This window comes from Streptomyces dryopteridis (genome assembly GCF_049606955.1).
Taxonomy (GTDB): Bacteria; Actinomycetota; Actinomycetes; order Streptomycetales; family Streptomycetaceae; genus Streptomyces.
In genome coordinates, this window is sequence record NZ_CP187113.1 from 745,843 (window position 1) to 976,528 (window position 230,686).

Genomic DNA, 230,686 nt, shown 5'->3' on the forward strand with positions numbered 1-230,686 from the left:
TCCCCCGATTGGCACTGCCGACCAGGCCAATCCGAGGACAGAGTGGCCTTGTTGGCCTGGTCTTGGCAAGCGGCCCGGACGGGCCCGAACACGGGAGGAGACGGGGACATGGGCGAGCGACACGGCACGGGCGCGTGGACCGACCGCGACGAGCGGGCGTGGGGGCGGGAGCGGGAGTCGCGGGTCTCGGACCCGATCCCGGTGGGCCGGCTGCTGCGCCGGTCCGTCCTGATCCTGGCCCGGGTGGCGGGCAGGGTCCGACCTCGCGCGGTGAACCCGTCGGACCGCCCGCGCACGGGTTTGCGTCCGTCACCCCGGTGACGGGCACCGATCGGCACGGGGTTGACGCGGGGGTCGACGCGGAGCTCACCCGCAGGGGTGAAAATCGACCCATGACAACCTCCTCCACCCCCGACCCCAAGCCCGACCCCACCCCTCCCCCCACCCCCACCCCTCCCCCCACGCCCACTCCCCGGGTCGCCGGCCTCCTGTTGGCCGCCGGTGAGGGGCGGCGGTTGGGCGGGCGGCCGAAGGCCCTGCTGTCCCACCGGGGCCGCCCGCTGATCGAGAACGCGATCCGGGTGCTGCGCGAGGCCGGGTGCGAGCCGGTGCACGTGGTGCTGGGCGCGGCGGCCGAGCGGGTGCGGGAGTCGGCGGACCTGGCGGGTTGCGTGGTGGTGGAGAACCCGGACTGGTCCGAGGGGATGGGGTCCTCGCTGCGTGTGGGGCTGGCCTCGTTGGCGGCGACCTCGTCGGCGACCTCGGCGGCGGCGGCCCGGGACGGGGGCGCCGAGGGGCCGGACGCCGTGCGGGCCGCGTTGGTGTCGTTGGTGGACCAGCCGGGGATCGGCGCGGAGGCCGTGGCGCGGGTGCGGGCGGCCTGCACGGGGCCGGGGGACCTGCTGGCGGCGGGGTACGCCGGGCGGAAGGGGCACCCGGTGTTGTTCGGCGTGGACCGCTGGGCGGACATCGTGGCGACGGCCACGGGGGACAAGGGGGCGCGGGTGCATCTGGCGGCGCACGCGGCGGAGCTGGTTCTGGTGGAATGCGGGGACGTGGCCGAGCCCTTCGACATCGACACGCCCGCGGACCTGGCGCGGCTGGATTGAGCGCGGGGGGTGACGGGTGTGGCACTCAGGGCCACCGGAGGGCGGAGTCTGTTGACTCGGAGAATCTCGATATCAACAAACCATTGAACTTCCACCATGAGGAAATTACTATCCACTGGTCAGAAGCGCCCTGAACCCACACACGGCGCCGGCGACCGTATTTCGGAACACTCCACACCCGACGGCACTGCGTGCCGTCCCGCGCGCGAGCATTCCCCCGCGGCCGCAAGGCACCGCCGCTGAAGGAGTGACAGTTATGTCCGCACCAGCGCCGTCCCCGCTGGCCATCGTCGACGCCGAGCCCCTGCCCCGGCAGGACGAGGTCCTCACCGAGGCGGCCCTGGCCTTCGTGGCCGAGCTCCACCGGCGGTTCACCCCCCGCCGTGACGAGCTCCTCGCCCGCCGCGCCGAGCGCCGCGCCGAGATCGCCCGCACCTCCCAGCTCGACTTCCTTCCCGAGACCGCCGCGGTCCGCGAAGGCGACTGGAAGGTCGCGCCGGCGCCGGCTGCGCTGAACGACCGCCGTGTGGAGATCACCGGTCCCACCGACCGGAAGATGACCATCAACGCCCTGAACTCGGGCGCCAAGGTCTGGCTCGCCGACTTCGAAGACGCCTCGGCTCCCACCTGGGAGAACGTCGTCCTCGGCCAGCTCAACCTGATCGACGCCTACGAGCGTCGGATCGACTTCACCGACTCCCGCACCGGGAAGTCCTACGCCCTCAAGTCCGCCGAGAAGCTCGCGACCGTCGTGATGCGGCCGCGCGGCTGGCACCTGGAGGAGAAGCACCTGCAGATCGACGGTCGTCCGGTCCCCGGCGCCCTCGTCGACTTCGGCCTGTACTTCTTCCACAACGCCCAGCGTCTGATCGACCTCGGCAAGGGCCCGTTCTTCTACCTGCCGAAGACCGAGTCCCACCTGGAGGCGCGCCTCTGGAACGAGATCTTCGTCTTCGCCCAGGACTACGTCGGCATCCCCCAGGGCACCGTCCGCGCCACCGTGCTGATCGAGACGATCACGGCCGCGTACGAGATGGAGGAGATCCTCTTCGAGCTGAAGGACCACGCCGCGGGCCTCAACGCCGGCCGCTGGGACTACCTCTTCTCGATCGTGAAGAACTTCCGGGACGGCGGCGAGAAGTTCGTCCTGCCGGACCGCAACGCCGTCACGATGACCGCGCCGTTCATGCGCGCCTACACCGAGCTGCTGGTCCGCACGTGCCACAAGCGCGGCGCCCACGCGATCGGCGGCATGGCCGCGTTCATCCCGTCCCGCAAGGACGCGGACGTGAACAAGGTCGCCTTCGAGAAGGTCAAGGCCGACAAGGACCGCGAGGCCGGCGACGGCTTCGACGGCTCCTGGGTCGCCCACCCCGACCTGGTCCCGATCGCGATGGCCTCCTTCAACGCGGTGCTGGGCGAGAAGCCCAACCAGAAGGACCGGCTGCGCGAGGACGTCTCCGTGGCGCCCGGCGACCTGATCGCGATCGACTCCCTCGACGCGAAGCCCACCTACGACGGCCTGCGCAACGCCGTCCAGGTCGGCATCCGCTACATCGAGGCGTGGCTGCGCGGCCTGGGCGCGGTGGCCATCTTCAACCTGATGGAGGACGCGGCCACCGCCGAGATCTCCCGTTCGCAGATCTGGCAGTGGATCAACGCGGGCGTGGTCTTCGAGAACGGCGAGACCGCGACCGCCGAGCTGACCCGCAAGGTCGCCGCCGAGGAGCTCGCCGCGATCCGCGAGGAGATCGGCGCGGAGGTCTTCGACGCCGGCCAGTGGCAGGCCGCGCACGACCTGCTGCTCCAGGTCTCGCTCGACGCCGACTACGCGGACTTCCTGACCCTCCCCGCGTACGACCGCCTGATCGCGAACTGACCCACCGTTCCACCGAGCACCACCAAGCACCACCGAGCTCCACCCGTGCCACCCGCCCCGAGCGCGGACCGGACGGTTTCGACCGAAGCGCACAGCGGCCGAACCCACCGCCCGACCGATCCGGGGGAACGGGAACACCGCACGACCCGGGACCCCCGCGTCCCGCGAGCCGCCGACACGGCTCGTGGGACGCGGGGGTCCCGCACGTTCAGCCGCCGATCGGCGTGATCACCCCACGGGAAGCGGAACCCCAAGGCCCGACCGATCGGTCGGTCGTTATGAGTTCGTGACGGTTTCCTACCTGGCGGTAACCACGGGCCGCGTGCCAGATTCCTGCCTGCCACCGGCCGGCGACACATCCTTCGTTCCCCCGCCGCCGCGCGCCGAGGATTTCGCCGTCCCGTGCGCGGCCGACCGCAGGAGTCCCACGATGTTCGGGTTCCGCACCGCTCGCGCCACCCGTACCACCGTCCCCTCCCCCACCCCACACCCCACCCCACGCCCCACCCCACTCGCCGCCTCCGCCCATCGCCGCGCCCTGCGCGCCGGGCTCGCGCTGCCGTTGCTGTGCGCCGGTCTGCTCGGAACCGGAGCCGCCGCGGCGGGCGCCGCGCCCGCGACCCCCGGGGCCTCCGCCGCCGCCCGTCCCACGGCCGTGGTCGCGATGGGCGACAGCTACATCTCCGGCGAGGCCGGCCGCTGGAAGGGCAACTCGCTGACCAACTCCGGCAACCGGCTGGGCACCGACCGCGCCTGGGTCTCGGGTTCCGCCTACGACCCGGCCAAGGTCTACGGGCCGACCGCCGCCAACGGCTGCCACCGTTCGGACTCCGCCGAGATCGACAGCGCCGGCCCGCTCGCCGACACCGCCGTCAACCTGGCCTGTTCGGGCGCGACCACCGACAACGTCTTCCGCGCCGTCTCCGGCGGGCAGCCGTTCAAGGGCGAGGCCCCGCAGGCCGACCGGCTCGCGACGGTGGCCGCCGAGCGCGAGGTCAAGCTGATCGCGCTGTCGATCGGCGGCAACGACCTCGGCTTCGCCGACATCATCACGGAATGCGCCTACGACTTCGTGCTGTGGGGCTCCTACTGCCACGACGACCAGCAGGAGGTCGTGGACGCGCGGATCGACGGGGTGATGGCGAAGGTCGGCAAGTCCCTCGACGAGATCCGCGCCGTGATGCGCGCCGCCGGCTACGCCGACAGCGACTACCGCGTGGTGCTCCAGTCCTACCCCTCCCCCATCCCGCGCGGCGCCGAGAACCGCTACCCGCAGAGCGACTGGAGCCGGTTGAACACCGGCGGCTGCCCGTTCTGGAACAAGGACTCCGACTGGGCCCGGGACACGCTCGTGCCGCGCTTGGCCGACCGGCTGAAGGGCGTGGCCCAGGCCAAGGGGGCCCAGTTCCTGGACCTGCGCGACATGCTCCAGGGCCGCGAGGTGTGCGCGAAGGCGAGCAGGCTGGTCGCGTCCGGGGCGCCGGCCTCGGCGAAGACCAGCGAGTGGGCGCGGTGGATCGACAACAACGAGACGCAGGGGCCGATCCAGGAGTCCATGCACCCCAACCACTTCGGGCAGCTCGCCGCCGGTCGCTGCCTGGCCCTGCTGGCGGCCCGTCCCGCCGCGCCGGCCGCGTACGGCTGCCGCAACACCGCCGGCGCGGACCACACGGGCATGGTCCTGACCCCGTGACCTCATGACCGAATAACCCCGTGCCCGTGTGAACGCGAGCCCACGGCGACCGGCCCTCCCGCCCTCGGACGCGGGAGGGCCGGTTCGTATCCTGCGCGGCATGACGACGACGCCCACACCCCCGCCCCCGCACACTCCCCCACTCTCGGACGTCGAACTCGCGGTCGCCGCCGCCCGGGCCGGGGCCGCCGTGATCCGGTCGCTGTACGCGCGCGAGGGCCCCGGCGGGCCGGCGGCCGGGGTCCCGGGCACCCGGATCGACAAGGGTGACGGGGACTTCGCCGGCGCCGCCGACCTCGCCGCCGAGCGCGCGATCCTCGACCTGCTGCGCCGGCACCGTCCGCAGGACGCGATCACCGGTGAGGAGAGCGGGAGTTCGGGACGGGCCGGGGCGCGCCGGCGCTGGTTGGTGGACCCGTTGTGCGGCACGCTGAACTACGCGGCCCGTTCCCCGCTGGTGTCCGTGAACGTGGCCCTGCGCGAGGGCGGCCCCGGGGACTCGGGCTTGGTGCGCGTGGCCGTGTGCGCCGATCCCTTCCAGGGGGAGGTGTTCCACACCGACGGCGCGGGGGCCTTCCTGCGCACCGACGCCGGCGCGGAGCTCCCGCTCGCGCCGTCGGGGGCGTCGACCCTGGTGGACGTGAACCTGGACCCGCCGTTCCCCAATTCCCCCGCCTTCCGCGCCGCCCGGCTGCTGGACTCGGCCGGGTTCGCGGCGCGGTTCCGGCCGCGGGTCATCTCCACCACCCTGGCCGTGCCCTGGGTGGCGGCGGGGCGGCGGGCCGCGTACGTCACGGACGGGCACCTGCGCGACAGCGTGCACTTCGCGGCCGGGATCGCGGTGTGCGAGGCGGCGGGCTGCGTGGTGACGAACCTGGCGGGCGGACCGGTGCACACCGGCGCGGGCGGGCTGATCGTGGCCGCCGATCCCGCGACCCACGCCGGGCTGCTCGCGGCGATCGCCGACGCGGGCACCTCCCGTTGAGCCGGCGCCGGCCCCGGCCTCGGCGCCGGCTCAGGCGGGGCGGATGAGGCGGGCCGGTGGGGTGCGGGCGCCCTCGCGGAAGGCCGCCGTGTAGGCGGCGGCGCCGAGCCGGGTACGCAGGACCGTTTCGGCGGCGGGACCGGGGCGCATCACCGGGCGGCCCGCCGCGGCGGCCCCCAGCAGCCGTACCGCCGCGATCCACCGCCCTTGGTCGGCCTCCAGTTCCGCGAGCAGTTCCAGCGCGTACGTCTGCCCCACCCGGTCCCCGAGGGCCCACTGGCAGCGCAGGGAGCGCACGAGTTCGGCGCGGGCCTCGCCGGGCCGGCCCTCGCGGCGCTGCACCACGGCGTGCGCGCAGCCGGCCCAGGAGCGGGCCCACAGGTCGGTGGGGTCCTCCGGCGGTCCGTCCTCGATGGGCACGAGCGCGGGATCGGCGTGCGCCTGCGCCAGGGTGTACGCGGCGCGCAGCGCGCCGGGCCCGGGCCCGAACTCGGGCAGCCGGGGCAGGGTCCGCAGGGCCTCCCCGAACTCGGCGACGGCCCGTTCGGGCCTGCCCCGCCACAGCTCCAGCACCCCGCGCACGTGCGCGAGGTAGGCGAGCACCGTGTCCTCGCCCTCCAGCACGGCGGCCCGCCAGGCCGCCACGGTCAGTTCCTCCACGGCGGTCCGGTCGCGCAGTCCGGTGGCGAGCCAGCTCGCGAGCCACAGGGCCCGGGCCGGGCTGGGGCCCCGGTCGCCGCGGTCGCCGTGCGCGGTCAGGGCGCGTTCCACGTGGGTGAGGCCCTCCTCGGCGAGTCCGCAGGCCGCCCAGAGGAACCACAGGGAGCCGGCGATCTCCAGGGCGGCGGCCGGGTCGGCGCCCCGGGCGGGGTCCATCGCGATGCGGAACTCGGGCAGTTCGCGCAGGGCCTCGACGCGGGCGGCCTGCTGCCGGCCGGTGCGCCACAGGCCGGCGGCGCGTTCGGCGCGGATCCGGCAGCGGTCGTGGTGTCGGCGGCCGGCGGTGGCGAGGTCGGCGCGGGCGACGGGGGCGCAGGCCAGGCTCAGCAGGTGGGCGCGCAGGGCCGCCGGCACCCGGTGCCGGCTCGGGTCGGGTTCCGTTCCGCCCGAGACCTGGGGCAGGGCCGGCAGGAGTCGGGTGAGGGCCGCGCCGGCCGTGGCGGGGGCGAGGGGCCCGTAGCCGCACACGTCGAGGGCGGCGGCCCGGTCGAAGGCGTCGCCGAAGACGGTGAGGCGGGTGAGCAGCAGTCGTTCGTCGGGGTCGGCGAGGCGGTGGGAGCGGGCGGCGGCGGCGTAGGGGGAGGTGCGGGGGTCGGGGGCGATCACGTCGGGCGGGAGTTGGCCGAGGAGTCGGGCCGGGTCGGTGCGCAGCAGGGCCAGGGCGAGGCGCGGGGGGTGCGGGCGGACCTGGGCGGCCACCCATTCGAGGGCGGCGGGCAGTCCGTCGAGGGCGCGGCACAGGGCTGTGACGTCGGCGGCGTTGTCCTCCGTGAGGGTGAATCCGGGGTCGGCGAGGCGGGCCCGGTCGAGGTAGCAGCGGACGGCGGGGTCGAGCCCGGGGGCCGGTGCGAGGAGGGCGGTGGTGGAGGGGGCGGTGGGCGCGGGCAGTACTCCGGCGGTGCGGACGACGGGGGCCCGGGGGTGGGTGCGGGGGCGGGCGCGCTGGGGGGCGGGGGCGCCGGCGGGGCGGCCGGCGGAGGCGCGGACCCGTTCCCGGTCGCGGTCGGGTTCCCGGTCGGGGCCCGGACCCTGGCCCTGACCGGCGGGGCCGGTACCGGGGCGGGGGCCGGCGGGGTCGGGGTCCGGGTCGGCGGGGCGGGGTCGCGGGGCGGACGCGCCGAGCGGGGGCACGGGCAGCAGCATCTCGCCGGGGAGTCCCAGCACCCGCTGGGAGGTGGCGAGGATCCGGATCCGGGGGAGTTCGGCGAGGAGGGACGCGGCCAGGTCGGCGGCTCGGGGCCCCAGTTCCTCGCAGCCGTCGAGGACGAGGAGGAGGGGGCGGCGGCGGGGCAGGGCAAGGAGGGCCTCGTGGCACGGGTCCCAGGCGCGGGCGGGCAGGCCGGCGAGGTCGACCCAGAGGGGTTCCGGGGGGCCGCCGGGGGCTCCGGCCGACCCCGTGGCCGACCCCGTGGCCGACCCGATGGCCGAGACCGCGGCCGACCCCGTGGCCGGCGCTGCGCCGGACCCCGCCGCCGCCGCGCTCGCGGCCGCGGCGCGTTCGTGGGCCAGGCGCAGGGCGATCCGGGTCTTGCCGACTCCGGCCGGGCCGAGGAGGGTGACCAGGGGCTCGCGGGCGAGCAGGGCGCGCGCGCCGGCGAGTTCGCGGCCGCGTCCCGGGAGGTGTCCCGGTTCGGCGGGCAGGTCGGGGCGAATGCCGAACAGGGGGCGCTCCGTCACTGTTCCTCCCGCATCGTCCCAGGGTGCGCGATGTGCTCGGGTACGCGGTGTCCTCACATGCGTTTCCCACGAGACGGACCCGGCGAACGGGACGACGCGCAAAGAGAGATGATCGGTTCCGACACCGGCTCCCCTCGCCGGTGACCGGGAAATCCACCAGGGGAGGCCATGAACGCGAGCATTTCCGCCATCGACGACACCGACCGCGCCTTGGTCCACGCGCTGCAGCTGGCGCCCCGGGCGAGCTGGGAGCGGCTGGCCGGCGTGCTCGGCTCGCGTCCGGACACCCTGGCGCGGCGCTGGGAGCGGCTGACGGCGTGCGGGGCCGCGTGGTCCTTCGCCGTGGGGCTGCGCAGCGGCCGCCGGCCGCCGTGTCTGGCCTGGGTGGAGGTGCGGTGCGGGGCGGGGGCGGCGGACGGGGTGGGGGCGGCGTTGGCCGCCGATCCGCACGCCCTGGGGGTGGAGCACTGCACGGGGGACCGGGATCTGCTGCTGTTCGTGGCGGTGCCCGATCCGGCGGCCCTGTACCGCTGGCTGTCGGAGCGGGTGTGCCGGTTGCCGGGGGTGGTGGACACCCGTTCGGCGATCGTGACGACGGTACACCAGCCGCCGGACCGGTGGCGGCTGGACCAGTTGACGCCGGCGCAGGCGGCCCGGCTGCCGGCGTCGGTCTCACCCGGGGGCGTCGGCCGGGTCGCGGAACTCACGCCGGCGGACCGGCCGTTGGTGCTGGCCCTGGCGGGGGACGCGCGGCGCAGTGTGGCGGCGTTGGCGCGGGAGTGCGCGATGAGCGAGTCCACGGTGCGGCGCCGGTTGGCGGTGCTGGAGGCCGGGCGCGGGCTGCGCCTGGGGTGCGGGGTGTCCGCGGGCCTGTCGGGGTGGCCGGTGACGGCGACGGTGTGGGCTTCGGTGCCGGAGCACGAGGTGGTGGAGTGCGCGGCGGTGGTCGGGGGTCTGCGGGAGACGGTGGCCTGCGCGTCGGTGACCGGGCCGCGCAATCTGCTGGTCAGCGTGCGCCTGCGGTCGGTGGAGGAACTTTCGCGGTACTGCGGGGAGTTGACCCGGAGGTTGCCGGGGGTTCGGGTGGCGGACTCCTCGGTGTCACTGCGGGTGCGGAAGGTGGAGGGGCAGGTGTTGGACGCGCGGGGGTACCGGGTGGGGACGGTGGCGCCGGACATCTGGGCGGACCCCGGCGGGTCGGGGTGAGCGGTCGGGTGTGAGCGCGCGGACGCGGCGGCGCGCACGTCACACCCGCAGTGGGTGACGTGCGCGTCGCCGCGTCGTGGAGCGGGCGCGCCGGTGTGCGCCTGGTGCCGCGCGGGGTTCGGGTTCGCCGAACGGCGTCGCGCGTGGTGCTTCGCGTGGGTCCACCGACCGGGGTCGGGTGGCCGGGAGCGCGGGGTTCGTGGCGTTCCGGGCCGGCCGGACCGGTCCCGTCGCCGTCCCCGAGTGCCGTGTGGAACGGGGGCGTTGCGGGATGTTCGACCGGTGGGTCAGTGCACGGGGACGGGTTCGTGCGCGCTGTGCGCGCCGCTCTCGTCCTCGCTGCCCTTCTTCGCACCGAGGTGGTTGAAGGCCAGGTTGAGCAGGATGGCCACGATGCAACCGGTGCTGATGCCGGAGTCGAGGACCACGAGCAGGTCCTTGGGGAAGGCGTGGTAGAAGTTCGGGGCCGCGATCGGGATCAGGCCGACGCCGAGGGCCGCGGCGACGATCAGACCGTTCTCGCCCTTCTCCATGGCCGCGCTCGCCAGGGTCTGGACCCCGCTGGAGGCGACCGAGCCGAAGAGGACGATGCCGGCGCCGCCGAGGACCGGGAGCGGGACCAGGGCGATGACGGAGGCCGCCATCGGACAGAGTCCGAGCAGGATCAGGATGCCGCCGCCGGCGGCGACGACGAACCGGCTGCGGACCTTGGTCATCGCGACCAGGCCGATGTTCTGGGCGAAGGCGCTGCACATGAAGCCGTTGAACAGCGGGCTGATGACGCTGCCGAGGGTGTCGGCGCGCAGGCCGCCCTCGATGACCTTCTCGTCCGCCGGGCGTCCGACGATCTTGCCGAGGGCGAGCATGTCGGCGGTGGACTCGGTCATGCAGACCAGCATCACGATGCACATCGAGATGATGGCGGCGACCTGGAACTGCGGGGCCCCGAAGTGGAAGGGGGTGGGGAAGCCGACGACGTCGGCGTTGGTGATGGCGTCGAAGTTGGTCATCCCGAGCGGTATGGCGATCAGGGTGCCGGCGACGAGGCCGAGGAGGATGGCGATCTGCTGGAGGAATCCGCGGAGGAACTTGCGGAGTGCCAGGACGATCAGGAGAGTGACCGCCGCCATGGCGATGTTCTTCAGGGACCCGTAGTCGGCGGCCGTCTTGTTCCCGCCCTGGGCCCATCCGAAGGCCACGGGCAGCAGCGAGACGCCGATCAGGGTGATGACCGTGCCGGTGACCACCGGCGGGAAGAATCTGACCAGCTTGCCGAAATAGGGTGCCGCGAAGAATCCGATGACTCCGGCGACGATGATCGCGCCGAAGATGATGGGAAGGGCGTTGTCGCCCTCGCCCTTGCCGATGGCGATCATCGGGGTGACGCCGGCGAAGGAGACGCCGTTGACGAAGGGGAGCTTGGCGCCGATCTTCCAGAACCCGATGGTCTGGAGGAGGGTGGCGAGTCCGGCGGTGAACAGGGACGCGCCCATGAGGAACGCGGTTTCCTTGGCGGAGAGTCCCAGGGCGGGGCCGAGGATCATCGGCGGCGCCACGACACCCGCGTACATGGCGGCCACGTGCTGAAGGCCGCTGGTGAACATCTTGAACGGAGGGAGGGTCTCGTCGACCGGGTGCTTCCCCTCCGGTACTGCGACTGCGTCTTTGCGAAACCTGGGCGTTGCGGCCACGGCTTCCTCCGGTCGGTTAACACGTCGGCAGGGACGTGGGTGTCTGGGAGGTGTTGCGAGAGCGAGTCGTGCCTGTTTTCAGTTGTGGGTGGGGGGTTCGGTCTGCCAACCGGCCACGGTGTCGCGAGCGACCCGTGACCCCGGCCCCAGTGGTCTTACCGGAGTGCGGAGATCCGCGCGTCTTCGGTCGGATCGAGGGGGAGTTCGGGGATGCGGCATTGGCGATGCCGTCGTACTGGCGGTGATCCGAGCCGTCCACCGCGGATGGCGATGGCTCGGGTCACCGTCCCCGGGGGGACGCCGCGCGCTGGGCGCCGCGTCCCTCCGGGTGCGGCTGCCACGGACCCCGCTCGGGTCCGCGGCCGCCGGCCGGGGGCCGTCCCCCCCGGCCGGACTCCGGGGGATCAGGCCTGCGCGGAGATCCGCGCGAGGCGCTGGGCCTCTTCCCGCGTGCTGCGGGCGATGGCGTCCTCGTCGGCGAACAGGAGGCGGTTGTCCTCCACGATCTGCTTGCCGTTGACGAGGGACAGGGTGACCGGGGCCGCCGCGCCGAAGACGAGGGCGGTGACCGGGTCGGCGATCGAGGAGTGCAGGAAGGTGTTGAGGTTCCACATCACCAGGTCGGCGAGCTTGCCGACCTCCAGCGAACCGATCTGGTCGGCGCGGCCGAGGACCTGGGCGCCGCCGTAGGTGCCCAGGCGCAGGGCCTGGCGCGCGTTGAGGGCGCGCTCGCGGTGCACGGTGTTGAGGCGGTTGATGAGGAGCGCGTTGCGCAGCTCGGTGTGCAGCTCACCGGACTCGTTGGAGGCGGTGCCGTCCACGCCGAGGCCGACCGGGACGCCCGCGGCGAGCATGTCCGGGACCCGGGCGATGCCGGCGGCCAGGCGCGCGTTGGAGGAGGGGCAGTGCGCCACACCGGTCTTGGTGCGGGCGAAGGCCGCGATGTCCGAGTCGTTCATGTGGACGCTGTGCGCCATCCACACGTCCTCGCCGAGCCAGCCGGTGGACTCGAAGTAGTCGGTCGGGCCCATGCCGAAGAGCTCGTGGCAGAACTTCTCCTCCTCGACCGTCTCCGAGCCGTGCGTGTGCAGGCGCACACCCTTGCGGCGGGCCAGCTCGGCGCCCTGCTTGAGCAGGTCGGTGGAGACGGAGAACGGGGAGCACGGCGCGACGGCGATCTGGGTCATCGCGTCGAAGGAGGCGTCGTGGTGCTTGTCGATGGTCGCCTCGGTGGCGGCCAGCGCGCCCTCAAGCGTCTCGACGGCGAAGTCCGGGGGCAGGCCGCCGTCCTTCTCGCTGCGGTCCATGGAACCGCGGGCGAGAGTGAAGCGGACGCCCATCTCGGACGCGGCGCGGATGATCGCGCCGGACAGGTCGCCGGAGTCCTTGGGGAAGACGTAGTGGTGGTCCATGGCGGTGGTCACGCCACCGCGGGCCATCGCGGCCAGGGAGCCCTGGGCGGCGGAGTAGGCCATCTTCTCGTCGATGCGCGACCAGGTCGGGTACAGCGCGACGAGCCAGTTGAAGAGGTTGTGGTCGGTGGCCAGACCGCGGGTGATCCACTGGTAGAAGTGGTGGTGGGTGTTGACCAGACCGGGGGTCACGAGGTGCCCGGTGCCGTCGATGCGACGTACGACGTTCTCGAGGTTCTCGGGGGCCTTGCCCGCGCCGATGGACTCGATCCGGTTGCCGGCGACGACGACGTGACCCGAGGCGTACTCGGTGTCGTTGGCGTCTACGGTCGCGATCGCACAGTTCTCGATGACGATGCGCTCGACCGCGCTGTCAGTGGCTGCCGATGCTGCCATGGGACTTCCTCGTGCTTTCAGTGGCGGTGGGGGCACGGCAAGGCCCAGGGGATTTGAGTGCCGGAGCCGGGGGCCTTGACAGCTGACAGTACTGCCGCCCCGTGTGATGCGTCCGGGTGCCGAATCAGGAAGTGAGTGGGTGTTCCGGGGCCGACGTCGGCGCGCCCTGGGAGGCGCCTGCCGGGGTGGGGGGCGGCGGAACGGGGTGAGCGGGGCGGCGGGGGCGCGCCCCGGGACCACTGCGGAGTCCCGGGACGCGTCCTCGTGAGAGCCGGGCTCAGAGGTTGGTCATGTCCACCGGGATGCGCGCGTCGACGCCGTCACGGAGGATGGTCGCCTCGATCAGACCGTAGGGACGGTCCGCGGCGAAGTACACCTCGTTGTCGTTCTTGAGGCCGAAGGGCGCCAGGTCGACGAGGAAGTGGTGCTTGTTCGGGAGCGAGAAGCGAACCTCGTCGATCTCCGAACGGTGGTTGATGATCCGCGAACCCATCTGGTACAGGGTCTGCTGGAGCGACAGGGAGTAGGTCTCCGCGAAGGCCTCGAGCATGTGCTTCTTGGTGGCCTCGTAGGACTTCTCCCAGTTCGGCATCCGCTGCTCGTCGTCGGTCCAGTTGAACCGCCACCGGCCGGACACCTGGGTCGCGAGGATCCGGTCGTACGCCTCCGTGAGGGTGGTGTACTTGTCCTTCACGTAGCCCCAGAACTCCGAGTTGGTGGAGTTCATGACGACCAGGTCCTTGAGGCCGGAGATGACCTCCCAGTTCTGACCGTCGTAGGTGATCTGGGTGACGCGGGTCTCCTGGCCCTTGCGGACGAAGGAGTGCTTGACCTCGTCGGCGCCGATGAACTTGGAGTTGGCGTCGGAGGTGGCGATGCGCTCCCAGGAGTATTCCTCGATGCGGATCCGGGCCTTCTGGATCGGCTCCTGGCTGTTGACGAACCAGCGCGCGAGGTGGATGCCGAACTGCTCGGCGGACTCGATGCCGTATTCCTTGGCGAACGCGTACACCGTGTTCTTGGTGGTGTCCGTGGGCAGGACGTTCGCGTTCGAGCCGGAGTAGTGCACGTCGTCCATGTCGCCGGAAAGGGCGACCGAGACGTTCAGGTCCTTGATGCGGTGCGTGTCGCCGTCCCGCGTGATCTTGACGACGCGGTTCTCTGCTTTGCCGTACTGGTTCTGGCCGAGAATCGTGGGCATGTCTGCTAGCTCCCTCGGTAAACGGAGTAGCCGAACGGGTTGAGCAGCAGCGGTACGTGGTAGTGCTCACCCGGGTTGACCGCGAACGTGATGGTCACCTCGGGGAAGAACGCACCGCTGTCCCTTACGCGGGGGGCGTCCTGCTGCGCCTCGGCTTGCTTCTTGGAGAAGTACGTCTCGGTCTCGAAGTCGAGACGTACGTGGGTCGTGCCCTCCGGCAGGGCCGGCAGGTCCTTGCAACGCCCGTCGGCATCGGTGGCGGAGCCGCCCAGGGCGGTCCACTCGGCGTCGAGGCCGTTGCGGGCCGCGAGCGAGATGGCGACGCCTTCGGCGGGCCGGCCGATGCTGGTGTCCAGGATGTGCGTGGACACCGAAGCGGTGGTCTCGGTGCTCATGATGAAAAGGTCACTCCCCTTCGGCGAGTCGGGTCAGACGGATCCGGTTGATCTTGACGAGTTCTCCGCGGGCGATCTCCCGCTCGACCTCGGCGGTGTTCGCGATCCGGACCTTGACCGCGTCCCGCATCTGCTCACCGGTCGCACCGGTGGCGCAGATCAGGAAGACGTGACCGAACTTGTCCTGGTAGGCCAGGTTGAGTTCGAGCAGTTCGTTCTTGAGTTCCTCGGAGGCCCCGGCCATGCCGCCCTGTTCACGGGCGGAGGTCGGGTCGCCCGGCTTCGGCCGGCCGATCGGCGGGTGTCCCGCCATCGCCTCTTGCAGGTCCTCCGCGGTCAGCTCGGCCATGGCGGCGTCGCTGGCGGAGAACAGGTCGTCGGCGGTGGAGTAGGGACGCTGGGCGAGAACCTTGCTCCCCCATGCCGAACTGGCACACACCTCGTGCAGTTCGGCCGTGGCCGCTGCATCGTCGAGGGTGTTGAACCGGGTGAGCCCCGGTGTCGGACGCGAAGTCACGGGAAGCCTCCGTGGCCTGATTGCTTTGACGGGCTGCGCATAGCTAACGCCCTCGGCAACACGGCGTCAACACTTTGTTGAAACTTCCCCTACACAAAAGCCGCCGCCCGGTTGAATCGGGCGGCGGCCGGTGACAACGAGTGAAATCACGCTCACTCTTGGCTGCTCTTGTTGGGGTTTTCCCTGTTCAGGTAGTTGTACACGGTGAAGCGGCTTACGCCCAGGGCGGCCGCGACCGTTTCGACGCCGTGCCGCACGGAGAAGGCGCCGCGCGCTTCCAGTATCCGCACCACGTCCTGTTTGGTGCGCCGGTCGAGCCGCGCCAACGGTATGCCGTGACGCCGTTCCAGCGCGGCCAGAATGTGATCGAGGGATTCGGACAGCTGCGGGAGCCGGACGGCCAGGACGTCCCTGCCCTCCCACGCGAGGACCACGTCGTCGGGGCTCGCGAGCGCGGGATCGAGCAGCACACCCCCCATCGCGTCCACCAAGGGCTTCACCGCGGTGACGAAGGCGTGCCCCTCGGGCGCCACCTGTTCGAGCGCGTCGGTCATGGGGTCTCCTCCCCCGGCGGCAACACGTTGACCTGAAGGGACACCCGGGTGGCCCCGGACCTCAGGGAATCCCGCAGCAACGCGGTCACCGCCCGCAGGACCTCCTCGGCCTCGCCCTCGGCCGTGTTCCCGAAGGGACCCACGTCCACGGCGTCGAGCCGGGCGTCCTGGATGACCTCGCGAGCCGCCACGGCATGGGCAGGAGGCTCTTCGAGATCGAAGGGCTCTGTCGTGAACTCGACTCTCAATCGCACCGGCTCAAGCTACCGCGCGGTCACGAGATTCAGGGAGCCCGCACTTGACATCCGCAAGAGGACCAATGCACTCTTCCATCAGGCAGAAAGTAACTTCCGCAATACGGAAGGAGCGCAGAACCCCTCATGGGATACTCGGACCAGCGCTTCGATGTGAACCTTTCGATCCTCTACACGGAACTCCCGCTCTTGGAGCGCCCCGCGGCCGCCGCCGCGGCGGGCTTCACCGCGGTCGAGCTGTGGTGGCCCTGGATCGAGACCCCCACCCCCGCTCAGGAGGAGCTCGACGCTCTCAAGAAGGCTCTTGAGGACGCCGGCACCCAGCTCGTGGGTCTGAACTTCTACGCCGGCGCCCTGCCGGGTCCGGACCGCGGCGCGGTTTCCGTCCCCGGTGAGCAGTCGGAACGCTTCCGCGCCAACATCGAGGTGGCGGCCGACTTCGCCGCCTCGGTCGGGTGCAAGGCCCTGAACGCCCTGTACGGCAACCGCGTCGAAGGCGTGGACCCGGCCGAGCAGGACGCCCTCGCCCTGGAGAACCTGGTGCTCGCGGCCCGTGCCGCGGACCGCATCGGGGCCATCCTCCTGATCGAGACCCTGAACAAGCCCGAGTCCCCGCTGTACCCGCTGGTGAGCGCTCCGGCCGGTATCGAGATCGTGGACAAGGTGAACGAGGCCACCGGTCTCGGCAACGCCAAGTTCCTGCTCGACCTGTACCACCTGGCGATGAACGACGAGAACCTCTCCGAGGTCATCGAAAAGTACGCCGCCAAGACCGGTCACGTCCAGATCGCGGACAAGCCGGGCCGAGGCGCCCCGGGCACCGGTTCGCTGCCCCTGGAGGACCTGCTCGACCAGCTCAACAAGGCTGGTTACGAAGGGTTCGTGGGCCTGGAGTACAAGGCCGAGAACGCCGCCGAATCCTTCGGTTGGCTGCCCTCGGAAGCCCGCGCCGCGAAGTAATTCCGTACGCGCCCACAGTCGGCCCGCGTGCTTTTCGTACGAAGCTTTGAGTGTGTGAGAGAAGGACCCTCAAGATGAGCAACCTCCCCAAGATCGCGTGGATCGGTCTCGGCATCATGGGCTCCCCCATGTCCGAGAACCTCCTGAAGGCCGGCTACTCGGTCACCGGCTTCACCCTGGAGCAGGACAAGCTGGAGCGCCTCGCGGCGGCCGGCGGCACCTCGGCCGGCTCCATCGCCGAGGCCGTGGCCGACGCCGACGTCATCATCACGATGGTGCCCGCGTCCCCGCAGGTCGAGGCCATCAACTACGGTCCCGAGGGCATCCTCGAGAACGCGAAGTCCGGCGCGCTGATCATCGACATGTCGTCGATCACCCCGCAGACCTCCGTGGACCTGGCGAAGAACGCCAAGGAGAAGGGCATCCGCGTCATCGACGCCCCCGTCTCCGGCGGCGAGGCCGGCGCGATCGAGGCCGTCCTGTCGATCATGGTCGGCGGCGAGAAGGCCGACTTCGACGCGGCCCTCCCGATCCTCGAGGCCCTCGGCAAGACCATCGTCCTGTGCGGCCCGCACGGCTCCGGCCAGACGGTCAAGGCGGCCAACCAGCTCATCGTCGCCGTGAACATCCAGGCGTGCGCCGAGGCCGTGGTCTTCCTGGAGAAGTCCGGCGTGGACCTCGAGGCCGCGCTCGACGTCCTCAACGGCGGTCTGGCCGGTTCGACCGTGCTGACCCGCAAGAAGGACAACTTCCTGAACCGCGACTTCAAGCCCGGTTTCCGGATCGACCTGCACCACAAGGACATGGGCATCGTCACCGACGCCGCCCGCAACGTGGGTGCCGCCCTCCCGGTCGGCGCGGTCGTGGCCCAGCTCGTCGCCTCGCTGCGCGCCCAGGGTGACGGTGGCCTGGACCACTCCGCCCTGCTCCGCGCCGTCGAGCGTCTCTCCGGCGCCCAGGTCTGAGCGGACCCCCAAGACGTGTGCGGACCGACCCACGAAATCGGTCGGCACACCGCCCCCTCACCGGGGCAATGAGTTTCCGGACGGCGTCGGCGCTGACACCTGTCCTGTCGCGCCCAAGCGTCGGCGCCGTCCGGATCAACTCCCCACAATCTTTTTCTTCAACAAACTGTTGACGGTAGGAAGGGCCGAATTTAGGCTCTCCGCATGACGGAAGACTCTTTCCGCCAGCAGGTATCCGTACGGAAGGTCACCATGTCGAAGCGCGTGCTTACGACCGAGTCCGGCGCCCCGATCGCCGACAACCAGAACTCCGCCACCGCCGGCGTCGGTGGCCCGCTGCTCATCCAGGACCAGCAGCTCCTGGAGAAGCTGGCGCGCTTCAACCGTGAGCGGATCCCGGAGCGTGTCGTGCACGCCCGCGGCTCCGGCGCCTACGGGTACTTCGAGGTCACCGACGACGTCACCGACTTCACCACCGCCGCCTTCCTCAACGAGATCGGCAAGAAGACCGAGGTCTTCCTCCGCTTCTCCACCGTGGCCGACTCCCTCGGTGGCGCCGACGCCGTCCGCGACCCCCGCGGCTTCGCGCTGAAGTTCTACACCGAAGAGGGCAACTACGACCTCGTCGGCAACAACACCCCGGTCTTCTTCATCAAGGACCCGCTGAAGTTCCCCGACTTCATCCACTCCCAGAAGCGCGACCCCTTCACGGGCAAGCAGGAGCCGGACAACGTCTGGGACTTCTGGGCGCACGCCCCCGAGGCCACCCACCAGATCACCTGGCTCATGGGCGACCGCGGCATCCCCGCGTCCTACCGCCACATGAACGGCTACGGCTCCCACACCTTCCAGTGGACCAACGCCGAGGGCGAGGCCTTCTTCGTCAAGTACCACTTCAAGACGAACCAGGGCGTCCGCTCCCTCTCCGCCGACCAGGCCGCCGAGCTCGTCGGCAAGGACGCGAACTCGCACCAGACGGACCTGCTGCAGGCCATCGAGCGCGGCGTGAACCCGTCCTGGACCCTCCACGTCCAGATCATGCCCGCCGCCGAGGCCGCGGAGTACCGCTTCAACCCGTTCGACCTCACCAAGGTGTGGCCGCACAGCGACTACCCGCTCCAGCGCGTCGGTCGCCTGGTGCTGGACCGCAACCCGGACAACGTGTTCCAGGAGGTCGAGCAGTCGGCGTTCTCCCCGAACAACTTCGTCCCGGGCATCACCGCCTCCCCGGACAAGATGCTCCAGGGTCGCCTGTTCGCCTACGCCGACGCCCAGCGCTACCGCCTCGGTGTGAACCACACCCAGCTCGCGGTCAACGCCCCGAAGGCGGCCCAGGCCGACAACTACGGTCGCGACGGCCTCATGGCCACCCGCAACGGTGCCCGCACGGACAAGAACTACGAGCCCAACTCGTACTCGGGTCCCGCGGAGACCGGCAACGCCCTCGGCGCCTCCAAGGCCGTCGCCGGCTACACCGGCACCCACGAGGCGCCCGCCCACACCAAGGACGACGACTTCTACCAGGCCGGTGAGCTCTTCCGCCTGATGTCCGAGGACGAGAAGCAGCGTCTGGTGGCGAACATCGCCGGTGGCCTGTCCCAGGTCTCCCGCGAGGACGTCATCGAGAAGAACCTGGCTCACTTCCACGCCGCCGACGCCGACTACGGCAAGCGCGTCGAGGAGGCCGTCCGCGCCCTGCGCGACGCCTGAGCCGACAAGCTGCGCCGGTGACCTGACGGGAGGTCGGGTCACCGGTGCCGACCCGGACGACGGACCCGGATGAGGGGTGGTCCGTTCGTTCGGGAGGACGAGGACCGCGGTGGCGTCGAGCCAGTGCGGTGGTAAAGGCCCAGTGGCCGTTCTCTTGACCTGAGGGAGCACGGCCAAGGTGTCCTGTCGCCGCCACCGCGGTCCCAGCCACATCTCCCATCCTCTTCTCGTAGAGGGGCCACGCACAGAGCCCTCTCTATAAGAGGGGACGGAAAACCTCCCCGCACACCCCGCCCGGCGGTGCGAACGTCCTGTCGCGCCAGCCTCGCCCCGTCGGGCGGTAAGAACCAGAGCCCCGTGTCACGGACGGTCCCGTGACACGGGGCTTTGTCATGCGCCGACGCGGCGGGCACCGGAGTCCCCCCGGCCCCTCGGTCCGGCAGCCCCACGGGCCCCTGCCGGGCAGGGCAGCGCGCCCTGGAGGCCGCTCCGCTCGCCGCCCGCACCCCGAGGGGGTACGAGGGGGCCGAGCGCGTGTCCGCGGCGAGGCCGGAGAGCCCGTCCGCACGTTCACGCCCGCCCGAGGGGCACTCCCCCGGCGTGCGGCCCCGCAGCACGACGCCGGCCCACCAGGACGAGCCCCGTGCGCCGCAGGCCCACACCTGACGATCCGCCCCCGAGAGCCCGCCCCCGCGGCACGCCTCACGCGCACGCCTCACCGCACGCGGCACGGCGCGGGCCGGCCCATCGGGCTGCGCCCGCGACCCGCCCGCCTGCGAGGCCGCGTGCCCGCCGAGGCACGGGGCCGGCCCACGGCTCCCTGCCTGCCGCCGGAAACCCGGGCGCCCGAACGTGGTGCCCGCCCTCGCGCCGCGCGCCACACCGGCACCGTCCGGCCCGCTCTCGTGCGCCCCTCGACGGCCGCTGCGGGCGCCGGGCGCCCGGACGGCGCGCGCCCGTTCCGTCCGTCCCGTACGGCCACACCGGCCCGCGCCCGCGTTCCGGCGTGCGGCACGACTCCGGGGCCTTCGGCCCCCATCGCACGCGAAACGGCCCCTGCTCCTCCGGAAGGAGGGACAGGGGCCGTTCGGGACTGTCAGCCTGGGCCTTGCGGCCCGAGGTGTCAGAAGGGGCGGATCGCGGTCGGCGCGTGGCCGGCCTCGGTCGCCAGCTCTTCGAACTCGGTCACGTTGCTGATGTCGGCGGTGCCGCTCATCGAGATGTTGGTGACGCGCTCCAGGATCGCCTCGACGACGACCGGGACCTGGAACTCGGCCGCCAGCTTCTTGGCCTCCTCGAACGCGGCGCCCAGCTCGTTCGGGTCGGTCACGCGGATCGCCTTGCAGCCGAGGCCCTCGGCGACCTTGACGTGGTCGACACCGTAGACGCCGAGCTCCGGGGAGTTGACGTTCTCGAACTCCAGGTTGACCTGGAAGTTGATGTCCAGGCCGCGCTGGGCCTGACGGATCAGACCGAGGTAGGAGTTGTTGACCAGGACGTGGACGTACGGGATCTTGTGCTGCGCGCCGACGGCCAGCTCTTCGATCATGAACTGGAAGTCGTAGTCACCGGAGAGCGCGACGACCTGGGTGTCCGGGTCGGCGGTGGCGACACCGAGCGCGGCCGGGATGGTCCAGCCGAGCGGGCCGGCCTGGCCACAGTTGATCCAGTGGCGCGGCTTGTAGACGTGGAGCATCTGCGCACCGGCGATCTGGGACAGACCGATGGTGGTGACGTAACGGGTGTCGGGCCCGAACGCCTTGTTCATCTCCTCGTACACGCGCTGCGGCTTGATCGGGATGTCGTCGAAGTGCGTGCGGCGCAGCAGGGTGGCCTTGCGCTCCTGGGCCGAGTCGATCCAGGTGCGGCGGTCGGGCAGCTTGCCCTCGGCCTTGAGCTCCTTGGCGACCTCGATGAAGAGCTCCAGCGCGACCTTGGCGTCGGAGGCGATGCCGAGGTCGGGGGCGAAGATCTTGCCGATCTGGGTGGGCTCGATGTCCACGTGGACGAACTTGCGGCCCTTGGTGTAGACGTCGAGCTTGTAACCGGTGTGACGGTTGGCCCAACGGTTGCCGAGGCCCAGGACGAAGTCCGACTCCAGGAACGTCGCGTTGCCGTAGCGGTGCGAGGTCTGGAGGCCGACCATGCCGGCGTTCAGCTCGTGGTCGTCCGGGATGGTGCCCCAGCCCATCAGGGTGGGGATGACCGGGGTGCCGGTGATCTCGGCGAACTCGACCAGCAGGTCGGAGGCGTCGGCGTTGATGATGCCGCCGCCGGCCACGATCAGCGGGCGCTCGGAGGCGACCAGCATCTCGATGGCGCGCTCGACCTGCTTGCGGGTGGCGACCGACTTGTGAACCGGCAGCGGCTCGTACAGGTCGGGGTCGAACTCGATCTCCGTCAGCTGGACGTCGATCGGGAGGTCGATCAGGACCGGGCCCGGACGGCCGGAGCGCATCAGGTGGAAGGCCTGCTGGAAGACGCCGGGGACCTGCGCGGCCTCCAGGACCGTCACGGCCATCTTGGTGACCGGCTTGGCGATCGACGCGATGTCGACGGCCTGGAAGTCCTCCTTGTGGATCACGCTGGTGGGCGCCTGCCCCGTGATGCACAGGATCGGGATCGAGTCACCGATCGCGGAGTAGAGGCCGGTGATCATGTCGGTGCCGGCGGGGCCGGAGGTGCCGATGCACACACCGATGTTGCCCGGGTTGGTGCGGGTGTAGCCCTCGGCCATGTGCGAGGCGCCCTCGACGTGGCGAGCGAGGGTGTGCTTGATGCCCCCGACGTTCTTCAGCTCACGGTAGAAGGGGTTGATCGCAGCGCCGGGGACGCCGAACGCTTGCGCCACACCTTCGCGCTTGAGGATCTCCACGGCCGCGGCAGCGGCGGTCATACGAGGCATCGAGTACTCCTGCGGGTCAGGCTGTTTCCGTCATACGGAAGTTTTGTTCCTCTATACGGAACAACCTAAGGGCGTAGTTCCCTCTCGTCAAGGCGCGTCGACACCTCGGAAAGCACCAAAAGCCGCGTTCCGGTCCGTGAGTTGTACGAAAAGCCGATCGGGGGTGTGGACAGCGGCTCGCGTCTCCCGCGGAGATCGCGGATGGTGGAGCATGGATGCACGCACAGCGACACAGGGGGAGGGCGAGGCGGCCATGGTGGAACGGATCTCGGTGCGGTGCCCGGGATGCGCGCGGGAGACGGGGTTCGCTCCCCCCGTGTTCCCGTGCGCGTGCGGGAGCCCCGTGGCCCCGCCCCTGGACCCGGCGAACCCGCCCGTGCCGCTGCTGCGGCGCACGTGGGAGGAGAGCTGGGTGACCGTCCGCTGCGGGGCCTGCGGGCGGGACGGGCAGTGGCCGCACCCGGAACTCGGCTGCGCGGGCTGCGGCACCCTGGCCCTCGTGCCCGTCCTGCCGGTGGACGGAGGGGACGGAGGGGACGGGGCCGACCGGAACGAGTCGGGCGCGGGTGGCAGGACGGCGCGGGAGGAGCTCGTGGCGCCGGGGCACGGACGACACCGGGCGCCGGAGGACACGTCGCCGGCGGGCGGGGCGGTGGATCCGGTGCCGAGCCGGGGCCCCGGCTCCGGCAGCCACCGCGGGCCCCGGGCCCCTGAACGCGTCCCCGAACAGGGTGGCCCCCGTGAGCCCGGCCCCCGTGAGCCCGGGGCTCGCGCGTCCGCGGCCGAGGACCCCGGGGGGCAGGGCGCGGGGCCCGCCGGTCGGGGGCCCTTCCGTCCCGTGACGATCCGCACCACGCGGGACGCGGTCTCCTCCGCCGTGCTCTACCTGCGCTGGCTGGGCTTCCGCGACGTGCGCCAACCGGACCCGCGGCCCGCTCCCGCACCGGCCGGGGACGAGGCGACCCGGCCGGCCGCCGCCGTGGACCTGCGGGCCCCGGGGGTGATCGCGCAGGTGGATCCGACCACCGCGCCGGTCGGGCCGGCGGCCGTGGAGTGCGTGTGGCTGAACGGGCTCACGGTCGCCGCCGCCGGCGTGTACTTCGCGCTGGCCGGCTACACGGACGAGGCCCGGGCGCGGGCCGACGCCTTGGGGATACCCCTGTTCACGATGGATCTGACGGGCGTCCCGCAAGGGGTGAACGACGCGGCGGAACAGCTGGTGGGGGCCGGGGCGCCCTGAGTCCCGGCGGACCGCTTACCCTCGGCAGGGTGCCCGGTGGGCCGCTCGGCCCGCCCCCGTTGTCCCTGCCGAGGAGTAGGTCTCTTGAGCCTGTACGACATCCCCCTGGTGACCCTGTCCGACGAGCCCACCAGTCTCGCGCCGTTCAAGGGCAAGGCCGTCCTGGTGGTCAACACCGCGTCCCAGTGCGGTCTGACCCCGCAGTACTCGGGTCTGGCCCGGCTGCACATGGCGTACGCCGACAAGGGGTTCACGGTCATCGGCGTGCCCTGCAACCAGTTCGCCGGACAGGAGCCCGGCAACGCCGAGGACATCCAGACCTTCTGCGCCGCCGGCTTCGGCGTGACCTTCCCGATGCTGGCCAAGTCCGAGGTCAACGGCGAGAACCGGCACCCGCTGTACGCGGAGCTGGTGAAGACCCCCGATGCCGAGGGGGTGGCCGGTGACGTGCAGTGGAACTTCGAGAAGTTCCTGATCTCGCCGGAGGGCGAGGTCGTGGGCCGCTTCCGGCCGCGCACCGAGCCGGAGTCCCCGGAGGTCGTCGCGGCGATCGAGGCGCACCTGCCGGCCTGATCCGGACCGGGCCCGCCGGGCGCGTCGCGGCCGGCGGGCGGGGCGGGATCCGGGGGCGGTCAGTTGACGAGGCGGTCGCGGCCGGCCCAGTAGGGTTCGCGGAGTTTGAACTTCTGGATCTTGCCGGTGGCGGTGCGGGGGATCTCGGCGCGGAATTCCACGCTGGTCGGCGCCTTGTAGCCGGCCGCGTGGCGTTTGCAGTGGGCGATGATCTCGGCCTCGTCGGCGTGGGCGCCCTCGGCGAGGACCACCAGGGCCTTGACGGTCTCGCCCCATTTCTCGTGCGGGACCCCGATGACGGCGACCTCGGCCACGGCCGGGTGGGCGAAGATCACGTCCTCGACCTCGATGGACGAGACGTTCTCGCCGCCGGTGATGATGACGTCCTTCTTGCGGTCGGAGATGGTGAGGTGGCCGTCCTCCGGGTCGATGTCGCCGCCGTCGCCGGTGTGGAACCAGCCGTCGGCGAGAGCCGCGTCGGTCTCCTCCGGCTTCTCCCAGTACCCGTCGAGGACGACGTTGGAGCGGGCGAGGACCTCGCCGCCCTCCGAGACCCGCAGTTTCACGCCGAGCGCGGGCAGGCCGGCGCGGGAGAGCCGGCGGGCGCGTTCGGGTGCGGGCAGGGCGTCGTCTGTGGGGAGGGTGCGGTTGAAGGTGAGCAGCGGGGAGGTCTCGGTGAGGCCGTAGATCTGCGTGAACTCCCAGCCGAGTTCCTCGCCGACGCGCTGGATGGTGCGGCTGGGCGGCGGGGCGCCGGCGCAGACGATGCGGACCCGGTCGCGGCCGGGGATCTCGCCGTCCCAGCCGGCGGCGGCGTCGAGGACGGTGTTCCAGACGGCGGGGGCGCCGCACATGAGGGTGACGCCGTGCTCCTCGACGCGGCGCAGGATCTCGGCGCCGTCGACCTTGCGCAGGACCACCTGTTTCACGCCCATGCCGGCCATGACGTAGGGCATGCCCCAGCCGTTGCAGTGGAACATCGGGAGGGTGTGCAGGTACACGTCGCGTTCCCAGACGCGGGTGTGCAGGCCGAAGGTGAGGCCGTTGACCCAGATGTTGCGGTGGGTGAGCTGCACGCCCTTGGGGCGGGCGGTGGTGCCGGAGGTGTAGTTGATCGTGGCGGTGGCGTCCTCGTCGGGGCGGGACCAGGGGCGGGGTTCGACGCCGAAGCGCAGCAGTTCGGCGTCGCTCTCGGCGCCGAGGACGAACCGGTGGCGGACCCGGATCCCGGCGAGCGCGGCGTCGAGTTCGGGGTCCACGAGCAGGACCGAGGCCCCGCTCTGCTCGACCACGTAGGCGACCTCCTCCGGCTTCAGCCGGAAGTTGACGGGCACGCAGACCCGGCCGCTCATGGGGACGGCGAAGAGGAGTTCCAGCATGCGCGCGGAGTTGTGGCTGACGACGGCGACGCGTTCGCCTTCGCGGACGCCGAGGGCGTCGAAGCCGGCCTGCCAGGCGCGGACCCGTTCGGCGAGAGTGCCGTAGGTGCCGGTGGGGACGGGCGGGGCCGGTTGGTCGGGCTCGTCCACCACCCCGGGGGAGGCGGCGAAGCCCAGCTCCGCCCGGTCGAGGAAATCGGACACCGTCATGGGAACCCGCATCGCACCCTCGCTTCGTCGCTTCGTCGCGTTCGTGACACCGGGGCGGCCGGGCCGGCGTCGGCCCGAACCGGTGTCCGCGCGCCCTGTACCCCGTGCCCCGTGCGGCACTCCCGCATCGTGCCGTGTGCCGGCAGTGGATCACCAGGGGTCGGCCGGTCCCTTCCGTGCGGACGGGCCGGCCGGATCTCACCCCTCGGGATCCTCCAGGCGGATCTCCACCCCGCCGCCGACGCGGCCATGCTCGCTCATCTCGCGCAGCAGCCGGCCGCCCTCCTCCTCGATCTCGGCGCGCACCACCCGGGTGACGGGCGCGAACGGGGTCACGACGAGGGTGGTGCGCCCGGCGCGCGCGTCGGCGTCGAAGCGCCAGACCCCGGCCATGGACCCGTCGGCGAGCCAGACCCGCAGGGACTGGTTGCCGTGGGCGTTGCGGCCCTTGTGGGCGGCGGGGATCACCCGGGTGCGGTCGGCGTGGGAGAGCAGCAGGTTGTCGAACTCGGGCAGGAAGCGCACCGGCGCCGGGGTGGCGGGGTCGGGGCGCGGGCCCTCGGGCACGTCGTACAGCTCGACCCCCGCCTCGTCGCGGAATCGCAGCAGGTCGGGGGCGAGCCGGTCGAAGACGGCGCGCAGCCGGGTGAGGCCGCACCAGGTCTGGGCGTCGCGGACGGAGGCGGGTCCGAAGGCGCGCAGGTAGCGCAGCACGAGCGCGTCGAGGGCGGCGTCACCGACCGCCGGATCGCGCGGGTCGTCCGTGCCGTCCGGGGTCCGCTCCGGGAGGCCGGTCCACCGCTCCAGGGTGGTGAGCCGGACCTGCCCGGACCTGCCCCACACGCCGCGCGGGGTGGTCTGGACGAGCGGCAGCAGGCAGCGTGCGGCGACCGCGAGGGAGGCCGGGTCCGCCGCGGGCCAGGAGCGGGACAGCTCGGTCCGCAGTTCGGCCATGGTGCGGGGCTCTGCGGTGACGAACTCGCGGGCGCGGCCGGCGAGCAGGTCGAGGTCGACGCCGGCCAGGCCGGCGCGGAAGGTGTGCAGCTCGCGGGTGCGGGCCGGCTGCACGAGGGACCGCACCCGGGCGGCGTCGCGGACGGTGTGGGTGTGGATGGTGGACCGCAACGTGACGATCCGGACCACCCGGCGCTCCTCCATGAGCCCGGCGAGTTCGGCGGGATCGAAGCCGGCCAGGCGGGCGTGGAGCTGGAAGTAGGGCGGGGCGGTGTTCTGGGCCTGGAGTCCGAGGAGCAGTTCGACGGTCTCGGCGGCGGGGCGCTCGGCCCGTTCCAGCAGGAGTTGCCGGGCGAGGGTGGCGCGGCCGAGGGCGCGGGCGTCGAGGACGGGGACTGCGGAAGGGGCCATGGGGAAGACCTTGCCGGCAATCGCGGCCGGATCCGGTCCGCGATCACCACACCACCACGCCCGATATCCTACGGACCGCACCGAAAGATCCCGTTCGCACATCACCCCAGGGAGCTGAGCCCGCGATGCCGGAGCGCCGTGACCGCCGCCCCTCCCCCGCCACCGGACGCCCCTCCGCGCCGCCCGGCCCGCACCGCAGCGTGGTCGACTCGGCGGTCTACCGCGACGGCCGGCGCGTCGCGACCCCCGAGAGCCTGGCCGCGACCTTCCGTCTCCTGCGCGAGGAACCGGACGGCATGGCCTGGATCGGCCTGCACCGCCCCACCTCCACCGAACTCCACTCCCTGGCAGCCGAGTTCGACCTGCATCCGCTCGCGGTGGAGGACGCCCTGGAGGCCCACCAGCGCCCGAAGCTGGAGCGCTACGGCGACACCCTCTTCGTCGTCCTGCGCGCGGCCCGCTACCTGGACGCGGCGGAGGAGGTGGACTTCGGCGAACTGCACGTGTTCATCGGCCCGGACTTCCTCATCACGGTCCGCCACGGCGCGGCCCCCGACCTCTCGGCGGTCCGCCGGCGCATGGAGGACACCCCGGAGCTCCTGGCCCTCGGCCCGGAGGCGGTCCTCTACGCGATCCTCGACTCGGTGGTCGACGGCTACGCCCCGGTCGTCGCGGGGGTGCAGAACGACGTGGACGAGATCGAGACCGAGGTCTTCCGCGGCGACCCGGAGGTCTCGCGGCGCATCTACGAACTCTCCCGCGAAATGGTCGAATTCCAACGCGCGACCCGCCCCCTGGTCGGCATGCTGCACGCCCTGATGGCGGGCTTCGCGAAATACGGTACGGACGAGGAACTCCAGCGCTACCTCCGCGACGTGGCCGACCACGTCACCCACACCAGCGAACGCGTCGACGGCTTCCGTCAGGCCCTGACGGACATCCTCACGGTCAACGCCACCCTGGTCACCCAACAACAAAACGCCGAAATGCGCGCCCTGGCCGAAGCGGGCTTCGAACAGAACGAGGAGATCAAGAAGATCTCCAGCTGGGCGGCCATCCTCTTCGCCCCCACCCTGGTCGGCACGATCTACGGCATGAACTTCGAAACCATGCCAGAACTGAAATGGGCCGCCGGCTACCCCTTCGCCATCCTCCTGATGGCAGTGGTCTGCGCAAGCCTCTACCTGATCTTCAAAAAACGCGACTGGCTGTGACCGGCCACGACCCCGGGGCCGGCCGCCCCCCTCCCCAGCTCCCGACGGCGATCTCACGGGCGGCAGGGCGTGCCAACCGGTGCGCTCGTCCTCATGCCGTCACGATTGCTCCGCTCCGTCGGCTGGGCCTTCGCCCGCGGAAGCCGTCGGCATCGAGCTCTCGTCGCCCGTCTCTCCCGCCTCTCCATCCTCATCGGGCGTGGTGAGCAGGGTCCGCCTGACCTCCTCGGCGGCGTCGTGCAGCCCCGACATGTCCAGGGTCCTCACCAGACGGTGCACGAACACCATGCGCTCGTCCGTGTCCGGCTTCAGGTCAAGGTCCGACAGCAGCCGCTCCCACACGCTCACGTCCTCCTCTCGAGCCTGCGTTCCTCCCTCTTGGCTCTGCCCACCCCACAGCGACCCGTCGAGGGTCTCCTCGTCCCGCATGGCCACGGATGGGACGAGCAGGTGGCGGAAGAGATGGGACACCTCTTCGTCGTTGGCCGCCGCCGCGATCTGCGCCAGCGGTCCGATCATCTCCACCGCCTTCTCGACCTCGTTCTCGTGTCGCGACAGCCACCACACCACCGCGCTGCCCGCGCTCTTGAGCACGTCGTCACCGAGGTAGCGGCGCTTGCTGCGTTCGTGGTCCCGTTCGTGTTCCCACACTTCTTCGTCCTTGCGAAGGTCCTGCATCCTCCGCAGACGTTCGCGGTCGGCGGGAGCCAGCGTCAACGTCACATCCGCCGCCAACGCCTGCACCCGGCCGCTGCGATCCTCCCGGGCCACGCCGAGTTCGCCCTCCAGGAGGTATCGCGCGAAGCTCGCCCGGCCGGGGTCTTCACGGCGGACGACCTCCGAGGCCCTGGCAACGATCGCGGACGAGGCCAGGTTCGGACCGGCGCCGTCCGAGCCGCCGTCGTGACCGGAGAGCGGCTTCCACCACACGGTCGCGGAGAAGAGGAAGTCGTAACCCTCCATGGCGCTGGGCAGCGCCGCGTCGATCACTCGTGTCTCTTCGTACACCCGCTCCTGCGGTACCGCGGTCGGCTCCGGTTCACGGGGCTCGTGCGCGTCGGCCGGCCCGGGGCCGGCTCCGCGCGCCGTCATCATGAGCAACAGGGAGCCCGAGGTCGTGACCATGCACATGAAGCCCCACAGCCATGCCGACCAATGCAGCAGGTTCCCGAGGAACGCCGGCGCCAGAGCACAGAAGGCGACGAACAGCAGACGGGGCAGGCGGTGGTTCATCGTGTCTCTTCCCAGGTCCGTGGTCCGGTGTCCGAATTTCGTGTACGGGCGAACTGCTCATCGTCGATGTGCTGCCACAGGAGAGCGGCCACAGCCTCACGGGACGGATCCCTGGCACGGCCCACCCAGCCGTGCGCCACGGCGTACAGGCGATGAAGGGCGGCCACACGCCCGTGGGTGGCTCTCACGATCGCGCCCAGGAGCGTCGCCGGAGCGCTGCCGCGGGCCACGGCGTCCAGCCAGCTTCTGGCCGACGGGCCCCACAGCTCCGTGGGCGGCTGTGCGAACACCGTCTCCCAGCCCGCGAGCAAGTCCGTCCAAGGAGGCGGATCCGGAGTACGGCGACGGTCCAGCAGCGAGATGAGGATTTCGAGATGGGGATCCACGTCGCCCGGCCCCCGCCCCACTCCCTCGTTCAGACGGTCGATCAGCTGCCCGTAGAGCCGACGATCACGGCCGGCCAGATCGAGAAGGGCCTCCCGGGCCTCAGCGGCCACCGTGCCGTTCCGCACGGCCAGATGGTGCAGCCGAACCATGGCCTGACCGGGGTGCGTCACACCGAGGCTCTGAACGCAGGCGTCGATCAGGACGCGGGCCAGACCGTCCGACAGCGGCCCCGACCTCGCGCAGTCGTACATGCGCTTGCGAAACCAGCCTCCGAACCGTTCGTGAGTGAGGCCGAGTTCGAGAGTCGCCACGGCTCGCGGATCACGGAACGCCCCGGTCGCGCCGTCTGTCCACCGGACCAGCAGGTCGAAGAGGTGGTCGGGGCGGCCGGCGGCCAAGGAGCGCTCACCGAAGCGGACGACCGCACTCAGTTTGTCGTCGGTGGTGAGAGCACTCAGCTCGGCGGCGCTTCCGATCCAGTCCCTGAGGTCGTCACGTATCCCGGGGAAGTTGGTCCAGAAGTACGTCCGCACCGCGTCGGCGTACGCCAGCCGGTCGAAGCGCAACCGCCCGTCGATACCCCGTTTGATTCCGAGGGCCGTCAATCGCTGCCCGAAGTCCGTCCGCGCGAGCTCGGTGGTCTCCTCCTCCTCGTGCCCCACCACCTTCATCAGTCCGCGCCACGCCTCGTGGACCGCGTCGGCGGGGGCCTCTTCGAACACCGCCGCAGCGAGCAGCAGGGCCCGGTCCGGCGCGGAGCGAACCGTGACCACCTGTCGACCGACTTCGTCCACGCGATCCGTCAGCGCGTGCCTCGCCTGATCGAGCCACTCCGCGAAGTCCGAGCCGAACCGGCCGCTTTCGCCGGCGATCTTCACCAATCCCGCGAGTCGCGCCAACTCCCTCATGGGTGAGCGCTCGCACAGGTGCTGAAGGTCCTCGCCCGCCAGGTCCGCCGGATGGAAGGACATGCGGTCCATGCGCAGGTGTCGAGTGAGGACCGCGAGGCCCCGGGGTCGCCCGAGTGTCACCGTGTGCGGTTCGAGATCCGGCGAGAGCACGTGGCCCATGTCCCGCGGCAGGACGACGACCATGTGTGCCCCCGCCTCCAGAACCTGTGACCGGCGCAGGACCATGAGCTGCTGTGCCTTGGTGAACACCTGCTCGTCGGCGATCCCGGAGAGATCGAGAAGGAACCGGTCGCCCTCTTGGGGCGCGAGCTCGCCCTTGCCCCTGCCGGTCTCCCTGTCGTCGTCCGTGGCGGGGAGTTCCTCGAACCGGGCATCGTCCCCGTCGACGTCGATGTCCTCCCCGAGCCCGTGCAAGAGCATGATCCCGGCCGCGCGACGACCGCTGCCGGGCAGGGCGTCGAGCAGCACCACCGATCCGGGCTTCTCCACACGGTCGGCAGCGATGCGATAGCCGGCGGGTCGGACGAACCGGAGGGCCAATCGCTCCCGATCCTCACGCGCGACCCTCAGCGTCGGGACCCCTTTGCGGGTGATCCAGTCCTCGCCGCCGTAGAAGACGTACTGATCGCCCTCTCCGCTGTTCACCGGACCGCGGGGATCGTTGACGGTGACTCCGTCCCCCTCCGTCATCGCCCGTCGTCCGTGCGCCGGCGCTCCCGCTCGAAGCGCTGGTGGACCGTGCCGCTGTTGTCACCCGCCGTGAACTGCACCCCCGTGTTGTCACCCTGGAAGTGCGGCGCGTTGTACTGGTGCCCCCGGCCGGTGTTCACGGGTCCCTGGGGCTCGTTGACGAAGGTGCCGGACAGGTCTCCGTTGAGGTTTCCGATCCCTCCGCGCACACGTTGTTCGACGTCGCGGGACCGCATCCTGGTGTCGCCCGCTCCCCGATCCGACTTCTTGCGGGACCGTGCCTCTACGGGCTCTCGGCCGTGGAGCACGTCGCGGTCCTCGGCTCCCAGTTCGGGCAGCAGTCGGGCGAGCGCGTCCCCGAGTGCCTTCAGGTCCGACTCCGCGTTGCGGTGGTCGAAGCGCCGGTACTGGCAGTCCGCCAACTCTCGCAGATCGTCCGGAAGCACGGCCGGCTCGATCCGGGTCGCCCTCCCGACCAGCACGGGGATCACCAGAACCCCTCGGTCGAGTGCGGTCCGGATCTCACGACGGGTCCAGTCCTCGTCGCTCTCGACCGCGGGTCGACCGTCGGTTCCGCGCACTTCCGTCCAGCGCGGGCCGATCACCGCGAGGAGGGCCTCACAGCCTTCCGCCGCCCTGATCAGTTCCACCGGAAACCGGTGGCCGGGCTCGATCGACCTGCCGGCGAAGAAGATCCGCTCACCGCCGAAGCGCCGGGCCAGTTCGCGAGCGATCATGGTCGCGACGGATTCCTCGTCTCCCGTGCGGTAGTTGACGAAGACGTTGGGCATGGGAATTCCCTTCGTGAAGGATGTGCGGAGGGCGATGACGAACGAATGTGAGGTCCGGCAGGCGGCCCGAGAGCACGTGGCACGGCGTCGCGGGCAGAGGCCGAACGGGCTCACCGCGGGCGATCGGTGGAAAGGCGAAGCGGGGAGTCCGGCGAGCTTCACGGCTCAAGCCGGGTTCGGCCGCAGGGGGGTGGTGGTGTCAGGCCGTTGCGGGGGCGAGTGCCCGGGCCAGCGCCGGCTGCAGGTCGAGTACGGCCCGGCTGCTCCGGAACCGAGAGAGCTCCCGCGCCAGGCGGGTGATGTCGCTGTTCACCGTCGCCGAGGGGACCGCCGGCATCACGGACAACATCTCGCCGGCGATCGTGCATGCCTGTTCGACCTCTCCGGAGGCCGCGTGGGCCAAGGCCCTCCGGAAGCCGTACCGGGCGCGAGTGCGCAGCGCGGTCGGCGGGAGACGTCGGCATTCCCGATCGAGGACCTCGGCCGCGGCCTTGGGACGACCGAGGTCGTACAGGCACCAGCCGGTGGTCATGGCGGCCTGATCACTCACGTGGGTGCTGCCGATCGCCGGATCGGAGCCGTTCCGGGCGTCGTCGGCGTCGAGGAGTTTCCGTGCCCTGTCGAGACTTCGGAGACAGTCGAGTTCGTTGCCGAGAAGGGCGTGGCCCTGCGCCTCCCGCTGCGCCGCGAGTCCTCGAATGCGCGGTGGAAGTCCGTCGCCCTGAGCCCTTCGGGCCAGGGCCACGGTGCCTGTGGCGTCCCCACCGTAAAGCGTGACCAGGGCGCGGCGCACCAGTGCGTAGGAACCGAGGTGCGGGTCACCCCCGGCGTGCGCCAGGCCACCGGCCTCACCGGTCCAGCCCAATGCCGCGATGTCGTCCCCGGCCTCTTGGGCCATCCAGCCGGTGAATTCCGCGAACCGCGACGCGAGCCGGAGCGCCGGGGCCCGATCGGAGGACCCGGCGTCGGAGGCCAGCGCGGCGATCATGCGTGTCTGGGTCTCCAACAGCGGCAACAGGGCCTTGGGCTCCGTGGATTGCCCGAGCGCCCGCAGCTGATCGAACTGGACCCGGAACGAGTCCAGCAGCGGATCGGACGCCGAGAACGACCGACCTCCGAATCGCAGACCGAGGTCGATCAGGACTCCCGTGCCCCCGACGAGCACCTCTCGGCGTCCGACGGACCAGGCACTCGAACCGGCCGGACGTTCAGCGGTGTCCGACGCGCCTTCGGGGTGATCGGCCAAGCTCCGCAGCGCGCCGTCGGCGCCGAGGAAGGCGTCGCATCGACGGGCCAACTCGGCCGAGGCCGATCGTTTCCCGCGTTCCACTTTGCTGAGATGGCCCTTGTCGTAATTCAGGGCCGCGGAGAACTCGGTCAGGGTCAGTCCCGCCTGCAGTCGTAAGCGACGCAGCTCTGGTCCGAAACGTGAAGTCGTACTCATTACCGGCCTCCCCTTGTGTGCGACTCTCACTCGATGCGCGACGCCCGTCTCGGAGAGATGGTGAATGCACCCCGTGACACGACCGCATCGCTTCGCATCCGAGAGGGAGTTTGGCACGCGGCAGGCACCGAGAATCGTGATTCGACGGTGTTGCCCGTTGCCTCTTTCCCTCGCCGTCGGCCTCCGCGTACTCCACGCGACGGCCGGAGTCGGCCAGGAACCGGGACAAAGCGAGCGAGACGGACCACGACGCCACGCCCCTGACCTAGGGGGGACCTGCTCCGGCCCACGATCCACCGTTCCCGCCGGCAGAAGGACGGGGCGGCTCAAGACGCGTGTCGGCGGGGTGATTCACCGGGAGCCCATTCACCTGACGCGCACCCGAACAGAGCGGGGCGAGGGAAATCGGCCACCGATTCACCGACTTCCGCAAGGAATCGGTCACAGCTCGCCGGAGCACTTCTTCACCATGCCGGTTTCACCGTGCCGGAGTTTCCCGATTCGGGCTCTCCGCCGAGCCCGAACCTTCCATGGACGTCTCGTGTCCGCGCGCGTGCCGAGCACGCGTGGTGAGGGGCCGGCCGGGCGCAGCGTGACGCGACACGTGATGCGTCGCGACAGCTTGCGGGTGCGGCGACCGGAGGAGATGGGGGCGCGCCCTGGTGGGCTCTCGCCCGCGTGGCTTGTCGGGCGCGCCGTGGGGCGGATTTCGGGGGTGTGGGGGGACGCGCGGCGGGTGTTGGGGGGTGCGTGGGGCGGTTGGGTCAGGGGGTGGTGGGGGTGTCCAGGAAGTCCGAGATCAGGGTGGTGAGGGCTTCGGGGGTCTCGGCGAGCGGGAGGTGGCCGCTGTCGAGGGTCGCGAAGCGGCTGCCGGGGACGGCCGCGTGCAGGGCGCGGGCCTCGGCGAGGGGGACGAGGCGGTCCTGGCGGCCGGCGACGACGAGGGTGGGGGCCGTGACGGAGCCGAGGAGGTCGGTCAGGTCCAGGCGGCGGGCCGCCTCCAGTCGGCGCAGGGCCTCGGCGTCCGGGCGGAGTTCGGCCAGGAGGTCGTCCAGGGCGAGTTCGTCCAGGGAGTCGAGGTGGCGCGGGGAGTGGAGGGTGAGGGCCGCGAAGCGGGCGAATGCCTCGGGGTCGAGGTCGGCGAGGCTGCGCCACAGGTCCAGGGAGAGGGCGGAGGCCGCGCGGTCGCCGCCGACCCGGCCGCCGACGAGGATCAGGCGGCGGACGCGTTCGGGGCGCAGGGCGGCGGTGGCCGCCGCGGCGACCGCGCCGAGGGAGAAGCCGATCACGTCGACCGGCGGTGGGGTGCCGAGCGGCGCCCGCGCGGTCTCGGGCGGGCGGGGTGACGTGCTCGGGTGCGGCGGCGGCGTGCTCGCGGCCAGGGTGGTGGCCGCCGCCAGGACGCGGTCGACCAAGGGGAGGAGGTCGGACGGGATGCGGCGGGGGGTGGGGGCGTCGGGGTGGGCGGGGGCGTCGACGAGGGCGTCGTGCGCGGTCATGGGCCGCAGGCCGGGGCAGAGCGCGACCTCGGTGCCCAGGACGGTGAACCGTTGGGCGAGTCTCTCGGTGAACCGTTGGCGTGAGCCGCCCGGGGCGACCCCGGGTTCGACGGGGGTTCCGTGCACGAGCAGCAGCCCCGGGCGCGGGCCGGGGACCGGGGCCGGTAAGGGACGGGCGGCCGGGGCGTCGATCGTGGTCATGGGGGGCTCTCCGATCGGTCGGGAGGGCCGGGACGGGTGGTGGAGGCGGGGCGCGCGGCGCCTGCCGTGCGCGCGGCCGGTCTCGTCGTGGTCCCCCGACCCCGTGACCGACGGTGCGTCGGCGCTCCGGTAACCCCGTGCCCGGTCCGGGCACGTCCTCCCCACCGAGCCCCGGCGGAGGTCTCGGTCCGGCCGAGTCTCGCCGACGGGAGGGTCACGGAAGCCGACGGGCGGTCGGTTATGTCAAGTCGGTTCGGGCGGGGCGCAGCCCGGCGGGGAGGGTGAAGCGGGTGGTCTCCTCGGTGACCGTGACCTCCTGCACGTCGGTGTAGCCGCGGTCGGCTAGGGCGGTGACGAGTTCGCGCACGCGGTCCTCGGGGGCGGAGGCCCCGGCGGTGACGCCGACGGTGTCCACGCCGGTGAACCATTCGGCGCGCAGCGCGGAGGCGTCGTCCAGGAGGTGGGCGGTGCGGGCCCCGGCGCGGAGGGCGACCTCCACCAGGCGCAGGGAGTTGGAGGAGTTCTCGGAGCCGACGACGAGCAGCAGTTCGCAGCGGGCGGCGATGGCGCGGACGGCGTCCTGGCGGTTCTGGCTGGCGTAGCAGATCGCGTCGGGCGGGTTCTCCAGTCGGGGCAGCCGGCCGCGCAGGGCTTCGGCGGTCTCGGCGACCTCGTCTACGGCGAGGGTGGTCTGGGCCACCCACACCACCTTGTCGGGGTCGCGGAAGGCGGCGCGGGCGGCGTCGGCGGGGGATTCGACGACGGTGACCCGGTCGGGGGCGTGGCCGCGGGTGCCGTCGGCCTCCTCGTGGCCGACGTGCCCGATGAGGGCGATCTCGTAGCCTCGGCGGGCGTAGCGCAGCACCTGGTGGTGGACCTTGGTGACCAGGGGGCAGGTCGCGTCGATCACCCGCAGGTCGCGGGCCTCGGCCTCGGCGCGGACGGCCGGGGAGACGCCGTGGGCGGAGAAGACGACGAGGGAGCCGGGCGGCACCTCGTCGAGTTCGTCGACGAACACGGCCCCGAGGGAGGCGAGTTCGGCGACCACGTGGGTGTTGTGGACGATCTGTTTGCGGACGTGGACGGGGGCGCCGTGGCGGGCCAGCGCCTCGCGGACGATCTCCACGGCGCGGTCCACGCCGGCGCAGAAGCCGCGCGGCGCGGCCAGCAGTACGGTTCCCATCACCACTCCTCATCCCTCCGCACAACGCGGGTCCTGTCGCCGCGGGGACGACAGGACCCGGGGAGGGCGCGCACGGGAGGGGGTGGTCGTCGCGCCCTGTTCCAGTAGGCGGGTCGGGGGGCGGGCGGCGCCGGCGCTCGCGGGGGCGGGGGTGTTGAAAGTCGGCGGGGTGTTGAACCCCCGGCCCGGACCCGTCAGTGGGTGTCCGCGCCCCGGGAGCGTTGGACGGGGGTCCGGATCGGGGCCGGCACGGCCGTCCGCGCGGGGGTGCGGGCGGCGGGGAGGAAGGCCGGTTCGCGGCGGGTCGGGAACGGCGACGGGGCCCGGGACTCGGTGTGCTGCCGGGTGAGGTCGCACGGGCCGAGGCCGCCGAGGGCCCGCAGGACGGCCTCCACCGCGACCCGGGGGGCGGCGGGGCCGGCGGTGACGCCCACGGAGGCGGCGCCGGCGAGCCAGGTCCACCGCACGTCGCCCGGCCCCGTCACCAAGCGGACCGTTTCCGCGCCGGCGGCGACCAGTTCGGTCAGCACCCGGTCGGCGCCGACCGCGAGGACCACGTCGCAGGAGTCGATCAGGGCCCGCACGGCGCGTTCCCGGTCGCCGGCCGCGTGGCACAGGCTCGCGGGGTGCTGGGGCAGGACGTGCCCGAAGCGTGCGCGCAGGGCCTCGGCCACGGGTTCGGCTCGTTCCACGGCGCGTCCCGGCTGCCAGACCACGGCGATCCGCTCCGGGTCGGCCACGGACAGCTCGGCGGCGTCGGCGACGGTGGTCACGGTGTGCGCGCGGCCGGGTCCGGCCCGGTCGAGGAGTCCGGGGGTCACGGCGTGCCCGGGGTCGCCGACCAGCACCACCTCCTCCCCCTCGGCCGCGAAGCGGCGCACCTCCTCGCCGACCCGCGTCACGAGCGGGCAGATCGTGTCGACCACCGTGACCCGTCGCTCGGCGCGCGCCCGGTCGGCGGCGGCCCGGTGGCCGCCGGCGAGGCCGGCCGGGCCGAGGACGAGCAGTCCGCCGTCGGGGACGAGGTCGGCGTGGTCGACGCGGCGCAGGTCGTATTCGGGCGGCAGGTCGGCGGGCCAGCCCAGGCCGTGGGCGGGCCGGCCACCGGGCACGGTGAGCCGGTCGAGGGCGACCAAGGCGCGGCGCAGGCCCTGGCACAGGGGTTCGTCGGCGGCGGCGACGAGGCGTCGGGTGCGCATCACGGAGGACCAGGCGGCCAGTTCGCGGATCAGCAGGTACTCCTCGGTGCCGCCCGCGCGGGTCACGGCGCCGAGCCCTCCGGTCCGGCCGTCGCGGGCCCGGTAGGAGACGACGACGGCGAGGGAGGGCCGCGCCCTCGGGTCGAGGGTCGGGGCGGGGGTCGGCTCAGGGGTCGCGGCGAGGGCCGGCGCGGGTCTCGGGTCCGCCGGGTCCAACGGGTCCGCCGCGGCCGTCGGGTCTCGGCACGGGTCCGCCGACGCGGGCGCGGCCCCCGGGCCGGGCGGGGCCTCGTCCGCGGTGGGGGTGAGGAGGTCCACGTAGCGCACCGCGAGCCCGGCCCGACGCAGTCCGCCCGCGAGGAAGGGGGCGGCCGGGCAGGGCACGAGCCCCCGGTCGGGGTGCCGTACGTGCCGGGCCACCAGCACCGTCGCGGCCTCGACCGGCCAGACCACCCGCCACTGTTGGGTCGCTCGGGTTCTCTGCACGGCGGCACCGCCTTCCACGAGGTCACGGCACCGCCCCCGACGCGACGTGGTGCGCCGCCGTGCCGTGATCGGAGCCCCGGCGGCTGCCGGGCGGCGTCACGCTACTCCGGCCCGCGCCGGCGTCCGCGCCGAATTCACTCGCTTGCCCGAGGCGCCACCCCTTCGCGGCATGAACGGTTCTCCACGGGGGCGCACGCACGCGAACGCGCCCCCGTGTGGGGCGCCGCGAGCCCTGTCGCGTGCGGCCGGGCGCCATCGTGCCCGGCTCCCCGGCGCGCATCCCCGGCGCGCCGCCGGCGCGCACTCCGTGCCGGGCGCCCTCGCGCGGGGTCCGGGCCGGCCGGGCCGGGCGCGGGTGGGCCGGTAAAGTGCGAGGTCACCCGTCCCCCGTCCCCGTTCGAGGTAGCCCGCCGTGAGCAGCGTCGCCCCCGCCCCCATACCCGTGGCCCTGGTCGGCGTGGGTGCCGACGGTTGGCGCGGGCTGACCGCCGGGGCCCGCGCCGTGTTGCGGGCCGCCGAGGTCGTGATCGGCGGGCCCCGCCAGTTGGAGCTGCTGCCGGCCGAGGACTGCGCGGGCGAGCGGGTGGCGTGGCCGAGTCCGCTGCTGCCGGCCGTGCCGAAGCTGATGGCCGAGCACGCCGGGCGCCGGATCGCGGTGCTGGCCAGCGGCGACCCGTTCTGGTTCGGGATCGGTCGGGCGCTGGCCCGGGAGCTGGGGCCGGCCGCGCTGGACGTGTACCCGCACCCCTCGTCCGTGAGCCTGGCCTGTGCCCATCTGGGCTGGCCGGTGGAGGACACCGAGGTGGTGACGGTGGTGGGCAGGCCGCTCGCCCGGCTCGCGGCGGCCCTGCACGAGGGCCGCCGGGTGCTGGTGCTGAGCGCGGGCCCGGATTCGCCGGCGGCGATCGCGAGGCTGCTGCGCGAGCGCGGGTTCGGGCCGAGCCGGATGCGGGTGCTGGAGCAGTTGGGCGGGGACGCGGAGCGGGTGCTCTCGGGGGACGCGGCCGGGTGGGCCGATCCGGTGGTGGACGCGTTGAACGTGGTGGCGGTGGAGTGCGCGCGGGAGCCGGGCGCGCTGCGGCTGGGCGCGGTGCCGGGGCTGCCGGACGCGGCGTACGAGCACGACGGGCAGCTGACGAAGAGGTACGTGCGGGCGGCGACGCTCGCGGCGCTGGCGCCCGCGCCGGGGGAACTGTTGTGGGACATCGGGGGCGGCTCGGGCTCGATCGGCATCGAGTGGTCCCGGACGCACCCCGCGTGCCGGGCGGTGGCCGTGGAGCGGGTGCCGGAGCGGGCGGCGCGGATCGAGCGGAACGCGGCGGCGCTGGGCGTGCCGGGCCTGCGCGTGGTGATCGGGGCCGCGCCCGAGGCCCTGGCCGAGCTGCCCGCGCCCGACGCGGTGTTCATCGGCGGCGGGCTGACCGTGCCGGGCGTCCTGGACGCGGCGTGGGAGGCGCTGGGGCCGGGGGGCCGGCTGGTGGTGAACACGGTGACCCTGGAGTCGGAGGCGGTGCTGGCGCGGTGGTACCGGCGGCACGGCGGTGAGCTGGTGAAGTTGACGGTGGCGCACGCGGCGGCCGTCGGCGGGTTCACCGGCTGGCGCTCGGCGATGCCCGTCACCCAGTGGTCCGTGACCCGCACCTGACCCGCCGGCCACCCGGCCGCACCCGTCCACCCGACCCCCGACCGTCCGTCCGTCCCCCGACCGTCCGTCCCCACCCCCGAGTCCCCCGGAGCAGGAGCCCCCGCATGACCGTCCACTTCATCGGAGCCGGTCCCGGCGCCGCCGACCTCATCACCGTGCGCGGCGCGCGCCTGCTCGCCCAGACCCCGGTGTGCCTGTACGCGGGCAGCCTGGTCCCCGAGGAGTTGCTGGCGCAGTGCCCGGCGGGCGCGCGGCTCGTCGACACCTCCGGGTTGACCCTGGACCAGATCGAGGCCGAGTTCCGGTCGGCGCACGCGGCGGGGCTGGACGTGGCCCGGCTGCACTCGGGGGACCCCTCGGTGTTCAGCGCGGTCGCCGAGCAGATGCGCCGGCTGGACGCGGCGGGCATCCCGTACGAGGTGGTGCCGGGGGTGCCGGCGTTCGCGGCGGCCGCGGCGGCGCTCAAGCGGGAACTGACGGTGCCGACGGTGGGGCAGACGGTCATCCTGACCCGGATCGCGCAGCAGGCCACGCCGATGCCGCCGGGCGAGGACCTGGCGACGCTGGGGCGCAGCGGCGCCCTCCTCGTGCTGCACTTGGCGACGCGGTACGCGGACCGGGTGGTGGCGGAGCTCGTGCCGCACTACGGGGAGGACTGCCCGGCGGCCGTGGTCGCGATGGCGAGCCGGCCCGACGAGCTGGTGCTGCGCGGGACGCTGGCGGACATCGCGGGGCAGGTGAAGGAGCACGGTCTGGTGCGCACCGCCGTGATCATCGTGGGGCGGACCCTGGGCGCGGAGCAGTTCCGGGACAGCCACCTGTACTCGCCGGAGCGGGACCGGCATGTCTGCTGAGCCCGCCCCGGCCCGGCCGCATCTGCTGATCCTCGGCGGGACCACCGAATCGCGTGTTCTGGCGCGGGAGTTGACGGAACGTCACCCGTCTCTGCGGGTGACGAGTTCGCTGGCGGGGCGGACCGCGTCCCCGGTGCCGCCGCCGGGCGAGGTGCGGATCGGCGGGTTCGGCGGCCCGGAGGGTCTCGCGGACTGGCTGCGGGCGCACGGGGTGACGCGGGTGGTGGACGCCACGCACCCGTTCGCGGCCCGGATCAGCGCGAACGCGGCCTTGGCGGCGCGCGCGGCGGGGGTGGACCTGCTGGTGTTGCGGCGGCCGGCGTGGCGGCCGGTGGCCGGGGACGCGTGGCACTTCGTGGACTCGCTGGAGCGGGCCGCGGCGCTGTTGCCGACGCTCGGCCGGCGCGCGTTCCTGACCTCGGGGCGCTTGGGCCTGCACCATTTCGCCGGGGTGGCGGGGGTGCGGTTCCTGGTGCGGTCGGTGGACCCGCCGGAGGGGCCGGTCCCGGCCGATCTGGACCTGCTCCTGGATCGGGGCCCGTTCACCCTGGACGGGGAGCGGGAGCTGTTGCGGGCGCACCGGATCGACGTGCTGGTGACGAAGGACAGCGGCGGCGCGGCCACGGCCCCGAAGCTCACGGCGGCCCGCGAGGCCGGTGTGCCGGTGATCGTCGTGCGCCGTCCGCCCTCACCCGAGGGCGTCCCGGTGGTCCCGGACCTCCCCTCGGCGGTCGCGTGGGCGACGAGGTGAGCGCGGGGGAAAACGGGGTGACCGCCGGGGGCGGGGGATCGTACGGTGGGGGGATGACCAGCCGTGTATTCCGGATCACCGTGCGGGGCTCCTTCGACGGGCTCACCGAGGCGCAGCGGGCCGAGCTGCTCGCCGACGCCGACGCGCACGACATGCTCAAGGCCGAGTTCACCCGCGAGGGACACCTCGTGTACGACATCTCCGCGCGCCCCTTCTTCACCTTCCGGTTCCTGGCCGAGGGCGAGAAGGAGGAGGACATCCTGGAGGAGTCGGCGCGGGCCGAGTTGGCCGCCGAGGAGTGGCTGACCGAGCGCGGCTACGGGTTCAAGGGCTTGAAGTCGCAGGCGCAGGACCTGTCGCTGGCGCCGTTGGCGAAGAAGCAGAAGCAGGCGGCGGCCCGCGAGCCGCGGTAGTCCGCGCGACGTGCGAGGGGCCCCGGACCGATGCGGTCCGGGGCCCCTCGCACGTGCCGGGTCGCGCCCGCCGTGGCGGTCGTGGCGGGTCAGTCGTGGCGGCGGGGGGTCCAGGCGACGCGGGTGCCGTCGGCGCGTTCGTACGCGCGCGTGCGCGAGGAGCCGATCAGCAGCAGGGTCCGCATGTCGACCTCGGTGGGGTCGAGGGTGCCCAGGGTGAGGATCCGCACGGACTGCTCGGGGCCGCCGACGTCGCGGGCGAGGACCACGACGGTGTCGGGGCCGTGCACGTCGATCAGGAGGTCGCGGGCGCGGCCGACCTGTTCGGTGCGGGTGCGCGAGCCCGGGTTGTAGATCGCGATGACGAGGTCGGCCTCGGCGGCGGCCCGCAGCCGGCGGTCGATGACCTCCCAGGGCTTGAGCCGGTCGGAGAGCGAGATCGTGGCGTAGTCGTGGCCGAGGGGGGCGCCGGCGGCGGCGGCCGCGGCGTTGGCGGCGGTGACCCCGGGCAGGACGCGCACGGGTACCTCGCGGTACTCCTTCTGTTCGGCGACCTCCAGCACGGCGGTGGCCATGGCGAAGACGCCGGGGTCGCCGCCGGAGACCACGGCCACGCGCCGGCCCCGGCGCGCGAGGTCGAGGGCGAATTCGGCGCGCTCGGACTCGACCTTGTTGTCCGAGCCGTGCCGGACCTGCCCCGGTCGGGCGGGGACCCGGTCGAGGTAGGTGGTGTAGCCGACGAGGACCTCGGCGTCGGCGAGGGCGCGTTTGGTCTCGGGGGTCAGCCACAGCGGGCCGGCCGGGCCGGTGCCCACGACGACGACCTCGCCGGGCGCGTCCTCGGCCGCCGGGGCCGGGCGGGAGCCGGGGTTGCCGATCCGGCTGGGGACGACGGCCACGGAGAAGTACGGCACGGATTCGGGGTCCACGTCGGCGAGGGCGCCGGTGCGCTCCCCGGGCATCGTGGCGCGTTCCACGTAGCGGGCCTCGGCGAGCCGGCCGCTGTCTGCGAGGGCCCGGCGCACGGCGGGGAAGGTGCGGCCGAGCTTCATGACCACGGCCGAGTCGGTGGCGGCGAGCCGCGCGGTGAGTTCCTCGGCGGGCAGGGTGCCGGGGAGGACGGTGAGGACCTCCTCGCCCTCCACCAGGGGGGTGCCCAGGCGGGCGGCGGCGGCGCTGACGGAGGTGACCCCGGGGATGACCTCGGCCTCGTAGCGGTCGGCGAGCCGCTTGTGCATGTGCATGTACGAGCCGTAGAACAGCGGGTCGCCCTCGGCGAGGACGGCGACGGTGCGGCCGGCGTCGAGGTGGACGGCGAGCCGGGCCGCGGCCTCGGTGTAGAACTCCTCCATCGCGCCCTGGTAGCCGCCGGGGTGGTCGGTGGTCTCGGTGGTGACCGGGTAGACCAGCGGTTCCTCGACGTGGTCGGGGCGCAGGTGGGCGGCGGCGATGGAACGGGCGATGGAACGGCCGTGCCGGGCGCTGTGGTAGGCGATCACGTCGGCCTCGGCGATGGCGCGGGCGGCCCGCAGGGTCATCAGCTCGGGGTCGCCGGGGCCGAGGCCGACGCCGTAGAGACGGCCGGGGGGCGGGGTGGGGGTGGTGCTCATTCTTCCTCGCTGGCGATGGCGTTGAGGGCGGCGGCGGCGATCGCGGAGCCGCCTCGGCGGCCGCGCACGATCAGGTGGTCGAGGCCGGCGGGGTGGGCGGCGAGGGCGTCCTTGGACTCGGCGGCGCCGATGAAGCCGACCGGGACGCCGATGACGGCGGCGGGGCGGGGGGCGCCCTCCTCGATCATCTCCAGCAGCCGGAACAGGGCGGTGGGGGCGTTGCCGACGGCCACCACGGAACCCTCCAACAGGCCCCGATCGCGCCAGAGTTCGAGGGCGGCGGCGCTGCGGGTGGTGCCCATCTTCGCGGCGAGGTCGGGGACGGCCGGGTCGGAGAGGGTGCACAGCACGTCGTTGTCGGCGGGCAGGCGCTTGCGGGTGACGCCGCTGGCGACCATGCGCACGTCGCACAGGATCGGGGCGCCGGCGGTGAGGGCGGCGCGGGCGCGGAGCACGACCTCGGGGGTGTATCCGAGGTCGGCGGGCAGGTCGGTCATCCCGCAGGCGTGGATCATGCGGACCGCGACCTGGGCCACGGACGGCGGCAGGGCGCTCAGGTCCGCCTCGGCGCGGATCATGGCAAAGGACTGCCGGTATATCTCGGCGCCGTCCTTCTCGTAGTCGAACACGGTCTCTCGCTCATCTGTCGCGGGTGGAGGGGTCGGGGGTGGGCGGGTGGGCCGGGGCGGCCGGGGCCGGGTCAGCGGCCGGTGACGGTCCTGAGGGCCGCGAGGGTCGCGGCCGGGACGGGTCCCGGGGCGTGGACGGGGTCGGCGCCGGGGCGGGTCACCAGGCGCGTGCCGTCGGGGCCGGCGATCACGTCGACCCAGGCGGTGCCGCGCGGGTGTCCGCAGCGGCGGTCGCAGCCGGACCAGTGCACGGGCAGGGGGCCGTCGGCGGTGTCGGCGAGGGCGAGGGCCTCCGCCCGGACGTCGGCGTGGGCCTTGGCGCAGCCGGGCCGGCCGACACAGGCGCTGATACGGGCCCTCGGGTCGCGGGCCTCGGTGATCAACCCGGCCTCGGCGAGGGCCTGTTCGGCTCCCGGCGGGGCCTGGGGCAGGACGAATCCGCGCCACGGGGTGGTGCGGGGGCCGGTCGGGCCGGCGAGGTCGACGAGCAGCCGCCACGCCTCGGCGCGGACCCGGGCGAAGGGGGCGAGGACCACGAGGGCCGCGCCGTGCCGGCCGGGCCGCGGCCCGGGCCCGCCGGCCTCGCCACCGGCCTCGCCGTCGGCCGCGACACCGGCCGGGGCGGGCGCCGGAGCGGGTACGGGCGCCGGGGTCGCGGGGATGCCCCCGGCGCGCAGGGCCGTGACCAGCCCCGCTCCCGACAGGGCGTGGTCCGACGGGAGTTCGCGGATCTGCCAGGCGCGGGTGCCGGCGGCGCGGGCGGCGTCGAGGAAGAGCCGGGCGGCCGTCAGGGCGGCGCGGGGGGCCGCGTCGAAGGGGACGGCGGCGGCGAGGTCGGCGCCGGCGATGCGCACGAGGGCGCGGGCCGGGTCCGCGGGGTCCGGGCTCAGGGTCACGTCGGGGTCGAGGGCGGCGACGTCCCCGCGTCCGTCGTCGCAGGCGAAGAGGAACCGGCCGGAGAGGCCGGTGGTCCAGTCGCGGGCGCAGAGTTCGGCGTCCAACTCCCGCACCCAGGGGGTGACATCGGGTCGGTCGGTGGTGTCGAGTCCGCTGAGCGGGGACAGCAGCACGTTGCGGACGCGCTCGTGTCCGGGGGCGGGCAGCAGGCCCACCGCGTCGAGGAGTTCGCCGAGTTCGGCTCCGGCGTCGGCGGACAGGCCGCGGAGTTGGACGTTGCCCCGGGAGGTGAGGTCGAGCCCGCCGTCGCCGAGCTGTTCGGCCGCGTCGGCCAGGGCGCGGCCGGCGGCGGGGTCGATCAGGCCGCCGGGGACCCGGATCCGGGCCAGGGCGCCGTCGTCGGCGGGGTGCAGGCGCAGGGCGCCGGGGCAGGCGTCGCCCCGGGTCCGGGTGGTCCCGCAGGCATCGCCCGTCACACCGCCGGTCGCACCGGCCGGCTCCCCCACCGCGCCGGCCCGCTCCCCCGGCGCCTCGGTCACGGCCGACCCGACCGACACGGCCGGCGTGGCCGGCGTGGCCGGCGTGGCCGGCGTGGCCGGCGTGGCCGGCGTGGCCGGCGTGGCGGGCGTGGCCGGCGTGGCCGGTCCGGACCTCGCGGTCGGGGTCGCCGGGCGCTCCCCCGCGCCCCGGCTTTCGGCCGAGTTCGGGCCGGGTCCCGCGTCGGCCCCCGACGACGCGGTCGGCCCGGCCGGTGTGGTCGGCGGGTGCACCGGGGCCCCCACCCCGTGCGGTGTCCCGGCGGGCGCCGGGGCGTGGTCGTGCGGGCGGTCGGGACCGGTGGCGTCGGCAGGACGGTCGGCGGGCGGGGTGGTCGGGGCGGGCGCGGGCGGGGTGGGCACAGTCCGGTGGGACGACGAGGGGGAGGGGGGCATGGCCGCGAGCATACCCACGTCCGTCGGCCGGCCGGTGCCCGCGCGTCGGACCCATCCGGGCCCCCGGGACCGGCGTCGACCTGCCGGAATCGGCCGGCCCCCACTCCCGCCCGGGGCCGGGTGCCGCTTAGGATGCCCTCGGTGGGCCGTCCGGCCCGCCGTCGCCGTGGACGGCGACAGGGGAGGAAGTCCGGTGTGATTCCGGCACGGTCCCGCCACTGTGAGCGCGACCCCGGGCCCGACCCGGGACGCGCGAGTCAGGAACTCCCGCCGTCCGCACTGCCCGGGGCGCGGAAACCCCGAGGAAGGCCGTGCCGCCGCATGATCCTGCTCCTGTCGACCTCGGACACCGATCTCCTGAGCGCGCGTGCCGCCGCCGGGCCGGTGCCGTTCCGCTTCGCCAACCCCTCCCGACTGCCGATCGCCGACCTGCCCGCGCTCCTCGACGGGGCCGACCTGGTCGTGGTGCGGCTGCTGGGCGGGGTCCGGGCCTGGGAGGAGGGCCTGGAGCTGCTGCTCGCGGAGGGCCAGACCCGGCCCGTCGTGGTGCTGACCGGTGAGCAGGCCCCCGACGCCCAGTTGATGGAGCTGTCCACGGTCCCGATCGGGCTCGCGGCCGAGGCGCACGCCTACCTCGCGCACGGCGGCCCGGAGAACCTGGAGCGCCTGGCCCGGTTCCTCTCCGACACGGTGCTGCTGACCGGGCACGGCTTCGAGCCGCCGGCCGCCGCCCCCACCTGGGGCCGCCTGGAGCGCCCCGAGCGCCCCGCGACCGTCGGGCCGCGCGTGGCCGTGCTGTACTACCGCGCTCACCAGATGAGCGGGAACACCGCGTTCGTGCACGTGCTGTCCGACGCGATCGAGGCGGCCGGCGGGGTCGCCGACCCCCTGTTCGTGTCCTCGCTGCGCTCCCCCGAGCCCGAGCTGCTGGCGGAGCTGGCGCACGCGGACGCGATCGTCACCACCGTGCTGGCGGCCGGCGGCACGAAGCCGGCGACCGCGTCGGCGGGCGGCGACGACGAGTCCTGGGACGCGGGCGCGCTGGCCGCGCTCGACGTGCCGATCCTGCAGGCCCTGTGCCTGACCTCCTCCCGCGCCGACTGGGAGGAGAGCGACGAGGGCCTCACCCCGCTGGACTCGGCCGGGCAGATCGCGGTGCCGGAGTTCGACGGCCGGCTGATCACGGTGCCGTTCTCGTTCAAGGAGATCGACGCCGACGGGCTGCCCGCGTACGTCGCGGACGCCGAGCGGGCCGCGCGGGTCGCGGGCATCGCGGTGCGGCACGCCCGGCTGCGGCACATACCGGCGGCGGAGAAGCGGATCGCGCTGGTGCTGTCCGCGTACCCGACCAAGCACTCCCGGATCGGCAACGCGGTCGGCCTGGACACCCCGGCCTCGGCGGTGACCCTGCTGCGGGAGCTGATCGCCGAGGGCTACGACTTCGGTCCCGTCGAGGAGATCCCGGGGCTGGTCTCGGGTGACGGCGACGAGCTGATCCGGGCCCTGATCGAGGCCGGCGGGCACGACCAGGAGTGGCTGACCGAGGAGCAGTTGGCCCGCAACCCGGTCCGGATCCCGGCCGCCGACTACCGGCGCTGGTACGGCTCGCTCCCCGCGGACCTCCGCGAGCACGTGGAGGAGCACTGGGGGCCGGCGCCCGGCGAGATGTTCCTGGACCGTTCGCGGGTGGCCTCCGGCGGCGACCCGGACGGGGACATCGTGCTGGCCGCGCTGCGCCGGGGGAACCTGCTGATCCTGATCCAGCCGCCGCGCGGCTTCGGCGAGAACCCGATCGCGATCTACCACGACCCGGATCTGCCGCCCTCGCACCACTACCTGGCCGCGTACCGCTGGATCCAGGCCGCGGCGGCCGACGGCGGGTTCGGCGCGGACGCGATGATCCACCTGGGCAAGCACGGCAACCTGGAGTGGCTGCCGGGCAAGAACGCGGGCCTGTCCGCGTCCTGCGCGCCCGACGCGGCCCTCGGCGACCTGCCGCTGGTCTACCCCTTCCTCGTCAACGACCCGGGCGAGGGCACCCAGGCCAAGCGCCGCGTGCACGCCACCCTCGTGGACCACCTGGTGCCGCCGATGGCCCGCGCCGACTCCTACGGGGACATCGCGCGGCTGGAGCAGCACCTCGACGAGTACGCGCAGATCTCCTCCATGGACCCGGCGAAGCTGCCGGCGATCCGGGCGCAGATCTGGACCCTGATCCAGGCCGCGAAGCTCGACCACGACCTCGGGCTGGCGGAGCGGCCCGACGACGACGGCTTCGACGACTTCCTGCTGCACGTGGACGGCTGGCTGTGCGAGGTCAAGGACGCGCAGATCCGGGACGGGCTGCACGTGCTGGGCGGGGCGCCGACCGGCGAGGCCCGCGTCAACCTCGTGCTGTCCATCCTGCGGGCGCGGCAGATCTGGGGCGGGACCACGGCCCTGCCCGGTCTGCGCGAGGCCCTCGGCCTGGACGAGTCCAAGCCCACCCTGGCCTCCGCCGACGCCGCCGAGGACACGGCGCGGGCGCTGGTGGAGGCGATGGAGGCGGCCGGCTGGGACCCGGCGGCGGTAGGTGCCGTGGCCGAGGGGCACGTGCCGGCGGTGGCGGAGATCCTGGAGTTCGCGGCCCGCGAGGTGGTGCCGCGGCTGGCGGCCACCACGGACGAGCTGACGCACGCGCGGCACGCGCTGCGGGGCGGGTTCGTGCCGGCCGGCCCGTCCGGCTCCCCGCTGCGCGGGCTGGTCAACGTGCTGCCCACGGGCCGCAACTTCTACTCCGTGGACCCCAAGGCCGTGCCCTCGCGGCTGGCGTGGGAGACCGGGCAGGCGCTGGCCGACTCGCTGCTGAACCGCTACCGCGAGGAGCAGGGCCGCTGGCCGGAGTCGGTGGGCCTGTCGCTGTGGGGCACGAGCGCGATGCGCACGGCCGGTGACGACGTGGCCGAGGCGCTGGCCCTGCTGGGCGTGCGCCCGGTGTGGGACGAGGCATCGCGGCGGGTGACCGGGCTGGAGGCGATCGACGCCGCCGAGCTGGGCCGGCCGCGCGTGGACGTCACGTTGCGCATCTCGGGCTTCTTCCGGGACGCGTTCCCGCACGTGATCGGCCTGTTGGACGACGCGGTGCGGCTGGTGGCCGGGCTGGAGGAGCCGGCGGAGGTCAACTTCGTGCGGGCCCACGCGCAGGCCGACCTCGCGGTGCACGGCGACGAGCGGCGGGCCACCACCCGCATCTTCGGCTCGCGGCCGGGCACGTACGGGGCGGGTCTGCTCCAGCTGATCGACAGCCGGGACTGGCGCACCGACGCCGACCTCGCCGAGGTGTACACGGTGTGGGGCGGCTACGCCTACGGGCGCGGCCTGGACGGTCGAGCGGCGCGCGAGGAGATGGAGACGGCGTACCGGCGGATCGCGGTGGCGGCGAAGAACACCGACACCCGCGAACACGACATCGCCGACTCCGACGACTACTTCCAGTACCACGGCGGGATGGTCGCGGCGGTACGGGCGCTGCGCGGCACCGCGCCCGAGGCGTACATCGGGGACTCGACGCGGCCGGAGACGGTGCGGACGCGGACCCTGGTCGAGGAGACCTCGCGGGTGTTCCGGGCCCGGGTGGTGAACCCGAAGTGGATCGAGGCGATGCGCCGGCACGGCTACAAGGGCGCCTTCGAGCTGGCCGCGACAGTGGACTACCTGTTCGGGTACGACGCGACCACGGGCGTGATCGCGGACTGGATGTACGACAAGCTGACCCAGACCTACGTGCTGGACCCGGAGAACCAGGCATTCCTGCGGGAGGCCAACCCGTGGGCGCTGCACGGGATAGCGGAGCGCCTGTTGGAGGCCGAGTCCCGCGGCATGTGGGAAAAGCCGGACGCGCAGACCCTGGAGGCGCTGCGCGAGGTCTTCCTCGACACGGAGGGCACACTGGAGGCGACCTCGGAAACCGAGTAGTAACGGCGCGAACGCGCGGGGGCCCCGCGCCGGTCCGGTGGGACGCGGTGGCCCGGGCCCCCGCGAACCCCGCCGGTCACGACCCGCGTCGCGGTCGAGCCGGCCGAGACCGCCCCCTCTCGCCTTCGGGCGGGAGGGGGCGGTCTCGTCATGCCCGGGTCAGCCCTTCTCCCCGACGGCGGCCCGCAACCAGTCGAGAGGGTCCTGTTCCAGCAGTTCCTCGGCCAGGCGCCGGCCCGTCTCGGTGGTCAGCCGAGCCCGGCTGTTGTCGATCCACCGCTGGGCATGGGTGTATCCCTGCGCCCGGTACTCGATGCCCTGGAGCAGGCATTCCAGCTTGTCCGCGTCGCGGGCGCACTCGGCCTCGGGGGATTCCTTCGCTTCGTACTCGGCGACCAGCTCGCGGATCGTGGACGCCAACAGTTCGGGCATCCCTGCGACCTGGTCGGCGGTCACGGCCTCCGGATCGATGGCGGTCGAGTACTTCTTCCCCAGGTGGTTCACGTCGCCGGTGCGGGTCTCCTGGGTGTCGTGCCACACCGCGAGGAACGCTGCGCGCGCCGGGTCGGCGCCCTCCAGCTTCGCGATGACCGACGCGATGAGGGACGTGCGCCAGGAATGCTCGGCGACGGTCTCAGGCTGTTTCACTCCCGCCATCCACCACCCGGTCCGGGCCGAGTTCTTGAGGGTCCCCGCCTCGAACAGGAAGCGCGCCACCTGGGACAGGTCATCAGCCACGTCGTCGTCTCCTTACGCCTCGGCGAGGCGGATCGCGTACCGGATCGCGTCAAGCTCGCGGCGCGAGTCCGCCGACAGCTCTGTGCCATCCAACAGCACGGGCAGCAGGTCCCGCAGTTCGCGTCCGGCCCGTGAGGTCCGGAGCAGCCCGGGTCGCGCGGAGACCAGGGCCCAGAGAGTGTGGACCGTCAGGTCGAAGAAGCCCCGTTCCGGGCACAACCCGTCGACGAGGTGGTGAAGGAGCTTGTACCCGTGCCACGACGGCGGGCCCCCGGCCGCGATGAAGTCGTCCGAGAGTTGAGGCTGGGGTGTCTCGCCCACCCAGTACGCCCAGTAGGCGAGGTTCGCGGCCTCCCCGGCCTCGTCACGACACGTGCTCGTGATGAAGTGCCGCATCCGGTCCCGGTCGCCTTGCCGGGCGGCGACGGCGGCGATGGAGCGAGCGGTGAGCCAGTGCGTGAGCCAGTCGTCCGGTCGGGCCGCACGGTGCTGCCGGATCACCCAGTCGGTGGTGTCGCCGTCCGCGTCGAAGCCTGCGAGGTAGAGCGCTTGCCGACGGAGGAGGAAGTCCTCGGCGGGCGCGACCTCGGCGGTGTGCCGCATCCGCGAGAAGAAGCGCGCGCGGTCCGGTGTGCTCAGCTCTGGGTGGATCGGGGCGGGGCCACGGCGCGACCGGACCGGATTCACGTCGCGCATCGACCCGGGGGTGACGCCGGTCAGTGGCCACGTGATCATCTCGACAAGATCACGCTGTATCACCCAAGCCCCCAACGGGCTGTCCTGCCCAGGGCCGTCGCCGAGAACGTCCGCCAGGAGGACGTCAGCCTCCAGCGCCCTGTCCAGGGCGGCAAGCAGGGCGGGCGCGGCGCCCATCCGCATGAGGCGATGGCGGTGGAGCAGCATCTGCCTCACGGACAGCGCTGTCAGCGGGCGGCGCCCCGATTCCCATCCCGCGACGGTGTCGGTGGACACCCCGAGAGCCTCGGCGAGGGAGTCCTGGGTGTGTCCCACATGTTCACGGATGACACGGAGCACGTACCCGGAGACGACTCCGCCGCGGGCCCGTGATGCCTTCCCCTGACCGGCGGTCAGGGGTCGCGGATGGGTGCCGCTCATTGGGCCTCCTCTGCCGGCGGACGGCCCAAAGTACCCGTACTCGGGGTCACTTCGTGGTCCGTCCCGAGATCCCTACGCTCGATGCACCACCCGCTGACATCGAAGTAGGGAGCAGAGCATGGATCGGCCGTATCAGGAGCGCGCGCACCCCCTCTTGGGAAAGATCGTGCGCGACGGCATGTCGGGCCGCACGGGAGTTTTGAAGGTCGTCCTGAGCGAGCCCCAGGACCTCCTCTACGGGCCCCGCCGGAACATCGACCGCGCGCATGTCCGGATGCCCTCGGGGTTGGAGTTCATGACCCTGCCGGAGTACCTGACCGAGGTGACCGAGTGATCTTCCCGAAGGTCTGCCGCCGCTGCGACCGGGCGATCCGGGAGGACGAGCCCCACGACACCTTCCACCCGGAGTCGATGTCCGGGGTGAAGGCGTCCGTGCACACCCACCGGGGCCCCTGCCCGAAGCCCGCCGAGGACCGGTGAGCCGGCACTGGCAGCAGGTCACCTACCTGGTGATCGTGCTCGCCGGCCTGATCGTCCTCGGCGCTCACTGACCACCCGCCCTGTCTGGGGCGGGCCCTGCTCACGACCGACTGACGACCGAGAGGACACACGATGTCGAACCCGATGATCGCGCCGTGGGGGACGAGCCGTATGGAGCCCTACCCGCACACGGTGCGGATGCCGCACGTCACCGTCACCATCGACCCCGTCACCCAGCTCGGCGTCTTCCGCGACGCCAACGGGCAGGTTGTCGAAATGGGCAAGCACGGGACTGCGAGCAGCACCGGCACGAGCAGCACCACCTCCCCCGACGGGCGGCCGGGTGCGACGGACCAGAGCACCGACCAGGACGACCAGCAGGACTGACCACATGACCGAGACCAGGCCCGTGCTGGTGGCCACCGAGGCGGACGACGTGACCGCCGACATGGTCATCACACAGCTGAACCGGCTGAACGTGCCGGTGATCAGGTTCAACCCCGCCGACATCGAGGCGGGCGGTCTGACGGTCTCGGCTCGGTACGGCACCCGCCCGGCCCTGGAGGTCGGGCGTGTGTCCACCCCGTCGAGAACCGCGGATCTCCACGAGGTCGGCGCCGTGTACTGGCGCCGCCCGGTGTGGCCGAACTTCACGCACCTTGCTCCCGGGGACGCCCGGTACGCCGCTGCCCAGACCCGCTACGGGCTCGGTGGCATCCTCCACTCCCTCGACGGCGCCCTGTGGGCGAACCACCCGCTCCGCAACGCCGAGGCCGACCACAAGCCCCACCAACTCGCCATGGCCCAACGCCTCGGCCTGCGGATCCCGTCCACCCTGATCACGAACGACCCGCACGAGGCCCGCGAGTTCATCGGCGCGCACCGCAGCGTGATCCACAAGCCGCTCCGCTGGACCCCGTACGAGCGCGACGGTGTGCCCGTGACCTCGTGGACGAAACCCGTCACCGCCGGCGAGATCGACACCGGCCTCCGCGTCGCCCCGCACCTCTTCCAGGAACAGGTGGACAAGGTCGCCGACCTGCGGGTCCTGATCGTCGGCGACGCCGTCTTCACCGTCCGGATTACCTCGCCCCTCCTGGACTGGCGCCTCGACTACTCCCTCCTCACCCACACCGTCACCTCCCTGCCTCGGGCGCTGGAGGCCATGCTGCGCGCGTTCCTGGACGCGTTCGGGCTCGTCTGCGGCAGCTTCGACCTCGCGGTCGGCCGGGACGGGACCTACTGGTGGCTGGAGTTGAACCCCAACGGCCAGTGGGGGTGGCTGCAAGAAGCAACCGGGCTGCCCATGGCCGATGCCTTCGCCGACCTTCTCACCAAGGGAGCACCGTGACCCACCCCGACAGCACGGACCAACGCCGCCGGCTCGCCGACCGCTTGGAGGCTGAGGAAGTGCTGCGCACGCCGGCCTGGCGCAAGGCCGTCGAAGCTGTCCCCCGCGAGCTGTTCCTGCACCCCGGCTTCTTCCTCGCCGAGTCCGACGGGACCTGGCGTCCGGTCACGGCCGCCGCGACGGACCCGGCGGAGTGGGTGCGACTCGCGTACACGGACGCCTCCCTCGTGACCCAGCTCGACGGGCACGTCACCGCCGACGCGGTGTCCGGACCCGTGACGGGCATCCCCACCTCCTCCTCCACGCTCCCGTCCCTCGTCGTGACGATGCTGGAGGACCTGGAGGTCGAGGACGGACACCGGGTGCTGGAGATCGGCACCGGCACCGGCTACTCCGGCGCGCTCCTGTGCGAGCGCCTGGGCGACGACGCCGTCACCACGATCGAGGTGGATCCGGCCGTCGCGGCCCGCGCCGACGCGGCCCTGGAAGCGTCCGGGCACTCCACGTGGACGATCACCGGGGACGGGCTGCTGGGCCTGCCGCGCCGGGCCCCGTACGACCGGGTGATCGCGGCCTGCGCGGTTCGCCGCATCCCCTACGCCTGGGTGCGGCAGACCGCGCCCGGCGGGATCATCCTCGCGACGCTCGGCTCGCGGCCCTCCACGGCCGGCCTCGCCCGGGTCGTCGTGCGGGAGGACGGCGTCGCCGAGGGCCGGTTCGTGCGGCACGCCGCCTTCATGCAGGCCCGCGCGCAGGTGACCCCGCCCGTGTCGGGGGACTTCGCGTCCCGCACGGCGTACGCGGACTCCGAGCGGCCGACGGCCGTGGCGCCGACCCGCCTCGACGAGCCGATGCCGGCGTTCCTCGCCCAGCTCGCGGCGCCCGGCGCCCAGCTCGTGCGCGCCACCGACGTGGCGGGAACAGCCGTGCTCCACCTCTTCGACGCGGAACGCGAGTCCTTCGCCGAGGTCCGCCGGGACGGAGACGGGTGGACCGTCCGGCAGGGCGGCCCGGCGGACCTGTGGGACGCGATCGAGCGGGCCGTCACGGAGTGGGAGGGTGTCGGGTCACCGCCGATCACGGCGATGCGTGTCCGCGTCACGCGCCACTCCCACACCTACCGGCTGGAGGGGTCGCCCTACGAGTGGCGGCACCCGGTCCTCTGACACACCCGCACCACGCGCGGGGCCCCCGTGCGTGGTGCGGGTGGCCCGGGGGTGCGGGGCTCAGGGGGCGATGGGCAGGTGGCGCTTGTGTTCGGTGGCCTCGTAGCGGCGCAGGATGGTCTCGTAGGAGCTCTCGGCGACCTTCTCGCCTTCGAGGAAGTCGTCGATCTCCTCGTAGGTGACGCCGAGGGCGTCCTCGTCGGGCTTGCCCGGGTCGAGGGTCTCCAGGTCGGCGGTGGGCACCTTGTGGACGAGTTCGGCGGGGGCGCCGAGGCGGTCGGCGACGGCGCGGACCCGGCGCTTGGTGAGGCCGGTGAGCGGGACCACGTCGGCGGCGCCGTCGCCGAACTTGGTGAAGAAGCCGGAGACGGCCTCGGCGGCGTGGTCGGTGCCGACCACGAGCCCGGCGCGGGCGCCGGCCACCGCGTACTGGGCGATCATGCGCTGGCGGGCCTTGATGTTGCCCTTGTTGAAGTCCTCGTGGCCGGCGTCGCGGTGGGCGACCCCGCCGGCGGCGACGGCCTCGATCATGGCGTCGGTGGCCGGCTTCACGTCCACGGTGAGGGTTTCGTCGGGGCGGATGAAGGAGAGGGCGAGCTGCGCGTCGTGCTCGTCGGCCTGCACGCCGTAGGGCAGCCGCATGGCCACGAACGTGGCCTCGCCGCCGGCCGCGCGGACCCGTTCGACGGCGAGCTGGCACAGCCGGCCCGCGGTGGTGGAGTCCACGCCGCCGCTGATGCCGAGGACGAGGCTGCGCAGCCCGCCGGAGAGCCGGTCGGCGAGGAACGCGACGCGGCGTTCGATCTCCCGGTCGGCGTCGAAGGACGGGGCGACCTCAAGGTCGCGGGCGATCCGCAGTTGGGTGTCGATGCGCGCCGACTCGGTCACGGCTGCTCCTCGGGTGTCGCGGGGGTCGGTGGGGGCGGCGCCCGGGCCGTGCGTCCCGTACCCGATCCGTACGAGACCCGCGCGCACGCTACAAGACCCTAGTCCACCGCGCGTGGCCGCACGGTTTCGGCCGGCGCACAACGACGTGACACCGGCCACCCCGCACCGCCGAGGATCCCGTGAGTCCCATAGCCCCCACGCGCCCCACCGCGCTCGGGTTCGGGGGCGCCGTCACCTGATGAAGTGAATTACCCCTTGTCCCACCGCGCGCGTGGGTAGGGCCCTGCTGATCTCGTCCGGGGGCCGATCACGACCTGTAGACGGCGCCCGCCCCCCTCCCGCCCCCGTCCCGGGGCGTCCGCGCACATCGAAAGGCCGCCCGGCAGTGAGCCAACCGTTCCAGTTGCCCGAGTTCTACGTGCCCTACCCGGCGCGGCTGAACCCCCACCTCGATCAGGCCAGGGCCCACACCAAGCGGTGGGCGCGCGAGTTCGGCATGCTGGAGGGCTCGGGGGTCTGGGAGGAGGCCGACCTCGACGCCCACGACTACGGGCTGTTGTGCGCGTACACCCACCCCGACTGCGACGGCGACGCGCTGGACCTGATCACCGACTGGTATGTGTGGGTCTTCTTCTTCGACGACCACTTCCTGGAGATGTTCAAGCGCGGCCAGGACCTCGCCGGGGCCCGCGCCTACCTCGACCGGCTCGGCGCGTTCATGCCGATGGACCTCGCCGCCGGTTTCCCCGAGCCCACCAACCCGGTCGAGGCCGGGCTCGCCGACCTGTGGCGGCGCACGGTGCCCGCGATGGGCCGCGACTGGCGGGAGCGGTTCTCGCTGAGCACGAAGAACCTGCTGGACGAGTCCATGTGGGAGCTCGCGAACATCGACATCGGCCGGGTCTCGAACCCGCTGGAGTACATCGAGATGCGCCGCAAGGTGGGCGGCGCGCCCTGGTCGGCCGGGCTCGTGGAGTACGTGGCGGCGGAGGTGCCCGCGAAGGTGGCGCACACCCGGGCCCTGGGGGTGCTGCGCGACGCGTTCTCCGACGCCGTCCACATCCGCAACGACATCTTCTCCTACGAGCGCGAGGTCACCGACGAGGGCGAACTCTCCAACGCGATCCTGGTGTTGGAGACCTTCCTGGGCTGCCCCACCCAGCAGGCCGCGGACCTCGCGAACGATCTGCTGACCTCGCGGCTCCAGCAGTTCGAGCACACCACCCTGGTGGAGCTGCCGCAGCTGTTCGCGGAGCACGCCCTGGACCCGGCCGAGATCGCGGCGGTGCTCGCGTACGCCAAGGGGCTCCAGGACTGGCAGTCCGGCGGCCACGAGTGGCACACGGTCTCCTCCCGCTACATGAACAAGGAGGCCCGCCGCGGCTCGGGCACGGGCCTGCCCGGCCTGCCGGCGGGGCCGGGGGGCGCGGCCCTGGACGTGCGCTCGCTGTTCGCGCCGCGCGCCGCCGCGCTGCGCCGGCGGTCCTACGCCCACGTCCCGTTCACGAAGGTCGGGCCCTCGATCCTGCCCGAGTTTTACATGCCGTTCCCGCTCTCCCTCAGCCCGCACCACGCGCACGCCCGCGAGGGCTCGGTGGCCTGGTCCCGGGAGATGGGGCTGCTCGACCCGCAGCCCGGTGATCCCGGGTCGGCGATCTGGACGGAGGAGAAGCTGCGCGGCTTCGACTTCGCGCTCTGCTCGGCCGGGATCGACCCGGACGCGAGCGCCGACGCGCTGCTGCTGAACGCGTGCTGGCTGACCTGGGGAACGTACGCCGACGACTACTACCCGGTGGTCTTCGCCAACACCCGCAACCTCCAGGCCGCGAAGGCGACCACCAAGCGGCTGATCGACATGATCCCGGTGGACCACGCCGTGATCCCGCCCGCCGTCACCGCGCTGGAACGCTCCCTCGCGGACCTGTGGACGCGCACCACGGCGCCGATGAGCGTCTTCCAACGCGGCCAGTTCCGGGCCACGTTGATCCTGATGCTGGAGAGCTGGCTGTGGGAGGTGGAGAACCAGATCCTGCACCGGGTCCCCGACCCGGTGGACTACGCCGAGATGCGCCGGCACACCTTCGGCTCCGACCTCACCATGTACCTGTGCCGGCTCGGGCACGCCGACCGGGGCATCCCCGACGAGATCTACCGCTCCGGCGTGATCCGTTCCCTGGAGAACGCCGCCTCCGACGTGGCCTGCATGATCAACGACATCTTCTCGTACCAGAAGGAGGTCGAGTTCGAGGGCGAGGTGCACAACCACGTCGTGGTGACGCAGACCTTCTTCGACGTGGACTACCCGAGCGCGCTGCGGATCTGCCACGACCTGATGACCCGACGCACGGAGGAGTTCGAGCACATCACGGCCGAACAGCTCCCGGTCCTCTACGAGCAGTGGAAGCTGTCGGCGACGGCCCGCGAGGCCCTCGACGCGTACGTGGGCGAACTGCGGGACTGGATCGCGGGCATCCTGAACTGGCACCGCGAGATCCGCCGCTACGACGAGGCGTACCTGCGCTCGACGGAGGTCGGGCCCACCGGGGGCTGGCTGGGGATCCTGGCCCCCGACTTCGCCCGCTCGGCCCTCGCGCTGGGCCGGCCCGCCGGGGCCCCGGCGGGCGAGTCGGTGTACTCCCCCCGCCGCGGCCCGGCCGGCACGGACACGGGCACGGCGACCGTACCCGCCGTGCCCGCCGCCGCCCCGGCCTTCGCCCTGCCCACCGGGCACCCCGCGCACATGCCGTGGACCCCGGCGCCGACCACCGGCGGCTGAGCCCGCGCGGGGCGGCCCGGCGGGGTCAGTCGTCGAGGGCCGGCACCGCCAGGTCCGCCAGTTCCAGGGCCTGTTGGGGGAACCACTGTCCGGCCCACGGCGCGCGGATCCCCCGGGCCGGGTCCTCGGGGCCGGCGGTGCCGCGCAGGCACAGCCCGTCGGACTCCCCCGGGGTCTTGATCCACAGCTTCGCGTCGTGCAGCGGGTCCCCGGTCGCGGTGGTGGGCCGGGCCCCGAGGCCGCGGCCCGGCGGGTTGCACCAGGACTGGGGGTCCACCCAGCGGCCGGCGGGCGGGGTCCAGGGGCCCCGGCCGTTGCGGCTGGTGTCGGTGACGAAGTGCTTCATGCCCCGGCGCAGTTCCGGGGTGAGGTGGGTGTCGAGCCAGCGACGGGCCTCGGCCTTGGGGGTCCACTGGTGCGGGCAGGCCGCCGGGTCGTTGCCGGGCCGGCCGCTCCAGGCCAGACAGGCCGAGATCAGGGTGCCGTACCAGGCGTTCGCCTCGTCGGTCAGGTAGTTGGAGACGTTGACGGCGAATCCGGCCGCGCCGGCCACCCCGGCCGTGCGCAGCCGGGGCACGATCCGGCCCACCGGGTGCCAGCCCGCGTTGCCCGCGTCGAGGTACACCTCGGTGCCCGCGCCGGCCTCCAGGACCCGGACGGCGTGGGCGATCTCCGCGTAGCGGGCCTCGGTGCGGGTGCGGCCGAGTTCGCCGCCGCCGTCGGCGCATTCCGAGGGCAGCAGGGCCAGGGAGTCGGGTTCGAGGACGATCAGGGCCCGGCGGCCTTCGACGCCCCGGGCCACCGCCTCCACCCAGCCCCGGTAGTCGGCGGTGCCGCCGGCGCCGCCCGCCGAGTACTGCGAGCAGTCGCGGCCCGGCACGTTGTAGAGGGCGAGCACGGGCAGGGCGCCCCGGCGCTCGGCGTCCTCGGTGGCGGTGCGGGCCTCGGCGGCGACCCGGTCGGGGGTCTGGTCCCCGAGCCAGAGGGCCTGGGGGGAGCGGCTCATCGCCGTGATCCGGTCGGCGGCCCCGGCGCGGCCGGCGATCCGCAGGTCGTGGGCCTGGCGGGCGGCGGCCGGGTTGGGCGCCGGGGTGTAGAGGGGCCGGCCGGCGGCGCGCCCGGGGCGCCGGCGGCGGGTTTGGCGTCGCCGGCGCCCGGGGCGCGGGCGTCGGCGCCGGGTGGGGCGGGGGCGGTGAGGAGGACCGCGAGCACGGCGGCGGCGGCGGCCGACGCGCGCGCGAGGTGGTGACGGATCATGGCGCCCGACGCTGGTCGGGGCCGGCCGGCGGGTCAAGCGCGCGGGCCGCGCGGCGCGACCGGATCACCCGTTCGGGCGGGCCGGGGCGCGCGGCCCCGGGAACGCGGGAACCCGCGCCGCCGGTCGGCGGGCGCGGGTTCTCGTCACGGGGTGGGCCGGGTCGGGTCGGCGGGGAGGCCGGTGGTGCTGCTCCCGGGCGGCTCACCGTCGGGGGCGCCTTCTTCAGGCGACGGAGCCGATCCGGCCGACGATCACGTCGGAGTGCGCGCGGTGGATCGGGACGTGGGCGCCGGTCAGGGAGACCCCGGAGCCGCCGCGCCGGGCCGCGACGATCTCGGCGGCGATGGACAGGGCGGTCTCCTCGGGGGTCCGGGCGCCGAGGTCCAGGCCGATCGGGGAGCGCAGCCGGGCCAGTTCCAGCTCGGTGACGCCGACCTCGCGGAGCCGCTTGTTGCGGTCCTCGTGGGTGCGGCGGGAGCCCATGGCGCCGACGTAGGCGACGGGCAGCTTGAGGGCCAGTTCGAGCAGGGGCACATCGAACTTGGCGTCGTGGGTGAGCACGCAGAGCACGGTGCGGGCGTCGACCTCGGTGCTCTCCAGGTAGCGGTGCGGCCAGTCGACGACGATCTCGTCGGCCTCGGGGAACCGCTTCTTGGTGGCGAAGATCGGCCGGGCGTCGCAGACGGTGACGTGGTAGCCGAGGAACTTGCCGACCTTGACCAGGGCGGAGGCGAAGTCGATGGCCCCGAAGACGATCATGCGGGGGGCGGGGACGGAGGACTCGACGAGGACCTTCAGGGGCTCGCCGCACAGTCGGCCGTCGGCGCCGATCTCCAGCACGCCGGTGCGCCCGGCGTCGAGCATGGCGCGGGCCTCCTCGGCGATCTTCCGGTCGAGTTCGGGGTGGCCGCCGAGGCCGCCCTCGTGCTCGCCGCCGGTTCCGTGCACGAGCACGGCGCGGCCCATCAGCTCCTCGGGTCCCTCGGCGATCCGGGCCACGGCGGCGGCCTCGCCGGCGGCGGCCGCGGCGATGGCGGCGGCGAACACGGCACGGTGCGGGGAGTCCACGAGGACGGGGGTGACGAGGATGTCGATGATCCCGCCGCAGGTCAGGCCGACCGCGAAGGCGTCGTCGTCGCTGTAGCCGAAGCGTTCGGTGACGGCGACGCCGTCCTCGATGGCCTGCTGGCACAGTTCGTAGACGGCGCCCTCGACGCATCCTCCGGAGACCGATCCGATCGCCGTGCCCTCGGAGTCCACGGCGAGCGCGGCTCCGGGCTGGCGGGGGGCGCTGCCACCGGTGGCCACCACGGTGGCGACGGCGAAGTCACGTCCCTGCTCGACCCACCGGTGCAGCTCTTCGGCGACGTCCAGCATTGCGGTCTCCTTAGGAGGTTCGGGCTCCGACCCTTCGTTGCGGTGGGGCGGGAGTTCCGGGAAACGGGGGGAGGTCGGCAGGCCGGGCGGAGTGCGCCCGGCCTGCCGACCGAGCGGCTAGTTGACTCCCAGCCAGCTCTCGATCGGGTGGAGCGAGAAGAACACGAGGAACAGGACCGTCAGGCCCCACATGAACCCGCCGATCTCGCGGAACTTGCCCTGCGCGACCTTGATCGCCACGTAGGAGATGACACCGGCGGCCACACCCGCGGTGATCTGGTACGTGAAGGGCATGATCACGACGGTGAGGAAGACCGGGATCGCGGTCGCGGTGTCCGACCAGTCCACGTGGCGGGCGTTCTGCATCATCATCGCGCCGATGACGACCAGGGCCGCGGAGGCCACCTCGCCGGGGACGTAGCCGGTGAGCGGGGTGAAGAAGATGCACAGGGCGAAGAAGAGGCCGGTGACGACCGAGGCGAGGCCGGTACGGGCGCCTTCGCCGACGCCGGTCGCGGACTCGACGAACACGGTCTGGCCGGAGCCGCCCGCGACACCGCCGACGATGCCGCCGGCGCCGTCGATGAACAGGGCCTTGGACAGGCCGGGCATGCGGCCCTTGTCGTCGGCCAGCTTGGCCTCGGTGCCGACGCCGATGATGGTGGCCATCGCGTCGAAGAAGCCGGCGAGCACGAGGGTGAAGACGATCATGCCGACCGTCATCACGCCGATCTTGTCCCAGCCGCCGAACTCGACGGTGCCGAAGAGGGAGAAGTCGGGCATGGAGATCGGGGAACCCTTGAGGCCCGGCGCGGGCTTGTCGCCCCAGGCGTTCGGGTTGATCGCGAGGAGGATCGCCGAGAGGACGGTGCCGCCGACGATGCCGATCAGGATGGCACCGGGCACCTTGCGGGCCTGGAGCATGAAGATCACGAGGAGGGTGATCGCGAACATCAGCACGGGCCAACCGGCGAGCTCGCCGGCGGGGCCGAGGGTGATGAGCGCACCCTTCTCGTTCTTGTGGACGAAGCCGGCGTTCACCAGGCCGATCAGCGCGATGAACATGCCGATGCCCATGGTGATCGCGTGCTTGAGCGCGAGCGGGATCGCGTTCATGATCATCTCGCGGAGGCCGGTGACGACCAGGAGACAGATCACGGCGCCGTAGATGACGCACATGCCCATGGCCTGCGGCCAGGTCATCTCGGGGGCGACCTGCGAGGCCAGCACGCCGGAGACGGAGAGGCCGGCGGCCATGGCGAGCGGGACCTTGCCGACGAAGCCCATGAGCAGCGTGGTCAGGGCCGCCGCGAAGGCGGTGGCGGTGATGATGGCGGAGGGGGCCATCGTGCCGCCGAGCGAGTCCTTGCCGCCGAGCAGCAGGGGGTTCAGCAGGAGGATGTACGCCATGGCCATGAACGTGGTGATGCCACCACGGATCTCATTGCCGACGTTGGACTGACGCTGGGTTATGTGAAAGTACCGGTCGAGCCAAGACCGTCCGGCCGGGTTCCGCGTACCGGAACCGGCGTCTTCGGACGAGGTCTTGGGCTCCACAGACGACTGGGTCATGGTGCCTGACTCCCAAGGTTCAAAGGGGCACCCGCTATACGGGATTCGTATGGGAAGCTGCGGGATTTGGGATGGTGCGTTGGCCGCACGACCCGGGGGACGGCCCGAGACGAAGCGTTCGGATGTACTGCGGGGCACGGGAAGGTGCCGCTGACTACTGCGTTTCCGCAGGTGCTGCTGTTACCGCCGGTGTTTCCGAGGCTGTGTGTACTACGTGGTGTTACCGGTACTGCCGGGATGGCCGGTGTTGCCGTTGCCGCTGGTACTGCCGGGTGAAGCAGGTGAAGAGAACCGCGAGCGGTGCGGTACTTCGTACTCCGGGCGATGTGACGTGAAGTGTGACGTTCCCGGTCACATCGCCCGGAGAGCAGGTGGCCCTGGGCGGGCCGGCGACCCTAGAGGGTGCCGGTCAGCGCCTCGGGACGGATCGGGGTCTTGTTGAGCTCCAGGCCCGTCGCCGCCCGGATCGCCGCGAGGACGGCCGGGGTGGAGGACAGGGTGGGCGCCTCGCCGAGACCGCGCAGACCGTACGGCGCGTTCGGGTCGGCCAGCTCCAGGACGTCGACCGGGATGGTCGGGGTGTCGAGGATCGTCGGGATCAGGTAGTCGGTGAAGGAGGGGTTGCGCACCTTCGCCGTCACCGGGTCCACGATGATCTCCTCCATGACCGCCACGCCGAGACCCTGGGTGGTGCCACCCTGGATCTGGCCGACCACGGAGAGCATGTTCAGGGCCTTGCCGACGTCCTGCGCGGTCGCCAGCTCGACGACCTTGACCAGGCCGAGCTCGGTGTCCACCTCGACCACGGCGCGGTGCGCGGCGAAGGTGTACTGGACGTGACCGTCACCCTGGCCGGTGACCAGGTCGAAGGCCACGGTCGGACGGTGGCGGAACTCCAGTTCCAGGTCGATCGCCTCGTCCTCGAGGATGTCGGCGATGTCCGCCAGCACCTCGCCGGCGTCGGTGACGACCTTGCCGCCCTCCAGGAGCAGCTCCGCGTGGGCCCACGCCGGGTGGTACGAGCCGTTCTTGCGACGGCCCATCTCCAGCAGCGCCTCGCGCACGGCCTCACAGGTGTTCTTGACGGCGCCACCGGTCATGTACGTCTGCCGCGAGGCGGACGTGGAACCGGCGGAGCCGACCTGCGTGTCGGCCGGGTGGATGGTGACCTGGGTGACGCCCAGCTCCGTGCGGGCGATCTGGGCGTGCACGGTGACGCCGCCCTGACCGACCTCCGCCATGGCCGTGTGGACCATCGCGACGGGCTCGCCGCCGATGACCTCAAGGCGCACGCGGGCGGTGGAGTAGTCGTCGAAGCCCTCGGAGAAGCCGACGTTCTTGATGCCGACCGCGTAGCCGACGCCGCGCACGACGCCCTCGCCGTGGGTGGTGTTCGACAGGCCGCCGGGCAGCGCGCGGACGTCCGCGCCCTCGCCGGCGGTCTCCCACTGGCGCTCCGGGGGAAGCGGGCGCTCCTTGACCCGGCGCAGCAGCTCGGCGACCGGGGCCGGCGAGTCCACGACCTGGCCGGTCGGCATGATCGTGCCCTGCTCCATGGCGTTGAGCTGGCGGAACTCGACCGGGTCCATGCCCAGCTTCGCCGCGAGCTTGTCCATCTGCGCCTCGTAGGCGAAGCATGCCTGGACCGCGCCGAAGCCGCGCATCGCGCCACAGGGCGGGTTGTTCGTGTAGAGCGCGATGGCCTCGATGTTCACGTCGTCGATGACGTACGGGCCCACCGAGAGGGAGGACGCGTTGCCGACGACGGCCGGGGACGCGGAGGCGTAGGCGCCGCCGTCGAGCACGATCCGGCACTTCATGTGCGTGATCTTGCCGTCCTTGGTGGCGCCGTGCTCGTACCAGAGCTTCGCCGGGTGACGGTGCACGTGCCCGAAGAAGGACTCGAAGCGGTTGTAGACCATCTTGACCGGCTTGTTGGTCGCGAGGGCCAGCAGGCAGGCGTGGATCTGCATCGAGATGTCCTCGCGACCGCCGAAGGCACCGCCGACGCCGGAGAGCGTCATGCGGACCTTCTCCGGGGGCAGGCCCAGGACGGGGGCGATCTGCTGGAGGTCCGAGTGCAGCCACTGGGTGGCGACGTACAGGTCGACGCCGCCGTCCTCGGAGGGCACGGCCAGGCCGGACTCGGGGCCGAGGAATGCCTGGTCCTGCATGCCGAAGGTGTACTCGCCGGAGACGATCACGTCGGCGCGCTTGGCGGCCTCGTCCGCGTCGCCGCGGATGATCGGCTGGCGGTGCACGATGTTCGGGTGCGGGACGTGACCGATGTGGTGGTCGTCGCGGCCCTCGTGGATCAGGATCGCGTCCTCGGCGAGCGCGGCGGCCTCGGTGGTGATGACCGGCAGCTCGCGGTAGTCGATCTTGATCTTCGCGGCGGCGCGGCGGGCCGTCTCCGGGTGGTCGGCGGCCACGAGGGCCACCGGCTCGCCGTGGTGACGGACCTTGCCGTTGGCGAGGACCGGGGTGTCCTGGATCTCCAGGCCGTAGTTCTTCATCTCGGCCGGCAGGTCCGCGTACGTCAGCACCGAGTACACGCCGGGCAGGGCGAGGGCCTCGGAGATGTCGATGGACGCGATCTCGGCGTGGGCGACGGTGCTGCGCAGGGTCTGGCCCCACAGCATGTCCTCGTGCCACATGTCCGAGGAGTAGGCGAACTCACCCGTCACCTTGAGGGTGCCGTCGGGACGGAGCGTGGACTCCCCGATGCCGCCCTTGTTGTGCTTCTGGGTGACGTTCGTGGGCGTACCGGAAGGCACGGTGCGCGTGTTCTGCGCCATGATCAGACAGCCTCTCCCTGACGGGCGGCCGCGAGGCGGACCGCGTCGAGGATCTTCTCGTAGCCCGTGCAACGGCAGAGGTTGCCGGAGAGGGCCTCACGGATGTCCTGGTCGGACGGGTCGGAGTTCTGCTCCAGCAGCGCGTCGGCCTGCACGAGCAGACCCGGGGTGCAGAAACCGCACTGCACGGCGCCGGCGTCGATGAACGCCTGCTGGATGGTGGAGAGCTCCACGCCCTCGCCGGTCTGCGAGTCGCCCGGCTTGGCGGCCCACTGCTTGGCCGCGTCCAGGGCGACGCCCTTCGAGCCGCAGCCGCCGCCGGTGCCGCAGGCACCGCCGTGACCGTGCTCCTCGCGCTGCTTGGCGAAGTCGGCCAGGCCCTCGACGGTCACGACCTCGCGACCCTCGACCTGACCGGCGGCGACCAGACAGGAACAGACCGGCACGCCGTCGAGACGGACGGTGCAGGAGCCGCACTCGCCCTGCTCGCACGCGTTCTTCGAGCCGGGCAGGCCCAGGCGCTCACGCAGCACGTAGAGAAGGGACTCGCCCTCCCAGACGTCGTCGGCTTCCTGCGGACGACCGTTGACCGTGAAATTGACACGCATGATTACGCAGCTCCTTCAAGCGTGCGGCCGTTGCCGGTGCCGCGGTACTGCTCCCACGTCCAGACGAGCTGGCGGCGAGCCATGATGCCGACCGCGTGACGGCGGTACTTCGCCGTGCCGCGGACGTCGTCGATCGGGTTGCAGGCGCCGGAGGCGAGGTCTCCGAACTGCTTGGCGATCGAGGGGGTGATGACCTTGCGGGACTCCCAGAAGCCGCCGTCCTCGAGCGCGGCGTTGAGGAACTCCTCGGCGGCCTTCGCGCGGATCGGGGTCGGGGCCGCGGAACCGATGCCGGTGCGGACCGTGCGGGTCTCCTCGTGCAGCGCGAGGCCGAAGGCGCACACCGCGATGACCATCGCGTTGCGGGTGCCGACCTTCGAGTACTGCTGCGCGCCGGTGGCCTTCTTCACGTGCACCGTCTTGATGAGCTCGTCGGCGGCGAGCGCGTTGCGCTTCACGCCGGTGTAGAACTCGTCGATCGGGATGAGGCGGGAGCCGCGCACGGACTCCACCTCGACCTGCGCGCCGGAGGCCAGCAGGGCCGGGTGGGCGTCACCGGCGGGCGAGGCGCAACCGAGGTTGCCGCCGACGCCGCCGCGGTTGCGGATCTGCGGGGACGCGACCGTGTGGGAGGCGAGCGCGAGCCCGGGCAGCTCCGTGCGCAGGTTCTCGATGATCTGGGTGTACGGGACGGACGCGCCCAGACGGACGACGTCCTCGGCGACCTCCCACTCCCGCAGCAGCTCGATGCGGTTGAGGTCCAGGAGGTACTCCGGACGGCGGTGGTCGAAGTTGATCTCGACCATCACATCGGTGCCACCCGCAATCGGCACAGCGGTGGGGTACTCGGCCTTCGCGGCGAGCGCCTCCTCCCAGCTGGCGGGGCGAAGGAAGTCCATGTGTGGCTCTCTTCTTCTTTGAATCGGGTCGTTCACTTCAAGCCAGTGGGCCCAAAGGCCCTCGACTGGTCGTTCACGTGCTGTTAACGCGGTGTGGAGTCAGTACACAAGCCCCACTCCCTCCCGGTGCAGTCACCGAAACCATGAAGCAGTTGCCTGGGGACCTCGTTCGTCTTGTAGATTCGTATGAAAGGCAGGATGCGACGACCTGCCCGTTTTTCAACGGCGACATCGAGACAGATCGGCGGCGACATCATGCGGCTGCGCGCACTGCTGGAAACCGAGGCGCTCGGGCTGCGGCTGCTGGGCGGCGAGGACGAGCTGGATCGGACGGTGCGGGGGGTCATGACGACCGACCTGCGGGATCCGTCGAGATACCTCTCGGGCGGAGAACTCGTCCTCACAGGGCTTGCCTGGCGAAGAAATGCGGCCGATTCCGAGCCGTTCGTACGAATCCTCGCGGGGGCCGGGGTCGCGGGCCTCGCGGCCGGCGAGGCGGAGCTGGGGGACATCCCGGACGACCTGGTCTCGGCCTGCCTGCGCAACCGCCTCCCGCTGTTCGCGGTGAACGAGGACGTCGCGTTCGCGACCATCACCGAGCACGTGGTCCGGCAGGTGTCCGGCGAGCGTGCCGGGGACCTCGCGGCCGTGGTGGACCGACACCGCCGGCTGATGACCTCCGGGCCCGCCGGCGGCGGTCCCGACGTGGTGCTGGACCTGCTCACCACCGACCTCGATCTGCGGGCCTGGGTGCTCTCGCCCACCGGGCGACAGATCGCGGGCGCCGGCGAACCGCTGGCCCCCGGGGTCTGCCAGGCCCTGGCGAGCGAACACCTCGCGGCGGTCCGCACCGGGCGGCGCGGCCCCCACCGCATCTCCATCCAGGGTATTGCGTACTCCCTGTTCCCGATCCGCGGCCACGGCCGGGGCGCGGGGGCGGCCTCGCGGGACGTGCGCGAGAGCGTGCTCTCGGACTGGCTGCTGGCCGTCGAGGCGGACGCCGGGGACTGGCCCGCCGAGCGCCTGGACCTGCTCCAGGGCGTCACCCAGCTGATCGCCGTGGAACGCGACCGCCGGGACGCGGCGCGCACCGTGCGCCGCCGGCTGGCCCAAGAGGTGCTGGAGCTGGTGCAGACCGGCGCCGCGCCGGCCGAGATCGCGGCCCGCCTGCGGGTGGCCGCGCCGGTGCTGCTGCCCGGGCTGGGCAGCGCCCCGCACTGGCAGGTCGTGGTGGCGCGGGTGGACTGGGACGGCGGCGCGATCGCCGGCGGCCCGGTGGCCCAGTCGCTGCTGGAGGAGATCCTCGTCGACCCCTCGGTCTCGGGGCCCGAGCCCTCGGACCGGATCGCGGTCGCGCACGCCGGGGACGAGGCCATCGCCCTGGTCCCGCTGCCCGCGCTGACCGGGGACTCCGACGACAAGTCCCCCGACGCGGCCCTGCACGCCGACGCCCTGCTGGCCGCGGTCCGCGAGCCGCTCGCGGCGGGCCTGTCGGACGACGGCCGGCTCACCCTCGGCGTCAGCGCCGCCGTGCACTCCGCGGAGGGGCTGCGCGGGGCGCTGGAGGAGGCCCGGCACGCCCGTCGGGTGGCCGCGGCGCGACCGGGGCGGGTCTGCGCGGCCGGGCACCACGAGCTGGCCTCGCACGTGCTGCTGCTGCCGTTCGTGCCCGACGACGTGCGCCGCGCCTTCACCGCGCGACTGCTGGACCCGCTGCGGGACTACGACCGCCGGCACCGCGCGGAGCTGATCCCGACCCTGGAGGCGTTCCTCGACTGCGACGGCTCCTGGACCCGCTGCGCGACCAGGTTGCACCTGCACGTCAACACGCTGCGTTACCGGGTCGGGCGAATCGAGCAGTTGACGGCGCGGGACCTTTCGCGGCTGGAGGACAAGCTGGACTTCTTCCTCGCGCTGCGCATGAGCTGAGCCGCGGGCCCCGAACCCCCAGGTGAGCGCCGTGACCCCGGTCGCGGGAGCGAACCGGGGGGCGGCCGGCGGCACGTCGTTACTTTGTGAAAGAGTTCACCCGACCCCTTGGCCGCACCGCTCGATTCGTGCTGTCATTTCGGCCCAGGGCTCAACGACGTGCTGCTTGGTTGCTTGGGGAGGGCAATGTGGCGGACACCGCCATGTCGAATGCCGATGCCGGTGCCGAAACCACCGGGGGCACGGACCCCCTCCAGAGGGCGATATGGCGACTGCGGTCGCGCGGCTGCTGGACGGACGCCGCGGCCCTGCTGATCCCGCACGCCCACGAGGCCGGTCCGGCCGTGCAGCGCACCGCGCTGCTGGTGGAGCGGTGCCTGTTCACCGGGCACGGCTGGCCGGAGGCCGAGGACGCGCTGCGCGCGGCGGAGGCGGTGGCCCGGGACGACGACGCCCGGGGCGCGGCGGCCTGCGAACGCGGTCAGCTCGCGTACGCCTCGACGGTGCTCGGGATCCGTGACCGGGCCGACGAGGCCCGCTCCGCGCTGGGTCGGGCGGCGGCGCTGTTGCCGCCGGATTCGCGCACCCGGCCGCTGTTGGACTTCCGTCGCGGGCTGGTCGCCGAGCACTTGGCGGACTCTCCGCAGGCGGCGCGGCCGGCGTACGTGCGGGCCCACGAGGGCGCGGCGGCGCACGGCGACGAGTTGCTGTTGTCGTTCACCTGGCGCCATCTGGCCGGACTGGCGCTGCGGGACGGGGAGTTGGCGGAGGCCCGGCACGGGTTCTCCGAATCCCTGCGGATCCGCGAGGAATTGGGCTTCCTGGTGGGCACGGCGCCCGCGCTGGTGGCGCTGGCGGAGGCGGCCCCGGAGGCGGAGGCCACCCGGCTGCGGGCCGAGGCCAGGCGCTTGTTCCAGCTGTTGGGCGGCATTCCCACCTGGTTGGCCGACCAGCTCCCGCACCAGTCGGGCCCGCCGGCCGTCGAGGTCGGGTAGCGGCGCTCGTGTTCGTCGAGAGGGGCCCGTCGCGTGCGCGACGGGCCCCTCTCGGCGTTCGGCGGGCCGGTCAGCGGGGCGGGCCGGTCAGGTGGGTGTGGATGAGGGCCTCGGCGGCGGGGAGGTCGCCGGCGGTGAGGGCGTCGAGGAGGGCGGCGTGTTCGGCGGCGTCGGCGAGGAGTTCGGTGCGGCGGGCCCGGGGGGCGCCGGGCAGCGGCCACTGGGCGCGGCGGTGCAGGTCCTCGGTGACGGCGAGCAGCCGGGTGTTGCCGGCGAGGGCGAGGACGGCGCGGTGGAAGGCGCGGTCGGCCTCGGCGTAGGCGGGCAGGTCGGCGGCCTCGGCGGCGGTGGTGGTCGCGGCGGCGGCGGGGCGCAGCGCGGTCCAGGTCTCGGGCGGGACGGTGCGGGCCAGGCGCAGCATCACGGGGAGTTCGAGGAGGGCGCGGACCTCGGCGAGTTCGGCGAGGTCCCTCGGGGTGCGGGAGAGGACCCGGAAGCCGCGGTTGGGGAGGCATTCGACGGCGCCTTCGGTGGCGAGGCGCTGCATGGCCTCGCGCACGGGGGTGGCGGAGACGCCGAAGCGGGTGGCGAGGGCGGGGCCGGAGTAGATGCCGCCGGGGGCGAGTTCGCCGTCGAGGAGGGCGGCGCGCAGGGCGTCGAGGACCTGGTCGCGGACGGAGTGGCGCAGGACCCGGGCGCGGGGCGGTCCGGGGGCCGGGGCGAGGTCGGTGTCGGCGTCGGTGTCGGCGGCCGGGTGCGCGGGCGGCGCCGGGTCAAGGGCGCGGCCCTGGGCGGGTATGAAGGCGGCCGGGGACTCGGGTCCGGGTGGGGCGTGGGGTGCTTCGGGGCCGGGTTCGCGGCGCCCGGGGGCGGGGCTTTGACGGGGGTCGGCCGGGTACGCCGGGGTGGTTCCGGTCGTCCGGTCGGATGGGCGGTCCCGGTTCGAATCCGACACGGGGGTCCTCCTCCGGTTGTCCTGTTTCGATCACACCCTGTCGCTGCCGCCCCCGAGGATAGGCGACGCTTGCGCGCCATGGCCGGAAATCGTCGTCCTCATCACCCAAAGGTTGAGGTAAGGTAAGGCTTACCTGTTAACGCTTTTCGGTGTGTTCCCCCCTGCCCGCGTTCCCTCCCCCGACGATTCGGTGGCCCGCCGTGACCCTCCTGGCCTCGTTCCCCGTCCCGCTCGCGTCACCGGCCGGCTCTCCGGTGACCTCGGCGTACGCACGGATGAACGCGGCGTATCCGGGGATCCGGGTCACCGAACGCGCCCCCCTCGACCCCGGCCCGTGCGGTGCGGGCTGGGTCGAGATCGCCGCGCTCGCGACCGGCGGGGCCGCCGGCGACGGCTTCCTCGACTGGGACGAACGGCAGATCCTGCGCGACTACGGCGCCCCGGCCCGGCCCGATGTGACGGCGGGTTTCGGCCTGCACCGGTACCTGTGGAGCGCGTGCCTGCTCTTCTCCGCACCCTGGTTCCTGGACCGGCGGGTCCCCCGGCTGTCCGTGGACCGGGTGGCCTTCCACCGGGAGGACGGGCACTTCGACGTGCGCGTGGACTCCTTCGCCTGCCTCCCCGACGATCCGGCGGCCCACCTGCCCGGCGCGCACGTCGTCCCGAACGAGGAGGCCCTGCGGGCCGAACTGCGGGCCGCCGTCGCCGAGCACGCCGAACCCCTGCTGACCGGCCTCGGCCGGCGGGCCCGGCGCGGCCGGCGCGCGCTGTGGGCGCTGGTCACCGACGACCTCGCCGAAAGCCTGCTGTACCTGGGGACGGCCCTGGGCGAACCGGAGCGGGCCCGCGCGGAACTGGCCCTGCTGCTGCCCGGCGCCACCGCCCCGTACGTGGGCGGCCACGGCTTCCGCGAACTGACCGCCCCCGACGGGACAAAGGTCGCACATCGGGACCGCGTGAGCTGCTGCCTCTTCTACACCATCCGCCCCGAGGACCTCTGCGTCACCTGCCCGCGCATCTGTGACAGCGACCGGGCCGCTCTCCTCCTCGCCGCCGAGACCGCCTGAACACTCACCCGGGCGGACGCGTGACCCACTCCCCCGGGTGACCTCCGCTCGAACGCAGCCCCTCGCACCGGTACGCACGTTCGGCCGGGAACGCCCCATCAGGCGGACCCTCGGCCCCGTCCGGTGTCTCTTGACCCGAAACGCCGGTGCCGCGCCGACCCCGTCGGCCACCATGTCCCCTCGAAGAAACAGGCACGCGCACGAAGCGGCATTCGCGAGGCAAGGGACACCCCCATGAGACTGACCGACATATCGCTGGACTGGCTGCTGCCCGGCAGCCTGCTGATCCTGGGCGTGCTCGCGGCGGTCGCGGTCCTGGCCCGGGGGCGGCGCGAGAGCGAGAAGGCCGGCACCGACGAAAGCTGGGAACGCAGCGAGGAGCGCCGGCGCCGCAAGGAGGCCGTCTACGGGACCGCCAGCTACGTGCTGCTGTTCTGCTGCGCCGCCGTCGCCGCCGCCCTCTCCTTCCACGGGCTCGTGGGCTTCGGCCGGCAGAACCTCAACCTCTCCGGCGGCTGGGAGTACCTCGTCCCCTTCGGCCTGGACGGCGCGGCCATGTTCTGCTCCGTCCTCGCCGTCCGCGAGGCCAGCCACGGCGACGCCGCCCTCGGCTCCCGGATGCTGGTCTGGCTGTTCGCCGGCGCCGCCGCCTGGTTCAACTGGGTGCACGCCCCGCGCGGGCTCGGACACGACGGGGCCCCGCAGTTCTTCGCGGGCATGTCCCTGTCGGCGGCCGTCCTCTTCGACCGGGCCCTGAAGCAGACCCGTCGGGCCGCCCTGCGCGAACAGGGCCTCGTGCCGCGGCCCCTGCCGCAGATCCGCATGGTCCGCTGGCTGCGGGCGCCCCGCGAGACCTTCGCGGCCTGGTCGCTGATGCTGCTGGAGGGGGTCCGCACCCTCGACGAGGCGGTGGACGAGGTCCGCGAGGACAAGCGGGAACGCGAACGGGACCGGCTGCGGCGCCGCGAACAGCAGCGACTGGAACGCGCCCGCCTCAAGGCCATCGGCCGGCAGAACCGCGCCTTCGGACGCTCCCGGGGCCGCCAGGTGGAACCGGTGGAGCCGAGCTCCATCACCCCCGGCGGCGGGGGCGGCGGAGGCGGCGGGGCCGCCCTGCCGGCGGAGTCCCCCGGCGCGGACGCCGGCGGCCTCCCCGTGCGCAGACGCCCCTCGCTCCAGGCCGTGCAGTCCGGCGACGGCGCGGACGGCTACGGCGCCCAGGGCTCCCGCACCGTGGACCTCACGGCGGAGGACGACACCCAGGCCATTCCCCGGCTCGACAACCTGGAGCGCAAACTCAAGGAGATGGAGCAGCAGTTCGGCTGACCCGCCAGGCGGCAGCCCCACCCCGCCGGGTCGACCCGGGCTCCCCGCCCACCGGTCGACCCGGCCTTCTCACGTGCGGGCCCGGGTACGACCAACCCTAGGCGCACCGGGGCCGTTCGACGCCGGCCTCGGCCCCGCTCTCGACCCCGGCCTCCCGGGCCTCCGACCGCGCGCGGTCGCGCAGTTCGAACCACACCACCTTGCCGCCGCCGGCCTGCGGCTCCACGCCCCAGGCGTCGGCGAGGGCCTCCACCAACACGAGTCCCCGGCCGTGCGTACCGTCGTCGGCGGACGGTACGAGCGGCCGGGGCAGGTGCGGCATCCGGTCCCGGACCTCGACGCGCAACCCGTCGGGGTCGATCCGGGCGGTGACCCCCGCCCCCTCGTCGGTGTGCACGAGGGCGTTGGTGACGAGTTCGGTGGTGAGCAGTTCGGCCACGTCGGCCGCCTCCGGCCGACAGCGGTGTCGACGCAGGACCTCCCGCAGGTCCCTGCGGACCTCGCCCACGGCCCGCAGGTCGGAGCGGACCAGGGCCCTGCTCCACTCCACGGTCGGCGCGCCGGGTGGGGTCGACGGGGTCGGGTCGTCGCCGGCGGCGACGATGGTCTCGACCGGGCCCACCGCGGGCTCCCGCGCCCCGTGCCGGCCCTTCCGCAAGGACTTTCCGATCTTCGCCCCCACCCACACGGCGAGGTACCTCCCGTCAGCGCACGTGCTCGAACAGGTCTACGGGATGAATGCCCCCGGGGCGGATCCGCACGCATCGGGGGTCGGTGGAGGTGAGGATTCCGTTAAGGGCGCGGCAGGTTCCGCAGGTTGGATCGCGCCATCTGGATCATGCGCCCGACCCCGCCGTCCAGCACGATCTTCCCGGCGGAAAGCGCGAAACCGGCCACCATCTCGGCCCGGATCTTCGGCGGAATCGACAGCGCGTCGGGGTCCGTGACCACGTCCACGAGGGCCGGGCCGGGGTGCCTGAACGCGTCCTTCAAAGCACCGCTGAGCTGCTTGGGCTTCTCGACCCGCACCCCGTACGCGCCCACCGCGCGGGCCATCGCCGCGAAATCCGGGTTGCGGTTGGTGGTCCCGTACGACGGAAGGCCGGAAACCAACATCTCCAACTCCACCATTCCCAGCGAAGAGTTGTCGAAGAGCACCACTTTGACGGGGAGGTCGTACTGCACCAGGGTGAGGAAATCTCCCATCAGCATCGAGAACCCGCCGTCACCGGACATCGACACCACTTGACGACCCCGGTCCACGAACTGGGCCCCGATCGCCTGCGGCAGTGCGTTGGCCATCGAACCGTGGCTGAACGAACCGATGACGCGGCGTTTGCCGTTCGGGGAAAGATAGCGCGCCGCCCACACGTTGCACATGCCGGTGTCCACGGTGAACACCGCGTCCTCGTCCGCGAGTTCGTCGAGCACCGAGGCCACGTACTCGGGATGGATCGGGGTGTGCTTCTCCACCTTCCGCGTGTAAGCCTTCACCACCCCTTCGAGGGCGTCGGCGTGCTTGCGCAGCATCCGGTCCAGGAACCGGCGGTCGGTCTTGGCCCGCACCCGCCCGTTCAGACAGCGCAGGGTCTCGCGCACGTCGCCCCACACGGCGAGGTCCACCGCCGCCCGCCGGCCCAACCGCTCGGGCCGGATGTCTACCTGCGCGATCCGCACGTCCTGCGGCATGAACGCCCGGTAGGGGAAGTCCGTTCCCAGCAGGATCAGCAGATCGCACTCGTGGGTGGCCTGGTAGGCCGCGCCGTAGCCGAGCAGCCCGCTCATGCCCACGTCGTACGGGTTGTCGTACTGGATCCACTCCTTGCCGCGCAGGGCGTGCCCGATCGGGGACTTGACCCGTTCGGCGAACTCCATCACCTCGGCGTGCGCCCCCGCGACCCCGCTGCCGCAGAACAGGGTGACCTTGTCCGCCTCGTCGATCATCCGCACCAGGGCCTCGATCTCCGCGTCCCCGGGCCGCACGCTCGGCCGGGTCGCGGACGGCAGCGCCGACACCGCCTCGTCGGGCGCGGGCTCGGCGGCCACGTCACCGGGCAGGGAGATCACGCTGACCCCGCCGAGGCCCACCGCGTGCCCGATCGCGGTCTGCAACAGCCGGGGCATCTGCGCCGCGTTCGACACCAGCTCGCTGTAGTGGCTGCACTCGGCGAACAGCCGGTCCGGGTGGGTCTCCTGGAAATAGCCCAGGCCGATCTCGGAGGACGGGATGTGCGAGGCGAGGGCCAGCACCGGGGCCATCGAGCGGTGCGCGTCGTACAGGCCGTTGATCAGGTGCAGGTTGCCGGGCCCGCAGGACCCGGCGCACACCGCCAACCGGCCCGTGACCTGGGCCTCGGCCCCGGCGGCGAAGGCCCCGGCCTCCTCGTGCCGGACCTGCACCCAGTCGATGCCGTCGGTGCGGCGCACGGCGTCCACGACGGGGTTCAGGCTGTCGCCGACCACCCCGTAGATCCGCTGGACCCCGGCGTCGACCAGGGTGTCCACGAACTGCTCGGCGACGTTGCGTTTGGCCATCGTCGATCGCTCCTCTCAGCGCGGGGCGGCGGGTGCCTCCCTCCATCGACGCATGCCCCGGGACCTCACGCCTCCCACACCCCGACCGCCGTCCGGTCGTCCGCGTACCCCTTGAGCCGCACCTGCGTGTCGGCGAGGAAGGCCGCGAGGCCCGGGGGCTCGGGCTCCGACCAGCGCGCGGCGAGCTCCACCGGCAGCGCGGGCTCCTCCCGCATCGGGCGGGCGAGGCCACCCGAACAGAGCAACAGGGTGTCGCCCGGCTCGGCCGTCGTGGCCCGGAACCGGAACACGGACCCGGCCGGCGCGGCCGGCCCCGACTCCAGGTCCCGCCACGTCCCGGACCGCAGCCGGAACAGGCCCCCGGGGCCGCTGCCGAAGCCGATTCGCACCGGGCAGTCCGGATCGGCGGGCAGCAGCAGGCAGCGCAGCCCCACCACCGGCTCGACCGGCCCGGGCGGGCCGTCCGCCAGGGCGGGCGCGCGGGCCCGCAGGCGGCCCAGCACCCGGTCGGTGAGCCGTTGCAGCCCGGACAGCAGGTCCTCGCGCCGGCCGGCGCGCAGGTCCTCGCCGAGCCGGACCCGACTGCGGCCCACGGCGGCGGCGATCGCCTCCACGGCCTCGACGGCGGCCCGACCACCGGGCCCGGTCCGGTCCGCGCCCGCGAGGGCCACCAGCACGAGGGCCTCGGGGCCGGCGCCGAACCGGGCGGTGAGCAGGGCGTCACGCCGGGGCTCGCCCCGGTAGCGGGCCGAGTCCCCGCGCACGGAGGCCGCCCGCAGCACGTACGTGCCGTACGCGGCCCCGTCCAGGACGGTGTCGGGCACGAGGTCGGCGACGGCCTCGGGGTCGGTGTCGGGCAGGGCGCCCGGCTCGGGGGCGTACGTCGGCGGCCCGTCGCCCAGGTGTCGCACCACGGGCCGGTCGGGGGCGGCCACGACCGCGGTGAGCGCCTCGGGCTCCGCCTCGCCCCCGGCGGCCTCCTCCGCCACGGCCGCGGCCCCCGCGCCGCCCCACCGCCACCGGGGCGCGGCCGGCTCCGGCCTCGGTGCGGCGCCGGCGGCGGGCGGCACGACCACCCGCCCCATCCCGTGCCCGGTGGGCCCCGCGGGCTCGTCCCCACACGGCGGATCGACCACGGAAGGCCCGCCGCGCCCCTCGACGTACGCGGACGGCGGGCGCGGCGGCGAGAGCGGGGGCGGGGGCGGTGCGACGGACGGGCGGCGGTCGGCCGGTGCGGGCCCGCCCGAGGCCCCGGACGATCCGGGCCCGGCGGACGGCACCTCGTGCCGCTCGGTCCGCGCGGGCGGGCGGGCGTCGGTGGGGGCGGCCCCGGCGGGCGGGGGCGCGGTGGGCGGCGCGACGACCGGTCCGGTGTCACCGGGCTGCGGGGTGCGCGACGGGGTGGTCTCGGGGCCGGTCGGGTCCGGGGTGGACGGGGGAACGACCGGGCGCACCGGCAGCGGGGGCCGGCCCGGGACCCGTCCGACGAACGGCGGCACGGGGGTGGGACGACGGATCGGCTCGCGCGCGGTCCGGGGATCGGGCGCGGGCGGCACGTCGAGGCGGGCACGCGGCGGCGGGCTCGGCGGATCGTACGACGGCCGGGGCGGTACGCCCGGCGGCGGGGGCGGCGGGGAGCCGGCGTGCCCGCGCGGGTCGGGGCCGGTCGGGGGCTCGGGCGGCTCGATGGGGCCCGTCGGCCGGTCCGGTCGACGCGGCGCCCGGCCGAACCGGGGGAACCCGGCGTGCGGGTCGAGACGCGGCGGGGCGGGAGGCCCCGCGCGCCCGGGCCCCGCCGCGCGCGGATCGACCGGGACGGGCCCGACACCGTCGAACGGGCCGCTCGGGTCGCCCGACACGGGCCGGTGCCCCGGGTCGACGGCCGGATCCACAGCGGGCCGGGGCCCCGGGTCACGGCCGGCCGCGGGAGGCGCACTCCGGTCGGATACCCGGCCGGGCCCCACCGAAGGCGACTCCCCCGGGCCTACGGCCGGGTCAACGGCCGGGTCGACGGCCGGGTCGACGGCCGGGTCGACGGCCGGGTCGACGGCCGGGTCGACGGCTGATGGCCGGCCCTCCGGGCCCGGAGCGGCCCACGCCTCGGGGGCGCCTCGGTCGGCGGACCGGGCCGGGTCGGCGAGGGGCGGTTCCGGCGGTCGGGGCCCGGCGACGGACGGGGCGGGGGTGTCGGTGGGCGTCGACGGGGGGAACGTCGGCCGGGGCGGCCGGGGCCTGTCAGCGTCCGGGGCCGGGCGGCCGTATCCGCTCGGCGGGCGACCCGGCGCCGGGTCCGGCCCCGCCTCGCCCGCGCCACGGCCCTCCGCCGGGTTCGCGTCGCGAGACGCGCCCTCGGGGGGCACCGGCGGGACGGACGGGCGCGGGGGGACGGTGGGGGGCGGGGGCGGGCCGGTCGGCAGGTCCTCGTCGCCCCGGCGGGAGGCGGGGATGAGCGGACGCCCCCCGGCACGGTCGCCACCGGGCAGCGGACGGGTGGGCAGCCCGATGTTCGGTGCCGGCGGGGAGTTCGGCGGGACGGAGCCGGCGGGGCCGGGCCCTCGGGTCCCGAGGTCGGGGGTGGGGCGTGCCGCGCCCGAAGGCCGGTCCCCGCCGCCGGAGCTCCCCGCGTCGCCCGTGTCGCCGTCGGCCCCGACGGAACGGCGTCCCGCGACGTACACGCCGTACCCGGCCCGTGGGGCGCCCCCGTCTCGGCCGTCGGCACGGTCACCGGCGTCGCCGTCGGCCCCGACGGGACGGCGTCCCGCGTCGTGGGGGCCGAACCCGGCCCGTGGGAAGTCCCCGTCCCGGCCGTCGGCACGGTCACCGGCGTCGCCGTCGGCCCCGACGGGACCGCGTCGTCCCGCGTCGTGGGCGCCGTACCCGGCCCGTGGGGCGTCCCCGGCCCAGCCGTCGGCGGGGTCACCGGCGTTGCCGTCGGCCCCGACGGGACCGCGTCGTCCCGCGTCGTGGGGGCCGAACCCGGCCCGTGGGGTGTTCCCGTCCCGGCCGTCGGCGCGGTCACCGGCGTCGGTGCCGGGGCCGGCCGCGTCGGCGTCGGGACCGGACCTGTCGTATCCGAAGCGGGCGTCGGCCGCGCTCGCGCCGCGCCCGAGGCGTTCGTCGGTCGGCCCCGCGCCGCGCCCGAGGTCCGGGGTGGCCGGGGCGGTGTCGGAGGGCCTGTGTCCGGGGGCGGAACCGGCCTGCTCGGGCACGGCCTCGGCCGGGCCGGTGTCGGAAGTGCCGGACCCGGGGCGGGTGTCGGCCGGGCGCCGGGCGGGGGTGCCGGTGTCGGGGGCAGGGGCGCCGTACCCGGAGGGGGTGCGTGTCGGGTCCGGGGTGGGGGTCGGGGCGGTGTCGGAGGGGGTGGGGGCCTCGGGTGCGGGGTGGGGGGTCGGGGTTCGGGTGCCCAGGTCCGGGGTGTGCGGGTCCGGGGTGCCCAGGTCCGGGGTGTGCCGGTCCTCGGCGGGGGTGGCCGGCCGGTCGGCGGCCCGGGCCGGGGTGGGGGGCGCCGTGGTGTCCGGGGCCTCGCGGGGGGACGGAGGGCGGGCCGGGGGGTCGGTGACGAGGAGCGCGGCGGAACGGAAGCGCGTGTCGAGAGTGTCCGCGCCCTCCCCCTCCCGGTCGCCGGCCGGGTCCCTGGGGTCCGGGTCGCCCCGTCGGGGGCCCTGGGCCGGGGGGCCCGGCGCCGCCGGTTCCGCTTCGGGCGCGCCGTAGAGGCGGAACCACCAGTCGTCCGCGTCCCGCTGCTGACTCATGCTCCTATTGTCGGCCGCCCGTCCCCGCGAAAAACGCCGAACGCGCGGAAACCCGTGGGGTTTCCGCGCGTCCCGGGACGTACCGGACTCAGGACCGGACGTCGTACGCGCGCACGATCGTCTGCGTGACCTTCGCCCCCTTCGTGTCGGTCAGTTCGATCCGCAGCCAGACCGGTTTCCCGGCCGCGCCCGCGTGGTCGACCTGCGCCGTCCAGGTCCCGGCCCGCTTCTCGACCTTCGCGGCGGTCCAGTTCTCGCCGTCGTAGGACCAGGACAGCGCGGCGGTCCGCAGGTCGCCGGGGGTGTGGCCGGCGTGGCCGGTCGCGGTGAGGGTGAGGGTCTGCCGGTCGGCGGCGGGCACGGTCTTGAGGGCGTCGGCGCCCTTCGGCAGGCCGACCCGGGGGAAGATCACGGGCAGCGGGGTGGAGACGGTCCGCGGGTCCTCGGCGGAGCGGAACGCCCACGTGGTGCGGATGGCCTGGGAGCGCTGCCAGACGGCGGCCGGGGCGCCGAACTTCTCGATGTTCTGGGTGAGTTCGTAGTCGGCGGCGTCGGCGGGCACCTCGAAGGCGCCGAAGGGGTAACCGCTCTCGCCGATCTGTTCGCCGTCGCGGCTCAGGGTGAGGTTGCCGGCCTCGCCGAACGCGCCCTGTTGGGCGTGGTGGGTGCCGTCGCCCCAGAGGGCGGAGGCGAAGCCGATCAGGTTGCCCTGGCGTTCGGCCGCGAGGGTCGGCGCGCCGTTCGCGTCGAGCGCGGCGACGGGGGCGAGCACGCCGTCGTACCACTTCTCGGAGCGCACCGAGCCGGGCCGGTAGGCGCGCTGTCGGTCCGTCATGAACTCGCCCCAGGGGAAGCTGCTGGAGAGCAGGTGTTCCCAGGTGGTGGCGCCGGTGCCGAGGAATTCGGTGCGGCGGCCGGGGGCGGGGACGGTGTTGAGGCCGCCGAAGGAGACGGCGGCGCCGCCTGGCCGGCGGGCGGTCACGAGGTCCACGTACGGGGCGGCGACGCCCTGGGTCTCGTAGGAGGCGTCGACGCGCCCGAGGTCGCGGTCGCGGACCCGGTACGCGCGGTCACCGCGCAGTTCTCCGGTCTCGATCCGGTCCACGGTGTACAGGTGGGGGCTGGTGGCGGTGCCCTTCCAGCGCAGGGTGACGGGGCCGGTGGCGAGGCGTTTGAACAGGGCCTTGGCCTCGGATGCCTCCAGGGTGAGGGTGGGCAGGGCGCCGCCGGCGTAGCCGGTGAACGCGGCCCAGCGGCCGGGGGCGTCGCGGTGGGCGAGGATGCCCTTGGCCCCGGCCTCGCGGGCCGCGCGGGCCTGGTCGACGAGGGTGTTCTCGCCTTCGGGGGCGCGGACCAGGACGAGGGCGTCGCGGGCGCCGGCGGCGGCGAGTTCCTCGGGGGTGCCGGTTCCGGCGTCGACGAGCCGGGCGGCGCCGGCGCCGTCGAGGTTGTCGCTGCCGGTGGAGGCGGGCAGGGGGTGCAGGGCGGGGCCGCCGACCACGCCGAACTCGGTGAGGAGGGGGGCGGCGGCGCGCCAGTAGGAACCGAATTCGAACGCGCCGTCCCGGGCGCGGCCCTCGACGGAGGCGTAGTAGCCGCGCAGGGTGTGCCCGCCGGAGGCGGTGGCCGCGTGCAGCCAGACCTCGTCCCAGCTGCGGGCGAAGGCGAGGGTGGCGGTGCGGGTCTCGCTGGGGCGTTCGGTGTTCAGGGTGAGGCGGCCGGCGCGGCGGGCGTCGAGGGTGACGGTGGTGTCGCGGCGGATCTCGACCTGGGGTCGGCCCAGGTAGGTGAGGGAGTCGACGAGTTCGGGGTCGGGGCCGGCGTCGGGGGTGGCGACGAACGCGGAGAGGAAGTAGGCGCCGGGGCGGACCCGGTAGGTCTGTTCGGCGGCGCCCTCGTTCCAACGGCGTTCGCCGCTCGCGTCGTCGGTGCCGATCACGTCGAGGGAGGAGGCGCCGTCGGCGGGCTTCCCGGCGCGGTCGAGGAGTTTGACGGTGAGGGTGACGGTGGTGGGTTCGACGTAGAGGGCGAAGGGGGTGGTGACGCGGGTGCCGCCGGGCCCGGTCGCGGTGATCCGGCCGGTGACGTCGCCGTACTGGGCGCGTTCGAGGCGGGCGGTCGGGTCGAGTTCGAGGGGGACGGTGACGGTGCGGCCGGCGGGCACGGTGAGGGTGCGGGCGCCGAGGCGGGCGATCGGGGAGCGGACGGCGGAGCCGTCGTTGCCGGTGATCCGGTCGAGGCCGAGGGTGAGGGTGATCGGGGTGGTGCCGGTGTTGGTGTAGGGGACCTGGACGCGGGTGCGGTCGGCGGGCTTCTGTGGCCAGGCGTACGTGCCGCCTTGGACGGCGGGGGCGGACAGGACGCGGGCGGCGAGGGCGGCGGGCACCTCGACGCGGCCGGCGCCGACCTCGCGGACGTCGCCGGGGACCTTGTCGCGGGCGGATCCGACGAGGGCGGCCTTGATCCGGTCGGCGTCCCAGTCGGGCCGGCGCTGCTTGAGGAGGGCGGCGGCGCCCGCGACGTGCGGGGTGGCCATGGAGGTGCCGGACATCTCCCGGTAGGCGTACACGCCCCGGCCGCCGGCGGCGGCGGCCGATATGCCCACGCCGGGGGCGGCGATCTCGGGCTTGAGGATGTGTTCGGGGCCGGCGGGGCCGCGGCTGGAGAAGACGGCGGTGCGTTCGTCGCGGTCGACGGCGCCGACGGTGAGGGCGGCGGGCACGCAGCCGGGGGCGGAGACGGTGTCGTTGCCGGGGCCGTCGTTGCCGGCGGCGACCACGAACAGGGTGCGCTTGTCGGCGGCGAGGCGGGTCATGGCCTGGCTCATGGGGTCGTCGCAGGAGCGCTGGGAGGAGTCGCCCAGGCTCATGGAGACGACGTCGGCGCCTTGGGCGACGGCCCATTCCATGCCGGCGATGATCCAGGAGTCCTGGCCGTATCCCTGATCGCCGAGGACCTTGCCGCTGAGGAGGCGGGCGCCGGGGGCGACGCCCTTCTTCGCGCCGGCGCTCGCGGCGCCGGTGCCGCCGACGGTGGAGATGGTGTGGGTGCCGTGGCCCTGGTGGTCGCGGTCGTCGTCGGAGTCGGTGAAGTTGCGGGAGTCCGCGACGCGGCCGGTCAGGTCGGGGTGGTCGAGGTCGGTGCCGGTGTCGAGGACGGCGACGGTGACGCCCTTGCCGTCGTACCCGGCGGCCCAGGCGGTGGGGGCGCCGATCTGGCGGGTGGAGCGGTCGAGGGTGGCGGTGACCCGCCCGTCGAGCCACAGGGTGCGCAGGCCGCGGGCGGGGCTGTTGCCCCGGGCGGCGGCGGGCACGGGGGTGGCGACGGTGTCGGCCCAGACCTCGGCGGCCTTGGTCTTCTCGACGCGGAAGGCACGGGCGCCGAGGGAGGCCAGAGTGCGGGCGGTGCCGGTGACCCCTCGGGGCAGGGGCGGGGCGGCGCGGGTGAGGTCCACGGCCCGGTCGTGGACGGCGATCAGCGGCAGGGTGGTGCTGTGGGCGTCGTCCTGGCCCTGCCGGATCAGGCCGGTGACGTTGAACAGCTCGGGGTCCACGCGGCCGGCGGCGAGGGCGTCGACCGCGCCCTCGGGGTAGACGTGCAGGTCGGGGCCCTCGGTGCGGGTCTGGATCAGGGGGCGGGTGCCGTCCGGGCGGGGCAGGGCGGTGGCGGCGGCGCGGCCGGCGGCGTCGGTGGTGACCAGGATCCGGTCCCCGGTGACGAGGGTGACGGTGACGGGTCCGGCGGCCGGGCCGGTGCCGGCGGCGAGGACCGGTTTCGGGGCGCTGGTGGCCGCGGGCGGGGCGCCCGGCGGGGCGGGGGCCGCGCCGGCGGGCAGGGCCGCGGTCAGGGTCAGGGCCGCCACGAGGGCCGTGACCGCGGGCCAAGGTGACGGATGGTGTCGGCTGGGCTGCTTCGGACGCATCGCTCTCCCCGGGAATGTTCCGGCCAACCGGTCCGACGCACGGCGAAGTTGCCGACTTCGGGGCATCCGGCCGGTTGTCTGTGGTGCTGCGGTGGCGTCACCTTGGCAGAGTGGCCACAGGTGCGGTGATGATGGACCCGGCGGGTTTGCGCCGTGGCCGCTTCCCGCCGGCGGCGCCGGGAACCGGGGGTGGATTGACGTGCTGAGTGCGTTGGGTTTGGACGAGGAGCAGGAATCGGCGTACCGCACGCTGGTGACCCTGGGGGCGGCCGAGGCCCCGGATCTCGCGCATCGGCTGGGGGTGCCGGCGGCGCGGGCCGAGCGGACCCTGCGGAGTCTGGAGCGGCGCGGGCTGGCGGCCCGGTCCTCGGCCCGGCCCGGGCGCTGGGTCGCGGCCCCGCCGGGGGTGGCGTTGGGGGCGTTGTTGACGCAGCAGCGGCACGAGCTGGACCGGGCGGAGGTCTCGGCGAACCTGTTGGCCCGCGAGTACCGGGTGGAGGCCGGGGAGCCGGCCGCGCACGACCTGGTGGAGGTGGTGACGGGGGCGAGCGCGGTGGCGCACCGGTTCGTGCAGCTCCAGCTGGGGGCCGTGCGGGAGGTGTGCGCGCTGGTGACGGGCCGGCCGCAGGTGGTGTCCGCGAGCCAGAACGGGGCGGAGGAGCGGGCGGCCCGCAGCGGGGTGCGCTACCGGGTGGTGATCGAGCGGGAGGTGCTGACCCGGCCGAGCGGGCGCCGGGAGGCGCAGGTGGCCCTGGGGCGGGGCGAGCGGGTGCGGGTGACGGGGCAGGTGCCGACGAAGCTCGTGATAGCCGACGGCAGTCTGGCGATGGTGCCGCTGACCGCGCGGGCGGCGGAGCCGGCGGCCCTGGTGGTGCACGCGAGCGGGCTGCTGGAGTCGTTGGCCGGGCTGTTCGAGGCGGTGTGGCGGGAGGCGCTGCCGCTGCGCCTGGGCCCGGGGGCCGGGGAGGGGGTGGAGCAGGGCGAGACCGGGCCGGACGCCACGGACCTGGAGGTGCTGTCGCTGTTGCTGGCGGGGATGACGGACGCGAGCGTGGCCAAGCACCTGGAGCTGGGCCTGCGGACGGTGCAGCGGCGGGTGCGGGGGCTGATGGAACTGGCGGGGGTGACCACGCGGCTCCAGTTGGGCTGGCAGGCCCGCGAGCGCGGCTGGGTGGCCCGGTAGTCACCCTCTTTCGGCCCTCTCCCGGAGGCGGGCCGGGCGGGGGTGGGTCAGTCTGGACGGATGGACCTGCCGATCCTGGTGCTGGTGGGACTGGTGCTGCTGCTCGGGGTGGTCGGGGTGCTGATCCCCGGGGTGCCCGGGACCTGGCTCGTGTGGGCGGCCCTGGCCTGGTGGTCGTTGCGCGAGCGGACCGCGGCGGCGTGGGGGCTGCTCGTCGGGGCCACCGTGCTGTTGTTGGTGGTGCAGGTGGTGATGTGGTTGTTGCCGGCGCGCCGGTTCCGGGGCACGCCGATCACGCGGCGGATGGCCGCGTGGGCGGGGGCCGGGGCCCTGCTGGGTTTCGTGCTGCTGCCGGTGGTGGGGGCGCTGCCGGGGTTCGTGGGCGGGGTGTACGCGCACGAGCGGCTGCGGCTGGGCCGGCACGGGGACGCGGTGGCCTCGACCCGGGTGGCGATGCGGGCGGCGGGCACGAGCGTGCTGGTGGAGCTGTTCGCGTGCCTGCTGATCGCGGCGGGCTGGATCGGGGTGGCGGCGGCCCGCCCGTGACGCGCCGGCGCCGTCGGGCGCGGCCCCCTGGACAGGGGGTCGGCGCCCGACGGCGGCGGGTGCTCAGCTCTTCCGCAGGCCGCGCTTGGTGTCGTGGTTGAAGCGGCCCTCCGCCATCTTGACGCGCCAGTCGCGGCGGATCTCCGAGCGCAGGCGGGCGTCGGTCTTGGCCACGATCCACTGGTTCTCGCGGAGCAGCTTGCGGTAGCTCTCCAGGCGGCGTTCGGGCAGCTCGCCGGCGTCCACGGCGGCCAGCACGGCGCAGCCGGGCTCGCTCTCGTGGGCGCAGTCCTGGAACCGGCACTCGGCGGCCCACTCCTCGATCTCCGAGAAGGTGCGGCCGACGCCGCCCTCGGCGTCCCACAGCCCGACCCCGCGCAGTCCGGGGGTGTCGATGAGGACGCCGCCGCCGGGCAGCGGCAGCAGGTTGCGGGTGGTGGTGGTGTGCCGGCCCTTGCCGTCCACGTCCCGAGTGGCCCGCACCTCCATGACCTCCTCGCCGAGCAGCGCGTTGGCGAGGGTGGACTTGCCGGCGCCGGAGACGCCGAGCAGCACGCTGGTGCCGCCGGTGACGACGGCGGCGAGCACGTCGGTGCCCTCGCCGGTGTGGGAGGAGACGGTGAGGACGGTGACGCCGGGGGCGACCGTCTCCACGTCCGCGATCAGGTGGGACAGGGTGACCGGGTCGGGCACCAGGTCGGACTTGGTGAGCACGACCAGGGGCTGGGCCCCGGACTCCCAGGCCAGCGCGAGGAAGCGTTCGACGCGCCCGAGGTCGAGTTCGACCGCGAGGGAGATCGCGATGATCGCGTGGTCCACGTTGGCGGCGAGGATCTGGCCCTCGGAGCGCTGGGAGGAGGTGGAGCGGACGAACGCGGTCCGTCGCTCCAGGCACAGGCGGGCGTAGCGGGGGTCGCCGTCGGGGTCCACGGCCACCCAGTCGCCCGTGCAGACCACGCGCAGCGGGTCGTGCGGGGTGACGAAGGCGGTGTCGGCCTGGACGAGCCCGTCGGCGGTGAGCACGTCGCAGCGGCCGCGGTCCACGCGGACCACGCGGCCGGGGATCAGCCCGCGCTCGGCGTGGGGCGCGAACTGTTCGGCCCACTCGTGGTCCCAGCCGAGGGCGAGCAGCGCGTCGTCACCGGTGGTGGGGGTGGTGGGGAGGAGTCCGAAGGAGGGGAAAGCGGGGAGAGACAAGGGGTGCCCTTTGTGTGAAGGGGGCGGCCCCGGCCGTGCGGGCGCGCCGTACCGGTTCGGGTACGGGCGCGAGGTGTTCGCGAAGGTCAGCCGGTGGCCACGGGGGTGAGGTGGACGATCAGCGGAGTGCGGGCATTGCCCATCTCGACGGCGGCCATCAGGCTCACCTCCCGTTTCTGTCTCGACGCGTGTCGGCGGCGCGGTGCGCGCGGCCGGTGTCCACGCTAGCAAGAGGGGTTCGCGGGGCGCCACGGGTTTTTGCGGGCCGGGTTCGGGGCGGGATTTCCGGGGTCCTGCGACCCGCCGGTTCGGGCCTTTCGGCCGGGGGGTTTGCACGACGCGGGTCGATTCAATGGCGTGGTGGACGAAGACGATCCCCGGGTGCACCGGGCCCTGGCCGTGCCGTCGCGGCGCCGGTTGTGGGCGGCGTTGCGCGCGGCGGACGACGCCCTCGACGTGCCCGAGCTGGTCGGGCGGTGCGGGCCGGCGACGGCCACCGTGCGGCACCACCTCGCGGTCCTGGTGGACGCGGGCCTGGTGACGGCGGAGCACGCGCCGACCGGCGACGGCGGGCGCGGCCCGGGCCGGCCCCGGCTGCGCTACCGGGCCGCGGATCCGGCCTCCCGTGCGACTCCCCCGCCCTCCGGGGCGACCGAGGCGTTGGTGGAGCTGGCGACCGGACTGGCCGAGAGCCTCGCGGGCGCGGCCCCCGACGCCCAGGCCGCCGGGCTGCGGTGCGGTCTGGCGCGGGCCGCCCGGACGGCGCCGGGGCGCTCGGCGACGCGGCGGGTGCTGGAGCTGACCGAAGGGCTCGGGTTCGCGCCCCGGCGGGTGCCGGGCGAGTCCCGGGTGCTGCTGGAGGCGTGCCCGTACCGGGAGCCGGCGCGGGCCCGACCGGAGATCGTGTGCGCCTTCCACCAGGGCGTGCTGGACGGGCTGTTGACCGGGACCGACCAGGTCGCGACGCTGCGCCCGTTCACCGGCCCGCGGGTCTGCGCCGTGGACCTCTCGCCCCGCCCCGACCCCGCCTGACCCCCACCACCCCCACCCCCCCTGAAACCCCCCACCCGTTCCTCGAAGGGAATCCCCATGTTCGGCATGACCGTGGACACCGTGATCGACCCCGCCGCCGCCGGCCCCGTCCTGCGCCTGGACCCGAAGGGCGGGCCGTTCCGTCGGATCGCGGCCGTGCGCATCCAGGTCCCGGCCGGCGGGTCCGTGCCGGCGCACTCGCACGGCGACTCCGAGCTGTTGCTGACCGGTGTCGCGGGCACCGTCGTCGCCTCCTGCGGCTGCGGTTCCAAGACCGTGGAGCCGGGCAGCTTCGCGATGCTGCCGGCCGGCAAGGAGATCTCCCTGAGCAACCCGGGCACCGAGGACGCGACCGTGCTCGCGGTGTTCTCGCAGAGCGAGTTCACCGAGAACCTGCCGCGCGCCGGCGCCGCCGGTTGTGGCTGCAACCACGGTCACTGAGCCTTCCCGCAGAGCCGCCGATGCCGTGCGCTCCCGCCCCTTTTCGGGGTGGGCCCGCACGGCATCGGCGTGTCGCGGGGCGGCGGGGCGGCGGGGCTCAGCCGAGGGCGGGGTAGTCGGTGTAGCCGCGGTGGTCGCCGCCGAAGAAGGACTTCGGGTCGGGGGCGTTGAAGGGGCCGTCGGTGGCGAGTCGGGCCGGCAGGTCGGGGTTGGCGATGAACAGGGCGCCGTAGGCGAGGAGGTCGGCGGAGCCGTCGGCGACGAGGCCGAGGGCGGCGGCGCCGGTGGGCTCGGAGCCGGTGTGCGGGTTGAGCACGAAGGTGCCGGGCCAGGTCTTGCGCAGGCGGGCCGCGAAGCCCTCGTCGTCGGCGGCCTCCAGCTGGTGCAGGTAGGCCAGGCCGAGCGGGGCCAGGGCCTCCACGAGGAGGGTGTAGGTGGTCTCGCGGTCGGCGCGGTCGGCCTCGGAGACGCTGTTGTACGGGTTTCCGGGGGAGATCCGGAAGCCGACCTTCTCGGGGCCGATGGCCTCGGCGACGGCGCCGGCCACGGCCACGGCGAAGCGGGTGCGCTTCTCGGGGGTGCCGCCCCAGGCGTCGGTGCGGAGGTTGGAGTTGGGGGCGAGGAACTGGTGGATGAGGTAGCCGTTGGCGCCGTGCAGCTCGACCCCGTCGAATCCGGCCTCGATCGCGTTGCGGGCGGCGGTGACGAAGTCGGCGACGGTGGCCTCGACCTCCTCGGCGGTCAGTTCGCGGGGGGTCTCGTAGTCGAGCGGGCCCTCGTGCGCGTAGACCTGCCCCTCGGCGGCGACGGCGGAGGGGGCCACGGGGGTGAGGCCGGTGAGCTTGCGGTGGCCGATCCGGCCCGCGTGCATGATCTGGAGGAAGATCACGCCGCCCTCGGCGTGCACGGCGTCGGTGACCTTGCGCCAGGAGGCGACCTGCTCGGCGGAGTGGATGCCGGGGGTGTCGGGGTAGCCCTGGGAGACGACGGAGGGCTGGGTGCCCTCGGTGACGATGAGGCCGGCCCCGGCGCGCTGGGCGTAGTAGGTGGCCATCAGGTCGGTGGCCGTGCCGTCGGCGCCGTCGGCGCGGCTGCGGGTCATGGGGGCCATGACGATCCGGTTGGCCAGGCGGGTGCCGGCGAGGTCGTGGGAGTCGAATGCCGTGGTCACGATGGGTCCCCGATTCAGGAGGTCAGAAGCCGTTGCCTGTCCGAACAGGTAAATCCGGGGATCCATTCCCGCCCGGCTGTGACCTGCGTCACTTTCGAGCGGGCGGTGGTAGCGTGCCGAACAGGGGCACACGCGGCCTCGCCCGATCTGCCGGATCCGCCCGACGCGACGAGGAACCCATGCGCGACACCGAAGAGACCCCCGCCGACGAGGACTGTTCGGGGCCCGCCACGGCCGCCTGCGACGCCGCCGCCCTCACCGGACCGGCCGAGACCCTCGCCCAGGCCGTCCAGCGGGCCGCCCGTCTCCAGCGACTGCTGGCCGGACAACTGTTGCGCTGCGTGGGACTGCACCCGGGCCAGGAGCTGGTCATGATGCGGCTGTGGGAGCTCGGCCCGCAGCGCCAGATCGACCTCGTGCGGGCCCTGGGCTCGGACGCCGCGACCATGACCCGCACGGTCCGCCGGCTGGAGAACTCCGGCTTCGTGCGGCGCCGCCCCGACGAGGCCGACCGGCGGGTGGTGATCGTGGAGTCCACCCCGGCCGGCCGGGCCCTGCGCGAACGGGTCGAGGGCATGTGGGCCGAGCTGGACGAGGCCGCGTCCGCCGGCCTCTCGCCGGCCCAGCGCGAGGCCGCGGTGGCGGCCCTGGCCCGCGTGGAGACCAACCTCGCCCACCGGCTGAGCGAACACCCGGCGTAGACCCCGCCGGGTGCTCACGCGCCCCCCCTGCCCGCTCAGTCGCGGTCCGGCGGGTACGGGACGCGGGGGTCGCGCGGGAGGGCGGCGCGGGCGCGGATCGCGTCCTCCACCGCCGCCATGCGGTCCGCGAGCAGTCCCAGCGCCGCGATGGCCCGCACCGCCGGGTCGTCCTCCGCGCCCCCGAGCCGCCGGCCCGTGACGTGGGTCCGCTTGATCTCCGCCCAGCGCGCGGCCTGCACCTCCGTCAGGGTGCCGCGCAGTTCGCCGAATTTGAGCAGGTTGGCCTCCGCGCCCGTGGTCAGGGTCTGGGCCTCGGCGCGGTAGTGGTCGGCGATCACCGCGTCCACCTCGGTCCGGTTCATCACCGGGTCCAGCCGGGCCGCGATCTTGTTCATGTCGCGGTACGAGCCCTGGAGCCGGAACGGGGGCTCGGTGCGGTCCGCGTCGGACTGGGCCGCCGAGGCGATGTACGCCGCGTTGACCGCGACCACCGCGTCCCGCGCCACCAGCAGGTGCCGCAGCACCGCCGTGATCCGCTCCACCTCCGCCGGGGCGTAGGGGTGCGAGAGCCGCTCCCCCGGCGCCGGCCGGGCCCCGCCCGCCCACGCCAGCAGCAGGTCCAGGTCCTCCCGGTCCCGGCCCGCGAGCGGGGCCAGCGCGGGGTGCGCGGTGAGGGCGTTCTCCACGAAGCTGAGCGCGAACGCCTCCTCCTTGCCGGTGAGCACGTCGCCCAGGTTCCACACGTCGGCCCGGTTGGCGAGCATGTCCGGGACCCGGAACAGCTCCCCGGACTCGGTGTAGGGGTTACCGGCCATGCACACCGCGAACCGCTTGCCCCGCAGGTCCCAGGTCCGCGGCCGGCCCTCCCACACGCCCTCGATCCGGCGGGTCGCGTCGCACAGCGGGATGAACTTCTGGAGCAGTTCGGGCGAGGTGTGCTGGATGTCGTCCAGGTACAGCAGGGTGTTGTTGCCCGCCGCCAACGCGAAGTTGATCTTCTCGACCTCGCGCCGGGAGGCCGCGTCCGGGGCCCGGTCCGGGTCCAGCGAGGTCACCTCGTGCCCCAGCGCCGGCCCGCTGATCTTCACCAGCAGCATCCCGAGCCGCTCGGCCACGTACTCCACCAGCGTGGTCTTGCCGTAGCCGGGCGGGGAGACCAGCAACAGCAGGCCGCTGCTGTCGGTGCGCTTGTCCGCGCCCAGCGCGCCGATCTGCCGGGCCAGGTTGGAGCCGAACAGGGGCAGGAACACCTCGTCGATGAGCCGGTTGCGGACGAAGGTGGACAGCACCCGCGGCCGGTGGTCCTCCAGCCGCAGCCGCTCCCGTTCCGCCTCCGTCAGCGCCGTCCGGGCCCGCTGGTAGGCGCGGAAGCCCGGCACCCGGTCCCGGGCGAAGGCGTCGGTGCGGGTCAGGAACTCGGCCAGGTCCAGCCGCAGGGCGCCGTCGACGATCCGCGGGTGCGCGCCGAGCAGTCCGGTCACGGTGGTGGTGACGGCCACCTCGGCGCCCGCCGCGCGGTCCGGCGCCGCGTCGACCCCCACGCACAGCTCGGCCGCGACCGCCTCCGCGAGCGCCCCCGCGTCCACGCCGGGCCCGGCGTGGCCCCGCAGCCAGGCGGCGGCCAGCGTCCGCCGGGCCTCCTCGTCCCCGGCGCAGGCCGCCAGGTCCGCGCGGAAGCCCGGATGGGCGGGCAGGGCCCGGAAGGAGGCCAGCAGCTCGGCGGTCCCGGGCGCGAGCACGAAGCCGAACGCGTCCTCGGCGGCCGTCAGTTCGGCCACGAGGTACCGGGCCGCCTCCGCCGCCGCGTCCCCGTCGGCGCCGTCACCGTCACCGCCGTCACCGGCCAGGAACGGGGCGATCCCCGGGGCCAGTTCGGCCACCAGCTCCTCGAAGGTCACGGCCGGCCCGAACACCTCCCGGGCCGCCGCCAGCGACCGGGCCCGCCGGGTCAGCGCCGCGCGCCGCTCCGCGTCCGGCACCCGGGCCCAGAACCCCCGGGCCGCCGCCCGCCGCCCGGCCGGGAACCGCAACAGCCCGGCCGCGCCCGCCAGCCGGCGCAACGCGCCCAGCAACAGCAGCGCGTCGTGGTCGTGCACCCCCGCCTCGTAGCCCTCGTCGTACGCGTCCCGCGCCGCCGTCCGCACCAGTTCGGCCAGCGCCTCCGGATCGGCCGGCAGCCCCTGTCCGGCCTCCCCGTGCGCCGCGAACAGCCGCGCCGCCAGATACTCGGCCCGGTACACCCCGGGCGTCTCCGAGGGCAGGCTCTGGCCCCAGTACGGGCGGGTGGCGGCGAACTCGGGATCGGCGACGGGGGCCCGGTAGTCGGTGCCGGTCAGGGTGAAGACCGGGCCGGCGGCGTCCGGGACCAGGCTCAGCTCGCGGGGCCGGGTGTCCACGGCGAAGGCGTGCGCGCCCAGCCGCAGCGCGTCCCCGCCCTCGGTGTACAGGTCGCGGCGGTCGCGCAGGGCGCGGCCGGCCTCCTGGCGGAGCGCGGCGAGCCGGCCCTCCAGTTCCTCCGCGCGCACCAGGTCGCCCAGGCCCCGCAGGTCCTCCACCGTGCGGCGGACCTTGGCGACCATCGGGTCGGAGGCGAACCAGGTGTTCACCGCGTCCGGGTCGGACAGTTCGGTGAGGTGTCGGGCGACGGTGTCCAGGATCCGGCCGGCGGACGCGGCGAGCCGGTCCGCGCGGCGCGACAGCTCGTCCTGGAGGGCCTGCTTGCGGGCCGAGAACGCCTCGTGGATCTCGAAGCGGCGCGCCTCCAGGGCCTCGAAGGACTCCGGGGACTCCCCGAACCGCGCCTCCAGCCCCTCCACCTGCAACAGCAGCGCGGCCAGCGCCGTGTCGCAGCCCTCGGGGTCGCCGGCCGCGCCGAGCCCGGCCGTCACCGCCTGCCCCAGCAGCGCGAACTCGGCGTCGAACGCGGCCCGCGCCTCCCCCTCGACCAGGGAGCGCCGGCGCCCGTCGAGGACCGCGCGGACCCGGTTGACCCCGGCCAGCACCTCCCCGATCCGCTCCAGGATCGCGGTGCGCACGGTGGCGTCCTCGATGTCGAGGCCGCCCACCACCTCGGTCACGGCGCGCAGCCCGGCGGCCCGCTCGTCCAGGCCCTCGGTGACGGGCCCGGCCTCGGCGGCCGTCGTGATGCGGGCCGCGTCCTCGGCGAGCGCCTCCAGTTCGGCGTGCACGGGGGCGAACGCCTCGGGCCGGCGCAGGAACTCCACGGCCCGCCGGCCGGCCGCCTCGATGTCCCCGGTCAGCCGCTCGGCGAGCGCGTCCAGCCGCCCGGTGTCCACGTAGCGCAGTTCGGCCAGCGACAGCAGCCGGCCCTGACAGGCGCGCAGGGCGGTGAGGTTGGCGACCCACGCGGCGGCCCCGCGCGGGGACTCGCCGCGGATTCGCCGCACCAGGGCCCCGGTGCGCTCCTCGGCCTCCTCCACGGCCTCGACGGCGCGGCGCGTGAGGGTGCGGACGGTCTCGTACTCGCCGAGGACCTGCCGGACCGTCTCGCCCAGCGAGTCCAGCACCGAGCCCAGGTCCCCGACCTCCGGGTCGCCGAGCCAGTGGTGCCGGTCGCGGACCCGGCCGCAGGCCGCCGTCAGCGCCGTGTACAGCTCGACCCCGGGCGCCACCCGCAGGGCCGTCTCGGCCAGGTCCAGGCAGTCGGCGACGCCGCGCACCAGGTCCGGGTTGCCGATCCGGGCCAGCGGCCCGTCCCCCGCCGGGTGGGCGGCGGCGTGCTCCTCCGAGACGAACGGGGACCGCCAGCGCTGCGCCGGGTGCGCGGCCGTCGCCGTGTCGGCGCCGGCGGCGGGGGCCCGCAGCACCACGAGGGTGCCGTCGGCGAGGAGGGCGTGGCCCAGGCCGGTGATCGGGGTGGCGGGCTCGCGGCGGATCAGGTTCCACGGCAGCAGCAGGATCCGGCCGTCGGGGGCCGCGAACCGGAACAGCAGGTCCTCGCCGTTGGGGGCGTGCGCGGTGCGGCCCGGCGCCAGGTCGGCGGTGTCCACGTCGAAGGTGCGCAGGGTGCCGTCGGCGAGCACGTACCCGCCGGGGAAGACCAGCCCCTGGTCCTCGGGCAGCCGCAGGGCGCCCTGGCCCAGGGCGTCGACCCGCACCACGGAGCGGGTGACGGTGTTGTGCACGAGGTGCCGGTACGCGTCCTCCTTGTACGGGCGGACCCGCAGCAGCACCAGGGGGCCGACCCGGGCGTGGTCGATCTCGGCGTCGGCGAGGGACTGGAGGGGTTCGGCGACCGGCTCGGCGTGGATGCCCCGCTCGGTCTCGACGTCGTTCTCGATCTTGACGGTGAGGGAGCCGCCGACGGTGGAGACCCACAGGTCGGCGCCGGGGATCGCGACGTGCGGGTGCCGGCCGGGCACGTGCTCCTCGCGGCCGGTCGCGGTCCAGGCCACGCCCTCGTCCTCGGCGGCGGGCCCGGCCGCGGCGCGGGCCGCGTCCCGTTCGCCGCGCGCGTCGAGGAACCGGGCCCGGGTACCGGCCCCGGTGCCGGTGAGCCGCCAGCGCAGGGCGCGCACGTCGGCCGCGCGCTCCCCGACCCGGAACACGGCGAGCAGCAGGTCGTCCAGGAGACGCAGGCGCAGCAGCCGGGCCTGGCGGAAGTAGCGGAACAGCTCCTCGAACTCGCGGGCGGCGTCGGCGCAGTCGAGCAGCCCGGGGACCGCGTCGGCGGGCAGTTCGGCGCCCTCGGGGTCGAGGAGGGTGAACACCTCGGGCAGGGTGACGGGCCCGGTGTGGCCGGTGGGCACGGCGTGCCCGAGCAGCAGGGCGTCGCCGACCGCGACGAGGTCCCGGGCGACGGTGGGGCGCGGGGTGCGCAGCGGCGCGGTGTCGGTGAGGGCCAGGCCCAGGCGGCCGAAGGTCTCGGTGCGGCGTTCGTCGAGTGCGCGGGCCCGGCGGGTCAGTTCGCGGGCCTGGGTGTCGAGTCGGTCGCGCAGGACCTCGTAGGTGCCGGCGTCGATGTCGGTGCCGACGGGGGTGTCGGTGCCGTTGTCGGTGGCGGTGGTGGCCTGGATGCCCATGGGCTCGCTCTCTGCCTCGGGGGCGGTCGGTGGGGGTGGTGCGGTGCGGGGGTGCGCGGGGCGGGGCCGCCGTCCGACCCCCGTGGTCGGACGGCGCGCCCCGCCCCCGCGCCCGGCCCGCTACGCCGCCTTGGTGGGGCGGCCGGTGAGGGCGGTCAGGGGCAGGTCGGCGATGCCGAGGCGGCCGGCCTGTTCCAGCAGTTCGCCGAGGGGGCCGGCGGCGGCGCCGGTGTCGGAGCGCATCATCTTGGTGAGCAGCGCCGAGACGGTGAGGTCGCGGACGTCGCTCGCGGAGACCGAGCCGAGGATCCGGGTGAGGTCCTCGGTGAACGGGACCGAGCCGTCCAGCCAGGGGCCGGCCAGGGTGCGCACGGTGGCGGAGTTGTCGACGAGCCCGTCGATGCCCTTGCCGAGCGCGATGGAGGAGACGAGCCGGTCGAAGAAGACGGTGTCCCCGCCGACGATGTTGATGTCGGCGCCCTCCAGGCCGGTGGCGACCACGGTGGCCTGGGCCTCGGCGACCCGTCGCTGCACGTCCAGGCTCGCGAGGCGGACCTCCTTGTCGGCCTCCAGCCGCAGGCGGTACTCCTCGTGCTCGCGGGAGGCGGAGTCGAGGGCGGCCATGGCGGCGGCCTTCTCGGTGAGGCCGGCGGCCTCGGCCTTGAGCTTCTCGCCGATGGCGGTGGCGTCGGCGAGGGCCTGGGCGCGGGTGCCCTCGGCCTCGGCGCGCATCCGGGCCTCGGTGCCCTGGGCCTCGGCGGTCATCCGGGCCTCGGTGGCGCGGGCCTCGGCCAGGCCGGACTTCTCGATCGCGTCGGCCTCCTTCTCGCGGACCTGGACGGCGGCCAGGCCCGGGGCGGCGGCCTCGGCCTGCACGCCCTCGGCGAGGCGCTGCTTGGCGCGGGCGTCGAGGTCGGCGGCCTTGACCCGGGCCTCGGCCAGGGTCAGTTCCTCGGCGGCCTTGTGCACGGCGGCCTGTTCGGCGGCCTCGGCGGCCTTGATGTCCTTGACGAGGCGTTCCTGGGCCTCGGCCTCGGCGGCGATGACGGTGGCCTGGCGGACCCGCTCGGCCTCCTCCACGGCCCGCAGCCGCTTGATGGACTCCTCCTGCTCGGCCACGGTGCGGTCGACGGCGATCCGCTCGCGGACCACCTCGGCGATCTCGCGGCGCTCGGTCTCGACCTCCTTGTCGGCGGCGATCCGGGTCAGTTCGGTCTCCCGCTCGCGGGCGATGACCTCCAGCAGGCGGTCCTTCTCGATCCGCTCGCTCTCGACGGCGATGACCCGTTCGCGGTTCTTCGCGGCGACGGCGACCTCACGGGCCTGGTTCTCGCGCTGGACCCCGAGCAGTTCCTCGGTCTTGAGGAAGGCGCCCTGGGCGCGCAGCCGCTCCTCCTCCACGACGCGGGCGGTCTCGGCCTCCTCGCGGGCGCGGACGGTGTCGATCTCGCGGCGCTGCTTGATCTCGGCGTCTGCCTGGCGGCGTTCGAGTTCGAGGATGGCCTCGCGGGCGTCGACGTTCTGGCGGGTGATCTCCTTCTCCTCCGTGCGCTGGAACTCGTTGGTGCGCACGTGCTCGATGGCGGTCAGCTCGGTGATCTTGCGGATGCCCTGGGCGTCGAGGATGTTGTCGGTGTCGAGCTGGGCGAGCGGGGTCTGCTCCAGGTAGTCGATGGCCGCGTCCTCCAGGCTGTAGCCGTTGAGGTCGGTGCCGATGACGGCGATGATGCGGTCCCGGAACTCGTCGCGCATGGTGTAGAGGTCGGTGAAGTCGAGCTGCTTGCCGACGGTCTTGAGTGCCTCGGAGAACTTCGCGTTGAAGAGTTCCTGGAGGGTGGTCTGGTCGCTGGCGCGGGCGGTGCCGATGGCCTGGGCGACCTTGATGACGTCCTCGACGGTCTTGTTGACGCGGACGAAGAACGAGATGCGGATGTCGGCGCGGATGTTGTCGCGGCAGATCAGCCCGTCGCGGCCGGTGCGCTCGATGTCGATGGTCTTCACCGAGATGTCCATGACCTCGGCCTTGTGCAGGACGGGCAGCACGACCTGGCCGGTGAAGGTGACGTCGACCTTGCGCATCTTCGACACGATCAGCGCCTTGCCCTGTTCGACCTTGCGGAAGAGGCGGCTGATGACGAAGAGGACGACGAGGACGACCAGGAGGACGACGCCGGCGAGGATGCCTGCGCCGAGGGTGATCGCATCCATGAAGGGCCCTTCGGTTGGGGGACGGGGGGTCCGGGGAGCGCGGTGGTGACCGTGCGGCCGGTGAGGTCGGGGGGGCGGCGGGCCGCCGCCCGGTGCGGGGGCGGGGGCGGGGGTCGCGCGGGGTGGGGCGGGGGGTCGGCGGGTCAGTGCCGGCCGGGGTCGAGTTCGGCGGCGTAGGGGCCGACCCAGAAGAACTGGCCGGGTTCGTCCCAGGCGTAGATCAGTCCGGTGCTGCCCAGGGACAGCGGTCCGGCGTCGGCGTCCCCGTCGTGCCGGCGGACCTGCACGAGGGCGGAGGAGCCGTCGGCCGCGGTGACCTCGGCCTGTCCGAAGCGGGCGTCGACCCGGCCGGTGCGGATCACGCAGACGGAGCCGATGAAGTCCTGCCGGGAGGGTGGCGGTTCGTCGGGGACGAAGAACCCGCGCAGCGGGCGGACGAGGACGGCGGTGACGCCCCGCGCGGCCACGAGGGCGGCGGGCGGGACCAGCCAGACGAGCGGGCCGCCGCCGAGGCCGACCCGGTCCAGGCCGATGCCGCCGGCCAGGCAGCCGAACCAGGCGAGGGCCGTGAACAGGGAGCCGGAGACGGACAGCGGGACCCCGGAGGTGCCCAGGAGGGCGGAGCCCGCGTCGGAGTCGAGGGCGTCGTGGTCGAGGGCGCCGACGGCGACGACGAGCCAGTAGCCGATCACGACGAGGAGGGGGAAGGTGAGGACGACGGCGGGGAAGGACAGGGCTGCGGTCAGGAACTCCTCCACGTGCCCTCCCTTCCGATTCCCGGCATCGTCGTGCCGCGTCACGGCCCGCTGTTCTCCCGCTCCCGGCCGTCGACACCCCCAGTGTGACCCGGGAGGGGCTCGGGGTTCATTGCCGGATCCCGGCAGTCTTCACGAAATCTTGATGCCGGGCGGAAACCGGCACATCGACCCTGTCCTCCGGCCGTTCCCCCCGCCCGGGGCCTGCGGCCGGTGTCCGATTCCTTCACGACACGGGGCCCCGGGGGGTGCTGGGATGGGTCCCATGAGCCCACGACTCGACATGATCGGCATCGTCGTCTCCGACATGCCCGCCGCCCTCGCCTTCTACCGCCGGCTCGGCCTGGACCTGCCCGCCGAGGTGGACTCCCTGCCGCACGTGGAGAGCGTGCTGCCGGGGGGTCTGCGGATCGGCTGGGACACCGAGGAGGTGATCCGTTCCTTCGACCCGCACTGGGAGCCCGCGCCGGCCGGCTCCCGGGGCGAGCGGACCGGCCTGGCCTTTCTCTGCGACTCCCCGGCCGCGGTGGACGCGCTGTACGCGGAGCTGTCCGAGCACGGCGGCGCCGGCCGGCTGAAGCCCTGGGACGCGTTCTGGGGGCAGCGCTACGCGACGGTGGCCGACCCGGACGGCACCGAGATCTCCCTGTTCGCGCCGCTGCCGGCGGCGGAGCCGACCGACTGACGGTGCTCGGTCAGGGTGCGGCCGGCCAGGGCCCGCACCTCGCGGGCCAGGTGCGACTGGTCGGCGTACCCGCAGCGGGCCGCCGCCCGCGCACAGGGCACCCCGGCGGCCACGAGGGCCAGGGCGCGGCGCAGCCGCAGGATCCGGGCCAGGACCCGGGGGCCGTAGCCGAACGCGGCCAGGCAGCGCCGGTGCAGGGTCCGTTCGGCGAGGTCGAGGTCGGCGGCGAGGGCCGCGACCCGCTCGCCGGCCACGAGCCGACGGGCCACGAGGGGCGGCCAGGGGTCGCGCGGCCCGGCCTCCTCGGCGAGGGCGGCGGTGAGGGCCGCGAGGGCGGCGCCGGGGGCGGGGGCGGCCGGGACGCGGTCGGCGAGCCGGGCGGCGCGGTGCGGGCTCCACACGTCGGCCAGGTCCACCCGCAGGTCGCGCAGCCGGTCGGCGGGGGCCCCGAGCAGGGCGGGCAGCAGTCCGGGCGGCAGCCGCACCCCGTGCACGGGTCCGCCGCCGACCTCGCCGGGCGGGTGCGGCCGGGTGTCGGGGCCGGCCACCCACAGCCGGTCCCCGGCCCACAGCAGGTCCATGCAGCCGTCGGGCAGCACCACCGCCCCGCCGCCGGGCCCGGGCTCGGCCCGCCACAGCACGGCCCCGGGCACTGCCGGCAGGGCCCGTTCGACGTACGTCACCCCTCCACCGTAGGCCGGGCCCGGGGCGCGGGCCGGGTCAGTGCGGGTGGCGTTCCTTGCGGAGGCGGGCCTGGTAGTCCTCGGGCGGCAGGAAGGTGGACCAGCGTTCGGGGAACTCGGAGGGCGCGTCGGGGTCGGGCCCGTCCTCGTCGTCCTCCGACTCGCCCTCGGCGAGGGTGCGCCAGGCGGCGGCGCGGGCGATGATCTGCGCGGCCTCGACCTCCTTGGCCCGCTCGTTGGCCTGGCGGGCGGCGGCGGTGGCCAGCGAGGGCCAGACCCGGTCGATGGCGGCGTTGACGGCGGCCCCGACGAGCACCGCGAAGGCCGAGACGCCGATCCACAGCAGGATGGCCACCGGCGCGGCCAGCGAGCCGTAGATGGTGGGGCCCTCGACCATGTTGGTGAGGTAGATCCGCAGCAGAACCGAGCCGAGCACCCACATGGCGAGCGCGACCAGGGCCCCGGGCACGTCCTCCAGCCAGGGCGAGCGGACCGGCACGGACACGTGGTACAGGGTGGTGAGGAAGGCCACCGAGAGCACGATGACGGTGGGCCAGTACAGCGCGTCGATGACCTCGGTGCCCCAGGGGGCGATCCGGACCAGTTCGTCGGGGCCCACCACCATCAGCGGCAGCACCACGGCCCCGATGAGCAGGGCCACCACGTACAGCCCGAAGGCCAGCAGCCGGGTCTTGACGATGCCGCGTTCGCCGTCGAGCCCGTACATGACGGTGATGGTGTCGATGAACACGTTGACGGCGCGCGAGCCGGACCACAGGGCGAAGGCGAAGCCGAGGGAGATGATGTCGGGCCGGCCCTGCCGGGTGACGTCCTCCAGCAGGGGTCTGGCGATGTCGTCGACGTCGCGGTTGGAGAGCACGGTGCCCACCGCGCGCAGCACGTTCTCCTGGATGCTGGCCACGGTGGTGGTGTCCGTCCACTGGTCCACGTAGCCCAGCAGGCCGAGCAGGCCGAGGAAGAGCGGCGGCAGCGAGAGGAGGGTGAAGAACGCGGCCTCGGCGGCGAGTCCGAGGATCCGGTACTCGATGCAGGAGTTGACCGTGTCCTTCAGGAGCAGCCACGCGATCTTGCGCTTGGAGACGTTGCGGTACAGGGCCCGGGCCCGGTGGAGCCGCCCTGGGGGCCGCTCGGGTGTTTCTTTCGCTGGCTGCACCTCCTTACCGTATCGGCATGACGACCACCACCCACGCAGTCGACAACCAGCCCCCGCCGCTCGCGGGGCACGACGTGTACGGCGGAGACCGGGTCCTGGTCGAGGGGGTGGAGCGCCACCTGGCGCCCGAACTCCTCGACGAGGTCCGCGAGGAGCTCGGGGCCCTGGGCCGGGCGGCGGGTTCGGCGCAGGCCCAGGAGTGGGGGACGCGGGCGAACGCGAACCCGCCGGTGCTGCGCACCCACGACCGCTACGGGCACCGGATCGACGAGGTCGAGTTCCATCCGGACTGGCACCGACTGCTGGGCCACGCGGTCGGGGCCGGGTTGACGGACGCCTGGGGCCGGCCGGGCGGGCACCTGCGGCGGGCCGCCGGGTTCTTCGTCTGGTCGCAGGCGGAGGCCGGGCACGGATGCCCGGTGTCGATGACGCACGCGGCGGTGCCGGCGCTGCGGGCCGATCCGGTGTTGGCGGCCGAGTGGGAGCCCCGGCTGACCTCGCACGTGTACGAGCGGGAGCTGCGGGCGCCCGCCGAGAAGGCCGGCGTGCTCTTCGGCATGGGCATGACGGAGAAGCAGGGCGGCAGCGACGTCCGGGCCAACACCACGCGGGCCGAGCCGGTGGGCGGCGCGGGCTCCGGGGAGTACCTGCTGACGGGGCACAAGTGGTTCTGCTCCGCGCCGATGTCGGACGGGTTCCTGGTGCTCGCGCAGGCCCCCGCCGGCCTGTCCTGCTTCCTGGTGCCCCGGGTGCTGCCGGACGGGACGCGGAACGTGTTCGCGATCCAGCGGCTCAAGGACAAGCTCGGCAACCGTTCGAACGCCTCCTCGGAGGTGGAGTTCGCGGGGACCTGGGGCCGCCTGGTCTGCGAGGAGGGGCGCGGGGTGCGGACCATCATCGAGATGGTCGCGGCGACCCGGCTGGACTGCGTGATCGGGTCGGCCTCGCTGATGCGTCAGGCGCTGACCCAGGCCGCGCACCACACGGCGCACCGGTCCGCGTTCGGCCGGCCGCTGATCGAGCAGCCGTTGATGCGCAACGTGCTGGCCGACCTGGCGCTGGAGTCGGAGGCGGCGACCACGCTGACGCTGCGGCTGGCGGCGGCGTACGACGCGGCGCACGGCGAGGGCCCGGACCGGGACCGGGAGCGGGCCTTCCTGCGGCTGGCGGTGCCGGTGGCCAAGTACTGGGTGACGAAGCGGTGCGTGCCGACGGTGGCCGAGGCGCTGGAGTGCCTGGGCGGCAACGGGTACGTGGAGGAGTCGGGGCTGCCCCGGCTGCTGCGGGAGTCCCCGCTGAACTCGATCTGGGAGGGCTCGGGCAACGTGCAGGCCCTGGACGTGCTGCGGGCGCTGGGCCGGGAGCCGGGGGCGCTGAACGCGTTCCTGACCGAGGTGGGCCTGGCCCGGGGCGCGGACCACCGGCTGGACGCGGCGATCAAGGACCTGCTGACGGAGCTGGCCGATCTGGCGGGCATCGAGGCCCGGGCGCGCCGCCTGGTGGAGCGGATGGCGCTGGTGTTGCAGGGCTCGTTGTTGGTGCGGTGGGCCCCGCCGGAGGTCGCGGACGCGTTCTGCGCCTCGCGTCTGGGCGGGGACTGGGGCTCGGCGTTCGGGACCCTGCCGGCCACCCTGGACCTGGGCTCGGTGGTGGAGCGGGCCCGGCTCGCGGTCTGACGCGGCGACGGGCGACGCGGCGACGGGCGCGAATCCGGGCCGGGCGGTCCCCAAACCGCCCGCCCGTGATCCGGCCCGTCGCACCGGGTCCTCCGGGGAGGACCCGGGACAGGTCCGGTGCCGCGCCGACCCGGCGCCGGCCTGTCCCGCTGAGCCCCGAGGAAGGAGCCGCGCGCCGTCGCACGGCGCCCGCCCAGTGTGTGCGCGCGGGCCTGTGACAAGGGAGAGTTGCATACCGTTGCGTTTCGGCCCCACCATCGTCGCCGGCGGCCGACGGGGTCCGCCGGCCCGCTCGTCGGGATGTGGTACGGGGGAGGCACGGTGGCCGAGCAGGCGCCCACCACGATCGACACGGCAGGACTGTCCGGGATGGACGCCCGGGCGGCGACGAGACTGCTGAAGGAGGTGCGGGCGGCGGCCCTCTCGGGGGGCCGGCCGGTACCCGCGCCGCGGCCGGAGATCGCCGCCTCGTGGCGGCGGATGCGGGCCTTCGGGGTGGATCCGGACCGGGACCGGCGGGCCCGGGAGCTGAGCGCGGCCGAGTTGGAGGAACGGCGGCGCGGCTCGGTGCTGCGGGAGGTGCTGCCGGTGATCCGGGAGGGGCTGTTGCCGGGTCTGGAGGCTTCGCCGCACATCATGGTGGTGGCGGACGCGGACGGCCGGCTGCTGTGGCGGGAGGGCGCGAGCCGGGTGCTGCGGGACGCCGACCGGCTGGGCTTCGCGGTGGGCGCGGACTGGCGCGAGCGGGTGGTGGGGACGAACGGGGTGGGCACGGCGTTGGTGGCCCGGCGGCCGGTGCAGGTGTTCTCGGCCGAGCACTTCGTGGCCTCGCACCACGGCTGGACCTGCGCGGGGGCGCCGGTGCGCGATCCGCGGGACGGCCGGCTGGTGGGGGTGGTGGACGTGAGCGGGCCGCTGGCCTCGATGCACCCGGCGACGTTGACGTGGGTGAGTTCGGTGGCGCGTTCGGCGGAGCGGGAGCTGCGGGTGCGGCACCTGGAGTCCCTGGACCGGCTCCGGTCGGTGGCCTCGCCGCTGCTGGCGCGGTTGGCGGAGCGGGCGCTGGTGGTGGACCCGGCGGGGTGGGTGGCGGCGGTGAACGGGATGCCGCCGGTGGACCGGGTGGCCCTGCCGGCGCAGGTGCGGCCGGGTGCGCAGCGGTTGGCGCGCTGGGGCGAGTGCGCGGTGGAGCCGCTGCCGGGGGGTTGGCTGGTGCGGCCGGGGCGCGGCGAGCCGGAGCGGGCCCGGGCGGGGACGCGGGTGGTGCTGGACCTGGCGGGGCCGGGGGCGTGGTCGGCGCGGGTCTCGGGGACCGGGGGCGGGTGGTCGTCGGTGCTCAGTCCCCGGCACGCGGAGTTGTTGTACCTGTTGGCGGTGGCGCCCGGGGGGCGGTCGGCGGCGGAGCTCGCGCAGGAGGTGTTCGGGGATCCGAGCCGGACGGTGACGGTGCGGGCGGAGCTGAGTCGGATCCGGCGGAACCTGGCGGGGGTGCTGGCGGCGCGCCCGTACCGGTTCGCGGAGGGGGTGGAGGTGTCGGTGGAGGGGCCGGCGGATCCGCAGGCCCTGCTGCCGCACTCGTTGGCGCCGACGGTGGCGGGGGCCCGGCTGGGCCGGCCCACGGGTGGCGTGCTTCCCTGACCCCATGAACCACGAGTCACCCGTGTCCCCCGTGTCCCCGACCCCGGCCGCCGATCCCGCGGCCCCGGCCCCGGCCGGCGAGCTCCTGACGTTGACCACTTGGTCCCTGGAGATGACGGCGCCCACCGATCTGGCGCCGGCCTCGCGGGTGCCCGGCCCGGAGGTCCGGGTGGAGCGGGCCGAGGTGCCGTCGCCGGAGTTCAGCCGGTTCCTGTACGCCTCGGTGGGCGGGGACCTGCACTGGACGGACCGGCTTGCGCTGACCCGCGCGCAGTGGGTGGAGCGGTTGGGGCGGCCGGGGGTGGAGACCTGGGTGGCCTGGGACCGGGGGACGCCGGCCGGGTACGTGGAGTTCGACCCGCAGCCGGACGGGGTGGTGGAGATCGTCTACTTCGGTCTGCTGCCCGAGTTCCGGGGGCGCGGGATCGGCGGGCACCTGTTGTCGGTGGGCGTGGCGCGGGCCTGGGACCTGGCCGCGCGGTGGCCGGGGCGGGAGGAGACGCGGCGGGTCTGGCTGCACACGTGCAGCCAGGACGGGCCGACGGCGATGGACAACTACCTCAAGCGGGGTTTCCGGCTGTTCCACACGGAGGAGGAGCCGAAGGCGGTCTCGCGGACCCCCGGCCCCTGGCCCGGCGCCTACTGAGCCGAACCGGCCCGATCCGCCCGGCGTTCAGCCGCGTCCACATGCTGGACGGCCCCGTCCCGTCCGGACCTCCGCAGGTCCGGGCGGGTCACGGGGGTCCCGCGGGCCGGTCGGGGCACCCTCCGGCCGGGGCCCGGACCCCGCCGGCCGAAAATCGCCCCCTCCCGAGGAGGCCACGACCGGCGTGTGCGGGGCGCCGCACGGGTCTTCACGGGCGTTCTCCCGTCCGGAATGAAACGGTTCGGCAGGCTCCGTCTCCCCTCGCGCGCACCCCCACCCCGGGCGCCCCCGCCGCCGCAGGGCGTGACTCAGACCACACCGTTCCATGATGCGAGACAATCGAGTCCGCATTGTGGACAGTAGTGGACTCCTCCAAGCCCCACATGCCACGCTTCCGCCATGAATGGAGCTGGAATCGCCCTGGTGAGTCGGCGGCACGTCGACCTCGGTCGCACGGCCAGCGCCATCTGTCGGACGCGCTGACGCCACCGCAGTCGCTCGCGCGCCAACACCCCGACACCGGCCTGCCGTAGGACACCGGCACCCCGGTCCGGGACCGACGCCGGACCCCCGGGACCCCGGCACCACCACTCCCGACGCACCGGCGTCCGTCTCACCCTGCCTGCCGCGAGAGCGCGGGTCCACACGTCGCGTCTCCCGCCCCTGCCCCTGCCGCCACGACAAGGACGTACCGCCATGGCCGCCACCCCCGAAAAGCCCGCAGCCGCCCCCGCAGCCGCGCGCCGCAAGACCGGCCGTCACCGCGGCGAGGGTCAGTGGGCCGTCGGACACCACACGCCCCTCAACGGCAACGAGCAGTTCAAGAAGGACGACGACGGTCTCAACGTGCGGACACGCATCGAGACGATCTACTCCAAGACCGGCTTCGACTCCATCGACCCCAACGACCTGCGCGGCCGGATGCGCTGGTGGGGCCTGTACACGCAGCGCAAGCCCGGGATCGACGGCGGCAAGACCGCCGTGCTGGAGCCCGAGGAGCTCGACGACAAGTACTTCATGCTGCGCGTGCGCATCGACGGCGGCCGGCTGACCACCGAGCAGCTGCGCGTCATCGGCGAGATCTCCGAGGAGTTCGCGCGCGGCACCGCCGACCTCACCGACCGCCAGAACGTGCAGTACCACTGGATCCGGATCGAGGACGTCCCCGAGATCTGGCGCCGCCTGGAGGCCGTCGGCCTGTCCACCACGGAGGCGTGCGGCGACACCCCGCGCGTCATCCTCGGCTCCCCCGTCGCCGGCATCGCCGAGGACGAGATCATCGACGGCACCCCCGCCATCGACGAGATCTACCGCCGGATCGTCGGCAACAAGGACTTCTCGAACCTGCCCCGCAAGTTCAAGTCCGCGATCTCCGGCTCCCCGCTGCTGGACGTGGCCCACGAGATCAACGACATCGCCTTCGTCGGCGTGGAACACCCCGAGCACGGCCCCGGCTTCGACGTGTGGGTCGGCGGCGGCCTGTCCACCAACCCCAAGCTCGGCGTCCGCCTGGGCACCTGGGTCTCCCTGGACGAGGTCCCCGACGTCTACGAGGGCGTCATCTCCATCTTCCGCGACTACGGCTACCGCCGGCTGCGCAACCGCGCCCGCCTGAAGTTCCTCGTCGCCGACTGGGGCGCCGAGAAGTTCCGCCAGGTCCTCCAGGACGAGTACCTGAAGCGCCCCCTGCACGACGGCCCCGCCCCGAAGCAGCCGCTCCAGACCTGGCGCGACCACGTCGGCGTGCACCGCCAGAAGGACGGCCGCTTCTACATCGGCTTCGCCCCCCGGGTCGGCCGCGTGGACGGCGCCACCCTGGTCAAGATCGCCGAGGTCGCCGAGGTCCACGGCTCCGGCCGGCTGCGCACCACCGCCGAGCAGAAGATGATCCTGCTCGACGTGACCGAGGACCGCGTGGACTCCGCCGTCGCCGCCCTGGAGGCCCTGGACCTGCGGGTCACCCCCTCCCCGTTCCGGCGCGGCACGATGGCCTGCACCGGCATCGAGTTCTGCAAGCTCGCCATCGTCGAGACCAAGGGCCGCGGCCAGACCCTCATCGAGGAGCTGGAGCGCCGACTGCCCGGCTTCGACCAGCCCCTCACCATCAACATCAACGGCTGCCCCAACGCCTGCGCCCGCATCCAGGTCGCCGACATCGGCCTCAAGGGCCAGCTCGTCGTCGACGAGAACGGCGAGCAGGTCGAGGGCTACCAGGTGCACCTCGGCGGCGCCCTCGGCCTGGAGGCCGGCTTCGGCCGCAAGGTCCGCGGCCTGAAGGTCACCGCCGCCGGCCTGCCCGACTACGTGGAACGCGTCGTGACCCGCTTCACCGAGGAGCGCGAGGACGACGAGCGCTTCGCCGCCTGGGTCGCCCGCGCCGACGAGAAGAGCCTGTCGTGAGCGAGCGCGCCGTCCCCTTCCACTGCCCCTACTGCGGCGACGAGGACCTGCGCCCGCACGAGAGCGGGCACGGGGCCTGGGAATGCCGCGCCTGCAACCGCGCCTTCCAGCTGAAGTACCTCGGGCTGCTCGCCCGGGGCTTCGGCAACGGGAACTCCACGGAGGGCGAAGAGATATGACGGGGATTCAGATCGTGACCGAGGACCACGAGGAGCTGCGCGCGCTGGCCGAGAAGGCCGGCCGCGAGCTGGAGGACGCGCCCGCCGAGGAGATCCTCTCCTGGGCCGTCGAGAGCTTCGGCGCCGGCTTCTGCGTCACCTCCTCCATGGAGGACGCGGTCGTCGCCCACCTCGCCTCCCGGGTCCGCCCCGGCGTCGACGTCGTCTTCCTCGACACCGGCTACCACTTCGAGGAGACCATCGGCACCCGCGACGCCGTCGAGGCCGTGATGGACGTCAACCTCATCACCCTCACCCCCCGGCAGAGCGTCGCCGAACAGGACGCCGAGCACGGCCCCCGGCTGCACGACCGCGACCCCGACCTGTGCTGCGCCCTGCGCAAGGTGGCCCCCCTCGCCGAGGGCCTGACCGCCTACCGCGCCTGGGCCACCGGCCTGCGCCGGGACGAGTCCCCCACCCGCGCGAACACCCCCGTGGTGGGCTGGGACGCCCGCCGCGCCAAGGTGAAGGTCTCCCCGATCGCCCGCTGGACCCAGGACGACGTGGACGCCTACGTGATCGAGCACGGCGTGCTCACCAACCCGCTGCTCATGGACGGCTACGCCTCCGTGGGCTGCGCCCCCTGCACCCGACGCGTCGCGGCGGGCGAGGACGCCCGCGCCGGCCGCTGGGCCGGCCGCGCCAAGACCGAGTGCGGACTGCACGGCTGATGACCGACCTTGTGGAGAACCAGATGAGCGTGACCGGCCAGGGAGCCACCGTGTGGCTGACCGGTCTGCCCAGCGCGGGCAAGACCACCATCGCGTACGCGCTGGCGGAGCGGCTGCGGGCCGCCGGCCGCCGCGTCGAGGTCCTCGACGGCGACGAGATCCGCGAGTTCCTCTCCGCCGGCCTCGGCTTCGACCGGGCCGACCGGCACACCAACGTGCAGCGGATCGGCTTCGTCGCCGAACTCCTCGCCCGCAACGGGGTCCTCGCCCTCGTGCCCGTCATCGCGCCCTACGCCGACAGCCGCGAGGCCGTCCGCGCCCGGCACGCCAAGAACGACACCCCCTACCTGGAGGTGCACGTGGCCACCCCGGTCGAGGTGTGCTCCGAGCGGGACGTCAAGGGCCTCTACGCCAAGCAGGCCGCCGGCGAGATCTCCGGCCTCACCGGGGTGGACGACCCCTACGAGTCCCCCGAGGCCCCGGACCTTCGCATCGAGTCGCACACGCAGTCCGTGTCGGAGTCGGCCGACTCCCTGCACGCTCTGCTCACCGAGAGGGGACTGGCGTGACCACCGCAGCGCACAGCCACACCGCGGCCTCCCAGGCCGATCCCGACACGGACGCGCCCTACGCGCTCAGCCACCTCGACTCCCTGGAGTCCGAGGCCGTCCACATCTTCCGCGAGGTGGCGGGCGAGTTCGAGAAGCCGGTGATCCTCTTCTCCGGCGGCAAGGACTCCATCGTCATGCTGCACCTGGCGCTCAAGGCATTCGCGCCCGCGCCGGTGCCCTTCGCCCTGCTGCACGTGGACACCGGGCACAACTTCCCCGAGGTCATCGAGTACCGCGACCGGGTCGCCGCCCGCCACAACCTGCGCCTGCACGTGGCCTCCGTCCAGGAGTACATCGACGCCGGCAAGCTCCGCGAGCGCCCCGACGGCACCCGCAACCCGCTCCAGACCGTGCCCCTGACCGAGGCCATCCAGCGGCACCGCTTCGACGCCGTGTTCGGCGGCGGCCGGCGCGACGAGGAGAAGGCCCGCGCCAAGGAGCGCGTGTTCTCCCTGCGCGACGAGTTCTCCCAGTGGGACCCGCGCCGCCAGCGCCCCGAACTGTGGCAGCTGTACAACGGCCGGCACGCCGCCGGCGAGCACGTCCGCGTCTTCCCGCTGTCCAACTGGACCGAGCTGGACGTGTGGCAGTACATCGCCCGCGAGGGCATCGAACTCCCCGAGATCTACTTCGCGCACGAGCGGCCCGTGTTCGCCCGCTCCGGCATGTGGCTCACCGCCGGCGACTGGGGCGGCCCCAAGGAGGGCGAGACGGTCGAGACCCGCCGGATCCGCTACCGCACCGTCGGCGACATGTCCTGCACCGGCGCCGTCGACTCCGACGCCGCCGACCTCGACGCCGTGATCGCCGAGATCGCCGTGTCCCGCCTCACCGAGCGGGGCGCGACCCGCGCCGACGACAAGCTGTCCGAGGCCGCGATGGAAGACCGCAAGCGCGAAGGGTACTTCTAAGCCATGACCAGCACCACCGAGCAGCTCAGCGCCACCACGCTGCTGCGCTTCGCGACCGCCGGTTCCGTCGACGACGGCAAGTCCACCCTGGTCGGCCGCCTGCTCCACGACTCCAAGTCGGTCCTGGAGGACCAGCTGGAGGCCGTCGAGCGGGTCTCCGCCGACCGCGGGCAGGCCGCCCCCGACCTCGCGCTGCTCACCGACGGCCTGCGGGCCGAACGCGAGCAGGGCATCACCATCGACGTGGCCTACCGGTACTTCGCCACCGCGCGCCGCCGGTTCATCCTCGCCGACACCCCCGGGCACGTGCAGTACACCCGGAACATGGTCACGGGCGCCTCCACCGCCGAACTCGCCGTGGTCCTCGTCGACGCCCGCAACGGCGTGGTCGAGCAGACCCGCCGGCACGCGGCCGTCGCCGCCCTGCTGCGGGTCCCGCACGTGGTCCTCGCCGTCAACAAGATGGACCTCGTGGACTACCGCGAGGAGGTCTTCGCCGGCATCGCCGAGGAGTTCACCACCTACGCGGCCGAACTCGGCGTCCCCGAGATCACCGCCATCCCGATCTCGGCGCTGGCCGGCGACAACGTCGTGGACCCTTCCACGAACATGCCCTGGTACACCGGCCCGACCGTCCTGGAACACCTGGAGACCGTGCCCGTCAGTCACGACCTGACGGCCTGCCCGGCCCGCTTCCCGGTCCAGTACGTGATCCGCCCGCAGAGCGCCGAACACCCCGACTACCGGGGCTACGCCGGTCAGATCGCCTCCGGCGTGCTGCGCGTCGGCGAGCCCGTCACGGTGCTGCCCTCGGGCAAGACCAGCGTCATCGAGGGCATCGACGCCCTCGGCGAGAGCGTGGACATCGCCTGGGCCCCCCAGTCGGTGACCCTGCGCCTGGCCGACGACATCGACATCTCGCGCGGCGACCTGATCGCCCCCAGCGCGAGCGCCCCGGCCACCACGCAGGACGTGGTCGCCACCGTCTGCCACGTGGCGGACACCCCCCTGACCCTGGGCGCGCGGGTGCTGCTCAAGCACACCACCCGCACGGTCAAGGCCATCGTCAAGGAGATCCCCTCGCGGCTGACCCTCGACGACCTCTCCCAGCACCCCAACCCCGGGCGGCTGGTCGCCAACGACATCGGCCGGGTGGTCGTGCGCGTCGCGGAGCCGCTGGCCCTCGACACCTACGCCGCCTCCCGGCGCACCGGGTCCTTCCTGCTCATCGACCCGGCGGACGGCACCACCCTCGCGGCGGGCATGGCGGGCGAGGCGTTCGCCGGCCGCGCCGCCGAGACCGGTGCCGGGCAGGACGACACGGAAGGATGGGATTTCTGACATGACCACGGACGCCTATTCGACCTTCGCGAAGGAGGGCGGCCGCGTCGGCAGCGGCGCCCTCGGCAGCGGCCAGGGAGGGGTGGCGCGATGTGCGCGATGACGTACGCGCACCGCATGCGCGCCCACACCCCCCACGACGCACCGCCGCCCGATCCACGACTTCACCGACGAAGACGTCGCCCGTCCTGACCGGACCCGCGACGCACCGAGAGGAACACCTCCCGTGCCTGCCAACGGAACCCCTCGCACCGCCCGCACCACCGTCCGCCGCGGCCTCGCCGCCGCGGCCGCCCTGCCCCTGCTGATCGGCGCGCTCGCCTCCTGCGGCTACGGCTCCGAGGCCACCAAGAGCGGTGACGACACCGGCAAGGCCGCGGCCGCGAGCCCCGACGCCGCGAAGCTGTCCGTCCCCGAGGTCCGGATCGGCTACTTCCCGAACCTGACCCACGCGACCGCGCTGGTCGGCGTGCAGGAGGGCCTGATCCAGAAGGAGCTGGGCGGCACCAAGGTCAAGACCCAGACCTTCAACGCCGGCCCCTCCGAGATCGAGGCCCTCAACGGCGGCTCGCTCGACATCGGCTTCATCGGCCCCTCCCCCTCGATCAACGCCTACGTCAAGTCCCAGGGCAAGAACCTGCGGATCATCTCCGGCTCCGCCTCCGGCGGCGTGAAGCTGGTCGTGAACCCGGACAAGATCAAGTCCCTGGACGACATCAAGGGCAAGAAGATCGCGACCCCGCAGAAGGGCAACACGCAGGACGTCGCGTTCCTCAACTGGATCTCCGAGAAGGGCTGGTCGGTCGACCCCGAGTCGGGCAAGGGTGACGTCTCCGTCGTCCGCATCGACAACAAGGAGACCCCGAGCGCGTTCAAGCAGGGTTCCCTCGACGGCGCCTGGGTGCCGGAGCCGACCGCCTCCAAGCTCGTCTCCGACGGCGGCAAGGTCCTCCTGGACGAGACCTCCCTGTGGCCCGACAAGAAGTTCGTCATCACGAACATCATCGTCTCGCAGAAGTTCCTGGCCGAGCACGCGGACGTGGTCGAGGCCGTGCTCAAGGGCACCGTCAAGACGAACGACTGGATCAACGCCAACCCGGACAAGGCCAAGGAGTCCGCGAACAACGCCCTGAAGGCGCTGAGCGGCAAGGCCCTGGACCCCAAGGTCATCGACCCGGCGTGGCCGTCGATCGCGATCACGAACGACCCGCTGGCCTCGACCCTGAAGACGCAGTCCGAGTGGGCGGTGAAGGCCAAGCTCATCAAGCAGCCCGAGCTGGCCGGCATCTACGACCTGAAGCTCCTCAACAAGGTGCTGAAGGCCGCGGGCAAGCCCGAGGTGTCCGACGCCGGTCTCGGCGTCAAGTGACCGCCGGTCCGGGGGGTGCGACCGACACCCCCCGGATCCGGCCCCGTCGCGGGCGGCCCGCCCGCCCGCGACGCCCGTCGCGTCCGGCGCCCCGTCCGGCGCCGCGCGCGACCCGCACCCCCGCCCCGCGCCCACCAGCGTCCCGCAGTACGTCCCCCAGGAGGTGACGACCATGGCCACCACGCTCGCCCAGGCCACCGACGACACCACGGCGGTCACCCATGCCGCCCGCATCGAGCACGTCTCGAAGTCGTTCCCCGGCCCGGCCGGCAACCAGCTCGTCCTCGACGACATCACCCTCGATGTCGCGCCCGGCGAGTTCGTCACCCTCCTCGGCGCCTCGGGCTGCGGAAAGTCCACGCTGCTGAACCTGGTCGCGGGACTGGACGCGCCCAGCGCGGGCTCCATCGAGACCCCCGGCGGGCGCCCGGCCCTGATGTTCCAGGAACACGCCCTGTTCCCCTGGCTGACGGCCGGCAAGAACATCGAACTGGCCCTGCGGCTGCGCGGGGTCCCCAAGGCCGAACGCCGCCCCGAGGCCGAGCGCCTGCTGGAGCTGGTCCGGCTCGGCGGGGCGCACGGCAAGCGGGTGCACGAGCTGTCCGGCGGCATGCGCCAGCGCGTGGCCCTGGCCCGGGCCCTGGCCCAGGACAGCCGGCTGCTGCTGATGGACGAGCCGTTCGCGGCCCTGGACGCCATCACCCGCGACGTGCTGCACAACGAACTGACCCGGATCTGGGCGGAGACGGGCCTGTCGGTCCTCTTCGTCACCCACAACGTCCGCGAGGCCGTGCGCCTCGCCGAGCGCGTCGTGCTGCTGTCCTCCCGCCCCGGCCGGGTGGCCAAGGAGTGGCGGGTGGACATCCCGCAGCCGCGCCGCATCGAGGACGCGGACGTCGCCGAACTGTCCCTTGAGATCACCGAGCACCTGCGTGGGGAGATCCGCCGTCATGGCCAGCACTGAGACCGCCCCCGAACGCGACTCGGCCGCCGACCCCGGCCGCAAGGACGACCTGGCCGGCCTGGAGGCCGGGCTCGACGCGCTGGACGCCGTCGAGGTCCGCAGGACCCCGGCCCGCGAGGTGCTCCTCAAGAAGGTGCTGCCGCCGGTCGCGGCGGTGGCCCTGGTCCTGGTGATCTGGCAGTCCCTGGTCTCCGCCGAGGTCGCCGACGTCACCAAGCTGCCCTCTCCGGGGGCCGTGTGGGCCTCCGTGAGCGACCTGTGGCTCCAGGGCACGCTGCTGGAGGTCATCTGGACCTCCGTCTCGCGCGGCATGCTCGGCTTCCTGCTCGCGCTGGCCATCGGCACCCCGCTCGGCCTGCTCGTGGCCCGGGTCCGCTTCGTGCGGGCCGCGATCGGCCCGATCCTCTCCGGGCTCCAGTCCCTGCCCTCGGTGGCCTGGGTGCCGCCGGCCGTGATCTGGCTGGGCCTGAACGACTCGATGATGTACGCGGTGATCCTGCTGGGCGCCGTGCCCTCCATCGCCAACGGGCTGGTCTCGGGCGTGGACCAGGTCCCGCCGCTGTTCCTGCGCGCCGGCCGGACCCTGGGCGCCACCGGCCTCAAGGGCACCTGGCACGTGGTCATGCCGGCCGCGCTGCCCGGCTACCTCGCGGGCCTCAAGCAGGGCTGGGCCTTCTCCTGGCGCTCGCTCATGGCCGCCGAGATCATCGCCTCCTCCCCCGACCTGGGCCTGGGCCTGGGCCAGTTGCTGGAGAACGGCCGCAACAACATCGACATGCCGGGGGTGTTCACGGCGATCCTGCTGATCCTGATCGTCGGCATCGCCATCGACCTGCTGATCTTCAGCCCGCTGGAGCGCTGGGTGCTGCGCAGCCGCGGCCTGCTCGCCAAGGGCTGACCGCCGTGCGCACCCGGTCCACGACCCCGGCACGGGAGGCGGGCCCCGTCCTGCTGGTGGTGGCGCACGGCAGCCGGGACCCCCGGCACGCGGAGACCGTCCGCGCGCTGGTGGCCCGGGTGCGCGGACAGCGGCCCGGGCAGCGGGTGGAGACCTCGTTCCTGGACTTCGACGCCCCGGACCCGGCGACGGTGCTGGAGCGCCTGGCCGCCGAGGGCGCGGGGCACGTGATCGCCCTGCCCCTGCTGCTGACCCGCGCCTTCCACGCCCGCAGCGACATCCCGGCCGTCCTCGCGGCGGCCGGGGCCCGGCTGCCGGGGCTGCGGATCCGGCAGGCCGGCGTCCTGGGCCCGTCCCCGCTGCTGTTCGCGGCGGCCGAACGGCGGCTCGCGGCGGCCGGCGCCGGCTTCGAACGGGCCGAACGCGCCCGCACCGGCGTGGTCCTGGCCGCCGCCGGCACCTCCGACCCGGGGGCCCGGGCGGTGATCGAGGCGGCGGCCGCCGACTGGCGCGGGCGCGCCGGCTGGGCGGCCGTAACGGTCGCCTACGCCTCGGCCGCCGGTCCCCGCGTCGAGGACGCCGTGCGCGAGCTGCGCACCCGGCCCGGCGTGGCCCGCGTGGCGGTCTCCCCCTACGTGCTGGCCCCGGGCCGACTCCCGGACCGCATCGCGGCGGGCGCCCGGGAAGCCGGGGCGGAGGCCCTGGCCGAGGTGCTGGGCGCGGCCCCGGAACTGGCCGCCCTGCTCCTGACCCGCTTCGACGCGGCGGCGGCCCCGCGACGGGTCCCGGTGCCGGCCCTGGCCGGCTGACCGGCCCCGCTTCGCCCCTTCCGGCCCCGACGGCCTCGCGCCGTCGGGGCCTCGTCGTGCGCGGGGCGGGTCAGGGGCGCGACGGGGCGGGGATGGTGGGGCGGCCCTGGTCGGCGGGGGTCAGGAAGGGGAGGGCGGCCAGGTGTTCGGGCGGGAGGTCGAAGGAGTCCGCCAGCGGGCCGAGGTGCGGGGCGAGGCGGGCGACCAGGTCGCGGATGGTGTCGGGGAGCGCGCGGGCCTGATCGGGGGTGAGGCGGTCGGCGAGGAGGAGTTCGCCGAGCAGCGGGCGCAGGGCCTCCAGTTGGAAGAGGGCGCACAGGTCCGTCAGGCGCGCGCGTTCGGCGGGCTCGGCCCGGTCGAGGGCGGCGGTGAAGGCGTCGGCGGCCAGGCTCGTGGCGTGCACGGCCACGAGGTCGAGGGCGGCGGCCGAGGCGTGGTCCCAGCGGCCGAAGGGGGCGTCGGGGTCCCCGGCGCGCAGGTCGCGGCGGGCGCGTTCCTGCCGGTCGCGTTCCACGTCGGCGAAGAGGGTACGCAGGAAGGCCGGGTCGGTGAGGTCCTCGGCTCCGGTGGCGCGCGGGCCGGGTTCGGGCAGGGCGCGGCCGAGGAGGAGTTCGGCGCCGGCCTTGCACCAGACGGCGAGGTTGTCGCCCTCGGCGGTGATCGCGCCGTCGGTGTCGGCGGCGAGGCCGGCCAGGCCGTTGGCGTGGAAGAGGCCGCGGGCCCCGCAGCGTTCGCGGGCCTCGGTGACGAGGTCGCGGGCGCGCCAGCTGAGCCAGCCCTTGGCGACGCCGACGAGGCGTTCGGTGTCGGCGGCGTCCTCGGGGCGGTGGTGGGTCCAGCGGTCGACGACCTCGCGGTGCAGGAAGGTCATCGCGTGGGCGGCGGCGAGCCCGGACAGCAGGCGGGCGGTGTGGCTGCGGTGGGCGGTGAGCGGGACCCTGGTGCCGGCCCGGCGGCCGGAGACCTCGCGGAGTTCGGCGTAGCGGACGGCGACGGCGAGGGCGGCGCGGGCGGCGCCGACGCTGCCGGCGCCCATGCAGAGCTTGCCGGTGGTGACGCGGCGGATCGCGGTGAGGAACCGTTTGCGCGGGCTGCCGATCTCGGTGCGCAGGGTGCCGTCGGGGTCGAGCCGGCCGTGCGGGCCCTGGATCAGGGCGGTGCGGGGCAGGCGGACCCGGTCGAAGGCGGTGACGCAGTGGTCCACGGGGCTGCCGGCGCGGTCGGGCAGGGGGTCGACGCGGACGCCGGGCAGGGGGCCGTTCTCGTCGGTGAGGGGGGTCAGGAAGAGGAAGACGCCCTCGTCGCGACCGGCGAGGAGGAGTCGGGCGGCGACGACGGCGTGCTTGGGGCCGCCGGCCTCGCCGGTGTTGGGCATGTACTTCTGGGCGTCGGCGTCGGGGGTGTGCAGGACGAACTCGTCGCGTTCGGGGTCGAAGGCGGCGGTGGTGCGCAGGGCGGCGGCGTCGTTGCCGTGCCCGCGTTCGGTGCACAGGAAGGTGCCGAGGCGGTCGAGGCTCAGGTAGGGGGTGAGGTCGCGGGCCGGGGAGATCCGGTCGTCGAGGAGGGAGCCGAGGAAGAGGTTCCAGTGGATGCCGATGACGGTGGCGGCGCCGCCGCCGACGATCGCGGTCCACTCGTGGGCGGCGGCCAGGGCGCGGGGGTCGTCGGGCATCGGGCCGAGGGCGCGCAGCCGGTCGTAGGCGAGCCGGTGCAGGTCGGCCGTGTCGGCCTTCTCGGGCTGCCGGAAGAGGGGGTCGGCGAGGGCGGCGCGGAAGCGGGGGTGCAGACCCGCGTGGGGGTCGGCGCCGCCTTCGCGGAAGAGCAGCGGGGGGAGGGCGGGATCTCCGCCGCTCTCGTGACTCAGGGGGTTCGTGTGACGCGTGTGAGTGAGGGACACGTTTCATGAACGCACGCGGGAGACCCTCGGAGCCGTCGAGTTCCGGCCTTTTCGATCTTCGCGGAGCGGCCCCGATGACCGAAAAGGCTCAGGTGACGGATCCGAGGTCCGAAGATCGTAAAAACCGGATCCCCGCACCCGCCCCCGCCGGGGTCAGCGTCCGCGCGCCTCGGCCTCGTCGGCCAGGGCCGTCAGATCCGCGATCGACATGGCACCGGGCGGGAAGCCCTCGCGGGCCAGGATGTTCGCGGCGTGCCGCAGGGTCTCGTTGACCGGGGTGGGCACCCCGTGCAACCGGCCCAGCAGCGCGATCTCCCCGTTCAGCCAGTCCGCCTCCACCGAGCCGGTGCCCCGCCGCAGGCTCTGCCACGTGGACCCGCCGCGCCCCGCCGCGCCCTCGGCCGGCGGTTCCACCTTCCCGTCCCGGGCGGCGGCCTGCTCGGCCTCGTCGGCCCACACGATCCCGGCCGCCTCGTACACCGTCTTCGCCTCGCGGATCGCCCGCAGGGCCAGCGCCCCCTTCGCCGGGTCCGGGGCGAGCCCGGTGACGGCCTGGACGGCGTTGCCGAGGTTGGAGAGCAGCTTGGCGTGCTTCCACCGCATCACGTCGGGCACCACCGGGGCGCCGAAGCCCGCGCCGCGCAGGTCGGCCGCGATCCGTTCGCAGGTCCGGTCGGTGCCGCCGGCCGCCAGGCCCAGGTGCAGGATCCCGGTCAGCGGCGCGCACAGCGCGGACACCTCGCCGGGCTCCAGGAAGGTCGAGGGCAGCCAGACGCACACGCCGATCACGCGGGCGAACCGGCGCAGCGCCATCCGATCCGCCTCCACCCCGTTCTGCGCGCACAGCACCGGCAGCCGCTGCGCGGCCGTGCCCCCGCCGGCCACCTCGGCCGCGCCCCACGCGTCGAGGGCGGCGGGCGCGTCCTGGGTCTTCACGGCGAGGACGAGCACGTCGTCGGGGCGCAGCTCCCCCGCCTCCTGCGGTCCGGCCACGACGGGCAGCCGGTGCACGGCGACGCCGTCGGCGGTGGTGAGGGTCAGTCCGCGCTCGCGCAGGACGCGGGCGTGCTCGCCGCGGGCCGCGAGCAGCACCTCGTGGCCGGCGGCGGCGAGTCGGCCGCCCAGGGTCGCGCCGATCGCCCCGGCGCCGATGATGACGTAACGCATGCCCCGAGCCTGACACACGGCCCGGATCAGGCGTCGGTCAGGGCCAGCAGGGCGCGGACGGTGTTCAGGTTGCGGGTGGTCTGCACGACGTCGGGGCCCAGGACGCTCGGGCGGGCCAGGGCCTCGGCGAGCTTCGAACGGCCCAGGCCGTCGGGGGTGGACAGGTACAGCACCCGGTCCCCGACCCGGTAGGTGTCGGGCGGCAGGCCCTCGGGGTCCACGCGGGCCGCCAGGGCGGCCGGGTCGGCGGGGGCGGAGAGGAAGGTGACGTGCAGGTGCCGGGGGTCGACGCCCTCGGTGGGGAAGGGCAGGGCCTCGGCGACGGCCCGCAGCCGGGGGGCGTCGAGGCCGATCACGGGCACCTCGAAGCCGAAGTGCGCGGCGATGTCGGCGGCGATCCGGGCGGCGAGTTCGTCGGGGTCCCCGGGCGGGTGGAGGGCGACCACGTTGCCGCTCTGGAGGTGCGTGCGCACCTCGCCCCAGCCGCGACGGCCGAGCGCTGTCCGCAACTCGGCCATGGGCACCTTGCGATGCCCGCCGACGTTGATCCCCCGCAACAGGAACACGTACGGGACGGCCTCGGATCCGCTCATGGGGCCCAGGGTAGCGGCGCCCGGCGCCGGTCGGCCTCCGGTGTCGGATACTGATCGGCGAACCCGGGCGCGTCGACGCGGCCCGGACCCGTACCCGAACGCGAAGGCACCATGGACGAGGCACAGGCCACCCAGGCCCTGACGGAGGCCGGGCTCGCCGGCGAGTTGCTGGTCATCGGCGAGAACGCGGTCTTCGCCACCACCGACGGGCTGATCGCGAAGGTCGGCCGGCGAGATCCCGAGCTCCTCGCCCGCGCGACCCGTGAGCTCGCCGTCGCCGCCCGGCTCGCCGAGGCCGGAGTGCCGGCCGTGCGCGCCGCCGAACCGGTCCCGCGCCTGGCCGGCGGGCACGCCGTCACCCTCTGGCACCGGCTCCCGGACCCGGTGCGGCCCGCCGAGCCCGCCGACGTGGCCGCGCTGCTGCGGCTCGTGCACGCGCTGCCCGCCGACGCCTTCCCCGAGCCGCTGCCCCCGCGCGATCTGCTCGGCGGGGTGGAGCGCTGGCTGCGACTCGCGGGCGGGGCGATCGACCCCGAGGACGCCGCGTTCCTGCGGGAGCGCCGCGACGCCTACGCCCGGGAGGTCGCGGCCCTCGTCCCGCACCTGCCGCCGGGTCCGATCCACGGGGACGCCCTGGCCCGCAACGTGCACGTGGGCCCCGACGGTCCGGTCCTGGTGGACCTGGAGACCTTCTCGCACGACCTGCGCGAGCACGACCTCGTCGTCACCGACCTGGCCCGCGACCGCTACGGGCTGCCCGAGGCCGCCCACCGGGCCTTCGTGGACACCTACGGCTGGGACGTGCGCTCCTGGGCCGGGCACGCCCTGCTGCGGGGCGCCCGCGAGACCGCGAGCTGCGCGTGGGTCGCCCAGCACGCGCCCGTCAACCCCAAGGCCCTGGCCGAGTTCCGGCGGCGGGTCGCCTCCCTGCGCGAGGGCGACCCCACCGTCCGCTGGTACCCCTTCTGAGGTCTCCGGGAGGCCGGGTCGGTCAGTCCTCGACCCGCGCCAGGCAGTAGCCGCGCATGTGGGTGTACGTCTCCACGGGGTCGGCCTGGTAGCTCCACGGCATCTCGCCGATCCAGCCGTCGACGGCGCGGAACTGCGCCAGCGCCTCCGGGTAGCGGTCCTGCCAGTACAGCACCCAGGTGACGATGTGCCGGGACCACCACAGCGCCCGGCTGTCGGGGTCCTGGGCCTGGGCGACGCCGATGTCGGCGAGGGCCGCGTCGACGGCGGTGACGATCTCGGGCCGCTTGAAGAACTCGTCGGCGTCGAGGTCCTCGTGGGTGACCTGCTCGAACCACGCCACCAGCGGCAGGTGGGCGAGGAGTTCGCCGGCGCGGGCCCCGTCGGCGGTGGAGCGCGCGAAGGCCACGGCCCGCTCGTGCGAGCCGTGCCACTTCTTCGACCAGTACTGGACGGCGTTGAAGTGGGCCGTCGTCATCCGCGGGCAGCGGGCGGTGATCTCCCGCCACAGCGTCTCGTACCGTTCGTGCGAGTAGCTCAGGCCCAGCGCGATGGCCTGCTCCACCACGTACGGGACCCCGTCGCGCGGGTCGGCCATCCGCTGCGCGAGGTGGGTGGCCGCCTGGGCCCGGCCCAGGACCGCGTGGAAGCTCGCGAACTGCTCGCGGGTGGTGTACTGGGCCCGCTTGGCGCCCCGGATCCGCCAGGCCAGTCGCACCAGGCCCTGGGCCTCCACGAGGGCGGCGTCCGCGTCCCCGGCCCGGGCGCTCTGCCATGCCTTCAGCCAGGCGTCGTCCTCGGCCGCGAGCTGCGCGAGGGCCGAGGCGCGCTGGAAGCGCTCCTCGGGTTCCATGCCGGCCGCGGCCAGCCAGCGGGCGCCGACCTCCCAGTCCCCGGCGCGGACGGCCTCCAGGGCGGCCTCCTCGTCGGCGCGCGGCGGCATGCCCCGCTCCGTGTCCAGTTTCTCGGCCGGCAGGAACCCGGCGGCGGCCAGGCCCTCGGCGGCGATCTCGGCGGCGGCCTCCTCGGCCGCGGCCTCCCGGTGGCCGCGGGTCTCGCGGACGTAGGTGCTGACGAAGACCCACGCGAGCCACAGGCCGAAGGCCAGCAGCGGGACGGCGAGGACGCCCAAGATCCAGAGCAGAACGGTCATGCGGGGAGCAACCTTCTCAACGGGTCGGTGTCGGGGCGGTCGGCGACGGCGGCGTCGAGGGCCTCGTCGATGCGGTCCCCGAGCCCGGGGTCGCGGTGGTGGAACTCGGCCGGTCCGCTCCAGGAGAGCGCCCAGTGGGCCTCCTCGTGCACGAGGAGGTCGACCGTGACGAGGGTGTCGAGGGCCTCGCGGGCCAGGGTGCGGGCGAATTCGCGGGCGGCCCGGCCGGTGGCGGCACCGGCCTCGTCGGACTTCGGGAAGCGGTCCACGGTCCGGTGCAGCACCCCGGGGTCGGCGTCGATCGCGTCGAGGATCCGGCGCGTCGACAGCACGATCACGGGGGCCTCGGCCGGTTCCCCGCCCCCCGCGCCGTCGGGGTCGGCGGCCGGGAGGTGGGCGGGGTCGAGCGGGGGCAGCGGGACCCCGGCGGCGGCCGCGGCCTCGCTGACGGCGGCGGCCTCGCGCAGGCTGCGGTGGAACATGGCCACCCGGACCAGTTCCTCCCAGTCCAGGCGCTCCATGCCGAGCAGGCCCTCGGCGAGGACCGCCTCCTCCAGTTCGACCGCGCTGCCGATCGGGTTGTCCAGCAGGTCCTGGGCGGGCAGTCCTTCGAGGGCCGCGACGCCGAGGCCGTCGTCGGGCAGGATCTCCAGGCGGGCCACGCGGTCCAGCAGCGCCGGGCGCGGGGACAGCGGGTGGCCGGGCTCGTCGGGCAGGTCGTCGCGCAGCCGGGCCGCGTCGTGCGGGCGACCGCGCAGCAGGCGGGGCAGCCCGCCGAACATCTCGCCGGGCAGCGGCATCAGGCCGAAGGGCGCGCCGATGCCCACGTAGCCGCCCACGAGGCGGTTCTGGAAGGCGGCCAGGACCACCGTCTCGCGCAGGGCGGCGCTGCCGGCGTCGCGGCCCACGATCCGGGCGCCCGCGAGGTCGGCGGCGTACTCGTGGGCGCGTTCCCCGTCGAGGGTGACGCGGAGCACGAACCGGCCGTAGCGCGCGCAGAGGCGTTCCAGGGCGCGCCCGAGGGCGCCGTCGCGTTCGGGGCGTTCGGCGCGGCGGACGTGGAAGCCGGCGGCGGCGGCCTGCTCCACGACCCGGTTCTCCGCCTCGGCCTCGGCGGCCCGCTCCTCCTCGGCCTCCTCGCCGGCGCCCTCGGCGGCGTGCGCCCGCTCCTCGGCGCGGCGTTCGAGTTCGGCGACGGTGCCGCGCAGCCAGGCCAGTCCGCGACCGACGGCGGGGCCGCGCCGGGTGCCCAGCGGGGCGTGCCGGGCGAGTTCGCGGGCCAGGAGGAAGCGGAGCCGGGCCTGGTCCAGGCCCAGCAGCAGCGGCATGCCCAGGTACAGGATCCGGGGACCGGGGCGGGTGCCGAGGGGGCCGGACTCCTCGGTGACGGCGACGGAGGCGTCGGGCACGATCCGGATCGCGTCGGGGGCGCGGGTGCCGACGGCGTCGGCGAGTTCGCGCACGGCCCGCCAGAGCTCGGGTTCGGTCTCGGGCGTGGCCCAGGTGCCGGAGTGGGGTTCGGCGGCGGGGGGTCGGATCCGCTTGGCGGTCCGGGCGAGGTTCATGCCGAGGAGCACGGTGGCGGAGACGGCGGCGAGCGGCAGGAACCGACCGCCGACCAGGGCCCAGAGCCCGAGGCCGAGGGCGGCGGGCAGGAGGGTGAGCAGTGGCCCGAGGGCGTGGAAGCCGACCAGGAGTACGAGCGCGCGGGCGGCGCGCAGAGAAGCGCCCATGGCGAGCAGATCCCCCGAGAATGACACGCTAAGTGTGGACGGGCGCGGGGCCCAGGACAGCGCGCCGTCGACCGGCCGGTCCCCGGGGCGGGGCCCGGGCGGCCGGAAACCCGGGGGGTCGTCAGGCGCGATCGGGCCGGGCCGGGGCCTCGGCGTGCCGTGGCACGGGATCGAGTATGCGGGGTTTCGAGCCACGGTCGAACACCGGGGACGTCTCGGTGTCCGGAACGTGATCAAACGGGGCCCCAAGACCGGGCCGATCGACCCCCCGGACCCACCGCGGACCGGCGTGATCCGGCCGGCCGACGGCCCCGGGTCAGGCGCCCCGGGGGCGGGGTATCCAGGGCCAGGCCGACTCCACCCGGGCCTGCGGGTCGGAGCGCCGCAGGTACGCCTGGAGCGAGGCGGCCTGGTCGGCGGCGGCCCGGATCTGGAGGGCGTGCAGGTCGGAGGGGCCGAGGAGGGCCAGTTCGGGGTGGCCGGCGCCGACCCGGCGGGCGGTGCGGGCGGCGGCCACGGCGTCGGCCCGCGCGTCGTGCGCGTCCTGGAGTTCCACCCCGTAGTGGGCGCACAGCGCGGTCAGGGAGCGTTTGCCCTTGCGGTGGCGGTCGGCGTGCTTGTCGAGGACCAGGGGGTCGATGACGGTGCCCCGGTGGCGGCCGGCGAGGCGTTCGGCGGGCGAGGCCACGCCGTGCCGGCGGCACTCCCGGTCGAGCAGCGACAGGTCGTAGCGGGCGTTCATCACCACCAGCGGGGTGCCGGCGGCGAGGACGGAGGCGACCAGCTCGGCTATCTCCTCCACGGCCGGGCCGGCCGGGGAGCCCTCGGCGCGGGCCCGTTCGGTGCTGATGCCGTGGATGGCGGTGGCCTCGGCGGGGATCTCCACGCCCGGGTCGACGAACCAGCAGCGTTCGCGGCGGATCCGGCCGTCGGCGTCGACCGCGACGAGGGCGGCGGTGACGATCCGGTCGTGCTCCACGTCGGTGCCGGTGGTCTCGGTGTCGAAGGCGACCATCGGTCCGGTCACCCAGCTCATGACGCCCCGCCCGCTCCGGCGTGCGCGCGCCCGTCCCCCGTGTGCTGGTCCCCCATGGGCCGGTCCCCCTGCTGTGTCGTGCGGTCGCTGACGTGGTGCCGCCCGGCCGGGTCCCTCCGGCGGGCGGTGGCCCTCACCTTCGCACGCCGCACCGACAGGCCCGCTCGGGCCCCGGCCGCGGCCCGCCGGCGGCGCCGGTGGGCCGGGGCGGGTCGGGGGTGTCAGGAAAGGCGTCAGGAGACGGGTCGGGAGTCCTCCCAGACCGATTCGAACTCCTCGCGGTAGGTCGGGAAGAGCCCGTAGTCCCCGCCGGCCTCGGCGGTGCGTTCGCGTCCGCCGCGGTCGCGGCCGCGCAGCACGAGCACGGGGGCCTCCATGCCGCGGGCGCGGCGCAGGTAGGACTGGACGACGGCGATGCCGGAGGAGCCGCCCTCGACGAGGTAGGCGGTGAAGCGGGGGGTCTCGTCGAAGACGTGGATGCGGAAGGCGGAGGGGTCGCGCAGGCCGGCGCGGACCCGACGCATGTGCAGGATGTTCATCTCGACGGAGCGGCTCAGCTCGCCCTTGCGCATGCCCAGCTCGCGTTCGCGGCGCTTGACGGCGCTGCTGGCGGGGTTGAGGAAGAGCAGGCGCACGGTGCAGCCGGCGTCCGCGAGCCGCACCAGGCGGCGGCCGGAGTAGTTCTGCACGAGCAGGTTGAGCCCTATGCCGATGGCGTCGAGGCGGCGGGCCCCGCCGAAGAGGTCCTCGGCGGGCAGTTGGCGCTGGAGCCGGACCCGGTCGGGGTGCACGGAGATGACGTCGGCGTAGCGGTCGCCGACGAGGTCCTCGACGGCGTCGACGGGCAGCCGGTCGGCGCCGGGTCCGCCGCCGGCCCCGCCGAGCACCTCCAGCAGGCGCGCGGAGGCCCGCTCGGCCTGTTGCAGGATCGGCCGGGACAGGGCGCGGTTGCGGGAGACGACGTTGCGGGTGACCTCCAGCTCGTCGAGGGCGATCTCGATCTCGCGCCGGTCGTCGAAGTAGGGCTCGAAGCAGGGCCAGTGTTGGACCATCAGTTCGCGCAGTTGCGGAAGGGTGAGGAAGCTGAGGACGTTGTCGTCGGCGGGGTCGAGGAGGTAGCCCTTGCGGCGGCTGACCTCGCGGACGGCGACGGCCCGCTGCACCCATTCCTGCCCGGCGGGTCCGGCGGCGACGACCACCCAGTCGTCCTGTCCGTGCACCGGTTCGTAGACGGGGCGCAGGACGGCGCCGACGACGGCGCGCAGGCGTTGTTCGACGAGGTTGAGCCAGATGTAGGCGCGGCCGGCGCGTTGGGCCCGGGTGCGGACCTCGCGCCAGGCGTCGGCGCCCCAGTCGAGGTCGGCGCCGGTGAGGGGCCGGTTCGCGGGGCCGGCGTCGGGGGCGACGACGGTGCCGGCGATGGTGCCGGGGTCGTGTCGTCCGCCGGTTCCCCGGGGGTCGTCCCCAGGGGTGGGCGCGCCGCCGGCCGGGCCGATGCCGGCCTGCGGGTCTTCGGTGGGTCCGCCGTCCTCGTGACCTCCGTCACCAGGGGGCAGCTCCAGACCTCCCGAGCTCACCCGTGCACCGCCTCTTGTTTTCGTCCTGCTCGTGTTCCGCGGGGTCGTCCCGGGCACCGTACCGCCCCGGGGGGCCGGGTCGGTTCCGACACCGGCCGGCGGCGCGGTCCGGGCGCCTCCCGACGCTCCCCGACGATCAAGGAAGGGTACTCCGGGGTTCAGGGGGCACGCAGCCCGATGGCGGGTACGTTCCCCTCCGATCGACGGATCGTCAGTTGGTGTGACGATCCGTCGATCGGATCGTCCGCTGTCCGCCGTCACCCGGTGGAACGCGTCCAAGTCCGCACACCGAGCCCCGGTTTCGGGGAAGATCTGGCGGAGACAACCCCGTCGCCGGATCAGAAGTGGAAGAGTCGCAGCTATGCAGGTCTGGCCGGGACAGGCGTATCCCTTGGGCGCGACGTACGACGGCGCCGGCACGAATTTCGCGGTGTACTCCGAGGCCGCGCGGCGCATCGAGTTGTGCCTGTTGCACGAGGACGGCTCCGAGACGGCCGTCGAACTGCGCGAGACGGACGCCTTCGTGCGTCACGCGTACCTGCCCGGCGTGATGCCCGGGCAGCGGTACGGGTTCCGGGTGCACGGCCCGTACGAGCCCGAGCGCGGCATGCGGTGCAACGCCGCGAAGCTGTTGTTGGACCCCTACGCGCGGGCGATCAGCGGGCGGGTGGACTGGGGCGAGCAGGTGTACGGCTACCACTTCGGGCGGCCGGACTCCCGCAACGACCTCGACTCGGCCCCGCACACGATGAGTTCGGTGGTGGTGAACCCGTACTTCGACTGGGCCAACGACCGGCCGCCCCGGCACGAGTACCACGAGACGGTGCTCTACGAGGCGCACGTCAAGGGTCTGACGATGCGGCACCCGGAGCTGCCGGAGGAGCTGCGGGGCACGTACGGGGCGCTGGCCCACCCGGCGGTGATCGGGCACCTGACCAAGCTGGGGGTGACCGCGCTGGAGCTGATGCCGGTGCACCAGTTCGTCAACGACCACCGGTTGGCCGACGACGGGCTGAGCAACTACTGGGGCTACAACACCATCGGCTTCTTCGCCCCGCACAACGGCTACGCCTCGGGCGACCGGGGGCAGCAGGTGCTGGAGTTCAAATCGGCGGTGCGGGCCCTGCACGAGGCGGGCATCGAGGTGATCCTCGACGTGGTCTACAACCACACGGCCGAGGGCAACCACCTGGGGCCGACCCTGTCGTTCCGGGGGCTGGACAACGCCTCGTACTACCGGCTCGGCGAGGACCAGCGGTACTACACCGACACCACGGGCACCGGGAACTCGCTGCTGATGCGCTCCCCGCACGTGCTCCAGCTGATCATGGACTCGCTGCGGTACTGGGTGACCGAGATGCACGTGGACGGGTTCCGCTTCGACCTCGCGGCCACCCTGGCCCGACAGTTCCACGAGGTGGACCGGCTGTCCTCGTTCTTCGACCTGGTGCAGCAGGATCCGGTGGTCAGCCAGGTGAAGCTGATCGCCGAGCCCTGGGACCTGGGCGAGGGCGGCTACCAGGTCGGGAACTTCCCGCCGCTGTGGACGGAGTGGAACGGCAAGTACCGGGACACGGTCCGCGATCTGTGGCGGGGCAAACCGCGCACCCTGGGCGAGTTCGCGGGCCGGCTCACCGGCTCCTCCGACCTGTACCAGGACGACGGCCGGCGCCCGCTGGCCTCGATCAACTTCGTCACCTGCCACGACGGGTTCACCCTCCACGACCTGGTCTCCTACGACGAGAAGCACAACGAGGCGAACCGGGAGGGCAACCGGGACGGGGAGTCCCACAACCGGTCCTGGAACTGCGGGGTCGAGGGCGAGACCTCCGATCCCGAGGTGCTGGAGTTGCGGGAGCGGCAGATGCGCAATTTCATCGCCACCCTGATGCTCTCGCAGGGCGTGCCCATGCTCAGCCACGGCGACGAGTTCGCCCGTACCCAGCGCGGCAACAACAACGCCTACTGCCAGGACAACGACCTGGCGTGGATCGCCTGGCCCGAGCCCGGCAAGCCCGGCTCGGGGCTGCTGGAGTTCACCCGCCGGATGGTGTGGCTGCGCCGCGACCACCCGGTGTTCCGGCGCCGCCGCTTCTTCCACGGCCGGCCGGTGGAGGGCACCCACGACGAGCTCTCCGACATCGCCTGGTTCACCCCGCTCGGCGAGCCGATGCGCTCGCGGGACTGGCAGGCCCAGCACGCCCGTTCGCTGACCGTGTTCCTCAACGGGGAGGCGATCTCCGAGCCCGGGACCCGGGGCGAGCGGATCACCGACGACTCCTTCCTGCTCATGTTCCACGCGGGCGCGGAACCCCAGGAGTTCACGGTGCCGCCAGGCCACGGGGCCCAGTGGTGGGTGGCCGTGGACACGGCGCGGGCCGAGGCCCCCGGGGCCCCCGGCTCCGGACCGCGCTACGCGGCCGGCGACCGGGTGCCCCTGGCGGGCCGGAGCCTGGTGGTCCTTCAGCGCCCGGCGTAGGCCCCGCTGGAGCGCCCGTCCGGGTCGCCCGCGCGCGCGGCGTCCGAGGGGTCGGCCGTCGCGCGCGCGGCCCAGGTGGGCTCGGCGGCCATCGCGCCGCCGGCCCCCACCGGCGCCGCGGGGACCGGACGGGCGTGCGGCCGGCCCGCGGGCACCCGGGTCACCAGGGCCAGCAGCAGGGCCAGGCCCGCCGCGCCCACCGCGACCGCGAAGGCCCCGGCGGGCCCGTACGCCTCGGCCAGCCGGCCGGAGACGGCCAGCGCGACGGCCTGACCAGCCACCAGCGAGCTGGCCGCGAAGGCCATCGCCTCGCCCAGCCGGGCCGGGGCGACCACCCGCTCGGTCAGCGCGAACGCGGTGATCAGGTGCGGGGCGTACGCGGCGCCGAGGACGGTCACCACCGCGTACAGGCTCCACAGCTCGTTCACGAACAGCAGCGGCACCGACAGCGTCAGGGCCGCGGCCGTCGCCGCCCGCCAGCGCAGCCGCAGCCCGAACCGGGCCGGCAGCGCGCCCAACGCGAGCCCCACGACGGCGCTGACCACGCCCATCGCGGCGTACACGAGACCGGCCTGGCCGGGCACGGCCAGCGCGGCCGTCAGGGCCGCGATGCCGGCCTGGCAGGCGCCGAACATGGCGCCCTGGAGGGCCAGCGAGGCCCGCACGGAGTACACGACCCCGGGCATCCGGCGCCGCTCGCGGGCGCGACCGCCGGGGGCCTGCGGACCGGCGCCCTCCCCGGCGCCGGTCCGGGCCCCGGCGGTGACCTCGGCCGAGGGGTGCAGGGCGTAGGCGGTGCCGAAGCCGGCGACCAGGACGGCGGCGCCGATCAGGGCGACCGCCGGGTGGGCGACCAGCGCGGCCAGGCCCACCAGGGCCGGGCCGAAGACGAAGGAGACCTCGTCGAGGGTGCCCTCCAGCGAGTGGACGGCCCCCACGGTGGTCTCGTCGGACTTCGCCCGGTGCGCCAGCGCGACGGAACGGGTGCGCGCCAGCGGGCCGATCAGCGGGACCGAGGCGCCGGTGACGAAGCCGATAGCGGCGAGGGCCGCGGTGTCCAGGGCGGCGAGGGCCCCGGTGACCAGGGCGGCGGTGGCGACGGCGTTGACGGCGGCGGCGCCCAGCACCACCGGGCGCTGTCCGTGACGGTCGGCGAGCCGGCCCAGGAGGGGGCCGCACAGCACCTGGCCGACGGACAGGGTGCCGCCCACGATGCCCGCGTCGGCGAGGGAACCGCTGGTCGCGGAGACCAGCAGGACGCTGCCGAACTGCGACATGGCCACGGGCAGGCGGGCGAGGAACGAGAGGATCGGCAGAACGGGCCCGGTCAGGGCGATGACTTTTCGATAGGTTTCGACGGTTTCTTGCACTCGCCCCACGCTAACGCCGAGTGACCACCCGAACGCACTGTGCAATGGCACGGAATCGAGCAGGGTGGGTACGTACGTTCTCATGACCCAGCAGTACTCGTCGGACCACCGACCGACCGCCACCTACCGGCTCCAACTGCACCCCGGGTTCCCGTTCGGCGCAGCCACCGCCGCCCTACCCTATCTGGCCTCCCTCGGCGTCTCCCACCTGCACCTCTCCCCCGTGCTGGAGGCCGCCCCCGGCTCCACCCACGGCTACGACGTGGTGGACCACTCCCGGGTGCGCGCCGAACTCGGCGGGGAGCGCGCCCTGCGCGAGCTGGCCGCCCGCGCCCGCGAGCTCGGCCTGGGGCTGGTGCTGGACATCGTGCCGAACCACATGGCCGTGCCCCGACCGATACGGCTCAACCGGCCGCTGTGGGAGGTGCTCCGCGAGGGGCCCGAATCGCCGTACGCCCGCTGGTTCGACGTGGACTGGGAGGCCCACGACGGCCGGTTCCTGCTCGCCGTGGCCCCCGGGCCGGTGGATCCGGCCGACGCGGTCGTGGACCGGGAGGCCGGGGTGCTGCGGGCGGCCGGGGTGGAGCTGCCGCTGCGCGCCGGCACCGCCCACCTGCCGCCCGCCCGGGCCCTGGCCGCGCAGCACTGGCGGCTCGCCTGGTGGCGCGAGGGCCGCACCGCCCTGAACTACCGCCGGTTCTTCACCATCAGCGATCTGATCGGCGTCCGCGTCGAGGACCCGGAGGTCTTCGACGCCACCCACGCCAAGATCCTCGAACTCGTGGCCGACGGGGTCGTGGACGGCCTGCGGATCGACCACGTCGACGGGCTCGCCGACCCCGAGGGCTACCTGCGCCGGCTGCGCGCGGCCGTCGGACCGCGCCCGTGGGTGGTGGTGGAGAAGATCCTCGCCGCGACCGGGGAGGAACTGCCCGCCTCCTGGCCGGTGGCCGGCACCACCGGCTACGACGCCCTGCACCGCCTGGACGGCGTCCTCCTCGATCCCGCCGGCCCGGCCGCGCTGGACCGCGCCTTCCGCGCCGAGACCGGCCTGCCGGACTGGCCCGAGTCGGCCCGCCGCGCCGCCCACGAGGTGCTGCACGGGGACCTGGCCGCCGAACTCGACCTGCTGACCCGACGCGCGGGCCCCGACGCGGCCCCGGCCGTCGCCGAACTCCTCCTCGCCTACCCCGTCTACCGCAGCTACCCCGCCGACCCCGAACCGCCCACCGAGGCCGTCACGGCCGCCGCCCGCGCCCTGGGCCCGGGCGGGGAGCGGGCCCTGGCCGGGGCCCTGGAACTGCTGCGCGCCGATCCCGGGTTCGCGGCCCGGTTCGCGCAGACCTCGGCCGCGCTGCGCGCCAAGTCCCTGGAGGACCGCGCCTTCTACCGGTACGCGCCGTTGCTGTCGGCGTGCGAGGTCGGCGGGGAACCGGGGGCGGCGGCCGTCTCCCCCGACGAGTTCCACGCGTACTGCGCGCGCCTGTGGGAGACCTTCCCGCACTCGGGCACCGTGGTCTCCACCCACGACACCAAGCGCAGCGCCGACGTGCGGGCCCGACTCGCCGTCCTCGCCGAGGTCCCGGACACCGCCGCCGGCCCCGAGGGCCCGCCCGCACCCGGCGACCCGCACCTGGCCTGGGTGGCCCGCCAGACCCGCTACGCCCTCCCGCACACCGAACCGGACCGCACCGAACGGCTGGGCGCGGCCCTGCTCAAGGCCGTCCGGGAGGCCGGACTGCGCACCACCTGGACCGAACCGGACGAGGAGTACGAGGCCGGGATCGCCGCCCACCTGCCGGGCGGGGAGAACGCGCGGGCCGAGGGCGAACTCGGGCCGCCGGACTGGGCGGAGGCGGCGAACGTGCTGGCGCTGACGGCCCTGCACCTGACGATGCCGGGGGTGCCCGAGGTGTACCAGGGCGGCGAGGGCCTGTCCCGGACCCTGGTGGACCCGGACAACCGCCGCCCCGTCGCCTTCCCCGGCACCGGACCCGACACCGGCACCGGCCCGGCCGAGGGCTCCGACGCCGGGCTCGACTCCCGCAAGCGGGAGCTCACCGCCGCCCTGCTGCGCCTGCGCCGCGCCGAACCCGGGCTGTTCGGGGCCTACGCCCCGGTCCGGGCGAGCGGCCCGGCCGCCGAGCACGTGCTCGGCTTCACCCGGGGCGGGGAGGTGCTGACCCTCGTCACCCGGCTCCCGGTCGGCCTGGCCGAGCGCGGCGGGCCGGACGGCACGACCCTGGACCTGCCCCCCGGCCGGTGGGCCCCGGTGGCCCCGGCGCCCGACCCCGCCGAACCCGCCACCCGCTCCGGCCGCGTCCCGGTCGCCGAACTCCTCACCCGCGACCGCCCCGTCCTGGTGCTGCGCCGGGTGTCGGGATGACCCGGCGAGTGCGCGGGCGGATTCGGATACAGGCGGGGGGCGCGCGGGCATGGCAATTCCCGTGAGCCTCATCCGCGACCTGTCCGAGCCCCCCGAGCCGGGCCCCGTGCCCGGCGCGCCCCGGCCGCCCCGCCGGCCCGAGCCGGCCCTCGCCGGCGCCCTGTCCGTGCCGCCCACCCGACATCCGACCCCGGAGGAGCTGACGGCGGCGGTGCGGGCCCTGGTGCCGGTGGGGCCGGGCGCGGCCCGGCGGGGCCGGCGGGTGCGGCTGCGTCGGGTGGGGCGCTCGCGCGGCGGCCGGCCGCTGTGGGCCCTGTCGGTCGCGGGGGCCGACGGGGCGGAGTCCGGCGGGGTGCTGGTGGTGGCGGGGGCGCACGCCAACGAGCCGGTGGGCGGGGGCACGGCGCTGGCCCTGGCCCGGTTGCTGCTGGCCCCGGACCGGCCCGAGGGCCCGGATCCGCTGGGGCGCACCCCGTGGCAGGTGTTGCTGTGCGCGGATCCGGACGGGGCGGCCCTGCACCGCACGCCGGCGCCGAGCTCCCTGCTCGACTACCACCGGGGGTTCTACCGTCCGGCCGGTCCGGAGCAGCCGGAGTGGGCGCCGTCTTTACTGACCGCGGATCGCCTGCCGCCGGAGACGCTGGCCCTGATGGGGCTGATCGACCGGCACCGGCCCCGGTTGCAGGTCTCGCTGCACGGCACGGACCTGGGGGGCAGTTGGGTGCAGTTGACCCGGGAGCTGCCGGGGTTGACGGGGCCGTTCGCGGAGTCGGCGGCGCGCTGGGGCCTGCCGGTGGAGACGGGGGCCTCGGACGCGGCGGGCTGGCTCTCGCCGGGGCCCGGGGTGTTCGTGCTGCCGTCGGCGGGGCTGGCCTCGGCGGACACCTTCCACCCGGAGGACATCCGGTTGAGCACCTGGCACCACGCGCACCGGCACGGGGGGACCACCGCGATCGTGGAGGTGCCGATGTGGGCGGGCGGGCCGGTGGACGATCCGCGTCCGCATCCGGACCCGCGCGGGGAGTTGGCGCGGCTGGCGGCCCGGTTGGTGGCGGAGAGCGGCCGGATCGACGGGGCGGTGCGGGCCCTGGTGGCGGCCTCGGGGCCGGGGGCGCCGGGGGCCGGGCCGGAGCCGGCGGCCCTGTTGCGGGCGGCGGCGTGGACCCTGGAGATGATCCCGGGGATCGCGGCGCGGTGGGCGGACCCGCGGGCCCCGATCGCGCCGACGGAGGCGAGTCGGGGCGGGTTGGCCTCCCTGGACGCGTTCGGCCGCCGGCTGGTGTTGCGGACGGCGGCGATGGCGGCGCGGGCGGCGCACGCCTCGGGGCATCCGACGGCGGCGGCCCTGGACGCGCGGGTGGAGGGCTGGTGCGCGGAGTTCACGGAGCGGTTCGCGGCCCGCGCGGTGCCGGTGGCGGTGCAGGTGGAGCACCAGTTGGGCACCGTGCTGGCCGCGCAGGCCGCGTTGCCGGCCCGGGCCTGAGCGCCCCGGGCCGGTCGGCCGCTCAGGCCCCGGGCGCGGACTCCGGCTCCGGCCCCGGCTCCGGCCGCACGGCGAGGGAGTAGCGGAGCTTGGGCAGGGCGACGGCCCCGAGCCGGTCGTAGAAGCGGACGGCCCCCTCGTTCCACTCCGGGGTCTGCCACTGCACCTGGGTCATGCCCTCGGCGCGGGCCAGGTCGGCGACGGCGGCCATCAGGTCGGCGCCGACGCCGCGGCCGCGCGCGGACTCGGCGAGGTACAGACAGTCCATGTGCAGGTGGTGCGCGGCGTTCCAGAAGGCGTACTCGGGGGCGCAGGCGGCGTAGCCGGCGAGGGTGCCGTCGGGGAGTTCGGCGACGAGCACCCACAGGCGGGCGTCGGAGGCGAAGAGCTGCGGGCCGAGCCGGTCGGCGAGGCCGGGCGGGCGGGGGGCGGCGCGCTCGTAGGCGACGTGCTCCTCGATGAGTTCGACGAGCCGGGGCAGGTCCTCGGGGCGGGCCCGGCGGATCAGGGCGCCGCCTGCGGCGGGGGGTGCGGTGTGCTCCATGGGCCCCATCCTGCGACAGGCCCGCGGCGGGCCGGCGGGCGGGTCAGGAGGCGGAGAGGCGGAAGGCGACGCGCCCGAACCAGACCTCGTCCCCGGCGCGGACCACGACGGCCCCGGTGACGCGGGTGCCGTTGACGGTGGTGCCGTTGGTGGAGCCGAGGTCGCGCAGCAGCCACAGTCCGTCGTGCGGCACGAGTTCGGCGTGGTTGCGCGAGACCGTCTCGTGGGTCAGGCGCAGGCCGTTGCCCGGGTCGCGGCCGATCCGCAGCGGCACCGGTGGCGCGCCGGGCGGGCCGACGGGACGGGTGGGCAGCAGCAGTTTCGGGAGGCGTTCGCGGCGCCAGGCCGAGCGGACGCCGACGCTGACGGCGGAGACCCGGCCCACCCAGCCGAACAGCCGGCGGCTGACGGGGCCGCCGGGGCGCCGGTCGGCGAGGTCGGCGGTGAGCGCGGCGAGTTCGTCGATCCGGCGGGCGGCGAGGGCCAGTTCCATCCGGCGCAGGAAGGTGTCGTGGGAGAGGCGGCCGTCGGCGGCGCCGTCCCGGAGCAGGCCGAGGGCCTGTTCTCGCTCGGCGTCGGAGGGACGCGGGGCGGGGAAGGCGGGCAACTCGAAACCGGACGTCACGGGGTGATTGTCGGCCCGTCATGGCCCGAGTGTCCAGAAGACGGGCCCTTCACCGGCCATGATGGGCCGGGACGGGTTCCGGACAGTGGCGGTGAACGGAGGGATCGTCCGTGCGATTCGAGGTCTGGGCGCCGACGGCGCGACGGGTCCGGCTCCGGTGGGAGCCGGTGGCGGGCGGATCGGAGACGGTGGAGGCGGGGCCCGATCCGCAGCGCTCGGGCTGGTGGACGGCGTCGGCGCAGGCCGGGCCCGGGGACCGGTACGGGTGGCTGCTGGACGACGCGGAGCGGCCCCTGCCCGATCCGCGCGGGCGGCGGCTGCCGGACGGGCCGGACGGGCTCTCGGCCGTCGTGGCCCCGGCCGAGCCGGCCCCGCCCGGGCCCCGGGCGCCGGCGGCCTTGCAGGACGCGGTGATCTACGAGTTGCACGTGGGCACGTTCAGCCCGGAGGGCACCTTCGACGGGGCCCTCGCGCGGCTGGACCACCTCGTGGAGCTGGGGGTGACGCACGTGGAGCTGATGCCGGTGTGCTCGTTCCCGGGGGTGCACGGCTGGGGCTACGACGGGGTGGCCCCGTGGGCGGTGCACGAACCGTACGGCGGGCCGGCCGGGTTGGACCGGTTCACGGCGGCGGCGCACGCGCGGGGGCTCGGGGTGATCCTGGACGTGGTCCACAACCACTTCGGGCCCTCCGGCAACCATCTGCCCGCGTTCGGGCCGTACTTCACCGAGGCGCACCACACTCCGTGGGGCGCGGCGGTGAACCTGGACGGGCCGGGTTCGGACGAGGTCCGCGACCACCTGATCGGCTCGGCGCTGATGTGGCTGCGGGAACACGGGGTGGACGGGCTGCGGTTGGACGCCGTGCACGCGCTGGTCGACGGGCGGGCGCTGACCTTCCTGGAGGAGCTGTCGGCGGCGGTGGGCGCGCTGGCCGCCGAGACCGGCCGGCCGCTGTTCCTGATCGCCGAGTCCGACGCCTGCGACCCGCGACTGACGACCCCGCGCGCGGCGGGCGGGATCGGGATGTCGGCGCAGTGGAACGACGACTTCCACCACGCGCTGCACGCTGCGGTGACGGGCGAGGCGCAGGGGTACTACGCGGACTTCGCGCGGGCCCCGCTGGCGGCCGTGGCCAAGACCCTGAACCGGGCCTTCTTCCACGACGGCTCGTACTCCTCCTTCCGGGGCCGGCGGCACGGCCGGCCGGTGGACCGGCGGACCACGCCCGCGCACCGGTTCCTGGGCTACACCCAGACCCACGACCAGGTGGGCAACCGGGCCCTGGGCGACCGGCTCGCGGCGGGACTGCCGGCCGGGCTGGTGGCGTGCGCGGCGACGGTGGCGCTGACCGGGCCGTTCGTGCCGATGCTGTTCATGGGCGAGGAGTGGGGGGCGCGGACCCCGTGGCAGTACTTCACCGACCACACCGATCCGGAGCTGGCGGAGGCGGTGCGGCGGGGCCGGCGGTCGGAGTTCGCGGGGCACGGCCTGTCCCTGGAGGACGTGCCCGATCCGCAGGACCCGGCGACGGTGGAGCGGTCGCGGTTGGACTGGAAGGAGCCGGAGGGCCCGGAGGGGGCGCGGCTGCTGGAGTGGTACCGGACGCTGATCCGGCTCCGGCGGACCCTGCCGGACCTGCGGGACCCGGATCTGGCGGGGGTGCGGGTGGCCTTCGACGAGGAGCGACGGTGGCTGACGTTCCGGCGCGGTGACGTGCGGGTGGTGGTGAACCTGGGCGAGGAGCCGGCGACGGTGGCGCTGGGGCGCAACGGGGTGCGGGTGCTGGCGGCGTGGGAGCCGGTGACGCATCCGGGGCCGGACGGTCGGCTGCGGGTGCCGGCGCGGTCGGCGGCGGTGCTGGGTCCCTGATCCCGGGGGCGCCCTCGCCGCGCGCGCCGGGTCGGGCTCCCGACCTCGACAAACCGGGTGCGGGAGCCCGGCCGGGATCGGCTATGCTGTGCAAGCACGTCGAACGGACGCATGGTCGTCCGGTTTGGCGCGTGGTGGGTGTAGCTCAGCTGGCAGAGCACCTGGTTGTGGTCCAGGGGGCCGCGGGTTCAAGTCCCGTCACTCACCCTGATCCCGTAGGGGCGCGAGTTCTTCTCGCGCCCCTACGGGTGTTTTCACGTCCGGGCACGGACCGGGGCGGGGTCCCATCGGGGACAATCGGCAACGAAACCCGACATTCCGCGCACCCTTCACGAGGTCCCCCTGATGCCGATCAACAGTGCCGCGGCCCTCGTCCTCGCCTCGCTCCTCGCCCTGCTCGTGTTCGCGGGCACCGTCCGCTGGTGGGCGCGGGCGGCCGGTCCGGGCGCGCGGGCGGTGTGCGGGCGGATCGGGCTGCTGCTCGCCGTCACCCTCACGGCGGGGCTGCCGGTGCTGCTGGGGCTGAACGCGGGCTTCGGCTTCTACTCCTCGTGGCGGGACCTGCTCGCCCTGCAACGTGACGACCGGCTGTCCGGCCCGGTGGTCCCGGGGGCCGGGGACCTGGTGGTCCGGGGCACGCACGCCTGGCGGCACCGGGGGGTCTCGGACCCGGCGGAGATCGGTCGGATCGAGGCGGTGACGGTGCGCGGGCCGCGCACGGGCCTGTCGGCGGAGGGCTACGTGCACCTGCCGCCCGCGTTCCTGGCGGCCTCGCCGGCGGAGCGGGCCCGGTTCCCGGTGGTGCTGGCCCTGAGCGGGTTCCCCTCGACCCCGCGCGTGCTGCTGGACCTGTTCCACTACCCGCAGCACGCGCTGGACGCGGTGCGGGCCGGGGCGATGCGACCGGCGGTGCTGGTGATGACCACGCCGACCGTGGCACCGCCCCGGGACACCGAGTGCGTGGACGTGCCGGGCGGCCCGCGCACGGAGACCTTCTTCGCCGAGGACCTGCCGGCGGCGGTGGCCGGGCACTACGGGCTGACCCGGGACCCGCGGGCGTGGGGGGTGATGGGGAACTCGGTCGGCGGGTACTGCGCGCTGAAGCTCCCGCTGCGGGTCCCGGACGCCTTCCGGGTCGGGGCCGGACTCTCGGCCTCCTACCGGGCGGCGCGGGACGCGGACACCGGGGACCTGTTCGCGGGGGACGAGCGGCTGCGGCGCGAGAACGACCTGCTGTGGCGGCTGCGGAACCTGCCGCAGCCGCCCGTCTCCCTGCTGGTGGCCAGCAGCCGCAAGGGCGAGCACCAGTACCCCGAGACCCTGGAGTTCCTGGCGGCGGTGCGGGCCCCGGCCCGGGCCTCGTCGATCCTGCTGGACCGGGGCGGGCACAACTACGAGACCTGGGGCCGCGAGGTGCGGCCCGCCCTGGAGTGGGTGGTGGGCCGACTCCGCGCCCCGCGCTGAGGGCCGGGGCGTCCCGGTCAGTCGCGCAGGAACTCCTCGACGGCCGCCGCGAAGGCCACGGGGGTCTCGTGCGGCGGGTAGTGGCCGGTGCCGGGCAGGACCTCGATCCGCGCGTTCGGGTAGCTGGGCAGCCAGGTGCGCGCGATGAACTCGGCGTCCAGCGCGAGGTCGAAGGCCCCGACGAGCAGCCGCACGGGCAGCGGGCTGCCCTTGACGGAGGGTTCGAGGTCCAGCGCGTGCCAGCTCTCGAAATAGGCCCCGAACGCCTCGGGCAGGGAGTCGCTCAGGGACCGTTCCACCATGGCGTCCAGCCATCGGTCGCCGAGCCGCCGGCCGGTGACCAGGTCGATCACGGCCCGCCGGTTCTCGGGCCGGTCCCGGGCGCCCCGGAAGAGGGCCAGGCCCTGTTCGTCGAGTTCGTAGGGGCCGGGGGGCACCGGGGCGACGCCCAGCAGCCGCTCCACCCGGCCCGGGGCCCGGGCCAGCACCTGCTGGGCGACCTTGGCGCCCATCGAGTGGCCGACGAGCCGGAAGGACTCCCAGCCCAGCTCGTCGGCGAGCGCGAGCACGTCCCCGGCGATCTCGGGCACCGTGTACGCGCCGGGCACCTCGCGGCGCCGGCCGTAGCCCCGGTAGTCGAGGAGGGCCCAGCTGAAGCCCTCGGGGTCCAGGCAGTCCAGGGCCGCGCCCCAGTGCTCCGCCGTGCCGAACCAGTCGTGCAGGACGATCACGCGCACCGGGCCGGTGCCGATGCGACGGTGGGCGACAGGGCTCATGGCGACTCCGCGGGTCGATCCGGGTGGGGCACGGGGCACGGGTGCCCGGCGCGCCTCGGGGCGCGCCGGGTGCCGGGGACAGTCCTGCCCGGCGCCCCGTCCGTCCACACCCGGACCGACCGCGTCGGCGGGGTCAGGAGGTGCGCAGCGCCGGGTCCGAGGTGCCGGGGGCGCCGGTCTCCACGCGGCCGGCGAACCGCCGCAGCCAGGCGCTGTCGGCGGAGGAGCGGACCGTCACGTCGTACCAGCGGCCGGAGGAGCGCAGGTCCACGGTGTGGGTGGCGGTGGCCCCGGCGCGCACGGCGATCGGGACGGCCGCGCCGCCGCCGTACGCCTGGGTGACGGAGAGGGTGACGGTGGCCGTGCCGTTGTTCACCAGCGTGAGGTCCAGGTTGCCGGTGGTGCCGTTGTGGCGGGCGGTGACCTCGGGGCCGGCCTGTTTGGTGGCGCTCCGGAAGGTGCGCAGGAAGCCGTTGGGGCCCCACACCGTCAGGTCGATCCGGTTGCCGGTGGAGGCGCTGGTGCTCCACGTGTCGGAGAGGGTCTTTCCGGCCTCGACGGTGTAGGGCCAGGGGCCGTCGGTGCGGTTGCCGGAGGTGCTGTGGAAGTGCGCGCCCAGGGCCGTGCCGGGGGCGAAGGTGAGGGTGTACTTGCCGGTGGAGGTGGTGGCCGCGCCGTCCACGTAGGGCGCGTAGCCCAGGGCCCGGGACGGCTTGCCGCCCGGCTCCTGCACGGGCAGGGCGCCGGTGGTGGGCGGGGTGGGGCTCCAGGAGTCGTGCCGGTCGCGGTCGGGCGGCAGGTAGCCGGCGGTCGGGGGCAGGGCCGGCGGGGCGGCGTCGGGGGTGCGGAAGTCGAAGGCGGCCGTCAGGTCGCCGCAGACGGCGCGGCGCCAGGGCGAGATGTTCGGCTCGGCGACCCCGAAGCGCTTCTCGATGAAGCGGATGACGGAGGTGTGGTCGTAGGTCTCGGAGCAGACCCAGCCGCCCTTGGACCAGGGGGAGACGACGATCATGGGGACGCGCGGGCCGAGCCCGTAGACCCCGGCGGCGTAGCCCCCGCCGCCCGCGTACAGCTCGCGGCTCACGTCGGCGGTGGACAGGCCCTCGGCGGCGGAGGCCGGCGGGTACGGGGGGACGACGTGGTCGAAGAAGCCGTCGTTCTCGTCGTAGGTGATGAAGAAGGCGGTGCGGGCCCACACGTCGGGGTTGGAGGTGAGGGCGTCGAGGACCTGCGCGATGTACCAGGCGCCGTAGTTGACGGGCCAGTTCGGGTGCTCGCTGAACGCCTCGGGGGCCGCGATCCAGGAGACCTTGGGCAGGGTGCCGGCGGCCACGTCGGCGCGCAGCCGGTCGAAGAGTCCGTCGCCGGCCTTGGCGTTGGTGCCGGTGCGGGCCTTCTCGTACAGGGGGCTGCCGGGGGCGGCGTTGCGGTAGGCGTTGAAGTAGAGCAGGGAGTTGTCGCCGTAGTTGCCGCGGAAGGCGTCGTTGATCCAGCCCCAGGACCCGGCGGCGTTCAGGCCGTCGCCGATGTCCTGGTAGATCTTCCACGAGATCCCGGCCGCCTCCAGGCGCTCCGGGTAGGTCTTCCAGCCGTAGCCGGCCTCCTGGTTGCCCAGGACCGGCCCGCCGCCGGTGCCGTCGTTGCCGGTGTGCCCGGTCCACAGGTAGTAGCGGTTGGGGTCGGTGGCCCCGATGAAGGAACAGTGGTACGCGTCGCAGACGGTGAAGGCGTCGGCGAGGGCGTGGTGGAAGGGGATGTCCGCGCGGTTGAGGTAGGCCATGGTCGCGGCGGTCTTCGCCGGCACCCACTTGTCGTACTTGCCCTTGTTGTAGGCCGCGTGGCCGCCCGCCCAGTCGTGGTTGAGGCCGGCGACGAACTTCATGCCGAGATCGGGGGCGCTGGGGTGGAAGGGCGGGACGTCCTTGGTGCCGTTGGACTGGAAGAAGACGGACTTGCCGTTGTCCTGGGTCACGGGACGGGGGTCACCGAAGCCGCGGACGCCCTTCATCGTGCCGAAGTACTGGTCGAAGGAACGATTCTCCTGCATCAGGACGACGATGTGCTCCACGTCGTCGATGGTGCCGGTGGCGCCCTGGGCGGGGATGGCGGCGGCGCGGGCGATGCTCTCGTCGAGCATCGTCAGGGCGGCGGCGCCGCCGGCGAGCTGGAGAAAACGACGACGGTTCAGTTCCGACACGGCGGGGACCTCTGCGGGTGAGGGAGCGGGGTGGGGGGCGGCCCCAGCAGAGCGGCGTTCGGGTACGGTCCGGGGCCCACCCGGTGACCGCTACCCGTACAACGGACCAACGACGCCTCGCACCCACCCGCATCGGGACGCATCACCTCCGCTTCCCGCCCCCGGCGCGTCGCCGTTCCGGCGTCACGCGGCCCCGATGGTGCGGTCCCCGTATTCGAGCGACACGACGACACGAGCACCGAGCGCGGCCGCGTACGAACGCATCGTCTCCAGGTTGTGGATCTCGCCGCGCTCGATCTGGGACACCCTGGCCTGCGAGATCCCCACCGCCTCGGCGACCGCCGCCTGGGTGAGCCCCTGCTCCTCCCGGAGCTCGCGCAGGTGATGGCCGAGGACGAGCGCCTGGGTCGCCGTGCGCGCCCGCTGCTCGCGCGCCGCCCATTCGGCGTCGGAGATCTCCGGATGGGCCTCGCGCCGCCGGCGCTTGGCCTCGGTCCAACTGACGTAACCGCTCATCGCGCGCCACCTGCCCTCTCTGCCGCCGCCAGGTACTCGTCATAGCGCGTCTCGGCCACCGGGATCGCCTCCCGGTACCACTGGTTCCAGCGGCCGGCCTTGTCCCCCGCCACCAAGAGGATCACCTCCCGGCTCGGATCGAACACGAACAGGACGCGGATCTCGCTGCCGCCCGAACTGGCCGGCCTCAGTTCCTTGAGGTTGTGGATCCTGCTGCCCTGGATCCGGTCGACGAGCGGACGGCCGAGGACCGGTCCGACCTCGGCGAGCACGTCGACGGCGGCCTCGACGAGATCCGCGCTGTGCGGATCCCCCTCGGCGAGCGCCAACAACCAGCGCTCCACCGAGGGGTGGATGTTGATCTCCCAGCTCATGCCCCGCATCCCAGCGTAGGACTCGGGGCACAAGAAGGAAACGCTTATATGTTCAGCTCAACGGATGAACTCCGCACTTCGATGTTGACCGGTACCACTCTCAGCCCGCGTCCGGGGTCAGGCGCAGGGAGATGCTGTTGATGCAGTAGCGCTGGTCCGTGGGGGTCGGGTAGCCCTCGCCCTCGAAGACGTGGCCCAGGTGGGAGCCGCAGCGGGCGCACAGGACCTCGGTGCGGACCATGCCGTGGGAGACGTCCGCCTTCAGTTCGACGGCGTCGGAGTCCTTCGGGTCGAAGAACGAGGGCCAGCCGCAGTGGGACTCGAACTTCGTGTCCGAGCGGAACAGCTCCGCGTCACAGGCCCGGCAGGTGTAGACGCCCTCCGTCTTGGTGTCCGTGTACTCCCCGCGGAAGGCCGGTTCGGTGCCCGCCAGGCGCAGCACCCGGTACTCGGACGGGGTGAGCTGGGCCTGCCACTCCTCGTCCGTCTTCTCCACCTCGTACGCCATGGTGTCGTCGTTCCCCTCAGTCGGCCAGCAGTTCCAGAACGCGCGGACCGAGGTCGGTGACGTCGCCGGCGCCCATGGTGACAACGAGGTCGCCGGGCTTCGCCATTCCCGCGAGGACGGCGGGAGCGGCGGCCTTGTCGTGTTCGGCGCGGGTGTCGGCGCCCGCCGCGCGGCCGGCGGCGAGGATGATCTCGCTGGTCACGCCGGGGATCGGGTCCTCGCGGGCCGGGTAGATGTCCAGGACCACGCTCGCGTCGGCCAGCGCCAGGGCCTGTCCCATCTCCACGCCGAGCTCCTGGGTGCGGGAGAACAGGTGGGGCTGGAAGAGGACGAGGATGCGGGCGTCGCCGACGGCGCCGCGGAGCGCTTCGAGGTCGGCGGTCATCTCGGTGGGGTGGTGGGCGTAGGAGTCGATGACCTGCACCCCGTTCGTCTCGCCCTTGAGCTGGAGCCGGCGGCGCACGCCGGTGTACTTGCCCAGCGCCGCGGCGAGCTCCTCGGCCGGGATGCCGAGGGCGACGCCGGCGGCGAGGGCGGCGACCGCGTTGTGGGCGTAGTGCCGGCCGGGCACGGAGACGGTGAAGACGATCTCGCGGCCGTCGAGGAGGACGGTGACCTCGCTGGTCAGGCCGCGCGGGGCGACCTCCAGGACGCGCACGTCGGCGTCGGCGCTCTCGCCGTAGGTGACCACGGTCAGGTCGGCGCGGCCGGCGGTGCGGGCGCGGTCGGCGATCTCGCGGGCGCCCTGCTGGTCGGCGGAGACGACCAGGGTGCCGCCGGGGACGATCTTGCCGACGAAGGTGTCGAAGGACTCGTGGATCTCGTCCATCGACGCGTAGTTCGCGTGGTGGTCGAGTTCGGCGTTGAGGATGATCGCGACGGTGGGGTCGTAGCGGTGGAAGCTGCGGTCGCTCTCGTCGGCCTCGGCGACGAACACGTCGCCCGCGCCGTGGTGGGCGTTGGAGCCGGGGGCGTCGAGGTCGCCGCCGATGGCGTAGCCGGCGTCCAGGCCGAGGGCGGAGAGGGAGACCGCCAGCATGGAGGTGGTGGTGGTCTTGCCGTGGGTGCCGGCGACCGCGATGGCGCGCAGGCCGGTCATGAGGCCGGCGAGGGCCTCGGAGCGGTGCACGACGGGGATGCCCAGCTCGGCGGCGCGGGTCAGCTCGGGGTTGTCGGCGCGGATGGCGCTGGAGACGACCACGCAGGTGGCGTCGTCGGCGAGGTGCTCGCCGGCGTGGCCGATGTGCACGGTGGCGCCGTGGGCGCGCAGGGCGCCGGCGGTCTCGGAGTCGCGGGAGTCGCTGCCGGCGACGCGGGCGCCGCGCTGGGCGAGGATCTTCGCGATGCCGGACATGCCGGCGCCGCCGATGCCGATGAAGTGGGGCCGTTCCATCGCGGTCGGCAGGCCGGGCAGCGTCATGCTGGGTGCTCCAGGGGTTTCGTACGGGCGTGTGGACGGTGCGGCGGCGCCGCCGCACCGTCCCTTGCTTGGAGTGTGCGCTTTCAGCCTATTCGTTGTGGGCGAAGAGTTTGAGCACCGGAACCCCGACCTTGTGCCGGGCCCGGGAGGCCCAGTCGCGGTGGAAGAACTCCTCCACGTAGTGCGGGGCGGTCAGGACGATCACCTCGTCGGCGGTGGTCTCGTCGACGACCGCCTTGAGCTTGTCCAGCGGGTGCTCCTCCACGATCCGGCCGACGGCCTGCGCGCCTCTGTCCCTGAGGGCCTGCACGGAGTGCCGCAGGGCGGTCTCGGCCGGGCCGAGGGCCGCGTCGCCGGTGGGTTCCTCGCGCTCGTGCAGGGCTTCGGGGAGCTCGCCCAGGGCCACGTCGTCGATGGCGCGCAGCAGTCGGTCCTGGTCGCCCCGGGGCTGCATGAGCACGAAGAAGGAGACTCGCTCTTCCCCGTGCAGCGTGGTGACGAAGTCCACGTCCGCGGGGGTCAGCGGCTTCTCGATCATCAATACGCTCGTGAACACGGACGCCCTCTCGTCGTGGGCCGGGACCGGCCGGCCTCTGCGGAAACCATCCTGCCCCGCGTGGGGTGGGGCGGGCGGAGGTATATGTGCCCAGTCGGGGCCGAGCGGAACGGGTTGTTCCGCTTGTCGTCGGCTCAATTCCGACGGTAACGGGTGAACAGGTGGCCGGCCTCCTCCAGCAGGGAGCCGAGGGTCAGGTGTCGGGGCACGTCGAGGTCGGGGCCGTCGGCGATGCGCTGCGCGGAGCCGCCCGCGAGGGTGGGCGAGAGGGTCAGGCACAGCTCGTCGAGGGCGTCGGCGGCGACGAATCGGCCCAGCAGGCGGGGCCCGCCCTCGGTGAGCTGGCGGCGCAGGCCGCGCGCGGCCAGGGCCGGGCCGATGCGGGCGGGATCGGCGTGGGCGCCCTCGCCCGCGTGGAGCACCTCGACGCCGGCGGCGCGGACGGCCGTCACCCGATCGGGGGGCGCGTCGGCGCCCGTGACCACGAGGGTGGGCACGAGGGGGGCGGTGAACAGCGGCAGCGAGAGGTCGAGGTCGAGGCTCGCGCTGACCACGGCGATGGCGGGAGCGGGGCCCTGGCCGGCGGCGGCGCGGCGGGCGGCGAAGGCATCGCGGGCGCGGGCGGGCCGGTACCCCTCCAGGCGAACCGTTTCCGCACCGACGACGACCACGTCCGCCAGCGCCCGCAGGGTGCCGAAGATCCGCATGTCGCTCGGGCCCGACAGCGGCTGCGAACGCCCCTCGTGGTGGGCGGCGCCGTCCAGCGAGCCCACCATGTTGGCCCGCAGCCAGTGCGCGCCCTCCCCGACGGGTTCTCGCCACTCGGCGGACGGCGGATAGGCGTACGCCTCGGCCAGCTCGTCCAGGGTCCATTCCCGGTCGGCGCCGGCGGCCCCGGCGGATGTCGGATCGGTCACAGGGAAGAGACGTCGCATCGGTGCAGTGTGACACGCCGCGTAGAGTTGAGGGCTGTGTCCACCTCTCTCTCCGCGTCCGGTTCCGGTTCCTCCCCCGGAGGGGACCCGATAGCCGACGCGGGCACCACCGCCCCGGCCGCGTTGTGCGCCCGCAGTCCGCGCGTTCCCGCCGAACGGCTGGTGGCCGAGATGGTCCCGCCGCCGCGCTTCGACTCCGTCCGTTTCGACACCTACATCCCCGATCCGACGCAGCCCTCGCAGACCGAGGCGGTCGCCGTGCTCTCCGGGTTCGCCGCCGGCCTCGGCGGGGCCCCGGCGTCCGCGACCGGCAAACGCCGATGGTTCGCCCGCAAGCCGGCCGCGCCCACCGGGCCGCGCGGGGTGTACCTGGACGGCGGGTACGGCGTCGGCAAGACCCACCTGTTGGCCTCGCTGTGGCACGCGACCCCGGCCGAACCGGAGCTGAAGGCGTTCGGCACCTTCGTCGAGTTGACGAACCTGGTGGGCGCGCTCGGTTTCCAACAGACCGTGGCCACCCTGGGCGGGCACCGGCTGCTGTGCATCGACGAGTTCGAACTCGACGACCCGGGCGACACCGTGCTGGTCTCCAGCCTGCTGGCCAAGCTCGTGGAGCGCGGGGTGGCGCTGGCCGCGACCTCCAACACCCTGCCGGGCAAGCTCGGCGAGGGCCGGTTCGCGGCCGTGGACTTCCTGCGCGAGATCCAGGGCCTGTCGGCGCACTTCCGTCCCCTGCGCATCGACGGCCAGGACTACCGGCACCGGGGCCTGCCGGAGGCGCCCGCGCCGTTCACCGACGACCAGGTCACCCGGGCCGCGTACGCCACGCCCGGGGCGAGCCTGGACGATTTCCCGGGCCTGCTGGAACACCTCGCGGGCGTGCACCCCAGCCGCTACGGGGCGTTGACGGAGGATCTGACGGCGGTCTGCCTGACCGGCGTGACCCCGGTGCCCGACCAGTCGACCGCGCTGCGGCTGGTGGTGCTGGCCGACCGGCTCTACGACCGGGAGATCCCGGTGCTGGCCTCGGGCGTGGCCTTCGACCGGCTGTTCAACGACGAGATGTTGAACGGCGGTTATCGAAAGAAGTACTTCCGGGCCATCTCGCGGCTCACCGCGCTCGCCCGCGACGCGAAGGGGCTCGTGGCCGAGTAGGTTGGGGCACGCGAGGGATCGATCGGCGCGCCGCCCCGGCGCGCGCGTCGACGCCCGTCGCCGTACTCACGAACTCCCGGGCCCGTTCGCGGCGTTCCGGGGGTCACGCCACTTTGCGAAGGGACCACCGTCATGGCCACCACGCGTACCGCCCACACGAACTGGGAAGGCAACCTGCTCGACGGCAAGGGGGTCGTCTCCCTCGACTCCTCCGGCATCGGTGCCTTCGACGTCTCCTGGCCCTCCCGCGCCGAGCAGGCCAACGGCAAGACCAGCCCGGAGGAGCTGATCGCGGCCGCGCACTCCAGCTGCTTCTCGATGGCCCTCTCGCACGGCCTGGCCGGCGCCGGCACCCCGCCCACCAAGCTGGAGACGAAGGCCGACGTGACCTTCCAGCCCGGCACGGGCATCACCGGCATCCACCTGACCGTGGTCGGCGAGGTCCCGGGCCTGGACGCGGAGGGCTTCGCGGCCGCCGCCGAGGACGCCAAGAAGAACTGCCCGGTCAGCCAGGCCCTGGCCGGCACCACGATCACCCTCAGCGCCGAACTGGCCTGATCCGGCGAATCCCGCCGGCACCCTCGGGGCCGTTCCCGTCGCACGCGCGGCGGGGGCGGCCCCGAGGCGCGTCAGGACGCGGGCAGGCCCTCGGGCAGGGTGCGCCGGCGCCGCAGCGGGGAGAGCGCGGTCGGCAGCGCGGACAGGCACAGCACCAGGCCGCCCGCGCCCACCGCCGCCGCCGGCGACCACAGCGAGCCCAGCACCGCCGCCAGCCCGGCCCCGACCGCCGACGCCCCCGTCAACAGGAACCGGAAGACGGCGTTCATCCGGCCCTGCATCCCCGGGTCCGTCAACCGCTGCCGCAGGCTCACCCCCAGCACGTTCGAGATCCCCGTCCGCGCCCCGAACAGGAACCAGCCGGCGCCCGCCGCCCACAGCCCGGCCCCCTCGTCCAGCGCGGTCACCAGCAGGCCCGTGGGGGCCAGCCACAGGTCCGTCAGCACGATCCCGCGCCCGTGCCCGAAGCGGCCCGCGAGCCGCCGGGCCACCCGCGTGCCCGCGAACAGTCCGATCCCGCCGACCGCCCAGAACACCCCGAGCGCCCCGCCCGACAGGCCCAGGTCGCGGGTGAAGACCAGCGGCAGCATCGTGTTCACCGCGGAGGTCGCCAGGTTGGCCAGCGCTCCCGTCCACGCCAGGGCCCGCAGTTCGGGCGCGCCCGTCACGTGCCGCAGCCCGGCCGCCGTCCGCGACCACAACGAGCCCACGCCCGCCCCGGCCGCGTCCCCGCCGCGCGCCGGCCCGGACCCGCCGCCGGTGTCCAGGCCCCGCACGGCCCACGCCGACCCCAGGTGCGCGAGCCCGGAACCGAGCAGCGCGAGCGGCGCGCCCAGCAACTGCACCACCGCACCCCCCAGGCCGCGCCCCGCCACGTTCCCCGCCGCCGTCAGCCCCGCCATCGCCGAGTTCGCCGCGAGCAGCGCCCCCGGCCCCACCAGCCGGGGCAGCACGCTCAACGCCGCCACGTCCACGAACACGCTCGCGACCCCCACGCACAGCACCACCGCGCACAACTGCCCCAGCGTCAGCACCCCCGCCCACCAGGCCGCCGGCACCGACAGCAGCAGCGTCCCGCGAACCGCCTCCGCCACCATCAGCACCCGCCTCGCCGGCAACCGGTCCACCCAGGCCCCGGCCGGCAGCCCGATCAGGAGGAAGGCCACCGTGCCCAGCAGCCCGAGCAGGCCCACCTCCCCCGGTCCCGCGTCGAGCACCAGCACCGCCGCGAGGGGCGCGGCCACGTACGTGGCACTGGCCGCCGTCAGACCGAGGCCGGAGGCCGCCATCAGGGCCCGGAACCCCGGGGCCCGCCACGGGGAACCGGCCCCGTCGGGGGCGGGCTTCGCGGACACGGCGAGGAGGGCGCCGCGCGGGCGCCGGGAGGAGAAGGGCATGTCCGCAGCCTCGCCCCCGCGCCCCGCCCGACCGCAATGTTTTAGTCTCCACTGAATCCACCGGACCCACCGGGCCCGCCGACCCACCGACCCGTGCCGGGAGGCCGCCGTGCTCCGCTTCGTCTTCTCCGCCGAGGACATGGCCCGCACCCGCTTCGCGATCTCCCCCCTGTGGGAGACGGTGATGGCCGTCCGCACCCTGGCCGGGGCCGACCCGGACGGGGTGCACCGGCGCTGGACCGCCGAGGTCCGCCCCCGGCTCGCCGCCGCCCGCCTCGACCTCGCCCCGCTGCACGCCCTCCTCCCCCTCACCAGCACCGTCGTCCCCGGTTTCCTGTGCCCCACGCCCAGCACCTCCGCGCCCACCCTCGATCTGGAACTCGCCGCCGTCCGCGCCACCGCGCCCGAGCGGATCCTGACCCGGCAGCCCGAGGCCCGGGCCACGATCGCGGCCCTGCGCGCCGATCCCGTCGCCGGCCTCGACGGGCTGTGCCGGCTGATCGAGGAGTTCTGGGAGCTCGCCCTGGCCCCGTACTGGCCGCGCGTGCAGACCCTGCTGGAGGCGGACGTGCAGTACCGGGCCCGCCGGTTCGCCGAGGGCGGGGCCCACGCGCTCTTCGCCGACCTGCACCCCGACGTCTCCTGGCACGAGGGGGTCCTGACCGTCGACCACCGGGTGCTCTCGGGCGCCCGCGAGCCCGGCGGGCGCGGGCTGCTGCTGGTGCCCTCGGCCTTCGCGCACCCCCGCCTGTTCTCCACCCTCGACGGCGCCGAGCGGCAGATCCTGCGCTATCCGCCGCGCGGCATCGGCACCCTGTGGGAGGCAGCGCCGACGGCCGCGCCCGAGGCCCTGGCCGCGCTGGTGGGACGCACCAGGGCCCGGCTGCTCGCCGAACTCACCGCCCCCGTCTCGACCACCGACCTCGCGCGCCGCACCGGCGTGACCCCGGGGGGCGTCTCGCAGCACCTCGGGGTGTTGCGCGCGGCCGGTCTGGTCTCCTCGCACCGCGCGGGCCGCGAGGTCCGCTACGCCCGCACCCGGGCCGCCGAGTCCCTGCTGCGGGCCGCGTCCTCGGCGCCGGCGGCTCGCTGACGCCCCGCCGGTGACGCCCGACCCGGTGCACACGGGCCCTTCGTCACGTCGCGATTCCCCCCGGTTTGTAAGAGGATCGTACGGAATCGACTCACTGAGGGGTACACCGTGGCCAAGAAGGACCTCGCGCGGGACGTTGCCGAGCGGACGCGGAAGAAGTCGACGGCGCCGTCGCCGACGAAGGACGCCGCCAAGGGGTCGGGCGGGACCCCGAAGCCCGCGAAGACGAAGTCCGCGAAGCCCGCCGCGCCGGCGGAGCCCGCCAAGCCCGCGAAGGGCGACGGGCCCGCGAAGGGCGAGAAGCCGGGCAAGGCGAAGGCCGGGCGGGCTGCGGGGCTGCGGGAGACCCTGCGGGTGCCGGTCGGGGAGCGGCTGGACCTGTCGGCCTTCGACACCCGGATCGTCCCGGCGGGCGGCCCCGCCGACAAGGCGGCCGGGCGGGCCGCGACGGCCGCGATGGAGGCCGAGCTGGCCTCGTTGCAGGAGCGGCTGTACGCGGCGGGCACGGCGGGCGACCGCCGGCGGGTGCTGCTCGTGCTCCAGGGCATGGACACCAGCGGCAAGGGCGGCACGGTCAAGCACGTGATCGGGCAGTTCAACCCGGCGGGTTGCCGGATCCGCGCGTTCAAGGCGCCGACGCCGGAGGAGCAGAACCACCCGTTCCTGTGGCGGATCATGAAGGCGCTGCCGCAGCCGGGCGAGATCGGGATCTTCGACCGCTCGCACTACGAGGACGTGCTGATCGCGCGGGTCCGCGAGCTGGTGCCGCGCAGTCAGCTGGGGCGGCGCTACGCGCAGATCAACCGCTTCGAGAAGTCCCTGGCCGACGACGGGGTGACGGTGGTCAAGGTCTTCCTGCACATCAGCCCCGAGGAGCAGCGGGCGCGGCTGCTGGAGCGACTGGACAACCCGGACAAGCACTGGAAGTTCAACCCGGGCGACATCGAGGAGCGGGCCCTGTGGCCCGCGTACCAGGAGGCATACGAGCTGGCGCTGGAGAAGTGCTCCACCGACGCGGCCCCGTGGTACATCGTGCCCTCGGACCGCAAGTGGTACCGAAATTGGGCGATCAGCAAGCTGCTGTTGGAGCACCTGACGGAGATCGACCCGAAGTACCCCAAGGGCGATTTCGACGTGCGGGACGCCCGGACGCGCCTGCTGGCGACCTGATCCCGCTTCGGGCACCCGAGCCCGTCACCCGCGCGGATCGGCGACGGGCTCGGGATCGACGGGCTCGGGGTCGACGGGCAGGGTCAGCGTGACCTCGAACCCGCCCTCGGGGTGCGGGCCCGCCGTCAGGGTGCCCCCGCACAGCCGGGCCCGTTCCCGCATGCCGACGAGGCCGAGCCGGGCCCCGGCGGGCGCGGGGCCCGGGGCGGGGCGCGGCGGTGGGGGTCCGGTGCGGCCGTGGTCGCGGACGGTCACGCGCAGCCGGCCGGGTTCGTGGCTCAGGTCGAGGTCCACGGGGCCGGGGCCGGCGTGCTTGAGTGCGTTGGTGAGGGCCTCCTGGATCACGCGGTACGCGCAGAGTTGCAGGTCGGGGGCGGTGGGGGCGGGTCGGCCCCGGGTGCGCAGGCGGACGTCGAGTCCGCCGGCGGCCGTGCGGCGGATCAGCTCGGGCAGCCGGTCGAGGTCGGGGGGCGCGCCGGCCCCGTCGGGCCCGTCCGGATCGGTCTCGGTGCGCACGCGGAGCACGGCGAGCAGCCGGCGCAGTTCGTCGATCCCGTCCCGGCCGGCGCCGGCGGCCTCGGCGAGGGCGGCGCGGGCGGCGGCCGGGTCGCTGTCGAGGACGTAGCCGGCGAGTCCGGCCTGCACGGTGACGACGGACAGGTGGTGGGCGACCACGTCGTGCAGTTCGCGGGCGATGGCGAGGCGTTCGAGGAGGACGGCGTCGCGGGCCCGGGCCTCCTGTTCGACGGCGAGTTCGGCGGCGGTGCGACGCAGGGCCTCGTTGCTGCGGGCCAGTTGGTGGCGGGTCTGGCCGAGGGCGACGGCCACGGCCGGGGCGAGCAGGGCCTGGCCCAGGACCAGGGGCCAGGGCAGCCGGCCGGCGATTCCGCTGTGCACGACGGCGAGGGCCACGGGCACGGCCGCGCTCCAGGCGACCGGGGCGGGACGCCGGCCGGCGAGGCTGACCAGGGCGAGGACCGGGACCCACCAGCCGACGGTGGGCTGGTAGCCGCACCACAGGTAGAGGGCGTAGCCGAGCGAGGTGGCCAGGACGGTGGCCAGGGGGTACCGGCGGCGGGCGACCAGGGGCAGCGCGGCGAGCAGGGTGAGCGCGTGGGCGGGTCCGTCGAAGGCGCGCCAGCCGTCCGGGTGGTAGAACCGGCCGGCGACGATCCCGACGGCGGCCACGGCGAGGGCCGGGAGCAGGTCGGCCGCGAGCGACGGGAGCGCGGGGGCTGTGGTCCGGCGGCCCGGCTCCGGGGGGCCGCCGCGCCCTGGGACGCGGTTCACCGGAGGATGGTAGGCCGGTCGGGCGCGCCGGCGCTGCGGGTCGGGAGGGTCCGCGTCGCGCGATCTCCCGTCGGGGTCCGGCCCGGGCCGGCACGGGCGACACGACGACACGACCCCATACCGGGACGCTTATCGGTTCGTCATATATTTTGCGGATGTGACCTCTTCCCTCCGTGCCCGCACCCTCGCGCTCGTCGCCGGCGGCACCGCCCTCGGCACCCTCCTCGCCGGCTGCTCGGGTGGGAGCGGGCCCACCGGGACGGCCGCCCTGAAGCCCGGGACCGGCACCTCCGCACCCGCCTCCCCCGCCCCCTCGGGCAGCCCCGCCTCCCCCCAGGCCGCGCCCGACGCGGCGGCGGCCCCCGCCAAGGTCCCCACCCTGGCCCCCGGCCCCGGCGGCCTGACCCCCGTCTTCGAACGGGCCCGTCAGAGCACGCAGAAGACCGTCGCGCTCACCTTCGACGCCGACATGACGGCCGACCAGGGCCCGCGCGCCGCCGCCGGCGAACACTTCGACAACCCGGGCCTGATCCGCGCCCTGCGCGACCTGAAGGTCCCCTCCACCGTCTTCATGACGGGCCGCTGGGCCGAGGAGTACCCCGACCAGGCGAAGGCCATCGGCACCGACCCCACCTTCGAGATCGCCAACCACTCCTACAGCCACCACGCCTTCAAGGACCCCTGCTACAAGCTCCCGGTCCTCGACCCGGCGGCCGCGCGGGCCGATGTGGACCGCGCCTTCGAGGCGTTCCGCACCGCCGGCGCGAAGAACGTCGTCCCCTACTTCCGCTTCCCCGGCGGCTGCTACGACGACGCGACCCTGCGGGTGCTGTCCGGGGCGAAGGTGACGGCCGTGCAGTGGGACGTGGTCAGCGGCGACGCCTTCGCCACGAACGCCGACGCCGTCGCCGAACAGGTGCTGGCCGGGGTCAAGCCGGGCTCGCTCGTGGTCATGCACTGCACCCGCAGCGCCGCGCCCGTCACCGAGGAGGCGGTCCGCCGGATCGTGCCGGCGCTGCGGGCCAAGGGCTACCGCTTCGTGAAGGTCTCCGAGCTGATGGGCACCTGACCGACCGCCGCCCGCCCGGGCTCAGCCCGAGCAGGCGGTGCGCTGGGCCTCCTGCCACGCGCACACCGGGCACAGCACGAGCCCCGGGGTGGCCGTCCCGTGCTCGGTGGGTTTCCCGCAGTACCCGCAGTCCGCGAACGGCGGCCCGTCGGCCGCGCCCGTCGAGGTGCCGCCGGCGGCGCCGTCCCCGGTCCCGCAGTATCCGCCCTCGTCCACGACCCCTCCGGCCCGCTCGTCACCGATCGGCCCGACCGGGCCGAGGCCCCAGCCTACGACCGGTCGTAGGTGAGGAACACGGCCCCGCCCTTGAGGACGGTGTGGTCGGTCAGCTCCCACACCCGGGGGTCGAAGGAACCGGAACGGGAGAACAGCGGGATGCCGTCGCGGATGGTCAGCGGGCCCACCTTGAGGATCAGGGTGTCGATCTCCTCGTAGAGGGACCCGGCGAGCTCGGCGCCGCCCAGCAGCCAGATGTCCTTGCCCTCCCGCGCCTTCAGCTCCCGCACCTTCGCGACGGCGTCCCCGCCGACCAGCTCCACCGCCGGGTCCGGGCTCTCGGTCAGGGTGCGGGTGAAGACCAGGTGGCGCAGGTGCGGGAAGGCGTCGGTGATCCCGACGGCCAGGCCCAGCTCGTAGCTGCGGCGCCCTTCGAGCACCGTGTCGAAGCGGGTGCCCTCGGCGGTCACCCCGAGGGCCTGGCGCGCCTGCACCGGCAGCGCCTCCGGGTACTCCTCGACCAGGTGCCGGACGTAGTCCTCGGGGATCGGCCAGAACCCGGCCGGCCCGGTGGGGTCCGCGCCGTCGGGGCCGGCGATGAACCCGTCGAGCGTGGTGGCCACGAAGTGGACGAGCTTGCGGGGCATGGGTCTCCTCGGTGGTCGGGGCGTGCGAAGGCACGGTCCGCCCGGGCACCGGGGCACGCGGCGGGCCGTGAGCGGATCCTGCCGGCCCCACCCCCTGCGCGGCCGGCCCCCGACGGCCGACCTGTCAGGTGCGGTGTCCGCGACCCCGCACCCCCGTGACCCCGCGGGCCGGGCGGGACGGGGGCCGGCAGACTGGGGCGGATGAGCAGCCACGACCTCTCCCCCGCCGCCCCGCCCGCGCCGCCCGTGGGCGCCGACAGCCCGTTCCGGCAGGGTCGCGACCCGCGCGACGAGGCCCCCCAGTTCGTCCTGCCCCTCGTGGTGCGGATCGAACGGGCCGAGCCCCCGGGCCGCACCGACGCCCTGGAGACCGCGGCCCGCGCCGTCCTCGTCCTCCTCGACGACGAGCGGGCCCACGGCGAGGGCCCGTGGGCCGAGGCCGTGCGCGACTGGCAGGACGCCCGGATCCGCAAGGTGGTCCGGCGGGCCCGGGGCGCGGAGTGGCGCCGGGCCGAGGCCCTGGACGGGATCACGGTGAGCGGCTCCGGGCCGCGCCCCACCGAGGTGCGGGTCTTCCCGCCGGTCCCGCTGGACGCCTGGCCCAAGGACCTCGCCAAGCTCCAGGTCTCCGGCACCGACCTGGAGGACCCCACCCCGCCGGGGCCGGCCCCCGAGGGCCTGCCGGTGCTGTGGCTGAACCCGCGCCTGGACATGTCGGCGGGCAAGACCATGGCCCAGACCGGGCACGCGGCGCAGCTCGCCTGGTGGGTGCTCGGGCCGGACGAGCGGGCGCGCTGGCGGGCGGACGGGTTCGCGCTGGCCGTGCGCGTCTCCCCGGACGCCGAGCACTGGGCGGCGCTGCTCGACGCCGACCTGCCCGTGGTCCGCGACGCCGGTTTCACCGAGATCGCGCCCGGCTCGTGCACCGTCGTCGCCGACCACCCCGCGCTGCGCTGAGCGCCCGCCAAGCTCAAATGAAGCTCTGAACCTCGCCGCCGCGGGTTGGGCGCGGGCCCCACCGGTCATCACCCCGGGGAGAACGGCGACGGGGTGAAGGGGGACGAGCCCGTGGAGCGCAGGACCCGACTCGGGGTGGGCATCGGCTGGCGGCCGGAGATCGCGGACGCGGTCGAACGGCTGCCGGGCCTGGACTGGGTGGAGGTGGTGGCCGAGAACGTGTGTCCCGGCCACCTGCCCGCCTCCCTGCTGCGGCTGCGCGAGCGCGGGGTCACGGTGGTCCCGCACGGGGTGTCGCTGGGGCTGGGGGGCGCGGACCGGCCCGATCCGGGGCGGTTGGCGGCGCTGGCCGAGCGGGCGGTGGCACTGGGGGCGCCGCTGGTCACCGAGCACATCGCGTTCGTGCGGACCTCGGCGCCGGCGCTGGAGGCCGGGCACCTGCTGCCGGTGCCGCGCACCCGGGACGCGCTGGACGTATTGTGCGAGAACGTGCGGATCGCGCAGGAGGCGCTGCCCGTGCCACTGGCCCTGGAGAACATCGCGGCCCTGGTCAACTGGCCGGACGAGGAGCTGTCCGAGGGCCGGTTCCTGGCCGAGCTGGTGGAGCGCACGGGGGTGCGGCTGCTGATCGACGTGGCCAATCTGCACACCAACCGCGTCAACCGGGGCGAGGACCCGTTCGCGGTGCTGGCCGAACTGCCGCCGGAGGCGCTGGCGTACGTGCACGTGGCCGGCGGGGTGGAGCGGGACGGGGTGTGGCACGACACGCATGCCCACCCCGTGCCGCCGGTGGTGCTGGAGGTGCTGACGGGGCTCGCGGAGCGGATGGACCCGCCGGGGGTGCTGCTGGAGCGGGACGACGACTTCCCGCCGGAGGAGGAGCTGGCCGGGGAGCTGACCGCGATCAGGGGCGCCCTCGGCGCGGCCCGCCCCCCGACCCCGCGCCCGACCCCCGCCGCCACCGGACCCACCGCCACCGGTCCCGGCTCCGGAGCGGTGCGGCCGGGGGCCCGGGGGCGGCTGGCCGTCGGGCAGGCGGCGCTGCTGTCGGCGCTGGTCGCGGGCACCCCGGTGCCGGAGGGTTTCGACGGGCCCCGGGTCCGGGTGCAGGCGCGGGCCCTGGTGGCCAAGCGGGCCTCGGTGGTGCGGCGGATCGCGCCGGAGCTGGTGGAGCTGACGGGCGGTTCGGAGGCGTACCGGGAGGCGTTCGCGGCGTACGGGCGCGGCCGGCCGCTGCCGGGCGGGTACCGGCGGGACGCCCTGGACTTCGCGGCGGAGGTGCTGGCCCGGGGCCTGCCCGCCGATCCGGCCGCGCGGCGCCGGCTGGCGGCCTGGTGGCGGGAGCGGGCGGCGGCCCGCCGCCCCTCGGCGGCCCGCCGGCTGCTGGGGGCGGCGTGGACGGTGCTGGCGGGGCCGGTGTGGGCGGTGACCGACCGGGTCGCGGCCCGCGGGGCGCGGGGACGCGGGCCGGGGGCGGACACGGGGCCGCTCCCGGCCCCGGTCGCCGCGCCGGACGCCCCGGTCCGGGTCGGGGCGGGGGCCGGGCCGGGGGCACGGGGGTGAGCACGGCGGCGTCCGTCCTGACCCTGCTGCTCGTGGGCGCGATCGTGGGCTCCCGGACCCTGCTGCTGCGGCTGCGTGTCCGTTCGCTGCCCGTTCCGCCGTCGGGCGCGGACTCGTGGGTGCGCGACCGGCACGAGGCGGCGTTCCTCTCGGGCGGGCCGGGGCGGGTGGTGGACGCGACGGTGGCCGCGCTGGTCGAGGCCGGGTCGGCGCGCGTGGCGGCGCCCGGGGTGTTGACCGTGGCGGGCGGGGCCCGGGGGCGGGACGCGGTGGAGGCGGCCGTGCTGGAGGCGTGGCGGACCTCGTTCGGCGGCTCCCTGTCCGAGGTGCGGCAGGCCGCCGTGCGGACGCCGGCCGTGCAGGGGGTCGGGGACGGGTTGGCGGCCCGGGGGCTGTTGTTGCCGGCGGCCTGGGGTCGGCCGTGGCGGCGGTGGGCCGCGGTCCACGTGGTGGTCTGTCTGCTGCTGTTGCCGGTGGCCCTGTTGTCCTTCGTGGCGGTGGTGGTCGGGACCGACACCTCGCCGTTGTTCGGCCTGTTCCTGTTCGGCGGGCTGATCACGGGCCTGGTGTGGGGGATCGCGGATTCCCGGGTCGCGCGACGCCGCTTGTCACCGGCCGGGGCCGAGGCCCTGCGGGCCGCCGAGCCGCCGCGCGGCGCCCCGGTGGATTTCGGAACGCTCGTCTCGTTCCTCGGGACGGGGGCCCTGCCCGACCCCGCGTTGCGGGACGCGCTGGCGGGGGCCCGCCGGGAGGCGTCGCGGGCCCGACGCGCGGCGGCCGGCGCGGGGGTCGGGGCGGCGGTCGGGCTCGCGGTCGCGGACGTCAGCTGGTGCGGGACGGCCGGCAACGACGGCTGCGGCGGGTCGAGTTGCGGGGGCTCCGACGGGGGTTCGGGGGGCGGCGGGTGCGGCGGGGCCTCGGGCTGCGGGTCCTCGTCGGGGTCCTCGTGCGGTTCTTCGGGCTCCTCGTGCGGGGGTGGGGGCGGGGGTTCGAGTTGCGGTGGTTCGTCGTGATTTCCACCGCCCATCGCTGACCTGACGGTTCATCACGAACCGGTCACGAGCCGCTCACACCTCGCTCCACCCCCCTGACCTGCGGGTTCTTCCTCCGGTAGAACTCCGCCATGTTCTGGGTCCTGTTTCTCCTGATGGCCTGGGGCGGGGTGGGCTTCGCGTGCGAACGTCTCCTGCGGGCCGCCTCCGCCCTGGACGCGCCCGTCTCCCCCGAGCCCTCCCCGCTCGCCCTCGGGCCGCACGAGGTGGCCGCCCTCGCCGGGGGTCCCGGCCGGGTGGCCGACCTCACCCTGTTCGCGATGCACGCCGGCGGCCGGGTGCTGCTCGCGCCCACCGGATGGGTGGTGCGGGCGGTGGGCGACGGCCGTGACGGCCGCGAACGGGCCCTGCTCGCGGCCTTCGGGTCCGCCGAGCGGCTCTCCCTGACCCGGGCGCGGGCCGCGATAGGCGGCTCGGACGCGGTCCGGGAGCTGACGGCGGGGCTGGGCGCGGCCGGGTTGCTGGTGCCGGCCGGGCTCGCGGACGGGATGCGCGCGGCCGTGCGGGCCCTGCGCGTGGCCGGGCTCTTCACGGTGGCGATGGCGGTGGCCTCCTTGTGCGTGCCGGATCCGACGCCGGGGCACACCACGACGGTGCTGTGGTGGTTCGCGCTGCCGCTGGTACTGGTCGGCGGCGCCTTGGCGATCGCCCGCTTCGAGGCGCACCCGTACTCGCCGTGGGCGACGCACGCGGGCCGGCGGGCGCTGCGCGCGGCCGGTCGGGAGGCCCGGGTGCCGGGGGCCGATCCGCTGCTGCGGGCCGCGCTGCGCGGCCCGGAACGGGACCCGGACCCGGGGGTGCGCGCCCTGTGGCGCGGGGCCGGGCGGGCCGGGGAGCCGTCCGCCGCCGCCCCGGGCTCCCGTCCCGACGCCGATCCCGACCCGCCGCCCGCCCACCGGCCGCCGGTGCCGCCGGGCGGGTGATCACGGCCCCGCCTCCGCGCCCCGTTCTCCCCGCTCCCGGCCCGGTCGCTTTACTCGCCGCCCGCCGTCGTCTCTCATCTGATGATCGGTCCACGGCGAGCGGGGTGACGGTGCGCGAACGAACACCACGGGCACGACGGGCCCCTCGGCTGCTGCCCGCCCTGGTCCTGTCGGTCGCCCTGACCGCGCTGACCGTCCTGCCGGCCCCGCCCGCGCTCCCGCTCCGGCCCGACCGGGCCCGCGCCGCCGACCGTCCGACCGGGGACCGGGCCGCCGGCGTGGCCCTCGCCGCCCGCCGCGCCGCCGCCCGGGGCCTGTCCTTCGGCCCCTGCCCGGAGGTGGAGCGGCTGCCCGACCCGGTCCGCTGCGCCCTGCTGAGCGTCCCCCGCGACTACGCCGAACCGGACGGCCCCCGACTGGAGCTGACGGTCAGCCGGGTCCCGGCCTCGGGCCCGCGCGGCTCCCGCCAGGGCGCGCTGCTGTTCAACCCGGGCGGGCCGGGCGGCTCCGGGATGTGGTTCCCGCTGCTGGCCGAGTCCGCCGCCTGGACCTCCCTGGCCGCCGCCTACGACTTCGTGGGCTGGGCCCCGCGTGGGGTGGGCCGGTCCGCTCCGCTGTCCTGCCGCGACCCGCTGGCCCCGCCGCCCGAACCTCCGGAGGCCGACCCGGGCCTGCCGCCCACCCCCGCCGAGACCACCCGGCGCCGCGCCCTGGCCACCGACTACGCGCGCGGCTGCGCGGCCCGCTCGGGGGCCCTGCTGCCGCACGTGACCACCGCGAACAACGCCCGGGACCTGGAGGTGCTGCGGGCCGCGCTCGGCGAGCCGGGCCTGAATCTGCTCGGGGCCTCGTACGGCACGCTGCTCGGCGCCGTGTACGCCCGGATGTTCCCCGACCGGGTGCGCCGGATGGTCTTCGACTCGGTGGTCGACCCCGATCCGGCGGGCCTGTGGTACGGCGCGAACCTGGCCCAGTCGCGGGCCTTCGAGGGCCGGGTGCGCGATCTGTGGGCCTGGACGGCCCGGCACCACGACGTGTACGGCCTGGGTCGGACCCCGCGGGCGGTCGCCGCGCGCTGGGAGCGGATCCGCGCGGAGTTGGCCCGGCGGCCGGCGCGCGGCCCGGAGGGGGTCGTGGGCCCGGGGCGGGCGCGGTCCTGGTTGTTGCGGGCCGCGTACGAGGACGAGGAGTGGCCGGACCGGGCGGCGGCGCTGGCGGCCTGGGCGCGCGGGGATCGGGGGCCGCTGTTGGCCTCGGCGGCCCCGGATCCGGCGTGGGCGGCGGAGGACGAGAACGCGACGGCCGTGTACACGGCGGTGCTCTGCAACGACGCGCCCTGGCCGACGGACTGGGCGCGGTGGGAGCGGGACCTGCGGGAGACGGCCCGGGAGGCGCCGTTCGAGACCTGGGCCAACGGCTGGTTGAACGCGCCGTGCGCGACGTGGCCGGTCTCGGGGCGGGAGGCGCTGCCGGAGGTCGGGGATCCGGGCGGGCGGCTGCCGGCGACCCTGCTGGTGGCGGCGGAGCGGGACGGGGCGACCCCGTACGCGGGGGCCCTGTCGTTGCGCCGCCGGCTGGGCGGTCGGGCCGCGCTGGTCACGGAGCGGGAGGCGGGCGCCCACGGGGTGGTGGGGGGCCGCAACGCGTGCGTGGACGGGCACGTCGCGCGCTATCTGCTGACGGGCCGCACGCCGGGGGACGGGCCGGGGGCCTCGGTGGTGTGCGCGCCGCATCCGGAGCCCGCGCCGGTGTCGCTGGACGACACGGCGGCGCCCGGACCCCGTCGGGGGTCGGCGCCGTGGCGTGTCCTCTGAACTTCCGGTGCGGGGTCTCCGGCTGCGTCGTTTCGGGGGCAGGGCCTCCCGACGTGCCGGCGGACGGGGGTCCGCCGGTCCTTCCCCCCGGGGGGAGGTATCAGGCGAGCCCGTCGACCAGGTCGGCCACGGACTTGCGGCGGCCCGTGTAGAACGGGACCTCCTCGCGCACGTGCATGCGGGCCTCGGAGGCGCGCAGGTGGCGCATGAGGTCGACGATCCGGTACAGCTCGTCGGCCTCGAACGCGAGCAGCCACTCGTAGTCGCCCAGCGAGAAGGAGGCGACGGTGTTGGCGCGCACGTCGGGGAAGCCGCGGGCCATCTTGCCGTGGTCGGCGAGCATCCGGCGACGGTCCTCGTCGGGCAGCAGGTACCAGTCGTAGCTGCGCACGAAGGGGTACACGCTGACGTAGTCGCGGGCGACCTCGTCGGCGAGGAAGGCCGGGATGTGGGACTTGTTGAACTCGGCGGGGCGGTGCAGCGCCATGTTCGACCAGACCGGCTCCAGGTGCCGGCCCAGACGGGTGCGGCGGAAGAGGTTGTACGCGCCCTGGAGCTCGTCGGCGGTCTCGGCGTGCCACCAGATCATGACGTCCGCGTCGGCGCGGAGCCCGGAGACGTCGTAGCTGCCGCGCACGACGATGTCCTTGGCGGCCAGCTGGTCGAACAGCTCCTGGACCTCGTCGGCGAAGCCGGCGCGGTCCACGGGCAGCACGTCCTTCAGCTTGAAGACGGACCACAGGGTGTAGCGGATGACCTCGTTGAGGTCCTTGGCCTTCTTCCCGGCGTTCGGGATCTTCTCCGGAGCAGTCATGTTCCCTATTGTCCCTGTCCTGATCAGTGCTTTGTGCCAGGGGTCCCGTGACGGACGCGACACGCGCGGGGCCCCGTCCGCGGGGCGCCGGCGTCAGCGCGGCAGGGCCGCCTCGACGGCCGCGTCCGCGCTCGCGACACAGGCCGGGACGCCGACCCCGTCGTAGAGGGCGCCGCAGACGGCGAGCCCGGGGTGGGCGGCGACGCCGGCCCGGATCCGGGCCACCCGGTCGAGGTGGCCGACGGGGTACTGGGGCAGGCCGCCCTCCCAGCGGGTGACGGTGGAGTCCACGGGGCGGGCGGCGAGGCCGACGGCGTCCCCGAGGTCGGCGAGGGACACGTCGACGAGTTCGGCGTCCTCCCGCTTGAGGTCGCTCTCGTCGCCGTGCCGGCCCACCGAGGTGCGCAGCAGGAACAGCTCCGGGTCGGCGGCGGCCCAGGCCCACTTGTTGGAGACGAAGGTGGACGCCTTGATGGTGCGGCCGTCGACGGGCGGCACGAGGAAGCCGCTGGAATCCCCGGCGGTGATCGCCTCGGGCAGCTCCGAGCGGCGGAAGGCCATCGTGACCAGGGCCATCGAGGCGTACTCGACGGCGCGCAGTTCGGCGGCGGCGCCGGGGGCGACCTCGGCGAGGACGGCGGCGGCGGGGGCGGCGGGCGCGGCGATGATCACGGCGTCGGCGGCGAGTTCCCGCTCCGCCTCCCCGGCCGGCGCGATCCGCACGGCCCAGCCGTGCTCGGTGCGGCGCAGGCCCGTGACGGGGGTGTCGGCGAGCAGGTCGGCGCCGGCGGCGCGGCAGGCGTCGGCCACGGCGAGCGGCAGCCGGCCGATGCCGCCCGCGATGCCCGCGAAGACGGGGCCCTGCTGCGCGGGCGCGGCGGCGGCGCGGGCCTGGAGGGCGCGGACGGCCTCGCCGAGGGAGCGGTGGGTGCGGGCGGCCTCGAAGAGCTGCGGGACGGCGGCGCGCAGCGAGATCAGGTGCGGGTCCCCCGCGTACACCCCGCCGAGCAGCGGTTCGACGAGCCGGTCGACGACCTCCTGGCCGAGCCGCTCGGCGACGTGCCGGCCGATGGCCACGTCCTCGCCGATCGGGGTGGCCGGCATGTCGGCGTCGGCGGCGAGACGGGCGAGCCCGGCCTCGGAGAGCACGCCGGAGGCGGCCAGCGCCCCGGTGTCCCCGGGGACGCCCATGACGTGCCCGCCGGGCATCGGGCGCAGGGCGCCGCGCGTCCACAGGCGGGCGCCGAGCACGGCCGGGGGCTGCATGTCCGGGCCGAGACCGACCTCGCGGGCCAGGCCCACGGCCTCGGGGCGGCGGGCCAACAGGGATTCGGCGCCGAGGTCCACGGGGGCGCCCGCGACCTCGCCGGCGCGCAGTTTCCCGCCGAACCGGGGGCCCGCCTCGACCAGCGTCACCCGGGTGCCGGGTCGGTCCACGAGGACCCGGTGGGCGGCCGCGAGGCCGGAGATGCCGCCTCCCACGACGACGACGTGCCGCGACTGATCCGTACGCATGTCCGCTTCGTGCATGGACACATCGTCTCATCCCGATCATGCCGGGCGGACCGAGTCCGCCCGGTTATCCCTTCGGAACCGGCCCGTTACGGCGGGTGCGGAACCCGGCGGGGGCCCGGGGGCATCGAAGGGGAACACGACGAACTGGGGGGTGCCATGAACGACGCGCACACGAGACGGTCCCGGGCACGGGCCGCGCGGTGGACGGCGGCGGCGACGCTGACGCTGGCCCTCGCGCTGACGGGCTGCGGGGCGGACGGCGGCGGGGACGCGAAGAGTTCCGGCGGCGCGCCCCGGGCGGCGGCCGACACCTCGCGCGACCTCGCGGCCGGCCCGGAGGCGGCGGCCACACCGGGCGCGGCGAAGAACCCGCAGGCCCCGACGCCCGCCCCGGCGGCCTCGGCGCCGGCCGGGCAGCACGTGATCCGCACCGGTTCCGTCTCGGTGGAGACCACGAAACCGGCGCAGGCCCTGACGGCGGCGAAGGCGGCCGCCGCGAAGGCCGGCGGCTACGTGGGCGCGGAGGACACCGAGCGGCGCGAGGACGGCGCGGTGGGCTCCACGCTGACCCTGCGCGTGCCCACGGACCGCTTCGACGAGGTGATGACCGCGCTGGAGGGCGGCGGGAAGCTGCTGAACCGGGAGGTGTCGGCGGAGGACGTCACGCAGAAGGTCGCCGACGTGGACAGCCGGGTCAAGTCCCAGCAGGCCAGCGTGGTACGGGTGCGGGAGATGATGACGAAGGCCGAACAGCTCTCCGACATCGTCCTGTTGGAGGGCGAACTGGGCCGCCGACAGGCCGACCTGGAGTCGCTGATCGCCCAGCAGACGGCGCTGAGGGACCGCACCTCCATGGCGACGATCACCCTGCGGGTCTCCGAACCGGCCGCCGAGGAGAAGAAGGACGAGTCCACCGGCATCGGCGCGGCCTTCGGCGAGGGCTGGACGGCGTTCACGGCCGCCCTGCACTGGCTGATCGTGCTCCTGGCCCGGATCCTGCCCTTCGCGGCGATCGCCGTCGCCGCGACCCTCCTGCTCCGCGCCCTGCGCCGCCGACGCCGCGCCCAGCGCCCGACCCCGACCCCGACCCCGACCCCGACCCCGACCGACGACGGGCCCGGGCACGCCCCCGTACCGTGACGCCCGAGAGGATCACCGGCGAGGAGAGGACGATCGGCATGGCGAGGGAACGGCTCGTGGTGGTGGGTGGGGACGCGGCGGGCATGTCGGCCGCGTCCCAGGCCCGCCGGGCCCGGACGGCGGAGGACCTGGAGATCGTCGCGTTCGAACGCTCGGAGTTCACGTCGTACTCGGCGTGCGGCATCCCGTACTGGGTGGCCGGCGAGGTCGGAGAACGGGAGGAGCTGATCGCCCGCACCCCCGAGGAACACCGGGCCCGCGGCATCGACCTGCGCACGGGCACCGAGGTCGTGGAGGTGGACGTGGCCGGCCGCCGGGTCCGGGCCCGCGACCTCGCCTCCGGCACCGAGTCCTGGACCGGCTGGGACCGCCTGGTCCTGGCCACGGGCGCCCGCCCGATCCGCCCGGACCTGCCCGGCATCGACGCACCGAACGTGCACGGCGTGCAGACCCTCGCCGACGGCGGCGCCCTCCTCGACACCCTGACCCGACTGGACCCGCCGGCCGGCCGCCGGGCCGTGGTGGTGGGCGCCGGGTACATCGGAGTCGAGATGGCCGAGGCCCTGAGCACCCGCGGCTTCGCCGTGACCGTGCTGCACCGGGGCCCGCAGCCGATGGCGACCCTCGACCCGGACATGGGCGCGCTGGTGCACACGGCCATGAACGGGATGGGCATCGAGACGGTCGCGGGCGCGGAGGTCGTCGAGGTCCTCCTCGACGACGCGGGCCGGGCCCGGGGCGCGCGCTGCGCGGACGGCTCCGAGTACCCGGCGGACCTGGTGGTGCTGGGCATCGGCGTGGCCCCGCGCACCGAGCTCGCGAAGGCGGCCGGCCTGCCGCTGGGCGCCTCGGGCGGGCTGCTGACGGACGCCTCGATGCGCGTGCGCGGCCAGGAGCGGATCTGGGCGGGCGGGGACTGCGTGGAGGTGTGGGACAGGGTCGCCGAACGCACCCGGCACATCCCCCTGGGCACCCACGCCAACAAGCAGGGCCAGGTCATCGGCACGAACGTCACGGGCGGCGCGGCGACGTTCCCCGGGGTGGTGGGCACGGCGATCACGAAGGTGTGCGCGCTGGAGATCGGCCGCACCGGCCTGCTGGAGCGCGAGGCCCGCGAACTGGGCCTGGACTTCGCGTCGGTGGTGATCGAGTCCACCACCACGGCCGGCTACTACCCGACGGCGGCGCCGATGACCGTGAAGATGCTCGCCGAACGCGGCACGGGCCGGCTCCTGGGCACCCAGATCGTGGGCCGGGGCCCGGGCTCGGCGAAGCGGGTGGACGTGGCGGCGGTGGCCCTGACCGCCGGGCTCACCGCGGCCGACGTGGTCTCCCTGGACCTGGGCTACGCGCCGCCGTTCTCCCCGGTCTGGGACCCGGTGCAGGTCGCGGCCCGCAAGGCGGTCGCGGCGACCCGCTGAACGCGCCCGGCCCCGCCCTCCCGCGGAAAGCGGGGGGACGGGGCCGGGGTCGGGCGAGGGGGGGTCAGACCGCGGTGCGGGTGTGCACGTGCTCCACGAGGCGGGTCAGCGCGTCGGGGTCGGTGGTCGGCAGCACGCCGTGCCCCAGGTTGAACACGTGGCCGGGGAGGTCGGCGGCGGCCGCGAGGACCTCGTCGGCCTTCGCGCGGACCACGTCGTGACCGGCGAAGAGGACGGCCGGGTCCAGGTTGCCCTGGAGCGCCTTGCCGGGACCGACGCGACGGACGGCCTCGTCCATCGGGATCCGCCAGTCCACGCCCACCACGTCGGCGCCGGCCTCGCCCATCAGGCCGAGCAGTTCGCCGGTGCCCACACCGAAGTGGATCCGGGGCACGCCGTGGTGCGCGACCGCGTCGAAGACCTTGACGCTGGCCGGCATCACCGAACGCCGGTAGTCGGCCGGGGCCAGGGCGCCGACCCAGGAGTCGAAGAGCTGCACGGCGGAGGCGCCGGCCTCGATCTGGATCGTGAGGAACGCGGAGGTGATCTCGGCGAGCCGGTCCAGCAGCTCGGCCCACAGCTCGGGCTCGCCGTACATCATCGCCTTGGTGTGCTCGTGGTTGCGGGACGGGCCGCCCTCCACGAGGTAGCTGGCGAGGGTGAAGGGGGCGCCGGCGAAGCCGATCAACGGGGTGCCGCCGAGTTCACCCGTCAGCATCCCGATCGCCTCGATGACGTACGGGACGTCCTCGGGGGTCAGGTCGCGCAGCTGCGCGAGGTCGGCGCGGGTGCGGATCGGGTTGGCGACGACCGGGCCGACACCGGGCTTGATGTCGAGGTCGATGCCGATGGCCTTCAGCGGGACCACGATGTCGGAGAAGAAGATCGCCGCGTCCACGTTGTGCCGGCGCACCGGCTGGAGGGTGATCTCGGTGACCAGGTCGGGCCGCATGCAGGACTCCAGCATGGCGGTGCCCTCGCGGACCTTGCGGTACTCCGGCAGGGAGCGCCCCGCCTGCCGCATGAACCACACCGGGGTGTGTGGCACCGGCTCCCGCCGGCACGCCTTGAGGAAAGCGGAATCGTACGTCTGGCTGGGCTGGCCCGTGGGGCGGTCGTCGGTGCTCACGGCCCAAATCTTCGCACGTGCGCCGAAGTGGCCGGCCCGGTGCGGGTGTCCCTGCGCCGAACGGGCCGGGGTTCCGCCTAGTCTTCCCCGCATGGCTGCGGCTCAGGGACGATTTTCAGATGGCGCCGAGGGTGCCGAGGGCAGGGGCGGCACGCCGGAGACGACCGTACCGCTGCCCTTCCGGCGAGCGGTCGAGGGTCTGCGCCGGGCCCGCCCCCGCGCCGGGGTGGAGATCGAGACGACCCGCGCGCCGGGCCGCCTCGCCCCGTACGCGCACGCCCTGGAGGCGACGGTCCTCGACGGCGAGGAGGACCTCGCGGACGGCCGCCTGATCCTCCTGCACGACCCGGCCGGCCACGAGGCGTGGCACGGCACCTTCCGGCTGGTCACCCTCGTCCGCGCCGAACTGGAGGCCGAGATGGCGGCGGACCCGCTGCTGCCGGAGGTCAGCTGGTCCTGGCTCACCGGCGCCCTCGACGCGCGCGGCCTGGCCTACGGCGAGGCGGCCGGCACGGTCACGATGGCCGCGTCCCACCACTTCGGCGGCCTCTCCACCCGCCGCCCCACCACCCAGATCGAGATCCGCGCCTCCTGGACCCCCCGCGAGGGCACCGGCGGCGTCCCCGACACTGCGGGCCACCTCGCGGCGTGGTGCGAACTCCTCTGCCAGATCGCGGGCCTCCCCCCGACCACCCCCACCGAACCCGGCCCGAGCGTGGTAACCCTCCCCCAACGCCGAGGCCCCCACCACCCATAGGCCCGGCCCGGCCCGCCCCCACCGGAAACACCCCCGGGCCGGGGGCGAGGACGACACCTGCGGGCGGGTTCGGAGTCGGTGCGGCCACCTACGGGCGGCGGAGGATCCCGGGACGCGGCCACGTCGCCGTGTGCGGGCCGGTACGGGGGCTGGGGTGGCCGCCTGCCGGCGGCGGGTAGGTCAACAGCGTTTCCCGGCGGCGGCGGGGAGGGGGCCGGGGCGGGGGCGCGCCGCCGTCTGCGGGCGGGTACGCGGCCGGGGTGGCCGCCTGCCGGCGGCGGGCAAGTCAACAGCGTTTCCCGACGGCGGCGGAGAGGGATCCAGGGCGGAGGTCCGTTGCCGTCTGCGCGCCGGTTCGCGGCCGGGGTGGCCGCCTGCCGGCGGCGGGCAGGTCAAAAGCTTTTCCCAGGGGCGGCGGAGGGGGCAGCGGGCTGGGGTCCGTGGCCGTTCGCCGGTCCGCTCGGGGCCGGGGTAGGTCCACGGCAAGCGAGAGGCCCGGGGGCGCCTGGGGTGGTCTGTCCCATGAACTGCGACCGTGCGCCCCGCCACCCGCCGCGCCCACCGGGCGGTCTCGGGCGCGTGCGGGCCCGTCGTGCACCACAAGCCCCGGCCGCCTGACACCTGGCGGGCCCGACTGCGACCGGCCCGGCGTGTCGCCACGTCGAGCAGCCGTCTGGCACCTGGCGGGCTCGGCTGAGGCCGGGCCGGCGCGCTGCCACGGGCGGCCGTCCGACACCTGACGGGCCTGACTGCCTACCGCCGGGTGTGTCGCCACGTCGAGCGGCCGTCTGACGCATGGGCGTCCCAGGCGCGGCCGGGCCTGGTGCGCCACCACATGCCCCAGCCGTCTGACGCGTGGGCGTCCCTGGCTCGGCCGGGCCTGGTGCGCCACCACATGCCCCAGCCGTCTGACGCGTGGGCGTCCCTGGCTCGGCCGGGCCTGGTGCGTTTCCACGGGCCGGCCCGCAGCTAGGGGACGGGCTTGGGCGCGGCCGGTCCCTCCGCCCGGCACGTTTCTTTCCGGATTGGGGGCGGTGCCGGCAGAGCGGTTGGCTTGCGTCGGCGGGGACGGGGTCAAGGGTGGCGCGCAGCGCCATCGCGCAGCGACGCGACCGAAGGGAGCGCCCTTGAAGCCGTCCCCGACGACGCGAGACGATCGAGCTGACGGGAACGACCCGACACCACACCAGCCCACGACACACCACCCACGGCCCGCACCCCGCCGACGGCACCCACCCCGCACCCACCCGCGCCGCGCTGCCGCGCCGCCCCACGCCCACCCGCGCCCATCGCACCGCCCCGCGCCCACCCGCGCCCATCGCACCGCCCCGCGTCCACCCGCGCCCGCCGCGCCGCCCCACGCCCACCCGCACCCATCGCGCCGCCACGCACTCACCCCACCCCACCGCACCCCGCCGCCCCGCCCGGGCCCCTCCCCCGAGTAACCCGCACCCCTCGGGCTCGTTCCGGGAACGGAACCATCGGAGCCGCCGGATCCGCCGGCGGATCCCTCACCGCCACCGGATCCCCCACCCCCACCGGGGGTGGTCCGCTCGGCTCCCCGCAGGGGGACACGCAGGACCACACGATCGTGTCCGCGATCGGGAACGGGCATTCGGCGCAGGCTTGTGATCGCCCCGTGATCGATCGCTCGTCCGAATTGCCCGAATTGTTACTCACCAAATCGTGATCATTCTCTAAAGCCGGCCGAGTGACGTGCCGAAGGAACCAGTGACCATCCGCTCGGTGCGGACCGGCTCGCTCCCGAGACCGGAACGCCCCGCCACTCCCCCCAGGAGGCCTGGTGTCCGTTCTTCTCGAGCAGCCCGCAAGCCTGGTCGCCTACCGCCCGAACAAGCCGACGGCCATGGTGGTCGTGGCCGACCCTCGTGTGCGGTCGACCGTGACCCGTCACCTCTGGGCCCTCGGGGTCCGTGACGTGATCGAGGCATCCTCCATCGCCGAGGCCCGACCCCGGATCGGCAGCCCGCGCGACATCTGCGTGGCCGACGTCCACCTCCCCGACGGCTCCGGACTCACCCTGCTGTCCGAGACCCGCGCCGCCGGCTGGCCCAACGGGCTGGCCCTGTCCGCCGCCGACGACATCGGCGCCGTTCGCAACGCCCTCGCGGGCGGCGTGAAGGGCTACGTCGTCACCGGCACCCGCACCAACATCGGGATGCCCACCCGGCCCGGCGCCGCCCCCATCGGTGCCGCCGCCGCCCGTATGCACCGCCGTCCGCCGGGCGCCCCGAACCACCCGGGCGGCTACCGCGAGCTGTCGGGCCGTGAGGTCGAGGTGCTGCGGCTCGTCGCCGAGGGCCAGTCCAACAAGGCCATCGGCGTGTCCATGGGCCTGTCCGCCCTGACCGTCAAGTCCCACCTCGCCCGGATCGCCCGCAAGCTGGGCACCGGAGACCGCGCCGGCATGGTCGCCGTCGCGCTGCGGACCGGGATCATCCACTGATAGCCACCGGCCGGAGCCGTCCGCGCACCGGACGGACCCGGTCCCCCGCCCCTCCACCGACCCACCCTCGCCCCACTTCCCCGCTTCCCCTCCCCCGTCCCCACCTCGGTCCCACCCCGAGTCCCCCTCACCTCCCCCTCCCCGCTCCCGTCCCCACCCCCCGATCTTCACCCGTCGGGCCCGGCCCGTGTCCCCCGCCGGCCGACCGTGTCCCCTCCGTCCCGTCCGTCGCCGGAACGTTCCGGCGACGGACGGGACGGATCCACGGATACCCTTGACCGGTGACAGACGCCCAAGAGACCGCAGCAGACCTGCGCACCACCACCGGGGGCGCCCCCTCGGACGACGTCGATCTGTCCGGTGGGCTGCCGATTCCCCTGCTCGAACCCCGTGAGGGCATTCCCCCGGTCGTGGCCGACGCGGAAGCCCTGGCCGAGGTGGTGGCGGCGTTCGCCGCAGGCACCGGCCCCGTCGCCGTCGACGCCGAACGCGCCTCCGGATACCGCTACGGCCAGCGCGCCTACCTGGTGCAGTTGCGCCGCGAGGGCGCCGGCTCCGCGCTGATCGACCCGGTCGGCTGCCCCGACCTGTCGGAGCTGGGCCGTGCCCTCTCCGACACGGAGTGGATCCTGCACGCGGCCACCCAGGACCTGCCCTGCCTGCGCGACATAGGCATGGTGCCCACCTCCCTGTTCGACACCGAGCTGGCCGGCCGACTCGCCGGCTTCCCCCGGGTCGGGCTCGGCGCGATGGTCGAGAACGTGCTCGGCTACGCGCTGGAGAAGGGGCATTCGGCCGTCGACTGGTCCACCCGCCCGCTGCCCGAGCCCTGGCTGCGCTACGCCGCCCTCGACGTGGAACTCCTCGTCGACCTGCGCGACGAGCTGGAGAAGGAGCTCGACCGGCAGGGGAAGCTGGACTGGGCCCACCAGGAGTTCGACGCCATCGCCTCCGCCCCGCCCCCGCCGCCCCGCAAGGACCCGTGGCGCCGCACCTCCGGCATGCACAAGGTGCGCCGACGCCGGCAGATGGCAGTGGTGCGGGAGCTGTGGGAGGCCCGCGACCGGATCGCGCAGCGCCGCGACGTGTCCCCCGGCAAGGTCCTCGGGGACGCGGCGATCATCGAGGCCGCCCTCTCCGTCCCGCCCAACGCGCACGCCCTGGCCGCACTGCCCGGGTTCGGCACCCGGATGGGACGCCGGCAGCTCGACACGTGGATGGCCGCCGTGGAGCGGGCCCGGGCCCTGCCCGAGAACGAGCTGCCGCAGCCCGGCACCGGCGCGGCCGGCCCGCCGCCGCCGCGCGCCTGGGCCGACAAGGACCCTGCCGCGGCCGCCCGCCTGTCGGCCGCGCGGGCCGGGATCGCGGAGGTCGCCGAGCGGCTCAACCTGCCGCAGGAGAACCTGATCACCCCGGACACGGTGCGACGGGTGTGCTGGGAGCCGCCCACCCGCGTCGACGCCGACGCCCTCGGCGCGACCCTCGCGGCGCACGGGGCGCGGCCGTGGCAGATCGAGCAGGTCACCCCGACCCTGCTGACGGCGCTGGCCGCCCGCGCCTGACGGTCCCCGGACCGACACGCCGCACGCGTCGAAAAGCCCCCGACCCACCCGGGTCGGGGGCTTTTCGACGCGTGGGCCCACACCCGCCCACATCCAGCCACCCGCCCGCCCGTCGCCCGTCCGCCGGTACGGGCCTGTGACGGGATCGGGACGGCACGGGGATGTACCCGGGCCGCACTCCCCCGCCACCCTTTTGAACATGATCAGTTTGAACGTGTTCACAAAAACCCCTCAGGCCCACGCCCGCCCCGCCCCCACCCCCGCCTCCGACCGCTACCGGGACCAGGTGGAGGAGTTCATCGCGGAGGCGGCGCGGCGCGAGCGGCGCGGGGATCCCCGTTGGGAGCCGTTCGAGCTCGAACCCGCGCTCGTCCACAGCCTCCAGCGCTTCCAGGTCGGCGAGGACGGGGACGGCGCGCAGTTGATCGCCAAGGCGGACGCCGCCGGGGACCCGAGCTACGCCCTCGCGGCCCGCCTGTTCGTGGCGGAGGAGCGCAACCACGCCCGCCAGCTCCGCCTGCTCCTCGCGGCGGGCGGGGCGGGGACCCTGACGGGGCACTGGACGGACGCGGCCTTCGTCCGCGTGCGCCGGCTGCTCGGGCTGCGGTTGGAGCTGATGACGCTGATGATCGCGGAGGCGGTGGCCCTGCGGTATTACCGGGCCCTGCGGGACGGGGCGCGGGAGCCCCTGGTGCGGGAGGTGGCGGGGCGGATCCTGGCGGACGAGGAACGGCACGTGCCCTTCCACTGTCGGCGACTGTCCGAGGGCTGGGCGGGGACCTCGGCGCGGACGCGGCGCGTGGTGGCGGCGGCCTGGCGGGCGGGGCTGGTGGCGGCGGGGCTGGTGGTGGTGTGGGACCACGGGGCGGCGCTGCGGGCGTGCGGGGTGGGGCGCGGGGAGTTCGTGCGGGACCTGGCCCGGTCGGGCGGCCCCCTGTCGGTCGCCCTGGTGAACCCCCACCCGTCGCGCTGAACACCCACCCACCCCACCGAATGCCCACCCACCCACCCCACCGAACGCCGATCTCGGCCGAGACGGGGCGACCTGACGGATTCCGCGCCGGATCGGACATTTTTCGCGGCGACACGCGCGCGGGGAGGCGCGCGGCCCGGACCGGAGCCGGGAGTGTGACCTTCGCCGCTGTTGGGCGGGGGGCTGTGCACATTGGTTACCCGCAAGTAGCATGGCCGGGTGAGCGCGCGCTCAGGTCCGTTCCCGGCAGGCCCTTCCCGGCCGGTCGGTTTCCGGGCGCGGCGCCGCGCGGCAGTGGACACCCGCACCCTGGAGGAGAGCCATCGTGCCTCGTACCGTCAAGGACGTCGTCTTCGTCGACGGCGTCCGCACCCCGTTCGGCAAGGCGGGCCCGAAGGGCATCTACCACGAGACCCGGGCCGACGACCTCGTCGTCAAGGCGATCCGCGAGCTGCTGCGCCGCAACCCGGACCTGGACCCGAAGAAGATCGACGAGGTCGCGATCGCCGCGACCACCCAGATCGGCGACCAGGGCCTGACCCTGGGCCGTACCGCGGGCATCCTCGCGGGCCTGCCGCAGTCCGTCCCGGGCTATTCGATCGACCGCATGTGCGCGGGCGCCCTGACCGCCGTCACCTCGGTGGCCGGTTCGGTGGCCTTCGGCGCGTACGAGGTCGCGATCGCGGGCGGCGTGGAGCACATGGGTCGGCACCCGATGGGCGAGGGCGTGGACCCGAACCCGCGGTTCGTCTCGGAGAAGCTGGTCGACGAGTCGGCCCTCTTCATGGGCATGACGGCGGAGAACCTGCACGACCGCTACCCGACGATCACCAAGCGCCGGGCCGACGAGTACGCGGTGCGCTCGCAGGAGAAGGCGGCCAAGGCGTACGCCGACGGCAAGATCCAGTCGGACCTGGTGCCGATCTCGGTGCGCCGCACGGACCCGGCGGGCGGGGAGACTGGCTGGGGCCTGGTCACGGCCGACGAGCCGATGCGTCCGGGCACCACGCTGGAGAACCTGGAGGGTCTCAAGACCCCGTTCCGCGTGCACGGCAAGGTGACCGCGGGCAACGCGGCCGGTCTGAACGACGGCGCCACCGCCGCGCTGATCGCCTCCGAGGACTTCGCCCGCGCCAACGGCCTGCCCGTCAAGATGCGCCTGGTCTCCTACGCCTTCGCGGGCGTGGAGCCGGAGGTGATGGGCTACGGCCCGATCCCGGCCACCGAGAAGGCGCTCGCGCAGGCGGGGCTGTCCATCGAGGACATCGGCCTGTTCGAGATCAACGAGGCGTTCGCCGTGCAGGTGCTCGCCTTCCTGGAGCACTACGGCATCGCCGACGACGACGCCCGCGTGAACCAGTACGGCGGCGCGATCGCGTTCGGTCACCCGCTCGCCTCCTCCGGCGTCCGGCTGATGACCCAGCTGGCCCGTCAGTTCGAGGAGCAGCCGCACGTCCGGTACGGCCTGACCACCATGTGCGTCGGTTTCGGCATGGGTGCCACCGTCGTCTGGGAGAACCCGCACTTCGAGGGGGACAACAAGTGAGCACCACCACCGAGCTGCTGCGCGGCGCGGCCGAGCTGTTCCCGGACGAGGTCGTGACCTCCGCGCACGTGCGTCACCTGGACCTGCCGTTCGGCGCCGGGCGCTTCGCGCTGATCACGCTGGACAACGGGCTGGACCACACCAAGCCCACCACCTTCGGCCCGCAGTCCCTCGCGAACCTGAACGCGGCGCTGGACCAGGTCGAGCAGGAGGCCCTGGCGGGCTCCGTGGTCGGCGTCGGCGTGACCGGCAAGCCGTTCATCTTCGCCGTGGGCGCCGACCTCAAGGGTGTCGAGCTGCTCGGCCGGCACGAGGACGCGCTGGCGATCGGCAAGGGCGGGCACGACGTCTTCAAGCGGCTGGCCGCGCTGACCGTCCCGACGTTCGCGTACTACAACGGCGCGGCGATGGGCGGCGGCGTCGAGGTCGGTCTGCACTGCGCGTACCGCACCGTCTCCCGCGCCATCCCGGCGTTCTCGCTCCCCGAGGTCTTCCTCGGCCTGGTGCCCGGCTGGGGCGGCTGCACGCTGCTGCCGAACCTGATCGGCCCGGAGCGCGCCGTCTCGGTCATCATCGAGAACTCCCTGAACCAGAACCGTCAGCTGAAGGGGCAGCAGGTATTCGACCTCGGGATCGCGGACGCGGTCTTCGACGGCGCGGACTTCCTGGAGCAGTCCCTGCTGTGGACGGCGCGGGTGCTGACCGGCGAGACCGTCGTGACGCGCCCGGAGATCGACCGGGGCGCGGCCTGGGACGCGGCGGTGGCCAAGGGCCGCGCGTTCGCGGACTCGAAGGTGCACGGCGCGGCCCCGGCCGCGTACCGGGCGCTGGACATCGTCGCCGCCGCCAAGGACGGGGACCTCCAGGCCGGTTTCGACGCCGAGGACACCGCGCTCGCGGACCTCATCATGGGCGGCGAACTGCGCTCGGGCATCTACGCGTTCAACCTGGTGCAGAAGCGGGCCAAGCGGCCGGCGGGCGCCCCGGACAAGGCGCTGGCCCGTCCGGTCACCAAGGTCGGCGTGGTGGGCGCGGGCCTGATGGCCTCGCAGCTCGCGCTGCTGTTCCTGCGCCGCCTGGAGGTGCCGGTGGTACTCACCGACATCGACCAGGAGCGCGTGGACAAGGGCGTGGGCTACGTGCACGCCGAGATCGACAAGCTGCTCCTCAAGGGCCGGATCAACCAGGACAAGGCCAACCGTCTCAAGGGCCTGGTCTCGGGCGTGCTGGACAAGGCCGAGGGCTTCGCGGACGCGGACTTCGTGATCGAGGCCGTGTTCGAGGAGATGTCCGTCAAGCAGCGGGTGTTCGCGGAGGTCGAGGCGGTCGCCCCGGCGCACGCGATCCTCGCCACCAACACCTCCTCGCTCTCGGTGTCGGAGATGGCCTCGCAGCTCAAGCACCCCGAGCGGGTCGTGGGCTTCCACTTCTTCAACCCGGTGGCGATCCTGCCGCTGCTGGAGATCGTGCGCGGCGAGAAGACCGACGACGCGGCGCTGGCCACGGCCTTCGCGGTGGCGCGCAAGCTGCGGAAGACGGCGGTGCTGACCAAGGACGCCCCGGCGTTCGTGGTGAACCGGATCCTGACCCGCTTCATGGGCGAGATCCAGAACGTCATCGACGAGGGCACTTCGGTGGAGACGGCGGAGAAGGCGGTCGAGCCGCTGGGTCTGCCGATGTCCCCGCTGGTGCTGCTGGAACTGGTGGGCCCGGCGATCGGCCTGCACGTCTCGGAGACCCTGAACCGGGCGTTCCCGGAGCGGTTCACCGTGTCGCCGAACCTGAAGGCGGTCGTGGACGCCGGCAAGCGCGGCTTCTACACGTACGAGACCGGCGCCCCGGTGCTGGACCCGGAGGTCGCGGCGCTGCTGAAGCAGGGCGACACGGTCCTGTCCGAGGAGCAGGTGCGGGCGCGGGTGCTGGACGCGGTCGCGCAGGAAATCGGCCTGATGCTGGAGGAGGGTGTCGTGGCCGAGGCCCAGGACATCGACCTCTGCCTGATCACCGGTGCGGGCTGGCCCTTCCACCTGGGCGGGATCACCCCGTACCTGGACCGTGAGGGCGTCTCGGAGCGCGTCAACGGCAAGCGCTTCCTCCCGGCGGGCGTGGCGAGCGTCCCGGCGTAAGGCTCCACCCCCGAACGACCCCCAAGGCCCCCAGGCCCCAAGGCCCCGACCGCACCTCGCGCGCGGTCGGGGCCGTTTCGTCAGGTCGGGTCCAGCGCGTCGAGTGCGGCCGTCACCCGGCGGCGCGCCTGCGCGCCGTAGACCGCCATGGCGCGGAGCTGTTCGAACGCCTTGACGTAGAGGGCGATCTCGCTCGGCTGGGTGATGTTGACCACGGCCGAGAGCAGCTCCACCGACACGAGTCGGTCGTCGTAGACGTGGAACGTCTCCACCGGCCACATCGTGCGGTCGACCGTACGGGGGATCACGCCCAGGGACACCATCGGCAGGGCACCCGCGGTCAGAAGGTGGCCAAGCTGCGCGGCCATGGCCTCGGATGTGCCCATCCGGTGGTACAGCGCGGCCTCCTCGACCACGAGAACCACCCGCCGGCCCGGCGCGTGAATGAGCCGGGAACGCGCCACACGGGCGCCGGCCGCGCCCTCGCCGTCCTCCGCGTAGCCGCGAAACCGCGCGATCGTTCCCAGCAGCCCGGCCGCGTAGCCCTCGGTCTGGAGCAGTCCGGGGACCAGTGTGGACGAGTAGATCCGAAAGCGTCTGGTCTCGGCGAACAGTCGGGACCAGGAGTTCTGGAGCTTCTCCAGGTCCTGCACCTGATGGCGCCACTCCCGGTACAGGGCCTCGGCGCTCGTGGCCTGGGCCACGAGGTCCCGAGTCTCCTCGGGACGACCGCATGCCCGGCACCACGCCACTATGTCGCGGGTGGACGGGGCCGTGCGTCCCGTTTCGATGCGTGAGGTCTTGGAGTGGTGCCATCCACAGGCCCGGGCCAGTTCGATGACCGTCAGCCCCGCGCCCTTGCGCAGACCGCGCAGCCGTCTCGCCACGGCTTCGCGTGCGGCCTGCGCGGAGGAGGACGGGGAAGCGGCCAAGGGATCCCGCCGGCCGTCAGATCGTGTACTCGGCGTGCGGGACGGCCCGGCCCCACACCACGGCGAACGCGTCACCGCACAACTTGGCCGCGGCCGGGTCCTCGGTGATCTCCTCGCCGAGGGAGGCGCCGTCCCCCGAGAAGTGGTTCCAGTAGACCAGTGTCCCGTCGAACAACCAGAAGTCGTTCCCGGGAAGGGCGATGTCCGAGGCGCGGCGGCGGGGCAGCCAGCGGACGTCCTCGCCGGCGGCGACGTTGGTGAAGGTCCCGTCGTAGAGGAACCGCGTGTACTCGCTCACCGGTTCGGACACGATACGCGCGCGGCGGATCACCGTGCCGCGCGCGACCGCGTCCGCTACGAGGGTGAGCCACGGACGCCACCACGCGTCGCGATCGGCCGAGTCGTGCCGGTGGCCGGCGCGCCACTGGGCGAATGGGCCGACCTCGTAGTCGACGGCGTAGCTGTCGCGCATCTCCAGGTGACAGGCCGTGGTGGAACGGGCCATCAGTTCACTGAACTTGTCCATCGAGAACATCGCACGCCTCCCTGATCATGTGCGCCATGCGGGCCGGAATGCGGATCACCGCTTCACCCTCCGGGATCCCCACCGCGTGCCCCGGCACCACGGTGGCCGCGCACTCCGCTTCCAACTCCGGGCTCGGCTTCCACCCCTGGAGCACCAGTTCTCGGTTATCCAAGTCCGCCCAGACAGTGGGGCTTTGAATGTCCCCCGTGTCGGGATCGATCCCTACGAACACCAACGCCATCGTGAACTCCCGCTCTCGGCATGTGCAGGTGTGTGCAACAGAGTCGGGGCCGCCTCTCGACGAGTCAAGGCGCGGATGGGGTCGACTCGACTGCCAGAGTGACCGGATGCACAGAACTGCACATCGCCGGCGACCACGGGACCCACCCCACCACCCTGGGTTCCGTCACCCGGCGGCGACGGGCACGGGGCCGGCCCCTGAGCCCCGATCGACGGCGGACCGTCCGCCCGTGATCGCCATCGGGCCGTCCGCCCGCGCCCCGCGGACTCCCCGCGTGCCGCCCGGTACGGCCGGGGCAAACCGCTCGCCGTGTCGCGGCGGGCCGGATCGAAGGAGAAACGCCATGGCCCACGACGGAGGCAAGCACGGCGCCCCGAACCCGAACCCCGGTCCCCCGGACGACGAGGGCCGCTCCGGCGGGCACGAGCACCCGCACCACGCGTGAGCTCCCCGCTGCCGGCGGCGGACGAGCGCCCCACCCCGCACCCGGACGTGGCCGCCGACCCCCGCACCTGGACCCCGCGCCCGACCGATCCCCGCCACCGGCGCGGGGACGGTCCCGAAGGTCGGCCCCGCGGCTGACCCGCCACCCGCGCACACCGCCCCAACCGGCGCCCGGCCTCGCCCGCGCCGGCCGGGGTCGGCCCCGCGCGCCGTCGTCCCCTGTTGGAGGAGAGTGTCGATGTCCGTCCCCGTCCCGCCCTGCTCGTCGCGTCAGCCCGAGCCCGGTGGCCCCTCCGCCTCGGCCCGCCCCCTGCTCGCCGCGCCCGTCTTCGCCGAGGTCGTGCACACCGTCCTCGACGCCCGCCCGGACCTCGACCGTGACCGCGCCGAGCGGATCGTGGACGAGGCGCTGAAGTTCGTCGTCGCCGCCGCGCGCTTCCCGCTCTCCCGTCTCGTTCCGACTCCCGAGGTCGACACCGGTTGGCACGCCCTCATCCTCCACACGCGCGCCTACCGGGCGCTCTGCTCGTGGCTCGGACACCACGTCGACCACTGGCCCGAGGGCACCGGGCCGGGCGTCTCGGACCCCGGGGCACCGGCCCGCACCGTCGAGCTGATCCGGCGGTCCGGGTACGTTCCCGACCCCGAACTGTGGTGCGTCGGAGCAGACGTCACGGGCTGAGGGCGTCGGCCGTGCCGCGCGCGCACGGGCCCCGGCGGCACCTCGGGTGCGGCCGGGGCCCTCGTGTGTTCCCGGGGTATCCGGTGTTCGGGTGTCGGGGGCTTGGGGTGGGGTCTATAGTCCTCACACACTTGAGCGAAGGATTCGAACGCGATGACGGACTCCGCCCCCGACGCGCTGCCCGACGGGGCGCCCACGACCGTGCCGACGTCCCCTGCCGACGGGGGCGGGTCCGGGCGGCGGCGGGCCAAGCCGCCCCGGCGGGCGCGGCGGGCGTTGCGGATCGCGCTGCTCGTGTTCGCGCTGTTGGTGGCGGGCAGCGCGGCCGGGGTGTGGTGGGTGTGGCAGGACCTGTCCTCGAACCTGTCCAGCGTGGACCTGGACAAGGCGATCGGCGACAACCGGCCGCCCAAGGTGGCCGCGAACGCGCGCAACGTCCTCGTGCTGGGCTCGGATTCGCGCGGCGGCGCCAACGGCGAGCTCGACACGGCCGGGGCGACGACGGTGTCCGGGGCCCGTTCGGACACGGCCATGCTCGTGCACCTGCCCGCCTCCGGTGGCAAGGCCACCGCCGTCAGCATCCCCCGGGACACCCTGGTGGAGCGCCCCGCGTGCCCGGACCGGGACGGCGGCGAACTCCCGCCCGCCCACCGCGTGATGTTCAACTCCCTGTACTCCGACGGGGGTTCCGCCTGCGTGGTGAAGACGGTGGAGACCATGTCGGGGATCCGGGTGGACCACCTGCTGGAGGTGGACTTCGCCGGGTTCAAGGAGCTGGTGGACGCGCTCGGCGGGGTGACGGTGACCCTGGACAAGCCGATGAGCGGGGCCAAGGGCTCCCTCAAGCTCGACGCGGGCACCCACCGGCTCGACGGCACCCAGGCGCTGCGCTTCGTGCGCACCCGCTACGGCTACGGCGACGGCAGCGACCTCGGGCGCATAGGGCTCCAGCAGACCTTCCTGATGGCCGTGTTGGCGGAGGTGCGCAAGCAGGACGCGCTGGGCGACCCGGCCCGGTTGTACAAGCTGGCCGACGCCGGCACGAAGGCCCTGACCACGGACTCCGGGCTGTCCTCGCTGCCCGCGTTGGCCGAGTTCGCACGGTCCCTCCAGGGCGTGGACCCGGCCCGGATGGAGACGCTGACCCTGCCCGTGGCGGCCGACCGGATCGACCCGAACCGGGTGGTGCCCGAGCAGGACCGGGCGGACGCCCTGTGGCAGGCCCTCCGGGACGACGTGCCGGTGCCCGCCGCCCTGAAGAAGCAGCCCTGACGAAGCGGCCCTGACCGACCGACCCTGACGCGTCAGATGCCGGGGGCCGGGGGCATCGGGGGGTTTCTCCGGCCGGTCGGGTCCGGGCCCGTGTCGTGGTGCAGCCGGCTGTGCCGGCGGCCGTAGGCGAAGTAGACGACGAAGCCGAGGACCATCCAGATCCCGAACCGCAGCCAGGTCTCGGCCGGCAGGTTCAGCATCAGCCACAGCGAGGCCAGCACCGACACGATCGGCAGCAGCGGCACGAGCGGGGTGCGGAAGGCGCGCGGCAGGTCGGGGCGGGTGCGACGCAGGATGATCACGCCGAGGGCCACGACCACGAACGCGAACAGGGTGCCGATGTTCACCAGTGTCGCCAGCTCGTTGATGCTGGTGAACCCGGCGACCACGGCGATGATCACGCCGAGCAGGATCGTCGGCCGGTAGGGGGTCCCGAACCGGGGGTGGGTGCGGGAGAAGCCCCGGGGCAGCAGTCCGTCGCGGCTCATCGCGAAGAACACCCGGGTCTGGCCGAGCAGCAGGATCATGCAGACGGTGATCAGGCCGACGGCCGCGCCGAAGCTGATGATCCCCGCGTACACGGGGTGTCCGGCGGCCTTGAAGGCGTCGGCGAGCGGGGCGCTGACCGAGAGGTCCTTGTAGCTCTGCATGCCGGTGACCACGAGGGAGACCGCCACGTAGAGCACGGTGCAGATGATCAGCGAGCCGAGGATGCCGCGCGGCATGTCGCGCTGCGGTTTGCGGGTCTCCTCGGCGGCGGTGGCCACCACGTCGAAGCCGATGAAGGCGAAGAAGACCACGGAGGCGGCGGTGAAGATGCCCATGACCCCGAAGTTGGTCGGGGCCCAGCCGAAGACGAGTTGGACCAGTGGCGCCTGCAGCCCGTCGCCGGCCGGCTGGGGTTGGGCCTTGGGGACGAAGGGCGTGTAGTTGGATGCCTTGACGAAGAACAGGCCCGCGACGATCACGATGAGCACCACAGTCACCTTGATCGCGACGACCACGGTCGTGATCCGCGCCGAGAGCTTCATGCCGACCACGAGGATCGCGGTCAGCAGCAGCACGAGGAGGAACGCGAGCAGGTCGAAGGTGCCGCCGGACACGTCGGGGCCCTCCAGGGCCGCGGGCAGGTGCCAGCCGGCATTGTCGAGGAGGGAGCGCACGTACCCGGACCAGCCGACGGCCACCACCGCCGTGCCCAGCGCGAACTCCAGCACCAGGTCCCAGCCGATGATCCAAGCGGGCAGTTCGCCGAGGGAGGCGTAGCTGAAGGTGTAGGCGGAGCCGGCGACGGGGACGGTGGAGGCGAATTCGGCGTAGCAGAGGGCCGCGAGCGCGCAGACCACGCCGGCGACGACGAACGCGAGGGCGGTGGCGGGGCCGGCGGTCTCCTTGGCCACCTTGCCGGTCAGGACGAAGATGCCGGTGCCGATGATCACACCGACGCCGAAGACGGTGAGGTCCCAGGCGGAGAGGGACTTGCGGAGCCCGTGTTCCGGCTCCTCGGTGTCGCGGATGGACTGCTCCACCGACTTGGTGCGGAAGGCGTTGCTTCGAGCCGTGCTCACCGGCACACCTCCGAAACGGGTGACGTGAGAACGCGAGGGGCCGGGAGGCCACCCCCTCAAGGGTGAACCTCCCGGCCCGTGGCGTGCAACACGGCGCGCTGCGGGGGCGCCGGGGCGTGCGCCGGATCAGTCGACGGTGGCGGCCGCCTCGCTGTCGTAGCGGCCGTCGAGCTTGGCGACGAGGCCGGTGACCTGGCGGGCGATGTCGGGGGCGGTGAGCCCGATCTCGGCCAGGATCTCCTTGCGCAGCGCGTGGTCGAGGAAGCGCTGCGGGATGCCGAAGTCGCGCAGCGGCACGTCCACGCCCGCGTCGCGCAGGGCCTGGGAGACGGCCGAACCGACGCCGCCGGCGCGCCCGTTGTCCTCGACGGTGACGACCACGCGGTGCCGCTCGGCGAGGGCCGGGAGCGCCTCGTCCACCGGCTTGACCCAGCGGGGGTCGACGACGGTGCTGGAGATGCCCTGGGCGTCGAGGAGGTCGGCGATCTCCAGGCACATGGGGGCGAAGGCGCCGACGGAGACGATGAGCACGTCGGGGCGGTCCGCGTCGGGGGCCGGCTCGCGGAGCACGTCCATGCCGCCGATCCGGCCCACGGCCGGCACGGCGGGGCCGACGACGCCCTTGGAGAAGCGGACCACGGTGGGCGCGTCCTCGACCGCGACGGCCTCGCGGAGCTGGGCCCGCAGCTGCTGGGCGTCGCGCGGGGCGGCCAGGCGCAGGCCGGGCACGACCTGGAGGATGGACATGTCCCACATGCCGTTGTGGGAGGCGCCGTCGTCTCCGGTGACCCCGGCCCGGTCGAGCACGAAGGTGACCCCGCACTTGTGCAGGGCGACGTCCATGAGGACCTGGTCGAAGGCGCGGTTGAGGAAGGTCGCGTAGACGGCGAACACGGGGTGTGTGCCGGCGCTGGCCAGGCCGGCGGCGGAGGTCGCGCCGTGCTGCTCGGCGATGCCCACGTCGTAGATGCGGTCCGGGAACGCCTCGGCGAACTTGTTGAGGCCGACCGGGTGGAGCATCGCGGCGGTGATGCCGACCACGTCGGGCCGGTCGTGGCCGATCTTGACCATCTCGTCGCTGAACACGGAGGTCCAGCTCGCGGCGGCGGTCTTGACGGGCAGGCCGGTGTCGGGGTGGATGACGCCGACGGCGTGGAAGCGGTCCGCCTCGTGCTCCAGGGCCGGGGTGTAGCCGCGGCCCTTCTGGGTGAGGCAGTGCACGATGACGGGGCCGCTGAAGCGCTTGGCGCGCTGGAGGGCGGATTCGAGGGCCTCGATGTCGTGGCCGTCGATGGGGCCGATGTACTTCAGGCCCAGGTCCTCGAACATGCCCTGCGGGGCGATGAAGTCCTTGAGGCCCTTCTTGGCGCCGTGCAGGGTCTCGTAGACGGCCTTGCCGACGACGGGGGTGCGCTCCAGGAGGTCCTTGCCGCGGGCGAGGAAGCGCTCGTAGCCGTCGGTGGTGCGCAGGGTCGCCAGGTGGTTGGCGAGGCCGCCGATGGTGGGGCCGTAGGAGCGCTCGTTGTCGTTGACGACGATGACGAGGGGGCGGTCCTTGGCGGCGGCGATGTTGTTGAGGGCCTCCCAGGCCATGCCGCCGGTGAGGGCCCCGTCGCCGATGACGGCGGCGACGTGGTGGTCCTCGCGGCCGAGCACCTGGTTGGCCTTGGCGATGCCGTCGGCCCAGCCCAGCACGGTGGAGGCGTGGGAGTTCTCGATCAGGTCGTGCTCGGACTCGGCGCGCGAGGGGTAGCCGGACAGGCCGTGCTTGGTGCGCAGGCCGGTGAAGTCCTGGCGGCCGGTGAGCAGCTTGTGCACGTATGCCTGGTGCCCGGTGTCGAAGAGGACCTTGTCCTTGGGCGACTCGAAGACCCGGTGCAGGGCGATCGTCAGTTCGACGACGCCGAGGTTGGGGCCGAGGTGCCCGCCGGTCTTGGAGACAGCGTCGACGAGGAAGGACCTGATCTCCGCGGCCAGCTCGGTGAGCTGCTCCGGACTGAGTCGGTCCAGATCGCGCGGTCCCTTGATGCGGGTCAGCAGCACCCGTGCCTCCTTGCAGTTGCGTGCCGGTCTGTCGAGTCTAATGTTCCGCTCGCGCGGGGTGTCATCGGGCGGTCCCCAACAGGTCACGCCTTTGTCATACCTGCACACATCATCATCGGCGCACACATCACGTACGAGTGTGCACCAGAACGCACGTACGCCTCACATGCCCCGCAGGCCCCACGAGGCCGTGTGCGGGGCCGGGCACGCCGCCGTGCCCGGCTCCCTGGGCGGGGCCGGGCACGGGCGGCGTGCGCGGGGGACGGGGGCGGCGACGCGGTTACGCGCGGCCGGCCGTCTTCTGGGTCTTCCGGGTGACGGAGTCGATCACGACGGTGGCGAGGAGCACCGCGCCGGTGATCATGTACTGGATCGGGGTGGCGATGCCCTCCAGGGCGAGACCGTACTGGATGGACGTGATCACCATGACACCGAGCAGGGCGTTCCAGGTGCGGCCCCGGCCGCCGAAGAGGCTGGTGCCGCCGATCACGGCCGCCGCGATCACGTTCATCAGCAGGTCGCCGGCGCCGGCGCTCTGGTTGGCGGCGGCGATCTTGGAGGCCCAGAACAGGCCGCCGACGGCCGCGAAGAACCCGGCGATGGAGAAGACCGCGATCCGCACGCCGGTGACGCTGATGCCGGCGCGCCGGCTGGCCTCGACGCTGCCGCCGAGCGCGAAGACCTTGCGGCCGAAGGTGGTGCGGCGCAGCACCAGGTCGGTGCCGACCAGGGCCAGCAGGAAGAGCAGCAGCGCGAGCGGCAGGCCCTTGTACTGGTTGAAGATCACGGCCGCGCCGAAGGCGAAGACCGCGAGCAGGCCCGTGCGCAGTCCGATCTCGGCCAGGGGCCGGGAGGGGACCCCGGCGGCCACGCGGCGGCGCGCGTCGAGGAAGGCGGAGAGGAAGAAGAGGGCGACGGCCACGGCGGCGACCGCGTAGGCGGCGGCCACGTCCGAGAAGTAGTAGGTGGTGAGCTTGCCCACCACGCCCTCGGAGTCGAGGTTGACCGTGCCGTTGTCCCCGAGCAGCTGGAGCATGAACCCGGACCAGAACAGCAGGCCGGAGAGGGTGACGGCGAAGGCGGGGGCGCCGATGCGGGCGAAGAAGAACCCGTGCAGGGCGCCGATCAGCGCGCCGCCGACGAGGGCCGCGAGCACCGCGAGCCACTCGTTGACCCCGTGGGTGACGGCGAGGACGGCGACGATCGCACCCGAGACGCCCGAGACGGAGCCGACCGAGAGGTCGATCTCGCCGAGCAACAGCACGAAGATGATGCCGATCGCCATCATGCCGGTGGCCACCATGGTCACGGCGATGTTGTTGAGGTTCTCGGCGGACAGGAAGTTGGAGTTCAGCGCCTGGAAGATCGAGCCGATGATCACCAGGCCCACGATCACGGGCAGCGAGCCCAGGTCGCCGGCCTTGAGCTTGCGGGCGAACTCCTCCAGGTAGCCGGCGAAGCCGCGCTCGCGCACGAGCAGGCGGGGGTCGACGGCGGGGATGGCGTCCTCGGCCACGGCGCTCGGGGCGTCGGGGCCGGTCGGGTCCTCGGCCGGGGTCGGGTCCTTGGCCAGGGAGGGGCCGCGCTCGGCGGCGGGCTGGTCGGTGCTCACGGGCGGGCCTCCCCGGTACGGGCCGCCCGACGGGTCACGGCGTTGTCCGTGGCGCCCGTGATGGCGGAGATGATCTCTTCCTGCGAGGTGTCGGCGACCGAGAAGACGCCGTTGTTGCGGCCCAGCCGCAGGACCGCGACCTTGTCCGCGACGGCCTTCACGTCGGCCATGTTGTGGCTGATGAGGATCACGGCGTGGCCGCGCTCGCGCAGCCGCTCCACGAGGTCCAGCACCTGGGCGGTCTGCTCCACGCCGAGGGCGGCGGTGGGCTCGTCGAGGATCACGAGCTTGGGCTCGCCGAGCATGGAGCGGGCGATGGCCACGACCTGGCGCTGGCCGCCGGAGAGCGAGGCGATCGGGATGCGCACGCTGGGGATCCGGATGGAGAGGGTGGTGAGCAGTTCGCGGGCGCGGCGCTCCATCTCGACCTCGTCGAGCACGCCGAACCGGGTGAGCTCGCGGCCGAGGAAGAGGTTGCCGACCACGTCGAGGTTGTCGCAGAGGGCGAGGTCCTGGTAGACGGTCGCGATGCCCAGCTGCTGGGCGTCCTGGGGGCGGCCCACGCGGACCGCGCGGCCCTCCCACTCGACGACCCCGTCGTCGACGGGGTGCACGCCGGCGATCGTCTTGACCAGCGTGGACTTGCCGGCGCCGTTGTCGCCGACCAGGGCGACCACCTCGCCGGAGTGGACTTCGAGGTCGACGTCGGTCAGCGCCTGGACGGCGCCGAACCGCTTCGAGACCCCTCGCAACGCCAGCACGGGCGCAGCGGACACATGAACCATCTCCTTCGCCGCCTGACCGGCGGGGATGTCGTGCACGAGAATGCGGGACCTTCGGGAGGGGGCTGACAAGGGAAACGTTTCCGCGCGGTCCGTGATTCCGCCCGGCGCCCCGGGCCCACTCCGCTTGGCGGGTGGAATACGGGGAGCCCGGGCGCCGGACGGGGCGGAGGGGCCGCCGCCGCGCCCTCTACGGGGCGGACGGCGGCCGGGGCCGGCCCGGACGGCGGCGCGAAGGGGGCGCGGCCGGTCGGGCGGCGGATCGGGGAACGCGTGAGGGGTCGCGCGGACGGGCGGGGCCGGCGCGGGCCCGGCCCGGGGTGCCGGGCCGGCCGCGTCGGATCGCCGTGGGCGCGGGGGCGGGGAGGCCCGGACCGCTCGGGAGGGCGGGGGCTCCCCGGGGGCCTACTTCAGGCCGAGGGAGGTGCAGGCGGCGGCGTACTTGCCGGCGCAGATCTCGTCGAGGGTGTACACGCCGTCCTTGACGACGGTGTCCTTGATGTTGTTCTTGGTCAGCGAGACCACGGGGACCAGCACGGAGGGCACGGCCTTGGTGGTGGGGCTGTCGACCTTGGAGGTGGCGACCCCGTCGAGCTTCTCGCCCTTGGCCAGCGCCACGGCCATCTTGGCGGCGGCCTCGGCCTCGGGGGCGTAGGGCTTGTAGACGCTCATGAACTGCTCGCCGGCGACGATGCGCTGCACGCCCGCGAGTTCGGCGTCCTGGCCGGTGACCGGGGGCACGGTGCTCAGGCCCGCGGCCTTGAGGGCGGTGATGATGCCGCCGGCCATGCCGTCGTTGGCGGAGTACACGCCGACGATCTTGTCCTTGCCGAGCGCGGAGATCGCGGCCGCCATGTTGGTGTTGGCGTTCTCCGGCTTCCACTCCTTGGTGTCGTACTCCTTGCCGATGGTGACCTTGCCGTCGAGGACGGAGTGCGCGCCCTTCTTGAACAGCGCGGCGTTCGGGTCGGTGACGGAGCCGTTCATCATGACGATCTGGCCGTCCTTGGCCTTGTCGCCGAGGGCTTCGAGGAGGGCCTTGCCCTGGACCCGGCCGACCTCTTCGTTGTCGAAGGAGGTGTAGGCGTCGATGGGGCCCTCGGCCAGGCGGTCGTAGGCCACGACGGGGATGCCCGCGTCCTTGGCCTTCTTCACCGAGCCGGCGATCGCCTTGGAGTCCACCGCGTCGATGATCAGGACGTTCACCTTGTTGGTGATCATCGTGTCGACCTGGGAGTTCTGCGCCGTCGCGTCCTGCTTGGCGTTGACGTAGAGGACCTTGCCCTTGCCGCCGGTGAGGGCGGCGACCTGCTTCTCGATGAGGGGCTTGTCGAACTTCTCGTAGCGCGCGGTCTGGTTCTCGGGCAGGAGCAGACCGACCGTGATGGCGTCGCCGGCGGCGGGGGCGGGGGCGTCCGAGCCCTTGGTCTCCCCGCCGGCCTGCTTCGCCGAACCACAGGCCGCGAGCGAGACGGCCATCGCGCCGGTGGCGACGGCCACGGCGACTCTGCGGATGCGCGTGTTCATCTCTTGTACCTCCCTGACGAGGCCGCGACGTTGCGGCCGAGGTGGGTGTGAGTCAACCCCGGCCCCAACTTGCCGTCAAGGAGTGAATACTTAACGAGATGACAACGGTGCCATTCGTTAGCCCGTTGAAGACACGAGGGCCGGGAGGGACGCACCAGGGCTCTTACCCGCCAACAGACCGGAATCGCCCATTTCGCTCAGGACCAGGGCCAACGCGCCCAAGACCTCCGCCCGTCCACCGAGCGAACCGGTCAGCACCGACAGCCGGCGCGCGGCGCTCGGAATGGCGTAGCGGCCCACCGATTCCACCACCGGGGCCACCGCCAACTCCCCCGCCGCCGCGAGCGATCCGCCCAGGACCACCCGGCTGGGCCCCAGCAGATTGCACAGTTGGGCCACGCCGGTGCCCACGTGCCGGCCCACGTCCGTGATCACCCGACGGCAGCCCGGGTCGCCCTCGCGGGCCAGCTCCACCACCCGTTCGATGGTCAAGTCCGCGCCGTGGCTGGCCCGCAGCAGCGGCAGCACGTAGCGGGCGGCCGCGAAGGTCTCCAGGCAGCCCCGGTTGCCGCAGCGGCACACCGGCCCCGACTCGTCCAGCGTGATGTGCCCGATCTCCCCGGCCGTGCCGCCCGGGCCCCGGTAGATCGCGCCGTTGATCACGAGGCCGGCCCCGACCCCGTCCCCCACCTTGATGTACGCCAGGTCGCTCACCCCGCGCCCGCTGCCCCACACCCACTCGCCCAGGGCGCCGAGGTTGGCGTCGTTGTCCACGTGCACCGGGACCCCGCCCAGCCGCCGCGAGAGCTCCGCGCGCGGGTCGATGCCCACCCAGCCGGGCAGGATCGCGGTGGAGCCCAGGGTGCCGGTCTCGGCGTCGATCGGGCCGGGCACGCCCAGCCCCACGCCGATGATCTTCTCCCGCCCCACCCCGACGCTCGCCACCAGCCGCTCCACCAGCAGTTCGGCCCGGTCGAAGCAGGCCCCCCACGAGGCGTCCACGTCCAGCGGTTCGGCCTCCTCGGCCAGTACCCGGTGGGCCAGGTTGCCCACCGCGACCCGCAGGTGGGTGTGGCCGAAGTCCACGCCGATCACGATCCCGGCGTCACCGCTGAGCGAGACGCTGCGGGCCCGCCGGCCCCCGGCGGAGGTGGACTCCACCTCCACCGTCCCCGCGTCCTTCAGCTCCCGGACGATGTTGGAGACCGTGGCCGCCGACAGTCCGGTGGCGCGCGCGATCTCCGCCTGGGTGAGCGCACCGGCCAAGCGCACCGCCCGGACCACTCGTTCCAGGTTCGCACGGTGCAGCGAGGACTGCGATCCGGGAGTCTCCACGACTCATCCACTCCTGCCCATAAGCGACGGCGCGCCGTCGCCCCCCGGCCGGGACCACGCGCCCGCGCGGGGCGGAGGACACCGGCGTCTCTCCAACTTGTGAAAACCCAGTCGAGCCCCGCGCCCCCACCGCCGTCAAGAGGCGGACACATGCGCGAGAGGGACAGAACCGGCAATGCCGGTCATAAGTATGAGAGATTCGCGCACCGCTCTCGTGTTACGGTCGTCAAGGCCCTGAAGCCGGTGGGTGATCCGACCGGCCCGGGAGCCTTCCATGACGGCGCGATACGAGGAGGTGTTCGGGATGAGTCCCGATCGAAGTCCTCGCCGCGCCCAGTCCGGCTGATCGACGCCTCCGACGCCCCGCCCCCGGCCCGCACCACGAGCCGACGGACCCGGCGACCCGCCCGCGTCGTCCCACCGGCCGTGCCCAGCGCCCCGTGACCCGACCGGGTCCCGCGCCGGCCCGAGCCCGCAGCCCGCGAAGCTCCCGCCCCGCCCTTCTCCGCCCCGCCCACCGGGCACCCGTGCGTCCGCGCACGCCGTGACCGGCCGGGGCTCCCCCGGTCCCGTCCCGTGCGCCCGACCCGGCCGAACACACCACCGCGCGCACCCGTGCCGTCACCCCCCGCCGCCGAAGCCGGGGCACGACGCACGCCCCCGCGCGCCTCCCACCGTCGCCCGGCGCACCCCCGCGCCCCGCGACGACCCGCGATCACCCGCGTGCCCGGCCGAGCGACCTCGCTCCGGGACCGCGAAGGGAGCAGTTCGTCATGACCATGACCACCCCGCAGATTCCCCGCAAGCTCGCACCGCCGGGCCGCGCCCGCCGCGAGCGCAAGGCCGCCGAGCTCACCGAGCGCACCCGAACCGTCGCCGAACACCTCACCGCGCAGGCCGACCGCCCCACCGCCGCCGTCCTCGCCGACCTCTCCGTCACCGCCGACGGCCTCACCCAGCACGAGGCCGAGATCCGCCGCGAGAACCACGGCCCCAACGTGGTCGCCCAGGAGCGCGCCCCGCGCTGGTGGGTGCAGCTCGCCCTCGCCTTCCGCAACCCCTTCATCCTCGTCCTGGTCTGCCTCGCGGCCGTCATGTACTGGCAGGACCCGGCCGACCCCGGCGTGCTGATCCTCTCCGTCATGGTCGCCGTCAGCGGGCTGCTGCGCTTCTGGCAGGAATACCGCTCCGGCCGCGCCGCCCAGGCCCTGGCCCGCCTGGTCACCACCACCTGCGCCGTGCGCCGCCGGGCCGGCTCCGCGCTGCGCCCCGCCACCGTCGAGATCACCATGGACCGCGTGGTCCCCGGCGACGTGGTCAGCCTGGCCGCCGGCGACCTCATCCCCGCCGACCTGCGCCTGCTCACCGCCAAGGACCTGATGGTCTCGCAGGCCGCGCTCACCGGCGAGTCCCTGCCGGTGGCCAAGGCCGACCTGCCCGCGAAGGACGAGGCCCGCGGCCCCGCCGCCGACGGCGCCCGCGTCCGCACCACCGACCCCGCCGAGGCCGACACCCTCTGCCTCATGGGCACCTCCGTCACCTCCGGCACCGCCACCGGCGTGGTCGTGGCCACCGGCGCCGACACGTACTTCGGCTCCATGGCCGGCTCCCTGGTCGGCGAGCGCCCCCAGACCAGCTTCGACACCGGGGTCCGCAAGGTCAGCTTCCTGCTGATCCGCTTCATGCTCGTGATGGTCCCGGTGGTCTTCGCCGTCAACGGGTTCACCAAGGGCGACTGGGACGAGGCGTTCCTCTTCGCCGTCGCCGTGGCCGTCGGGCTCACCCCCGAGATGCTGCCGATGGTGGTCTCCGCCAACCTCGCGCGCGGCGCCGTCGCCATGTCGCGCCGCAAGGTCGTCGTCAAGCGCCTGAACGCGATCCAGAACCTGGGCGCCATGGACGTGCTGTGCAGCGACAAGACCGGCACCCTCACCGAGGACCGCATCGTCCTCGACCGCTACCTCGACACCCGCGGCCAGTCCGACCCCGAGGTGCTCGAATACGCCTACCTCAACGCGCACTTCCAGACCGGGCTGCGCAACCTGCTGGACCGGGCCGTCATCGACCGGGTGGACGAGGCCGAGGAGGTTGTCGTCGACGCGCGGTTCGCCATGGTCGACGAGATCCCCTTCGACTTCGCCCGCCGCCGCATGTCGGTGGTCCTGGCCCGCAACGCCGTGGTCGCGGGCCCCGGCGCCGACCGGCCCGAACACGTGATCATCACCAAGGGCGCCGTGGAGGAGGTGCTCGCCCTCTCCACCACCCTGCGCGAGGACGGGCGCACGGTGGAACTCACCGACGCCCGCCGGGCCGAGGTGGTCCGGGTCGCCGAGGAGCACAACCGGATGGGCCTGCGCGTGCTCGCCGTCGCGAGCCGCACCGTGACCGAGCCGCGCACGGCGTACACGGTCGCCGACGAGTCGGAGCTGACCCTGATCGGCTTCCTCGCCTTCCTCGACCCGCCGAAGGCCGACGCGGCCCGCGCCCTGCGGGCCCTCGCCGACAAGGGCGTGGCCGTCAAGGTGGTCACCGGGGACAACGACCTGGTCGCGGCGCGGGTCTGCGCGGACGTGGGCCTGGACGTGGGCCACGTGGCCCTCGGCTCCGAGATCGACGCCCTCGACGAGGACTCCCTGCGCGAACTGGCCGCCGGGACCACCGTCTTCGCCAAGGTCAACCCCGTGCAGAAGGCCCGCATCGTGCGCGCCCTCCAGGCCGACGGGCACACCGTGGGCTTCCTGGGCGACGGCATCAACGACGCGGCGGCGCTGCGGGACGCCGACGTCGGCATCTCGGTGGACACGGCCGTGGACATCGCCAAGGAATCCGCCGACATCATCCTGCTGGAAAAGGACCTCGGGGTCCTGGAGCAGGGCGTCACCCAGGGCCGGACCGTGTTCGGCAACACCATCAAGTACATCAAGATGACGGCCTCGTCGAACTTCGGCAACGTCTTCTCGGTCCTGGTCGCCAGCGCCTTCATCCCGTTCCAGCCGATGCTCGCGATCATGCTGCTGGTGCAGAACCTGGTCTACGACATCTCCCAGCTCGCCACCCCGTGGGACCGGATGGACGAGGAGTACCTGCGCAAGCCGCGCACCTGGGACGCGCGCGGGATCGGCCGGTTCATGCTGTGCGTGGGCCCGGTCAGCTCGATCTTCGACATCACGATGTTCGTGGTGATGTGGCACGTGTTCGGCGCGAACAGCGAGGCGCACGCGGCGCTGTTCCAGTCCGGCTGGTTCGTCGAGGGCCTGCTCTCGCAGACCCTGATCGTGCACATGATCCGCACGCGCAAGATCCCCTTCGTGCAGTCCCGGGCCTCGTGGCCGGTGATGGCGACGACGATCGGCGCGGTCCTGGTGGGCCTGTGGCTGCCGTTCTCGCCGCTGGCCTCGGCGATCGGCTTCGTGCCGCTGCCGGCCTCGTACTTCCCGTGGCTGATCGGGGTGCTGGTCGCCTACTGCGCCCTGACCCAGGTCGTGAAGAACCTCTACATCCGCCGCTTCGGCACCTGGCTGTAAGCCCTTCGGGCCCGGCCCCGCGAAGCCCCCGTTCCGTCCGACGGAACGGGGCTTCGCGCGTTCCGGGGGCTTCGCTCCGGTTGTCCGAAAACGCACGGACGGAGTCGATCCCTCCGGATCTAGGGTGAGCCCGTTGATCAACATGACCGTCCGTCAGGCGGATCGGCCCCTCCGGCCGTCGCCATCACACGGCACGGTCACACCCACCCTTCCCCCGTTACGCGAGGAGTGCTCCGTGAGCACGATCGTCACCCTGACCGACGCGAGCTTCGACGCGAAGGTCGTCAAGGCCGCCGGGCCCGTGCTGGTCTCGTTCCTGGCCGAGTGGTCCGGCCCCTGCAAGATGGTGGAGCCGGCCCTGAAGGAGCTCGCCGCCGAGTTCGCCGGCCGCCTGGTCGTCGGCAACCTGAACATCGACCAGAACACGGCCACCCCGCCCAAGTACGGCGTCACCGCGATCCCCACCCACCTTCTGTTCAAGGCCGGCAAGGTCGTCGGCACCAAGATCGGCCCGTGGAACAAGGCCCAGCTCACCGAATGGCTCCAAGAGAACAAGATCTGACGCGCACCCGCCGGCTCCCCCGCGTCGCGCCCACCGTCCCGTGCGGGCACGCCGTCGCAAGACCCTCGCGCCGCCGCGCGTCCCACCGTCGACCGGCTCGTCCTCCTGCCCCGCGCACGCCCCTTCGTCCGAAGGTCGCGTCCGCTCCCGAAAGGCCCGTTCGTTGACCTCCGCTCTGCCCCGCTCACGCCGCCGCGCCCCCGGGCGCGCCCTGCTCGCCTCGGCGGGCATGTTCGGCGCGCTCGCCACGGCCGTGGCCCCCGCCGTCGCCCTTCCCGCGCCCGCCCGGGCCCCCTCGGCCGTCACCGCCACGGCCCCCAACCCCCGCGCCTACGTCCTCACCGGCCCCACCCACTCGGTGTACGTCTACGACACGGTCACCGGGGAGTCCGTGGGCGGGGCGAACGTGCCGAACGGCACCGCCCGCATCGTGGCCTCCCCCGACGGTTCCCGCCTGTACGCGTCGCGGTCGTTCAGCCCGGCCAGCACCATCGCGGCCATCGACACCGCCACCGGTGACACCGTCGCCACAATCACCGTCGGCAAGGGTTCGGACGCCGCCGCCGTCTCCCCGGACGGCACCCGCCTCTACGCGGTGAACCGCCCGGACCAGACCGTCTCGGTCGTGGACACCACCACCAACACGGTCACCGCCACGGTTCCCGTCGCGGGCGCGGAACCCCAACAGGCCGCCGTCTCCCCGAACGGGAGCGAGGTCTACGTCGCGCACACCGGTGGGGTCACCGTCATCGACTCGGCCACCGCGACGGTCACCGCGACGATCCCGATCACCGGCACCCCCCACGACATCACCTTCGCCCCCGACGGCTCGCGCGCCTACGTCACCAACAGCGTCTTCTCCGCCAACCCCGGGCTCAGCGTCGTCGACACCGGCACCCGCGCGGTCACCGGCACGGTCCCCCTGGGCGGACGGTCCTTCGACATCGTCCTCGCCCCCGATGGCTCGCGGGCCTGGGTGGCCCACCCCTTGGAGAAGTTCGTCTCCGTCGTGGACCTCGCCGCCGCCACCGTCACGCAGACGATCGCGTTCGACGCCAAGCGCCCGCAGCGTCTGGCCGTCACCCCCGACGGCGGCCGGCTCTACGTCACCCGTGACTCGGGGGACCTCGGCTACGCCCTCAGCACCGTCGACACCGCCACGAACGCCATCGACGGCAACAGTTGGTACGGGGGGAACATCCGCGACGTGGTCGTCTCCACCCCGCCCACCCCGCCGGCCGCCGACCTCGGCGTCGCCCTGACCGCCACCCCGCACCCGGGCCTGGTCGGCCGGATCGACTACACGGTCACCGCGACCAACGACGGCCCCGCCGCCCTCACCTCCGGCACCGTGACCGTCACCGTGCCCGCCGGGGCCACCAGCGGCGACTGCCAGGTCAGCGGCACCACCGCCACCTGTGACGTGAGCGGCCTCGCCGCCGGGGCCTCCGTGACCCGGCACCTGAGCGTGCCCGTGGCCCTGCTCTCGCTGGGCACCCCCTACACGGTGACCGCGACCCGCACCGCCTCCGCGCCCGTGGACCCGAACGCGGCCAACGACACGGCCACCCGGACCTGCACCGCCCTCACCCCGCTGCTCATCAACTGCCCCTGACCGGGCCCCGTGAGCGAAACCGGCCGTCGGCGCGCCCCGCGCCGACGGCCGGCCGCGTCTCAGGCGTCGGCGCGCAGGCGGAGCAGCTTCTTGTCGGGCTTGCCCGCGTCGGTCAGGGGCAGGCGGTCGACGAACTCGATCCGGTCGGGCACGTACATGGGGCCGCGCCCCTCCGCGATCAGCTCCCGCAGCTCGTCCGCGGTGGTCGCGGCGCCGGGGGCGAGGACCACCGTCACGTGGATCCGCTCGTACCCGCCGTCCGCGTCCCGCACCCCGTACACCGCGCTGTCGCGGACCTCGGGGTGACCGGCCAGGAACTCCTCCAGCTCGGTCGTGTACACGTGTCCACCGACCACGGCGATCATGTCCTTGATGCGGTCGACCACGGTGAGCCGGCCGTCCTCGTCGAAGCTGCCGAGGTCCCCGGTGTGGATCCAACCGTCGCGCAGCACCCGCGCCGTCAGCTCCGGGTCCTTCCAGTAGCCCTCCATCGGCTGCGCCGTCAGCACGCAGATCTCGCCGACCTCGCCCGTCGGCAGCGCCTTGCCGTCCGGGTCGCGGATCTCGACCTCCACCCCGGGCGCCACCCGACCGGCGGTGCGCAGCACGTCGAGCCGGTCGGGGTCGTGGTCGGCGGGCGGCAGCAGGCTGATCCCGCCCGCCTCGAACTGGCCGTACCCCTGTTGCAGCACGGGTCCGAGCCGGCGCAGGGCGCGCGCTATGCGGGTCGGGGAGGAGGGGGTGCCGCCGTAGGTGACGGTGCGCAGGCTGGAGGTGTCGAAGCGTTCGCCGCCGGGGTGGTCCACGACCTGGTAGAGCAGCGGCGGCAGCAGGAACATGCGGGTGATGCGTTCGCGTTCGATCGTCGCGAGGATCTCGCCCGGCTCGAAGCCGTAGTGGAGGACGACGGTACCGCCGGTGGCGAGGGCGTTGTCGGCGAGGAACCCGCCCGCGTGGGAGAGCGGGGTGGCCAGCAGGTCGCGGGGGGCGGCGGGGCCGTCCGGGTCGTGGAACAGGCCGAGTCCCGACATGCGTCCGAAGGTGCTGCGGATGCCCTTGGGGTGTCCGGTGGTGCCCCCGGAGTGGCGGATGAAGCACAGGTCCTCGGGCCGGGCCGGGCTCGGCACGGGTTCGGCCGACTCCCCGGCCGCCAGGGCGAGCAGGTCCACGCTGCCCGCCGGGGCCTCCTCGGGGACGGGGCCCAGCAGCAGGACCCGTTCGACGGGGACCCGTTCGAGCAGTTCGCGGGCCCGGCCGGCGAGGGCGGGGTCGACGATCAGGACGCTGGTGTCCACGTCGGCGATCATCTTGGCCTGGACCTCGGCCGCGAGCCGGTTGTACAGGTGGTTGTACTGCACGCCGAGCAGGTTGACGGCGTACCGGGCGGCAATGGTCTCGGGCAGGTTCCCGCACAGCAGGGTCACCGTGCGGCCCGGTTCCACGCCCAGGCGGCGCAGGGCGCGGGCGAGGCGGTACACCGTGGAGCGGAACTCGTCGGCGCCGATCCGGCGTTCCCCGAAGACGACCACCTCCCGCCCCGGCACCTCGGACAGGCCGTCGAGGATCTCCTCCACGTAGTTGCGGAACTCGACTTCGTTCTCGGACACGCCGCGCACTCCCGGGGTCGGGCCGGCCGGGAGCGCACGGGCCGGGGACCTCGGTCTCCGCGACCGTCTCCCCCGCCGACCACAAAACGATCTTGACGGGTTCGACGCTACCCGCCGCCGGCCGGACCCCGCAGCGCGGAATCCGGCCGGCCCGGGCGGGCGCTACTTGAGGGTGGCCGAGGTGAGGCCGGCCTGGATCTGGCGCTGGAAGGAGAGGTAGACCACCAGCATCGGGATCATCGCGAGGGTGACGCCGGCGAAGAGCACCGGCAGGTCGGTGGCGTATCCGGCCTGTTGCTGGAGTTGGACCAGGCCCTGGGTGAGCATGTAGCGCTCGGGGTCGGAGCTGTTCTGCGGCTGCATGAGCACGGCGGGCAGGATGTACTGGTTCCACTGGCCGAGGGTGTTGAATATCCCGACGCTGATCAGGCCGGGCTTGGCCATGGGCAGCATCACCTGGAAGAAGATCCGGGCGTGGGAGGCCCCGTCGATGACCGCCGCCTCGTGCACCGCCGTGGGCAGGGTGCGGAAGAACGAGTGCATGAAGAAGACGGTGAAGGGCATCGAGTACGCGATGTACACGAGGATCAGGCCCTGGTAGCTGTTGAGCATGTCCAGGCGTTTGACCATGAAGAACAGCGGCACGAGGGCCAGGAAGACCGGGAACATGGCGCCGCTGACGAAGAAGTAGTACACGACCCGGTTGCCCTTGAAGGGGTAGCGGGCCAGCACGTAGGCGGCCATCGAGCCGAGCAGCATCGTGAGCGGCACGGAGAACACCATGACGATGAAGGTGTTCGCGAAGTAGTCGCCGATGTGGCCCTTGGTCCAGGCCCGCCCGAAGGCGTCGAAATTCCAGTTCGAGGGCCAGCTGAGGGCGGAGCCGCCGATCTGCGCGTCGGTCTTGAACGCGCCGAGGGCCAGCCAGATCAGGGGCAGGACGATCAGTATCGCCCAGACGGCGAGGAAGCCGTGGGAGAAGACGTTGAGGGCGGCGCCCTCGGAGGAGCGGGGCCGTTCCCCGTCCGTGCGGCGGGCCCCGGAGCGCTCCGCGGCGGACTCGCCGGGGGCCTTGATCACTGTGGTCATGGGGGTCTCCCGCTAGAACTCGACGCGGTCGCGGCGGGTGGCGCGCAACGTGATGACGGAGAGGACCATGGTCAGCACCAGCATGACCACGCCCATCGCGCAGGCGTAGCCGCTCTTGCCGAAGTAGAGGAAGTTGCGCATGAGGACGGTGGCCATGACCTCGCTGTGGTGGTCGGGGCCGCCGCCGAACTGGCCGGAGGTCATCGTGGAGACCAGCACGAACATGTCCATGGCTGCGATGCCCAGGTAGACCGCGGAGGTCTGCACCGAGTCCCAGAGCAGCGGCAGGGTGATCTTGAAGAAGGTCTGGCCGCGCTTGGCGCCGTCGAGGAGGGCGGCCTCGTAGATGTCCCGGGGCACGGACTGCATGGCGGCCGAGAAGAGCACGAGGTAGAAGCCGACCCCGTGCCAGACCACCACGAGCAACAGGCACCAGAGCACGAAGTTCGGTTCGTTGAGCCATTCGACGGGCGCGGCCGCGTCCACCAGGCCGAGCTTGATCAGCACCCCGTTGAGGAGTCCGCCGCCGTCGCTGCGGTACACGGCGCCGAAGAGGACGGCGAGGATCGCGAGCGAGAGGACCTGCGGGAAGAAGTAGACGATCTTGTACGTCTTGGAGCCGGCGACCCCGCGGACCCCGCCCGCCCCGCTCCGTCCGCCCGCGTTGAGCATGAAGGCGAAGAAGAGGGCGAGCAGAATGGTGACGACGGGGACGAACACCAGGAGCAGCAGGTTGTTCAGGAGCGCGCCCCGGAAGACCTCGTCCCGCCACAGGGTGGAGTAGTTGTCGAGGCCGACGAAGTCGAACGTCGGCGACTGCCCCGACCAGTTGGTGAACGAATAGCCGAACGTCTGCACGTACGGCCAGATGACGAAGATCAGGTACAGCGCGAGGGGCAGGAGCAGGAAGCCGGCGATGAAGCCGTTCCTCCCCTTGCCCTGGGCAACGTGGCTCATGGTGTCCGTCCCCGGTCGCCGGTCAGCTGCGGCGGTTGTTCTTGGCGTTGGGGTCCTTGGCGGCCTTGTCCACGGCCGCCTGGGCGCGCTTGATCCACTCCTTGGGCTGGATGCGCTTGGCCATCAGCTCGTTGGAGGCGTTCTGGATCTCGGTGTCCATCTCGCTGTACCAGTCCGGGTAGCGGTAGTTGAAGGTGTTGTCGCCGGCGGCCTTGAGGGCCTCGACGGTGGACTGGGTGCCGGGGCGGAGCTTGACCGAGGGGTCGACGCCGTCCTTGACGATGGTGAGCGAGTTGGCCTGGGCGGCGAAGATGCCGGACCATTCGCGCGAGAGCATGGAGCGCAGGAATTCCATGCCGCCGGCCTTGTTGGCGGCCTTCTCCGGGACGATGAAGGGCTCGCCGGCACCGGCGCGGATGGCCTCGAAGGGCAGCTTGGAGTCGGGCAGCGTGGGCATCGGCAGGAACTTCATGTCGAAGTCGGCCGGGGTCTGCTTGAGCTGCTCGTTCTCCAGCCAGGAGCCGGAGGTGATGAAGGCGGCCTTGTACTGGTTCCAGGCGGTCTGGGACTCGGTGTGGGTGAGGCCGTTGGTGCCCGGCATCAGCAGGCCCTTCTCGACCACCTCGTAGATCGCCTCGACGGCGGCGAGGGCCACGGGGTTGTCGGCGAATGCCTTCGGGTCGAGGTTGTCGATGGCCTTCATGGCGTCGAGGCCGCCGGTCTTGGCGATCAGGTCCATGATCGCCACGTTGATGTAGTACGGGAACTTGCCCTGGTGGGCGAGGCCGCCGATGCCGGCCTCCTTGGCCTTGGTACAGACGGCCAGGAACTCGTCCCAGGTCTTGGGCGGGGTCCAGCCCTTCTCCTTGAAGAGCTTGCCGGAGTACCACAGGCCCCAGACGGTGTACACGTACGGCACGTAGACGAACTTGCCGCCGAGCTTGCCCTGCTCCTCGATGCCGGGGACGAGCATGTCCCGGACCGTCTTGGTCGGGTCGTCGAGGGAGGGCGCGTCGAGCACGGGGGTCAGGTCGGCGAGCTGGCCGCCCTTCTGGAGCACGTCCAGCTTGATCTGCTGGGCGCCGGAGTCGTCGATGACGTCCGGCGGGTTGCCGCCGTTGAAGCGGGGCTGGAGCTTGGCGGTGATCTCCTGGGTGCCGAGGTGGGAGCTGGTGGTGCCCCACTTCTTGTCGAACGCCTTCTCCCACGCCTTGGCGTAGTCGTCGCCGTACCCGCCCTTGAAGACGACCACGTCGAGCTTGCCGCCCTTGGCGACGCCGAACGGGTTCTCCTTGGTGACCGGGGCCTTGGAGGCGGTGGCGGACGGGGCCGCGTCCCCGCCGGAGGCGCACGCGGACAGGAAGCCCATGGTGGGCACGGCGATCAGGCCGAGTGCCGCGGAACGCTTGATCAGGTCCCGGCGGCCGAGGCCGTCTCCGGTGCTGTTCTCGCCGTGGGCGGAGGTGGATCCCATGCTCAAGTCCTCGCCTTCGTCAGGAGTGTGAAGGAGGCGGAGAAACACGGCAGTTGCCGTGCACGCTGGCATCGTCGCAGGTCCCCGCCGTCCCCCTGTCCGGCGTCGCCCGCGGTGCGAACGGCCCGAACGGGCACAGGTATAGTCCACTTCCGCTCGGCTGAGCAAGATCGTGCACAAGGTTCGGTCGCGCCTTTTCCGAGTTGAGACCTCTCCGTCACCACCGGCCGTCCCCGGCCCCCGGTGGGCCGTGTCGCGGCGGGGGAACGACAAAAGGGCCGTACCCCCGTGTATGGGGATACGGCCCCGGCGCCGGCTCCGTCCGGCGCAACGCCGCGCGATCCGCGCGTGTTCCTCCGAACGGGCCGGCCTCAGGCCCTGCCGGTGACCCTGGCGGGTCAGCCGCGGATGAGGTTCCGCAGCACGTACTGCATGATGCCGCCGTTGCGGTAGTAGTCGGCCTCACCGGGGGTGTCGATGCGGACGACCGCGTCGAACTCGACACCGGTGTCGGTGGTGACCTTCACCGTGCGCGGGGTGGTGCCCTCGTTGAGCTCGGTGACGCCGGAGATCGCGAAGGTCTCCTCGCCGGTCAGGCCCAGGGAGGCGGCCGTGGCGCCCTCGGGGAACTGGAGCGGGAGGACGCCCATGCCGATCAGGTTCGAGCGGTGGATGCGCTCGTAGGACTCGGCGACGACGGCCTTCACGCCGAGCAGGGCGGTGCCCTTGGCGGCCCAGTCGCGCGAGGAGCCGGAGCCGTACTCCTTGCCCGCCAGGATCACCAGCGGGACGCCGGCGGCCTGGTAGTTCTGCGAGGCGTCGTAGATGAACGACACCGGGCCGTCCGCCTGCGTGAAGTCGCGGGTGAAGCCGCCCTCGGTGCCCGGCGCGATCTGGTTGCGCAGGCGGATGTTGGCGAAGGTGCCGCGGATCATGACCTCGTGGTTGCCGCGGCGCGAGCCGTAGCTGTTGAAGTCGCGACGCTCCACGCCGTGCTCGGTCAGGTACTGACCGGCCGGGGTGTCGGCCTTGATGGCGCCGGCCGGGGAGATGTGGTCGGTGGTGACCGAGTCGCCCAGCTTCGCCAGCACGCGGGCGCCGGCGATGTCGGAGACCGGGGTGGTCTCCATGGTCATGCCCTCGAAGTACGGGGGCTTGCGCACGTAGGTGGACTGCGGGTCCCACTCGAAGGTGTTGCCGGTCGGGATCGGCAGCGCCTGCCACTGGGCGTCGCCCGCGAACACGTCGCTGTAGGACTTGTTGAACATGTCCTCGCCGATCGCGTTGGCGACGACGTCGTTGACCTCGGACTCCGAGGGCCAGATGTCGGTCAGGTAGACCGGCTTGCCCTCGGTGTCGGTGCCGATGGCCTCGGTGGTGACGTCCACCTTCATGGAGCCGGCGATGGCGTACGCGACGACCAGCGGCGGGGACGCCAGGTAGTTCATCTTGACGTCCGGGTTGATCCGGCCCTCGAAGTTGCGGTTGCCGGAGAGCACCGAGGTGACCGCGAGGTCGGCCTCGTTGATCGCCTTCGAGATCTCCTCGTCCAGCGGACCGGAGTTGCCGATGCAGGTGGTGCAGCCGTAGCCGACCAGGTTGAAGCCCAGCTTGTCCAGGTACGGGGTGAGGCCGGCCTTGTCGAAGTAGTCGGTGACGACCTTCGAGCCCGGGGCCAGGGTGGTCTTGACCCACGGCTTGCGGGTCAGGCCCTTCTCGACCGCCTTCTTGGCCACCAGCGCGGCGGCGACCATGACGTACGGGTTCGAGGTGTTGGTGCACGAGGTGATCGCGGCGACGGTGACGGCGCCGTGGTCGATCTCGAAGGAGGTGCCGTCGGCCAGGGTCACCGGGGTCGGCTTGGTCGGCACGCCGTTGGACGAGGCCGGGGAGTCGGACGCCGGGAAGGACTCCTTGCCGGCCTCCTCGTCGTCGCTGACGTAGTTGCGCACGTCGAGGGCGAACTGCTGCGCGGCGTTGGCCAGCACGATCCGGTCCTGCGGGCGCTTCGGGCCGGCGATGGACGGGACCACGGTGGAGAGGTCCAGTTCGAGCTTCTCGGAGAAGTCCGGCTCGGCGGCCGGGTCCAGCCACAGACCCTGCTCCTTGGCGTACGCCTCGACCAGGGCGACCTGCTGCGCGGAACGGCCGGTCAGGCGCAGGTAGTTCAGGGTCTCGCCGTCGATCGGGAAGATCGCGGCGGTGGAGCCGAACTCGGGCGACATGTTGCCGATGGTGGCGCGGTTGGCCAGGGAGGTCGCGGCCACGCCCTCGCCGTAGAACTCGACGAACTTGCCGACCACACCGTGCTTGCGGAGCATCTCGGTGATGGTGAGCACGAGGTCGGTGGCGGTGGTGCCCGCGGGCAGCTCGCCGGTCAGCTTGAAGCCCACGACGCGCGGGATCAGCATGGAGACCGGCTGGCCCAGCATCGCGGCCTCGGCCTCGATGCCGCCGACGCCCCAGCCCAGCACGCCCAGGCCGTTGACCATGGTGGTGTGCGAGTCGGTGCCGACGAGGGTGTCGGGGTAGGCGACGCCGTTCCGGACCATGACGGTGCGGGCCAGGTGCTCGATGTTCACCTGGTGGACGATGCCGGTGCCGGGCGGGACGACCTTGAACTCGTCGAAGGCGGTCTGGCCCCAGCGCAGGAACTGGTAGCGCTCCTTGTTGCGGCCGTACTCCAGCTCCACGTTCTGCTGGAAGGCGTTGGCCGTGCCGAACTTGTCGGCGATGACGGAGTGGTCGATGACCAGCTCGGCCGGGGCCAGCGGGTTGATCTTCGCCGGGTCACCGCCGAGGGCCTTGACGGCCTCGCGCATGGTGGCGAGGTCGACGACGCAGGGCACGCCGGTGAAGTCCTGCATGATCACGCGGGCCGGGGTGAACTGGATCTCCTGGCTCGGCTGGGCCTGCGAGTCCCAGCCGCCGAGGGCACGGATGTGGTCGGCCGTGATGTTGGCGCCGTCCTCGGTCCGGAGCAGGTTCTCCAGCAGGATCTTCAGGCTGTACGGCAGGCGAGCGGAGCCCTCCACCTTGTCCAGCCGAAAGATCTCGTACGACTCGTCGCCCACCTGCAGCGTGCTGCGGGCGTCGAAGCTGTTCGCCGACACGACAGTCTCCTTCATGCATGAATTTCGCGCGTATTGCCGCAATCCTGCCGCCACGCCCCATGGCCAATCCGCTAAGGTAAGGCTAAGTTAGGTAACCCTTACCAGCGGGGGCGGCTGCGGTACGCCTTCGGCAGATATCTCGATGTCGAGATAACTCTAGTACATGTCCGTGCGGGCGGACGAGGCACGCACCCGCGAGCCGACCGACGACGGCCGTCGCCCGGCCGCCTCACGCTGCCCGCCCACCCCCAGGATGACCAGGCAGGACGCGGAAACGCTCGCGCCCCGGTCGAGCCCCCGGGTGACGGGGCTCACGCCCCCTTGACGCCCCGCGCCCACCCCGCGCCATCCCGCGCGTCCCCTTTACCCCCGATGTCCGGGGCGGTGGCGCGGGCGCGGGGGTGGAACGGGAGTGGAGGAGGCGCGGGGGTGGAGGGTGGCCGGCAGCAGCAGGGCGCGCGGGGCCGGGCCCGGGCCCCGTTCCACCAGCGCGATCAGCGCCGCCACCGCCTCCCGCGCGATGCGCTCCGGCCCGAAGGAGACCGTGGACACCGCCGGCCGGTCCGGCCCGCCGTCGCGCGCGTACTCCTCGTCCTCGCTGGCGCACACCAGCAGCAGCTCCCCCGGCACCCGCAGCCCGTGCCGTCGCGCCGCCGCCAACAGCTGCCGGCCGCCCGGGTCGTACACGGCGTACACCGCGTCCGGCCGCTCCCCCACCGGGCGGGTCAGGGCCGCGTCGAAGGCCCGGCCCTCCTCGTCCTCGGGGCGGAACGGGATCACGAGCGGCCGCGCGCCCCGGGCCGCGCACCACTCGCGGTAGGCCGCCGTCACCGCGCGGCTGTAGTTCTCCTCCCCGAACCCGGCGTGCAGGGCCGGGCGGACGGCGCCGCCGGCCGCCAGGTGGTCCAGGACCCGGTGGGCCGTCTCGCGGTGGTCGTTGTCCACCCACACGTCCCCCGGGCGCGGCTGCGGCGGCCGGCCGTCGAAGACCAGCGGCAGGCCGCGGGCGCGCAGCGCGGCCAGCACGGGGTCGTGGGCCGGGGTGTCGAGCAGCAGCATCCCGTCGACGGCGAGATCGTGCCAGAGCGGGTCGGCGCCGCGCGCGGCCGGCAGCACGGTCAGGGCGTAGCCCCGGGCGTGGGCGGCGGAGGCCGCGGCGGTCAGGACCCGGCCGAAGTAGGCCACGGAGGCGTAGTCCCAGTCCGCACCCGCGTGGGTGGTGACGGCCAGGCCGAGGGTGCGGGTCGCGGCCCGGCCGGGGCGGGGGCCGGCGTAGCCGAGGGCGGCGGCGAGTTCGCGGACCCGGCGGCGGGTGCCGGGGGCGATTCGGCCGGTGCCGGTCAGGGCGTGGCTGACGGTGGCGGTGGAGACCTCGGCGGCGCGGGCGATGTCGGCGAGGGTGGGCGGCGGGGCGGGGGCCGTCGAACGCGGGGCGGCGGCCGGGGGGCGCGGGGCGGGTCGGGGCACGGGCACGGCGGTCATCGTACGGACCGGTTCGGGGCGCGGGCAGGGGGTCGGGGTGCGGATTCCGTCGTGCGGGACGGGTTCCGGTGAAGGCGTTAACCGCGCAGTGTCCACGCCACCCGCGCCGGCGGTCGGTGCGGGTTCTCAGGGAATGGGGGCGCGCCGTGACGCGTGCGACGGAGGGTGTGGGCGCGGACGGGGTTCGCGGGGCGGCGGGTCCGGGCCGGCGGCGGGTGTTGGGACTGGCGGCGGGCGCGGCGGCGGCCGGGGTGGTGGGGGCGGCGGGTCCGGCCTCGGCGGGCCCGGTCCCGGCGACCTCGGGGTCGGGGTCCGGTGGTTCGGGGCGGGGCGGGGCGGCGTGGGTGCTGCACTCGGCGCGGGTGTGGACCGGGGCGCGGTCGGGGCCGGGCACGGCCGAGGCGGTGGCGGTGGGGCGGGACGGGCGGATCCTGGCGGTCGGCTCGAACGCGTTGGTGCGGCGGCTGGTGGGGCGGGACACGGAGGTGGTGGACGCGCGCGGGAACACCGTGATGAGCGGGATCCACGACGGTCACGTGCACCCGTTGGGGGCCGGGGACCGTTCGCTGCGGCCCTCGCTGGCGGGGGCGGAGACCACGGAGGCGGAGCTGCTCGACCTGCTGAACGGGTTCCTCGCCGACACCGGCGGGGCGGGGGCGGAGCCGGACCGGTGGCTGGTGGTGGAGGACTGGAACCCGGTGGGGCTGCTGCCGGTGGGCTCCGCCCCGCACCACCGGATCCTGGACGCGTTGCCGACGCGGCGGCCGATCGCGCTGGTGGGCGGGGACGGGCACAACCTGTGGGCGAACGGGCGGGCACTGGCCCTGGCCGGGATCACGGCGTCCACCCCGGACCCGGTGGGCGGGCGGATCGTGCGGGACGCCTCGGGGGCGGCGACGGGGGTGTTGAAGGACGACGCGCAGGTGCTCGTGACCCGGTTGACGCCGACGCCGTCGGCGGCGGAGCTGGCGGCGGCGTGCGCGAAGGTGCTGGGGCTGGCGGCGGCGTCGGGGGTGACCTCGATGACGGACGCGCTGGTGGGACGGCACGAGTTGGAGCTGTACCGGACCCTGGCCGGTTCGGGTCGGCTGCCGCAGCGGATCACGCCGGCGATCCGGCTGGACGCCGAGCAGGCCGGCGACCCGGGGGCGGCGCTGGCGTACGCGCGGGGGTTGCGGGCGGAGTTCGGCGGGGTGCCGGGGCTGGCGTTCGGGACGGTGAAGGTGTTCCTGGACGGCGTCATCGAGTATCCGGCGCAGACGGCCGCGCTGCTGGACCCGTACCTGGACGCCTCGGGCCGGCCCACCGCGAACCGGGGCGAACTGTACGTGGAGGCGGCGGCGTGGGGCCGGTTGACGGCCGCGTTCAACCGTGCGGGGTGGCGGATGCACGCGCACGGGCTCGGTGACCGGGCGGTGCGCACGGCGCTGGACGGGTACGCGTGGGCGCGGCGGACGACGGGCATCCGGGACGCGCGCAACGCGGTGGCGCACCTGGAGCTCGTGCACCCCTCGGACTGGCGGCGGTTCGCCGAGTTGGGGGTGGTGGCGTGCATGCAGTTGCAGTGGGCCACGCGGAACACGTGGACGGAGGGGGCGTTGGCGCCGTACATCGGGCCCGAGCGGCACCGCCGGCTGTACCCGGCGCGGAGCCTGGAGCGGGCCGGGGCGTGGCTGTCGGGCGGTTCGGACTGGCCGGTGGACCCGTTGCAGGTGTGGAACCAACTGCGGACGGCGATCGACCGGCGGGGCGCGGACGGGGAGGGGGAGCTGTACCCGGAGCAGGGGCTGAGCCGGGAGAGCGTGCTGCGGATGCACACGGCGGGGACGGCGTGGCAGATGCGCCAGGAGCGGCTGACGGGGTCGTTGGAGGTGGGGAAGGCGGCGGATCTGGTGCTGCTGGACCGGGACGTGACGCGCTGTGCGCCGGCGGACATCTCGGGCACGGAGCCGGCACTGACGCTCGTGAACGGGCGCGCGGTGCACGACGCGGGGAGCGCGGCGGGCCGGGAGGCGACCCGGGCGCTGGCCCGCGGCCGGGCGCGGGCCAGGGCCGCGGCGGCGACCCCGGGCGGGGCGTACGCGGCGGTGCACGGCCTGACGGGCCCGGCGGCCGGCCGACACGCGGTGTGCGGCTGCGCCCAAGGCGGCGCGCCGGGGGTGACGGGCCGGGGGTGACGGGCGGCAGGGCCTGACGGTGCGGGGGCGGGGCCGGGGTCGGGGGCGCATGGGGCCGGGGGAAGGGGGCACGTGAGGGCCGATGGGTGCGGGTGGGGGGGTGATCCTGATCACCGCCGGTGGGGCACTCGACCTCCCCCCTCCCCACCGGACCCGTCCTCAACACCCGCCCCGAGCAGGCGTTCCCGTCCCCGACGTCGCGTCCCCTCGCGGAGCGTGACACCCGTTCGGACCGTCAGAGGATCACGGCATCTCATATCTGAGATACCGTGATCCTCATGGCAGACGACTACCTCGTACGCATCGGCAAGCTCATCCGTGACGCCCGGCAGCACCGCGGCTGGACGCAGAGTCAGCTCGCCGAGGCCCTGGGCACCAGCCAGAGCGCCGTCAACCGCATCGAACGCGGCAACCAGAACATCAGCCTTGAGATGATCGCCCGCATCGGCGAAGCCCTGGACAGCGAGATCGTGTCACTGGGTTACGCCGGCCCGATGCACCTGCGCGTGGTCGGCGGCCGTCGCCTGTCCGGCGCCATCGACGTCAAGACGAGCAAGAACGCGTGCGTCGCGCTGCTGTGCGCCTCCCTGCTGAACAAGGGCCGCACGGTGCTGCGTCGGGTCGCGCGCATCGAGGAGGTCTACCGGCTGCTGGAGGTCCTCGGCTCCATCGGCGTCAAGGCCCGCTGGATCAACGACGGCGTGGACCTGGAGATCGTCCCGCCCGCCAAGCTCGACATGGACGCGATCGACGCGGACGCGGCCCGCCGCACCCGCAGCATCATCATGTTCCTCGGCCCGCTGCTGCACCGCATGGACCGCTTCCGCCTGCCGTACGCCGGCGGCTGCGACCTCGGCACCCGCACCATCGAGCCGCACATGATCGCCCTGCGCCGGTTCGGCCTGGACATCACGGCCACCGAGGGCATCTACCACGCCGAGGTCCAGGCCGACGTGTCCCCGGACCGCCCCATCGTGCTGACCGAGCGCGGGGACACCGTCACCGAGAACGCCCTGCTGGCCGCCGCCCGCCACGACGGCGTCACCGTCATCCGCAACGCCAGCTCGAACTACATGGTCCAGGACCTGTGCTTCTTCCTGGAGGCGCTGGGCGTGCGCGTGGAGGGCATCGGCACCACGACCCTCACGGTGCACGGCGTCCGCACCATCGACGTGGACGTGGACTACTCCCCCTCCGAGGACCCGGTCGAGGCGATGAGCCTGCTGGCCGCGGCCGTGGTCACCGAGTCCGAACTGACCATCCGCCGGGTCCCGATCGAGTTCATGGAGATCGAGCTCGCGGTCCTGGAGGAGATGGGCCTGGACCACGACCGCTCCGCCGAGTACCCCGCCGACAACGGCCGCACCCGCCTGGTCGACCTCACGGTCCGCCCGTCGAAGCTCGAAGCGCCCATCGACAAGATCCACCCGATGCCGTTCCCGGGCCTCAACATCGACAACGTCCCCTTCTTCGCGGCGATCGCGGCCACGGCCCAGGGCCAGACCCTGATCCACGACTGGGTGTACGACAACCGGGCCATCTACCTCACCGACCTCAACCGCCTCGGCGGCCGCCTGCAACTCCTCGACCCCCACCGCGTCCTGGTCGAGGGCCCCACCCGCTGGCGCGCGGCCGAGATGATGTGCCCCCCGGCCCTCCGCCCGGCGGTGGTCGTCCTCCTGGCGATGATGGCGGCGGAGGGCACCTCGGTCCTGCGCAACGTCTACGTCATCAACCGCGGCTACGAAGAACTCGCGGAACGCCTCAACTCGATCGGCGCCCAAATCGAAATCTTCCGCGACATCTGACCGCGGACGCCCGATGCCCCGTTCCCCGTCGCCCGACCGGCGCGGGAGCGGGGCATCCGCCGTCTCATCGACCCGACGAGGGGCGGGTGAGGAGGGAGCGGCGGTGGTGCCAGAGGAGGTAGCGGTCCGCGGCCACCTCCGCCTCGCCCCATTCCAGGCGCATCACGCCCCGGTCCATGGCACACGCGTACGCGAGGATCACGACGCGCGCCTCCGGTTCCAGGAGGGCCGGGTCCGCGTGGGGCCCGTCCGTTCGCGGGGCCTCCGGCAGCGCGTCCTCGGGCACGTCGAAGTCGAACAGGGCGGGCTGGAGGGGCTCCGGGCCGTGCCGGCGCAGCAGTTGCGCGCGCAGGCCCTCGGCGCGGCGCAGGCGCGCCTCGGTCGCGGGCACGTCCCGCTTCGCGTACCGGAAGGGGTAGAGCACGCGGTCGCCGACCACGACGAGCCCGCGCGACTGAAGGTGCGCGACGCGGGTGCCCGGGATCCCGGAGAGGCCCGCGACCAGTTCCTCGTACTGGGCGGCGTAGAGGCCGTGCCCGTACGCCTCCAGCGTCTGTGTCCGGACTCCCTGGTGCCCGTCGAGGGCGCGTTCGTGGGCCCGCACGATGCAACCCGGGATCAGCTCGGCGAGGGGGCCGGCCAGGTCTCCGAACGTGCGCTCGGCCCAGCGCGCCCCCGGTGCGTCACCCTGCACGCCCACCCCCGTGGTCATGACGCCCCGCCTCGCGCGGGCCCGTTCGTCCCGAAGTTGACGCGGAACGGCGCGTTCCGCGAGAGGCGCACACAGGGAGCACGGGGGCGAGGCCAGGGCTCGGGATCGGGGTCGGGATCGGGCGGGGGATGAGCGGAACTCGGGGTTCTGGGGTGAACGCGTCATTCCGGTGGGGGTGGGGTGGCTTGGGGGATTAGGGTGCGGGGGTTTGTGTTCGGGATGGGGGGAGCGCGTGGTGCGTCGGCGTGTGGTGGGGGTTGTGGGGCTCGTGAGTGCTGTCGCGCTCACGGTCTCCGGGTGTCTGGGGGATTCGGGGAAGGTCAAGGCGGGTGACGCGAAGCCCGTCAAGAGCGTCGCGCCCGCGGCGCCCGCGCCCGGCGGGTCGAGCGAGGCGCCGGCGCCCGTCATGCCCGGGCTCGTGGGGCTCACGCACGACGCCGCGAAGGAGGCCGTGCGGGCGCTCGGCACCCGTCCGTTCACCGCGCGTCGGGCCGGGAACGACGCCCGGCCGCTGCCCGCCGCGTACGGCACGTGGAAGGTGTGCGAGCAGACGCCCGAGCAGGGCGGGAGGCTCGCCGCCGGCACCGCGATCGAGGTGCGGATCGTCGCGCCCGGGGTTCCGTGCCCGCGAGGTGGGAGCGGGAAGGGGAGCGGTGCCACGGCCACTCCGCGCGGGCTCGTGAAGTCCACCCCGACGGGCGGGACCTCCACCGGCGGGTCCGGCGGGGTCAAGAGCACCCGCACGCCCACGCCCAAGCCGACGCCCAAGCCCACCCGGACCAAGCCGACCGGCGGCAGCGGCGGCGCGGGGACCTCCTCCGGCGGGACGGGCGCCTCGGGTGGCGGCGGCACGTCCGGGGGCAGCGGCGGCGGCAGCACGGGTGGGTCCGGTGGGTCCGGTGGGTCCGGTGTGACGCCCGGGGCGTTCTGCTCGCCCGCCGGCGCCACCGCGACGGGGAAGAACGGCAAGACGTACACCTGCAAGGGCCCCACGCCGAACCGCTGGCGCCGCTGACCGCTCCCCCGCCCCCGGCCCGTCCGCCCACTCGTGCGGACGGGCCGGACGGGCGAGAATCGGGGGGGGTGCGCAGCCATCGACCGGACCCCTCGGAACGGACGCGAGGACGGGCATGACCCTGACCCCGAACCACCTCCCGCCGGTGCCCGCCCTGCGCGGCACGCCCCCGTTCGGCGCTCTGCGCGAACTGCGCGCCGACGCCCTCGCCACCTTCGCGCGGGCCCACGCCCTGCACGGGGACGTGGTGCGGCTGCCCGTCGGCCCGCCCGGCCTGCGCACGGATCTGTACTGCGTGTTCTCCCCCGCCGGCGTGCAGCAGGTGCTCGCGGCCGACGCCGCCGCCTTCCGCAAGGAGAGCACCTTCTACGAGGAGATCCGCCACGCCCTCGGCAACGGGCTGCTCACCAGCCAGGACGCCGAGTACCTGCGGCAGCGGCGGCTCGTGCAGCCCCTGTTCACCCCGCGCCGGGTCGACGGGTACGCCGGGGCGATCGTGCACGAGGTGGAGGGCACCCTCGCGGCCTGGGCGAAGGCCCCGGGCGAGACGGTGGACGTGGGGCGGGAGATGACGGCGTTGGCGCTGCGGGCGGTGACGCGGATCCTGTTCGGGACGGACGGCGACGCGGTCCTCGGCGTGGTCCGCCGCTGCTTCCCCGTGATCACCGGGCACGTGACGGCGCGCGCCCACGCCCCCGTGCGCCTGCCCCGTTCCCTGCCCACCCCCGGCAATCGGCGCGCCGTCGCCGCGATGGCCGAGTTGTACGGGGCGTGCGACGCGATCGTGGCCGAGCGGCGTCGGGCCGAGCGGACCGGCGGGGACGCCGTCCCCGGCACCGATCTGCTGACCCTGCTCACCGAGGCCGGCGACGAGGCCGATGAAGGCGCTGGGGGACACGAGGGGCACGAGGGGCGTGCGTTCGACGCGGCCGAGCTGCGCGACCAGGTGTTGATCTTCCTGCTCGCCGGTCACGAGACCACCGCGACCTCCCTGACCTTCGCCCTGCACCTGTTGGCCCTGCACCCCGCCGCCCAGGCCCGGGCGCGGGCGGAGGTGTTCGACGTGCTCGGCCCGGACCGGCCGCCGACCGCCGGCGACCTCGACCGACTGCCGTACCTGACAAGGGTGTTGAAGGAGAGCATGCGGCTCTACCCGGCGGCCCCGGCGATCGGGCGGCGGAGCGTGACGGCACTGACGGTGGACGGGTACCCGGTCCCGGCCGACGTGGACGTGGTGGTCTCTCCGTGGGTCACCCACCGCGACCCGGTGCTGTGGCCGGATCCGGAACGCTTCGATCCGGACCGGTTCACCCCGGAGGCGGAGGCGGCCCGTCCCCGGTACGCGTGGTTCCCGTTCGGTGGCGGGCCGCGCGCCTGCGTCGGCCGGCACTTCTCGATGCTGGAGGCGGTGCTCGCGCTCGCGATACTGCTGCGTGCGCACGAGGTGGAGGCGGTGGACCGGCGGGTTCCGGTGTCCGCCGGGATCACCCTGCGGGCCGAGGGGCCGGTGCGCTGCCGGCTCACGCCGGTGAGCCGCCCCGCCGCCTGAGCCGGGGCCCTGGGTCCGGGTCCTGGGGGCGGGTCCTGGGGGCGGGTCCTGGGGGCGGGTCCTGGATCGGGGCCCGGGGCCTGGGGGCGGGTCCTGGATCGGGGCCCGGGGCCTGGGGCCTGGGTCGGGGCCCCGCGCCGGATCCCGGCCGGGTCAGCGGCGCAGGGTGGTGCCGCGCAGCACGCCGCGTCCGGGGGCCGCCGGCGGTTCGTCCCGTCCGGCCGCCCACAGCGAGCGCACGTGCGTGAGGTGTCGGGTCAGGCACGCGCGCGCGCCGTCGGCGTCCCGGGCCAGCATCAGGTCGAGGAGTTCGAGGTGCTCCTCGGCGGAGGCCACGAGCAGCCCGGCCTCGTCCAGGCCCGTCAGCCCGTACAGCCGGGACCGTTTGCGCAGGTCACCGACGGTCTCCACGAGACGCTGGTTGCCGCCGAGGGCGAGCAGGTCGAGGTGGAAGCGGCGGTCGGCCTCCAGGTAGCCGATGAGGTCGTGGGCGCGGGCCCGGTCGACGATCTCCTGGGCGATCGGCCGCAGTTCCTCCAGCCGTTCCAGGGCTGCGGTGGTGGTGATGACGCCGACGGTGGGGACCTCGATCAGCAGCCGCAGTTCGCTGTACTGGTCGAGGTCGCGTTCGCTGACCTCGGTGACGCGAAAGCCCTTGTTGCGGACGGGTTCGACCAGGCCCTCGCGGGCGAGGTCGAGCATGGCCTCGCGGACGGGGGTGGCTGAGACCCCGAGTTGGCCGGCGAGCCCGGGGGCGGAGTAGACCTCGCCGGGGCGGAGCTCGCCGGCGATGAGGGCGGCCCGCAGGGCGTGGCCGACCTGGTCGCGCAGGCGTTCCTGGGCGCGGACGAGGCCGGGCCGGTCCAGGCTCCGGCCACCGGGCACCGCGGGCCCGGACCCGGGCCCGGACCCGGGCCGGGGCGCGGACCCGGTGGGGGCGGCCGGCCCGGTGGGGGCGGTGGTGCGGGGGCGGACGAGGCCGCCGGTGTCCCCGGGGCGGGCGGGTGCGTGCTCGGGTGCCCGGTCGGGTGTCCCGTCGTGTTCCTGGTCCCCCATGGTGTGACCCCTTCGAGTTCGGCGTCCTCCCCGCCCTGCCGGGGAGGGGTGCCCGAGCCGCGCGGCGGGCCGCTCGCGCCCGGGGGCGGGTCCGCTCGCGGACCGGGTCGCAGGATATCCGGCGGGGGCCGTTCGGGTGATCGGCACGCGCCCGGTGTCGGGGGTCGGTTCGGGTCCGTCGCCGGGCCCCTCGGGTGTCGGGTCGGGCGTCGGGGCGGCTGTCGGGTCGGATGTCGTGTCGGGGGACGTGTCGGGCGCGGTCACAGGGTGAATCCGGGGCCGAGGGGGTCGGCGGGGTCGAGGTGGAAGAGGTGTTCGCCGGTGCGGTGGGCGGTGCCGGTGACCTCGGTGAGGACCGTGCCCTCGGGGCCCGGGCCGAGGACCCGGCCGGTGAAGAGGGTGCCGACGAGGGATTCGTGCAGGAGGTCGGCGCCGGGCCCGATCCGTCCGTCGGCGGCGAGCAGGGCGAGTCGGGCGGCGGTGCCGGAGCCGCACGGGGAACGGTCGATCCGCCCGTCGGCGAAGACGGTGAGGGAGCGTTGGTGCGGGCCGAGCGGGGTGTCGGGCAGGTCCTCGTACAGGGTGACGCCGTACACGCCGGAGCGCAGCGGGCCGGCCGGGTCCCAGCCGCCGGGGTGGCCGGCGAGGGCGGCGCGGACCTCGGCGGCGAGGGCGGTGAGCGCGGGCAGATCGGGTCGGGTGACGGTGAGGCCGGCGTGCCGGGCGGGCAGGCTGGCGTAGCAGGCACCGGCGTGGGCGAGGTCCACGTCGAGCAGGCCGCGGGAGGTGCCGACGGGGACGGCGCGGGCCCCGATCCGGGCGGGCGCGCCCCGGTAGCCGATGCCGGTGGTGCGGCCGGCGGCGCGGTGGACGTGGGCGGTGACCCGGCCGGCGGGGGTGTCGATCCGTACCTCGGCGCGGCCCTCGTCGGGGGCGGGGACGGTGCCGGTGTCCACGACCCAGGCGGCGAGGGCAAGGGTGCCGTGGCCGCAGGCGGTGGAGTAGCCGTCGCCGTGCCAGAAGACGACGCCGAGGTGGGCGGGGCGGGGCGCGGCCCCCGCCGGGCCCGCCCGACCCGGCCCGGGCACGAGCGCGGGCACGGGGGGCGCGGGGTCGGGGGGCACGAGGAAGCCGCCGTACATCCCGGCGTGGCCCCGGGGTTCGGCGCTGAGCGCGCGCCGCAGGTCGTCCAGGGGCGAGGGCCGGGGCGCGGTGCCCGAGCCGCCCCGCCCGACGGCGCGGGCCGAGCGCTCGGCGACGGTGGATCCGTCGGGTGCGGTCAGCCCGGCCCAGTCGAGGGGACGTTCGGGGTCGGGGTCGACGTCGGTACCGGTGCCGGTGCCGGTGCCGGTGGGGCCCTCGGCGACGATCCGGAAGGGCTCGCCCGCCGTGTGGTAGTCGACGGTACGGACGGTGAGCGCGGAGGTCGGGTGGGTCGAGGAGGTCGGGCGGGTCGAGGAGGTCGGGCGGGTCACGGCAGGAAGCCCCGGGGGAAGGGGTCGGAGGGGTCGAGGAACCATTGGGCGGTGCCGGTGATCCAGGCCCGGCCGGTGATGGTGGGCACGACGGCGGGCCGGCCGGCGACGGTGGTCTCGGCGACGAGGCGACCGGTGAAGCGGGTACCGATGAAGGACTCGTTGACGAAGTCCCGGTGCAGGGGCAGCAGGCCGCGGGCGTGGAGCTGGGCCATGCGGGCGCTGGTGCCGGTGCCGCAGGGGCTGCGGTCGAACCAGCCCGGGTGGATGGCCATGGCGTGCCGACTGTGGTGCGCGTCGGAGCCGGGGGCGGTGAGGTGGACGTGCTTCAGGCCGCCGACGGCCGGGTCCTCGGGGTGCGTGGGGCGGTGTTCGGGGTCGGCGTTGACGGCGGCCATGATCGCGAGGCCGGCGGCGAGCCACTCGTCCTTGTGGGCCCGGTCGAAGGGCAGGCCGAGGGCGTCGAGGTCGACGAAGGCGTAGAAGTTGCCACCGTAGGCGAGGTCGTAGGGGACGGCGCCCAGGCCTGGCACCTCGATCTTGCGGTCGAGGGCGACGGAGAACGCGGGCACGTTGGTGAGGGTGGCCGAGACGGCGACCCCGTCCTCGACGGCCACGTCCACGGCGACGAGCCCGGCCGGGGTGTCGAGCCGGACGGTGGTGACGGGTTCCACCACCGGCACCATGCCGGTCTCCACGAGCACGGTGGCCACGCCGAGGGTGCCGTGGCCGCACATCGGGAGGAGGCCGGAGACCTCGATGAAGAGCACCCCGTGGTCGGCGTCGGGGCGGGTGGGGGGTTGCAGGATGGCGCCGCTCATGGCGGCGTGGCCGCGCGGTTCGAACATGAGGAGGGTGCGGAGGTGGTCGAGGTGCTCGATGAAGTGCAGGCGGCGTTCGGCCATGGTGGCGCCGGGGATGACGCCGACGCCACCGGTGATCACGCGGGTGGGCATGCCCTCCGTGTGGGATTCGACGGAGGTCAGGACGGTTCTCGTGCGCATGGGTGCGGGGCCTCTCGGCTCGGGCGCGGACGCGGGCTCTCGCGACGGGGCGCGACGGGGCGGAGCGGGTGGACGCGGGCCTCGGCGGTACGGGCCTCGGAGGTACGTAGCTCGGCGGTACGTGGCTCAGCGGTGCCCGTCGGCGAGGACCTTCTCGGTGACGGCGCGCACGGCGGCGGCCGAGGCGGGGGCGAGCGGGGCGCGCGGCGGGCGGGTGGCGCCGCCGACGCGTCCGGCGAGGTCCATGGACGCCTTGATGGCCTGCACGAACTCGGTGCGCGAGTCCCAGCGGAGCAGCGGGTGCAGGGCCCGGTAGAGGGGCAGGGCGGCGTCGAGGTCGTGGGCGCGGGCGGCGCGGTAGAGGGCGACGCAGGAGCGCGGGAGGGCGTTGGGGTAGCCGGCGATCCAGCCGACGGCGCCGGCGAGGGCGAGTTCGAGGAGCACGTCGTCCGCGCCGATCAACAGATCCAGTTCCGGGGCGAGTTCGGCGATCTCCCAGGCCCGTCGGACATCGCCGGTGAACTCCTTGACGGCGACGATCGACCCGTCGGCGTGCAGGCGGGCCAGCAGGTCGGGGGCGAGGTCGACGCGGGTGTCGAGCGGGTTGTTGTAGGCGACGACGGGCAGGCCGACGGCGGCGATCTCGACGTAGTGGGCGCGGACGGTGTCGGGGTCGGCGCGGTAGGCGTTGGGCGGGAGGGCGAGGACGGAGCCGGCGCCGGCCTCGGCGGCGCGCTCGGTCCAGCGGCGGGCCTCGGCGCTGCCGTAGGCGGACACGCCGGGCATCACGCGGGCCCCGTCGCCGGCGGCCTCGATGGCGACGCGGACCACGTCGGCGCGTTCGGCGTCGGTGAGGGTCTGGTACTCGCCGAGCGAGCCGTTGGGCACGACACCGTCGCAGCCCTCGGCGATCAGCCAGGCGACGTGCGCGCCGAAGGCGTCGAGGTCGGGGGCGCCGTCCGGGCGGAACGGCAGGGCGGTGGCGACCATCACGCCCCGCCAGGGGCGCCCCTCGCGCTCGTCGGCGGTGACGACGGCGGCGGGGGTGGCGGTGAGGGGCTCGGGGGTGTGCGGGTGGGTCATGGCAGGACTCCCTGAGGTGAGGTGTGACATTTTACTGAGCCGTGCGAAGAGGCCACAAGGGCCTTGGGAGAAAAGACTCTTGACGTTGCGTCAGGATGCGGCGTCGCCGCCACGGGCCACCCCGGGGACGGAGACGGAGACGGGGCCGGGAGCGGGAGCGGGGGCCAGCGCGGCGAGTTCGGAGAGGGGGACGGGGTCGGCGAGGGGGCGGCGGTCCGGGGTCGGGGGACGACCGCACAGGGCCGCGACCGTCGGGCCGCAGGTGCGGCCCTGGCACCAGCCCATCCCGGCCCGGGTCAGCAGCTTCACCGTGCGCACGTCCCCGCCCCCGAGATCGGCCGCGGCGGTCCGGATCTCCCCGGCCGTCACCCCCTCGCACCGACAGACCTCGGTGTGCGCGGGCAACGCCGCCACCGCACCCGGACGCGGCCGGTGCACGGTGGCGACGGCGTCCGCGAACTCCCGTTGCCGGTCCCGCCGGCGCAACGCGCCCGCCGGGACGGGGCGGCCGGCGACGGCCAGCGCGGCGATCTCGCCCTCGGCGAGCGCCGCGCCGACCCCCGCGACCCCGCAGGTCTCCCCCGCCGCCCAGATCCCGGGCACGTCGGTGGCCTGCCGGCCGTCCACGCGGAGCGCGGGCGCCCCGTCCGGTCCGGTCCGCACCGCGCACCCGAGGGTGACGGCGAGGTCCAGGCGCGGCAGCAGCCCGTGCCCGACGGCGAGGGCGTCGCACGGGACGCGGCGTCCCGTGCCGGGCACCGGCCGCCCGGACCCGTCCACCCGGGCCACCGTGACGGCCTCGACCCGGTCGGTGCCGTGGGCGGCGACCACGGCGTGACCCGTCAGCACCCGCGTGGCCCGGCGGGCCAGCCCGAGGCCGAACCGGGCCCCCTCCACGAGCTTGTCGGGGCTGCGCAGCAGCGCCCCGGCCCGCCGCAGCCAGTCGCCCGCGCCCGCCGACTCCACCACGGCCGGCACCCGCACCCCGGCCGCCGCCAGCGAGTCCGCGACGGCGAGCAGCAGCGGACCGGTGCCCGCCACGACGACCCGCCGACCGGGCACGACGAGTTGCCCCTTGAGCAGGGCCTGCGCCCCGCCCGCGCCGAGCACCCCGGGCAGGGTCCAGCCGGGGAACGGGTGCTGCCGCTCGAACGCCCCGGCGGCGAGCAGCAGCGCGCGGGCCGGCAGGACCGTGAGACCGGCGTCCGAACCGCCCTCGCCGCCGACCCCGGTGCCGGCCGGGACGGTCGCGGTGGTGTGCACCGTCCACGCGCCCGCTTCACCCGTGACGGCCCACACCTGGCGGCCGGGCAGAAACCGTACGGCGCCGGTCCGGCGGTGCGCGTCGAGCGCGGCCAGGAGCCGGGCACGGTCCGCGCGGTGGTGGTGGAGGCGCTCGGGCCGTCGGGCGCCGAGCGCGGGGTCGGGGCCGCGCCAGTACTGGCCGCCGGGGTGCGCGGCGCCGTCGAGCAGCAGCACGCGCAGGCCGGCACGAGCGGCGGTGTCGGCGGCGGCCAGCCCCGCCGGCCCGGCCCCGACGATCGCGAGATCGGCGACCGGCCCGGACGCATGGCCGCCGACGCCCACGGCCCACCCCACACGCCCGCCGGGCACGGCGGACACGGCGAGCCCGCCGGATGCGGCAGGTTCGCCGGGCACCGCGGGATTCCCGGGCACGATGCGTGAGGCGGGCACGACGGGTTCGACCGGGTGCACGCGCTCGGCGGACGCGGCGGGTTCGGCACGCTCGGCCCCTCCGGAGGGTTCGGCGTGCCCGGCGGACCCGGGCACATCCACACCCTCAGCGCGTGCGGCGGACCCCACGTGCTCGCTGGGAGCGCCGAACTCGGCTCGCGTGGTGGGGGGTTCAGCCTGCTCAGACCAAGCGGTCGGCGCGGCGTGCCCGGCAGACTCGGGCGGTTCCACGCCCTCGGCGCGAGCGGTACGGGGTTCAGCGTGCTCGGACCGAGCGGTGGGCATGGCGTGCTCGGCGGACTCGGTCGCTTCCACACCCTCGGCGCGTGCGGCGGGCCCCATATGCGCGGTGGGCACGGCGAGTTCGGCGCGCGCAGTGAGGGGTTCGGCATGCTCGGACCGAGCGGCAGGCACGGCGTGCCCGGCAAACTCGGTCGGCTCCTCGCCCTCGGCACAAGCAGCGGACCCCACGTGCTCGCTGAGAGCGCCGAGCTCGGCGCGCACGGTGGGGGGTTCGGCGTGCCCGGGCTGAGCTGCGGGCACCGCATGTCCGGCGGACTCGGTCAGTTTCACACCTTCGACGCGAGCGGCGAGCCCCGCGTGATCAACGGACGCGGCAAGCTCCGTGCGTGCGGTGGGTTCGGCATGCCCGGGCCGAGCGGCGGGCACTGCATGTTCGGCGGACTCGGTCGGTTCCACGCTCTCGGCGCGAGCAGCGGACCCCATGTGCACGGTGGGCGCGGCGGGTTCGGCACGTACGGTGGGTTCGGCGTGCTCGGGTCGAGCGGCGGGCACGGCTGGTTCCGCGCGCACGGCGCCCTCCACGCCCTCCGCGCCCTCGGTGCGTCCGGTGGGGCTGGTGGGGCTGGTGGGGCTGGTGGGCTCAGACGGTGAGGTCGGCATGGCCGTGCCCTTCCTGCGTGGTGATCCGGTCCCCGTCGCGGGCCGGTACGAGGCAGGCCCGCAGGTTGGGTTCGTCGTTGACGGTGACGAGGCAGTCGTGGCACACGCCGATCCCGCAGAACAGGCCGCGCGGAGCGCCGTCGGTGCGGGTGGTGCGCCAGTGGGTGAAGCCGGCGGCCCACAGGGCGGCGGCCACGCTGCGGCCGGCCTCGGCCGGCACCTCGCGGCCGTCCACGCGCAGCCGGAGTACGGCGTGCGGCGTCCCGCCGACGAGGGCGCGCGGATCGGGTGCCGGTGCGGGGCTGCCCGGCCGACGGGCTCGGCGGGGGAAGAGCGGCGGGGTCACCGGCGGGCCTCCTGGGCGTGCGGGACGGACGGGGCTGCGGCCCCGGCGGGCGGGGGGTCGAAACGGGCGGGCAGGAAGGGCGCGGGAGCGACCGGGGGGTCGCCGACCTCGGACAGGGCCGGATCGGGGGTCGGGGTGCCCGTGAGGTGGGCCAGGACGAGGGCGGCGGTGCCGGGGGCGAGGCCGATGCCGGCGCCCTCGTGACCGCAGGCGTGCAGCAGGCCCGGCACCCGGGGGTCGGGGCCGATGGCCGGCAGGTGGTCGGGGAGGTAGGGGCGGAAGCCGTGGTAGGCGCGCAGGGCGCGGACCCGGCCGAGCACCGGGAAGAGCGCGGTGGCCTGCGCGGCGAGCAGGCCGAGGGCCTCGGGGGACGGGCGGCGGTCGAAGCCGACGCGTTCGCGCGTGGCGCCGATGAGAACGGGGCCGGCGGGGGTGCCCTCGACGACGGCGGAGGACTGGAGTTCGGGGCCGTCGCCCGCCACGTCGGAGACGTAGCCGGCGGAGTACACCTTGTGTCGCACGACGCGCGGCAGCGGCTCGGTGACCAGCACGAATCCGCGTCGCGGCAGCACCGGCAGGTGCCCGCCGGCCATCCGGGCGACCTCCCCGGCCCAGGTCCCGGCGGCGTTGAGGACGGCGCCGGCCGCGAGCCGGCCCCCGGTGGTGCGGACACCGGTGACGCGGCCGTCGGCGGCGCGGGTGATCTCGTGGACCTCGTGGCCGGTCAGCAGTCGGGCGCCGGAGGCGGCGAGGAGGCGGGCGGCGGCGCGGGCGGGGTGCAGTTGGGCGTCCTGCGGGTAGTGGACGCCGCCGGGCAGGCCGGGGGCGAGGTGGGGTTCGTGCCGGCGCAGTTCGTCGCCGGGGACCTCGTCGGCGGTGACGCCGGCGGCGCGTTGGGCGGCGGCGAAGGCGAGCAGGGCGGCGAGGTCGGCGGGGCGTTCGGCGACGACGAGGCCGCCCTTGGCCTCGTACTCCACGTCGGGGTCGAGCAGCGGGGCCCAGGCCCGCCACAGCCGGGTGGAGTGCAGGGCAAGGTCGAGTTCGGGACCGGGGCCCTTGTCGGAGACGAGGAGGTTGCCCTCGCCGGCGCCGGTGGTGCCGCCGGCAGGGAACCCGCGGTCGACGACGGTGACGCGCAACCCGGCCCGGGACGCGGCGAAGGCGCAGGCCGCGCCGACCACGCCGGCACCGATGATCAGCAGGTCGGGAGCGGGGGTCGGGGACATGGGCGTCACTCTCGCAGAGGGGTCGGGAACGGGGTAAGGGTGGAGCCCGGCCGACCCACGGGGCCGACCACACAGGCCGAACGGACCGGACGGGCCGCACAGGTCGGACGGGCCGGACGGGCTGCACGGGCCGCACAGGCCGGACGGGCTGCACAGGCCGCACAGGCCGCACAGGCCCGAGGGACCTCACGGGTGCGCGCCGGAGGTGTCGCAGGCGAGCCCCCGGTCCCGGGGTCTCGCACGGCCGGCCCGGAGGTTGCCGAAGCCAGGGGGCCGACGAATCCGGCCCGCCCGAACCCGGGCCAACCAAACCCGGGGCCAACCGAATCCGGGCCGGTGAACCCGGCCGTCCGGATCCGCGGGCCGGATCCGGGCGCCCGCGCGGCGGGCATCACCTCCCAGGCGGGGCAGGTGCCGACCGTTCACGCGGCCGGACGGCACTGGGCCCGAAGCCCGGGGCTCCCGGCACCGCCCCCGGCGCCCATCCCCAGCGCGGAGCACGATTCCGGCGCCGGGCCAGGGTCGGGGTCGGGCCGGAGGCCGGCACCGAGACCCCGGACCCAGGCCGGCACCGAAGCCCGGTACCGGGGCCCGGACCGGGGCCGGTACCGGAGCCGAGGCCCGGGCCGGAGCCAGAGCCGGTACCAGGGCCGGGGCCCGAACCGGGGCCAAGGCCCAAACCGGTGCCGGAGTCGAAGCCCGGACCGGTCCGGTACCGAAACCCTGCCCCGGGCCGTGGCCGAGGCCCGAGCCGTGGCCCGAGCCGTGGCCCGAGCCGTGGCCGGGGCCGGGCCTGGGCCGGGCCGTGGCCGAGGCCCGGAACGGCGCCGGAGCCGAAGCCCGGACCGAGCCGGTACCGAAACCCTGCCCCGGGCCGTGGCCGAGGCCCGAGCCGTGGCCGTGGCCTGGGCCGGGCCCGGGGCCGAGGCCCGGACCGAGGCCGGAGCCGGGACCGGAGCCGAGGCCCCAACCGGAGCCGAAGCCCTGCCCCGGGCCGGGGCCGAGGCCCTGCCCCAGGCCGGGGCCGAGGCCCGAACCGGAGCCGGAGCCGAGGCCGGAGCCCGGACCGGGCCGGGGCCAAGGTCGGGGCCCGGGCCGGTACCGAAGCCCGGCCCCGGGCCGGGGCCGGGGGCCCGGGCCGAGGCCAAGGCCCGGCCCCCGGCCCCCGGCCCCGGCCCCGTCCCCCGCCATCAGCCCCGCAAGGGCCCGTCGCAGGCGAAGTCCGCCGTGCCCGCGACCTTGTTGGACCAGATCTCCACGCCCCCGAATCGGCAGTTCATGTCCGCCAGGTTCGGGGACGCCGCGCCCGCCCGGTCGAGGATGAAGTAGTCGACCGTCTCCGACATGTCCTGGAAGACCTTGTCCTCGCTGCGCCAGTCCGCGAGGTTCGCGGTGATCCGGCCGGTGCACGTGAAGCGGCGTTTGCCGGGGCCGCCGTTCTCCACGCAGTCGGGGGTGTTGGACGTGGCGGCGGCGAACGCGGAGCGGATCGCGGCGGCCGTGGTCTCGCGGAGCCGGTCGTCCGTGTTGTACGTCGTGTTGGGCACGTACAGCCGGTCCACCTCCGCGATCCGCTCGTCGAGGAAGCGGTCGTAGTCGCGCTGGAGGTAGGTGTCGGCGCTCAGCCGGTCCCGCCACGCGTCGTAGCCGGCCACGTCCCCGGCCCGCAGCAGGGTGTACATGCGGCGCAGTTCGGCGGGCTTGCGGGTCCACAGGAACTCGAAGAAGGTGCCCGCGTAGTTGTAGAAGCGGAATCCGTCGCGCTCGTACTCGGCGTGCAGCAGGTCGCGCACGCTCATGCGGGGCCCGCCGCCGGCGGTGTCGTTGATGACGCCCCGGACGAGGGATTTGCGGACGGCGACGCCGTTGTCGCGCGTGGAGCCGGCGAAGAACTCGGCGGTGCCCTCGTCCATGGCGGTGGTGCGGTCGCCCTCGTACCAGGGGCCCTCGCCGAAGAAACCGGGGACGGCCCAGCGGCCGTTCAGGTAGTGGGTGTACTCGTGGCGGAAGAGCTCTTCGAGGGTGAGGGAGGAGTCCTGGGGGACGCGCCGCTGGTAGGTGTAGAAGGTGGCGCCGCTCTCGATGTACACGCCGCCGTTCTCGGTGCCCATGCCGGTGAGGATCGGGTGGTAGACCTCGTAGTCGGAGCGGGAGGCGTACAGGACGATGTTCAGCGAGGTGTTCGGGTCGCCCGCGAGGGGGGTCTCGGTGCCGAGCACGCGCAGGAACTGGGCCTTGACCTGCTTGCTCGCGTAGTAGAGCTGGTCGACGGTGGCCCGGTCCAGGCCGGTGCGGACCTTGATGGCGCCGCCGTCGTACACGTACGTGTTGGGGAAGATCCGGGCCTCGATGTCGGCCTTGCAGACCCCGTACGCGGCGCACGCGTCGTAGTAGTTGAGCCAGTTGACCAGTGAGGCCCACGGGCCGCTGCCCTCGCCGAAGTTCGCGCTGACCTGCGCGACCAGCCCGCCGACCCCGCGCACGGTCTCGTCGCGCAGCCCGGATATCTGGCCGAAGCGGCCGTATTCGGAGAGCGCGTCGCGCACGACCCACGCGTTCGCGGTGCCCTTGAGGTGGGTGTGGCCGGCGAACGCGCGGAACGCGGCCCGGTAGGCGGGGTCGGCGGCGACGGCCGCGTGGAAGGCGGAGTCCTGGTTGCCGGGGTAGACGCCGAGGTAGTTGACGGACAGCGCGGCGAGCGCGGCCCCGGCCCACGCGGCGTCCTTGTGGGTGGCGGGCCGGTCGGGGCCCATGGTGGCGAGCACCTTCACGATGAGGGGGAGTTGGTGCTGCCGCAGGCCCGGCGAACTGGCCGCGTAGAGGGCCTCGCGCAGGGTGTTGGCGTTGGAGGCGGTCACGTCGAAGGTGCGGGGGGCCGTGCCGAAGGCGGCGACGGCGCGGCGCATGGCGTCGACGGTGGGGGCGTCGGTGACGTCGATCTCGGTGCGGGAGAAGTCGTGGTAGGCGACCGCGTGCAGGTAGGTGAACATCTCCTCCAGGTGCGCGGCCCCGGTGCCGTCGTGTCCGGCGGCGAGGCTCTCGGCGCGGCGGGACACGGCCTGCACGTGCGCGTCGGACATCACGGGGACGAGGCGGGCGTCCCAGGTCCACAGCAGCTCGCGCAGACAGCCGTCGGCCTTGACGGCCGGGTCGGCGAGGAAGTCGGCGAAGCGCTCGGGGCTCAGGCCGGTGATCCCGTCGAGGGTGCACGGGACTCCGGCGAGGGTGCGGGCCGGGGCCGCGCCCCGGGCGCGGGCCGTCGCCTTGCCGCCGACGGCGCCGGGCACGCGGGCCTCGGTGCGGCCGCCGGGGGCGGGGGCGGGGCTCGCGGTGGGCTTGGGGGCGCGGGCGAGGCGGTCGACCTCGTCGTGCGGGTTCGGTGCCGTGGTCGGGGCCGTGGTCGGTGCGGGTGTGGGGGCCGCCGTGGGGGCGGCGGCCGGCTTGGGGTGCGCGGCGGGGCCGGGGGCGGGGGCGGCGAGGGTCTGCCCCGTGACGCCGACGAGGGTGACCGTGACGGCGGCGGCGAGCACGATCGAGCGCGCGGTTCTGTGTTGCGGCACCGGAGGACTCCGTTCGGAACGGGCGGAAGAGTGGGGGGTGGTGCGCGAACTGGGCTACTGCGTACGGGAGTTGGCTCTCGCGCCGGGATCTCTCACCGGCTCCGCACGAGGCAGTAACATAGTAATGTGAAATTGCACTGACAAGACCTGGGCGGTCGTCAGTTGCCCGTACGACCCTTTCCGTTGTCGTTCACCCCCCGCGAGGAGCCTCGTGTCAGACCGTCCCGTCACCGCCGGCCACGACCTCGACCCGTCCCCCGAACTGGCCGCCGCCATGGGCCTGAACTGGGCCCCGACCCCCCTCGACCCCGCGGCCCGGGTCCCCGGCCACGAGCACACCGCCGGCCGCCGCGCCCGCCTCTCCGCCCGCTTCCCCGGCGTCCGGCTCATCGTGCCCGCCGGCCGGGTCGCGGTCCGCAGCAACGACTGCGACTTCCGCTTCCGCCCGCACAGCGCCTACGCCTGGCTCACCGGACTCACCGACGAGACCCAGGCCGACCACGTCCTCGTCCTCGAACCCGACGGCCCCGGCCACCAGGCCGTCCTGCACGTGCGCCCCCGCTCCCCGCGCGGCCCCGGCCAGGACGCCTTCTTCCGCGACCGGCGCCACGGCGAACTGTGGGTGGGCCGCCGCCCCGACGTCGACGAGGTCGAGTCCCTCACCGGCATCCGCTGCGTCCCCCTCACCGACGGCACTGCGGGCGCAGGCGCAGGCACCGGCACGGACCCCACCCGGGCCCCCGGTCTGCTCCTCGGCCGCGATCCGGAACTCGACGCCGCCCTCGCCGAACTCCGCCTGATCAAGGACGCATGGGAACTGGCCCGGCTCCAGGAGGCCGTGGACCACACCACCACCGGCTTCACCGACATGGTCCGCGCCCTGCCCACGGCGCTCGCGCACCGGCGCGGCGAGCGCTGGCTCGAAGGGGTCTTCGACCTGCGCGCCCGCGCCGAGGGCAACGGCACCGGCTACGAGACCATCGCCGCGTCCGGCGCCCACGCCTGCGTCCTGCACTGGACCCGCAACGACGGCCGGCTCGACCCGGCCGACCTGCTGCTGTTCGACGCGGGCGTCGAGGTCGACACCCTCCACACCGCCGACATCACCCGTACCCTCCCCCTCTCCGGCCGCTTCTCCCCCGTGCAACGCCGCGTGTACGAACTGGTGCTGGCCGCGCAACAGGCCGGCATCGACGCGCTGCGGCCGGGCGTGGAGTTCCGCGAGTTCCACCGGGCGTGCATGGCCGTGATCACGGAGGGCCTGGTCGACTGGGGCATGCTCAAACACGCCGACGGCGACCTGCACCGCCGCTACACCCTGTGCGGCAGCGGGCACATGCTCGGCCTGGACGTGCACGACTGCGCGAAGGCCCGCGCGAGCACCTACACCGCCGGCCCCCTCGCCGAGGGCCACGTCCTCACCGTCGAACCCGGCCTGTACTTCCAGCCCGACGACGAGACCCTCCCGCCCGAACTGCGCGGCATCGGCGTCCGCATCGAGGACGACCTGGTCATCACCGCCGAAGGCGCCCACCTCATGTCCTCGGCCCTCCCCCGCACCCCGGACGCGGTGGAAACCTGGATGGCCACCCTCCGCGAGGACTGACGAGCCCTGAGCGGGCGGCGACGGGACTCATCGGGGACCGGGCGGCACGGGGCCGCACGGGCCGCACCCGCACCCGCACCCGCACCCGCACCCGCACCCGCACCCGCACCCGCACCCGCACCCGGGATGGTGCCGGGTCGGCCCCCGGGCCACGGCCGCGCTCGGGGCACGACCGCCCCCGGACCGGCCGGTCCTGCCGGCGAGCCGGGCGAACGGGCTCAGGAGTAGCGGGCCCGGGGTGGGCCGGCGGCGTGGGTGAGGGGTGGGGCCAGGGCGCGGACGTCGGCGCCCTCCCCCACCCACAGCCCGATGTACAGCGCCGCCGTCGCCTCCACCAACCCCGCCCGATCGAGCCCGCCGGCGGCCACCGGCTCGGCGCCCACGTCCCGCACGAGCCGGCCCACGAGGGCCACCGCCCCCTCCTCGTCCCCGCACACCGGCACCGCGAGGGGCACGCCGTCGAACACGGGCGGGTCCATCCGCCACACGTCCTCGTGGCACAGGTTGAACGCCTTCACCACCCGCGCCCCCGGCGCCGCCGCCGCCAACCGCTGCGCCGCCGACGGCCCGCCCCCCGTCGACAACCGGAACCCGGGCCCGACCGGATTCGAGCAGTCCACGAGCACCCGCCCGGCCAACTCCCGCCGCAGCGAACCCACCACCTCGGCCCCCGCCCCGTACGGCAACGCGACGAGCACCGCGTCCCCGAACCCGGCCGCCTCCCGCACGCCGCCCCCGCCCACGCCCCCGATCCGCTCCGCGAGCCGCACCGCCCGCCCCGGATCCCGCGCGCCGACGAACACCTCGTGCCCGGCCCGCGCCCAGTGCCGGCCCAATGCCTCGGCCATGTTCCCGGCCCCCAACACACCCACCCGCACGCCAGCCTCCCGTGAACGACCCGATCGGACCCGCCCATCATCGGAGGCCGCTCGGGCACCATTCGGTACGTGACCCCCGACCCCGACCCCCTGCTCGCCGACTGCCGGGCCCGGTTGGCCTTCGACCTGCTCTCCAACACCTGGAACCCGGTGGTCCTGTGGGCACTGCGGGACGGCCCCCGGCGTCCGCGCGAACTGCGGTCCCGCATCGGCGGGATCAGCGCGAAGGTCCTGACCGAAACCCTCCGCCGCCTGCGCTCCCACGGCCTGATCACCCGCACCGCCCACCCGGGCGCACCCCCACACGTCGACTACGCCCTCACCGACCTCGGCCGCACCCTCCTGGCCCCCATCGGCACCCTCGGCGCCTGGGCCTTCGCCCACGGCGACGAGGTCGCGAAGGCGACGGAGGAGGCGGAGGAGGCGGAGGCCGACCGGCCCTGACGGCCCGCACCGGGACCCGCCCGGCGGGCCGCGCACGGGCGCGAAGACGACGCGCCCGGCTCAGGCCGAACCCCCGGCGCCGCGCCTCGCCGACCGGGTCGTCAGTCCCCCGTGGGGCACGGCCCCCGGTGCAGGTGCACGGGTGGTTCGGCGCCGGACATGGAGTCCGGGTGGATCGTGTCGCCGCGCTCCCCCGCGCGGATCGGCCGGTCGCAGCGACGGCAGAACCGCCCGGGTTCCTCCGCGACGGGCTCGCCCTCGGAGAGGTACTCGGGCAGGGTCATGAACTCGTAGCCGCTGCTCATCCGCACGTGCGCCTTCGCCACGTACCGAGTGGGCGTGTACGGCTTCACCTCGGCCTCGGTCATCACCACCTTGAGCACCCCGACCCGCCCCGACAACGAGTCGACCACCGTCTTCCCCAACAACGGATGCGCCAACTCACGCCACAACTCGGTCATCCCGCACTCCCTACCGTCGGTTTCCGTACGTGCGGAAACGACGGTAGGAGTGGGCTCGCCACGGCAGGGGCACAGTTTGTGCCCCTTGCCCGTCAGGCCGCCAACACGCCCAGTTTGAGCGCTAGTTCAGAGGCGCGGCGCCTGCGGGTCGGGCTCTTGGATTCGCACTCCTCCAGCACGATGCGTTTCGCGTAGCCGTTGTACCGGATCGTCTCGGGGGCGGCTTCGTGGGCCTGTTCCAGGGTGGCCAGTGCCGTGTCCGGTTGTCCGTCGAGGTGGTAGCCGCGGGCCATCTCGATGCGGTGGCGGGCTCGGCGGGGGCGGGAGGGGATCGCGGTCCGGTCCGAGCGTGCCGCCTGACGTGCGGCCTCGCCGCCCGTGCGCAGTTCCACGGCGACCGTGACGGCGTGAGCCCCCATGACGGCACGGCCGAAGCTGGTGACGGGGTGGTAGTAGTCCGCCGGCAGGGTCAGGGCCACGCGCTCGGCCTTGTCCCAGTGGGCCCACGCGACCCCCGTCTCACCGCGCCGGGCCGCCGTGTACCCCGCCTCGAAGATCAGGGCCCCGGTGATGGCCCGCACCTCGGGGTCGGCTTCGGGCAGCAGGGGCTCCAGGTGGGCGAGCACGTCACGGGTGACCTGGTCGGCGGCGTCGAAGTGCGCGGGTCCGCCGTCACGGTGGGCCTGGGCAAGCAGCCAGCCGGCCACCCCGATGGCGTGCGGGCACTCCGATTCGCGGGCCGCGAGCATCCCCCGGTCCGCGAGCCGCCACAACAGGGCCGGGTCCGGTTGGTACGCGGCGAAGAACTGCGCCAGCGCGTAGACCTCGGCCAAAGCCGCCTGCGCGGCCCGCCGCTCGGCTCGGGTATCGGCCTCGCGGGCGGTGGCCTGGGCGTCGAGGATGAGGTCCGGGAGCAGCCGGCCGATCACCTCACGGTGGTCGGGGGCCCGGTGCCGGGCTTCCCAGGCGCGGGCCAGCCGCGCGTTCAGGTGGGCGGTCGGGGGCGCGGGCCTCGGGGAGGAGCCGAGCGGCAGGGCGTTGACGGCGGCCTGGACGGCGGCGAGCCGCGGGTGTCCGGCGCCGGTGAACAGGTCGATGCGCACGCTCTGGTCGCCGGTGAGCTCGGCGAGGTCCCGGACCCGCAGCACCTCCGCGATCCGCAGCAGGACGGGCAGCGCGGGGGTCTTCAGCCGGCCGGTCTCCACGGCCTTGACCCACGACCCGGAGCGCCCGACGAGCCCCCCGAGCTGTTCTCTCGTGAGCCCTCGTCGCTGCCGCAGGATCTGCGTTCGCTGTCCGACGACCAGCCGGTCGGCGTACGGGTCCGGAGTAGCATCAGCTGACACGGCCTTGCCCCTCTCTGTGCGCGCTCGTCACCGAACAGCCTAGGCGTGGGGGGACGGCTTCGGCGCCCATGCGCGTGCGATCACGAGGGCGACCAATGAGCGTGCCGGAGGCGTTGAGTCAGGAGCACATCACGGCGACTCTCGCCGAGTTGCCCGGGTGGGGGCGGGTGGGGGAGGCGATCTCGCGGACGTATCCGATCCGGTTCCACGCCGGGGTCGCCACGATCGTGACCATCGCGGACCGCGCGCGCCGCGTGCAACACCACCCCGACCTCGATCTCCGCATCGACACGATCGTCGCCGCCCACGAGGCCATCCCCCTCGACTGATGCGGATCGGAATCACGGGGCATCGGAGGTTGGGGGCCGGGGTGGAGCGGGAGGTTCGGGGCTTGCTCGACGCGGGGTTGCGGGAGCGGGGCGGGGAGGCGTTGGTGGGGGTGTCGTGCATCGCCGACGGGCCCGACGCCTGGTTAGCCGAGTACGTGCTCGCGCACGGCGGCCGACTGGAAGTGGTGCTGCCGGCCGAGGAGTACCGGGACGGGCTGCCCCAGGAGCACTGGCCGTGTACGACGCGCTGCTGGGGCGGGCCGCCGAGGTGCACCGGACCGGGATGCCCGCGTCCGACTCGGCCGCGCACATGGCGGGGAGCGAGGTCCTCGTGGGGCTCGTGGACGAGTTGTGGGCCGTGTGGGACGGAAAGCCGGCGTGGGGGTACGGCGGGACCGCCGGCGTGGTGGCGTACGCCGAACGGACCGGGGTTCCGGTCCGGGTGCTGTGGCCCGAGGGGGCGTCGCGCTGAACCGGTGAGGGCGCACCCCCTCCCGCCCCGACCCGACCGGATCCGGCCCGCCCCGACCCGGCCCGCCGCGACCGCGCCGGTCAGGCGATCGCCGCGATGCCGTCCAGTTCGACCAGCGCCTCCTCGTCCCAGAGCCGCACCACGCCGATGAGGGCCATCGCCGGGTAGTCGCGGCCGGCGGCCTCGCGCCAGATGCGGCCGAGTTCCGGGGCGTGGGCGCGGTACGCGGCGACGTCGGTGGTGTACACGGTGACGCGGGCCAGGTCGGCGGGGGTACCGCCGGCGGCGGCGAGGGCGGTGAGGAGGTTGGCGAGGGCGCGGGAGAACTGGGCGGGGAGGTCCGCGCCGACGATCCGACCCTTCTCGTCCAGGGCCGTCTGACCGGCCAGCAGCACCATGCGGTTGCCGGTGACGACGGTGGCGTGCGAGAACCCGGTGGGCGGGGCCAACGTGGACGGATTCACCCGCCACACCCGCCCGTCACCTTCGGCCCGACCCGCAGCCCCGGCCCGGCCTTCACTCCCTGCCCGGCCCTCAACCCCGGCCCGGCCCTCAGCCCCGCCCCGGCCCTCAACCCCGGCCCGGCCCTCACTCCCGGCCCGGCTCTCCGCGTCGGCCTCGGCCCCGCCGCCGGCCCGGTCCTCGGCCTCGGGCCCTCCTTCGGCCCCGGCCGGGCCTTCGGCCCCGGCCGGGCCTTCGGCCCCGGCCGGGCCTTCGGCCCCGGCCGGGCCTTCGGCCCCGCCGCCGGCCTCGGTGTGCTGTTCGCCGTGTTCGGTGTTCGGTGGCGTCATCGGGGCTGGGCCTTCTCTCGGCGGAGGTGTTTGGCGATGATGTCGCGTTGGACTTCGCTCGCGCCTTCGTAGATGCGGGGGGCGCGGGACTCTCGGTAGAGGTGTTCCAGGAGGTGGCCGCGGGCCAGGGCGGTGGCGCCGTGGAGTTGGACGGCCTGGTCGACGACCCAGCCGGCGGTCTCCGTGGCGAGGAGTTTGGCCATGGCCGCGCGGGCCGGGACGCGGGGGCCGGCCGGGTCCTCGTCGTACGCCTGCGCGGCCGCGTACACCAGCAGCCGGGCCGCCTCGATGCGGGTGGCCATCTCGGCGAGGGTGTGGTTGACGGTCTGGAGGTCGGCGAGGACGCCGCCGAAGGCGCGGCGTTCGGCCGTGTGGGCGAGGGTCGCGTCGAGCGCGGCGCTCGCCATGCCGATCGCGAACGCGCCGACGCTGGGCCGGAACCGGTTGAGGGTGCCCATCGCGACCCGGAACCCCTCCCCCGGCTCCCCGAGCAGGTCCTCGGGGCCGACCGGCACCCCGTCGAAGGCGAGGGAGCCGATCGGGTGGGGGGAGAGCATGTCGAGGTGTTCGCCGGAGAGTCCGGGCCGGTCGCCGGGGACGAGGAACGCGGTGACCCCGCGCGCGCCGGGCTCTTCGCCGGTGCGGGCGAAGACGGTGATCACGTCGGCCTCGGGGGCGTGCGAGATCCACCGTTTGGCCCCGTGCAGCCGCCATCCGCCGCCCGCCGGGTCCGGGTGGGCGCGCAGTTCGAGGGCGGCGGCGTCGGAGCCGGCGCCGGGTTCGGAGAGGGCGAACGCGGCGACGGCGCGGCCGGCGCGGATCTCGGGCAGCCAGCGGTCCCGCTGTGCGGGCGTGCCCCGGGCGAGGACGGGGTGCGAGCCGAGGCCCTGGACGGCGAGGGTGGTCTCGGCCTCGGTACAGCCGTGGGCGAGGGATTCGCGCAGCAGGCACAGTTCCAGCGCGCCCGCGTCCAGGGCCCGGCCGAGGAGGCCGAGCGCGCCGAGTTCGGCGAGCAGGGGCCGGTTGACGCGGCCGGGTTCGCCCGCCTTCGCGAGGTCGTTCAGCCGTTCGGCGGCCAGGGTCCGCCACCGCGCGCACGCGGCCTCCTGGTCCGGGTCGAGCGCGAATCCGCCCATGCGACACGCCTTCCTCGCTCCCGGCCGCCGGCGGTTCGCGGCGGGCCGTCGTTCCCGTTGTATCGCCTGCGGTTGACTGGCGTCACCCCGGCGCTACGCTCCGAAGCAGGACCCCGGACCTCCGCTCGGCACGCCGGCCCACCCCGTCACGACCCCCGTGCGCGCCGCCGACCCCGTCCCGTCGGCCCGCGCGCTCGCGCGTCCGCCCGACGGGCCCGTCCCCAGGGGGCGAACCGCCTTGGATCCCGTCGTGCATCCCGTCTCGGACCTGTTGCCCTCCGCCCACGTCGACACCTTCACCCGGGACCGGCTGCCGCCGCCCGCCGCCCGGCCGCTGCTGTCGTTGGACGATCCGGCGCTGCCCCGTTACCCCGAGCGGTTGAACTGCGCCGCCGAGCTGCTGTCCCCCGTGCTCGCCCGGTCGGCCCCGGACCGGCCCGCGTTCCACGCCGAGGACGGCACGGTGTGGTCGTACGGGGAGCTGCGGGCGCGGGTGGACGCGATCGCGCACGTGCTGGTGGAGGAGCTGGGGGTGGTGCCGGGCAACCGGGTGTTGTTGCGGGGGCCCACGGAGCCGTGGCTGGCGGCGTGCTGGCTGGCCGTGGTGAAGGCGGGCGCGGTGGCGGTGACGGTGCTGCCGCAGGCGCGGGCCTCGGAGCTGGCGGTGATGGGGGAGATCGCGCGGGTGCGGCACGCGCTGTGTCACGTGGACGCGCGCGCGGAGCTGGACCGGGCGCGGTTGCCGGGGCTGCGGGTGCTGGACTACGGCGGGGACGCGCCCGGGGACCTGTCGCGTCGGGTCGCGGCCCGGATGGGCGGGCCGGGGTTCCGGGCGGTGGCGACCTCG

General features: G+C 74.2%; 180 protein-coding genes, 1 tRNA gene, 1 pseudogene and 1 riboswitch (1 of these 183 cut by a window edge). Of the genes and pseudogenes, 86 read left to right on the forward strand and 96 right to left on the reverse strand.

The genetic code is table 11. The annotated features are described in order from the left end of the window. The first annotated feature begins 108 nt into the window (after nt 1-108). The 5 genes from ACN20G_RS03015 to ACN20G_RS03035 all read left to right on the forward strand — a co-directional run bounded on the left by ACN20G_RS03015 (nt 109) and on the right by ACN20G_RS03035 (nt 5,666). Nucleotides 109-321 (forward strand): hypothetical protein, encoded by a 213-nt coding sequence (locus tag ACN20G_RS03015; protein WP_424211140.1) that lies wholly within the window; start codon nt 109-111, stop codon nt 319-321. Nucleotides 322-392: 71 nt separating this feature from the next. Next, the gene (locus tag ACN20G_RS03020; protein WP_424211141.1) at nt 393-1,109 is read left to right on the forward strand and encodes a nucleotidyltransferase family protein; all 717 of its coding nucleotides are present in this window, start codon (nt 393-395) and stop codon (nt 1,107-1,109) included. Nucleotides 1,110-1,365: 256 nt separating this feature from the next. Next, the gene (gene aceB, locus ACN20G_RS03025) at nt 1,366-2,988 is read left to right on the forward strand and encodes a malate synthase A (protein ID WP_424211142.1); all 1,623 of its coding nucleotides are present in this window, start codon (nt 1,366-1,368) and stop codon (nt 2,986-2,988) included. Between the two features lie 430 nt (nt 2,989-3,418). Further along, entirely contained in the window at nt 3,419-4,681 is a 1,263-nt protein-coding gene (locus ACN20G_RS03030) for a GDSL-type esterase/lipase family protein (protein ID WP_424211143.1), read from the forward strand. A 100-nt stretch (nt 4,682-4,781) separates the two neighbouring features. Continuing rightward, on the forward strand, nt 4,782-5,666 hold the full coding sequence (locus ACN20G_RS03035; protein ID WP_424211144.1) for an inositol monophosphatase family protein: 885 nt from the start codon (nt 4,782-4,784) through the stop codon (nt 5,664-5,666). Nucleotides 5,667-5,696: 30 nt separating this feature from the next. On the opposite strand, the gene ACN20G_RS03040 is transcribed toward ACN20G_RS03035, so the two are convergent. Next, on the reverse strand, nt 5,697-8,063 hold the full coding sequence (locus ACN20G_RS03040) for an ATP-binding protein (RefSeq protein ID WP_424211145.1): 2,367 nt from the start codon (nt 8,061-8,063) through the stop codon (nt 5,697-5,699). A gap of 168 nt (nt 8,064-8,231) precedes the next feature. On the opposite strand from ACN20G_RS03040, the gene ACN20G_RS03045 reads away from it, so the two are divergent. Then, nucleotides 8,232-9,269, forward strand: a complete 1,038-nt coding sequence (locus ACN20G_RS03045) for an Lrp/AsnC family transcriptional regulator (protein ID WP_424211146.1) — start codon at nt 8,232-8,234, stop codon at nt 9,267-9,269. Between the two features lie 287 nt (nt 9,270-9,556). Here the strand turns inward: ACN20G_RS03045 and ACN20G_RS03050 are convergent, their stop codons facing one another. From ACN20G_RS03050 to ACN20G_RS03080, 7 genes are all read right to left on the reverse strand, one after another. Next, a complete protein-coding gene (locus ACN20G_RS03050) occupies nt 9,557-10,960 on the reverse strand; it encodes a nucleobase:cation symporter-2 family protein (protein WP_424211147.1) in 1,404 nt (467 codons plus the stop codon). Between the two features lie 404 nt (nt 10,961-11,364). Then, complete coding sequence (locus ACN20G_RS03055) at nt 11,365-12,768, reverse strand: 8-oxoguanine deaminase (RefSeq protein WP_424211148.1); 1,404 nt, start codon at nt 12,766-12,768, stop codon at nt 11,365-11,367. A 277-nt stretch (nt 12,769-13,045) separates the two neighbouring features. Then, a complete protein-coding gene (pucL, locus tag ACN20G_RS03060) occupies nt 13,046-13,969 on the reverse strand; it encodes a factor-independent urate hydroxylase (RefSeq protein ID WP_424211149.1) in 924 nt (307 codons plus the stop codon). Between the two features lie 5 nt (nt 13,970-13,974). Then, complete coding sequence (gene uraH / locus ACN20G_RS03065; protein ID WP_424211150.1) at nt 13,975-14,364, reverse strand: hydroxyisourate hydrolase; 390 nt, start codon at nt 14,362-14,364, stop codon at nt 13,975-13,977. A 10-nt stretch (nt 14,365-14,374) separates the two neighbouring features. Next, nucleotides 14,375-14,881: a 2-oxo-4-hydroxy-4-carboxy-5-ureidoimidazoline decarboxylase gene (gene uraD / locus ACN20G_RS03070; RefSeq protein ID WP_424211151.1), complete on the reverse strand. Its 507-nt coding sequence runs from the start codon at nt 14,879-14,881 to the stop codon at nt 14,375-14,377. A gap of 152 nt (nt 14,882-15,033) precedes the next feature. Further along, entirely contained in the window at nt 15,034-15,435 is a 402-nt protein-coding gene (locus ACN20G_RS03075) for a helix-turn-helix domain-containing protein (protein ID WP_424211152.1), read from the reverse strand. Continuing rightward, nucleotides 15,432-15,689 (reverse strand): hypothetical protein, encoded by a 258-nt coding sequence (locus ACN20G_RS03080; protein WP_424211153.1) that lies wholly within the window; start codon nt 15,687-15,689, stop codon nt 15,432-15,434. Before ACN20G_RS03080 ends, ACN20G_RS03075 begins: the two co-directional genes overlap by 4 nt. Before the next feature lie 126 nt (nt 15,690-15,815). On the opposite strand from ACN20G_RS03080, the gene ACN20G_RS03085 reads away from it, so the two are divergent. The 3 genes from ACN20G_RS03085 (at nt 15,816) to ACN20G_RS03095 (ending at nt 19,324) form a co-directional block, all read left to right on the forward strand. Then, the gene (locus ACN20G_RS03085; protein ID WP_424211154.1) at nt 15,816-16,649 is read left to right on the forward strand and encodes a TIM barrel protein; all 834 of its coding nucleotides are present in this window, start codon (nt 15,816-15,818) and stop codon (nt 16,647-16,649) included. 74 nt (nt 16,650-16,723) lie between these two features. Further along, nucleotides 16,724-17,614 (forward strand): 2-hydroxy-3-oxopropionate reductase, encoded by an 891-nt coding sequence (locus ACN20G_RS03090; protein ID WP_424211155.1) that lies wholly within the window; start codon nt 16,724-16,726, stop codon nt 17,612-17,614. A 252-nt stretch (nt 17,615-17,866) separates the two neighbouring features. After that, nucleotides 17,867-19,324, forward strand: coding sequence for a catalase (locus tag ACN20G_RS03095; protein WP_424215347.1), 1,458 nt, complete (start codon nt 17,867-17,869; stop codon nt 19,322-19,324). Nucleotides 19,325-20,447: 1,123 nt separating this feature from the next. On the opposite strand, the gene gcl is transcribed toward ACN20G_RS03095, so the two are convergent. Then, complete coding sequence (gene gcl, locus ACN20G_RS03100; protein ID WP_424215348.1) at nt 20,448-22,220, reverse strand: glyoxylate carboligase; 1,773 nt, start codon at nt 22,218-22,220, stop codon at nt 20,448-20,450. 352 nt (nt 22,221-22,572) lie between these two features. On the opposite strand from gcl, the gene ACN20G_RS03105 reads away from it, so the two are divergent. Then, nucleotides 22,573-23,469, forward strand: coding sequence for a hypothetical protein (locus tag ACN20G_RS03105; protein WP_424211156.1), 897 nt, complete (start codon nt 22,573-22,575; stop codon nt 23,467-23,469). An 84-nt stretch (nt 23,470-23,553) separates the two neighbouring features. Beyond that, nucleotides 23,554-24,042: a glutathione peroxidase gene (locus ACN20G_RS03110; protein WP_424211157.1), complete on the forward strand. Its 489-nt coding sequence runs from the start codon at nt 23,554-23,556 to the stop codon at nt 24,040-24,042. 59 nt (nt 24,043-24,101) lie between these two features. Here the strand turns inward: ACN20G_RS03110 and ACN20G_RS03115 are convergent, their stop codons facing one another. Both ACN20G_RS03115 and ACN20G_RS03120 read right to left on the reverse strand, forming a co-directional pair. After that, entirely contained in the window at nt 24,102-25,643 is a 1,542-nt protein-coding gene (locus ACN20G_RS03115) for an AMP-binding protein (RefSeq protein ID WP_424211158.1), read from the reverse strand. Nucleotides 25,644-25,829: 186 nt separating this feature from the next. After that, nucleotides 25,830-26,996 carry a winged helix DNA-binding domain-containing protein gene (locus ACN20G_RS03120; RefSeq protein WP_424211159.1) on the reverse strand — a complete coding sequence of 389 codons (1,167 nt, stop codon included), beginning with the start codon at nt 26,994-26,996 and terminating at the stop codon, nt 25,830-25,832. Nucleotides 26,997-27,121: 125 nt separating this feature from the next. On the opposite strand from ACN20G_RS03120, the gene ACN20G_RS03125 reads away from it, so the two are divergent. Continuing rightward, entirely contained in the window at nt 27,122-28,210 is a 1,089-nt protein-coding gene (locus ACN20G_RS03125; RefSeq protein ID WP_424211160.1) for a magnesium and cobalt transport protein CorA, read from the forward strand. Between the two features lie 99 nt (nt 28,211-28,309). Here the strand turns inward: ACN20G_RS03125 and ACN20G_RS03130 are convergent, their stop codons facing one another. The 7 genes from ACN20G_RS03130 to ACN20G_RS03160 form a co-directional block, all read right to left on the reverse strand. Beyond that, entirely contained in the window at nt 28,310-29,443 is a 1,134-nt protein-coding gene (locus ACN20G_RS03130) for a hypothetical protein (protein ID WP_424211161.1), read from the reverse strand. Continuing rightward, nucleotides 29,440-31,386: a hypothetical protein gene (locus ACN20G_RS03135; RefSeq protein WP_424211162.1), complete on the reverse strand. Its 1,947-nt coding sequence runs from the start codon at nt 31,384-31,386 to the stop codon at nt 29,440-29,442. Before ACN20G_RS03135 ends, ACN20G_RS03130 begins: the two co-directional genes overlap by 4 nt. A 41-nt stretch (nt 31,387-31,427) precedes the next feature. Then, nucleotides 31,428-32,222: a toll/interleukin-1 receptor domain-containing protein gene (locus ACN20G_RS03140; RefSeq protein WP_424211163.1), complete on the reverse strand. Its 795-nt coding sequence runs from the start codon at nt 32,220-32,222 to the stop codon at nt 31,428-31,430. 199 nt (nt 32,223-32,421) lie between these two features. Beyond that, nucleotides 32,422-33,666 (reverse strand): helix-turn-helix domain-containing protein, encoded by a 1,245-nt coding sequence (locus ACN20G_RS03145; protein ID WP_424211164.1) that lies wholly within the window; start codon nt 33,664-33,666, stop codon nt 32,422-32,424. A gap of 764 nt (nt 33,667-34,430) precedes the next feature. Beyond that, entirely contained in the window at nt 34,431-35,366 is a 936-nt protein-coding gene (locus tag ACN20G_RS03150) for an alpha/beta fold hydrolase (protein WP_424211165.1), read from the reverse strand. Between the two features lie 238 nt (nt 35,367-35,604). Continuing rightward, entirely contained in the window at nt 35,605-36,549 is a 945-nt protein-coding gene (locus tag ACN20G_RS03155) for a 4-hydroxy-3-methylbut-2-enyl diphosphate reductase (protein ID WP_424211166.1), read from the reverse strand. A 194-nt stretch (nt 36,550-36,743) separates the two neighbouring features. Then, the gene (locus ACN20G_RS03160; RefSeq protein WP_424211167.1) at nt 36,744-38,234 is read right to left on the reverse strand and encodes a hypothetical protein; all 1,491 of its coding nucleotides are present in this window, start codon (nt 38,232-38,234) and stop codon (nt 36,744-36,746) included. A 412-nt stretch (nt 38,235-38,646) separates the two neighbouring features. Between ACN20G_RS03160 and cbiE the strand changes: the two genes are divergently transcribed. From cbiE to ACN20G_RS03180, 4 genes are all read left to right on the forward strand, one after another. Then, complete coding sequence (cbiE, locus tag ACN20G_RS03165; RefSeq protein ID WP_424211168.1) at nt 38,647-39,879, forward strand: precorrin-6y C5,15-methyltransferase (decarboxylating) subunit CbiE; 1,233 nt, start codon at nt 38,647-38,649, stop codon at nt 39,877-39,879. A gap of 104 nt (nt 39,880-39,983) precedes the next feature. Next, nucleotides 39,984-40,733 carry a precorrin-4 C(11)-methyltransferase gene (gene cobM, locus ACN20G_RS03170; protein WP_424211169.1) on the forward strand — a complete coding sequence of 250 codons (750 nt, stop codon included), beginning with the start codon at nt 39,984-39,986 and terminating at the stop codon, nt 40,731-40,733. After that, the gene (locus ACN20G_RS03175; RefSeq protein ID WP_424211170.1) at nt 40,723-41,484 is read left to right on the forward strand and encodes a cobalt-precorrin-6A reductase; all 762 of its coding nucleotides are present in this window, start codon (nt 40,723-40,725) and stop codon (nt 41,482-41,484) included. The genes cobM and ACN20G_RS03175 overlap by 11 nt, the downstream gene beginning before the upstream one ends. 53 nt (nt 41,485-41,537) lie before the next feature. Then, entirely contained in the window at nt 41,538-41,897 is a 360-nt protein-coding gene (locus ACN20G_RS03180; protein ID WP_424211171.1) for a DUF6204 family protein, read from the forward strand. 89 nt (nt 41,898-41,986) lie between these two features. Here the strand turns inward: ACN20G_RS03180 and ACN20G_RS03185 are convergent, their stop codons facing one another. From ACN20G_RS03185 to ACN20G_RS03195, 3 genes are all read right to left on the reverse strand, one after another. Then, nucleotides 41,987-43,507 carry a precorrin-2 C(20)-methyltransferase gene (locus ACN20G_RS03185; protein ID WP_424211172.1) on the reverse strand — a complete coding sequence of 507 codons (1,521 nt, stop codon included), beginning with the start codon at nt 43,505-43,507 and terminating at the stop codon, nt 41,987-41,989. Next, nucleotides 43,504-44,136, reverse strand: coding sequence for a precorrin-8X methylmutase (locus ACN20G_RS03190; RefSeq protein WP_424211173.1), 633 nt, complete (start codon nt 44,134-44,136; stop codon nt 43,504-43,506). Before ACN20G_RS03190 ends, ACN20G_RS03185 begins: the two co-directional genes overlap by 4 nt. Before the next feature lie 71 nt (nt 44,137-44,207). Next, nucleotides 44,208-45,572, reverse strand: coding sequence for a hypothetical protein (locus ACN20G_RS03195; RefSeq protein ID WP_424211174.1), 1,365 nt, complete (start codon nt 45,570-45,572; stop codon nt 44,208-44,210). Between the two features lie 554 nt (nt 45,573-46,126). Next, a riboswitch (cobalamin riboswitch) is annotated at nt 46,127-46,232 on the forward strand. 54 nt (nt 46,233-46,286) lie between these two features. Here ACN20G_RS03195 and cobN point away from each other — a divergent pair. Next, complete coding sequence (gene cobN, locus ACN20G_RS03200; protein WP_424211175.1) at nt 46,287-49,919, forward strand: cobaltochelatase subunit CobN; 3,633 nt, start codon at nt 46,287-46,289, stop codon at nt 49,917-49,919. A gap of 159 nt (nt 49,920-50,078) precedes the next feature. Here cobN and ACN20G_RS03205 read toward each other — a convergent pair whose 3' ends face one another. Both ACN20G_RS03205 and ACN20G_RS03210 read right to left on the reverse strand, forming a co-directional pair. Then, nucleotides 50,079-50,657: an HD domain-containing protein gene (locus ACN20G_RS03205; protein ID WP_424211176.1), complete on the reverse strand. Its 579-nt coding sequence runs from the start codon at nt 50,655-50,657 to the stop codon at nt 50,079-50,081. A 12-nt stretch (nt 50,658-50,669) separates the two neighbouring features. Further along, nucleotides 50,670-51,773, reverse strand: coding sequence for a helix-turn-helix domain-containing protein (locus ACN20G_RS03210; RefSeq protein WP_424211177.1), 1,104 nt, complete (start codon nt 51,771-51,773; stop codon nt 50,670-50,672). Between the two features lie 118 nt (nt 51,774-51,891). Between ACN20G_RS03210 and ACN20G_RS03215 the strand changes: the two genes are divergently transcribed. The 5 genes from ACN20G_RS03215 (at nt 51,892) to tgmC (ending at nt 54,770) form a co-directional block, all read left to right on the forward strand. Next, on the forward strand, nt 51,892-52,107 hold the full coding sequence (locus tag ACN20G_RS03215; protein WP_424211178.1) for a hypothetical protein: 216 nt from the start codon (nt 51,892-51,894) through the stop codon (nt 52,105-52,107). After that, nucleotides 52,104-52,253, forward strand: coding sequence for a hypothetical protein (locus tag ACN20G_RS03220; protein WP_424211179.1), 150 nt, complete (start codon nt 52,104-52,106; stop codon nt 52,251-52,253). Before ACN20G_RS03215 ends, ACN20G_RS03220 begins: the two co-directional genes overlap by 4 nt. Nucleotides 52,254-52,385: 132 nt before the next feature. Then, complete coding sequence (gene tgmA, locus ACN20G_RS03225) at nt 52,386-52,640, forward strand: putative ATP-grasp-modified RiPP (protein WP_424211180.1); 255 nt, start codon at nt 52,386-52,388, stop codon at nt 52,638-52,640. A gap of 4 nt (nt 52,641-52,644) precedes the next feature. Beyond that, nucleotides 52,645-53,604 carry an ATP-grasp ribosomal peptide maturase gene (gene tgmB / locus ACN20G_RS03230; RefSeq protein WP_424211181.1) on the forward strand — a complete coding sequence of 320 codons (960 nt, stop codon included), beginning with the start codon at nt 52,645-52,647 and terminating at the stop codon, nt 53,602-53,604. Next, on the forward strand, nt 53,601-54,770 hold the full coding sequence (gene tgmC, locus ACN20G_RS03235) for an ATP-grasp peptide maturase system methyltransferase (protein ID WP_424211182.1): 1,170 nt from the start codon (nt 53,601-53,603) through the stop codon (nt 54,768-54,770). The genes tgmB and tgmC overlap by 4 nt, the downstream gene beginning before the upstream one ends. A 60-nt stretch (nt 54,771-54,830) precedes the next feature. Here the strand turns inward: tgmC and nadE are convergent, their stop codons facing one another. Beyond that, on the reverse strand, nt 54,831-55,658 hold the full coding sequence (gene nadE / locus ACN20G_RS03240; RefSeq protein ID WP_424211183.1) for an ammonia-dependent NAD(+) synthetase: 828 nt from the start codon (nt 55,656-55,658) through the stop codon (nt 54,831-54,833). 385 nt (nt 55,659-56,043) lie between these two features. Here nadE and ACN20G_RS03245 point away from each other — a divergent pair, with 385 nt between their 5' ends. Beyond that, nucleotides 56,044-58,434, forward strand: a complete 2,391-nt coding sequence (locus tag ACN20G_RS03245; RefSeq protein ID WP_424211184.1) for a terpene synthase family protein — start codon at nt 56,044-56,046, stop codon at nt 58,432-58,434. Between the two features lie 25 nt (nt 58,435-58,459). Here ACN20G_RS03245 and ACN20G_RS03250 read toward each other — a convergent pair whose 3' ends face one another. The 6 genes from ACN20G_RS03250 to ACN20G_RS03275 all read right to left on the reverse strand — a co-directional run bounded on the left by ACN20G_RS03250 (nt 58,460) and on the right by ACN20G_RS03275 (nt 66,946). Then, the gene (locus ACN20G_RS03250) at nt 58,460-59,440 is read right to left on the reverse strand and encodes a glycoside hydrolase family 6 protein (protein WP_424211185.1); all 981 of its coding nucleotides are present in this window, start codon (nt 59,438-59,440) and stop codon (nt 58,460-58,462) included. Between the two features lie 474 nt (nt 59,441-59,914). Beyond that, nucleotides 59,915-61,069, reverse strand: coding sequence for an XdhC family protein (locus ACN20G_RS03255; RefSeq protein WP_424211186.1), 1,155 nt, complete (start codon nt 61,067-61,069; stop codon nt 59,915-59,917). Between the two features lie 117 nt (nt 61,070-61,186). Beyond that, a complete protein-coding gene (locus tag ACN20G_RS03260; protein WP_424211187.1) occupies nt 61,187-62,641 on the reverse strand; it encodes an NCS2 family permease in 1,455 nt (484 codons plus the stop codon). A gap of 395 nt (nt 62,642-63,036) precedes the next feature. Continuing rightward, nucleotides 63,037-65,439, reverse strand: coding sequence for a xanthine dehydrogenase family protein molybdopterin-binding subunit (locus ACN20G_RS03265; RefSeq protein WP_424211188.1), 2,403 nt, complete (start codon nt 65,437-65,439; stop codon nt 63,037-63,039). A gap of 2 nt (nt 65,440-65,441) precedes the next feature. Further along, nucleotides 65,442-66,047: a (2Fe-2S)-binding protein gene (locus tag ACN20G_RS03270; RefSeq protein ID WP_424211189.1), complete on the reverse strand. Its 606-nt coding sequence runs from the start codon at nt 66,045-66,047 to the stop codon at nt 65,442-65,444. Nucleotides 66,048-66,049: 2 nt separating this feature from the next. Further along, on the reverse strand, nt 66,050-66,946 hold the full coding sequence (locus tag ACN20G_RS03275) for an FAD binding domain-containing protein (protein WP_424211190.1): 897 nt from the start codon (nt 66,944-66,946) through the stop codon (nt 66,050-66,052). 255 nt (nt 66,947-67,201) lie between these two features. Between ACN20G_RS03275 and ACN20G_RS03280 the strand changes: the two genes are divergently transcribed. After that, nucleotides 67,202-68,875, forward strand: a complete 1,674-nt coding sequence (locus tag ACN20G_RS03280; protein ID WP_424211191.1) for a PucR family transcriptional regulator — start codon at nt 67,202-67,204, stop codon at nt 68,873-68,875. A gap of 203 nt (nt 68,876-69,078) precedes the next feature. Further along, on the forward strand, nt 69,079-69,870 hold the full coding sequence (locus ACN20G_RS03285; protein ID WP_424211192.1) for a hypothetical protein: 792 nt from the start codon (nt 69,079-69,081) through the stop codon (nt 69,868-69,870). Nucleotides 69,871-69,940: 70 nt separating this feature from the next. Here the strand turns inward: ACN20G_RS03285 and ACN20G_RS03290 are convergent, their stop codons facing one another. Then, nucleotides 69,941-70,825 (reverse strand): GntR family transcriptional regulator, encoded by an 885-nt coding sequence (locus ACN20G_RS03290; protein WP_424211193.1) that lies wholly within the window; start codon nt 70,823-70,825, stop codon nt 69,941-69,943. A 275-nt stretch (nt 70,826-71,100) separates the two neighbouring features. On the opposite strand from ACN20G_RS03290, the gene ACN20G_RS03295 reads away from it, so the two are divergent. Together ACN20G_RS03295 and ACN20G_RS03300 are read left to right on the forward strand one after the other, a co-directional pair. Next, complete coding sequence (locus tag ACN20G_RS03295; protein WP_424215349.1) at nt 71,101-71,892, forward strand: (2Fe-2S)-binding protein; 792 nt, start codon at nt 71,101-71,103, stop codon at nt 71,890-71,892. Between the two features lie 234 nt (nt 71,893-72,126). Continuing rightward, nucleotides 72,127-73,218 carry a DUF2637 domain-containing protein gene (locus ACN20G_RS03300; protein WP_424211194.1) on the forward strand — a complete coding sequence of 364 codons (1,092 nt, stop codon included), beginning with the start codon at nt 72,127-72,129 and terminating at the stop codon, nt 73,216-73,218. A 97-nt stretch (nt 73,219-73,315) separates the two neighbouring features. Here ACN20G_RS03300 and ACN20G_RS03305 read toward each other — a convergent pair whose 3' ends face one another. The 4 genes from ACN20G_RS03305 to ACN20G_RS03320 all read right to left on the reverse strand — a co-directional run bounded on the left by ACN20G_RS03305 (nt 73,316) and on the right by ACN20G_RS03320 (nt 83,427). Beyond that, entirely contained in the window at nt 73,316-73,840 is a 525-nt protein-coding gene (locus ACN20G_RS03305; RefSeq protein ID WP_424211195.1) for an ATP-binding protein, read from the reverse strand. Between the two features lie 170 nt (nt 73,841-74,010). After that, nucleotides 74,011-75,753 (reverse strand): pyruvate dehydrogenase, encoded by a 1,743-nt coding sequence (locus ACN20G_RS03310; RefSeq protein ID WP_424211196.1) that lies wholly within the window; start codon nt 75,751-75,753, stop codon nt 74,011-74,013. Between the two features lie 65 nt (nt 75,754-75,818). Continuing rightward, the gene (locus ACN20G_RS03315) at nt 75,819-79,505 is read right to left on the reverse strand and encodes a hypothetical protein (RefSeq protein ID WP_424211197.1); all 3,687 of its coding nucleotides are present in this window, start codon (nt 79,503-79,505) and stop codon (nt 75,819-75,821) included. Between the two features lie 88 nt (nt 79,506-79,593). Further along, nucleotides 79,594-83,427: a S8 family peptidase gene (locus tag ACN20G_RS03320; RefSeq protein ID WP_424211198.1), complete on the reverse strand. Its 3,834-nt coding sequence runs from the start codon at nt 83,425-83,427 to the stop codon at nt 79,594-79,596. 199 nt (nt 83,428-83,626) lie between these two features. Between ACN20G_RS03320 and ACN20G_RS03325 the strand changes: the two genes are divergently transcribed. Both ACN20G_RS03325 and ACN20G_RS03330 read left to right on the forward strand, forming a co-directional pair. Then, nucleotides 83,627-84,610, forward strand: coding sequence for a helix-turn-helix domain-containing protein (locus tag ACN20G_RS03325; protein WP_424211199.1), 984 nt, complete (start codon nt 83,627-83,629; stop codon nt 84,608-84,610). Between the two features lie 60 nt (nt 84,611-84,670). Further along, nucleotides 84,671-85,156, forward strand: coding sequence for a DUF456 domain-containing protein (locus ACN20G_RS03330; protein WP_424211200.1), 486 nt, complete (start codon nt 84,671-84,673; stop codon nt 85,154-85,156). Nucleotides 85,157-85,219: 63 nt separating this feature from the next. On the opposite strand, the gene rsgA is transcribed toward ACN20G_RS03330, so the two are convergent. After that, complete coding sequence (rsgA, locus tag ACN20G_RS03335) at nt 85,220-86,353, reverse strand: ribosome small subunit-dependent GTPase A (protein WP_424211201.1); 1,134 nt, start codon at nt 86,351-86,353, stop codon at nt 85,220-85,222. A gap of 360 nt (nt 86,354-86,713) precedes the next feature. Here rsgA and ACN20G_RS03340 point away from each other — a divergent pair, with 360 nt between their 5' ends. Continuing rightward, entirely contained in the window at nt 86,714-87,385 is a 672-nt protein-coding gene (locus ACN20G_RS03340; RefSeq protein ID WP_424211202.1) for a hypothetical protein, read from the forward strand. A 57-nt stretch (nt 87,386-87,442) separates the two neighbouring features. Beyond that, the gene (locus ACN20G_RS03345; RefSeq protein ID WP_424211203.1) at nt 87,443-87,826 is read left to right on the forward strand and encodes a cupin domain-containing protein; all 384 of its coding nucleotides are present in this window, start codon (nt 87,443-87,445) and stop codon (nt 87,824-87,826) included. Nucleotides 87,827-87,923: 97 nt separating this feature from the next. Here ACN20G_RS03345 and ACN20G_RS03350 read toward each other — a convergent pair whose 3' ends face one another. Further along, nucleotides 87,924-88,997, reverse strand: coding sequence for an alkene reductase (locus ACN20G_RS03350; protein WP_424211204.1), 1,074 nt, complete (start codon nt 88,995-88,997; stop codon nt 87,924-87,926). A 179-nt stretch (nt 88,998-89,176) separates the two neighbouring features. Between ACN20G_RS03350 and ACN20G_RS03355 the strand changes: the two genes are divergently transcribed. After that, complete coding sequence (locus ACN20G_RS03355) at nt 89,177-89,698, forward strand: MarR family winged helix-turn-helix transcriptional regulator (RefSeq protein ID WP_424211205.1); 522 nt, start codon at nt 89,177-89,179, stop codon at nt 89,696-89,698. Between the two features lie 35 nt (nt 89,699-89,733). Here the strand turns inward: ACN20G_RS03355 and ACN20G_RS03360 are convergent, their stop codons facing one another. From ACN20G_RS03360 to ACN20G_RS03370, 3 genes are all read right to left on the reverse strand, one after another. After that, a complete protein-coding gene (locus tag ACN20G_RS03360) occupies nt 89,734-94,740 on the reverse strand; it encodes a DNA repair ATPase (RefSeq protein WP_424211206.1) in 5,007 nt (1,668 codons plus the stop codon). A gap of 120 nt (nt 94,741-94,860) precedes the next feature. After that, on the reverse strand, nt 94,861-96,948 hold the full coding sequence (locus ACN20G_RS03365) for a flotillin family protein (RefSeq protein ID WP_424211207.1): 2,088 nt from the start codon (nt 96,946-96,948) through the stop codon (nt 94,861-94,863). A 143-nt stretch (nt 96,949-97,091) separates the two neighbouring features. Continuing rightward, the gene (locus tag ACN20G_RS03370) at nt 97,092-97,706 is read right to left on the reverse strand and encodes a hypothetical protein (RefSeq protein WP_424211208.1); all 615 of its coding nucleotides are present in this window, start codon (nt 97,704-97,706) and stop codon (nt 97,092-97,094) included. A gap of 262 nt (nt 97,707-97,968) precedes the next feature. Here ACN20G_RS03370 and ACN20G_RS03375 point away from each other — a divergent pair, with 262 nt between their 5' ends. Beyond that, complete coding sequence (locus ACN20G_RS03375) at nt 97,969-98,388, forward strand: VOC family protein (RefSeq protein WP_424211209.1); 420 nt, start codon at nt 97,969-97,971, stop codon at nt 98,386-98,388. Here ACN20G_RS03375 and ACN20G_RS03380 read toward each other — a convergent pair. Next, nucleotides 98,310-99,071, reverse strand: a complete 762-nt coding sequence (locus ACN20G_RS03380) for a helix-turn-helix domain-containing protein (RefSeq protein ID WP_424211210.1) — start codon at nt 99,069-99,071, stop codon at nt 98,310-98,312. The two genes, ACN20G_RS03375 and ACN20G_RS03380, sit on opposite strands and share 79 nt — an antisense overlap. Before the next feature lie 37 nt (nt 99,072-99,108). After that, nucleotides 99,109-100,245 (reverse strand): YihY/virulence factor BrkB family protein, encoded by a 1,137-nt coding sequence (locus tag ACN20G_RS03385; protein WP_424211211.1) that lies wholly within the window; start codon nt 100,243-100,245, stop codon nt 99,109-99,111. A 17-nt stretch (nt 100,246-100,262) separates the two neighbouring features. Between ACN20G_RS03385 and ACN20G_RS03390 the strand changes: the two genes are divergently transcribed. From ACN20G_RS03390 to ACN20G_RS03455, 14 genes are all read left to right on the forward strand, one after another. Further along, nucleotides 100,263-101,921, forward strand: a complete 1,659-nt coding sequence (locus ACN20G_RS03390) for an acyl-CoA dehydrogenase family protein (protein ID WP_424211212.1) — start codon at nt 100,263-100,265, stop codon at nt 101,919-101,921. Between the two features lie 300 nt (nt 101,922-102,221). Continuing rightward, nucleotides 102,222-103,559: a GAF domain-containing protein gene (locus ACN20G_RS03395; protein ID WP_424211213.1), complete on the forward strand. Its 1,338-nt coding sequence runs from the start codon at nt 102,222-102,224 to the stop codon at nt 103,557-103,559. 112 nt (nt 103,560-103,671) lie between these two features. Beyond that, nucleotides 103,672-104,205: a GNAT family N-acetyltransferase gene (locus ACN20G_RS03400; RefSeq protein ID WP_424215350.1), complete on the forward strand. Its 534-nt coding sequence runs from the start codon at nt 103,672-103,674 to the stop codon at nt 104,203-104,205. Between the two features lie 399 nt (nt 104,206-104,604). After that, a complete protein-coding gene (locus tag ACN20G_RS03405) occupies nt 104,605-104,688 on the forward strand; it encodes a putative leader peptide (RefSeq protein ID WP_424215351.1) in 84 nt (27 codons plus the stop codon). 213 nt (nt 104,689-104,901) lie between these two features. After that, nucleotides 104,902-106,605: a nitrite/sulfite reductase gene (locus tag ACN20G_RS03410; protein ID WP_424211214.1), complete on the forward strand. Its 1,704-nt coding sequence runs from the start codon at nt 104,902-104,904 to the stop codon at nt 106,603-106,605. After that, a complete protein-coding gene (locus ACN20G_RS03415; protein WP_424211215.1) occupies nt 106,602-106,784 on the forward strand; it encodes a hypothetical protein in 183 nt (60 codons plus the stop codon). The genes ACN20G_RS03410 and ACN20G_RS03415 overlap by 4 nt, the downstream gene beginning before the upstream one ends. Next, entirely contained in the window at nt 106,781-107,494 is a 714-nt protein-coding gene (locus ACN20G_RS03420; RefSeq protein ID WP_424211216.1) for a phosphoadenylyl-sulfate reductase, read from the forward strand. Before ACN20G_RS03415 ends, ACN20G_RS03420 begins: the two co-directional genes overlap by 4 nt. After that, on the forward strand, nt 107,494-108,063 hold the full coding sequence (gene cysC, locus ACN20G_RS03425) for an adenylyl-sulfate kinase (protein WP_424211217.1): 570 nt from the start codon (nt 107,494-107,496) through the stop codon (nt 108,061-108,063). Before ACN20G_RS03420 ends, cysC begins: the two co-directional genes overlap by 1 nt. After that, a complete protein-coding gene (gene cysD, locus ACN20G_RS03430; protein ID WP_424211218.1) occupies nt 108,060-109,016 on the forward strand; it encodes a sulfate adenylyltransferase subunit CysD in 957 nt (318 codons plus the stop codon). Before cysC ends, cysD begins: the two co-directional genes overlap by 4 nt. Nucleotides 109,017-109,019: 3 nt before the next feature. Continuing rightward, nucleotides 109,020-110,357, forward strand: a complete 1,338-nt coding sequence (locus ACN20G_RS03435) for a sulfate adenylyltransferase subunit 1 (protein WP_424211219.1) — start codon at nt 109,020-109,022, stop codon at nt 110,355-110,357. 226 nt (nt 110,358-110,583) lie between these two features. Then, nucleotides 110,584-111,726 carry an aliphatic sulfonate ABC transporter substrate-binding protein gene (locus tag ACN20G_RS03440; protein ID WP_424211220.1) on the forward strand — a complete coding sequence of 381 codons (1,143 nt, stop codon included), beginning with the start codon at nt 110,584-110,586 and terminating at the stop codon, nt 111,724-111,726. Between the two features lie 172 nt (nt 111,727-111,898). After that, complete coding sequence (locus ACN20G_RS03445; RefSeq protein WP_424211221.1) at nt 111,899-112,690, forward strand: ABC transporter ATP-binding protein; 792 nt, start codon at nt 111,899-111,901, stop codon at nt 112,688-112,690. Next, a complete protein-coding gene (locus ACN20G_RS03450; RefSeq protein ID WP_424211222.1) occupies nt 112,677-113,588 on the forward strand; it encodes an ABC transporter permease in 912 nt (303 codons plus the stop codon). Before ACN20G_RS03445 ends, ACN20G_RS03450 begins: the two co-directional genes overlap by 14 nt. Before the next feature lie 5 nt (nt 113,589-113,593). Further along, on the forward strand, nt 113,594-114,397 hold the full coding sequence (locus tag ACN20G_RS03455) for a sirohydrochlorin chelatase (RefSeq protein WP_424211223.1): 804 nt from the start codon (nt 113,594-113,596) through the stop codon (nt 114,395-114,397). A 70-nt stretch (nt 114,398-114,467) separates the two neighbouring features. Here the strand turns inward: ACN20G_RS03455 and ACN20G_RS03460 are convergent, their stop codons facing one another. From ACN20G_RS03460 to ACN20G_RS03470, 3 genes are all read right to left on the reverse strand, one after another. After that, nucleotides 114,468-116,294, reverse strand: a complete 1,827-nt coding sequence (locus tag ACN20G_RS03460; RefSeq protein WP_424211224.1) for an acyl-CoA dehydrogenase — start codon at nt 116,292-116,294, stop codon at nt 114,468-114,470. A gap of 153 nt (nt 116,295-116,447) precedes the next feature. Beyond that, a complete protein-coding gene (locus ACN20G_RS03465) occupies nt 116,448-117,461 on the reverse strand; it encodes a ketopantoate reductase family protein (protein WP_424211225.1) in 1,014 nt (337 codons plus the stop codon). A gap of 26 nt (nt 117,462-117,487) precedes the next feature. After that, nucleotides 117,488-118,054, reverse strand: a complete 567-nt coding sequence (locus tag ACN20G_RS03470) for a DUF1697 domain-containing protein (protein WP_424211226.1) — start codon at nt 118,052-118,054, stop codon at nt 117,488-117,490. 111 nt (nt 118,055-118,165) lie between these two features. Between ACN20G_RS03470 and ACN20G_RS03475 the strand changes: the two genes are divergently transcribed. Next, nucleotides 118,166-119,023, forward strand: coding sequence for a phosphotransferase enzyme family protein (locus ACN20G_RS03475; RefSeq protein WP_424211227.1), 858 nt, complete (start codon nt 118,166-118,168; stop codon nt 119,021-119,023). 22 nt (nt 119,024-119,045) lie between these two features. Here the strand turns inward: ACN20G_RS03475 and ACN20G_RS03480 are convergent, their stop codons facing one another. The 4 genes from ACN20G_RS03480 to ACN20G_RS03495 form a co-directional block, all read right to left on the reverse strand. Beyond that, entirely contained in the window at nt 119,046-120,176 is a 1,131-nt protein-coding gene (locus ACN20G_RS03480; protein ID WP_424211228.1) for a hypothetical protein, read from the reverse strand. After that, a complete protein-coding gene (locus ACN20G_RS03485; protein WP_424211229.1) occupies nt 120,173-121,936 on the reverse strand; it encodes a M48 family metallopeptidase in 1,764 nt (587 codons plus the stop codon). The genes ACN20G_RS03480 and ACN20G_RS03485 overlap by 4 nt, the downstream gene beginning before the upstream one ends. Nucleotides 121,937-122,225: 289 nt before the next feature. Beyond that, nucleotides 122,226-122,945, reverse strand: a complete 720-nt coding sequence (locus ACN20G_RS03490) for an exonuclease domain-containing protein (protein WP_424211230.1) — start codon at nt 122,943-122,945, stop codon at nt 122,226-122,228. Between the two features lie 233 nt (nt 122,946-123,178). Next, the gene (locus tag ACN20G_RS03495) at nt 123,179-124,522 is read right to left on the reverse strand and encodes an SAV2148 family HEPN domain-containing protein (RefSeq protein WP_424211231.1); all 1,344 of its coding nucleotides are present in this window, start codon (nt 124,520-124,522) and stop codon (nt 123,179-123,181) included. 361 nt (nt 124,523-124,883) lie between these two features. Between ACN20G_RS03495 and glgX the strand changes: the two genes are divergently transcribed. Further along, a complete protein-coding gene (glgX, locus tag ACN20G_RS03500) occupies nt 124,884-127,001 on the forward strand; it encodes a glycogen debranching protein GlgX (protein WP_424211232.1) in 2,118 nt (705 codons plus the stop codon). Here glgX and ACN20G_RS03505 read toward each other — a convergent pair. Then, entirely contained in the window at nt 126,986-128,371 is a 1,386-nt protein-coding gene (locus ACN20G_RS03505) for an MFS transporter (RefSeq protein ID WP_424211233.1), read from the reverse strand. The genes glgX and ACN20G_RS03505 overlap by 16 nt on opposite strands. Nucleotides 128,372-128,453: 82 nt before the next feature. Between ACN20G_RS03505 and treY the strand changes: the two genes are divergently transcribed. Together treY and ACN20G_RS03515 are read left to right on the forward strand one after the other, a co-directional pair. Then, nucleotides 128,454-130,757 carry a malto-oligosyltrehalose synthase gene (gene treY, locus ACN20G_RS03510; RefSeq protein ID WP_424211234.1) on the forward strand — a complete coding sequence of 768 codons (2,304 nt, stop codon included), beginning with the start codon at nt 128,454-128,456 and terminating at the stop codon, nt 130,755-130,757. 49 nt (nt 130,758-130,806) lie between these two features. Next, on the forward strand, nt 130,807-132,240 hold the full coding sequence (locus ACN20G_RS03515) for a M14 family zinc carboxypeptidase (RefSeq protein ID WP_424211235.1): 1,434 nt from the start codon (nt 130,807-130,809) through the stop codon (nt 132,238-132,240). 22 nt (nt 132,241-132,262) lie between these two features. Here ACN20G_RS03515 and ACN20G_RS03520 read toward each other — a convergent pair whose 3' ends face one another. Further along, nucleotides 132,263-132,784, reverse strand: coding sequence for an N-acetyltransferase family protein (locus tag ACN20G_RS03520; protein WP_424211236.1), 522 nt, complete (start codon nt 132,782-132,784; stop codon nt 132,263-132,265). A gap of 43 nt (nt 132,785-132,827) precedes the next feature. Next, nucleotides 132,828-133,409, reverse strand: a complete 582-nt coding sequence (locus ACN20G_RS03525) for an FHA domain-containing protein (RefSeq protein ID WP_424211237.1) — start codon at nt 133,407-133,409, stop codon at nt 132,828-132,830. 110 nt (nt 133,410-133,519) lie between these two features. Here ACN20G_RS03525 and treZ point away from each other — a divergent pair, with 110 nt between their 5' ends. The 3 genes from treZ (at nt 133,520) to ACN20G_RS03540 (ending at nt 136,744) form a co-directional block, all read left to right on the forward strand. Further along, nucleotides 133,520-135,280, forward strand: a complete 1,761-nt coding sequence (gene treZ, locus ACN20G_RS03530) for a malto-oligosyltrehalose trehalohydrolase (RefSeq protein WP_424211238.1) — start codon at nt 133,520-133,522, stop codon at nt 135,278-135,280. Between the two features lie 134 nt (nt 135,281-135,414). Continuing rightward, nucleotides 135,415-135,487 (forward strand) — tRNA-His (locus ACN20G_RS03535). A 138-nt stretch (nt 135,488-135,625) separates the two neighbouring features. After that, nucleotides 135,626-136,744: an alpha/beta hydrolase gene (locus ACN20G_RS03540; protein WP_424211239.1), complete on the forward strand. Its 1,119-nt coding sequence runs from the start codon at nt 135,626-135,628 to the stop codon at nt 136,742-136,744. Nucleotides 136,745-136,761: 17 nt separating this feature from the next. On the opposite strand, the gene ACN20G_RS03545 is transcribed toward ACN20G_RS03540, so the two are convergent. The 8 genes from ACN20G_RS03545 to ACN20G_RS03580 form a co-directional block, all read right to left on the reverse strand. Continuing rightward, nucleotides 136,762-137,520: an alpha/beta fold hydrolase gene (locus ACN20G_RS03545; RefSeq protein ID WP_424211240.1), complete on the reverse strand. Its 759-nt coding sequence runs from the start codon at nt 137,518-137,520 to the stop codon at nt 136,762-136,764. A gap of 133 nt (nt 137,521-137,653) precedes the next feature. Beyond that, entirely contained in the window at nt 137,654-139,717 is a 2,064-nt protein-coding gene (locus ACN20G_RS03550; protein ID WP_424211241.1) for a phosphocholine-specific phospholipase C, read from the reverse strand. Between the two features lie 183 nt (nt 139,718-139,900). Next, the gene (locus ACN20G_RS03555) at nt 139,901-140,233 is read right to left on the reverse strand and encodes a helix-turn-helix domain-containing protein (protein ID WP_424211242.1); all 333 of its coding nucleotides are present in this window, start codon (nt 140,231-140,233) and stop codon (nt 139,901-139,903) included. Beyond that, nucleotides 140,230-140,607, reverse strand: coding sequence for a type II toxin-antitoxin system RelE/ParE family toxin (locus ACN20G_RS03560; protein WP_424211243.1), 378 nt, complete (start codon nt 140,605-140,607; stop codon nt 140,230-140,232). Before ACN20G_RS03560 ends, ACN20G_RS03555 begins: the two co-directional genes overlap by 4 nt. 100 nt (nt 140,608-140,707) lie before the next feature. Continuing rightward, nucleotides 140,708-141,115, reverse strand: coding sequence for a peptide-methionine (R)-S-oxide reductase MsrB (gene msrB, locus ACN20G_RS03565; protein ID WP_424211244.1), 408 nt, complete (start codon nt 141,113-141,115; stop codon nt 140,708-140,710). Nucleotides 141,116-141,131: 16 nt separating this feature from the next. Then, on the reverse strand, nt 141,132-142,535 hold the full coding sequence (murC, locus tag ACN20G_RS03570) for a UDP-N-acetylmuramate--L-alanine ligase (RefSeq protein WP_424211245.1): 1,404 nt from the start codon (nt 142,533-142,535) through the stop codon (nt 141,132-141,134). 88 nt (nt 142,536-142,623) lie between these two features. Next, complete coding sequence (locus ACN20G_RS03575) at nt 142,624-143,091, reverse strand: indole-3-glycerol phosphate synthase (protein ID WP_424211246.1); 468 nt, start codon at nt 143,089-143,091, stop codon at nt 142,624-142,626. Between the two features lie 134 nt (nt 143,092-143,225). Then, complete coding sequence (locus ACN20G_RS03580; RefSeq protein WP_424211247.1) at nt 143,226-144,026, reverse strand: pyrimidine reductase family protein; 801 nt, start codon at nt 144,024-144,026, stop codon at nt 143,226-143,228. Nucleotides 144,027-144,116: 90 nt separating this feature from the next. On the opposite strand from ACN20G_RS03580, the gene zapE reads away from it, so the two are divergent. Beyond that, the gene (gene zapE, locus ACN20G_RS03585; protein WP_424215352.1) at nt 144,117-145,181 is read left to right on the forward strand and encodes a cell division protein ZapE; all 1,065 of its coding nucleotides are present in this window, start codon (nt 144,117-144,119) and stop codon (nt 145,179-145,181) included. A gap of 132 nt (nt 145,182-145,313) precedes the next feature. Beyond that, nucleotides 145,314-145,739, forward strand: a complete 426-nt coding sequence (locus ACN20G_RS03590; RefSeq protein ID WP_424211248.1) for an OsmC family protein — start codon at nt 145,314-145,316, stop codon at nt 145,737-145,739. Between the two features lie 71 nt (nt 145,740-145,810). Here the strand turns inward: ACN20G_RS03590 and ACN20G_RS03595 are convergent, their stop codons facing one another. After that, nucleotides 145,811-147,136, reverse strand: coding sequence for an MFS transporter (locus ACN20G_RS03595; protein WP_424211249.1), 1,326 nt, complete (start codon nt 147,134-147,136; stop codon nt 145,811-145,813). 109 nt (nt 147,137-147,245) lie between these two features. On the opposite strand from ACN20G_RS03595, the gene ACN20G_RS03600 reads away from it, so the two are divergent. Continuing rightward, nucleotides 147,246-148,229, forward strand: coding sequence for a DUF5937 family protein (locus ACN20G_RS03600; protein ID WP_424211250.1), 984 nt, complete (start codon nt 147,246-147,248; stop codon nt 148,227-148,229). A gap of 336 nt (nt 148,230-148,565) precedes the next feature. Next, on the forward strand, nt 148,566-149,399 hold the full coding sequence (locus ACN20G_RS03605) for a PPK2 family polyphosphate kinase (RefSeq protein ID WP_424215353.1): 834 nt from the start codon (nt 148,566-148,568) through the stop codon (nt 149,397-149,399). A gap of 24 nt (nt 149,400-149,423) precedes the next feature. Here the strand turns inward: ACN20G_RS03605 and ACN20G_RS03610 are convergent, their stop codons facing one another. Beyond that, entirely contained in the window at nt 149,424-150,689 is a 1,266-nt protein-coding gene (locus tag ACN20G_RS03610) for a sensor histidine kinase (RefSeq protein ID WP_424211251.1), read from the reverse strand. Nucleotides 150,690-150,846: 157 nt separating this feature from the next. Between ACN20G_RS03610 and ACN20G_RS03615 the strand changes: the two genes are divergently transcribed. Continuing rightward, nucleotides 150,847-151,758: a polysaccharide deacetylase family protein gene (locus ACN20G_RS03615; protein WP_424211252.1), complete on the forward strand. Its 912-nt coding sequence runs from the start codon at nt 150,847-150,849 to the stop codon at nt 151,756-151,758. Nucleotides 151,759-151,779: 21 nt separating this feature from the next. On the opposite strand, the gene ACN20G_RS03620 is transcribed toward ACN20G_RS03615, so the two are convergent. Together ACN20G_RS03620 and ACN20G_RS03625 are read right to left on the reverse strand one after the other, a co-directional pair. Beyond that, nucleotides 151,780-151,974, reverse strand: coding sequence for a hypothetical protein (locus ACN20G_RS03620; protein WP_424211253.1), 195 nt, complete (start codon nt 151,972-151,974; stop codon nt 151,780-151,782). A 53-nt stretch (nt 151,975-152,027) separates the two neighbouring features. Next, nucleotides 152,028-152,621: a dihydrofolate reductase family protein gene (locus ACN20G_RS03625; protein WP_424211254.1), complete on the reverse strand. Its 594-nt coding sequence runs from the start codon at nt 152,619-152,621 to the stop codon at nt 152,028-152,030. 201 nt (nt 152,622-152,822) lie between these two features. Between ACN20G_RS03625 and ACN20G_RS03630 the strand changes: the two genes are divergently transcribed. From ACN20G_RS03630 to ACN20G_RS03650, 5 genes are all read left to right on the forward strand, one after another. Further along, nucleotides 152,823-153,578, forward strand: coding sequence for an aminoacyl-tRNA hydrolase (locus tag ACN20G_RS03630; RefSeq protein WP_424211255.1), 756 nt, complete (start codon nt 152,823-152,825; stop codon nt 153,576-153,578). Between the two features lie 111 nt (nt 153,579-153,689). Continuing rightward, nucleotides 153,690-155,141, forward strand: a complete 1,452-nt coding sequence (locus ACN20G_RS03635; protein ID WP_424211256.1) for a DUF692 domain-containing protein — start codon at nt 153,690-153,692, stop codon at nt 155,139-155,141. After that, nucleotides 155,138-156,154 carry a TIGR04222 domain-containing membrane protein gene (locus ACN20G_RS03640; RefSeq protein WP_424211257.1) on the forward strand — a complete coding sequence of 339 codons (1,017 nt, stop codon included), beginning with the start codon at nt 155,138-155,140 and terminating at the stop codon, nt 156,152-156,154. The genes ACN20G_RS03635 and ACN20G_RS03640 overlap by 4 nt, the downstream gene beginning before the upstream one ends. Nucleotides 156,155-156,264: 110 nt before the next feature. Then, nucleotides 156,265-157,116: a TIGR04222 domain-containing membrane protein gene (locus ACN20G_RS03645; protein WP_424211258.1), complete on the forward strand. Its 852-nt coding sequence runs from the start codon at nt 156,265-156,267 to the stop codon at nt 157,114-157,116. A 110-nt stretch (nt 157,117-157,226) separates the two neighbouring features. Further along, complete coding sequence (locus tag ACN20G_RS03650; protein ID WP_424215354.1) at nt 157,227-158,930, forward strand: alpha/beta hydrolase; 1,704 nt, start codon at nt 157,227-157,229, stop codon at nt 158,928-158,930. Nucleotides 158,931-159,030: 100 nt separating this feature from the next. On the opposite strand, the gene hemQ is transcribed toward ACN20G_RS03650, so the two are convergent. Further along, a complete protein-coding gene (gene hemQ / locus ACN20G_RS03655; protein WP_424211259.1) occupies nt 159,031-159,744 on the reverse strand; it encodes a hydrogen peroxide-dependent heme synthase in 714 nt (237 codons plus the stop codon). Between the two features lie 93 nt (nt 159,745-159,837). Next, a complete protein-coding gene (gene hemG / locus ACN20G_RS03660; RefSeq protein WP_424211260.1) occupies nt 159,838-161,259 on the reverse strand; it encodes a protoporphyrinogen oxidase in 1,422 nt (473 codons plus the stop codon). A 156-nt stretch (nt 161,260-161,415) separates the two neighbouring features. Here hemG and ACN20G_RS03665 point away from each other — a divergent pair, with 156 nt between their 5' ends. Next, nucleotides 161,416-162,399, forward strand: a complete 984-nt coding sequence (locus tag ACN20G_RS03665) for a DUF4349 domain-containing protein (RefSeq protein WP_424211261.1) — start codon at nt 161,416-161,418, stop codon at nt 162,397-162,399. Between the two features lie 38 nt (nt 162,400-162,437). Further along, nucleotides 162,438-163,820, forward strand: coding sequence for an FAD-dependent oxidoreductase (locus ACN20G_RS03670; RefSeq protein WP_424211262.1), 1,383 nt, complete (start codon nt 162,438-162,440; stop codon nt 163,818-163,820). A gap of 64 nt (nt 163,821-163,884) precedes the next feature. Here the strand turns inward: ACN20G_RS03670 and hemE are convergent, their stop codons facing one another. Beyond that, nucleotides 163,885-164,949: a uroporphyrinogen decarboxylase gene (hemE, locus tag ACN20G_RS03675; RefSeq protein WP_424211263.1), complete on the reverse strand. Its 1,065-nt coding sequence runs from the start codon at nt 164,947-164,949 to the stop codon at nt 163,885-163,887. A 91-nt stretch (nt 164,950-165,040) separates the two neighbouring features. Here hemE and ACN20G_RS03680 point away from each other — a divergent pair, with 91 nt between their 5' ends. The 6 genes from ACN20G_RS03680 (at nt 165,041) to ACN20G_RS03705 (ending at nt 174,380) form a co-directional block, all read left to right on the forward strand. Next, nucleotides 165,041-165,706, forward strand: coding sequence for a DUF3000 domain-containing protein (locus ACN20G_RS03680; protein ID WP_424211264.1), 666 nt, complete (start codon nt 165,041-165,043; stop codon nt 165,704-165,706). A 1,804-nt stretch (nt 165,707-167,510) separates the two neighbouring features. Further along, nucleotides 167,511-168,173, forward strand: a complete 663-nt coding sequence (locus ACN20G_RS03685; RefSeq protein ID WP_424211265.1) for a LuxR C-terminal-related transcriptional regulator — start codon at nt 167,511-167,513, stop codon at nt 168,171-168,173. Nucleotides 168,174-168,454: 281 nt separating this feature from the next. After that, on the forward strand, nt 168,455-169,735 hold the full coding sequence (locus ACN20G_RS03690) for an HRDC domain-containing protein (protein ID WP_424211266.1): 1,281 nt from the start codon (nt 168,455-168,457) through the stop codon (nt 169,733-169,735). 199 nt (nt 169,736-169,934) lie between these two features. After that, the gene (locus tag ACN20G_RS03695; RefSeq protein ID WP_424211267.1) at nt 169,935-170,708 is read left to right on the forward strand and encodes a ferritin-like domain-containing protein; all 774 of its coding nucleotides are present in this window, start codon (nt 169,935-169,937) and stop codon (nt 170,706-170,708) included. A 325-nt stretch (nt 170,709-171,033) separates the two neighbouring features. Continuing rightward, complete coding sequence (locus ACN20G_RS03700) at nt 171,034-172,254, forward strand: thiolase family protein (protein ID WP_424211268.1); 1,221 nt, start codon at nt 171,034-171,036, stop codon at nt 172,252-172,254. After that, on the forward strand, nt 172,251-174,380 hold the full coding sequence (locus ACN20G_RS03705) for a 3-hydroxyacyl-CoA dehydrogenase NAD-binding domain-containing protein (protein ID WP_424211269.1): 2,130 nt from the start codon (nt 172,251-172,253) through the stop codon (nt 174,378-174,380). Before ACN20G_RS03700 ends, ACN20G_RS03705 begins: the two co-directional genes overlap by 4 nt. Before the next feature lie 80 nt (nt 174,381-174,460). On the opposite strand, the gene ACN20G_RS03710 is transcribed toward ACN20G_RS03705, so the two are convergent. The 3 genes from ACN20G_RS03710 to ACN20G_RS03720 are packed head-to-tail and all read right to left on the reverse strand — an operon-like array spanning nt 174,461 to nt 176,079. Next, on the reverse strand, nt 174,461-175,312 hold the full coding sequence (locus ACN20G_RS03710; protein WP_424211270.1) for a helix-turn-helix domain-containing protein: 852 nt from the start codon (nt 175,310-175,312) through the stop codon (nt 174,461-174,463). Nucleotides 175,313-175,328: 16 nt separating this feature from the next. Continuing rightward, nucleotides 175,329-175,838, reverse strand: coding sequence for a DUF6879 family protein (locus ACN20G_RS03715; RefSeq protein WP_424211271.1), 510 nt, complete (start codon nt 175,836-175,838; stop codon nt 175,329-175,331). Beyond that, nucleotides 175,822-176,079 (reverse strand): hypothetical protein, encoded by a 258-nt coding sequence (locus ACN20G_RS03720; RefSeq protein ID WP_424211272.1) that lies wholly within the window; start codon nt 176,077-176,079, stop codon nt 175,822-175,824. The genes ACN20G_RS03715 and ACN20G_RS03720 overlap by 17 nt, the downstream gene beginning before the upstream one ends. 682 nt (nt 176,080-176,761) lie before the next feature. Here ACN20G_RS03720 and ACN20G_RS03725 point away from each other — a divergent pair. Both ACN20G_RS03725 and ACN20G_RS03730 read left to right on the forward strand, forming a co-directional pair. Next, nucleotides 176,762-177,205 carry a hypothetical protein gene (locus tag ACN20G_RS03725; RefSeq protein WP_424211273.1) on the forward strand — a complete coding sequence of 148 codons (444 nt, stop codon included), beginning with the start codon at nt 176,762-176,764 and terminating at the stop codon, nt 177,203-177,205. A gap of 153 nt (nt 177,206-177,358) precedes the next feature. After that, a complete protein-coding gene (locus tag ACN20G_RS03730; protein WP_424211274.1) occupies nt 177,359-178,477 on the forward strand; it encodes an LCP family protein in 1,119 nt (372 codons plus the stop codon). A 32-nt stretch (nt 178,478-178,509) separates the two neighbouring features. Here ACN20G_RS03730 and ACN20G_RS03735 read toward each other — a convergent pair whose 3' ends face one another. The 6 genes from ACN20G_RS03735 to ACN20G_RS03760 form a co-directional block, all read right to left on the reverse strand. Continuing rightward, nucleotides 178,510-180,045 (reverse strand): amino acid permease, encoded by a 1,536-nt coding sequence (locus ACN20G_RS03735; protein WP_424211275.1) that lies wholly within the window; start codon nt 180,043-180,045, stop codon nt 178,510-178,512. A gap of 126 nt (nt 180,046-180,171) precedes the next feature. Further along, nucleotides 180,172-182,088, reverse strand: coding sequence for a 1-deoxy-D-xylulose-5-phosphate synthase (dxs, locus tag ACN20G_RS03740; RefSeq protein WP_424211276.1), 1,917 nt, complete (start codon nt 182,086-182,088; stop codon nt 180,172-180,174). Between the two features lie 280 nt (nt 182,089-182,368). Then, nucleotides 182,369-183,604: a sugar ABC transporter permease gene (locus tag ACN20G_RS03745; RefSeq protein WP_424215355.1), complete on the reverse strand. Its 1,236-nt coding sequence runs from the start codon at nt 183,602-183,604 to the stop codon at nt 182,369-182,371. A 92-nt stretch (nt 183,605-183,696) separates the two neighbouring features. Continuing rightward, nucleotides 183,697-184,485, reverse strand: a complete 789-nt coding sequence (locus ACN20G_RS03750) for an ATP-binding cassette domain-containing protein (protein ID WP_424215356.1) — start codon at nt 184,483-184,485, stop codon at nt 183,697-183,699. Nucleotides 184,486-184,887: 402 nt separating this feature from the next. Continuing rightward, the gene (locus tag ACN20G_RS03755; protein WP_424211277.1) at nt 184,888-186,009 is read right to left on the reverse strand and encodes a substrate-binding domain-containing protein; all 1,122 of its coding nucleotides are present in this window, start codon (nt 186,007-186,009) and stop codon (nt 184,888-184,890) included. Nucleotides 186,010-186,126: 117 nt separating this feature from the next. Next, nucleotides 186,127-187,344, reverse strand: a complete 1,218-nt coding sequence (locus tag ACN20G_RS03760) for an ROK family transcriptional regulator (RefSeq protein ID WP_424211278.1) — start codon at nt 187,342-187,344, stop codon at nt 186,127-186,129. A 773-nt stretch (nt 187,345-188,117) separates the two neighbouring features. Here ACN20G_RS03760 and mgtA point away from each other — a divergent pair. From mgtA to ACN20G_RS03775, 3 genes are all read left to right on the forward strand, one after another. Next, the gene (gene mgtA / locus ACN20G_RS03765) at nt 188,118-190,868 is read left to right on the forward strand and encodes a magnesium-translocating P-type ATPase (protein WP_424211279.1); all 2,751 of its coding nucleotides are present in this window, start codon (nt 188,118-188,120) and stop codon (nt 190,866-190,868) included. 235 nt (nt 190,869-191,103) lie between these two features. Further along, on the forward strand, nt 191,104-191,430 hold the full coding sequence (locus ACN20G_RS03770; protein WP_424211280.1) for a thioredoxin family protein: 327 nt from the start codon (nt 191,104-191,106) through the stop codon (nt 191,428-191,430). Nucleotides 191,431-191,593: 163 nt separating this feature from the next. Then, a complete protein-coding gene (locus ACN20G_RS03775) occupies nt 191,594-193,045 on the forward strand; it encodes a cell surface protein (protein ID WP_424211281.1) in 1,452 nt (483 codons plus the stop codon). 59 nt (nt 193,046-193,104) lie between these two features. Here ACN20G_RS03775 and ACN20G_RS03780 read toward each other — a convergent pair whose 3' ends face one another. The 6 genes from ACN20G_RS03780 to ACN20G_RS03805 form a co-directional block, all read right to left on the reverse strand. Beyond that, nucleotides 193,105-194,652 carry an AMP-binding protein gene (locus tag ACN20G_RS03780; RefSeq protein ID WP_424211282.1) on the reverse strand — a complete coding sequence of 516 codons (1,548 nt, stop codon included), beginning with the start codon at nt 194,650-194,652 and terminating at the stop codon, nt 193,105-193,107. 162 nt (nt 194,653-194,814) lie between these two features. Next, nucleotides 194,815-195,741, reverse strand: coding sequence for a carbohydrate ABC transporter permease (locus ACN20G_RS03785; RefSeq protein WP_424211283.1), 927 nt, complete (start codon nt 195,739-195,741; stop codon nt 194,815-194,817). 12 nt (nt 195,742-195,753) lie between these two features. Further along, on the reverse strand, nt 195,754-196,698 hold the full coding sequence (locus ACN20G_RS03790) for a carbohydrate ABC transporter permease (protein WP_424211284.1): 945 nt from the start codon (nt 196,696-196,698) through the stop codon (nt 195,754-195,756). Nucleotides 196,699-196,720: 22 nt separating this feature from the next. Beyond that, the gene (gene ngcE / locus ACN20G_RS03795) at nt 196,721-198,172 is read right to left on the reverse strand and encodes an N-acetylglucosamine/diacetylchitobiose ABC transporter substrate-binding protein (RefSeq protein ID WP_424211285.1); all 1,452 of its coding nucleotides are present in this window, start codon (nt 198,170-198,172) and stop codon (nt 196,721-196,723) included. A gap of 398 nt (nt 198,173-198,570) precedes the next feature. After that, nucleotides 198,571-201,285 (reverse strand): aconitate hydratase AcnA, encoded by a 2,715-nt coding sequence (gene acnA / locus ACN20G_RS03800; RefSeq protein WP_424211286.1) that lies wholly within the window; start codon nt 201,283-201,285, stop codon nt 198,571-198,573. Between the two features lie 363 nt (nt 201,286-201,648). Continuing rightward, on the reverse strand, nt 201,649-202,758 hold the full coding sequence (locus ACN20G_RS03805) for a LacI family DNA-binding transcriptional regulator (RefSeq protein WP_424211287.1): 1,110 nt from the start codon (nt 202,756-202,758) through the stop codon (nt 201,649-201,651). Nucleotides 202,759-202,913: 155 nt separating this feature from the next. On the opposite strand from ACN20G_RS03805, the gene ACN20G_RS03810 reads away from it, so the two are divergent. After that, nucleotides 202,914-204,944 carry an amidohydrolase gene (locus tag ACN20G_RS03810; protein ID WP_424211288.1) on the forward strand — a complete coding sequence of 677 codons (2,031 nt, stop codon included), beginning with the start codon at nt 202,914-202,916 and terminating at the stop codon, nt 204,942-204,944. A 278-nt stretch (nt 204,945-205,222) separates the two neighbouring features. Next, nucleotides 205,223-206,752 carry a helix-turn-helix domain-containing protein gene (locus ACN20G_RS03815; RefSeq protein ID WP_424211289.1) on the forward strand — a complete coding sequence of 510 codons (1,530 nt, stop codon included), beginning with the start codon at nt 205,223-205,225 and terminating at the stop codon, nt 206,750-206,752. Nucleotides 206,753-206,816: 64 nt separating this feature from the next. Here the strand turns inward: ACN20G_RS03815 and ACN20G_RS03820 are convergent, their stop codons facing one another. Continuing rightward, on the reverse strand, nt 206,817-207,464 hold the full coding sequence (locus ACN20G_RS03820) for a hypothetical protein (RefSeq protein ID WP_424211290.1): 648 nt from the start codon (nt 207,462-207,464) through the stop codon (nt 206,817-206,819). 268 nt (nt 207,465-207,732) lie between these two features. Here ACN20G_RS03820 and ACN20G_RS03825 point away from each other — a divergent pair, with 268 nt between their 5' ends. Further along, the gene (locus ACN20G_RS03825) at nt 207,733-208,479 is read left to right on the forward strand and encodes a PASTA domain-containing protein (RefSeq protein ID WP_424211291.1); all 747 of its coding nucleotides are present in this window, start codon (nt 207,733-207,735) and stop codon (nt 208,477-208,479) included. A gap of 115 nt (nt 208,480-208,594) precedes the next feature. Then, a complete protein-coding gene (locus ACN20G_RS03830) occupies nt 208,595-210,028 on the forward strand; it encodes a cytochrome P450 (protein WP_424211292.1) in 1,434 nt (477 codons plus the stop codon). 153 nt (nt 210,029-210,181) lie between these two features. On the opposite strand, the gene ACN20G_RS03835 is transcribed toward ACN20G_RS03830, so the two are convergent. The 8 genes from ACN20G_RS03835 to ACN20G_RS03870 all read right to left on the reverse strand — a co-directional run bounded on the left by ACN20G_RS03835 (nt 210,182) and on the right by ACN20G_RS03870 (nt 222,376). Next, on the reverse strand, nt 210,182-210,895 hold the full coding sequence (locus tag ACN20G_RS03835) for a GntR family transcriptional regulator (RefSeq protein ID WP_424215357.1): 714 nt from the start codon (nt 210,893-210,895) through the stop codon (nt 210,182-210,184). Nucleotides 210,896-211,344: 449 nt separating this feature from the next. Beyond that, the gene (locus tag ACN20G_RS03840) at nt 211,345-212,559 is read right to left on the reverse strand and encodes a proline racemase family protein (RefSeq protein ID WP_424211293.1); all 1,215 of its coding nucleotides are present in this window, start codon (nt 212,557-212,559) and stop codon (nt 211,345-211,347) included. Further along, entirely contained in the window at nt 212,556-213,563 is a 1,008-nt protein-coding gene (locus tag ACN20G_RS03845) for a proline racemase family protein (protein WP_424211294.1), read from the reverse strand. The genes ACN20G_RS03840 and ACN20G_RS03845 overlap by 4 nt, the downstream gene beginning before the upstream one ends. 126 nt (nt 213,564-213,689) lie before the next feature. Then, entirely contained in the window at nt 213,690-214,553 is an 864-nt protein-coding gene (locus ACN20G_RS03850; protein ID WP_424215358.1) for a dihydrodipicolinate synthase family protein, read from the reverse strand. Between the two features lie 183 nt (nt 214,554-214,736). Then, nucleotides 214,737-216,233 carry an NAD(P)/FAD-dependent oxidoreductase gene (locus ACN20G_RS03855; RefSeq protein WP_424215359.1) on the reverse strand — a complete coding sequence of 499 codons (1,497 nt, stop codon included), beginning with the start codon at nt 216,231-216,233 and terminating at the stop codon, nt 214,737-214,739. A 991-nt stretch (nt 216,234-217,224) separates the two neighbouring features. Beyond that, nucleotides 217,225-217,590, reverse strand: coding sequence for a (2Fe-2S)-binding protein (locus ACN20G_RS03860; RefSeq protein ID WP_424211295.1), 366 nt, complete (start codon nt 217,588-217,590; stop codon nt 217,225-217,227). After that, on the reverse strand, nt 217,587-218,816 hold the full coding sequence (locus tag ACN20G_RS03865) for an NAD(P)/FAD-dependent oxidoreductase (RefSeq protein ID WP_424211296.1): 1,230 nt from the start codon (nt 218,814-218,816) through the stop codon (nt 217,587-217,589). Before ACN20G_RS03865 ends, ACN20G_RS03860 begins: the two co-directional genes overlap by 4 nt. 1,190 nt (nt 218,817-220,006) lie before the next feature. Continuing rightward, nucleotides 220,007-222,376 (reverse strand): collagenase, encoded by a 2,370-nt coding sequence (locus tag ACN20G_RS03870; RefSeq protein WP_424211297.1) that lies wholly within the window; start codon nt 222,374-222,376, stop codon nt 220,007-220,009. A 274-nt stretch (nt 222,377-222,650) separates the two neighbouring features. Between ACN20G_RS03870 and ACN20G_RS03875 the strand changes: the two genes are divergently transcribed. Then, nucleotides 222,651-223,982: an aminopeptidase P family protein gene (locus ACN20G_RS03875; RefSeq protein ID WP_424215360.1), complete on the forward strand. Its 1,332-nt coding sequence runs from the start codon at nt 222,651-222,653 to the stop codon at nt 223,980-223,982. 218 nt (nt 223,983-224,200) lie between these two features. Here the strand turns inward: ACN20G_RS03875 and ACN20G_RS03880 are convergent, their stop codons facing one another. Further along, nucleotides 224,201-224,860 (reverse strand): NADPH-dependent F420 reductase, encoded by a 660-nt coding sequence (locus ACN20G_RS03880; RefSeq protein WP_424211298.1) that lies wholly within the window; start codon nt 224,858-224,860, stop codon nt 224,201-224,203. 69 nt (nt 224,861-224,929) lie between these two features. On the opposite strand from ACN20G_RS03880, the gene ACN20G_RS03885 reads away from it, so the two are divergent. Continuing rightward, nucleotides 224,930-225,304 (forward strand): winged helix-turn-helix transcriptional regulator, encoded by a 375-nt coding sequence (locus tag ACN20G_RS03885; RefSeq protein WP_424211299.1) that lies wholly within the window; start codon nt 224,930-224,932, stop codon nt 225,302-225,304. Nucleotides 225,305-225,405: 101 nt separating this feature from the next. On the opposite strand, the gene ACN20G_RS03890 is transcribed toward ACN20G_RS03885, so the two are convergent. Both ACN20G_RS03890 and ACN20G_RS03895 read right to left on the reverse strand, forming a co-directional pair. Then, nucleotides 225,406-225,765, reverse strand: coding sequence for a hypothetical protein (locus ACN20G_RS03890; protein WP_424211300.1), 360 nt, complete (start codon nt 225,763-225,765; stop codon nt 225,406-225,408). 92 nt (nt 225,766-225,857) lie between these two features. Further along, on the reverse strand, nt 225,858-227,111 hold the full coding sequence (locus ACN20G_RS03895; RefSeq protein ID WP_424211301.1) for a helix-turn-helix domain-containing protein: 1,254 nt from the start codon (nt 227,109-227,111) through the stop codon (nt 225,858-225,860). Nucleotides 227,112-227,206: 95 nt separating this feature from the next. Here ACN20G_RS03895 and ACN20G_RS03900 point away from each other — a divergent pair, with 95 nt between their 5' ends. Then, entirely contained in the window at nt 227,207-227,440 is a 234-nt protein-coding gene (locus ACN20G_RS03900; RefSeq protein WP_424211302.1) for a 4a-hydroxytetrahydrobiopterin dehydratase, read from the forward strand. Next, a pseudogene (locus ACN20G_RS03905) lies at nt 227,440-227,912 on the forward strand (hypothetical protein). Before ACN20G_RS03900 ends, ACN20G_RS03905 begins: the two are co-directional and overlap by 1 nt. A gap of 80 nt (nt 227,913-227,992) precedes the next feature. Here ACN20G_RS03905 and ACN20G_RS03910 read toward each other — a convergent pair. Together ACN20G_RS03910 and ACN20G_RS03915 are read right to left on the reverse strand one after the other, a co-directional pair. After that, nucleotides 227,993-228,385, reverse strand: coding sequence for a RidA family protein (locus ACN20G_RS03910; protein ID WP_424215361.1), 393 nt, complete (start codon nt 228,383-228,385; stop codon nt 227,993-227,995). A 314-nt stretch (nt 228,386-228,699) separates the two neighbouring features. Next, nucleotides 228,700-229,839, reverse strand: a complete 1,140-nt coding sequence (locus ACN20G_RS03915; protein ID WP_424211303.1) for an acyl-CoA dehydrogenase family protein — start codon at nt 229,837-229,839, stop codon at nt 228,700-228,702. Between the two features lie 250 nt (nt 229,840-230,089). Between ACN20G_RS03915 and ACN20G_RS03920 the strand changes: the two genes are divergently transcribed. Further along, a protein-coding gene (locus ACN20G_RS03920; RefSeq protein ID WP_424211304.1) for an AMP-binding protein crosses the window boundary here: on the forward strand, nt 230,090-230,686 show its 5' portion. Its footprint extends 1,068 nt past the window's final position; 597 of the gene's 1,665 nt are visible here — the first part of the coding sequence; the start codon lies at nt 230,090-230,092; its stop codon lies beyond the right edge, outside the window.

Bases quoted from the DNA above. Each gene is read 5' to 3' on its own strand.
- ACN20G_RS03015 (WP_424211140.1), top strand. From the start codon at position 109: ATGGGCGAGCGACACGGCACGGGCGCGTGGACCGACCGCGACGAGCGG.
- ACN20G_RS03020 (WP_424211141.1), top strand. From the start codon at position 393: ATGACAACCTCCTCCACCCCCGACCCCAAGCCCGACCCCACCCCTCCC.
- aceB (WP_424211142.1), top strand. From the start codon at position 1,366: ATGTCCGCACCAGCGCCGTCCCCGCTGGCCATCGTCGACGCCGAGCCC.
- ACN20G_RS03030 (WP_424211143.1), top strand. From the start codon at position 3,419: ATGTTCGGGTTCCGCACCGCTCGCGCCACCCGTACCACCGTCCCCTCC.
- ACN20G_RS03035 (WP_424211144.1), top strand. From the start codon at position 4,782: ATGACGACGACGCCCACACCCCCGCCCCCGCACACTCCCCCACTCTCG.
- ACN20G_RS03045 (WP_424211146.1), top strand. From the start codon at position 8,232: ATGAACGCGAGCATTTCCGCCATCGACGACACCGACCGCGCCTTGGTC.
- ACN20G_RS03055 (WP_424211148.1), bottom strand. From the start codon at position 12,768: ATGGCAGCATCGGCAGCCACTGACAGCGCGGTCGAGCGCATCGTCATC.
- pucL (WP_424211149.1), bottom strand. From the start codon at position 13,969: ATGCCCACGATTCTCGGCCAGAACCAGTACGGCAAAGCAGAGAACCGC.
- uraH (WP_424211150.1), bottom strand. From the start codon at position 14,364: ATGAGCACCGAGACCACCGCTTCGGTGTCCACGCACATCCTGGACACC.
- ACN20G_RS03075 (WP_424211152.1), bottom strand. From the start codon at position 15,435: ATGACCGACGCGCTCGAACAGGTGGCGCCCGAGGGGCACGCCTTCGTC.
- ACN20G_RS03085 (WP_424211154.1), top strand. From the start codon at position 15,816: ATGGGATACTCGGACCAGCGCTTCGATGTGAACCTTTCGATCCTCTAC.
- ACN20G_RS03090 (WP_424211155.1), top strand. From the start codon at position 16,724: ATGAGCAACCTCCCCAAGATCGCGTGGATCGGTCTCGGCATCATGGGC.
- ACN20G_RS03095 (WP_424215347.1), top strand. From the start codon at position 17,867: ATGTCGAAGCGCGTGCTTACGACCGAGTCCGGCGCCCCGATCGCCGAC.
- gcl (WP_424215348.1), bottom strand. From the start codon at position 22,220: ATGACCGCCGCTGCCGCGGCCGTGGAGATCCTCAAGCGCGAAGGTGTG.
- ACN20G_RS03115 (WP_424211158.1), bottom strand. From the start codon at position 25,643: ATGCGGGTTCCCATGACGGTGTCCGATTTCCTCGACCGGGCGGAGCTG.
- ACN20G_RS03120 (WP_424211159.1), bottom strand. From the start codon at position 26,996: ATGGCCCCTTCCGCAGTCCCCGTCCTCGACGCCCGCGCCCTCGGCCGC.
- ACN20G_RS03125 (WP_424211160.1), top strand. From the start codon at position 27,122: ATGCCGGAGCGCCGTGACCGCCGCCCCTCCCCCGCCACCGGACGCCCC.
- ACN20G_RS03130 (WP_424211161.1), bottom strand. From the start codon at position 29,443: ATGAACCACCGCCTGCCCCGTCTGCTGTTCGTCGCCTTCTGTGCTCTG.
- ACN20G_RS03140 (WP_424211163.1), bottom strand. From the start codon at position 32,222: ATGCCCAACGTCTTCGTCAACTACCGCACGGGAGACGAGGAATCCGTC.
- ACN20G_RS03145 (WP_424211164.1), bottom strand. From the start codon at position 33,666: ATGAGTACGACTTCACGTTTCGGACCAGAGCTGCGTCGCTTACGACTG.
- ACN20G_RS03150 (WP_424211165.1), bottom strand. From the start codon at position 35,366: ATGACCACGATCGACGCCCCGGCCGCCCGTCCCTTACCGGCCCCGGTC.
- ACN20G_RS03155 (WP_424211166.1), bottom strand. From the start codon at position 36,549: ATGGGAACCGTACTGCTGGCCGCGCCGCGCGGCTTCTGCGCCGGCGTG.
- cobM (WP_424211169.1), top strand. From the start codon at position 39,984: ATGACCGTCCACTTCATCGGAGCCGGTCCCGGCGCCGCCGACCTCATC.
- ACN20G_RS03175 (WP_424211170.1), top strand. From the start codon at position 40,723: ATGTCTGCTGAGCCCGCCCCGGCCCGGCCGCATCTGCTGATCCTCGGC.
- ACN20G_RS03180 (WP_424211171.1), top strand. From the start codon at position 41,538: ATGACCAGCCGTGTATTCCGGATCACCGTGCGGGGCTCCTTCGACGGG.
- ACN20G_RS03185 (WP_424211172.1), bottom strand. From the start codon at position 43,507: ATGAGCACCACCCCCACCCCGCCCCCCGGCCGTCTCTACGGCGTCGGC.
- cobN (WP_424211175.1), top strand. From the start codon at position 46,287: ATGATCCTGCTCCTGTCGACCTCGGACACCGATCTCCTGAGCGCGCGT.
- ACN20G_RS03210 (WP_424211177.1), bottom strand. From the start codon at position 51,773: ATGAGCGGCACCCATCCGCGACCCCTGACCGCCGGTCAGGGGAAGGCA.
- ACN20G_RS03215 (WP_424211178.1), top strand. From the start codon at position 51,892: ATGGATCGGCCGTATCAGGAGCGCGCGCACCCCCTCTTGGGAAAGATC.
- tgmA (WP_424211180.1), top strand. From the start codon at position 52,386: ATGTCGAACCCGATGATCGCGCCGTGGGGGACGAGCCGTATGGAGCCC.
- tgmB (WP_424211181.1), top strand. From the start codon at position 52,645: ATGACCGAGACCAGGCCCGTGCTGGTGGCCACCGAGGCGGACGACGTG.
- ACN20G_RS03250 (WP_424211185.1), bottom strand. From the start codon at position 59,440: ATGAGCCGCTCCCCCCAGGCCCTCTGGCTCGGGGACCAGACCCCCGAC.
- ACN20G_RS03255 (WP_424211186.1), bottom strand. From the start codon at position 61,069: ATGCTGGACGTCGCCGAAGAGCTGCACCGGTGGGTCGAGCAGGGACGT.
- ACN20G_RS03260 (WP_424211187.1), bottom strand. From the start codon at position 62,641: ATGACCCAGTCGTCTGTGGAGCCCAAGACCTCGTCCGAAGACGCCGGT.
- ACN20G_RS03265 (WP_424211188.1), bottom strand. From the start codon at position 65,439: ATGGCGCAGAACACGCGCACCGTGCCTTCCGGTACGCCCACGAACGTC.
- ACN20G_RS03270 (WP_424211189.1), bottom strand. From the start codon at position 66,047: ATGCGTGTCAATTTCACGGTCAACGGTCGTCCGCAGGAAGCCGACGAC.
- ACN20G_RS03275 (WP_424211190.1), bottom strand. From the start codon at position 66,946: ATGGACTTCCTTCGCCCCGCCAGCTGGGAGGAGGCGCTCGCCGCGAAG.
- ACN20G_RS03280 (WP_424211191.1), top strand. From the start codon at position 67,202: ATGCGGCTGCGCGCACTGCTGGAAACCGAGGCGCTCGGGCTGCGGCTG.
- ACN20G_RS03285 (WP_424211192.1), top strand. From the start codon at position 69,079: ATGTCGAATGCCGATGCCGGTGCCGAAACCACCGGGGGCACGGACCCC.
- ACN20G_RS03295 (WP_424215349.1), top strand. From the start codon at position 71,101: ATGAACGCGGCGTATCCGGGGATCCGGGTCACCGAACGCGCCCCCCTC.
- ACN20G_RS03300 (WP_424211194.1), top strand. From the start codon at position 72,127: ATGAGACTGACCGACATATCGCTGGACTGGCTGCTGCCCGGCAGCCTG.
- ACN20G_RS03310 (WP_424211196.1), bottom strand. From the start codon at position 75,753: ATGGCCAAACGCAACGTCGCCGAGCAGTTCGTGGACACCCTGGTCGAC.
- ACN20G_RS03315 (WP_424211197.1), bottom strand. From the start codon at position 79,505: ATGAGTCAGCAGCGGGACGCGGACGACTGGTGGTTCCGCCTCTACGGC.
- ACN20G_RS03320 (WP_424211198.1), bottom strand. From the start codon at position 83,427: ATGCGTCCGAAGCAGCCCAGCCGACACCATCCGTCACCTTGGCCCGCG.
- ACN20G_RS03330 (WP_424211200.1), top strand. From the start codon at position 84,671: ATGGACCTGCCGATCCTGGTGCTGGTGGGACTGGTGCTGCTGCTCGGG.
- ACN20G_RS03345 (WP_424211203.1), top strand. From the start codon at position 87,443: ATGTTCGGCATGACCGTGGACACCGTGATCGACCCCGCCGCCGCCGGC.
- ACN20G_RS03355 (WP_424211205.1), top strand. From the start codon at position 89,177: ATGCGCGACACCGAAGAGACCCCCGCCGACGAGGACTGTTCGGGGCCC.
- ACN20G_RS03360 (WP_424211206.1), bottom strand. From the start codon at position 94,740: ATGGGCATCCAGGCCACCACCGCCACCGACAACGGCACCGACACCCCC.
- ACN20G_RS03365 (WP_424211207.1), bottom strand. From the start codon at position 96,948: ATGGATGCGATCACCCTCGGCGCAGGCATCCTCGCCGGCGTCGTCCTC.
- ACN20G_RS03375 (WP_424211209.1), top strand. From the start codon at position 97,969: ATGAGCCCACGACTCGACATGATCGGCATCGTCGTCTCCGACATGCCC.
- ACN20G_RS03390 (WP_424211212.1), top strand. From the start codon at position 100,263: ATGACGACCACCACCCACGCAGTCGACAACCAGCCCCCGCCGCTCGCG.
- ACN20G_RS03395 (WP_424211213.1), top strand. From the start codon at position 102,222: ATGTGGTACGGGGGAGGCACGGTGGCCGAGCAGGCGCCCACCACGATC.
- ACN20G_RS03400 (WP_424215350.1), top strand. From the start codon at position 103,672: ATGACGGCGCCCACCGATCTGGCGCCGGCCTCGCGGGTGCCCGGCCCG.
- ACN20G_RS03405 (WP_424215351.1), top strand. From the start codon at position 104,605: ATGAATGGAGCTGGAATCGCCCTGGTGAGTCGGCGGCACGTCGACCTC.
- ACN20G_RS03410 (WP_424211214.1), top strand. From the start codon at position 104,902: ATGGCCGCCACCCCCGAAAAGCCCGCAGCCGCCCCCGCAGCCGCGCGC.
- ACN20G_RS03420 (WP_424211216.1), top strand. From the start codon at position 106,781: ATGACGGGGATTCAGATCGTGACCGAGGACCACGAGGAGCTGCGCGCG.
- cysC (WP_424211217.1), top strand. From the start codon at position 107,494: ATGACCGACCTTGTGGAGAACCAGATGAGCGTGACCGGCCAGGGAGCC.
- ACN20G_RS03435 (WP_424211219.1), top strand. From the start codon at position 109,020: ATGACCAGCACCACCGAGCAGCTCAGCGCCACCACGCTGCTGCGCTTC.
- ACN20G_RS03445 (WP_424211221.1), top strand. From the start codon at position 111,899: ATGGCCACCACGCTCGCCCAGGCCACCGACGACACCACGGCGGTCACC.
- ACN20G_RS03450 (WP_424211222.1), top strand. From the start codon at position 112,677: ATGGCCAGCACTGAGACCGCCCCCGAACGCGACTCGGCCGCCGACCCC.
- ACN20G_RS03465 (WP_424211225.1), bottom strand. From the start codon at position 117,461: ATGCGTTACGTCATCATCGGCGCCGGGGCGATCGGCGCGACCCTGGGC.
- ACN20G_RS03470 (WP_424211226.1), bottom strand. From the start codon at position 118,054: ATGAGCGGATCCGAGGCCGTCCCGTACGTGTTCCTGTTGCGGGGGATC.
- ACN20G_RS03475 (WP_424211227.1), top strand. From the start codon at position 118,166: ATGGACGAGGCACAGGCCACCCAGGCCCTGACGGAGGCCGGGCTCGCC.
- ACN20G_RS03480 (WP_424211228.1), bottom strand. From the start codon at position 120,176: ATGACCGTTCTGCTCTGGATCTTGGGCGTCCTCGCCGTCCCGCTGCTG.
- ACN20G_RS03490 (WP_424211230.1), bottom strand. From the start codon at position 122,945: ATGAGCTGGGTGACCGGACCGATGGTCGCCTTCGACACCGAGACCACC.
- glgX (WP_424211232.1), top strand. From the start codon at position 124,884: ATGCAGGTCTGGCCGGGACAGGCGTATCCCTTGGGCGCGACGTACGAC.
- treY (WP_424211234.1), top strand. From the start codon at position 128,454: ATGACCCAGCAGTACTCGTCGGACCACCGACCGACCGCCACCTACCGG.
- ACN20G_RS03515 (WP_424211235.1), top strand. From the start codon at position 130,807: ATGGCAATTCCCGTGAGCCTCATCCGCGACCTGTCCGAGCCCCCCGAG.
- ACN20G_RS03520 (WP_424211236.1), bottom strand. From the start codon at position 132,784: ATGGAGCACACCGCACCCCCCGCCGCAGGCGGCGCCCTGATCCGCCGG.
- ACN20G_RS03540 (WP_424211239.1), top strand. From the start codon at position 135,626: ATGCCGATCAACAGTGCCGCGGCCCTCGTCCTCGCCTCGCTCCTCGCC.
- ACN20G_RS03545 (WP_424211240.1), bottom strand. From the start codon at position 137,520: ATGAGCCCTGTCGCCCACCGTCGCATCGGCACCGGCCCGGTGCGCGTG.
- ACN20G_RS03555 (WP_424211242.1), bottom strand. From the start codon at position 140,233: ATGAGCGGTTACGTCAGTTGGACCGAGGCCAAGCGCCGGCGGCGCGAG.
- ACN20G_RS03560 (WP_424211243.1), bottom strand. From the start codon at position 140,607: ATGAGCTGGGAGATCAACATCCACCCCTCGGTGGAGCGCTGGTTGTTG.
- msrB (WP_424211244.1), bottom strand. From the start codon at position 141,115: ATGGCGTACGAGGTGGAGAAGACGGACGAGGAGTGGCAGGCCCAGCTC.
- murC (WP_424211245.1), bottom strand. From the start codon at position 142,535: ATGACGCTGCCCGGCCTGCCGACCGCGATGGAACGGCCCCACTTCATC.
- ACN20G_RS03580 (WP_424211247.1), bottom strand. From the start codon at position 144,026: ATGCGACGTCTCTTCCCTGTGACCGATCCGACATCCGCCGGGGCCGCC.
- ACN20G_RS03590 (WP_424211248.1), top strand. From the start codon at position 145,314: ATGGCCACCACGCGTACCGCCCACACGAACTGGGAAGGCAACCTGCTC.
- ACN20G_RS03595 (WP_424211249.1), bottom strand. From the start codon at position 147,136: ATGCCCTTCTCCTCCCGGCGCCCGCGCGGCGCCCTCCTCGCCGTGTCC.
- ACN20G_RS03625 (WP_424211254.1), bottom strand. From the start codon at position 152,621: ATGCCCCGCAAGCTCGTCCACTTCGTGGCCACCACGCTCGACGGGTTC.
- ACN20G_RS03630 (WP_424211255.1), top strand. From the start codon at position 152,823: ATGAGCAGCCACGACCTCTCCCCCGCCGCCCCGCCCGCGCCGCCCGTG.
- ACN20G_RS03645 (WP_424211258.1), top strand. From the start codon at position 156,265: ATGTTCTGGGTCCTGTTTCTCCTGATGGCCTGGGGCGGGGTGGGCTTC.
- hemQ (WP_424211259.1), bottom strand. From the start codon at position 159,744: ATGACTGCTCCGGAGAAGATCCCGAACGCCGGGAAGAAGGCCAAGGAC.
- hemG (WP_424211260.1), bottom strand. From the start codon at position 161,259: ATGCGTACGGATCAGTCGCGGCACGTCGTCGTCGTGGGAGGCGGCATC.
- ACN20G_RS03665 (WP_424211261.1), top strand. From the start codon at position 161,416: ATGAACGACGCGCACACGAGACGGTCCCGGGCACGGGCCGCGCGGTGG.
- ACN20G_RS03670 (WP_424211262.1), top strand. From the start codon at position 162,438: ATGGCGAGGGAACGGCTCGTGGTGGTGGGTGGGGACGCGGCGGGCATG.
- ACN20G_RS03680 (WP_424211264.1), top strand. From the start codon at position 165,041: ATGGCTGCGGCTCAGGGACGATTTTCAGATGGCGCCGAGGGTGCCGAG.
- ACN20G_RS03695 (WP_424211267.1), top strand. From the start codon at position 169,935: ATGATCAGTTTGAACGTGTTCACAAAAACCCCTCAGGCCCACGCCCGC.
- ACN20G_RS03715 (WP_424211271.1), bottom strand. From the start codon at position 175,838: ATGGACAAGTTCAGTGAACTGATGGCCCGTTCCACCACGGCCTGTCAC.
- ACN20G_RS03720 (WP_424211272.1), bottom strand. From the start codon at position 176,079: ATGGCGTTGGTGTTCGTAGGGATCGATCCCGACACGGGGGACATTCAA.
- ACN20G_RS03725 (WP_424211273.1), top strand. From the start codon at position 176,762: ATGTCCGTCCCCGTCCCGCCCTGCTCGTCGCGTCAGCCCGAGCCCGGT.
- ACN20G_RS03730 (WP_424211274.1), top strand. From the start codon at position 177,359: ATGACGGACTCCGCCCCCGACGCGCTGCCCGACGGGGCGCCCACGACC.
- ACN20G_RS03750 (WP_424215356.1), bottom strand. From the start codon at position 184,485: ATGGTTCATGTGTCCGCTGCGCCCGTGCTGGCGTTGCGAGGGGTCTCG.
- ACN20G_RS03755 (WP_424211277.1), bottom strand. From the start codon at position 186,009: ATGAACACGCGCATCCGCAGAGTCGCCGTGGCCGTCGCCACCGGCGCG.
- mgtA (WP_424211279.1), top strand. From the start codon at position 188,118: ATGACCATGACCACCCCGCAGATTCCCCGCAAGCTCGCACCGCCGGGC.
- ACN20G_RS03785 (WP_424211283.1), bottom strand. From the start codon at position 195,741: ATGACCACAGTGATCAAGGCCCCCGGCGAGTCCGCCGCGGAGCGCTCC.
- ACN20G_RS03790 (WP_424211284.1), bottom strand. From the start codon at position 196,698: ATGAGCCACGTTGCCCAGGGCAAGGGGAGGAACGGCTTCATCGCCGGC.
- ngcE (WP_424211285.1), bottom strand. From the start codon at position 198,172: ATGGGATCCACCTCCGCCCACGGCGAGAACAGCACCGGAGACGGCCTC.
- ACN20G_RS03815 (WP_424211289.1), top strand. From the start codon at position 205,223: ATGGCAGACGACTACCTCGTACGCATCGGCAAGCTCATCCGTGACGCC.
- ACN20G_RS03820 (WP_424211290.1), bottom strand. From the start codon at position 207,464: ATGACCACGGGGGTGGGCGTGCAGGGTGACGCACCGGGGGCGCGCTGG.
- ACN20G_RS03830 (WP_424211292.1), top strand. From the start codon at position 208,595: ATGACCCTGACCCCGAACCACCTCCCGCCGGTGCCCGCCCTGCGCGGC.
- ACN20G_RS03845 (WP_424211294.1), bottom strand. From the start codon at position 213,563: ATGCGCACGAGAACCGTCCTGACCTCCGTCGAATCCCACACGGAGGGC.
- ACN20G_RS03850 (WP_424215358.1), bottom strand. From the start codon at position 214,553: ATGGTCGCCACCGCCCTGCCGTTCCGCCCGGACGGCGCCCCCGACCTC.
- ACN20G_RS03865 (WP_424211296.1), bottom strand. From the start codon at position 218,816: ATGTCCCCGACCCCCGCTCCCGACCTGCTGATCATCGGTGCCGGCGTG.
- ACN20G_RS03875 (WP_424215360.1), top strand. From the start codon at position 222,651: ATGGGCCTGAACTGGGCCCCGACCCCCCTCGACCCCGCGGCCCGGGTC.
- ACN20G_RS03890 (WP_424211300.1), bottom strand. From the start codon at position 225,765: ATGACCGAGTTGTGGCGTGAGTTGGCGCATCCGTTGTTGGGGAAGACG.
- ACN20G_RS03900 (WP_424211302.1), top strand. From the start codon at position 227,207: ATGAGCGTGCCGGAGGCGTTGAGTCAGGAGCACATCACGGCGACTCTC.
- ACN20G_RS03915 (WP_424211303.1), bottom strand. From the start codon at position 229,839: ATGGGCGGATTCGCGCTCGACCCGGACCAGGAGGCCGCGTGCGCGCGG.